Source organism: Vulcaniibacterium tengchongense (assembly GCF_003814555.1).
Taxonomy (GTDB): domain Bacteria; phylum Pseudomonadota; class Gammaproteobacteria; order Xanthomonadales; family Xanthomonadaceae; genus Vulcaniibacterium; species Vulcaniibacterium tengchongense.
Genome location: NZ_RKQN01000004.1, coordinates 1 through 226,741, shown reverse-complemented (window position 1 = coordinate 226,741; position 226,741 = coordinate 1). Strand labels below are relative to the sequence as shown.

General features: G+C 71.8%; 190 protein-coding genes, 1 tRNA gene, 4 pseudogenes and 2 riboswitches (1 of these 197 cut by a window edge). Of the genes and pseudogenes, 95 read left to right on the top strand and 100 right to left on the bottom strand.

What is annotated here, in order from left to right; all coding sequences use genetic code 11:
- Together EDC50_RS14110 and EDC50_RS14105 are read right to left on the bottom strand one after the other, a co-directional pair.
- On the bottom strand, window positions 1-742 hold the beginning of the coding sequence (locus EDC50_RS14110; protein WP_123771116.1) for a TonB-dependent receptor. 2,006 nt of this gene lie to the left of the window's left edge; the window shows 742 of its 2,748 coding nt (coding positions 1-742); it begins with the start codon at window positions 740-742; the stop codon falls past the left edge of the window.
- 304 nt (window positions 743-1,046) lie between these two features.
- The gene (locus EDC50_RS14105; protein ID WP_123771115.1) at window positions 1,047-2,669 is read right to left on the bottom strand and encodes an alpha-glucosidase family protein; all 1,623 of its coding nucleotides are present in this window, start codon (window positions 2,667-2,669) and stop codon (window positions 1,047-1,049) included.
- Between the two features lie 207 nt (window positions 2,670-2,876).
- Here EDC50_RS14105 and EDC50_RS14100 point away from each other — a divergent pair, with 207 nt between their 5' ends.
- The 3 genes from EDC50_RS14100 to EDC50_RS14090 all read left to right on the top strand — a co-directional run bounded on the left by EDC50_RS14100 (window position 2,877) and on the right by EDC50_RS14090 (window position 8,525).
- Window positions 2,877-5,243, top strand: coding sequence for a glucosidase family protein (locus tag EDC50_RS14100; protein WP_244922530.1), 2,367 nt, complete (start codon window positions 2,877-2,879; stop codon window positions 5,241-5,243).
- Between the two features lie 85 nt (window positions 5,244-5,328).
- Window positions 5,329-6,819, top strand: a complete 1,491-nt coding sequence (locus tag EDC50_RS14095) for an MFS transporter (protein ID WP_123771114.1) — start codon at window positions 5,329-5,331, stop codon at window positions 6,817-6,819.
- A gap of 35 nt (window positions 6,820-6,854) precedes the next feature.
- Window positions 6,855-8,525 (top strand): alpha-amylase family glycosyl hydrolase, encoded by a 1,671-nt coding sequence (locus tag EDC50_RS14090; protein WP_123771113.1) that lies wholly within the window; start codon window positions 6,855-6,857, stop codon window positions 8,523-8,525.
- 16 nt (window positions 8,526-8,541) lie between these two features.
- On the opposite strand, the gene EDC50_RS14085 is transcribed toward EDC50_RS14090, so the two are convergent.
- On the bottom strand, window positions 8,542-9,597 hold the full coding sequence (locus EDC50_RS14085) for a LacI family DNA-binding transcriptional regulator (RefSeq protein ID WP_123771112.1): 1,056 nt from the start codon (window positions 9,595-9,597) through the stop codon (window positions 8,542-8,544).
- A 429-nt stretch (window positions 9,598-10,026) separates the two neighbouring features.
- Here EDC50_RS14085 and EDC50_RS14080 point away from each other — a divergent pair, with 429 nt between their 5' ends.
- Window positions 10,027-11,391 carry a glutamate--cysteine ligase gene (locus tag EDC50_RS14080; protein ID WP_123771195.1) on the top strand — a complete coding sequence of 455 codons (1,365 nt, stop codon included), beginning with the start codon at window positions 10,027-10,029 and terminating at the stop codon, window positions 11,389-11,391.
- Between the two features lie 396 nt (window positions 11,392-11,787).
- Here EDC50_RS14080 and EDC50_RS16715 read toward each other — a convergent pair.
- From EDC50_RS16715 to EDC50_RS14065, 3 genes and pseudogenes are all read right to left on the bottom strand, one after another.
- Window positions 11,788-13,692, bottom strand: a pseudogene (locus EDC50_RS16715) (sensor histidine kinase); the annotation flags it as partial.
- Entirely contained in the window at window positions 13,689-14,399 is a 711-nt protein-coding gene (locus EDC50_RS14070; protein WP_123771111.1) for a response regulator, read from the bottom strand. The gene EDC50_RS14070 and the pseudogene EDC50_RS16715, both read right to left, overlap by 4 nt.
- A gap of 299 nt (window positions 14,400-14,698) precedes the next feature.
- Complete coding sequence (locus EDC50_RS14065; protein ID WP_123771110.1) at window positions 14,699-17,278, bottom strand: TonB-dependent receptor plug domain-containing protein; 2,580 nt, start codon at window positions 17,276-17,278, stop codon at window positions 14,699-14,701.
- Between the two features lie 763 nt (window positions 17,279-18,041).
- Between EDC50_RS14065 and EDC50_RS14060 the strand changes: the two genes are divergently transcribed.
- Complete coding sequence (locus EDC50_RS14060; RefSeq protein ID WP_123771109.1) at window positions 18,042-18,347, top strand: hypothetical protein; 306 nt, start codon at window positions 18,042-18,044, stop codon at window positions 18,345-18,347.
- A 90-nt stretch (window positions 18,348-18,437) separates the two neighbouring features.
- Here the strand turns inward: EDC50_RS14060 and EDC50_RS14055 are convergent, their stop codons facing one another.
- Window positions 18,438-19,109, bottom strand: a complete 672-nt coding sequence (locus EDC50_RS14055; RefSeq protein ID WP_123771108.1) for a Dph6-related ATP pyrophosphatase — start codon at window positions 19,107-19,109, stop codon at window positions 18,438-18,440.
- A 181-nt stretch (window positions 19,110-19,290) separates the two neighbouring features.
- On the opposite strand from EDC50_RS14055, the gene ppc reads away from it, so the two are divergent.
- Window positions 19,291-22,029, top strand: coding sequence for a phosphoenolpyruvate carboxylase (ppc, locus tag EDC50_RS14050; RefSeq protein WP_123771107.1), 2,739 nt, complete (start codon window positions 19,291-19,293; stop codon window positions 22,027-22,029).
- Window positions 22,030-22,451: 422 nt separating this feature from the next.
- Here ppc and dmeF read toward each other — a convergent pair whose 3' ends face one another.
- On the bottom strand, window positions 22,452-23,399 hold the full coding sequence (gene dmeF, locus EDC50_RS14045) for a CDF family Co(II)/Ni(II) efflux transporter DmeF (RefSeq protein ID WP_123771106.1): 948 nt from the start codon (window positions 23,397-23,399) through the stop codon (window positions 22,452-22,454).
- 68 nt (window positions 23,400-23,467) lie between these two features.
- Here dmeF and EDC50_RS14040 point away from each other — a divergent pair, with 68 nt between their 5' ends.
- From EDC50_RS14040 to fghA, 3 genes are all read left to right on the top strand, one after another.
- Window positions 23,468-23,743 (top strand): metal/formaldehyde-sensitive transcriptional repressor, encoded by a 276-nt coding sequence (locus EDC50_RS14040; protein ID WP_123771105.1) that lies wholly within the window; start codon window positions 23,468-23,470, stop codon window positions 23,741-23,743.
- Window positions 23,744-23,858: 115 nt separating this feature from the next.
- Entirely contained in the window at window positions 23,859-24,968 is a 1,110-nt protein-coding gene (locus EDC50_RS14035; RefSeq protein ID WP_123771104.1) for an S-(hydroxymethyl)glutathione dehydrogenase/class III alcohol dehydrogenase, read from the top strand.
- A gap of 9 nt (window positions 24,969-24,977) precedes the next feature.
- Window positions 24,978-25,808, top strand: a complete 831-nt coding sequence (fghA, locus tag EDC50_RS14030; RefSeq protein ID WP_123771103.1) for an S-formylglutathione hydrolase — start codon at window positions 24,978-24,980, stop codon at window positions 25,806-25,808.
- 125 nt (window positions 25,809-25,933) lie between these two features.
- Here fghA and EDC50_RS14025 read toward each other — a convergent pair whose 3' ends face one another.
- The 6 genes from EDC50_RS14025 to EDC50_RS14000 form a co-directional block, all read right to left on the bottom strand.
- A complete protein-coding gene (locus EDC50_RS14025) occupies window positions 25,934-26,278 on the bottom strand; it encodes a hypothetical protein (RefSeq protein WP_123771102.1) in 345 nt (114 codons plus the stop codon).
- Window positions 26,279-26,349: 71 nt separating this feature from the next.
- Window positions 26,350-29,781 carry an amidohydrolase family protein gene (locus tag EDC50_RS14020; protein WP_123771101.1) on the bottom strand — a complete coding sequence of 1,144 codons (3,432 nt, stop codon included), beginning with the start codon at window positions 29,779-29,781 and terminating at the stop codon, window positions 26,350-26,352.
- A 106-nt stretch (window positions 29,782-29,887) separates the two neighbouring features.
- The gene (locus EDC50_RS14015; RefSeq protein WP_123771100.1) at window positions 29,888-30,835 is read right to left on the bottom strand and encodes a DegV family protein; all 948 of its coding nucleotides are present in this window, start codon (window positions 30,833-30,835) and stop codon (window positions 29,888-29,890) included.
- 71 nt (window positions 30,836-30,906) lie between these two features.
- On the bottom strand, window positions 30,907-31,545 hold the full coding sequence (locus tag EDC50_RS14010) for a 2-hydroxychromene-2-carboxylate isomerase (protein ID WP_123771099.1): 639 nt from the start codon (window positions 31,543-31,545) through the stop codon (window positions 30,907-30,909).
- A gap of 87 nt (window positions 31,546-31,632) precedes the next feature.
- The gene (locus EDC50_RS14005; RefSeq protein WP_123771098.1) at window positions 31,633-32,940 is read right to left on the bottom strand and encodes an amidohydrolase family protein; all 1,308 of its coding nucleotides are present in this window, start codon (window positions 32,938-32,940) and stop codon (window positions 31,633-31,635) included.
- Window positions 32,941-32,948: 8 nt separating this feature from the next.
- On the bottom strand, window positions 32,949-34,391 hold the full coding sequence (locus EDC50_RS14000) for an amidohydrolase (protein ID WP_123771097.1): 1,443 nt from the start codon (window positions 34,389-34,391) through the stop codon (window positions 32,949-32,951).
- Window positions 34,392-34,590: 199 nt separating this feature from the next.
- Between EDC50_RS14000 and EDC50_RS13995 the strand changes: the two genes are divergently transcribed.
- Window positions 34,591-35,367: an AMP nucleosidase gene (locus EDC50_RS13995; protein ID WP_123771096.1), complete on the top strand. Its 777-nt coding sequence runs from the start codon at window positions 34,591-34,593 to the stop codon at window positions 35,365-35,367.
- A gap of 57 nt (window positions 35,368-35,424) precedes the next feature.
- On the opposite strand, the gene EDC50_RS13990 is transcribed toward EDC50_RS13995, so the two are convergent.
- The gene (locus EDC50_RS13990; protein WP_123771095.1) at window positions 35,425-35,703 is read right to left on the bottom strand and encodes a hypothetical protein; all 279 of its coding nucleotides are present in this window, start codon (window positions 35,701-35,703) and stop codon (window positions 35,425-35,427) included.
- 203 nt (window positions 35,704-35,906) lie between these two features.
- Here EDC50_RS13990 and EDC50_RS13985 point away from each other — a divergent pair, with 203 nt between their 5' ends.
- Together EDC50_RS13985 and EDC50_RS13980 are read left to right on the top strand one after the other, a co-directional pair.
- Entirely contained in the window at window positions 35,907-36,485 is a 579-nt protein-coding gene (locus EDC50_RS13985) for a lysozyme inhibitor LprI family protein (protein ID WP_123771094.1), read from the top strand.
- Between the two features lie 59 nt (window positions 36,486-36,544).
- Window positions 36,545-37,087 (top strand): DUF924 family protein, encoded by a 543-nt coding sequence (locus EDC50_RS13980; protein WP_123771093.1) that lies wholly within the window; start codon window positions 36,545-36,547, stop codon window positions 37,085-37,087.
- On the opposite strand, the gene EDC50_RS16910 is transcribed toward EDC50_RS13980, so the two are convergent.
- From EDC50_RS16910 to EDC50_RS13965, 4 genes and pseudogenes are all read right to left on the bottom strand, one after another.
- Window positions 37,060-37,686: a hypothetical protein gene (locus EDC50_RS16910; protein ID WP_425477937.1), complete on the bottom strand. Its 627-nt coding sequence runs from the start codon at window positions 37,684-37,686 to the stop codon at window positions 37,060-37,062. The two genes, EDC50_RS13980 and EDC50_RS16910, sit on opposite strands and share 28 nt — an antisense overlap.
- Before the next feature lie 113 nt (window positions 37,687-37,799).
- Window positions 37,800-37,877, bottom strand: a pseudogene (locus EDC50_RS16905) (hypothetical protein); the annotation flags it as partial.
- Between the two features lie 3 nt (window positions 37,878-37,880).
- Complete coding sequence (locus EDC50_RS13970) at window positions 37,881-38,453, bottom strand: hypothetical protein (protein ID WP_158635672.1); 573 nt, start codon at window positions 38,451-38,453, stop codon at window positions 37,881-37,883.
- Between the two features lie 886 nt (window positions 38,454-39,339).
- On the bottom strand, window positions 39,340-40,236 hold the full coding sequence (locus EDC50_RS13965; RefSeq protein ID WP_123771090.1) for a WD40 repeat domain-containing protein: 897 nt from the start codon (window positions 40,234-40,236) through the stop codon (window positions 39,340-39,342).
- Between the two features lie 133 nt (window positions 40,237-40,369).
- On the opposite strand from EDC50_RS13965, the pseudogene EDC50_RS13960 reads away from it, so the two are divergent.
- Window positions 40,370-41,176, top strand: a pseudogene (locus EDC50_RS13960) (transposase); the annotation flags it as partial.
- Between the two features lie 10 nt (window positions 41,177-41,186).
- Here the strand turns inward: EDC50_RS13960 and EDC50_RS13955 are convergent.
- The 15 genes and pseudogenes from EDC50_RS13955 to tssJ form a co-directional block, all read right to left on the bottom strand.
- Window positions 41,187-41,984: a hypothetical protein gene (locus EDC50_RS13955; protein ID WP_123771089.1), complete on the bottom strand. Its 798-nt coding sequence runs from the start codon at window positions 41,982-41,984 to the stop codon at window positions 41,187-41,189.
- Complete coding sequence (locus EDC50_RS13950) at window positions 41,981-42,412, bottom strand: hypothetical protein (protein WP_123771088.1); 432 nt, start codon at window positions 42,410-42,412, stop codon at window positions 41,981-41,983. Before EDC50_RS13950 ends, EDC50_RS13955 begins: the two co-directional genes overlap by 4 nt.
- An 8-nt stretch (window positions 42,413-42,420) precedes the next feature.
- A complete protein-coding gene (locus EDC50_RS16705) occupies window positions 42,421-42,651 on the bottom strand; it encodes a hypothetical protein (RefSeq protein ID WP_242002980.1) in 231 nt (76 codons plus the stop codon).
- Complete coding sequence (locus EDC50_RS16700) at window positions 42,627-43,079, bottom strand: hypothetical protein (protein ID WP_242002981.1); 453 nt, start codon at window positions 43,077-43,079, stop codon at window positions 42,627-42,629. Before EDC50_RS16700 ends, EDC50_RS16705 begins: the two co-directional genes overlap by 25 nt.
- Window positions 43,080-43,216: 137 nt before the next feature.
- Window positions 43,217-43,540, bottom strand: a complete 324-nt coding sequence (locus EDC50_RS13940) for a hypothetical protein (protein WP_123771087.1) — start codon at window positions 43,538-43,540, stop codon at window positions 43,217-43,219.
- 51 nt (window positions 43,541-43,591) lie between these two features.
- Complete coding sequence (locus tag EDC50_RS13935) at window positions 43,592-44,443, bottom strand: tetratricopeptide repeat protein (protein ID WP_123771086.1); 852 nt, start codon at window positions 44,441-44,443, stop codon at window positions 43,592-43,594.
- The gene (locus EDC50_RS16450) at window positions 44,443-44,604 is read right to left on the bottom strand and encodes a hypothetical protein (protein WP_158635673.1); all 162 of its coding nucleotides are present in this window, start codon (window positions 44,602-44,604) and stop codon (window positions 44,443-44,445) included. Before EDC50_RS16450 ends, EDC50_RS13935 begins: the two co-directional genes overlap by 1 nt.
- 95 nt (window positions 44,605-44,699) lie before the next feature.
- Window positions 44,700-45,086, bottom strand: a pseudogene (locus EDC50_RS13930) (phage baseplate assembly protein V); the annotation flags it as partial.
- A 174-nt stretch (window positions 45,087-45,260) separates the two neighbouring features.
- Complete coding sequence (locus EDC50_RS13925) at window positions 45,261-45,716, bottom strand: hypothetical protein (protein WP_123771085.1); 456 nt, start codon at window positions 45,714-45,716, stop codon at window positions 45,261-45,263.
- An 83-nt stretch (window positions 45,717-45,799) separates the two neighbouring features.
- Complete coding sequence (locus EDC50_RS13920) at window positions 45,800-47,608, bottom strand: LysM peptidoglycan-binding domain-containing protein (protein ID WP_123771084.1); 1,809 nt, start codon at window positions 47,606-47,608, stop codon at window positions 45,800-45,802.
- The gene (locus EDC50_RS13915) at window positions 47,605-48,231 is read right to left on the bottom strand and encodes a hypothetical protein (RefSeq protein ID WP_123771083.1); all 627 of its coding nucleotides are present in this window, start codon (window positions 48,229-48,231) and stop codon (window positions 47,605-47,607) included. Before EDC50_RS13915 ends, EDC50_RS13920 begins: the two co-directional genes overlap by 4 nt.
- Window positions 48,185-51,724, bottom strand: a complete 3,540-nt coding sequence (locus tag EDC50_RS13910) for a type VI secretion system Vgr family protein (RefSeq protein WP_242002982.1) — start codon at window positions 51,722-51,724, stop codon at window positions 48,185-48,187. Before EDC50_RS13910 ends, EDC50_RS13915 begins: the two co-directional genes overlap by 47 nt.
- Before the next feature lie 143 nt (window positions 51,725-51,867).
- A complete protein-coding gene (gene icmH, locus EDC50_RS13905) occupies window positions 51,868-52,653 on the bottom strand; it encodes a type IVB secretion system protein IcmH/DotU (protein ID WP_123771082.1) in 786 nt (261 codons plus the stop codon).
- A gap of 16 nt (window positions 52,654-52,669) precedes the next feature.
- A complete protein-coding gene (gene tssK / locus EDC50_RS13900) occupies window positions 52,670-54,001 on the bottom strand; it encodes a type VI secretion system baseplate subunit TssK (protein WP_123771081.1) in 1,332 nt (443 codons plus the stop codon).
- Between the two features lie 159 nt (window positions 54,002-54,160).
- Complete coding sequence (gene tssJ, locus EDC50_RS13895) at window positions 54,161-54,802, bottom strand: type VI secretion system lipoprotein TssJ (protein WP_123771080.1); 642 nt, start codon at window positions 54,800-54,802, stop codon at window positions 54,161-54,163.
- A 215-nt stretch (window positions 54,803-55,017) separates the two neighbouring features.
- Here tssJ and EDC50_RS13890 point away from each other — a divergent pair, with 215 nt between their 5' ends.
- The 14 genes from EDC50_RS13890 (at window position 55,018) to EDC50_RS13825 (ending at window position 75,354) form a co-directional block, all read left to right on the top strand.
- Entirely contained in the window at window positions 55,018-55,620 is a 603-nt protein-coding gene (locus EDC50_RS13890) for a tetratricopeptide repeat protein (RefSeq protein ID WP_123771079.1), read from the top strand.
- Between the two features lie 49 nt (window positions 55,621-55,669).
- Window positions 55,670-56,176 carry a type VI secretion system contractile sheath small subunit gene (gene tssB, locus EDC50_RS13885; protein ID WP_123771078.1) on the top strand — a complete coding sequence of 169 codons (507 nt, stop codon included), beginning with the start codon at window positions 55,670-55,672 and terminating at the stop codon, window positions 56,174-56,176.
- Entirely contained in the window at window positions 56,173-57,660 is a 1,488-nt protein-coding gene (gene tssC / locus EDC50_RS13880; RefSeq protein ID WP_123771077.1) for a type VI secretion system contractile sheath large subunit, read from the top strand. Before tssB ends, tssC begins: the two co-directional genes overlap by 4 nt.
- Before the next feature lie 291 nt (window positions 57,661-57,951).
- Window positions 57,952-58,479, top strand: a complete 528-nt coding sequence (locus EDC50_RS13875; protein WP_123771076.1) for an Hcp family type VI secretion system effector — start codon at window positions 57,952-57,954, stop codon at window positions 58,477-58,479.
- Window positions 58,480-58,713: 234 nt separating this feature from the next.
- Window positions 58,714-59,202, top strand: a complete 489-nt coding sequence (tssE, locus tag EDC50_RS13870) for a type VI secretion system baseplate subunit TssE (RefSeq protein ID WP_123771075.1) — start codon at window positions 58,714-58,716, stop codon at window positions 59,200-59,202.
- 11 nt (window positions 59,203-59,213) lie between these two features.
- On the top strand, window positions 59,214-61,046 hold the full coding sequence (gene tssF, locus EDC50_RS13865; protein WP_123771074.1) for a type VI secretion system baseplate subunit TssF: 1,833 nt from the start codon (window positions 59,214-59,216) through the stop codon (window positions 61,044-61,046).
- Window positions 61,010-62,092: a type VI secretion system baseplate subunit TssG gene (gene tssG, locus EDC50_RS13860; protein WP_123771073.1), complete on the top strand. Its 1,083-nt coding sequence runs from the start codon at window positions 61,010-61,012 to the stop codon at window positions 62,090-62,092. The genes tssF and tssG overlap by 37 nt, the downstream gene beginning before the upstream one ends.
- A 34-nt stretch (window positions 62,093-62,126) precedes the next feature.
- Window positions 62,127-64,883: a type VI secretion system ATPase TssH gene (gene tssH, locus EDC50_RS13855; protein ID WP_123771072.1), complete on the top strand. Its 2,757-nt coding sequence runs from the start codon at window positions 62,127-62,129 to the stop codon at window positions 64,881-64,883.
- A 149-nt stretch (window positions 64,884-65,032) separates the two neighbouring features.
- Entirely contained in the window at window positions 65,033-67,789 is a 2,757-nt protein-coding gene (locus EDC50_RS13850; RefSeq protein ID WP_123771071.1) for a type VI secretion system Vgr family protein, read from the top strand.
- Between the two features lies 1 nt (window position 67,790).
- Window positions 67,791-68,738 (top strand): hypothetical protein, encoded by a 948-nt coding sequence (locus EDC50_RS13845; protein ID WP_123771070.1) that lies wholly within the window; start codon window positions 67,791-67,793, stop codon window positions 68,736-68,738.
- 1 nt (window position 68,739) lies between these two features.
- Entirely contained in the window at window positions 68,740-72,069 is a 3,330-nt protein-coding gene (locus EDC50_RS13840; RefSeq protein ID WP_123771069.1) for a T6SS effector BTH_I2691 family protein, read from the top strand.
- 2 nt (window positions 72,070-72,071) lie between these two features.
- Window positions 72,072-73,040 (top strand): DUF6708 domain-containing protein, encoded by a 969-nt coding sequence (locus EDC50_RS13835; protein ID WP_123771068.1) that lies wholly within the window; start codon window positions 72,072-72,074, stop codon window positions 73,038-73,040.
- A gap of 1 nt (window position 73,041) precedes the next feature.
- Complete coding sequence (locus EDC50_RS13830; protein WP_123771067.1) at window positions 73,042-73,305, top strand: PAAR domain-containing protein; 264 nt, start codon at window positions 73,042-73,044, stop codon at window positions 73,303-73,305.
- Window positions 73,306-73,974: 669 nt separating this feature from the next.
- The gene (locus tag EDC50_RS13825; RefSeq protein WP_199742073.1) at window positions 73,975-75,354 is read left to right on the top strand and encodes a S8 family peptidase; all 1,380 of its coding nucleotides are present in this window, start codon (window positions 73,975-73,977) and stop codon (window positions 75,352-75,354) included.
- A 337-nt stretch (window positions 75,355-75,691) separates the two neighbouring features.
- Here the strand turns inward: EDC50_RS13825 and EDC50_RS13820 are convergent, their stop codons facing one another.
- Entirely contained in the window at window positions 75,692-76,384 is a 693-nt protein-coding gene (locus tag EDC50_RS13820) for an arylesterase (RefSeq protein ID WP_338419789.1), read from the bottom strand.
- Between the two features lie 46 nt (window positions 76,385-76,430).
- On the opposite strand from EDC50_RS13820, the gene EDC50_RS13815 reads away from it, so the two are divergent.
- Together EDC50_RS13815 and EDC50_RS13810 are read left to right on the top strand one after the other, a co-directional pair.
- Window positions 76,431-77,135, top strand: coding sequence for an ABC transporter ATP-binding protein (locus EDC50_RS13815; protein WP_123771066.1), 705 nt, complete (start codon window positions 76,431-76,433; stop codon window positions 77,133-77,135).
- Window positions 77,132-79,627: an ABC transporter permease gene (locus EDC50_RS13810; RefSeq protein WP_123771065.1), complete on the top strand. Its 2,496-nt coding sequence runs from the start codon at window positions 77,132-77,134 to the stop codon at window positions 79,625-79,627. The genes EDC50_RS13815 and EDC50_RS13810 overlap by 4 nt, the downstream gene beginning before the upstream one ends.
- Window positions 79,628-80,285: 658 nt before the next feature.
- Here the strand turns inward: EDC50_RS13810 and EDC50_RS13805 are convergent.
- Window positions 80,286-80,552: a hypothetical protein gene (locus tag EDC50_RS13805; RefSeq protein WP_199742074.1), complete on the bottom strand. Its 267-nt coding sequence runs from the start codon at window positions 80,550-80,552 to the stop codon at window positions 80,286-80,288.
- 180 nt (window positions 80,553-80,732) lie between these two features.
- Here EDC50_RS13805 and EDC50_RS13800 point away from each other — a divergent pair, with 180 nt between their 5' ends.
- From EDC50_RS13800 to EDC50_RS13790, 3 genes are read left to right on the top strand one after another with little or no spacing between them, the layout of a single operon-like run.
- Window positions 80,733-81,797 carry a class I SAM-dependent methyltransferase gene (locus EDC50_RS13800; protein WP_123771064.1) on the top strand — a complete coding sequence of 355 codons (1,065 nt, stop codon included), beginning with the start codon at window positions 80,733-80,735 and terminating at the stop codon, window positions 81,795-81,797.
- Window positions 81,794-82,516, top strand: coding sequence for a pseudouridine synthase (locus EDC50_RS13795; protein WP_123771063.1), 723 nt, complete (start codon window positions 81,794-81,796; stop codon window positions 82,514-82,516). Before EDC50_RS13800 ends, EDC50_RS13795 begins: the two co-directional genes overlap by 4 nt.
- Window positions 82,513-83,214, top strand: coding sequence for an HAD family hydrolase (locus EDC50_RS13790; protein ID WP_123771062.1), 702 nt, complete (start codon window positions 82,513-82,515; stop codon window positions 83,212-83,214). The genes EDC50_RS13795 and EDC50_RS13790 overlap by 4 nt, the downstream gene beginning before the upstream one ends.
- A gap of 242 nt (window positions 83,215-83,456) precedes the next feature.
- On the opposite strand, the gene EDC50_RS13785 is transcribed toward EDC50_RS13790, so the two are convergent.
- The gene (locus tag EDC50_RS13785; RefSeq protein ID WP_123771061.1) at window positions 83,457-84,002 is read right to left on the bottom strand and encodes a DUF1415 domain-containing protein; all 546 of its coding nucleotides are present in this window, start codon (window positions 84,000-84,002) and stop codon (window positions 83,457-83,459) included.
- 136 nt (window positions 84,003-84,138) lie between these two features.
- Here EDC50_RS13785 and EDC50_RS13780 point away from each other — a divergent pair, with 136 nt between their 5' ends.
- Window positions 84,139-85,212, top strand: a complete 1,074-nt coding sequence (locus tag EDC50_RS13780) for an NAD(P)-dependent alcohol dehydrogenase (protein ID WP_123771060.1) — start codon at window positions 84,139-84,141, stop codon at window positions 85,210-85,212.
- A 157-nt stretch (window positions 85,213-85,369) separates the two neighbouring features.
- Window positions 85,370-86,197 (top strand): DMT family transporter, encoded by an 828-nt coding sequence (locus tag EDC50_RS13775; RefSeq protein ID WP_123771189.1) that lies wholly within the window; start codon window positions 85,370-85,372, stop codon window positions 86,195-86,197.
- Between the two features lie 51 nt (window positions 86,198-86,248).
- On the opposite strand, the gene EDC50_RS13770 is transcribed toward EDC50_RS13775, so the two are convergent.
- The 3 genes from EDC50_RS13770 to EDC50_RS13760 form a co-directional block, all read right to left on the bottom strand.
- The gene (locus EDC50_RS13770) at window positions 86,249-86,989 is read right to left on the bottom strand and encodes a DNA-formamidopyrimidine glycosylase family protein (RefSeq protein WP_123771059.1); all 741 of its coding nucleotides are present in this window, start codon (window positions 86,987-86,989) and stop codon (window positions 86,249-86,251) included.
- A 4-nt stretch (window positions 86,990-86,993) separates the two neighbouring features.
- A complete protein-coding gene (locus EDC50_RS13765; RefSeq protein ID WP_123771058.1) occupies window positions 86,994-87,188 on the bottom strand; it encodes a hypothetical protein in 195 nt (64 codons plus the stop codon).
- Between the two features lie 196 nt (window positions 87,189-87,384).
- Window positions 87,385-88,041 (bottom strand): OmpW/AlkL family protein, encoded by a 657-nt coding sequence (locus EDC50_RS13760; RefSeq protein WP_123771057.1) that lies wholly within the window; start codon window positions 88,039-88,041, stop codon window positions 87,385-87,387.
- 687 nt (window positions 88,042-88,728) lie between these two features.
- On the opposite strand from EDC50_RS13760, the gene aceF reads away from it, so the two are divergent.
- Genes aceF through lpdA form a run of 3 tightly spaced genes read left to right on the top strand, consistent with a single transcriptional unit; the run spans window position 88,729 to window position 92,670 of the window.
- A complete protein-coding gene (gene aceF / locus EDC50_RS13755) occupies window positions 88,729-90,138 on the top strand; it encodes a dihydrolipoyllysine-residue acetyltransferase (RefSeq protein ID WP_425477936.1) in 1,410 nt (469 codons plus the stop codon).
- A complete protein-coding gene (locus EDC50_RS13750; protein WP_242002983.1) occupies window positions 90,135-90,785 on the top strand; it encodes a hypothetical protein in 651 nt (216 codons plus the stop codon). Before aceF ends, EDC50_RS13750 begins: the two co-directional genes overlap by 4 nt.
- A gap of 19 nt (window positions 90,786-90,804) precedes the next feature.
- Window positions 90,805-92,670 carry a dihydrolipoyl dehydrogenase gene (lpdA, locus tag EDC50_RS13745; RefSeq protein ID WP_123771055.1) on the top strand — a complete coding sequence of 622 codons (1,866 nt, stop codon included), beginning with the start codon at window positions 90,805-90,807 and terminating at the stop codon, window positions 92,668-92,670.
- 249 nt (window positions 92,671-92,919) lie between these two features.
- On the opposite strand, the gene EDC50_RS13740 is transcribed toward lpdA, so the two are convergent.
- The gene (locus EDC50_RS13740) at window positions 92,920-93,753 is read right to left on the bottom strand and encodes a YfaZ family protein (protein ID WP_242003024.1); all 834 of its coding nucleotides are present in this window, start codon (window positions 93,751-93,753) and stop codon (window positions 92,920-92,922) included.
- A gap of 482 nt (window positions 93,754-94,235) precedes the next feature.
- Window positions 94,236-94,436, bottom strand: a complete 201-nt coding sequence (locus EDC50_RS13735; protein ID WP_123771054.1) for a DUF2061 domain-containing protein — start codon at window positions 94,434-94,436, stop codon at window positions 94,236-94,238.
- A 173-nt stretch (window positions 94,437-94,609) separates the two neighbouring features.
- Here EDC50_RS13735 and EDC50_RS13730 point away from each other — a divergent pair, with 173 nt between their 5' ends.
- The 9 genes from EDC50_RS13730 (at window position 94,610) to EDC50_RS13690 (ending at window position 102,046) form a co-directional block, all read left to right on the top strand.
- Window positions 94,610-95,122 carry a hypothetical protein gene (locus EDC50_RS13730; protein ID WP_242003023.1) on the top strand — a complete coding sequence of 171 codons (513 nt, stop codon included), beginning with the start codon at window positions 94,610-94,612 and terminating at the stop codon, window positions 95,120-95,122.
- Window positions 95,123-95,153: 31 nt separating this feature from the next.
- A complete protein-coding gene (gene atpB, locus EDC50_RS13725) occupies window positions 95,154-95,951 on the top strand; it encodes a F0F1 ATP synthase subunit A (protein WP_123771053.1) in 798 nt (265 codons plus the stop codon).
- A gap of 79 nt (window positions 95,952-96,030) precedes the next feature.
- Window positions 96,031-96,327 carry a F0F1 ATP synthase subunit C gene (gene atpE / locus EDC50_RS13720; RefSeq protein WP_123771052.1) on the top strand — a complete coding sequence of 99 codons (297 nt, stop codon included), beginning with the start codon at window positions 96,031-96,033 and terminating at the stop codon, window positions 96,325-96,327.
- Window positions 96,328-96,428: 101 nt separating this feature from the next.
- Window positions 96,429-96,899: a F0F1 ATP synthase subunit B gene (locus tag EDC50_RS13715; RefSeq protein WP_123771051.1), complete on the top strand. Its 471-nt coding sequence runs from the start codon at window positions 96,429-96,431 to the stop codon at window positions 96,897-96,899.
- Window positions 96,900-96,918: 19 nt separating this feature from the next.
- On the top strand, window positions 96,919-97,446 hold the full coding sequence (locus EDC50_RS13710; protein WP_123771050.1) for a F0F1 ATP synthase subunit delta: 528 nt from the start codon (window positions 96,919-96,921) through the stop codon (window positions 97,444-97,446).
- Between the two features lie 49 nt (window positions 97,447-97,495).
- Window positions 97,496-99,046: a F0F1 ATP synthase subunit alpha gene (atpA, locus tag EDC50_RS13705; protein WP_123771049.1), complete on the top strand. Its 1,551-nt coding sequence runs from the start codon at window positions 97,496-97,498 to the stop codon at window positions 99,044-99,046.
- Window positions 99,047-99,151: 105 nt separating this feature from the next.
- On the top strand, window positions 99,152-100,015 hold the full coding sequence (atpG, locus tag EDC50_RS13700; RefSeq protein ID WP_123771048.1) for a F0F1 ATP synthase subunit gamma: 864 nt from the start codon (window positions 99,152-99,154) through the stop codon (window positions 100,013-100,015).
- Window positions 100,016-100,091: 76 nt separating this feature from the next.
- Window positions 100,092-101,495: a F0F1 ATP synthase subunit beta gene (gene atpD, locus EDC50_RS13695; RefSeq protein ID WP_123771047.1), complete on the top strand. Its 1,404-nt coding sequence runs from the start codon at window positions 100,092-100,094 to the stop codon at window positions 101,493-101,495.
- 125 nt (window positions 101,496-101,620) lie between these two features.
- A complete protein-coding gene (locus EDC50_RS13690) occupies window positions 101,621-102,046 on the top strand; it encodes a F0F1 ATP synthase subunit epsilon (RefSeq protein ID WP_123771046.1) in 426 nt (141 codons plus the stop codon).
- A 97-nt stretch (window positions 102,047-102,143) separates the two neighbouring features.
- Here EDC50_RS13690 and EDC50_RS13685 read toward each other — a convergent pair whose 3' ends face one another.
- Window positions 102,144-102,548: a GtrA family protein gene (locus EDC50_RS13685; RefSeq protein ID WP_123771045.1), complete on the bottom strand. Its 405-nt coding sequence runs from the start codon at window positions 102,546-102,548 to the stop codon at window positions 102,144-102,146.
- Between the two features lie 70 nt (window positions 102,549-102,618).
- On the opposite strand from EDC50_RS13685, the gene EDC50_RS13680 reads away from it, so the two are divergent.
- From EDC50_RS13680 to EDC50_RS13670, 3 genes are read left to right on the top strand one after another with little or no spacing between them, the layout of a single operon-like run.
- On the top strand, window positions 102,619-104,877 hold the full coding sequence (locus EDC50_RS13680) for a hypothetical protein (protein ID WP_123771044.1): 2,259 nt from the start codon (window positions 102,619-102,621) through the stop codon (window positions 104,875-104,877).
- Complete coding sequence (gene glmU / locus EDC50_RS13675) at window positions 104,874-106,238, top strand: bifunctional UDP-N-acetylglucosamine diphosphorylase/glucosamine-1-phosphate N-acetyltransferase GlmU (RefSeq protein WP_123771043.1); 1,365 nt, start codon at window positions 104,874-104,876, stop codon at window positions 106,236-106,238. The genes EDC50_RS13680 and glmU overlap by 4 nt, the downstream gene beginning before the upstream one ends.
- The gene (locus EDC50_RS13670; RefSeq protein ID WP_123771042.1) at window positions 106,235-106,774 is read left to right on the top strand and encodes a GNAT family N-acetyltransferase; all 540 of its coding nucleotides are present in this window, start codon (window positions 106,235-106,237) and stop codon (window positions 106,772-106,774) included. Before glmU ends, EDC50_RS13670 begins: the two co-directional genes overlap by 4 nt.
- On the opposite strand, the gene EDC50_RS13665 is transcribed toward EDC50_RS13670, so the two are convergent.
- The 7 genes from EDC50_RS13665 to EDC50_RS13635 form a co-directional block, all read right to left on the bottom strand.
- On the bottom strand, window positions 106,758-108,059 hold the full coding sequence (locus EDC50_RS13665; protein WP_425477940.1) for a sensor histidine kinase: 1,302 nt from the start codon (window positions 108,057-108,059) through the stop codon (window positions 106,758-106,760). The genes EDC50_RS13670 and EDC50_RS13665 overlap by 17 nt on opposite strands.
- A 17-nt stretch (window positions 108,060-108,076) precedes the next feature.
- On the bottom strand, window positions 108,077-109,432 hold the full coding sequence (locus EDC50_RS13660) for a sigma-54-dependent transcriptional regulator (protein ID WP_123771041.1): 1,356 nt from the start codon (window positions 109,430-109,432) through the stop codon (window positions 108,077-108,079).
- Window positions 109,433-109,596: 164 nt separating this feature from the next.
- Window positions 109,597-110,835, bottom strand: coding sequence for an ABC transporter permease (locus EDC50_RS13655; protein ID WP_123771040.1), 1,239 nt, complete (start codon window positions 110,833-110,835; stop codon window positions 109,597-109,599).
- An 8-nt stretch (window positions 110,836-110,843) separates the two neighbouring features.
- Window positions 110,844-112,154, bottom strand: coding sequence for an ABC transporter permease (locus EDC50_RS13650; protein ID WP_123771039.1), 1,311 nt, complete (start codon window positions 112,152-112,154; stop codon window positions 110,844-110,846).
- Window positions 112,155-112,164: 10 nt separating this feature from the next.
- Entirely contained in the window at window positions 112,165-112,893 is a 729-nt protein-coding gene (locus tag EDC50_RS13645; protein WP_123771038.1) for an ABC transporter ATP-binding protein, read from the bottom strand.
- A gap of 160 nt (window positions 112,894-113,053) precedes the next feature.
- On the bottom strand, window positions 113,054-113,272 hold the full coding sequence (locus EDC50_RS13640; protein WP_123771037.1) for a hypothetical protein: 219 nt from the start codon (window positions 113,270-113,272) through the stop codon (window positions 113,054-113,056).
- 2 nt (window positions 113,273-113,274) lie between these two features.
- A complete protein-coding gene (locus EDC50_RS13635; protein WP_123771036.1) occupies window positions 113,275-114,558 on the bottom strand; it encodes an efflux RND transporter periplasmic adaptor subunit in 1,284 nt (427 codons plus the stop codon).
- A 189-nt stretch (window positions 114,559-114,747) separates the two neighbouring features.
- Between EDC50_RS13635 and glmS the strand changes: the two genes are divergently transcribed.
- Entirely contained in the window at window positions 114,748-116,580 is a 1,833-nt protein-coding gene (gene glmS, locus EDC50_RS13630; RefSeq protein ID WP_123771035.1) for a glutamine--fructose-6-phosphate transaminase (isomerizing), read from the top strand.
- 334 nt (window positions 116,581-116,914) lie between these two features.
- Window positions 116,915-117,394: a hypothetical protein gene (locus EDC50_RS13625; protein ID WP_123771034.1), complete on the top strand. Its 480-nt coding sequence runs from the start codon at window positions 116,915-116,917 to the stop codon at window positions 117,392-117,394.
- A 108-nt stretch (window positions 117,395-117,502) separates the two neighbouring features.
- On the opposite strand, the gene btuB is transcribed toward EDC50_RS13625, so the two are convergent.
- The 3 genes from btuB to EDC50_RS13610 all read right to left on the bottom strand — a co-directional run bounded on the left by btuB (window position 117,503) and on the right by EDC50_RS13610 (window position 120,946).
- Window positions 117,503-119,359: a TonB-dependent vitamin B12 receptor gene (gene btuB / locus EDC50_RS13620; protein ID WP_123771033.1), complete on the bottom strand. Its 1,857-nt coding sequence runs from the start codon at window positions 119,357-119,359 to the stop codon at window positions 117,503-117,505.
- Window positions 119,360-119,489: 130 nt separating this feature from the next.
- A riboswitch (cobalamin riboswitch) is annotated at window positions 119,490-119,709 on the bottom strand.
- A 316-nt stretch (window positions 119,710-120,025) separates the two neighbouring features.
- The gene (locus EDC50_RS13615) at window positions 120,026-120,394 is read right to left on the bottom strand and encodes a TfoX/Sxy family protein (protein WP_123771032.1); all 369 of its coding nucleotides are present in this window, start codon (window positions 120,392-120,394) and stop codon (window positions 120,026-120,028) included.
- A gap of 33 nt (window positions 120,395-120,427) precedes the next feature.
- Window positions 120,428-120,946 carry a GAF domain-containing protein gene (locus EDC50_RS13610; protein WP_123771031.1) on the bottom strand — a complete coding sequence of 173 codons (519 nt, stop codon included), beginning with the start codon at window positions 120,944-120,946 and terminating at the stop codon, window positions 120,428-120,430.
- 40 nt (window positions 120,947-120,986) lie between these two features.
- Between EDC50_RS13610 and bioD the strand changes: the two genes are divergently transcribed.
- The 3 genes from bioD to EDC50_RS13595 all read left to right on the top strand — a co-directional run bounded on the left by bioD (window position 120,987) and on the right by EDC50_RS13595 (window position 126,302).
- A complete protein-coding gene (gene bioD, locus EDC50_RS13605) occupies window positions 120,987-121,715 on the top strand; it encodes a dethiobiotin synthase (protein ID WP_123771030.1) in 729 nt (242 codons plus the stop codon).
- Window positions 121,716-121,940: 225 nt separating this feature from the next.
- The gene (locus EDC50_RS13600) at window positions 121,941-123,143 is read left to right on the top strand and encodes an efflux RND transporter periplasmic adaptor subunit (RefSeq protein ID WP_123771029.1); all 1,203 of its coding nucleotides are present in this window, start codon (window positions 121,941-121,943) and stop codon (window positions 123,141-123,143) included.
- 9 nt (window positions 123,144-123,152) lie between these two features.
- Window positions 123,153-126,302 carry an efflux RND transporter permease subunit gene (locus EDC50_RS13595; RefSeq protein WP_123771028.1) on the top strand — a complete coding sequence of 1,050 codons (3,150 nt, stop codon included), beginning with the start codon at window positions 123,153-123,155 and terminating at the stop codon, window positions 126,300-126,302.
- A gap of 523 nt (window positions 126,303-126,825) precedes the next feature.
- Here EDC50_RS13595 and EDC50_RS13590 read toward each other — a convergent pair.
- The 3 genes from EDC50_RS13590 to EDC50_RS13580 all read right to left on the bottom strand — a co-directional run bounded on the left by EDC50_RS13590 (window position 126,826) and on the right by EDC50_RS13580 (window position 128,060).
- Window positions 126,826-127,218, bottom strand: a complete 393-nt coding sequence (locus EDC50_RS13590) for a phasin family protein (RefSeq protein ID WP_123771027.1) — start codon at window positions 127,216-127,218, stop codon at window positions 126,826-126,828.
- A gap of 328 nt (window positions 127,219-127,546) precedes the next feature.
- Window positions 127,547-127,903 (bottom strand): 6-carboxytetrahydropterin synthase QueD, encoded by a 357-nt coding sequence (gene queD / locus EDC50_RS13585; RefSeq protein ID WP_123771026.1) that lies wholly within the window; start codon window positions 127,901-127,903, stop codon window positions 127,547-127,549.
- Window positions 127,904-127,983: 80 nt separating this feature from the next.
- A tRNA-Met gene (locus EDC50_RS13580) sits at window positions 127,984-128,060 on the bottom strand.
- A 119-nt stretch (window positions 128,061-128,179) separates the two neighbouring features.
- Here EDC50_RS13580 and EDC50_RS13575 point away from each other — a divergent pair.
- The 3 genes from EDC50_RS13575 to bfr all read left to right on the top strand — a co-directional run bounded on the left by EDC50_RS13575 (window position 128,180) and on the right by bfr (window position 129,638).
- Window positions 128,180-128,779, top strand: a complete 600-nt coding sequence (locus EDC50_RS13575) for an RNA pyrophosphohydrolase (RefSeq protein WP_123771184.1) — start codon at window positions 128,180-128,182, stop codon at window positions 128,777-128,779.
- A gap of 65 nt (window positions 128,780-128,844) precedes the next feature.
- Complete coding sequence (locus EDC50_RS13570) at window positions 128,845-129,045, top strand: (2Fe-2S)-binding protein (protein WP_170167636.1); 201 nt, start codon at window positions 128,845-128,847, stop codon at window positions 129,043-129,045.
- A gap of 122 nt (window positions 129,046-129,167) precedes the next feature.
- Window positions 129,168-129,638: a bacterioferritin gene (gene bfr, locus EDC50_RS13565; RefSeq protein ID WP_123771024.1), complete on the top strand. Its 471-nt coding sequence runs from the start codon at window positions 129,168-129,170 to the stop codon at window positions 129,636-129,638.
- A 247-nt stretch (window positions 129,639-129,885) separates the two neighbouring features.
- On the opposite strand, the gene EDC50_RS13560 is transcribed toward bfr, so the two are convergent.
- Window positions 129,886-130,467 carry a DUF4126 domain-containing protein gene (locus EDC50_RS13560; protein ID WP_123771023.1) on the bottom strand — a complete coding sequence of 194 codons (582 nt, stop codon included), beginning with the start codon at window positions 130,465-130,467 and terminating at the stop codon, window positions 129,886-129,888.
- Window positions 130,468-130,547: 80 nt separating this feature from the next.
- Here EDC50_RS13560 and EDC50_RS13555 point away from each other — a divergent pair, with 80 nt between their 5' ends.
- The 6 genes from EDC50_RS13555 (at window position 130,548) to ampE (ending at window position 135,445) form a co-directional block, all read left to right on the top strand.
- Complete coding sequence (locus tag EDC50_RS13555) at window positions 130,548-131,279, top strand: DUF6776 family protein (protein ID WP_338419799.1); 732 nt, start codon at window positions 130,548-130,550, stop codon at window positions 131,277-131,279.
- Window positions 131,280-131,322: 43 nt separating this feature from the next.
- Complete coding sequence (locus EDC50_RS13550) at window positions 131,323-131,742, top strand: bactofilin family protein (protein WP_123771022.1); 420 nt, start codon at window positions 131,323-131,325, stop codon at window positions 131,740-131,742.
- A 55-nt stretch (window positions 131,743-131,797) separates the two neighbouring features.
- Window positions 131,798-132,532, top strand: coding sequence for a DUF6776 family protein (locus tag EDC50_RS13545; protein WP_242003022.1), 735 nt, complete (start codon window positions 131,798-131,800; stop codon window positions 132,530-132,532).
- A 224-nt stretch (window positions 132,533-132,756) separates the two neighbouring features.
- Window positions 132,757-133,131, top strand: a complete 375-nt coding sequence (erpA, locus tag EDC50_RS13540) for an iron-sulfur cluster insertion protein ErpA (protein WP_170167635.1) — start codon at window positions 132,757-132,759, stop codon at window positions 133,129-133,131.
- A gap of 382 nt (window positions 133,132-133,513) precedes the next feature.
- Window positions 133,514-134,455: an NAD(+) diphosphatase gene (nudC, locus tag EDC50_RS13535; RefSeq protein ID WP_123771020.1), complete on the top strand. Its 942-nt coding sequence runs from the start codon at window positions 133,514-133,516 to the stop codon at window positions 134,453-134,455.
- 69 nt (window positions 134,456-134,524) lie between these two features.
- Window positions 134,525-135,445: a regulatory signaling modulator protein AmpE gene (ampE, locus tag EDC50_RS13530; protein ID WP_123771181.1), complete on the top strand. Its 921-nt coding sequence runs from the start codon at window positions 134,525-134,527 to the stop codon at window positions 135,443-135,445.
- 52 nt (window positions 135,446-135,497) lie between these two features.
- Here the strand turns inward: ampE and EDC50_RS13525 are convergent, their stop codons facing one another.
- The 5 genes from EDC50_RS13525 to purD all read right to left on the bottom strand — a co-directional run bounded on the left by EDC50_RS13525 (window position 135,498) and on the right by purD (window position 140,684).
- Window positions 135,498-135,899, bottom strand: a complete 402-nt coding sequence (locus EDC50_RS13525; RefSeq protein WP_123771019.1) for a DUF2752 domain-containing protein — start codon at window positions 135,897-135,899, stop codon at window positions 135,498-135,500.
- Window positions 135,896-136,189, bottom strand: coding sequence for a CD225/dispanin family protein (locus EDC50_RS13520; protein WP_425477935.1), 294 nt, complete (start codon window positions 136,187-136,189; stop codon window positions 135,896-135,898). Before EDC50_RS13520 ends, EDC50_RS13525 begins: the two co-directional genes overlap by 4 nt.
- A 203-nt stretch (window positions 136,190-136,392) precedes the next feature.
- Window positions 136,393-138,294: an MFS transporter gene (locus tag EDC50_RS13515; RefSeq protein WP_123771017.1), complete on the bottom strand. Its 1,902-nt coding sequence runs from the start codon at window positions 138,292-138,294 to the stop codon at window positions 136,393-136,395.
- A 400-nt stretch (window positions 138,295-138,694) separates the two neighbouring features.
- A complete protein-coding gene (locus EDC50_RS13510) occupies window positions 138,695-139,255 on the bottom strand; it encodes a flavin reductase family protein (protein WP_123771016.1) in 561 nt (186 codons plus the stop codon).
- A gap of 133 nt (window positions 139,256-139,388) precedes the next feature.
- The gene (gene purD, locus EDC50_RS13505; RefSeq protein ID WP_123771015.1) at window positions 139,389-140,684 is read right to left on the bottom strand and encodes a phosphoribosylamine--glycine ligase; all 1,296 of its coding nucleotides are present in this window, start codon (window positions 140,682-140,684) and stop codon (window positions 139,389-139,391) included.
- A gap of 383 nt (window positions 140,685-141,067) precedes the next feature.
- Here purD and EDC50_RS13500 point away from each other — a divergent pair, with 383 nt between their 5' ends.
- On the top strand, window positions 141,068-142,516 hold the full coding sequence (locus EDC50_RS13500; RefSeq protein ID WP_123771014.1) for an alanine/glycine:cation symporter family protein: 1,449 nt from the start codon (window positions 141,068-141,070) through the stop codon (window positions 142,514-142,516).
- Window positions 142,517-142,589: 73 nt separating this feature from the next.
- Here the strand turns inward: EDC50_RS13500 and EDC50_RS13495 are convergent, their stop codons facing one another.
- From EDC50_RS13495 to prmA, 5 genes are all read right to left on the bottom strand, one after another.
- Complete coding sequence (locus tag EDC50_RS13495; protein WP_123771013.1) at window positions 142,590-143,093, bottom strand: GNAT family N-acetyltransferase; 504 nt, start codon at window positions 143,091-143,093, stop codon at window positions 142,590-142,592.
- A gap of 167 nt (window positions 143,094-143,260) precedes the next feature.
- A complete protein-coding gene (gene purH, locus EDC50_RS13490) occupies window positions 143,261-144,850 on the bottom strand; it encodes a bifunctional phosphoribosylaminoimidazolecarboxamide formyltransferase/IMP cyclohydrolase (protein WP_123771012.1) in 1,590 nt (529 codons plus the stop codon).
- Between the two features lie 67 nt (window positions 144,851-144,917).
- On the bottom strand, window positions 144,918-145,190 hold the full coding sequence (fis, locus tag EDC50_RS13485) for a DNA-binding transcriptional regulator Fis (protein WP_123771011.1): 273 nt from the start codon (window positions 145,188-145,190) through the stop codon (window positions 144,918-144,920).
- Window positions 145,191-145,291: 101 nt separating this feature from the next.
- The gene (locus EDC50_RS16440) at window positions 145,292-145,753 is read right to left on the bottom strand and encodes a DUF3426 domain-containing protein (RefSeq protein WP_158635708.1); all 462 of its coding nucleotides are present in this window, start codon (window positions 145,751-145,753) and stop codon (window positions 145,292-145,294) included.
- A 288-nt stretch (window positions 145,754-146,041) separates the two neighbouring features.
- A complete protein-coding gene (prmA, locus tag EDC50_RS13475; RefSeq protein ID WP_123771009.1) occupies window positions 146,042-146,962 on the bottom strand; it encodes a 50S ribosomal protein L11 methyltransferase in 921 nt (306 codons plus the stop codon).
- 151 nt (window positions 146,963-147,113) lie between these two features.
- Here prmA and EDC50_RS13470 point away from each other — a divergent pair, with 151 nt between their 5' ends.
- Window positions 147,114-148,064: a hypothetical protein gene (locus EDC50_RS13470; protein WP_242003021.1), complete on the top strand. Its 951-nt coding sequence runs from the start codon at window positions 147,114-147,116 to the stop codon at window positions 148,062-148,064.
- Window positions 148,065-148,075: 11 nt separating this feature from the next.
- Entirely contained in the window at window positions 148,076-148,492 is a 417-nt protein-coding gene (locus tag EDC50_RS13465) for a hypothetical protein (protein ID WP_123771008.1), read from the top strand.
- Window positions 148,493-148,649: 157 nt separating this feature from the next.
- Here EDC50_RS13465 and accC read toward each other — a convergent pair whose 3' ends face one another.
- From accC to cutA, 6 genes are all read right to left on the bottom strand, one after another.
- Complete coding sequence (gene accC / locus EDC50_RS13460; protein WP_123771007.1) at window positions 148,650-150,017, bottom strand: acetyl-CoA carboxylase biotin carboxylase subunit; 1,368 nt, start codon at window positions 150,015-150,017, stop codon at window positions 148,650-148,652.
- A gap of 10 nt (window positions 150,018-150,027) precedes the next feature.
- A complete protein-coding gene (gene accB, locus EDC50_RS13455; RefSeq protein WP_123771006.1) occupies window positions 150,028-150,510 on the bottom strand; it encodes an acetyl-CoA carboxylase biotin carboxyl carrier protein in 483 nt (160 codons plus the stop codon).
- 95 nt (window positions 150,511-150,605) lie between these two features.
- Window positions 150,606-151,052 (bottom strand): type II 3-dehydroquinate dehydratase, encoded by a 447-nt coding sequence (aroQ, locus tag EDC50_RS13450; RefSeq protein ID WP_123771005.1) that lies wholly within the window; start codon window positions 151,050-151,052, stop codon window positions 150,606-150,608.
- Between the two features lie 120 nt (window positions 151,053-151,172).
- Window positions 151,173-151,772, bottom strand: a complete 600-nt coding sequence (locus tag EDC50_RS13445) for a TlpA family protein disulfide reductase (RefSeq protein WP_123771004.1) — start codon at window positions 151,770-151,772, stop codon at window positions 151,173-151,175.
- Window positions 151,773-151,805: 33 nt separating this feature from the next.
- A complete protein-coding gene (locus tag EDC50_RS13440; protein ID WP_123771003.1) occupies window positions 151,806-154,160 on the bottom strand; it encodes a protein-disulfide reductase DsbD family protein in 2,355 nt (784 codons plus the stop codon).
- Window positions 154,153-154,494, bottom strand: a complete 342-nt coding sequence (cutA, locus tag EDC50_RS13435; protein WP_123771002.1) for a divalent-cation tolerance protein CutA — start codon at window positions 154,492-154,494, stop codon at window positions 154,153-154,155. Before cutA ends, EDC50_RS13440 begins: the two co-directional genes overlap by 8 nt.
- A 110-nt stretch (window positions 154,495-154,604) precedes the next feature.
- On the opposite strand from cutA, the gene EDC50_RS13430 reads away from it, so the two are divergent.
- A complete protein-coding gene (locus EDC50_RS13430; protein WP_123771001.1) occupies window positions 154,605-155,024 on the top strand; it encodes a hypothetical protein in 420 nt (139 codons plus the stop codon).
- Window positions 155,025-155,105: 81 nt separating this feature from the next.
- Here the strand turns inward: EDC50_RS13430 and EDC50_RS13425 are convergent, their stop codons facing one another.
- A complete protein-coding gene (locus tag EDC50_RS13425; protein WP_123771000.1) occupies window positions 155,106-155,510 on the bottom strand; it encodes a helix-turn-helix transcriptional regulator in 405 nt (134 codons plus the stop codon).
- Window positions 155,511-156,064: 554 nt separating this feature from the next.
- Here EDC50_RS13425 and groES point away from each other — a divergent pair.
- A complete protein-coding gene (groES, locus tag EDC50_RS13420; protein ID WP_123770999.1) occupies window positions 156,065-156,352 on the top strand; it encodes a co-chaperone GroES in 288 nt (95 codons plus the stop codon).
- Between the two features lie 139 nt (window positions 156,353-156,491).
- Entirely contained in the window at window positions 156,492-158,126 is a 1,635-nt protein-coding gene (gene groL, locus EDC50_RS13415; RefSeq protein ID WP_123770998.1) for a chaperonin GroEL, read from the top strand.
- 167 nt (window positions 158,127-158,293) lie between these two features.
- Here groL and EDC50_RS13410 read toward each other — a convergent pair whose 3' ends face one another.
- Complete coding sequence (locus tag EDC50_RS13410; RefSeq protein ID WP_158635745.1) at window positions 158,294-161,209, bottom strand: SEL1-like repeat protein; 2,916 nt, start codon at window positions 161,207-161,209, stop codon at window positions 158,294-158,296.
- A 264-nt stretch (window positions 161,210-161,473) separates the two neighbouring features.
- Here EDC50_RS13410 and EDC50_RS13405 point away from each other — a divergent pair, with 264 nt between their 5' ends.
- A complete protein-coding gene (locus EDC50_RS13405; protein WP_123770996.1) occupies window positions 161,474-162,109 on the top strand; it encodes a DUF6445 family protein in 636 nt (211 codons plus the stop codon).
- A 557-nt stretch (window positions 162,110-162,666) separates the two neighbouring features.
- Window positions 162,667-165,435 (top strand): bifunctional [glutamate--ammonia ligase]-adenylyl-L-tyrosine phosphorylase/[glutamate--ammonia-ligase] adenylyltransferase, encoded by a 2,769-nt coding sequence (gene glnE, locus EDC50_RS13400; RefSeq protein WP_123770995.1) that lies wholly within the window; start codon window positions 162,667-162,669, stop codon window positions 165,433-165,435.
- A gap of 7 nt (window positions 165,436-165,442) precedes the next feature.
- Here the strand turns inward: glnE and EDC50_RS13395 are convergent, their stop codons facing one another.
- Window positions 165,443-166,411, bottom strand: a complete 969-nt coding sequence (locus tag EDC50_RS13395; RefSeq protein ID WP_123771179.1) for a mitochondrial fission ELM1 family protein — start codon at window positions 166,409-166,411, stop codon at window positions 165,443-165,445.
- A 151-nt stretch (window positions 166,412-166,562) separates the two neighbouring features.
- Between EDC50_RS13395 and EDC50_RS13390 the strand changes: the two genes are divergently transcribed.
- The 6 genes from EDC50_RS13390 to EDC50_RS13365 all read left to right on the top strand — a co-directional run bounded on the left by EDC50_RS13390 (window position 166,563) and on the right by EDC50_RS13365 (window position 171,750).
- Window positions 166,563-167,153, top strand: a complete 591-nt coding sequence (locus EDC50_RS13390; RefSeq protein WP_123770994.1) for a malonic semialdehyde reductase — start codon at window positions 166,563-166,565, stop codon at window positions 167,151-167,153.
- 142 nt (window positions 167,154-167,295) lie between these two features.
- Window positions 167,296-167,895, top strand: coding sequence for a YceI family protein (locus EDC50_RS13385; RefSeq protein ID WP_123770993.1), 600 nt, complete (start codon window positions 167,296-167,298; stop codon window positions 167,893-167,895).
- Window positions 167,896-167,902: 7 nt separating this feature from the next.
- On the top strand, window positions 167,903-168,610 hold the full coding sequence (locus EDC50_RS13380; RefSeq protein ID WP_123770992.1) for a pirin family protein: 708 nt from the start codon (window positions 167,903-167,905) through the stop codon (window positions 168,608-168,610).
- Between the two features lie 90 nt (window positions 168,611-168,700).
- Window positions 168,701-168,898, top strand: coding sequence for a zinc-finger domain-containing protein (locus EDC50_RS13375; RefSeq protein ID WP_123770991.1), 198 nt, complete (start codon window positions 168,701-168,703; stop codon window positions 168,896-168,898).
- 385 nt (window positions 168,899-169,283) lie between these two features.
- Complete coding sequence (locus EDC50_RS13370; RefSeq protein WP_123770990.1) at window positions 169,284-170,423, top strand: glycosyltransferase; 1,140 nt, start codon at window positions 169,284-169,286, stop codon at window positions 170,421-170,423.
- Window positions 170,404-171,750, top strand: coding sequence for an O-antigen ligase family protein (locus EDC50_RS13365; RefSeq protein WP_123770989.1), 1,347 nt, complete (start codon window positions 170,404-170,406; stop codon window positions 171,748-171,750). The genes EDC50_RS13370 and EDC50_RS13365 overlap by 20 nt, the downstream gene beginning before the upstream one ends.
- 231 nt (window positions 171,751-171,981) lie before the next feature.
- Here the strand turns inward: EDC50_RS13365 and lpxL are convergent, their stop codons facing one another.
- Window positions 171,982-172,905 carry an LpxL/LpxP family Kdo(2)-lipid IV(A) lauroyl/palmitoleoyl acyltransferase gene (gene lpxL, locus EDC50_RS13360; RefSeq protein WP_123770988.1) on the bottom strand — a complete coding sequence of 308 codons (924 nt, stop codon included), beginning with the start codon at window positions 172,903-172,905 and terminating at the stop codon, window positions 171,982-171,984.
- Window positions 172,906-173,094: 189 nt separating this feature from the next.
- Here lpxL and waaA point away from each other — a divergent pair, with 189 nt between their 5' ends.
- The gene (gene waaA, locus EDC50_RS13350) at window positions 173,095-174,390 is read left to right on the top strand and encodes a lipid IV(A) 3-deoxy-D-manno-octulosonic acid transferase (RefSeq protein WP_123770987.1); all 1,296 of its coding nucleotides are present in this window, start codon (window positions 173,095-173,097) and stop codon (window positions 174,388-174,390) included.
- A 291-nt stretch (window positions 174,391-174,681) separates the two neighbouring features.
- Here waaA and EDC50_RS13345 read toward each other — a convergent pair whose 3' ends face one another.
- The 3 genes from EDC50_RS13345 to EDC50_RS13335 all read right to left on the bottom strand — a co-directional run bounded on the left by EDC50_RS13345 (window position 174,682) and on the right by EDC50_RS13335 (window position 177,618).
- Window positions 174,682-176,097, bottom strand: a complete 1,416-nt coding sequence (locus EDC50_RS13345) for a TolC family outer membrane protein (protein WP_123770986.1) — start codon at window positions 176,095-176,097, stop codon at window positions 174,682-174,684.
- A gap of 17 nt (window positions 176,098-176,114) precedes the next feature.
- Entirely contained in the window at window positions 176,115-176,771 is a 657-nt protein-coding gene (locus tag EDC50_RS13340) for a protein-L-isoaspartate O-methyltransferase family protein (protein ID WP_123770985.1), read from the bottom strand.
- 142 nt (window positions 176,772-176,913) lie between these two features.
- A complete protein-coding gene (locus tag EDC50_RS13335; protein ID WP_123770984.1) occupies window positions 176,914-177,618 on the bottom strand; it encodes a TetR/AcrR family transcriptional regulator in 705 nt (234 codons plus the stop codon).
- A 78-nt stretch (window positions 177,619-177,696) separates the two neighbouring features.
- On the opposite strand from EDC50_RS13335, the gene EDC50_RS13330 reads away from it, so the two are divergent.
- Both EDC50_RS13330 and EDC50_RS13325 read left to right on the top strand, forming a co-directional pair.
- Window positions 177,697-178,812, top strand: coding sequence for an efflux RND transporter periplasmic adaptor subunit (locus EDC50_RS13330; RefSeq protein ID WP_123770983.1), 1,116 nt, complete (start codon window positions 177,697-177,699; stop codon window positions 178,810-178,812).
- A gap of 286 nt (window positions 178,813-179,098) precedes the next feature.
- Entirely contained in the window at window positions 179,099-182,263 is a 3,165-nt protein-coding gene (locus EDC50_RS13325; protein WP_123770982.1) for an efflux RND transporter permease subunit, read from the top strand.
- A gap of 203 nt (window positions 182,264-182,466) precedes the next feature.
- Here the strand turns inward: EDC50_RS13325 and leuB are convergent, their stop codons facing one another.
- The 13 genes from leuB to thrA form a co-directional block, all read right to left on the bottom strand.
- Window positions 182,467-183,585, bottom strand: a complete 1,119-nt coding sequence (leuB, locus tag EDC50_RS13320; protein WP_123770981.1) for a 3-isopropylmalate dehydrogenase — start codon at window positions 183,583-183,585, stop codon at window positions 182,467-182,469.
- The gene (gene leuD / locus EDC50_RS13315; RefSeq protein WP_123770980.1) at window positions 183,575-184,171 is read right to left on the bottom strand and encodes a 3-isopropylmalate dehydratase small subunit; all 597 of its coding nucleotides are present in this window, start codon (window positions 184,169-184,171) and stop codon (window positions 183,575-183,577) included. Before leuD ends, leuB begins: the two co-directional genes overlap by 11 nt.
- A gap of 100 nt (window positions 184,172-184,271) precedes the next feature.
- Complete coding sequence (leuC, locus tag EDC50_RS13310; protein WP_123770979.1) at window positions 184,272-185,705, bottom strand: 3-isopropylmalate dehydratase large subunit; 1,434 nt, start codon at window positions 185,703-185,705, stop codon at window positions 184,272-184,274.
- A gap of 47 nt (window positions 185,706-185,752) precedes the next feature.
- Window positions 185,753-187,312: a 2-isopropylmalate synthase gene (locus EDC50_RS13305; protein ID WP_123770978.1), complete on the bottom strand. Its 1,560-nt coding sequence runs from the start codon at window positions 187,310-187,312 to the stop codon at window positions 185,753-185,755.
- Entirely contained in the window at window positions 187,309-188,427 is a 1,119-nt protein-coding gene (locus tag EDC50_RS13300) for a threonine dehydratase (protein ID WP_123770977.1), read from the bottom strand. Before EDC50_RS13300 ends, EDC50_RS13305 begins: the two co-directional genes overlap by 4 nt.
- Window positions 188,428-188,431: 4 nt before the next feature.
- A complete protein-coding gene (locus EDC50_RS13295) occupies window positions 188,432-189,415 on the bottom strand; it encodes an aminotransferase class IV (RefSeq protein ID WP_123770976.1) in 984 nt (327 codons plus the stop codon).
- Complete coding sequence (locus EDC50_RS13290) at window positions 189,406-189,642, bottom strand: ACT domain-containing protein (RefSeq protein ID WP_123770975.1); 237 nt, start codon at window positions 189,640-189,642, stop codon at window positions 189,406-189,408. Before EDC50_RS13290 ends, EDC50_RS13295 begins: the two co-directional genes overlap by 10 nt.
- On the bottom strand, window positions 189,626-191,368 hold the full coding sequence (gene ilvG, locus EDC50_RS13285; RefSeq protein ID WP_242003027.1) for an acetolactate synthase 2 catalytic subunit: 1,743 nt from the start codon (window positions 191,366-191,368) through the stop codon (window positions 189,626-189,628). The genes EDC50_RS13290 and ilvG overlap by 17 nt, the downstream gene beginning before the upstream one ends.
- Window positions 191,365-192,417, bottom strand: coding sequence for a ketol-acid reductoisomerase (ilvC, locus tag EDC50_RS13280; RefSeq protein ID WP_123770973.1), 1,053 nt, complete (start codon window positions 192,415-192,417; stop codon window positions 191,365-191,367). The genes ilvG and ilvC overlap by 4 nt, the downstream gene beginning before the upstream one ends.
- Entirely contained in the window at window positions 192,414-194,342 is a 1,929-nt protein-coding gene (gene ilvD / locus EDC50_RS13275; protein ID WP_123770972.1) for a dihydroxy-acid dehydratase, read from the bottom strand. The genes ilvC and ilvD overlap by 4 nt, the downstream gene beginning before the upstream one ends.
- Window positions 194,343-194,722: 380 nt before the next feature.
- Window positions 194,723-196,018: a threonine synthase gene (gene thrC / locus EDC50_RS13270; protein ID WP_123770971.1), complete on the bottom strand. Its 1,296-nt coding sequence runs from the start codon at window positions 196,016-196,018 to the stop codon at window positions 194,723-194,725.
- A gap of 60 nt (window positions 196,019-196,078) precedes the next feature.
- Window positions 196,079-197,059 (bottom strand): homoserine kinase, encoded by a 981-nt coding sequence (locus EDC50_RS13265; RefSeq protein WP_123770970.1) that lies wholly within the window; start codon window positions 197,057-197,059, stop codon window positions 196,079-196,081.
- Window positions 197,056-199,587 (bottom strand): bifunctional aspartate kinase/homoserine dehydrogenase I, encoded by a 2,532-nt coding sequence (thrA, locus tag EDC50_RS13260; RefSeq protein ID WP_123770969.1) that lies wholly within the window; start codon window positions 199,585-199,587, stop codon window positions 197,056-197,058. The genes EDC50_RS13265 and thrA overlap by 4 nt, the downstream gene beginning before the upstream one ends.
- A 330-nt stretch (window positions 199,588-199,917) precedes the next feature.
- Window positions 199,918-200,019: riboswitch (TPP riboswitch) on the top strand.
- A 101-nt stretch (window positions 200,020-200,120) separates the two neighbouring features.
- Between thrA and thiC the strand changes: the two genes are divergently transcribed.
- From thiC to EDC50_RS13225, 7 genes are all read left to right on the top strand, one after another.
- Window positions 200,121-201,998 carry a phosphomethylpyrimidine synthase ThiC gene (gene thiC / locus EDC50_RS13255; protein ID WP_123770968.1) on the top strand — a complete coding sequence of 626 codons (1,878 nt, stop codon included), beginning with the start codon at window positions 200,121-200,123 and terminating at the stop codon, window positions 201,996-201,998.
- A 260-nt stretch (window positions 201,999-202,258) separates the two neighbouring features.
- Window positions 202,259-202,945: an ion channel gene (locus EDC50_RS13250; protein WP_123770967.1), complete on the top strand. Its 687-nt coding sequence runs from the start codon at window positions 202,259-202,261 to the stop codon at window positions 202,943-202,945.
- Between the two features lie 249 nt (window positions 202,946-203,194).
- A complete protein-coding gene (locus tag EDC50_RS13245) occupies window positions 203,195-204,193 on the top strand; it encodes a winged helix-turn-helix domain-containing protein (protein WP_170167634.1) in 999 nt (332 codons plus the stop codon).
- Entirely contained in the window at window positions 204,154-205,536 is a 1,383-nt protein-coding gene (locus EDC50_RS13240) for a TolB family protein (RefSeq protein WP_123770965.1), read from the top strand. Before EDC50_RS13245 ends, EDC50_RS13240 begins: the two co-directional genes overlap by 40 nt.
- Window positions 205,537-205,679: 143 nt before the next feature.
- The gene (locus EDC50_RS13235) at window positions 205,680-206,579 is read left to right on the top strand and encodes a helix-turn-helix domain-containing protein (protein ID WP_425477932.1); all 900 of its coding nucleotides are present in this window, start codon (window positions 205,680-205,682) and stop codon (window positions 206,577-206,579) included.
- Between the two features lie 62 nt (window positions 206,580-206,641).
- A complete protein-coding gene (locus tag EDC50_RS13230; protein WP_199742096.1) occupies window positions 206,642-209,545 on the top strand; it encodes a TonB-dependent receptor in 2,904 nt (967 codons plus the stop codon).
- Between the two features lie 174 nt (window positions 209,546-209,719).
- The gene (locus EDC50_RS13225; protein ID WP_123770964.1) at window positions 209,720-210,052 is read left to right on the top strand and encodes a hypothetical protein; all 333 of its coding nucleotides are present in this window, start codon (window positions 209,720-209,722) and stop codon (window positions 210,050-210,052) included.
- 175 nt (window positions 210,053-210,227) lie between these two features.
- On the opposite strand, the gene ppa is transcribed toward EDC50_RS13225, so the two are convergent.
- The gene (gene ppa, locus EDC50_RS13220; protein WP_123770963.1) at window positions 210,228-210,782 is read right to left on the bottom strand and encodes an inorganic diphosphatase; all 555 of its coding nucleotides are present in this window, start codon (window positions 210,780-210,782) and stop codon (window positions 210,228-210,230) included.
- Between the two features lie 235 nt (window positions 210,783-211,017).
- Window positions 211,018-213,072, bottom strand: a complete 2,055-nt coding sequence (locus EDC50_RS13215; protein ID WP_123771176.1) for a sodium-translocating pyrophosphatase — start codon at window positions 213,070-213,072, stop codon at window positions 211,018-211,020.
- Between the two features lie 229 nt (window positions 213,073-213,301).
- Between EDC50_RS13215 and EDC50_RS13210 the strand changes: the two genes are divergently transcribed.
- Complete coding sequence (locus tag EDC50_RS13210) at window positions 213,302-213,820, top strand: hypothetical protein (protein WP_123770962.1); 519 nt, start codon at window positions 213,302-213,304, stop codon at window positions 213,818-213,820.
- Between the two features lie 55 nt (window positions 213,821-213,875).
- Here EDC50_RS13210 and EDC50_RS13205 read toward each other — a convergent pair whose 3' ends face one another.
- Window positions 213,876-215,132 carry a 6-phosphofructokinase gene (locus EDC50_RS13205; RefSeq protein ID WP_123770961.1) on the bottom strand — a complete coding sequence of 419 codons (1,257 nt, stop codon included), beginning with the start codon at window positions 215,130-215,132 and terminating at the stop codon, window positions 213,876-213,878.
- Between the two features lie 174 nt (window positions 215,133-215,306).
- Between EDC50_RS13205 and EDC50_RS13200 the strand changes: the two genes are divergently transcribed.
- The 3 genes from EDC50_RS13200 (at window position 215,307) to EDC50_RS13190 (ending at window position 218,102) form a co-directional block, all read left to right on the top strand.
- Window positions 215,307-215,885 carry an adenylate kinase gene (locus EDC50_RS13200; RefSeq protein ID WP_123770960.1) on the top strand — a complete coding sequence of 193 codons (579 nt, stop codon included), beginning with the start codon at window positions 215,307-215,309 and terminating at the stop codon, window positions 215,883-215,885.
- Between the two features lie 127 nt (window positions 215,886-216,012).
- On the top strand, window positions 216,013-217,446 hold the full coding sequence (locus EDC50_RS13195; RefSeq protein ID WP_277872351.1) for a Mur ligase family protein: 1,434 nt from the start codon (window positions 216,013-216,015) through the stop codon (window positions 217,444-217,446).
- 50 nt (window positions 217,447-217,496) lie between these two features.
- Window positions 217,497-218,102: an LON peptidase substrate-binding domain-containing protein gene (locus EDC50_RS13190; protein WP_123770959.1), complete on the top strand. Its 606-nt coding sequence runs from the start codon at window positions 217,497-217,499 to the stop codon at window positions 218,100-218,102.
- 31 nt (window positions 218,103-218,133) lie between these two features.
- Here EDC50_RS13190 and EDC50_RS13185 read toward each other — a convergent pair whose 3' ends face one another.
- On the bottom strand, window positions 218,134-220,128 hold the full coding sequence (locus tag EDC50_RS13185) for a bifunctional DedA family/phosphatase PAP2 family protein (protein ID WP_123770958.1): 1,995 nt from the start codon (window positions 220,126-220,128) through the stop codon (window positions 218,134-218,136).
- Between the two features lie 249 nt (window positions 220,129-220,377).
- On the opposite strand from EDC50_RS13185, the gene EDC50_RS13180 reads away from it, so the two are divergent.
- The 3 genes from EDC50_RS13180 to EDC50_RS13170 all read left to right on the top strand — a co-directional run bounded on the left by EDC50_RS13180 (window position 220,378) and on the right by EDC50_RS13170 (window position 223,448).
- On the top strand, window positions 220,378-221,043 hold the full coding sequence (locus EDC50_RS13180) for a protein kinase family protein (protein ID WP_123770957.1): 666 nt from the start codon (window positions 220,378-220,380) through the stop codon (window positions 221,041-221,043).
- A gap of 293 nt (window positions 221,044-221,336) precedes the next feature.
- Window positions 221,337-222,155, top strand: a complete 819-nt coding sequence (locus EDC50_RS13175) for an SDR family oxidoreductase (RefSeq protein ID WP_123770956.1) — start codon at window positions 221,337-221,339, stop codon at window positions 222,153-222,155.
- A 69-nt stretch (window positions 222,156-222,224) separates the two neighbouring features.
- Window positions 222,225-223,448 (top strand): acetylornithine/succinyldiaminopimelate transaminase, encoded by a 1,224-nt coding sequence (locus EDC50_RS13170; protein WP_123770955.1) that lies wholly within the window; start codon window positions 222,225-222,227, stop codon window positions 223,446-223,448.
- 143 nt (window positions 223,449-223,591) lie between these two features.
- On the opposite strand, the gene hemL is transcribed toward EDC50_RS13170, so the two are convergent.
- Complete coding sequence (hemL, locus tag EDC50_RS13165; protein ID WP_123770954.1) at window positions 223,592-224,881, bottom strand: glutamate-1-semialdehyde 2,1-aminomutase; 1,290 nt, start codon at window positions 224,879-224,881, stop codon at window positions 223,592-223,594.
- A gap of 161 nt (window positions 224,882-225,042) precedes the next feature.
- Window positions 225,043-225,693, bottom strand: coding sequence for a thiamine phosphate synthase (gene thiE / locus EDC50_RS13160; protein ID WP_123770953.1), 651 nt, complete (start codon window positions 225,691-225,693; stop codon window positions 225,043-225,045).
- A 69-nt stretch (window positions 225,694-225,762) separates the two neighbouring features.
- On the opposite strand from thiE, the gene EDC50_RS13155 reads away from it, so the two are divergent.
- On the top strand, window positions 225,763-225,954 hold the full coding sequence (locus EDC50_RS13155; RefSeq protein ID WP_123770952.1) for a rubredoxin: 192 nt from the start codon (window positions 225,763-225,765) through the stop codon (window positions 225,952-225,954).
- Window positions 225,955-226,032: 78 nt separating this feature from the next.
- Here EDC50_RS13155 and EDC50_RS13150 read toward each other — a convergent pair whose 3' ends face one another.
- Window positions 226,033-226,482 (bottom strand): DUF192 domain-containing protein, encoded by a 450-nt coding sequence (locus EDC50_RS13150; RefSeq protein ID WP_123770951.1) that lies wholly within the window; start codon window positions 226,480-226,482, stop codon window positions 226,033-226,035.
- Window positions 226,483-226,741 lie beyond the last annotated feature (259 nt).

The following is a 226,741-nucleotide window of genomic DNA, read 5'->3' as shown; positions in this document are numbered from 1 at the left end:
TGTCGCCGGAGGCGGTGGTCTCGCGCCACGGCTCGTACAGGCCGACTTGGTTCTCCTGGATCGGCAGCTCGGTATGCGAGTAGCCGATCGACAGGCCGAGGGTGCGGTCGGCGAACTGGCCGATGTAGCTGGCGTTGATCCGGTTGCCGTCGTCGTCGGCGTTGGCCGCGTCGCCGAGCGAATTGCGCTGCAGTCGCCCGCTCACCGCCACCACGGGATCGCTGTAGTCCAGCGGCCGCACGGTGCGCATGTCGATGGTGCCGGACAGGCCCTGGCCGACCAGGCCCGCGTCCGGGGTCTTGTACACGGTCACGCCGCTCATCAGCTCGGCGGGGTACTGGTCGAACTCGACGCTGCGGTTGTCGCCGGTGCTGACCATCTCGCGGCCGTTGAGCAGCGTGGTGGCGAAGTCCGGCGACAGGCCGCGCACGCTGATGACCTGGGCGCGGCCGCCCACGCGCTGCGCGGAGATGCCGGGCAGGCGGGCGATGGATTCGGCGATGCTGATGTCGGGCAGCTTGCCGATGTCCTCGGCCGAGATCGCCTCGACGATCGAGGTGGATTCCTTCTTGGTCGAGATCGCGCCCTCGATGCCGGCGCGGATGCCGGTGACCACCACTGTGTCCAGGTCGGTGGCGTCCTGGTCCGCGGGCGCGGCGTCCTGCGCCTGCGCGCCGGCGGCCATCAGCAGCGTCGCCGACGCCAGCGCGGCGCTCAACAGATTGCGCTTGAGTTGCAACATCACCCCTCCCAATGCTCTCGTGATCGTTATGTCGGCCGCCGTGCGTCGGTGCGCGATCGCCGGGGCCCGGTATGCGCGGCGCGCACGGACGCCGCAACGTAGCGCGATGGTAGTGCCAGCCATCGCGGCACAAGGGCCTTTGCATACGTATTCATGGCGCGGCCGTCGGATTTGCCGCGAAGCACCCCCGGCGGACCCGTACAGGGCGGGTGGCGGTCGGCGGGCGATCGGGGCGGCGCGGGCCCGCGTGTGCGCTTGCCGCCGGCGGACATGCGCGGCGCGCCCGTGGTCGATTCGTCAGCGGTCAGTCCAGGCGCGCGTAGAACACGCCGCGGCCCGGCAGCTGCAGCGCGCCGTCGGCGAGCTCGCCGCCGCGCAGGCCGTGGTCGCGCAGCGGCCGCGCCCCGCGCAGCGGGGCCGGCACGGGCCAGCGCACCGCCTCGGCCGAGAGGTTGAACACCACCAGCAACGCCTCCTCGGCATGGCGGCGGACGAACGCGAGCACCGGCTCGGGCGCGTCGACGAACTCGATCGCGCCGAGCACCAAGGCGGGATGGGCCTTGCGCCAGCGCAGCAGGCGGCGCACGCCGTTGAGCACCGAGTCCGGCAGCGCGTCCTGCGCCGCGACGCTGCGCGCGGCATGCGCATCGGGCACCGGCAGCCAGGCCGCGACCGGGCTGAAGCCGGATTGCGGCCCGCCGTTCCACGGCATCGGCGTGCGGCAGCCATCGCGGCCCTTGAACGTGGGCCAGAAGGCGATGCCGTAGGGGTCCTGCAGCGCCTCGTACGGCACCTCGGCCTCGGGCAGGCCCAGTTCCTCGCCCTGGTACAGGCACACCGAGCCGCGCAGCGAGCACACCAGCGCGACCAGCTGCCTGGCCAGGTCGTCGTGGCCGGGGCCGTCGCCGCCCCAGCGCGAGACCGCGCGGCGCACGTCGTGGTTGGAGATCGCCCAGCACGGCCAGCCCTGGGTCATGGTCGCTTCCAGCCGCTCCACCGTGGCGCGGATGTAGGCCGCGCTGAAGTCGTCGGTCAGCAGCTCGAAGCTGTAGCCCATGTGCAGGCGACGCGGCGTGACGTACTCGGCCATGGTCGCCAGCGAGTCCTCGGAGGAAATCTCGCCGAGCGTGGTCGCGCCCGGATAGCGGTCGAGCAGCGCGCGCAATTCCTCCAGGAAGGCGAGGTTCTCCGGCTGGGTGTTGTTGTACCAGTGGTACTGGAACGCGTACGGGTTGTCCGGGCTGAAGCCGCGGCCGGTGCGCAGCTCCGCCGGCTTGGGCGGGTTGTCGCGCAGCTCGCGGTCGTGGAAGCAGAAGTTGATCGCGTCCAGGCGCAGGCCGTCGACGCCCTTGTCGAGCCAGAACTTCACGTTGTCGAGCGTGGCCGCGCGCACCTGCGGGTTGTGGAAGTTCAGGTCCGGCTGCGACGACAGGAAGTTGTGCAGGTAGTACTGGCCGCGGCGCGGCTCCCATTTCCAGGCCACGCCGCCGAAGAGCGACAGCCAGTTGTTCGGCGGCGTGCCGTCGGCCTTGGCGTCGGCCCAGACGTACCAGTCCGCCTTGGGGTTGTCGCGGCTCTCCCGGCTTTCCTTGAACCAGGCGTGCTCGCTGGAGGTATGGCTGAGCACCTGGTCGATCATCACCCGCAGGCCCAGCGCGTGCGCCTTGTCCAGCAGGCGCTCGAAGTCCGCGAGCGTGCCGAACAGCGGGTCGACGTCGCGGTAGTCGGCGATGTCGTAGCCGAAGTCGGCCATCGGCGACTTGAAGAACGGCGAGATCCAGATCGCGTCGACGCCGAGGCTGGCGACGTAGTCGAGCCCGGCGACGATGCCGGGCAGGTCGCCGACGCCGTCGCCGTTCGTGTCCAGGAAGCTGCGCGGGTAGATCTGGTAGATCACCGCGCCGCGCCACCATTCCGCCATCGTCATCCTTCGGTCCCGGGTGCGTGAGATAGAAAACGGCCGCGCGCGCCGCGGGGCGCGCACGGGGCGCCACTATTCCATGCCGGCTCCCCGCCCGGATCGCCGCGGCCGGCGGCGCGCCGATGAATACGTATGCAGCGGCGGCGCCCGCCGGCGGTCGCGACTACCATGCGGTTCCCGGACCAGCGACTTCCTCGGGAGATGCCACAGGCCATGCGGACGAAGCGGACGGACAGCACGGGCAAGCCCGCCGCGCGCCCGCGGCGATGGGCGGCGCTGCTGCTCGCGGCCGCGGCCGTGGCCGCGCCCGGCGCCGCGTGCGCGCACGGCGCCGCGCCGGCGGATGCGCCGCGCCTGCCCGGCGGCTTCGCCCTCGACGCGCGCGGCGCGGACCTGCTCTGGCAGGGCCGGCGCGCGCGCGCCAGCCGCGAAGGCGACGGCTACCGCCTGCAGGACGCCACCGGCGCCGTGCGCGAACTGCCCCGGCCGCCGATGCGCACGCGCACCGCCAACGCCCTGTTCGACGCGCTGTTCGCCTTGGCCCAGGAGGAACTCGCGCAGGCCCAGGTCGAGTCGATCCGCGACGCCGCGTTCGACCGCGGCCGGCCGATCGCCTGCCCCTGCTTCGAGACCGGCGAGAAGTGGCCCTACGTGTGGACCCGCGACGTGTCCTACGCCGCCGACCTGGCGCTGGCGCGCTTCGCGCCCGAGCGCACCCGCGCCTCGCTGCGCTTCAAGCTGTCTGGCGTGCGCGCGCCCGGCGCGCCGCAGGGCCGGTACGTGGCCCAGGACACCGGCTCCGGCGGCAGCTGGCCGATCAGCACCGACCGCGTGGTCTGGTTCCTCGCCGCGCAGCGCCTGCTCGAGGGCGAGGACGGGGCCGATGACGAGGCGCGCCGCTTCGCCGAGGAGGTCTGGGCCGCGCTGGCCGACACCCTGGCCCAGGACCGGCAATACGCCTTCGACCCGCGGATGGGCCTGTACCGCGGCGAGACCTCGTTCCTGGACTGGCGCGAGCAGTCCTACCCGCGCTGGACCGCGAACGACGTCGGCTTCATCGGCCAGTCGTTCGCGCTGTCGACCAACGTGCTGCACTACCGCGCGCTGCGCCTGGGCGAGCGCCTGGCGCGCGAGCGCGGCGATCCGCGCGCCGAACGCTACGCGGCCCAGGCGGCGGCGCTGGCGCAGGCGATCGAACGCGCGTTCTGGCGCGAGGACCGCGGCCTGTACATGAGCTACGTCGGAACCGCCGCGCATCCGGTGCCGTTCGAGGCCTACGACCTGCTCGGCCTGGCGCTGCTGATCGACAGCGGCCTGGCGCCGCCGCAGCGCGCGCGCCGCGCGCTGTCGCGCTACCCGGCCGGCGAGGCGGGCAGCCCGGTGATCTGGCCGCAGCAGCCGGACGTGGCGATCTACCACAACCGCGCGATCTGGCCGTTCGTGTCCGCCTACGCGCTGCGCGCCGCGCGCCGGCTCGAGCACGCCGAACGCATCGAGCACGAGATCCGCTCGCTGGTCCGCGGCGCGGCGCTGGCCGGTTCGAACATGGAGAACTTCGAGCTCACCACGCAGGACGTGCGCTTCGAGGACGGCGCGCTGAGCGGGCCGGTGGTGAACTCGCGCCGGCAGCTGTGGTCGGTGGCCGGCTATCTGCAGATGGTGGTCGAGGGCGTGTTCGGCGTGGAGGCGGACGGCACGGTCGCGCCGAAGCTGCCGAGCGGCCTGGTGCCGCTGCTGTTCGGCGAGGACGAGACGATCGCCCTGGACCTGCGCGAGCGTGGCGTGGTGCTGCACCGGCCCGAGGCCGGGGGCCGGCTGTACGTGGCCGGCACGACCTGGCGCGACGGCGCCGCGCTGCACGTGCGGCTGGTGCCCGCGCGCGCGACCGGGGCGGCGCCCTTGGCGCGCGACGCGGCGGCGTTCGCGCCGCCGTCGCCGCAGGCGCCGCCGCTGCGCGAGGAGGGCGAGGAATGGCGCATCGCCGTTCCGGCGCGGCACCGGCTCTATCTCGACGGCGCGCTGCACCGCGAGGCCGCGGCGCAGCCGGTCGAGGTCGCGCTGCCCAAGGGCGCCGCGCAACGCTGCCTGAGCCTGACCCGCGTCGGCGGCAACGGGCTGGAGTCGCTGCACGGCCCGACCCGCTGCGTCGGCGAGGACGTCGCGCTCGACGGCGCCTGGCCGCGCCGCTGGCGCGCACCGGCCGCGGGCCGCTACGCGCTGTCGGTCGACTTCGCCAACGCGAACGGGCCGATCAACACCGGCATCACCGCGGCGGTGAAGCGGCTGGTGGTCGAATGCGCCGGCCGCCCGCCGCAGGACGGGCCGCTGGTGATGCCGCACGGCGAGGGCGCGCAGCGCTCCAACGCGGTCGTGGTCGAGCTCGACGCGGGCGCCGAATGCCGCTTCGAGCTGCGCGACGGCTTCAACATGTCGTACCTGCGCCACTTCGCCCGCTACACCGGCGGCCGGGGCGGGGCCGAGGGGCCGCTGAACGAGGCGCGGATCGGCGCATTGCGCATCGTGCCGGTCGCCGCCGCGACCTCCTCCGGCGCCGTCCCCGCGAAGGCGGGAGCGCCGTGACTTCGCGCGAGAAAAGCCGAGGGGTCCCCGCCTCCGCGGGAACGGCCGCGCTCCGATTTCGTTCCGCGACCGGGAGCCCCCGCGCATGACCGCAAAACCGCCGCTGACGTTCTGGCAGATCTGGAACATGTGCTTCGGCTTCCTCGGCATCCAGTTCGGCTTCGCCCTGCAGAACGCGAACGTCAGCCGCATCTTCCAGACCCTGGGCGCGGACATGGACCTGGTGCCGGGGCTGTGGATCGCCGCGCCGCTGACCGGGTTGCTCGTGCAGCCGGTCGTCGGCCACCTGTCCGACCGCACCTGGAACCGCCTCGGCCGGCGCCGGCCGTACTTCCTGGCCGGTGCGCTCCTGGCCTCGCTGGCGCTGCTGGCGATGCCGCACTCGCCGGCGCTGTGGATCGCCGCCGGCACGCTGTGGGTGCTGGACGCCTCGATCAACATCGCGATGGAGCCGTTCCGCGCCTTCGTCGGCGACCAGCTGCCGCCGCCGCAGCGGCCCGCCGGCTACGCGATGCAGAGCTTCTTCATCGGCGTCGGCGCGGTGGTCGCCAGCCTGTTGCCGTGGCTGCTGGCGCGGCTCGGCGTCGCCAACACCGCCGCGCCGGGCGAGGTGCCGGACACGGTGCGCTACGCGTTCTACTCGGGCGCCGCGGTGATGTTCCTGGCGATCGGCTGGACCGTGCTGCGCACGCGCGAGTACCCGCCCGAGGCGCTGCGCGCGTTCGACCACGCGCGGCCGCCGCCGCCGGGCGCGGCGATGCCGGCCGGCGCCGGCGCGGACGGCCGGGGCTGGATCGCCGCCGGGGCGCTCGGCGCCGCCGCGATCGCCGCGTTCGGCTGGGACCGGATGCTGTACGTGCTGGCCGGCATGCTGCTGGCCTACGGGGCGCTGCTGCGGGCGGCACGCTTCCTGCGCCCGCAGCGGATGCTGGCGTCGATCGTGCGCGACCTGCAGGCGATGCCGGCGACGATGCGGCGGCTGGCGGTGGTGCAGTTCTTCTCCTGGTTCGCGCTGTTCGCGATGTGGATCTACACCACCGGCGCGGTCACCGCGACCCACTACGGCAGCCGCGACCCGGGCTCGGCGGCGTACAACGAGGGCGCGAACTGGGTCGGCGTGCTGTTCGCCGCCTACAACGGCTTCGCCGCGCTGGCGGCCCTCGTCATCCCGGCGATGGTGCGCCGCTTGGGCCTGCGCGCCAGCCACCTGGTCAACGTCTGGCTCGGCGGCGCCGGGCTGCTCTCGTTCCTGCTGGTCCGCGACCCGCAGTGGCTGCTGCTGTCGATGCTCGGCGTCGGCTTCGCCTGGGCCTCGATCCTGTCGCTGCCGTACGCGCTGCTGTCCGACAGCGTGCCGGCGGAGAAGATGGGCGTGTACATGGGCATCTTCAATTTCTTCATCGTCATCCCGCAGCTGGTCGCGGCCAGCCTGCTCGGCTTCCTGCTGAAGGCCTTCTTCGGCGGGCAGCCGATCCAGGCGCTGGCGATCGGCGGGGTCAGCCTGCTCGTCGCCGGCCTGTGCGTGCTGCGCGTGCCCGAGCCGCAGGCGCGGCCGGCGCCGGCCGCGGCGGGATGAGCCCACGTCCTTCCCCCGTCCGCGAAAGAGGTTCCATGCGCAAGACCGCCCTGCTGTTCGCGCTGCTGAGCGCCAGCGGCCCCGCCGCCGCGGCCGACGAGTACTACGGCACCCTGGAGCCGTTCGCCTCCGAGGCGGTGTACTTCGTCGTCACCGACCGTTTCGTCAACGGCGACCCGGGCAACGACCAGCGCGAGCAGGGCGGCCCGGACCCGGCCACGCGCACCTTCGACCGGCCCACCCCCGGCTCGGAGGAGGGCGACAACGTCGGCTACCTCGGCGGCGACTTCAAGGGCGTCGTCGAGCACCTCGACTACGTCCGCGACATGGGCTTCACCGCGCTGTGGATCACGCCGATCGTCGACAACCCGGACCAGGCCTTCACCGGCGGCAAGCCGGCGCGCAAGGGCGGGTTTCTGACCGACGGCGGCAAGACCGGCTACCACGGCTACTGGGGCGTGAACTTCTACCGCCTCGACGAACACCTGCCGAGCCCGGGCCTGGACTTCGCCGGCCTCGCCGACGCGGTGCACGGCCGGGGCATGAAGCTGGTGCTGGACATCGTCGCCAACCACGGCTCGCCGGCGTACACGATGCCGGCGCCGCAGCCGCAGTTCGGCCAGGTGTTCGACCGCGACGGGCGGCTCGTCGCCGACCACCAGAACCGGCCGCCCGGCCAGCTCGAGCCCGGGCGCAACCCGCTGCACCGCTTCTACAACACCAGGCCCGGGCTGGCCGAGCTGTCGGACTTCAACGAGAACGAGCCGGCGGTGATGGAGTACCTGGTCGGCGCGTACTCGCAGTGGATCGACCAGGGCGCCGATGCGCTGCGCATCGACACCATCGGCTGGCTGCCGCACCCGTTCTGGCACGAATTCGTCGGCCGCCTGCGCGCGCGCAGGCCGGGCATGTTCATGTTCGGCGAGGCGTTCGACTACGACCCGGGCAAGATCGCCGAGCACACCTGGGCGCGCAACGCGGACGTCAGCGTGCTCGACTTCCCGCTGCGCGAGCGCCTGGAGCAGGCCTTCGGCCGCAAGCGCGCGGGGTTCGAGGTGCTCGAGGCCCGGCTGTACCTGCAGGGCGGGCCGTACGCCAATCCGTACGAGCTGATGACCTTCTACGACAACCACGACATGCCGCGCCTGGACGCCAGCGACGAGGGCTTCATCGACGCGCACAACTGGCTGTTCACCGCGCGCGGCATCCCGGTGGTCTACTACGGCTCGGAAGTCGGCTTCATGCGCGGCGCCGCCGAGCACGCCGGCAACCGCAACTACTTCGGCGCCGGACGCATCGCCGCGGCGGCCGGGCACCCGATCCGCGAGAACCTCAAGCGCATCGCCCGCGTGCGCGCGGCCACGCCGGCGCTGCAGCGCGGGCTGCAGGTCAACCTCGAGCTGAAGGGCGATCGCGCCGCGTTCTACCGCGTGCTGCAGCGCGGCGGCGTCGCCCAGACCGCGCTGGTGCTGCTGAACAAGGGCGATGCGCCGGCGCGGTTCGAAATCGCCAAGATGCTGCAGCCGGGCGTCTGGCGCGCGGCCGTCGGCGGCGGCGCGGTCGCGGTCGACGAGGGCGCGCCGTTGCGCGCCACGGTGCCGGCGCATGGCGTGGAGGTGTACGTGCTCGATGGCGAGGTGCGCCAGCCGCAGCTGCGCCAGGCGCTCGGCGCGGCGATGCGCGCGGCGCGGAGGCGGCCGCGGTAGCGCGCGCGAGTGGGGCTCAGGCCCCGCTGGACCGCCGCACCACCAGCGAGGCCGGCAGGGTGATGCTCTCGGCCGGCTCGCCGCGCACCAGCTTCATCAGCGTCTCCACCAGCAGCTCGCCGGCGCGCTGGGTGTCCTGGAACACCGTGGTCAGCGCCGGCGTGGCGAAGCGCGCCATCGGGATGTCGTCGAAGCCGACCACCGCGACGTCCTCCGGCACGCGCAGGCCGTGCTCGGACAGCGCGCGCATCGCGCCGATCGCGATCAGGTCGCTGGCGGCGAACACCGCGTCGAAGGCGTGGCCGCGCGCGAGCAGTTCGGCCGCGGCGCGGTAGCCGTGCTCCTCCGAGCTCTCCGCATCGACCTGCAGCGCCGGGGCCAGCCCGCCGCCGCCGGCCTCGCGCAGGGCCGCGTCGCAGCCGCGGAAGCGCTCCAGGAACTCCGGGCAGCCGCTGGACGCGCCGCCCAGGAACGCGACCCGGCGCCGCCCGAGCCCGGCCAGGTGCGCCCCGGCCAGGCGCCCGCCGTTGAAGTTGTCGCAGCCGATCGACAGCCCGGGTTGCTCCGGCAGCACCGCGCCCCAGCGCACGAACCGGGTGCCCTGCGCGACCAGTTTCTCCAGCTTGCCCTGGTAGGCCAGGTAGTCGCCGTAGCCGAGCAGGATCAGCCCGTCGGCCTTCATGCTGTCCTCGTAGTCGGCGTGCCAGTCGTCGGACAGCTGCTGGAACGAGACCAGCAGGTCCTGCCCGGCCTTGGCGCAGGCGCGGGTGATCGAGCCGAGCATCGACAGGAAGAACGGATTGATGTGCGACTCGTCCGGGGTCGGGTCCTCGAACAGCAGCAGCGCCAGGGTGCCGGAGCGCTGCGTGCGCAGGCAGGAGGCGTGGCGGTCGACCTTGTAGTTGAGCTCGCGGACCGCGGCCTCCACCCGGCGCCGGGTCTCGGCGTTCACCAGTGGGCTGCCGCGCAACACCCGCGACACCGTGGCCTGGGACACGCCGGCGCGGTGGGCGATGTCGAGCGAAGTGGTCTTGGTCTTCTTGCTGCGGACCTGGAACTGCACGGGCGACATGGCGCGCAGTGTAGAGGCCGCCGGCGCGGCGGGCATGCGGCAGCGCCGCATCGGGCGCCGCGGCGATGGGCGAAGGCCGCCGCGACGGCAGGCCCGGGGCGTTTCGGAATCGGCCGGCACGCGCGAGCCGCGCCGGCGGCGAACGGCGAGCGCATAGGATCCGCCGGCTCCGCGGCGCCACGCCACGCGCCGCCGATGCGCGTCGGCGCCACGCGGGAGCGGGAATTCGCCGCGGCGCCAGCGGCCGCGCCGGGCTACAGCGTTGCAGCGTCGACGTTGCTCGCCGGGCGCGCCCGGCTACACTGCCGGGGCTCGCGGCGCGGCTAGGCGGCGCGGGCGGGCCGCCGGGCGGCGGCCTTCCGCGCAATGGCTCCGCATCGCGCGAGCAAGGCATCGGGCCTTGCAGAGGATTCTTCGTGCGAGGTGCAAGTGTCCGGTCCCAGCCAGGTCCAGGAAGTGACGGTCGAAGGACGAGCCCAGCTCGTCGAGTTCCTCAGCTCGGGCGTGCGCGCGCGCGCGGACTGGAAGATCGGCACCGAGCACGAGAAGTTCGGCTTCCGCACCGACGACCTGCGCCCGCCCCCGTTCGATGGCGAGCGCGGCATCGAGGCCTTGCTTAAGGGCCTGACCCGGTTCGGCTGGACCCCGGCGGTGGAGAACGGGCGGGTGATCGCGCTCAGCCGCGACGGCGCCTCGGTGTCGCTGGAGCCGGCCGGACAGCTGGAACTGTCGGGCGCGCCGCTGGACAACCTGCACCAGACCTGCACCGAAGCCTCGACCCATCTGAACGAGGTGCGCGCGGTGGCCGAGCCGATGGGGCTGGGCTTCCTCGGCGTCGGCTTCCAGCCCAAATGGCGGCGCGAGGACATGCCCTGGATGCCCAAGGGCCGCTACAAGATCATGCGCGAGTACATGCCCAAGGTGGGCTCGCTCGGCCTGGACATGATGACCCGCACCTGCACCGTGCAGGTCAACCTGGACGTCGGCTCCGAGGCCGACATGGTCAAGAAGTTCCGCGTCGCCCTGGCGCTGCAGCCGGTGGCGACCGCGCTGTTCGCCGATTCGCCGTTCGCGGAAGGACGGCCGAACGGCTACCTCAGCTATCGCTCGCACATCTGGACCGATACCGACCCGGGCCGCACCGGCATGCTCGACTTCGTGTTCGAGGACGGCTTCGGCTACGAGCGCTACGTCGACTACCTGCTCGACGTGCCGATGTACTTCGTGTATCGGGACGGCCGCTACATCGACGCCTCGGGGCAGTCGTTCCGCGACTTCCTCGACGGCAGGCTGCCGGCGTACCCGGGCCGGCGGCCGTTGCTGCGCGACTGGGCCGACCACAGCACCACCGCCTTCCCCGAAGTGCGGCTGAAGAAATACCTGGAGATGCGCGGCGCCGACTCCGGGCCGTGGAACCGGATCTGCGCGCTGCCGGCGCTGTGGGTCGGCCTGCTGTACGACGACGCGGCGCTGGACGCGGCCTGGGACCTGGTCAAGGACTTCACCCGCGAGGAGCGCCACGCGCTGCGCGACGGCGTGCCGCGCCACGCGCTGAAGCTGCCGTTCCGCGGCGGCACCGTGCTCGACCTGGCGCGGCGGACGCTGGAGATCGCCGCGCACGGCCTGAAGCGCCGCGCGCGCATCAACCGCAACGGCGCCGACGAGTCGATCTACCTCGAGCCGCTGATGGAATTCGCCGCCCTCGGCACCACCCCGGCCGAACGCAAGCTGGCGCTGTACCACGGCGAGTGGGGCGGCAACATCGACCGGCTGTTCCGCGAGTTCGCGTACTGAGTCCGTCCTGCCGCGGAGCGCGCGGGCGAGGCGCGGACGAGACGATTGCCGCCCGCGCCATGCGATGCCGCGCCTCGCCCCAGGGCGTGGCGAGGGGACCCCTTCCGGCCGGACAACGAAGGGCCCGGCGTTCGCCCTCCACGCGCTCGCCCACGGGCAGCCGGAGGCGCGGGCTTGCGCGACCTTCGGTGGCAGGACGCCGCCGAAGAACCGGCGTGGGCGTACGTGCGGCGTGCCGCGCAAGCCCCTGCCCGCGGCTGCGCGCCGGCAACCCGTGCTCGGAACATGGCCGCCACGCGGCCGGCGCCGCGCTCATCCGCGCGAACCCGTCGCGGGAACGCCTTGGGCCTCGGGCGCGTACGCCGGCGACGGCCGTGGCGAGGGCACGCCGCGCGAGAGCAGCACGGTCGCGCGCAGGCCGCCGCCGGGGCGGTTGTCGAGGCGGATGTCGCCGCCGTGGGCGAGGGCGACGCTGCGCGCCGAGGCCAGGCCCAGGCCGATGCCGCCGGTCTCGCGGTTGCGCGAGGCCTCGCCGCGCACGAACGGCATGAACAGCTGTTCGCGCTGCCCCGGGTCGATGCCCGGCCCGTCGTCGTCGATCCACAGCGCGTAGCCGTCGTCCTCCTCCCGCAGCTGCAGCCGCGCGCGCTGGCCGTACTTGAGCGCGTTGTCGACCAGGTTGCCGACCATCCGCCGCAGCGCCAGCGGGTCGCCGTGCAGCGGCGCCGGCGCGCCGGGCAGCAGGCGCACGTCGTGGCCGAGGTCGGCCAGGTCGTCGACCACGCTCTCGGCCAGCAGGCGCAGGTCCAGGCGCTCGCGCACGCCGCTGCGCTGCTGCTCGCGGATGAACTCCAGCGCGGACTGGATCATCTGCGCCATCTCGGCGATGTCGGCCGCGGCCTTGGCGCGGGCTTCCGCCGGCAACTGGTCGAGCCGGAACGACAGCCGCGCCAGCGGCGTGCGCAGGTCGTGGGCGATCGCGCCGACCATCTGCGTGCGTTCGTGCACCAGGCGGTTGATGCGCGACTGCATCGCATTGAACGAGGCCGCGGCGCGGACGATCTCGGTCGGCCCCTCCAGCGGCAGCGGCGGCGCGGACGCGTCCTGGCCCATATGGTCCGCGGCGCGGGCGAAGCGCAGGATCGGCGCGGCCAACGCGCGCGAGAACCACCACGCCAGCGGCAGCAGCACCAGCGTGCCGACCAGGAACACCAGGCCGAGTTGCGGCATCAGCGCGGGCGCGAACGCCGCGCTCTCGACCACGCGCCAGCGTCCGTCCGGCTGGCGCGCCGCGGCCAGGAACGGCCCGGGCAGCAGCGAGTCGGACTGCATGACCCACACCCGCGGCTCGGCCGAGGCGAGCGGTTCCGGCGTGCCGATGCGGACCGCGGCGGCGGATGCGGCCACGGCGCGCGAGCGGTCGCGCGCAGGGGCCGACGGCTGCGGAGGCGACGGCGCGGACGCGGCGCTGGCCGGCGCGGGCGCCGCATCCGGCGGGGGAATCTGCGCGTACGGCGGAAGGTAGCGGCGCAGGTCGGGACTCAGCGCCGGCAGCGAGGGATCCGCCGGCGCCGGCGCGACCGCGGCCGCGGCGGCGGCGGGGCCCGTGCCGTTCGCGACGGCGCCGGGCCCGGGGTTGGAACGGATCGGGTAGGGCCCGAGCCGCGGCAGCGGTGCCGGGGTCGGCCGCGCCGGCGCGTCGTCGTCCCGGTCCGCGCCGGCGCCGAACAAGCGGATGCGCTGCCAGCGCAGGTCCTGCGGCGCGCGCCGCGCCGGCGCGCCGACCACCGAGCGTTGGACCAAGGGGGGCTGGACCGCGCCCGGCGCGTCGGGGGGCGGCGCCGCCTGGGCCTGCGCCTGCGCCGGCGCGGGCAGCAGCAACGCGGCGGCGAGCTCCGCCAGCGGAGCTCGCTCATCCGCGCCTGGCGGTGGCGGCCCGGTGCGCAGCGTGCGCATCCGCAGCCAGCCGTGCGGCGCGATGTAGAAGCGCACCTGGCTTTCCGGCAGGTCCAGCCAGCGCGCCAGCTGCGCGCGCAGCGGCGGCGGGCTGCGGTAGTCCGCCGCCGGCGGCGCCGGCGGGTCGGGCTGCACGCGCACCCGCAGCATCGGATTGGACGAAGGCATCTGCGTGACCAGCAGCGCCACCACTTCCGAGAGCTGCAGGGCCGGCACCTCGGGCCGGCGCAGCAGCAGCAGGGCCACCGCCACCGCGTACGCCGCGACCAGCGCCGCCAGCAGCAGCAGGAAGGTGCGGGCGAAGATCGGCAAACGCCCGCCGACGCCGGCGGCGCGCGCGCTCACAGCCGCACCACCGTCGGCAGCAGCATGTAGCCTTCGTTGCGCACGGTGCGGATCAGCTCGGTGCGCACGCGCTCGTTGATCTTGCGCCGCAGGCGGCTGATCTGGCTGTCGATGGCGCGGTCGTAGACCTCGCTTTCGCGGCCGCGCGCGTAGTCGAGCAGCTGGTCGCGGCTGAGCACGCGCTGCGGGTGCTCGACGAAGGTGCGCAACAGCGAGAACTCGCCGTCGGAGAGATTGATGAAGGTGCCGGTGGGGTCGCGCAGGTCGCGTCGCACCACGTCCAGCCGCCAGCCGGCGAATTCGTACACGTTGCCGTGGCCGGCGCCGTGCGCTTCGGCGCGGCGCCGGCGCAGCACCGCGCGCACCCGCGCCAGCAGCTCGCGCGGGTTGCACGGCTTGGCCAAGTAGTCGTCGGCGCCGATCTCCAGGCCGATGATGCGGTCGGTGTCCGAGCCCAGCGCGCTGAGCATGATCAGCGCCGGCCCGCCTTCGGCGGCGAGCCGGCGCGCCGCGCTGAGGCCGTCCTCGCCCGGCATCATCACGTCGAGGATCACCAGGTCCGGGCGCAGTTCCTCGATCGCCCGCCGCATCTGGTTCGCGTCCTCCGCCGCCTCCACGCGGTAGCCGTGGCCGCTGAGGAAGCCGGTGATCAGCTTGCGCAGGTCGGGGTCGTCGTCGACTACCAGGATGAGCGATTGCAGGTCCATGCCGACGGGAGGGGAGGCCGTGGAAAGCAGGCGTGCGCGCCAGTGTAGGGAGCGCGCCGGGACGCGATCGCCCGTCGCGCCCGCGGGCTTCAGCCGGGAGTCGGCTACCGCGGGCGCCGGACGGCTCGCGGCGGGCGCCCGCGGGCGGGGTCCCGGGGCGCCGGGGCCGGGTGCGGTCGCCCGTGCCGCTTCCGCGGCGCCGCCGGCTCGCGCTGCGGCCGCGGGAGAAACCGCGGGAAAAGCGGCCACCGGTCGCCGGCGCTCCGGTCGGCGCCGGCGGCGCTCCTCCCCTGAGCGGATCAGAAGTTCTGCGTGTAGCGCAGGTACACCTGGCGGCCGTAGCCGTTGTATAGATAGTCGTAGAAGCCCTCGGTGTACGCCGGGTCGTAGACCGGGTCCTTGTTGGTGACGTTGACCGCGCCGATCGCGACCTGGCCGTTCCACGGCGTCTTGTACGCGAACTGCACGTCGTGGGTGACGTAGGCGCCGCTGCAGCGGTCGGCGTCGCCGGCTTCCACCGCCTCGGCGCAGCTGTCGTAGTACTCGACGTAGTAGGCGGGGTTGTAGGCGGTCAGGTTGATGTTCCAGGCCAGGCTGAAGTCGCCGATGTCCCAGCGGTTGCGCACCACCGCGCGCCACTCCGGGTAGCCGTGGGTGCCGACGTACTCGTCGTCGCCGTCGATATCCTTGATCTTGTAGCTGTGCACCCAACTGCCCTGCAGTTCGCTGGACAGGCGGCCCCACTCGGCCAGGTCGAACCTCGCGCGCACGTTCAGGTCCAGGCCGTCGGTGTTCACCTGGCCCTCGTTGCCGTAGCCGGCGTACACGGCCTGGATCGAGCCGTCCTCGTTGCGCACGACGTAGAGGTGGTCCGGCAGGTACTGGCCCTCGTTGGTGCGGTCGATCACTGTCTGCGAGGAATACCACTTGATCTGGTCGTCGATCCGTGTCTTGTAGTAGTCCAGCGTCAGGTTCAGCCAGTCGGTCGCGTCCCAGGCGACGCCGGCGCTGAACTGCTCGGAGGTCTCCGGCTTCAGGTTCGGGTTGGCGACGTGGTAGGCGTTGATCTGCAACGACGTGCTCGCCGGCAGGCCGTAGGCGAGCGCGGTCGGCGCGTCGGTCACGCTGTCGGCGGAGAAGGCCGGCTGCTGGTTCAGCGCCTGCAGCGTCGGCGCGCGGAAGCCCTCGCCGTAGGAGGCGCGCAGGGTCACCGTGTCGATCGGCTGGTAGCGCAGCGACAGCTTGGGCGAGGTGGCGTCGCCGAAGTCGGAGTAATGGTCGTAGCGCACCGCGAGGTCGGCCTCGAGGTTGCCCAGGAACGGCAGGTTCCATTCGGCGAACACCGACGACACCGTGCGGTCGCCCCAGGCCGAATTGCCCGACGAGCCGCCGACGTTGCCGGCCGCCGACTGCTGGTCGTAGATGTCCTGGTAGTCCTCCTGCCGGTATTCGGCGCCGAGCGCCAGCGCCGATGCGCCGCCGGCCATCCGGAACAGGTCGGCGCTCAGCAGGGCGTTGAACTCCTGCTGCTTGAAGAAGGTGTTGCGCCCGGTGGTGGTGCGGATCGCGTCGAGCACTTCCTGGGCGTTGCAGGAGGGGCAGAACGCGTTGTAGGTGCCGTCGGCGAAGTACTTCTCCGCGACCGGGATGTTGACGTAGTTGTAGCCGGCCTCCATCACCTTGGACTGGGTGTTGCGGACGCCGACCTCGAGCGTGGTGGTGTCGTTGAGCTGGCCGCGCAGGCCGGCGGCGAGGTCGTAGGTGTCCTCGTACTGGTAGGTGATGCGGTTGCCGAGCGCGTCGAAACGGTGCTTGATGTAGGCGTCCTGGCCGGTGGTGTTGTTCGGGCTGCCGGCCGGCACGAAGATGAACTCCGGCACCGGCGCGTACACGCCCATGCTGTCCTTCTTGGTGTAGTAGCTGTCCATGTAGAGCGACCAGTCGTCGCTCAGCTGGTATTCGCCGCGGGCGAAGGCGCCCTTGATGTTGACGCTGGCGGTGTCGGCGCCGTCCGGTACGAAGTCGTAGTAGCACAGCGAGCCGGAGGCGTTGGTGTAGAAGCCGTCCCCCGAGCAGCCGCCCGGCACGACGGCGCTGCCGTTGGTGTAGAGGTAGGCGCCCGGCACCCGTTCGCCGGTTTCCGGGTTGGTCGCCACCCGCACGTAGTTGTTGGAGTAGGTCGACGCGCCCGGCTGGACCCAGGGGTAGTCGCGCCAGTAGGTGATGCCGCGGTTGGAATAGGACACGCCGGCGGTGAGATAGCCGCGGTCGTGGGTCAGGCCGAACGTCGCCGAGCCCGATTCCACGCTGCCGCCGCGTTCGCTCTGGCCGATCTCGGCGCTGACCTGCACGCCCTCGAAGTCCTTGCGGGTGATGATGTTGACCACGCCGCCGATCGCGTCGGCGCCGTAGATGGCCGAGGCGCCGTCGCTGAGGATCTCGATGCGCTCCACCGCCGCCAGCGGCAGCGAGTTGAGGTCCTGGCCCTCGCCGGTCACCGGCGACACCGGCACGCGGCGGCCGTTGATCAGGATCAGCGTGCGGCCCTCGCCCAGCCCGCGCAGGCTCAGCCCGGAGAACGACTGCGCCGAGCTGCCGGAACTGGGCACGAACGAGCCGAACGAGTTGAAGGTGGCGCTCTGCAGCACGTCGGCGACGGTGGAACGGCCGCTGAGCTCGATCTCCTCGCGCGAGATCGTGGTGATCGGCAACGCGCCCTCGATGTCGGCGCGCTTGATGCGCGAGCCGGTCACTTCGATGCGGTCGAGCGTGGTGGCGTCGCCGTCGGTGTCCTGCGCATGCGCGGCGGCGCCGTACAGGCAGAGGCCGAGCGCGAGCGCCAGCGCGGTGCGGGAAGCGGAAATCGGGTGGGAGTTCATGGGCGGATCGGGTTCCTGGCTGCGAAACGGACGGGCCTCCGGCGCGGCCGGAAGCGGTCGCCTTCGCACGGCGTAACGGCGGCGCAACGAAGGCTTAGCGCGACGCTAACGAGCGGCCTTCGCGACGGTTTTTCGCGCGGTGTCGGCGCCGGCACGCGGCGCCACATGGCGGCCAAGCGCCGACAAGAAGCGGCGCCGGCGACCCGCGCCAGGCCCCGGGCGCGGTTCGGCGCGTCCCGCGGCCCGCTTCGAGTCGCCGATTACGGGGATGCGCGCGGTCGCGCTTCGTGCGGCACGCCGAGCGGTGCGCGCAAGCCGATCCGCCCGGCACGCGCGGATGTCGTTCCTCCGGACCCGGGCGAGCCGCGATTGAACGCGGCCTAAACCCGGCCGCGTTTGTGCCGGCGCGGCCATGCGCCGCCAATCGCCTGCAATCCCGCGCCGGCAATCTGGCCCCGTCCCGGGCGAGGACACGGTGCATTCCCCTCCGCACCGGGTCTTTCGGAGCGGCGCCGCGGAGATGGGCCGCGGCGCCGCTCCGGAATCGCCCAGGGGCGGACAGATGGTGGTCTCGTTCGGGGGGCAGGAAGGCGAAGCAGGCAGCCCGAGGTCATCTCTCTCTCTCTCCGCTTCGTACTCCCCTTCGCCTTTCTGCTCCCCGCCTTTTCATCGCCGGCCGTCCGAGGCGCGTGGACGCGGGCCGGGAGGCCGCCATCGCCGGTCGATGCGAGGGACCCGACTCACCGCACGCAAGGAGAATCCGATGTCGCGACCCGCATCGCGCCGCGCCCGAATCGCGGCGCCGCTGACGTTCGCCCTGGCCGGCCTGGCCGGTGCGCAACCGTCCGACGCGCCGCCCGCGCCGAAGGGCCCGGAGTTCCGCGCCGCGCTGGAGGCCTGCTTCGCCGAGCAGGGGCTGCCGCCGCCGGAACCCGGCCAACCGCGCCGGCTCGAAGCGGGCGAGGGCAAGCGCCCCGACCGGCAGAAGCTCGACGCGTGCCTGCGCGGCAAGGGTTTCGCGCCGCCGCCGCGGCGCGGGCCGCCGCAGGAGCATCCGCCGCAGGCGTGACGCCCGGCCCGGATCGCCACGAGCCGCCATGAAGCGCTGCGCGCCGGGCGTGCGCGTACCGCGGATCGGGCCCGTACGGCGCCCGGCGGGTCACACCGGCACGAAGTCGGTGTACAGGAACCGCCCCTCGCGCAGCACCGATGCCCCACGCTCGACCGCCAGCGGCGCGGCGAACATCGGCCCGTCCACGACCAGGGTGTGGAACTCGCCGCGTTCGCCGCAGGGATCGACCGACGGCGGCAGCTCCGCCAGCAGCCGCGCGTCGAACGCCCGCCCGCCGAAGCCGCCGTCGAGCTGTTCGGTGTCGACGCAGGCCAGGAACGCGCGCAGGCCGCCGGCCAGCATCTCGCGCGCCAGCGCCGCGGTGTCCGCGCCGAACAGCGGGTAGTGCGGCCGCCAGCCCAGGCGCGCGCACAGCGCGTCGCGGTAGGCCTTGATGTCCTCGAGGAACAGATCGCCAAAGGCGATGTCGGCCAGGCCGGGCCACCGCCCGCGCGCCTGCGCCAGCGCCGCGGCGAAGGCCGCCTCGTAGGTGGCGTTGTCGCTGCGCTGCGGCAGCCGCGCCTCGATCACCGGCAGGCCGGCGGCGTCGGCCTGGGCGTGCAGCAACTCGCGGCGGATGCCCTGCATCGCCACGCGCTCGTAGCCTTCGGTGACGGTGGTGACCAGGCCGACGACCTCGACGTCGCCGCGCCGGCGCAGCGCGCGCAGGGTCCAGGCGGCGTCCTTGCCGCCGCTCCAGGAAAGCAGGATCGGTGTCATCGCGGGCGACCCTAGCACGATGCGCTTGTCCGCCGAGGCCGCAACGGCGCGCGGCGGCCCCGGCAGCGGACGGTGGCGCCGGCGATCGGCCGCCCGCCCCGGCGGTTCGAGCAAGGAGCCGGGACCGTTGCGCCCGCAACCGTCGCGCCCGCTCATGCTGCAGTGCGGTAGGCTCGGCGCCATGAACCCGCCCGCCGTCGCCGAACCCGCCGAAGAACCCCTGCGCGTGGTCGAATTCGCGCCCACCGACGCCCTGCTGCGCGAGGACGTGAAGATCCTCGGCGCCCTGGTCGGCGAAATCCTCGCCGAACAGCGCGGGCCGGAGTTCCTGGCCGCGGTCGAGCGCCTGCGCCGCGCCGCGATCCGCCGCCGCGAGCGCAACGCGCCGGTGGCCGAGCTGGCCGAGGCGCTGTCCGGCATCGAGCTCGACCGCGCCGGCGACCTGGTGCGCGCGTTCGCCACCTACTTCCAGGCGGTGAACCTGGCCGAACGGGTGCACCGCATCCGCCGCCGCCGCGACTACGAACGCAGCGGGGCCGCGGCCCAGCCCGGCGGCCTGCGCGACGTGATCGGCAAGCTGGCGGCGGAGGGCGTGGGCCGCGACGAGATCGCCGCGCTGCTCGGCCGCCTGCGCATCGAGCCGGTGTTCACCGCGCACCCGACCGAGGCGGTGCGCCGCGCGTTGCTGGAGAAGGAGCGGCAGATCGTCGCCTGCCTGATCGACGACATCGACCGCGGCCGCACCCCGTACGAGCGCCGCGCCGATCGCGAGCGCATCCGCGTCGCCCTCACCGCGAGCTGGCAGACCGCCGAAAGCCCGCCGGTCAAGCCCAGCGTCGCCGACGAGTTCGAGCACGTCGGCTTCTACCTGTCGGAAGTGCTGTACCGGGTGCTGCCGGTGTTCTACGAGCTGTTCGAGGACGCGCTGCGCGAGCACTACCCGGAGGCGCCGGGGGTGGCGGGCGTGCTCGGCTTCGGCACCTGGGTCGGCGGCGACATGGACGGCAATCCGAACGTCGGCGCCGACACCGTCGCGGCGACGCTGGCCGGGCAGCGCGCGCTGGTGCTGGGCAAGTACCGCGCCGAGGTGGCGGCGCTCGGCGAGCTGCTGAGCCAGTCGCAAGCGCGGGTGGGGGTGGACGAGGCGGTGCTGGCGCGGATCGAGGACTACCGCTACCTGCTGCCGAACGCGGCCGCGGCGCTGCGGCCGCGCCATGCCGACATGCCGTACCGCAACCTGCTCAGCTTGGTCGGCGCGCGCCTGCAGGCCACCGCCGAGGACCATGTCGCCGGCTACCCGGACGCGGCCGCGTTCCTCGCCGACGTGAGGCTGATCGAGGACAGCCTGGCGCGGCACCAGGGCGCGCACGCCGGCGGCTTCGCCGTGCGCCGCCTGCGCCGGCGCGTGGAATGCTTCGGCTTCCACCTCGCCAGCCTCGACCTGCGCCAGGATTCGGCCACGCACGACGCGGCGCTGGCCGAGCTGCTCGGCGATCCGGAATGGGACTCGCGCACGCCCGAGGCGCGCGCGTCGCGCCTGCACGCGCTGCTCGACGGCAGCGCGCCGGCGCCGGGCCCCGGCAACGGCCGCGCGCGGCCGACGCTGGAGGTGTTCCGCGCCGTCGCCCGGCTGCGCCCGCGCTACGGTCCGCGCGCGTTCGGCCCGTACATCGTCAGCATGAGCCGCAGCGCCGCCGACGCGCTGGCGGTGCTGGCGCTGGCGCGCATCGCCGGCTGCGCCGACGGCGACGGCCGCGTGCCGCTGGACGTGGCGCCGCTGTTCGAGACGGTGGACGACCTCGACGCCGCGCCGGACACGCTGCGCGCGCTGTTCGCCGACCCGGTCTACCGCCGCCACCTGGCCGCGCGCGGCGAGCGCCAGGTGGTGATGCTCGGCTATTCCGACAGCGCCAAGGACGGCGGCATGCTGGCCTCGCGCTGGGCGCTGCAGCGCACCCAGATCGCGCTGACCAAGCTCGCCGCCGAGAGCGGCGTGCGCATCGCCTTCTTCCACGGCCGCGGCGGCTCGATCAGCCGCGGCGGCGGCAAGACCGAGCGCGCGGTGATCGCGGCGCCGCGCGGTTCGGTCGACGGCTACCTGCGCCTGACCGAACAGGGCGAGGTGATCCATCGCAAGTACGGCATCCGCGCGATCGCGTTGCGCAACCTCGAGCAGGCCACCGGCGCGGTGCTGCGCGCGACCCTGCGCCCGCGCCCGCCGGAGCCGCGCGAGGCCGGCTGGCGCGCGATCGCCGGCGAGCTGGCCCGCGACTCGCGCGCGCGCTACCGCGCGCTGGTGCACGAGGACCGCGACTTTCCCGCGTATTTCCGCGCGGCCACGCCGATCGACGTGATCGAGCGGCTGCGCATCGGCTCGCGCCCGAGCAAGCGCGCCGGCGACGGCGACGTGTCCTCGCTGCGCGCGATCCCCTGGGTGTTCGCCTGGTCGCAGAACCGCTCCGGCCTGACCGGCTGGTACGGCGTCGGCACCGCGCTGGAGCGCGCGCTGCAGCGCCACGGCCGCGACGCCCTCGCCGAGATGGCGCGCGACTGGCCTTTCTTCGGCACCCTGGTGGACGACCTGGAAATGCTGCTGGCCAAGTCGGAGCCCGGCATCTTCGAGCGCTACTCGCTGCTCGCCGGCGAGCTGCACGAGCGCTTCCATCCCGGCATCGCGGCCGAGTTCGAGCGCACCCGCGCCGCGGTGCTGGCGATCAAGGGCAACGACGAGCTGCTCGCCGGCGACTACCGGCTGCGCCAATCGATCCGCCTGCGCAATCCCTACGTCGACCCGATCAGCCTGCTCCAGGTCGACCTGCTGCGCCGCTGGCGCGAAGCCGGCCGCCCGGACGACGCGCTGCTGCAGGCGCTGGTGGCGACGGTGAACGGCATCTCGGCGGGCATCCAGAACACCGGCTGAGGCGGCCGGTCCCGCCGCCGGGCGTCGCGCCGGCGGCGAACCGGCCCGCCGGTCCGGCGCCCGCTCCTGCCGCATCGTCGCCAAGCGCACGAACGCCTCGTGCTGGTAGCGGCCGCGTGCCCGGGCCGGCCGCCAGCATCGCGCCGCCGACCCTCGCGCACCGCGACGGACGTCGCCAGCGCAGAGGGCGGCCGGCAGGCGCAGCGCGTGCCCGGCAGATGGATCGAGCCGGCATCGGACCGGCCATCGGACCGTGCGGGGTGCGCAGCACTTCGGCAGGCCGTGCGCGGCCGGCACGATGCCGAACGCGCAGCGCGGCATGGGCGAGCGGCGCCGCGCGGTCGCGGGAAGTCCGGCGCGCCGGGCTGACCCGCCTGCCCGAGGCGCGCGTGCCGCGGCGCCTGCCGCCGCGCGTGCCGGCGTTACGTCCCCGGACGATTGACCTCGACCGTCACGTGCACCAGCTCCTCGTGCACGCGCAATTGCTCGCGCAAGCGCTGCGGCGTGGCCGCGGGGTCGGCGGAGACCAGGCCGAGGATGCAGGCGTACTTGCCCTTGCCGACGCGCCAGACGTGCAGATCGGCGATCTCGGCGCGCACCGGGCCGGAGCGCACGGCTTCGCGGACCTCCTCGACCACGGGCGCGTCCATTTCCGCGTCGAGCAGCACGCGCGCGCTCTGCCGCAGCAGGCCGACCGCCCAGGCCGACACCAGCGCCGCGCCGACGATGCCCATGACCGGGTCCAGCCAGGCGGCGCCGTAGAGCTTGCCGCCGAGCAGGGCGAGGATCGCCAGCAGCGAGGTCGCCGCGTCGGCCAGCACGTGCAGGTAGGCCGAGCGCAGGTTAAGGTCGTGGTGGCCGTGGCCGGCATGCGCGTGGCCGTCGCGGTGATCGCGGCGGTGCGCGTGGGGGTGATGCGGGTGGTGGTCGTCCCTCAGCCACCAGGCGCACAGCAGGTTCACGCCCAGGCCGAGCGCCGCCAGCGCGATCGCCTGGTCGTAGCGGATCGGCGCCGGCGCGAACAGGCGCTCGACCGACTGGAACAGCATCAGCGCCGCCACGCCCAGCAGCAGGATCGCGCTGGTGTAGCCGCCCAGCACCTCCAGCTTCCAGGTGCCGAAGGCGAAGCGCGGGTCGTGCGCGTAGCGGCGCGCCGCGGCGTAGGCCAGCACCGACAGGCCCAGCGCCAGCGCGTGCGAGCTCATGTGCCAGCCGTCGGCGAGCAGCGCCATCGAGTTGAACAGCCAGCCGCCGGCGATCTCCGCGGTCATCATCGCCAGGGTCAGGTACAGCGCGCGGCGGGTGTTGCGCTCGGCCAGCGGATTGCCGTCGTCGAACACATGGCTGTGGCGGAAGGCGTCGACGGACATGTTCGGCATGGTGCGGAGGCGTCGCCGCGGATACTATACCCCAGTACCCCATGCAGTCGAGGCGCCGGATGCCGCACACCGTTCGCGACCGCAAGCGCATCCTGGCGCGGGTGCGCCGGATCCGCGGCCAGGCCGAGGCGCTGGAACGCGCGCTGGAGCAGCAGGCCGAGTGCTCGGCGGTGCTGCAGCAGATCGCCGCGATCCGCGGCGCGGTGAACGGCCTGATGACCGAGGTGCTCGAGGGCCACATCCGCGACCACCTCGGGCCGGAGGCCGTCTCGGCCAAGCAGCGCGAGGCCGACCTGGCGCAGGTGCTGGGGTTGATCCGTTCCTACCTGAAGTGACGTCCGCGACGTCGCCTCGACCCGTGCGGCCGCATGCTCGCGGCCGCGTTCCCGTCGCCGGCCCGCGTACGCGCGGCCGTTCACTCCCGTTCCGCGGGACCTGCAGGAGATCACCATGAAAAGCCGCGCCGCCGTCGCCTTCGCCCCGGGCAAGCCGCTCGAGATCGTCGAGATCGACGTCGCCCCGCCCCGGGCCGGCGAGGTGCTGGTGAGAATCAGCCACACCGGGGTCTGCCACACCGACGCCTTCACCCTGTCCGGCGACGACCCGGAAGGGCTGTTCCCCTGCGTGCTCGGGCACGAGGGCGCGGGCGTGGTCGTCGAGGTCGGCGAAGGCGTGACCAGCGTGGCGCCGGGCGACCACGTGATCCCGCTGTACACCGCCGAATGCGGGCAGTGCCTGTTCTGCACGTCCGGCAAGACCAACCTGTGCGTGGCGGTGCGCGCCACCCAGGGCAAGGGCGTGATGCCGGACGGCACCTCCCGCTTCTCCTACCAGGGTCGGCCGGTGCACCACTACATGGGCTGCTCGACCTTCAGCGAGTACACCGTGGTCGCCGAGGTCTCGCTGGCGAGGATCGACCCGCAGGCCAACCACGAGCAGGTCTGCCTGCTCGGCTGCGGCGTCACCACCGGCCTGGGCGCGGTGCACAACACGGCCAAGGTGCAGCCGGGCGATTCGGTGGCGGTGTTCGGCCTCGGCGGCATCGGCCTGGCGGTGATCCAGGGCGCGCGCCAGGCCAAGGCGGGCCGGATCATCGCCATCGACACCAACCCGGCCAAGTTCGAGCTGGCGCGCCACTTCGGCGCCACCGACTGCGTCAACCCGAAGGACCACGACAAGCCGATCCAGCAGGTGATCGTCGAGATGACCGGCTGGGGCGTGGACCACAGCTTCGAGTGCATCGGCAACGTCGACGTGATGCGCGCGGCGCTGGAGTGCGCGCATCGCGGCTGGGGCCAGTCGGTGATCATCGGCGTGGCCGGCGCCGGCCAGGAGATCTCCACGCGCCCGTTCCAGCTGGTCACCGGCCGCAAGTGGATGGGCACCGCGTTCGGCGGGGTGAAGGGCCGCAGCCAGCTGCCGGGCATGGTCGAGCAGGCGATGCGCGGCGAGATCGAGCTGGCGCCGTTCGTCACCCATACGCTGCCGCTGGAGCGGATCAACGAGGCCTTCGAGCTGATGCACGCGGGCAAGTCGATCCGCACGGTGATCCACTACTGAGGCCGCGCCATGCAACGACTCGAACACCGCGCCTGCTTCGGCGGCTGGCAGGACGTGTACCGCTTCGAATCGGCCGCGCTGCGCGGCGCGACGAACGTCGCCGTCTACCTGCCGCCGCAGGCGGCCTCGCGCAAGCTGCCGGTGTTGTATTGGCTCAGCGGCCTGACCTGCAGCGAGCAGAACTTCATCACCAAGGCCGGCGCGCAGCGCTACGCCGCCGAACATGGCCTGATCCTGGTCGCGCCGGACACCAGCCCGCGCGGCGAGGGCGTGGCCGACGCGGACGGCTACGACCTGGGCGTCGGCGCCGGCTTCTACGTCGACGCCACCCAGGCCCCGTGGGCCGCGCACTACCGCATGTACGAGTACGTGACCCGGGAGCTGCCGGCGCTGATCGAGGCCGAGTTCCCGGCCAGCGGCGCCCGCGCGGTCAGCGGCCATTCGATGGGCGGCCACGGCGCGCTGGTCGCCGCGCTGAAGAATCCCGGGCGCTACCGCAGCGTGTCGGCGTTCGCGCCCGTCGTCGCGCCCACCCGCGTGCCCTGGGGCGAGAAGGCGTTCTCGGCATACCTCGGCGACGACCGCGAGGCATGGAAGGCCTGGGACGCCTGCGAACTGGTGAAGACCGCGCGCGAGCGCCTGCCGCTGCTGGTCGACCAGGGCGAGGCCGACGAATTCCTGGACACGCAATTGCGCCCGGAGCTGCTGCGCGAGGCCTGCGCCGAAGCGGAGCATCCGCTGCGCCTGCGGCTGCGGCCCGGCTACGACCACAGCTACTACTTCATCGCCAGCTTCATCGGCGAGCACATCGCGCACCACGCCGCGGCGCTGCGCGATTGAGCGCGGGCGCGGCCGGATCGCGCGGCGCCGCCCCGCGCCCGAGGAGAGGCTCTTCGCTGGCGGGCTGCCGCGCGGGATGCGAAGGCGGGAGCCGCGTCCGTGCTCGCCGGGCGTGCGGGTGCCGCTCAGGCCGCGGTCACGTCGCGCAGCTCCCAGCCGCCGCCGGCGAGCAGGCGCAGGCGCTGCCGCAGCACGTCGCCGGGGAGGCTGGAGACGACTTCGAGGTCGACGTGCAGGTCCTTCTGCCGGCCGGTCACCACCGCGTTCGGATCCACCGCGCCGAGCGCCGGGTCGACCTCGTCCGGGTCGTCCTGCAGCGCGCGCCAGCGTTCGAACAGGGCCGGTTCGCGCAGCGCCGCCTGCAGCTGCTCGGCGAAGGCTTCGGCGCCGGCCGCGGTGAACGACAGGCTCGGCTCGGTGCCGCGGGCGCGGCGGGCGTCGGGCAGGCGGATGTAGTAGCGGGTCGGCATGGGCGCTCCGTTCTCTGTCACCTCGCCGCCAGCTTAGGCGGGCCGGATCGGCCCGCCGTGAAAGCGCCGGCTCAGTCCTCGTGGGCGTGCGCGCCGTGGCCCTTGGGGCAATGGCAGACCGCGGTCGGGCCGAACTCGACGCCGAAGGTCTGGCCGTCGCGGTGGCGCTGCCAATAGAACACCGGCGGCTTCTCGCCCCGGTTGCCGACCTCGGCCATGTCCGCGTCGACGTCGAACAGGCGGCCGTCGACCATCACGTAGCGGGTGTCGATGGTCGCGCGGATGTTCTCCAGCGGATTGGAGTTGAGCACCACCAGGTCGGCCTGCTTGCCCGGTTCGAGCGAGCCGATCTGCGACGCCAGGCCGAGGTAGTCGGCGCCGTCGACGGTCGCCGCGCGCAGCGCCTCGAAGTTGCTGAAGCCGCCCTGGGTCAGCATCCAGATCTCCCAGTTCGGGCTCAGGCCCTGCAGCTGGCCGTGGCCGCCGACCTGGATCTTCACGCCCGCGTCGCGCAGCTTCTTCGCCGACTTGGCCACCTCGACGTGCCAGTAGTCCCAGTCCGGCGCGGTCTCGCGGCGGATGCTGCGGGCGTCGAGCGTCTCGCGCGGGAAGAAGCGGTTGAGCTTGCTGTCCTCCCACACGTTGTCGCGCGCGTACCACCAGTACTCGCCCGACAGCCCGCCGTAGCTGACCACCAGGGTCGGCGTGTTGCGCACGTCGGTCCGGCGCCACAGCTCCACCACGTCCTTGTACAGCGGCGCGACCGGGATGTTGTGCTCGATGCCGGTGACGCCGTCGAGGATCATGGTCATGTTGTGGTGGAAGGTGCTGCCGCCTTCCTCCACCACCAGCATGCCGAGCTCGCGCGCGGCGGTGTTGATCTGCTGGCGCTGCTCGCGCCGCGGCTGGTTGTAGCTCTTCACGCTGAAGGCGCCGTTGGCCTTCATCCGGCGCAGGTGGCTGCGCGCGTCGTCGAGCGAGTTCACCACCGCCTTGAAGTCGCCGTCGGCGCCGTACAGGATGGTGCCGGTGGAGAACACGCGCGGGCCGACCATCCTGCCGGCCTTGACCAGTTCGGCCTCGGAGAACACGAACTCGGTGCTGGCCGAGGGGTCGTGCATCGTGGTGATGCCGAAGGCGAGGTTGGTGTAGTAGGCCCAGTTCTGCTGCGGCACCACGCCCTGGCCGAAGTGCGCGGCGTGCGCGTGCACGTCGACGTAGCCGGGGACGATGGTCTTGCCGCTGGCATCGATCACGCGCGCGCCGGCCGGCACCGGCACGTCCTTGCCGACCGCGACGATGGTGTCGCCGCGCACGACCAGGGTGCCGTCCTCGATCACCTCCTGCGTGCGCTCGGCGTCGCGCATGGTGACGATGCGGGCGTGGGTGAAGGCGACGGTGTCGCGCGCGGTCGCCACCGGCACCGTCAGGCCGACCGGGATGCCGCCGTCGCGGGTCGGCTCCGGCAGCTCGGCCGGCGCGCCGGGGAGGAAGGCGAAGCTCTGGCTCAGGTCGCGCGAGAAGTAGCGGTCGCCGACCATCCAGTGCAGCGACCTGGAGTCCGCGCTCCAGTGGAGGTAGCTGCCGACGTCGGCGCTGACCCGGGTGACCGGCAGCGCCTTGCTGTCCTTGGACAGTTCCACCGCCTTGCCGGTGGCCGCCAGCGGCGCGACGTAGGCGTTGAACAGCTCGGTGAACGCCACCCACTTGCCGTCCGGGGAGACGCTGACCGTGTCGACGTACTTGAGGTCGAACACCTCGCGCGGCTCCTCGCCGTTGAGGCCGACCGACATCAGCTTCTTCTTCAGCCCGCTGCCGGCGAGGTAGTAGACGCGCCGGCCGTCGGCGCTGAACTGCGGCGCCTCGCCTTCCAGCGCCACCCGCACCGGGGTGCCGCCGTCGGCGTCCATCACGTACACGCCCTTGTCGCCCGCCCACAGCGAGCCGGTCAGGCCGCTGCCGCCGGACTTGCTGTAGACGATGCGGCGGCCGTCGGGCGAGAAGCGCGGGCCGTAGTAGAAGCCCTTCTCCTGGGTCAGCCGCTTGCCGGCGCCGCCGCCGTGGGCGTCGCGCACGTAGATCGCGCCCATGCCGGCGTCGGACCAGGTGGTGTACAGCAGCTTGCGGCCGTCGGCGCTGAAGCTGGGCTGGTATTCGTACACGCCGTCGTTCGAGGTCAGCCGCTCGGGCTTGCCGTCGGGCAGGCGCTTGCGCCACAGCTGGCCGACGGCGTGGAAGATGAGCGTCTTGCCGTCGGCGCTGGTGGCCACGTCGCGGATCATCTTCGGCGCGAACGTGCCCTCGTCGATCTTCTGCGCGAGGCGCAGCGGCTCGGTCACGGTCTGCTCGACCTCGGCGACGAACGGGATCTCGCCGGCGCGGCCGCTCGCGACGTCGACCCGCCACAGCTTGCCCTGCGCCCAGACCACCACCGCCTTGGAATCCGGCGTCCAGTCGAAGTTGCTGTACGGGCCGAAGATCGCCCACGCCTCCTGCTGGTCGTGCGACAGGCCGTCCCACACCGGGCGCACCTCGCCGCTGGCCAGATCGAGCACGTGCAGCACCGACTTGTCGCGCACGCGCTTGACGAAGGCCAGCGACTTGCCGTCGGGCGAGGGCTGCGGACGCACCGCGCCGCCGGGCGTGGCGACCAGCGTGTCGATGCGGCCGGTCTGGCGATCCAGGCGCTTGATCGCGTAGATCACGTCGTGCGGGTTCTTGTTGTACTGGAAGGTCGGGCCGGGGGTGACGTCCTCGGAGAAGTACACGTAGCGGCCGTCGGGCGACACCGCCGGCTCGCCCAGGTCCTGCTGGTCGTTCTTCTGCTTGGTCAGCTGCAGGCCGCCGCCGGCCGCGGCGCCGCTGGCGTGGTACAGCCACAGCTCGCCGGCGCCGAGCGAGCGCTCGCCGGTGAAATGCTTGCGGCCGATCAGGTACTGCCCGTCCGGCGTCCACGCCGGGTTGTTGAGCAGGCGGAAGTCCTCCTTCGTCACCTGCACGGCGCGGCTGCCGTCGGTGCGGATGCGCCAGAGGTTGTTGCCGCCGCCGCGGTCGGAGGTGAAGGCCAGCTCCCGGCCGTCGGGCGAGAAGCGCGGCTGCACGTCCCAGGCCGGGCCGGAGGTGATGCGCCGCGCCCGGCCGCCGCCGATCGGCAGCGTGTACAGGTCGCCCAGCAGCGAGAACGCCAGGGTGCGCCCGTCCGGCGACACGTCCACGTCCATCCAGGTGCCTTCGTCGGTGGTGAAGCGCACGGTCTTGGTCGGCGCGTGCGGCGCGCTCACGTCCCACGGCGTCCCGCCCTCGTCCTCCGCCCGCGGCTTGCCGCGGCCCTTGGCGGCCTGCGCCGACGCCTTGGCCGGGTCGGTGCCGGCGGGGTCGAGCGCGTCCTGCTCGAGTTGCGCCTGGTCCTGCTTTTCCTGCGGCGGCGGCGGATTCTGGGCGAGGGCGGGGAGGGCGAGGGCGCCGGCCAGGGCGACGGCGAGCAGACGGCGGGTCGGTTGCATGCGGACTCGGACGGGAGCGGACAAAGCCCGCAGCCTAACCCGGGCGCGCGGCCGCGGCCCCATGCGGAAAGTCCTGCCGCGGCATTCTCGCCGCAAGCGGCGCGGCTCAGCCCTCGAACTTCTGCCCCTCGGCGGCGAAGCCGACCACCACCGCGCCCTTGCCGACGTTGACCATGCCGGTCAGGCTCATCACGCTCTCGAACCATTCCACCCCGCGCGCGGCGCAGGCCTCGCGCAGGGCCTCGTAGCCGGGCAGCAGGCGCAGCGCGGAGAGTTCGCCGCCGTAGCTCACGCACAGGGTCGGGGTCAGCAGGTCGCCGGCCTCGACCCGGGCGGCGACGTGCTCGAACAGCCTGCGCACGGCCGGCTCGTAGCCCTTGATCTTGGCCACCGGCCCGGTCTCGCCGCGGTTGCAGTGCAGCACCGGCTTGATGTCGAGCGCGCTGCCGAGCGCCGCGCTGAGCAGGCTGACGCTGCGGTCGCCCTTGGCGCGGGCGCGGTTGCGCAGGTAGTACAGGTCCGGCGGGACCATGTAGCCGTGGGTGTGCAGCGCCAGGTGCTCCAGGCGCGCGCGGATCTTCGGCGGGCCTTCGCCGGCGGCGCGCAGGCGCACCGCCTCGACCGCGGCCACGCCCTGCGCCGCGAACAGGTTCTGGGTGTCGATCACGCGCAGCGCGAACGGCGTGTCGTACCCGGCGGCGGCGCGCACCGGCCGGTAGTCGTTGAGGATGGCGTAGCTGGCCTGGGTGGCGTTGTCGTAGATGCCGCTGCGGCTGCGGGCGATCGTCATGCAGAAGACGTGGTCGTAGTCGATCACCAGCCGCTGCAGGAACAGGTCGTGGATCTCCTGCACCGGGAACGGCGTGGTCTGCGCCTCGTGGCCGCGCTCGGCCACGTGCGCGTGCAGGAATTCCAGCGTGGCCGCTTCGTCGCGGCGGTCGACCAGCGTGGTGTCGCCGATGCGCACCGCGATCGGCAGCAGGCTGATCGCGTGCTCTTGCAGGTAGTGCGAAGGCAGATCGCAAGCCGAATCGACGACCAGGCCGATGCGCATAGTCCCCTCCCGGATGAGCGCTGGCGGAGCGAAGTGTGACCGCCAGCATACATTTCCGGGCGGTTACGCGCTCAGTGCCGGCGCTCCTGGCCGACCGGCAGCCGCGCCAGGCGCGCCATCTCCGGATCGGCGAGCAGGGCCGGGTCGTCGGCCGCGGCGAGGGCGAAGTCGTGGGCGTCGTTGCCCCAGAACAGTTCCTCGCCGAGCGCGAGCGTGGGCACGCCGAACACGCCGGCGGCGATCGCCGCGTCGGTGTTGGCGCGCAAGGCGGCCTTGGTCCCGGGCGCGCCGAGCGCGTCGGCGTCCACGCCCAGCTGCGCCAGCACCGGCGCCAGGGCCTCGGCGCTGTCGCCGGCGCGGCCCTCGGCCCAGATCCAGCCGAACAGCGCATCGACCGCGTCCGCGCTCGTCCCGGCGGCGACGCAGGCGCGCAGCGCCGCCAGCGGGTTGAACGGATGCGCCGGCGGGAACCGCAGCGGCACGCCGGCGCGCCGCGCCTGCCACAGCGCGTGGCGGTAGGTGAATTCGCGCTTGCGCGGGATCTCCGCGGGCCCCTTCTGCCCGCGCGCGTCGAGCACCGCGGCGAACAGGATCGGCACCAGTCGCACGGGGCGCGCGTCCAGCAGCGGCGCGAGCCGGCGCCACTGCAGGTAGGCGAACGGCGAGACGAAGTCGAAGTACCAGGTCAGCGGCGTGGCGGGCGCGTCCATGCCCGCGATTGTCGCGCCCGCACGCGCCGAAAGCGACCCGTGCCGCGGGCGGCCGGCCGGGCGTCCGCCGCGGCCGGCCTGCGGCGCTCAGCGCGCCGCGTCGGCGGCCGGGTAGGCGCGCGGCCAGCCGTTGTCGGCGCGCAGGTAGCGGTCGCGCAGCTCGGTCTGGCGGCTGCGCATCGGGATCGCGCGGCCGTCCAGCCACACCTGCAGCGCGACCTCGGCGACGTCGAGCGGATCGCCGCTCCACAGCACCAGGTCGGCGCGCTTGCCGGGCGCGATCGTGCCCAGCCGGTCGGCGACGCCGAAGGTCTCGGCCGGCACCCGGGTCAGCCCGGCCAGCCCGTCCTCCCACGGCAGGCCCGCGGCGACCGCGTTGCCGGCCAGCTGCCGCACCTTGCGTGCGTTGTGCGAGGCGTCGCCGTTCTGGCTGAAACCGACCTGCACGCCGGCCGCGCGCAGCCGCGCCGCGTTCTCCATCGTCGCGCCGATCTGGTCGAAGTCGGACGGCAGGTTGGCGAGCGGATCGACGAACACCGGCACCTTCGCCGCGGCCAGCTGCGGCGCCACCCGCCAGGCCTCGGCGCCGCCGGCGACGGCCACGCGCACGTTGTGCCTGGCCGACCAGCGCAGCAGCTGGCGGATGTCGGCGGCGCGGTTCACGCCGACCACGACCCGGCCGCCGCCGTCGAGGTACTTGGCCAGGGTCGCGCGCCCGGCCGGCGTCAGCAGCGCCGCGTGCGAGCCGGGCGGGATGCGCCCGCGCACCTCGTCGATCAGCTGGTCGAGGATCATCCATTGCGCCGCGCGCGAATGCCCGCTCAGGCCGAGCGCGTCGCCGCCGAGCTCGACGAACAGCACCCGCGGGCCGACCGGCTCGGCGCTGCCGTCCAGCCGCACCGCGCCGCCCTGGCCGGCGACGATCGAGCCGCCGCTCGCCGCGCCGGCGCCGAGCACGGTCCAGCCGAAGCCTTCGATCCGCGTCACCGGCACCAGCACCGATTCCGGGTTGTAGGCCAGGGTGACGTCGAACTCCGGCCGCACCGTCATCTGCTTGGCCTCGGCGCCGAGCGCCTGCGCCTTGTCCACGGTCGAACGCTCGCCGGAGACCTCCTCCAGGCCGATTTCGGTGATGCCGCCGAACAGCGCCGGCGTCAGCGGCCGGCCCTGCGCGTCGATCACCTGCGCGCCGGCGGGCGCGGCCAGGCCGCTGCCGACCGCGCGGATGGTGCCGCCGGCGACCAGCACGTCGGCGTTGCGCAGCGTGCCCTGCGCGGTGGCCGTATGCACGGTGGCGTTGCGGATCAACAGGTCCTGCGCGTTCGCGGCGGACGCAGCGAGCAGGAGCGCCGATGCCCCGGCGAAGGCGAGGCGGGAACGGCGGAAACGTCGCATCAGCGCCTTCACAGCACACCTCCCTGCGCCGCCGCGCCCTGGCCGAGCATGAAATCCGAAACCGGCTGGCGCGAGCGGTCGTTGCGGTCGTACACGCGCGCGCCGTCGATGTAGACCTGTTCGGCCTTGGCGTAGACGCTGAACGGGTTTCCGCTCCAGAGCACCACGTCGGCCATCTTGCCCGGCTCCAGGGTGCCGGTCTCCTCGAGGATGCCCAGCGCCTTGGCCGCGTTCTGGGTGAGCCAGCGGATCGCCCGCTCCGGCGGGATGTCGAGGCCGGCGAGGCGCGCGTGCGCCATCACCTTCGCCGCTTCCTGGTTGAGGCGCTGGATGCCCTCCTCGGAGTCGGAGTGCACGATCGCGCAGCCGTTCCGCGGCCGGTCGACCAGGGCGATGTTCTCCTGGATGCCGTCGAAGGCCTCCATCTTGAAGCCCCACCAGTCGGCCCACAGCGCGCCGCACACGCCTTCCTGGGCGAGGCGGTCGGCGATCTTGTAGGCCTCCACGCCGTGGTGGAAGGCGGCGATCTTGAAGCCGAACTCCTTGGCCAGGTCGAGCATCGTGGTCATCTCGTCGGCGCGGTAGCAGTGGATGTGCACCAGGATGTCGCCGTTGATCGCGCCGGCCAGGGTGTCGAGCTTGAGGTCGCGCTTGCCGCCGGTGTCCTTCTCGCTGTCGGCGCCGTTGCGGTCGTCGGACTGCCACCAGCGGCGCTTCTTCGGCGCCTCCTCCTGCTTGCCGCCGTTCTTGCGCAGGTACTCGGCGGCGTCGATGAACGCGGCGCGGTAGCCGGCGACGTTGCCCATGCGCGTGGCCGGGCCGCTCTTGCCGCCGTAGACGCGCTTGGGGTTCTCGCCGCAGGCCATCTTCAGGCCCCACGGCGCGCCGGGGAACTTCATCGCCTGGTAGCTGGTGGCCGGCACGTTCTTCAGGGTGACGCCGCGGCCGCCGATCAGGTTGGCGCTGCCCGGCAGCACCTGCAGCGAGGTGATGCCGCCGGCCAGCGCGGTGGCGAAGCCGGGATCCTGCGGCCACACCGAATGCTCGGCCCAGACGTTCGGCGTGGTCGGCGCGGTCATCTCGTTGCCGTCGCTGTGGGCGCTCACGCCCGGGCTCGGGTACACGCCCAGGTGCGAATGCACGTCGATCAGGCCGGGCGTGACCCACTTGCCGGTGGCGTCGACCACGGTGGCGTCGGCCGGGGCGCCCAGCCCGGCGCCGACCGCGGCGACCTTGCCGTCCTGCAGCAGCACGTCGGCGCGGTCCAGGCGCTGGCCGGTGCCGGTCAGCACGGTGGCGTTGCGCAGCAGTACCGGGCCGGCGGCGACCGGCCGGTAGGTGCTCGGATACGGATCCTGGACGAAGCGCGAAGGCGCCTTGGCGGCGTCCGCCGCATGCGCGGCGCCGACGCACAGCGCCGCGGCGAGCGCGGCGGCGAGAGCTCGAAGCATGGTGTTTTCCCCGGATGGTGCGGCCACAACCCCCGCACCGTAACCCGCGCGTTTCCGCCGTGCCAAGCCTGACGATGGTCATGCATCGGATCCGCGACGCGGTTCGCGTCCGGCGGGGCCGGCGCCGCGGCCACCGGAGGCGGGCGGCCGGGGCGCTATGCTTCCAGGCGTCCCGTTCCCCGTTTCCCGATTCCACGACATGAAAGACAAGGAGCAGATCGTCGCCAACTGGCTGCCGCGCTACACCGGCGTGCCGCTGGACGGTTTCGGCGAGCACATCCTGCTGACCAACTTCAGCGGCTACCTGGCCACCTTCGCCCGGCTCACCGGCGCGCAGCCGGTCGGGCTCGACCGGCCGATGCCCAGCGCCACCGCCGACGGCATCACCATGATCAACTTCGGCATGGGCAGCCCGAACGCGGCCACGGTGATGGACCTGCTGGGCGCGATCGCGCCCAAGGCGGTGCTGTTCCTGGGCAAGTGCGGCGGGTTGAAGAAGAAGAACCAGCTCGGCGACCTGATCCTGCCGATCGCGGCGATCCGCGGCGAGGGCACCAGCGACGACTACCTGCCGCCGCAGGTGCCGGCGCTGCCGGCGTTCGCGCTGCAGCGCGCGGTCTCGACCATGATCCGCGATCTCGGCCACGACTACTGGACCGGCACGGTCTACAGCACCAACCGCCGGGTGTGGGAGCACGACGACGCGTTCAAGGAACGCCTGCGGGCGATGCGCTGCATGGCCATCGACATGGAGACGGCGACGATCTTCGCCGCCGGCTTCGCCAACCGCATCCCCAGCGGCGCGCTGCTGCTGGTCTCGGACCAGCCGATGATCCCCGACGGGGTGAAGACCGAGGCCTCGGACGCGCGGGTCAGCGCCGAGTTCGTCGACGGCCACATCAATGTCGGCATCGAGGCGCTGCGGCTGATCCGCCGCCACGGCAAGTCGGTGCGGCACCTGCGCTTCGACGATTGAGCGCAGGCGCCGCCGCGCTGCGAGGGAGGCGCGCCGAACCGGCGCCCGCGGGGACCGCTAGCGCGCGCCGTCGCGGGGCTGCGCCTCGCTCGCCTGCGTCCGCCGCGCTTCGTTCGCGGTGGATTCCTCGTGTCCGCCGGATTGCTGCCCGGGCGAGGATCCCGGCTTGGGGATCGGGCAGACGATCGGCTCTTCCGGCGGCGTTTCGTTCGGGTCGGTGCAGTACCAGTAGCCCGCGCCGGAAGGCGGGCAGATCTTGTAGCAGGCGGCCTGGCCGGCGCCGGCGGCGCCCAGACCGATCAGCAGCGAAGCAAGCACGAGCGATGCATGTCTCATTTTGGCTCCCCGAAAGCGGCCGAGGCCGGGTCGACCTGCGATAGGCCGCACATCGCAGGCGTGATGCAGGTTAGCCGAGGTCCGGTGAAGAAATTCGTGAGGCGCCGCACCCGTCGGCGCGCATTCAGCTGGCCGCCCCGGCCGCAGATCGCAGGCGGTGCGATGCCCCGGGCGCACACTGCCGGCGTGCGGAGGGAGCGGCCATGGAGAAAGTCCTTTATCTGATCATCGGTGCGGCGCTGAGCTGGGCGTTCTACTTCGTCCAGCGCGCGGTCGAGCGCCGCCGCTCGGTCGAGACGATCGAGCGCAGCCGCAAGCTGCTCGAGCTCAAGCAGAGCCTGGACAGCGCCAACACCAACCTGGACGACCTGCGCCGCTTCGAGCAGCGGCTGATCGGCCGCGCCGAGGCCGCGGTGCGGATCGCCGACCGCTACGTGGCCCAGGCCGAGCAGGTGGCGCGGCAGAGCGACGAGACCGCGCAGCAGGAGATGAACCGGCAGGCCTTCGACGCCTTCCAGCGCAGCCAGGCGCGCCTGCAGCAGGTGCTCGACCACCTGCGCCGCCAGCTCGACGGCGAGGACCTGGCGCTGTTCGACGAGGCGCACCGCAGCTGGCTGGAATTCCGCGAGCGCTACGCGCGCTTCGTCTCGCAGTCCTATTCCGGCGGTTCGATCCGCCCGTTGATCCGGGCGGTGACGCTGCAGAGCGCGACCGAGCTGTGGATCGGCGAGCTGCAGACGCAGCTGGGCGCGGAGGTCGGCGACAAGGCCGAGGCGGAGTGATCGCGTCCGGCCGGCATCGTTTACCCTTCCGGCCGGAGCGGATCGACACGGGAGGCGCGATGGGCCCGCACGACGTGGTGGACTTCTGGCGCGAAGCCGGCTACGCGCGCTGGTTCGAGCGCGACGACGCCTTCGATCGCCGCTGCCGCGAGGACTTCCTCGAAGCGCACCTGCGCGCCGCCCGGCGCGAGCTGGAGTCCTGGATGGACGACGCCGAGGGCGCGCTCGCGCTGGCGATCCTGCTCGACCAGATCCCGCGCAACGTGTTCCGCGGCAGCGCCCACGCCTTCGCCACGGACCCGCTCGCGCGCCACTACGCCGCGCGGGCGCTCGAACTCGGCCACGACCGCGCGGTCGAGCCGATGCTGCGGATCTTCTTCTACATGCCGTTCGAGCACTCCGAAGCCCCGGCCGACCAGGACCGCGCAGTGGCGCTGTTCGCCGCGTTCGAGGGCGAGAACGCGGCGACGTACCGCGACTATGCCGAGCGCCATCGCGAGGTGATCCGCCGCTTCGGCCGCTTCCCGCACCGCAACCACGCCCTCGGCCGCGCGACCACGCCCGAGGAGCAGGCCTATCTCGACGCCGGCGGCGGGTTCTGAGCGCGCGGGCGCGCCTGCCCCGGTCCGGCAGCGGGCGCTGCGGCGCGCAGCCGGCCGGCGCCGGGGCGAACCGGAACCCGTGCCGGCCACCGCGGTCGGAGCGAGTCCGCCGCGGCGGAGCGGAGCGGCGAGCGCCGGGGAGGCGGCCGCGCCGGGCTTGGTGGCGCAGGCGCGCTGGAATTCGATACGCAGGACGGTCCGAGCGAGCGAGGCGCGTACATCCGCGCACGAAAGGGCGCGCAAGAACCAAGGCCATGAGCATCAGGACGGCTGCAATGACCCACGCTCAGTCGGCGCTTTACAGCATCATTCGGATGCCACCACGCTGTCGATGCGCGGCAGGGGCGTGGCTGCCCAATTGGGGCCGTTTTAGTGAGCGCCAACGCACTGAGCGGGCCGGCGGGCGCGGCTTCGGCGACGGCGGCGAGCGCCTCGACCCGCTCGGCCTGCCAGCTGGCCACCGCGACCGCGTCGGGCACGGCCTGGCGTTGCTCGGTGAAGTGGGTGATCGCGTCTTCGCGCTCGCTCGCGTCGACCCGGTGGAAGCGCAGCGTGGCCGGTTCGGCGTCCGGCAGTGCGGCCTGCCGGTCGAAGACCACCAGGGCGTGCGCCGGTGCCTCGCCCTCGGCGGCCGCCTGGGCGTGCTCGACGCCATGGCCAAGCCGGCCTCGGCGAGCAGCCGGGTGACGAACTCCCAATCGGTCTCGCGGTACTGGGTGGTGATCGGCCGTCGCGGCAGCGGCTGGGTGACGTCGAAGCGCCAGCTCGCCTGCGGGTAGTTGGCGAACACCCCTCAGCGAGAGGCTGTCACGCATTCAATCTTACTTAGTTCTTCGGCTTTTTCTTTGGCTATTTTTTTAGCGCTTCCCAAATCGATGGCTCGATCATCGCTTGGCAGGAACATTGTCGAAGCTTGCGGCGAGTGGCATATCTCTAAATTTGAATTCACGAGATAGACGTCCGTTAAATAATACCGCCGCCTCTCGGCGTTGACGTAGGATACTGGAAAAATCAAGTCGTCTACCCTGTCTTGGTTAATGTCGACCAGTATGGGGGGTGATATTGAGGTGCATGGATCGTACTCATCGGAGAATCCAGATGGTTGCCTCTCTAAAAGCCTTGCTTCGATCTTGTTGCCAGGGGAAATTTTCAGAATCAAGCATTTCTGCATGAAATCATGCGCGCCAATCGTTTGAGAGATGACAACGGGGATTGCGATGGCTTCCTTGGAGCCATTTTTCAAATGTGTGGCTGCCGAATCCATGATCTGAGGCGGATCATATTCTGGCCTTTGGAGATCACGTAACGCCAGCTCTGCTGCCTGGTGCAATTCATCTGGGATGGTTTTGAGTGGCGCGACATGCATGCCCGATCCTCTGGCTACGCAACTAGTGCTGCCAGCAATTAAGAGAATCGCAAGGCCCGGGAGAATCGTTTCAGAAGAGCTGCGCATTGATGTGTGTTTCTCGGGGGGCGCTGAGGCCGGCAAGAAAGAAGTGAATGGTCGACCGTGGGGGCGGAAAGTTTATGAGCCGGACTCTGTAGCGAATTGCATGGTGTTACCTTTGTATGTGGCGCGAAAACTGGTCCCCGCGCACAGGTTGCCGGATGCTATCGATTCTCCTTGAGCCTACTGCAAGTGGTTGTAGGTCCGATTTTTTGTGCCGCTGGCGCCAAATGAGGGCATGTGACAAGCCGGATAGATGCAAAAACTCCGGCGGGTGCCAAATTCATTTTTTCCTTGTTCTCTTGAGAAGCATCTGCCGCTCCGAGAGTCCTCGGTCACCGCCATCTACAATCTTTTGGTTACGCGATGGACCACCTCGTCATTGGGGGGCATCTTCATCCATGGATCCGGTTGGCTGATGTAGTAACGGTCAATTTTGGAGTTCTTTAAATTCAGTCCAGAACCAAAAGGCGCCGTCTGGGCGCAGGAGGGCGTTCATACGGGTTGACTAGCCGACTTGCGGCAGCAGAGGCCTGTGCCGTAGCGCCATTATCAGCTGCCCTATGGATGTTTGTCTTTGCGCAATAGAATCCTGCAGTGTCTGGCGTTGCAGGGAATATCGACTGCTGTCTGCGGGTTGTCGATTACCAGGCTGGCCGGACGCGTTGCGGAACCAGGCCGAAATCGAATGAGTCGCGGTTGAGCCATCCACGAATGCCCGATACCCAGAGTGGCTGTGCCGGCTTGGCAGTGCGCCAGCGTCGCGTCACTGGCCCGCAGGCATTGGCAGAAAATCGGCGCTGGCTCAATCGGCCTTATATGCCGTAGTCGAACTGCTTAGTCCAAATACTGGCTTTTCGAAAGTGATTGCCACGAAGCCCGGGGCTATCTTGCCATTCTCCTGTGGAAGTAGTCCTTTAATTGCTAGTCGGCGTCCGTCCCTGGAGTATGAGACATAACGCCCCGTCTCTTTGGTCGTGTCCATAGGGAGTTTAAATAGTTCTAGTCCAGTCCTGTCTCGTAACGACACAGCCTTTCCGTCAGAATTAACGACATATTGGCTGTTGGGGCTAATGAAAGGGGAAGGGAGGGCATCATCTTGGCAAGGGCCAAGACGATGTGAGGCTACAGTGCAAAAAGTAGCGGTGCCATCTTCGCGGATGATGCTTAAGCCGCTGCCGTCATCTGAAAATAGTAGATTAATGACCGCGCCAGTATCTACAGGCGACGAAAGCGCGTTCCCTTCCAGATCAGTCAGCACCACTTGACCAGAATCTGGAACATCGGGATCTTTTCCCTTCATCATTGCGAGCATTTTTTCATTCGGGTGGACGGCAATCGGTGCTGCAAAGATGGCCTTGTGCAAGCGGAAAACAATTCCTCGGGAGGCGGTGTCGTAGATGTAGGACTCGAACGTTTCGGAGGCAGGTCCAATGGATGTCACAAAAATCTTTTTCCCGCTAGGACTCGGTGTTGCCCAGCGAGGGTCTGTCGGTAAGTCGCAATCCTTCGAGAATTTTTTCTTCTGGAGGTTATAAAGCCTGCATCCGCCATCGAAAATGTAGTTGTCATCGTCAATAAAGAATATGGAATCCTCGTTATCGCCATGGCTGATCGATTTGTCGACCCGGTAGGCTGGTTCGGCCCTGCAAGCGCAAATAATTAGAAGCGCAAAAGCGGTTGCTAGAGCAGCTCTATTCATCGCCGAGGATCCTGCATGCCGATTGGGTGTTGGTGAATCGCAGGCCGAAAGATTGCTGGTCCCATCGTAAGCCCGCGCCTCCCATAGAGATTGAAATTAGAGCTTTCTGGCATCTTTCAGCCAGGAGGTTCCAATGAAGACTTCGAAGTTCACCGAGCCGCAAATCGTCTCGATCCTCAAGCAGGCCGATGCCGGGGTGCCGGTCAAGGACACTTGCCGTCAGGCCGGCATCAGTGTGGCCACGTACTACAAATGATAGAGCCAACACGGCGGGCTGGAGGCATCCGAGCTGCGGCGGGTGAAGGAGTTCGAGGCGGAGAACGCGCGGCTCAAGCGGACGTACGCCGAGTTGGCGCTGGACAACGCGGCGATGAAGGATCTGATCGAAAAAAAATTGTAGGGCCGGTGCGCAAGCGTGGGGCGGTACGGTGCCTCGTGGAGGTGCATGCGCGGCCAGTGCGCCGGTCCTGTGCCTGCGCGGGCCTGTCGGAGGCGGCGTGGTACCGGCCACCGCTGGATTGGACCGTGCGCGACGCCGAGTTGATCGTAGCGTTGGCCCGACTGATCGAAGAACGGCCCAGCCGCGGCTTCTGGAAGTCTCGGGCGTTTCTTCGGCGCAGTCACCCGCAGTGGAACCACAAGCGAATCTACCGTGTGTACCGGGCTATGCGACTGAACCTGCGGCGTGCTGCCCGCAAACGTCTGCCCAGCGCGAACGGGCCGCACTGTACGCCCCCAAGCTGCCGGATACCGTCTGGCCGATGGATTTCATGAGCGATGCGCTGGCCTGCGGCCGGCGCTTCCGGACCTTCAACGTGGTCGACGACTTTAACCGCGAGGCGCTGCACATCGAGGTCGACACGTCGATCAACTCCAGCCGCCTGTTGCGGGTGCTCGAGCAGCTCAAGCGCGACCACGGCCTGCCGCAGGTGCTGCGCTCGCTATCCTACTTAATCTTGCGAATCGGCGGTTGATTTCAAAGAGCATTGGCTATGCTGGAGCAGCTTCCGGATTCTTCCAGCATTCGTGTACGGGTAATTCTCTTTCTCGCCCTCCACAGTTCCAACAATCCCGCTTCCTATAATCTCCTCTGCGCATTCGATTCGGTAGAGGCCGCCCCTTATATCGTCATAGCCATACACGAAGGTCCGAAAATAATTTCCCGTAGTTTTGAGCCCAGGATGATTGATATTCCAGCTAGCCAGAATGAGAAGGTCGTTCTTTCCGTCCTTGTTGGCATCTGCGAGGAACGTGGACTCAATCTTCGGAATTTCACCTCCCTCCGCGCCTATCGAGTCCAGTAGAAGTTTTTTGCCTCCAGGGGTTTTGATCAGAACCGATGTTTCCGCAGGCCCTGCCTGGTCAGCAAGAAAGAAGTGAATGGTCGACCGAGGGAATGGGAAATTTATCGTAAGGCTCGGACTGAATTCACATTTGGGCTCGATGCTGGCTGCTTCGCAATCTTTTGCGTGCGTGTTCCCTGCAAATATGGCAAGTGATAAAAATATGCCGACGCAGCTATTCGATTTCGTGGAAAATCTTCTCATTCCGATTCTCGTAAAATGATCTCTTCGCGCGGCGTAGCCGTTGGTGCGCAGGTTAATTACTTCCGTGATTTTATCTACGCTCTCGCTCGAGGGTCTGGAATCTGCAATGCTATAAAGGTCGTGATGTGGCCGGAAAAATACGGATGATCGTGCAGGATATTTTGTTGTTGATAGTAGGGCTGACGAAGTCTGGCTGTTCATCTGGATTTAGCGTATTCATCTTGAAAAGATTGATAGTTCTTTTCCAATGTCAGTATTTTGAGGCCGCGCCCACGACACCGCCATCCCTCTCCTGGTTCGGGAGCTCCATGCCCCTCTCTATTGGAATAAGCCCTGTTTGCGATAGCTTCTTGGTCGGCAGGATGCTCTGAAGTCCTACCGTAGAGCTCAGCTTCGGCTGGATGGTTCCGGAAATATTCGAAAGTAGCTTTAAGTCCTTCGGGAGAGTAGTCGAGGTTTTCAATTGTCCTCGCATTCGCGCCAGCCTCTTCGCGCGTTTGAGCAAAGAAGTGCGATAGCCTTAAAGGAACGTCAAGTTTATATTCTTCCATGTTGTTGTTTATCCCTTTCGCAACGGACTGCAATTTATTTACGTCAACATTGCGCGCATTGAATATCGCACGCAGCATTTCTTCTGTTATCTTGCCTTTATCTCTGTGGCTGAAATTGGATGAAAATGATGGATCTTGGGCTCGCCCAGCGCTGGCACCTTGTTCCGCCACTGCAGCGATTGAATGCGCTGCTTCTCCTGTTGCCAGTCGCCTTTGCGGTTGGGCGGAATATGCGCATCGATGGCATCCCATTGCGCCTGGGGCGTTCCCCATTCGCTGACGTGATGCACGATCAGCCGCGAAAGCGCTTCAGCCACCATGGTTTTTTGAGCGCTTTGCGCAGTTCCTCCGGCGTTAGCGCGCGGTCGTCGTCCAGATCGATGGCATCGCAGAGCCGCGAGAACAGAGGGCCACCGCTGGCTTCCGCGGCACGCGCCTCGAGCGCAGCCTTCTCGTCTGGCCGCGCTTGCTTGGTGGCGACGATGTGGCGCGCATAAAGCGCTTCCGGAGTCGTCGCATCGGCTTCCACGTGTTCGAAACCCGGCCAATCCCATGGCGAGCAGAGCGTCACCTTGGGGTGATCCTTCTCGCGGACCCAACCGGTGCGCGTGTTGCCGTCGATCATACCCACGTCCACTTCCCACCAGCGGGTGCCGTCGGGTTCCGCGGCGCTCTTGGCTAAGTGCTTGATTGCGACCACACGGACAAAGCCATTCGTGGGGCCATCGCCCTGCCCCACTTTCAAGGGGAATTGACTCCATGCATTGAGGGATCGTCCCGTGGTGATCGCCTCATTGCCTAGTTGAGCGCGCTCTACCCAGATAGGCTGACCTGAAGGCACCAGCACTTGTCGGCGGGAGTAGCGATCCTTGTCCTCCTTGCTCAGATTCTTATAGGCGGCGTAAGGAATGCTGTCGCTGCCGTCGGCGCTGCAATGGCCATCAAGTCGCCAGCGATCAATTCGGGAACGCCATCTTCCAGTTGGTTCTGGATTCTCAACGAGCCGGACTTTGTAGCATATTCCATGGCATCATCCTTATAGGCAGCGCGAAAACTGGTCCTCGCGCACAGGCTGCCGGATGCTATCGATTCTCCTTGAGTCAGATGTAAGTGGTTGTAGGTCTGATCTTCTTGTGCTGCTGGCGCCAAATGAAGCCATGCAACAAGGAGGATAGATGCAAAAACCCCGGCAAAGCGAGTGCTCATTCCTATATTACTGCCGATGCACAGAGCGTGGCTGCCTCAGTTCGAATCGGTTTAGTGGCTGCTGCTCTCGCATTGTGCGCGCTCAATCGCATGGGGCGAAGGCGGGGTTTTGCTCTTCCTCGCGGCGGATAGATATTCGCCATAAAGGGCGCAGGCACGCATTTTATTTCCTAGCTTCCAATAAGTGTCGGCAAGATTGAGTCGCGCAACAACCCGCTTAGGAAAGCGGTTATGGACGGCATTCAGAATAATCAGCGCTGACTCCAGAAATCCAGCCTGTTCTTGATAGTATCCGGCGTCATTTATTATGGCGACGTTGCTTGCGTCTACAATGGAAGCTAATTGGATCGCTAAATATTCAGGTATTTTTTCATTCTTGCCGAGGGTTGCAAGCTCAATCAATGCTGCTCGACGGGCATTTTCTGGCGCGAGGGGTTGTGGAGGTGTTTTTCCGCCAAAGGCAGCGCAAGGCGCGTAAAAAGTGACTTCCGCTTCTTTTGGGATTCTTTCTCCTTGCAACTGGTTTGCAGGTGTTCCGCTCACCTCGGCGTGCAGGCAAAGTGTATTTTTGTCTCTGCTCCATCTAAAAACGGAATAATTAAACTCAGCGGCATCGCGACTAGATCGCTCAGAGTGGTCGACAATCAGCAGGCTGCCGTGGTCTGGATAGACTTCTAAACTTGTGGTATCGGAGTGAAGGTGGGCCCGCAACGGTAGACGTAGGCTGGAAAGTTTTAGGACTATCTCACGGTGCGAGCTGGCTTGATCTTCAGCGATTTGCAGAGGGAGTTGAATAATTTCATCAGGCTTGTTGTCCCCATCAAGATCGATTGGGCGAGTGGATGCACCATTGGTGACGGCCTGCAACAGAACAAACAATGCTGTGCTGGTAAAGAAGTTCATTATTGCTGACCTCGCAGTGCTGTCAAACGCGATTTTGCATAATCCGGCACCAGGTTTCTTTTGCCGATTCCATGCCAGCTCTTGTCAGAGGGTTTGCCGGCTGCCGAATGCAGATCGATATACCTTTGATAGCCAGCAATGGCCTCATCTTTGCTTTTCATGAGCCCATGCTTAGAAGATGCTCCATCGTTCCATAATCCCCAAGCAAAAGAGAACTTCCTGTTGTTGTAGACTTTGCTTTCCATGAAAGGATACCGGCGTCCATGCCGGCGGCGAACGGCGGGGCGGCCTCGCCGTTGTACAGCTGCCCGGCGATCACCGGCTGGTCGATGTCGGCGTGCAGGAACTCGACCAGGACCTCGCTGCCGATGCGCGGCAGGGCGTGGCTGCCCCAGTTCGGGCCGGCCAGCCATTCGGCCACGCGCACCCAGGTGCCGGCGGTGTGGTCGCCCGGCGCGTGGCCTTCGGGATGCGCGCGCGAACCGGTGTCGCTCAGCCCGCCCGCCTGCGGCGCGACGCCGCGCTGCCACGGGAACTGGATCCGCACCTGGTGGTCGCGGCTGGCGGTGTTGGCCGCGTCGGGCAGGCCGACCACGCGCGCGGTCTGCGCCCGGGGCGAGCGGCTTGGGGGCGGCAGCGGCACCAGCGCCGTGCCTTCGGGCACGGCGAGGAAGCGGTTGCGGTAGCTGTCGCGCTCCAGTTCGGGGCTGTCGAGCAGGGCGACGATGCCCGTGCCGAGATTGTTGGCGGCGACGTGCTCGATCGCGATCGGCGCGAAGCGTTGCCCGTCCAGGCCCGGGTGAGCCTGCAGCTGGAGCTATCTGGGATTAAACTCCAAGCCGCATCGATACTTCTTCCCGTCCACGGTCATGGTGAAGAACGGTTTGCGATCGAACGCCGCTTCGCTTGCGTCTGGATCGGGCAACGGGCCGAAGCGATGAAACTCCACCCTCTTGCCGTTGGCCAGCTTCACCGAAGCAAGCCGGCCTTCCTCGTCTGAATCGAAAGCCGCTTCACCCCAGGAGTGAAACCATCTTTGGCTTTGTCCCCCGGCGGCACGGAAAACATCCACATCAAGCGAGCGATGCTGTTGTTCCGCAGTCAATCCCAATCGCCGGGCATCGCTTCCAGAAATCCCGCCCACCCCAATGTTCAACAATTCGTCTTCCGCAGAACAAGAGAAGACCTCGTTCCAGGTGAACCGGTCCTCGAATTTCTGTCCCGCGGTCCTCGCCATGGTTCCCGCCTGAGCACTGCTGGTCGGGTGCGTCATGGCACGGCTCGAGCCCTTGCCGACAGGTTCGATCTGTGCACATGCGGTCAATGGAAAAAGCAGGAGTAGCGCAAGACAAGCCTTCATTCTTTCACCCAGATGCCAGACACTCTTCGGCCGCGTCCCATGAGCGTTGGCGGTTCGCCCACCCGCATCACACGGCTGTTGGGACTCTTGTAGTCGCTGGCGAATTCGCCATCACTCATCCGCACCTCGATGTGGCCCCAAGGTGATCCGTCCGTCACATCGTAGACAATGACGCTGCCTACGGGCGCGTCGTACGGACTCTTGATCCCGTGGTTTGATTCCTCGAGGATGTTGCGGAAACCCTCCTTCTTCAGCTCCGGGCCCGCGGACTTGGCCGCCTGGCCAGCGAGGTACCTGCTCGCCATGCCCGATGCCTGCAAGGCAACCTTCACATACAGGTAGCAGCGCCCCAAAGATCTGCGCGCTCTCTTGGGTGTCGTTGAAATCGGTTGGTTCCTGATCGCTCTTGCCGCCGCCGCCGGCCCGTTGGGCTTTACTTTGGGGTCGCCGTACAAGACGTTCATGTCGAGAATCTCGATCATCCGCTTGACCCGGTCCGTCACGGCAGGTGGTGGAGGGTTTTCCGTTGCCACCGTAATGGGATGTCCGCGCCGGGTGCGATCGTTCTTGGTCGTGATGACGCTCGGCGCCTCCGAGGGCTGGGATGGCGCGCTTGCTGAAGCAGGAGACGACACCTTCGCGCCATCAGTCGCGGCCGAGGCATCCGGAATCCGAATAGGCTGTCCGGCTTGTATCCTGTCCGGGTCAGTGATGCTTGGATTAGCACGCTGCAGATCGGCAACCGTCGTGTTGTTGCGCTGTGCGATTCTCGACAACGTTTCCCCGGGTTTCACAACCACGCTGCTGCCGCCGGAGCGAACTGCGATCGATTGGCCCGGGTGAATCAGATCAGAGTTGCCCAACTCCGGGTTGATTTTCCGGAGTTCCTCCACCGTTGTCCCGTGCCGTTTCGCTATCGCCCAAAGCGAATCGCCACGCTTTACGACATGGATGCCCGATTGGCGAGCCTGCTGCGTGCGATTGCCATGGGTGCCTTCCGCGCCGGTATGCGCTTTGGTGCGGCCGGTGACCTTGACCTTGGGGCTTCTCAGTACAACCTTGTGTTCGGAGCTGCCCATGACGCCAGCCCATATCTTCTTGAATCCACCTTGGATGCGCTCGATCCAAAACTCCACGCTGTCGGAGAAGTCGAGTTCCAGTGGCTTCTGGATCTCCCCTTGCCGATTGGTTGTGCCCTTCTGCAGTATCGTCCCGCGGCCGCGCACTTCATAGCCGACATTAGGAATTGGTTCGCGTTTGCGGTCCTGAATGGCGATGCTCAGCGTTCCCGCGTGGCATCCGAGGTTGTAGCCGCCAAACTTGCTGATGTACTCGGATGCGCGGGTACCGAAGCCGTCTACCGGGTCGTCCTGGCCATTGGACAGGAGGAATTGGCCGACGCCTGCAGGCTTCTTCTTCGTGCCCATCCCAACCAGATGAGCGCCCGCGAGAATGCCGGATTCGGTGATTTGGATGCCTTTGATGGTCTTGCCGATGTATTGGTCCAGGCCCATTAACCGGGCGCGTTTGCACAAGATTTTGAACCACTCCGCTCCGGCCAGATCCTGCACGTCGGGGGAATTGCGGAAGTCCTGCAGGCTGTTGATGCCGTTCTTGCCTGTCCAAACGCCTTTCCAATTGTTGACATAATTGGATCCGTCGGACTTGTAATAGCCCAGGTCAATCAATGCGGCTTCGCCGAACTGGTACTTCCCGACAAATCCCGCCCTGTTGATGATGGTGTGGTCGTTGCCACTCTCTCGCTGCGCCACCGCGGCGAGAAACTCGCGCATGCCGCCGCTCACGGCGCATCTCCTTGCTCTGCGCAATCGAATTCCCGATTCGGGTCCGCCAGATCGATGGGCTTCGTGTCTTCGATCAGTCTTTTGATGTCATCGCTGATCTCGCCTACCCAGCGAACTTGGCATCTTTCCTGCAGGCGTCCGCCCATCGAGGCTGTTTCAGGCTGGAAGAACAATACGAGGTTCGTCGTCGAGCAGGCATGGATTTGGCACATCATGTAAAGGAAGCCGTGCCTGTCGTTCGACTCCCAGTACGCGCCTTCTGTCGCCGGACCGCTGAGCAGCCGCTTTTCCAGGGTTTGCGGTGTCGTGGTGGACTCCCTCAGCAACTGCTCCCACGCTTTCTGGAAGACTGCGTCATGGTGCACCTTGCCGGTGACCAGGGAAGGTTCACGCGAAAGCAGATTGAAGGGCTCGGCGACATAGCGGTTGAGCGATGCCGGTGCCTCGGCCTTGCGCCATGTCGCGTGCGTTGCTGCTGCTTGTTCCAGCGCGTCGACGCGTTGCGTGCCTTGCTGTGCCTTGCTGCATCCAGGATTCACCACGAGGAAGACGGCAAGAGCAAGCCAAGTCCGTGCATTACGCATTGTCATCGCCATCGCTTCCCGCCAGAACGTCGTCTTCATTGACATCCTCGACAACTTCCCAATCTCCGTCGCCGATCAACAGTTCGATGTCCTCTTCCTGCGCGCTGAAGACCCGCGGAGTGAGTCCATCCTGGTCGAGTACCCCCGAATAGCGGTCTCCACTCGCCAAGCGAACGATGAACGGAGCTCCAGCGAGAGCTTCGTCGACCAGCAGTAGCTCATCGACATCGAAGCGTTCGCTGTATTGCTTGATCTGGCTGGGTACAGGCAGCAGCGGCAGCGACGCCGCATCACTCGCCCCGCCCAGGAACGGATGCTGGCTGGCCTTGACCGTGAAGTTGCCCGGGCAGGCGAAGGTGATGTCGCCGCCTTCGAGGGTGATGCGGGTCTGGCCGGCCTGCAGCACGATCTTCTTGTTCGCCAGCACCTCCACGCGCGCGTCGGTGGCGGTGACGGTGACGCTCTGGTCGGCGAGCAGCTCCAGCGGCCCCGCATGCGCCTGCAGGCTGAGCGGGCCGTTCGCGGCGATCGCGCGGATCGGCCCTTGCTGGGCGAAGAGCGCCGTGTGCCGGCCGCTGACCGCGGCGAAGGTCTGGCCGGCGACGAGGTGGGCGTCGTCCTGCACGGTCAGGTGCAGGTGCTGGCCGGCGAAGGCCAGGGCGCTGGCCGGGGTGGTGGCCAGCACGTGCTCGGGGCCTTCGACGAACAGCAGCGGCCGGGCGAAGCGTTCGACCGGATCGCCGCCGTCGCGGCGGCCGCCGGTGGGCTTGGTCGCGCTCTGGCCGCCGGCGGTGCCGGTGTACCGCGCCTCCTGCCCGGGGTCGACCGCGGCCACGAAGGCGCGCTGCGCCTCGTTCGCGGCGAGCGGCGCGGCCTGGTGCTGGCGGGCGGCGTCGCTCAGGGCCTGCGCCGTGTCCTGCGCGCCTTGGAGCTGGGCCACGGCTTCGGCGACGTCGAACTGGGTCGAGGCGGCGCCGGGGCGGGCCGTGGCCGACAGCAGCACGCCGGTGCCGGCGCGCAGGTTGGCCCAGCCGAGTGTGGCCAGGTCGAAGCCCTGGCCGCGCAGCGCGCCGCGGCGGCCGTCGTGATGGTCGATCAGGTAGCCGAGCTCGAGCCGGCTGTCGCCGAGGCTGGTGTGCAGGCGCTGGCGCAACTGGCCGGGGGCGTCGTCGACCAGCCACTGCTGGGTGCCGGCGCCGTCCAGGGACCGCGTGTGCAGGCCCGAGAGGGTGCCGACGTGGTTGGCGCCGGCGTCCACGCCGGCGGCGAACGGCGGGGCGGCCTCGCCGTTGTACAGCTGCCCGGCGATCACCGGCTGGTCGATGTCGGCGTGCAGGAACTCGACCAGGACCTCGCTGCCGATGCGCGGCAGGGCGTGGCTGCCCCAGTTCGGGCCGGCCAGCCATTCGGCCACGCGCACCCAGGTGCCGGCGGTGTGGTCGCCCGGCGCGTGGCCTTCGGGATGCGCGCGCGAACCGGTGTCGCTCAGCCCGCCGGCCTGCGGCGCGACGCCGCGCTGCCACGGGAACTGGATCCGCACCTGGTGGTCGCGGCTGGCGGTGTTGGCCGCGTCGGGCAGGCCGACCACGCGCGCGGTCTGCGCGCCCGGGGCGAGCGGCTTGGGGCGCGGCAGCGGCACCAGCGCCGTGCTTTCGGGCACGGCGAGGAAGCGGTTGCGGTAGCTGCCGCGCTCCAGTTCGGGGCTGTCGAGCAGGGCGACGATGCCGGTGCCGAGATTGTTGGCGGCGACGTGCTCGATCGCGACCGGCACGAAGCGTTGCCCGTCCAGGTCCGGGTGCCCTTGCAGCGCGAACGCCGCGCCGGCCTGCAGGCCGCGGGCGCTGCCGGCGCCGGCGTGCAGGCGCTGCGGCACGCGCAGCGCGTCCAGGCGCAGCTCCGCGGCGAGTTGCGCCTGCTCGGGCTGCGGGTAGCGGCCGGCGGACGGCGCGGTGTAGACCTCGCGCGCGGGCAGGTGCGGGCCGGCGGGCGCGGCTTCGGCGACGGCGGCGAGCGCCTCGACCCGCTCGGCTTGCCAGCTGGCCACCGCGACCGCGTCGGGCACGGCCTGGCGCTGCTCGGTGAAGTGGGTGATCGCGTCCTCGCGTTCGCTCGCGTCGACCCGGTGGAAGCGCAAGGCGGCCGGCGCCGCGTCCGGCAGTGCGGCCTGCCGGTCGAAGACCACCAGGGCGTGCGCCGGTGCCTCGCCCTCGGCGGCGGCCTGGACGTGCTCGAAACGCCAGGCCAGGCCGGCCTCGGCGAGCAGCCGGGTGACGAACTCCCAATCGGTCTCGCGGTACTGGGTGGTGATCGGCCGTCGCGGCAGCGGCTGGGTGACGTCGAAGCGCCAGCTCGCCTGCGGGTAGTCGGCGAACACGCGTTCCAGGATGCCGCGCAGGTCCAGGTCCTGGAAGATCAGTGCATTGCGGCGCAGGGCCAGCAAGGCGGTCCACGGCTCCATCGTCAGCCGGTAGCGCGCATAGCCGCCGTCGCCGCCCAGCGGCGCGACCCGGGTGCACAGCCCATGCCAATGGCGCCAGCGTTGGTCGGCCAGGCGCTGCCGCAGCGCGACCGGCCGGCCGAGCAGGACGCGGGTGTCGAGGAAGGCGGACAGCGCCAGGCAGTCGATCTCGAACTTGAAGGGGGCGCATACCGCTTCCTGGCCGATGTAGCGTTCGACCAGGAACGCGTCGGCGAGGGCGGTGTCGATCTCCAGCAGGCGCTGCTGGCCGGCGAAGGCGCCGAGCAACCGCTGCGCCAGCGAAGAGGCAGGCGCCTCCGCCGCCCGGCCGGTCGCGGCGCGGGGCGAGGTCGTGGGCGCATGGGGGCCGCGGCCGTGCGGCCCGACCGGCGGATCGGCCGGCGCGGCGCGTCCGTGCCCGCCCGGATCGAGCGAGGCGCGCGCGGAGGGCGGCACCGCCGGCGACGTGGGCAACGCATCGCCGGCAGCGGACCGCGCCAGGGGCATGGTGTCCTGGCCTGCGTCCGCGAACCGCGGCACGGGGCCCGGGTTCGCCGCTCCGCCGGGCGCCGCCTCGACCCCTTGGACGAGGCCGTCGCCTCGGAGGGAAGCCGCCCCGGCGTCCAAGCCTTCCGGCAACGGCGGGTCGGCAAGGCTGCCGGCGTCGAATCGCTCGATCGCCGCGCCGGCGGGCGAGGTCGGCTCTCGCATCGCCGCGAACGTTCCCGCGGCCAGTTCGCCCGCCACCGCCTTCTCGTCCGCACCGCGATGCAGCGCCTGCAGCACGCCCGCAGCGACCGGCGCATAGCGCGCGAGCTTGCCGAGCAGGCCCTCGAACTGCAGCACCGAACCCAGCGCCTCCTCGGCCGGGGTGCTGCGGTCCACCTGGGGCAGGGCGCCGCGGGCCAGGTCCAGCAGTTCCTCGGCGAGCGCGGTGCGGTCGCCGTCGGACCGGGCCAGGCGCATCAGTTCTTCGGCCAGCGCCGTGGTCCGGCCGAACTGCGCCAGGCTCGGGTCGGCGGTGACCGCCCCGGCGGCGTCGCCAAGGGTGAACGGACTGTAGGGGTCAGCCATGACGATCGGCTCCTGGAAACGTGCCGCCGCGATGGACGCGAGGCCGCGCGGACGGCGGCGCGGCCGCATCGTGGCGGCCTATCCGGATCGCAGAGGCGGAGGGCGGTGGGATATCCATATCCGGCGCATGTACGGCGAAAGGATCAGGGCAGGGTGATGGTCAGGTGCGCGGTTCGCGCCGGCATCTGCACCACGTCCTGGTAATGGGCGAGCTGCCGGTCGGTCTGGCGGCCCAGCAGCGCGTGCAAGCCGAGGAAGGCGAGCGCGCCGACCGCAGCCATCGCCACCGCCGGCGCCCACACCGGCACGATCCGGCGCAGCGTGTGCGCGACCTTGTCCGGCGGCGCCCAGTGCGGCGCGAACGGCGCGCGCTTGCCCTTGAGATAGGCGATCTCGTCGCCCAGGCGCGCGGTCAGATAGCCCAGCTTCTCCGGCCCTTCCAGCCGGTACTTGCCTTCGAAGCCGAGCAGCAGGCAGTAGTGGTAGACCTCCAGCGACGGCAGCCTGGCCGCGCCCTGCCCGCGCAACTGCTCGAGGCGGTCGAAGAAGTGCTCGCCGGCCAGGTGCTCGCCGAACAGGCGCAACTGCAGCGGATTGCGTTCCCAGTCCTCGCGCATCGGCGAGGGCTGCGACAGGATCGCCTCGTCCACCGCCGCGCAGAACGCGTACTTGGCGGCGTAGATGTCTTCGGCGGCGATGCCGAGCTTGACCGCGCCGCGCTCCACGCCTTCCAGGAAGCGCTGGATCGCCTCGACGAACGAGGACTCGCTCGCCGGCAGCTGGCCGCGCTTGAGCAGCATCAGCAGGTAGAACCCGTCCGACATCAGGTCGAGCAGGCTGCGCGGCGCGGCGGCGGCCGGCGCGGGCTGCGCCAGCGCCGGCGACAGCGTGGGCATGGCTTGCGGAACCGGCGGCTGCGGGTAGTTCATGGCGTCCGTGCTTCCGTCAGGGGGTCAGGGCGATGAGTTCGAGTTTCAGGTCGCGCACGCCGGCGGGCACGTAGATCATCACCGACTGCGCCTTGAGCATGCGCTCGTACAGCGGCCCGCGCGGCTCGAGCGCGAAATAGTAGCTGCCGGGCCGCACCGGAATCGCGGCCGGGACCTGCGCGGCGTGGGTGAGCTTGACCCCGGGCAGGGCCGAGAGCACGCATTTCTCGACGTCGTCCGGCGCGCCGATCTTGAAGCGCACCGGCACCGATTGCACCAGCTCGGGGCCGGGGATGTCCGCGGCCACGCCGATGTAGAACGCGGACTTCTCGTCGATGCGCTGCGAATCGAGGCGGCCGAGATGGAACGACGGCTTCACTTCCGTCAGCGCGATCTGGAAGTAGCGCGCCGAGATCACCGTGTCGAGCAGGTCGCGCACCATCGCGAACATGCGCTCGAACGCGGCCTCCGGCTGCGCATGCGAATAGGCCGGCAGGTCGCCGAGGCCGTAGCTCTTGGAGAACGTCAGCAGCGAACCGGCCAGCCGCGCCAGTTCCTGGTGCAGCCGTTCCGGATGCAGCCCGGGATGGCGGAACAGATGCGCCAGCGCGGCGAACGCCGAATTGACCGTGTGCAGCAGCCAGAACGAGGCGATGTCGCCGGAACGGAATTCGATGACATGCTGCGACGGCTCGCGGTGCAGGCCGTAGAGCGCATCGGCCTTGGCCTGCAGCGCGTCGAGCAGGCGGCGCAGCTGCAGGTGCAGGGCCGGCGACGCGCCGAGGTTCACGCAGGGCGGCACGAAGTCCTCGTCGAACTCGAAACCGCCCGTGGCCGTGCGCCGAACCCGCGTCACCGGCAGGGTGACGTAGGCGTCGCGCGGCTCGTCGTCGGTCAGCAGGCGCACGGACTTGTGCAGGTAGGCCAGCTCGGCCTCGCCGGCGTCGGTGTACAGGTCCGGCGTCGGCCGGTTCGCCTGGACGAAGCGCGCCCCCGCGCTGTTGCCGTCGCCGCAGTTGCCGCCGTGGTCCTTCAGCAGCGGCAGCGCCAGGTGGATCGTGGTCGACTGCGTGCCCGGCGGCAGGTCGGCGAGCGAAAGCGCCTCGGGCAGCTGGTCCTCGCCCGGGGCGGCATAGGGCTCGCCGTCGGGGAAGATCACCGACAGTTCCTGCGCGCGCAGGGTGCCGTTGGCCAGGCTGGCCGCGTCGAAGCGCACCTTGCGCACGCCCCAGGCGTAGGGGTGCACCGCGGCGACGTGATCCTGCAGGCGAGCCTCGTGATACGCGTCCTGGCGCTGGAAATGTTGCGGGCGCAGGAACAGGCCTTCGCCCCAGAAGACTTTCGACATCCGACTCACGACTGCCTCGCTGCAATCCTTTGGCCCGCGTCCCGGGCGGACGGCCCGCGGCGCTCGCGGCTGGGCGCGCGCGCCGGTCCGGCGGTTCCGGGCGAGCCTACTACATCCGGCGCGTCGTTCGCCCGCGCGAAACGCATCCGCATCGGCGCCTCAGCGCTTGCCCGCGCAATTGACCGAAGACAGCGCATGCGGCTCGCTCGCCAGCTGCGTCTCGAGCGCGGCGCTGGTGGTGGTCATGGCGCAGGCGTGCAGCCCGATGGTGATCCCGTCCTTGGCCGCCTTGCGGCTGTCGAAGGCGAATCGCCAGCGGCTGGCCGCCGGGGAGCGGAACAGGGCGACCACGCCGAGATGGCTGCCGTCGGCGGCCACCTTCTCCTGGACCTCGTGGCGCTGGCCCGGGGTGAGCAGGATCTCGCTGGCGGAGACCAGGTCGCTGCCCAACGCGGCGCGCTCGGCGTTCTCGTCCAGGAAGGCGTCGAAGGGGGCCTGCTCGAAGCGTTGCAGGTTGCGCAGCTGATAGACCCGCACCACCAGCGCCAGCGGCCGCCGCTCGTTGCCCGCATTGAGGTTCTCGGCGGCATACAGGCGCAGCGGCACCGTGTGTTCCTGCGGCTGTTCCGGCGCGGGGGCCTTGAGGCCCACGGTCTCCAGCGCCTTGCCCATCGCCTTGCCGAGCCCCCCGGAGCTGGCGCAGCCGGTCGCGGCCAAGGCCAGGCCGGTCACGAGGGCCCAGGCGAGCCCCGACGGGCGGTACGGCGCCCATCGGGCGCGGCGGGCGGGCTGGCGGTCCATGTACGTCACTCCCTGAAAACGGCGGTCAGACCCGCCCCGTCATCGGCCTGTCACCCGGATGACGTCCGGGAAGGCCAGGATGGGGCCGTGGGGTTGCCTTGACGGTGGCGCTTAAGGCTACTATACCGGCCATAGGTGCCCGCAAGCGTCACCAAGTGACGATCGTCGCTAGCCGACGGAGGCATCGTTCGTCCCCACAAGGAGAGTGCAGTTCAATGAAGTCCCCCCTCCTGGTTTCCTTCCGTGCCCTCATGGCGGCCGTGCTGGCGCTCGGCCTGGCGGCGTGCGCGTCCGGCGGCGCCAAGAAGGCGCAAGCCGGCGGCTATGACCGGTTGATGAGCGCCGCCGAGGCGGAAGTGTCCGCCGGCCGGATCGAGAGCGCCCTCGCCAGCTTCAACGAGGCGGCCAAGGTCGATCCCACCCGCAAGGAGCCTTGGGTGCGCAGCGCGCAGCTGCAGTTCGATGCCGGCAACTACGGCCGCGCCATCGTCGCCGCGGAAGAGGTGCTCAAGCGCGATCCGACCGACATGGTCGCCGACAGCGTCCTGACGGTGAGCGGCCTGCGCGTGGCCGCGCAATCGCTCAAGCGCCTGCAGGGCAGCGGCGCGCTGGCGTCGGAGACCGCCCGCCGCGAGGCCGAGCAGCTGCGCGCGACCATGATCGCGACGATGGGCAACGACTTCGTCGTCGGCGACCTGGTGCCCAAGCCCAAGCCCAAGCCGCGCAGCACCCGCGGCACGCGCCGCGCGGCGCCGGCGGCGGCCACCGCCACGTCGGGGTCCGCTTCCGATACCGCCGAACGCAATCCGTTCGATTGAAGCCTTTCGCGGCGCCGGCCGGCGCCGCGTCGTCCGGGAGACGATTGAGATGTCGAAGAAGGAAAGCATCCAGAAGCGCCTGCAGAAGGTCCGTCCGCCGCGGGTGCAGTTGACGTACGACGTCGAGAAAGGCGATGCGATCGAGCAGAAGGAGATTCCCTTCGTGGTCGGCGTGCTCGGCGATTTCAGCGGCCAGCCCGAGGAGCCGCTGCCGAAGCTGAAGGACCGCAAGTTCGTGAACGTCGACCTCGACAATTTCGACGAGGTCATGGAAGGCATGGCCCCGCGCGCGGTCTACCGCGTGCCGAACAAGCTCAGCGACGAGGGCGGGGAGTTCGCCGTGGAGCTCAAGTTCAAGTCCATCGACGACTTCCGCCCCGAAGCGGTGGCGCAGCAGGTCGAACCGCTGCGCAAGCTGCTGGAGGCGCGCTCGAAGCTCGCCGACCTGCGCAACAAGCTCGCCGGGAACGAGAAGCTCGAGGACCTGCTCAACGAAGTGCTGAGCAATACCGAACAGCTGAAGAAACTGGGCCAGGGCGGCCAGGAGTCGGCATGAACGCAACGCAGGCGGAGGCCGCCACCGCGGCCGCGGGCACGGCCGAGGCCGGCCTGCTCGACCAGATCATCGCGCAAAGCAAGGTCGCCAAGTCGGAGGCCGAGCACCAGCGCGCGAAGGACATCATCTCCGAGCTGGTGCGGGAGGTGATGGAAGGCACCGTGGTGGTGTCGGACAACCTCAACCTGACGCTGGACGCGCGCGTCGCCGAGCTGGACCGGCTCATTTCCGAGCAGCTCAGCGCGATCATGCACGCGCCCGAGTTCCAGAAGCTCGAGAGCACCTGGCGCGGCCTGCATTACCTGTGCCAGCAGACCTCGACCGGGGCGATGCTGAAGATCAAGGTCTTCAACGCGCCGAAGAAGGACCTCGTGCGCGACTTCAAGTCTGCGATCGACTTCGACCAGAGCGCGCTGTTCAAGAAGGTCTATGAGGAAGAGTTCGGCACGTTCGGCGGCTCGCCCTTCGGCGCCATGATCGGCGACTACTACATCGGCCGCCAGCCGGAGGACATGTATTTCGTCGAGCAGATGTCGCACGTCGCGGCGGCCGCGCATGCGCCGTTCATCACCGCGGCCTCGGAAGACATGTTCGGCCTGGAGAGCTTCACCGACCTGGGCAAGCCGCGGGATCTGTCCAAGATCTTCGACACCATCGAATACGCCAAGTGGAAGTCCTTCCGCGAGAGCGAGGACAGCCGCTACGTCGGCCTGACCCTGCCGCGCTTCCTCGGGCGCCTGCCGTACAACCCGAAGGACGGCACCACCGTCGAGGGCTTCAACTTCGTCGAGGACGTCGACGGCGCCGACCACGGCAAGTACCTGTGGTGCAACACCGCCTACGCGTTCGGCGCGCGCCTGACCCGCGCGTTCGAGGACTACGGCTGGTGCGCCGCGATCCGCGGCGTCGAGGGCGGCGGCCTGGTCGAGGACCTGCCGACCCACACCTTCCGCACCGACGACGGCGAGATCGCGCTCAAGTGCCCCACCGAGATCGCGATCACCGACCGCCGCGAGAAGGAACTCTCCGACCTCGGCTTCATCCCGCTGGTGCACTGCAAGAACACCGACTACGCGGCGTTCTTCGGCGCGCAGTCGGCGCAGAAGGCGAAGAAGTACAACACCGACGCCGCCAACGCGAACGCGATCCTGTCGTCGCAGCTGCAGTACATCTTCGCCGTCTCGCGCATCGCCCACTACCTGAAGGCGATGATGCGGGAGAAGATCGGCAGCTTCGCTTCGGCGGGCAACGTGGAGGACTTCCTCAACCGTTGGATCGCCCAGTACGTGCTGCTCGACGACAACGCGACCCAGGAAGCCAAGGCCCAGCACCCGCTGCGCGAGGCCTCGATCCAGGTGTCCGAGGTGGCGGGCCGCCCGGGCGTCTATCGCGCCGTGGCGTTCCTGCGCCCGCATTTCCAGCTCGACGAGCTGTCGGTGTCGCTGCGCCTGGTGGCGGAGCTGCCGGCAGGGGCGAAGAAGTAAAGGGGATCTCCCATTCCGCAAGTAGGCCGCCGTCGGAGTCGAACGGCGGCTTCGCGAGCCAGGGAGGGTTCGTACACGGCCGCGCGAGCGCGCGGCCCGAGGGCCGGGCCGGTGGCATCACCGGCCGGGGACGCCGGGAAAGAGCCCGGGACGGGCTTCCCCGCGCGGCACCTCCATTGGGCGCACGCCCCTGATGTTTTGGCTGCACTTGAACGACTTGGCGGTACTTGAACGCAACATCCACACACTCGACCGTTCAACTCATGTCACAAGGACGATAAGGAACTACTCATGGCAACTCAAAACGAAACCAAGCGTCAGAAGCCCAGCGCATTCCTCGCCCTGGATACCATCAAGGGCGAGTCGCGCATCGAGCGCCACAAGGACAAGATCGAGATCCGCGATTACGAGCTGAGCCTGACGCAGCCGCGTTCGGCCACGGCGTCGACCACCGGCGGCCACACCGCCGCGCGGGCGGAGTTCTCGACCATCAAGTTCGTCAAGTCGGTGGACATCGCCAGCGGCCCGCTGTTCCAGACCGCGTTCAACGGCGCGACCCTGCCCAAGGGCGAGCTCGTGTTCACCCGTGCCGACGGCGACAACAAGGAAGTCGACTACTGGGTCGTCAACCTGCTGAACGTGGTGGTCAGCAAGATCACGACCCGCGTCAGCGACGAGGGCATGCTCGAGGAGGAAGTCGAGCTCTCGTTCGGCGCGATCAAGCAGACTTACACCGCCCAGAACCCGGGCGGCGGTGCCGGCGGCAAGGTGGTCATGCAGGCCAGTCCCACCCTGGGCAAGCCGACTTTCGCTGTCTAAGTGCGGTTCGTGCGGTGGCGGTTCCGGCCGCCACCGCACATCGAAGCTCCGGGCAAAGGCCTTGGGCGAAATGGAAGACGAGAACAACGTTTGCTGTCCCGCTTTGCGGATCCTTCATCGGCAAGTGCGATCAGCAGGGGAATGCAGAGCGCCGGCTCCGGTCGCTCGGGCAGCGCCGCCACCCGCAGCCCGCGACGAAACGGCCGAGCGCGCCTACGCCGCCGTGGTGGACGCATGAAGGGATTCGAACCCAACTTGCTGGAAAAGCTCTTCGACGACGAGCCCAGGGCCGCGGCCCCGAGCGCCGTTTTCAAATCCGTGTCCCTGGAGCAGTACAAGGAATCGGTGGCGCGCGACCTCGAAGGGCTCCTGAACAGCCGCGCCGCGTTCTCCGAAGAAGCGCTCAAGCAGTACCCCAACTGCCAGAAGTCGCTGATGACCTACGGGTTGCGCGACTTCTCGACGATGAGCCTGGCCAACGCCTACGACCGCGCCGCGATCTGCCGCTCGCTGGAGCAGGCGATCGCCCGCCACGAGCCGCGGCTGCACAACGTCCGCGTCGCCCTGGAGTCCGGCGCGCGCGGCAGCGTCGGCGGCTTGCACTTCGCCATCCATGCGCTGCTCGACGTGCAGCCGGCGCGCGAGCCGATCAGCTTCGACGCGCTGCTGCAGCCGAGCACGCTGCAGTACTCGGTGAGCCGCCTGCGCCGCGTTGCGGCGTAAGCGAGGCCGCGATGGAAGACCTGCTGCCCTACTACGAACGCGAGCTGGGTTTCCTCCGGCGCTACGGCCGCGAGTTCGCCGAGCGCTACCCGAAGATCGCCGGGCGCCTGCTGTTGTCGGCGGACGGCAGCCAGGACCCGCACGTCGAACGGCTGATCGAATCGTTCGCGCTGCTGTCCGCGCGGGTGAACAAGAAGATCGAGGACGACTACCCGGAGTTCACCGAGACGCTGCTGGAAGTGCTGTACCCGCACTACCTGCGCAGCTTCCCCGCGTGCTCGATCGCCCGTTTCGACGCGGGGCCGGCGCTGGCCAAGCTCAGCGCGCCGGTCACCATTCCGCGCGGGACGCTGCTGCATACCCGGCCGGTGCGCGGCGTCGCGTGCAAGCTGCGCACCAGCTACGACGTGACGCTGGCGCCGATCCGGGTTGCCGGCGCCGCCTTCAAGCCGGTCGCCGAGGCGCCGATGGCCGTGGCGCTGCCGCCCGGAAGCGGCGGCGAGATCGCGCTGACGTTCGAACTGCTCGGCGACCAGCCGTCGTTGCCGAAGCTGGGCATCGACCGCCTGCGCCTGTTCACCGAGGGCGAGCCCTCGTTCTGCGCGACCCTGCGCGACGTGCTCGCGCTGAACGTGTGCGCCGCCTATGTCGAGCCGGCCGGCAGCGGGCGCTGGCATGCGTTGCCCAAGCCGCTGCTGCAGCAGTGCGGCTTCGCCGCCGACGAGGCCTTGATCGATTTCCCGGCGCGCTCGCATCCGGCGTACCGGCTGCTGACGGAGCTGTTCGCGTTCCCCGAGAAGTTCGGCTTCTTCGATCTGGACCTGCGTCCGTTGCAGGCGCAGGCCGGCAAGCGCTTCACCCTGCACCTGGTGCTGGACATGCCGTCCGACTCGGCGGCCGCGCGGATCCTCGAGCCGATGGGCGTCGATAACGTCCTGCTGGGCTGCACGCCGGTGGTCAACCTGTTTCCGCAGCACGGCGAGCCGATCCGCGTCACCCACCGCACCGCGACGTACCCGGTGGTCGCCGACGCGCGCCGGGCGTTCGCGTACGAAGTCCACTCGATCGATTCGGTCAAGCGCGTCCGCCAGACCCCGCAAGGCGAGAAGGTCACCGAGTTCCGGCCGTTCTATTCGCTGCACCACGGCGAGAGTCCCGACGACACCGGCCACTACTGGATCGCCCACCGCGACGAGAACGTCGCCCGGCACAGCCCGGGCTTCGAGACGGAGCTGTCCTTCGTCGACCTCGACTTCGACCCGGTGCAGCCGCAGACCGACGTGATCAGCCTGGAGCTGACCTGCAGCAACCGGGACCTGCCCACCCACCTCGCCTACGGCGTGCAGGGCGGCGACCTGACCATGGAAGGCGGCAGCCCGGCGCGGACGATCGCGCTGCTGCGCAAGCCCAGCCGGCCCTTGCGCTTCGAGCGCGGCCGCGGCGCGCACTGGCGCCTGATCTCGCACCTCTCGCTGAACCACCTCTCGCTCACCCAGAGCGGCCTGCCCGCGCTGAAGGAGATGCTGCGCCTGTACGACCTGGCGCGCAGCGCCGTATCCGGACGGCAGATCGACGCCATCGTCGGCCTGGAACACCGCCCGACCACCGCGTGGCTGCCGGGCAAGCATTTCGCCAGCGTGGTCCGGGGCATCGAGATCCGCCTGACGGTCGACGAACAAGGCTTCGTCGGCACCGGGCTGGCCGCGTTCGCGCGGGTGCTCGACCACTTCTTCGGCCTGTACGTGCACGCCAACAGCTTCACCCAGCTCACGCTGCTGTCCAGCGACGGCGGCGAGGTCCTGATCCAATGTCCACCACGCAGCGGCGAGTCGATCCTGGTGTAGCCCGGCAGTTGCTCGCGGAACCGTATCGCTTCCAGTTCTTCCAGGCGCTGCGGATCCTCGAGAAGCTGTTCGTGCGGCGCGGCGTGCGCAGCGCGGACGCGGTGCCGTTGCGCCTGCGCTTCCGCAACAGCTTGTCGCTGGGCTTCCCGGCCAGCGAGATCGAAAGCCTGCAGGCCTACGGCGGCGACGGCGAGCCGCTGGACGCCGCCGCGCCGCAGGCGGGCGAGCTCGAGGCGCTGGGCGAGGTGCACATCACGCCGGCGTTCACCGGCCTGCTCGGCAACGCCGGCGCGTTGCCGCGGCACTACACCGAGCAGATCGCCCATCGCGAGATCTACCAGCGCGACCGCGCGGCGCGCGCGTTCTTCGACGTGTTCACGACCCGTGCGGTGGCGTTGCACTACGCGGCCTGGAAGAAGTACCGGCTGCCGCTGCAGTACGAGCTGGACCGCCGCGAGCGCTTCCTGCCGCTGGTGCTCGCCCTCGCCGGGGTGGGCCTGCCGGCGCTGCGCGACCGCCTGGCCGACGGTGAAGGCGATGTCTTCGACCAGGCGATCGCCCACTACGCCGGCGGCATCCGCCAGCACCCGGTCTCCGCCGCGTTCCTGCAACAGCTGCTTTCGGACTATTTCCAGGTGCCGGTGCGGGTGGAGCAGTTCGTCGGCGCGTGGTACCCGGTGCCGGAGCGGCAGCGCACGCGCCTGGGCATGGACAACGCCTGCCTGGGGTCGACCGCGCTGGCCGGCGAGCGCGTGTGGCAACGCGACTTGCGCATGCGCCTGTGGTTCGGCCCGCTGGACCGCGAGCACTTCGACAGCCTGCTGCCCGGCCGCAGCGCTTCCGTCGCCCTGGCCAAATGGCTGACCCTGCTGACCGGCTCGGCCCTGGAGTACGAGGTGCGGTTGATCCTGAAAGCCGAACACGTGCGCGGCGTCGCCATGGACGGCGAGAACAGCGCGCGGCTGGGCTGGGACGGCTACCTGTGCTCGCGGCCGTCGGCCGAACCGCGATCGGATACCCGCTACGGCATCCACACCCTGCAATGACCTCTTTCGCCAACGTGCGCACGGACCGCTTCGCATGAGCATCAATCTCAAGACCCTCATCGGAAAGCTCGACGACACCTGCCGGCGGGCCGCCGAGCGCGCCGCCAACCTGTGCATGCAGCGGGGGCACTACGAGGTCGACCTGGAGCATCTGTTCCTGGCCCTGGTCGAGCAGCCGCGCAGCGACTTCGCGCTGATCGCCCAGCGCAGCGGCATCCCGCTGGAGGCGCTCCGGCGCGACCTGGAGACGGAGATCGGCCGGTTCCGCAATGGGAATACGCGCACTCCCGTGTTCTCGCCGCATCTGCCGACGTTATTCGAGCACGCCTGGCTGATCGCCTCCCTGGACTCGCAGACCACGCGCATCCGCAGCGGGCACCTGCTGCTGGCGCTGCTGATCGAGCCTTCGCTGTCGCAACTCGCCTACCGGGGGTCGGCCAAGTTCGCGCAGATCAAGAAGGAGGAGCTCAAGCACGAGTTCGCCAAGCTCACCGCCGGTTCCGAGGAGGAGCCGCAGGCGGTGCGCTTCGCCGATGCCGGCGGCGCGCCCCAGGACGGCGAAGCCGCGGCCGCGGAGGTCGCCGACGCGGCGGCGCGCGGCGGCTTGTCCAAGACGCCCGCCCTGGATCAGTACACCACCAACCTGACCCGGCGCGCCCGCGACGGCAAGCTCGACCCGGTGGTGGGGCGCGAGGCCGAGATCCGGCAGGTGATCGACATCCTGATGCGCCGGCGCCAGAACAACCCGATCCTCACCGGCGAGGCGGGCGTGGGCAAGACCGCGGTCGTCGAGGGCCTGGCGCTGCGGATCGCCGCGAAGGACGTGCCCGACGTCCTTCAGGGGGTGGAGCTGCACGTGCTCGACATGGGCCTGCTGCAGGCCGGCGCCAGCGTCAAGGGCGAGTTTGAGAATCGCCTGAAGAACGTCATCGACGAGGTCAAGAAGAGCCCGCATCCGATCGTGCTGTTCATCGACGAGGCGCACACGATGATCGGCGCCGGCGGACAGGCCGGGCAGAACGACGCCGCCAACCTGCTGAAGCCGGCGCTCGCGCGCGGCGAGCTGCGCACCATCGCCGCGACCACCTGGGGCGAGTACAAGAAGTACTTCGAGAAGGACGCCGCCCTGGCGCGGCGCTTCCAGGTGGTCAAGGTCGAGGAGCCGAGCGAGGAGATCGCCGCGGCCATGCTGCGCGGCCTGGTGCCGCTGATGGAGAAGCACTTTGGCATCCGCGTGCTCGACGAGGCGATCACCGAGGCGGTGCGGCTCTCGCATCGCTACATCAGCGGCCGCCAGCTGCCCGACAAGGCGGTGAGCGTGCTCGACACGGCCTGCGCCCGGGTGGCGCTCGGCCAGAGCGCGACCCCGGCGATCATCGAGGACACCCGCAAGTTCCTCGAGCGGCTCGAGGCCGAGCTCGACGCGTTGCAGCGCGAGCGCGCCGGCGGCGCCGCCCACGACGCCCGCCTGGCCGAGCTGCGCGAACAGCAGGCGCAGGCGCGGAAGGTGCTGGCCGAGAACGAGGCCCGCCTCAAGCAGGAAGCCGAACTGGCGCAGCGCATCCAGAGCCTGCGCGCCGAACTGGAGTCGGCGCCCGCATCCGCGTCCGAGGCCGCGACCGAGCCCGCCGACGGCGAGGCGGATGTGGCGGTCGCGACCCGCGCCAAGAAGAGCGGCAAGGCGAAGGCCGGGGTCGACCCGCGCCAGGTCGAGCTGCAGACCCTGATCGCCGAGCTGCGCGCGCTCCAGGGCGAAACGCCGATGGTGCCGCTGCAGGTGGACGGCACGGTGGTGGCCGAGATCGTCAGCGCCTGGACCGGCGTGCCGCTGGGGCGCATGGTCAAGGACGAGATCCGGGTGGTGCGCAATCTCGCCACGATGCTGGGCGAGCGGGTGATCGGCCAGGACCACGCGATCGAGGCGATCGCGCAGCGCGTGCGCACCGCGGCGGCGAAGCTGGAGGACCCGAACAAGCCGCGCGGCGTGTTCCTGTTCGTCGGCCCCTCCGGCGTCGGCAAGACCGAGACCGCGCTCGCGCTCGCGGACATCCTCTACGGCGGCGAGCGCAAGCTGATCACCATCAACATGAGCGAGTACCAGGAGGCGCACAGCGTCTCCGGGCTCAAGGGCTCGCCGCCGGGCTACGTGGGCTACGGCGAAGGCGGCGTGCTGACCGAGGCGGTGCGGCGCAACCCGTACAGCGTGGTGCTGCTGGACGAGGTCGAGAAAGCCCATCCCGACGTGCTCGAGATGTTCTTCCAGGTGTTCGACAAGGGCACGATGGACGACGCCGAAGGGCGCGAGATCGATTTCCGCAACACCCTGATCATCCTCACCAGCAACGTCGGCTCGGCGCAGATCATGCAGGCCTGCCTGAACAAGCCGGCGGCGGAGCGGCCCAAGGCCGACGAACTGGCGGAGGCGCTGCGGCCGGCGCTGATGAAGCATTTCAAGCCCGCGTTCCTCGGCCGGCTGAAGGTCGTGCCCTATTACCCGATCCCGGACGACGTGCTGGCGCAGATCATCGCGCTCAAGCTGCGCCGCATCCGCGACCGCATCCAGGCCAACCACCGGGCCGCCTTCGACTGGGACGATAGCCTGGTCGAGGCGGTATTGCAGCGCTGCACCGAGGTCGACTCGGGCGCGCGCAACGTCGACCACATCCTCAACGGCACCCTGCTGCCCGAGATCGCGGAGAACGTCCTGGCGCGCATGGCCGAGGGCGGCGCGATCGAGAGGATCAAGGTGTCGGCGGACAAGAAGGGCGCGTTCAAGTACAAGATCCAGTGAGGCGAAGATGCGTGCCGACAAGCCCGTCATAGGCCGCGCCGCGGCCATCGGCAGCGATGCCGCCGGGACGGCCTTCGTCCCCGCGGCGCGGGGCGGGAAGCTCGCGCATTCGCCGGCATGCCCGCCGCAGGCAAAGGAGGTGTAACGCCATGGATGTCCTCGCAACACTGCTCGGTCCGGCGACCGGGAGCCCGCAGCAGCACAACCGCCTGCTGCGGTTGCATACGCCGCTCGGCCCCGAGGTCCTCGTGGCCGAAACCCTGGACGGCACCGAGTCGCTCGACGGCGGCGGCTTCCGCCTGGAGCTGACCGCGCTGTCCGCCGATGCGCACCTAGACCTGGCCGAGCTGTTGGGCCAGCCGGTGTTGCTGGAGCTGCTGACCGCCGAATCGGCGCACGAACTGCGGCCGTTCCACGGCCACGTGACCGCATTCGAGCGGCTGGGCAGCAACGGCGGCCTGGCGCGCTACCGGCTGGTGGTCGAGCCGTGGCTGTGTTTCCTGCGCCAGCGGCTGGACAGCTTCGCGTTCCAGGACATGACGGTGGTGGAGATCGTCGAATCGGTGTTCGCCGATTACGCCGGCCAGGGCAAGCTGGCGCCGGCCTGGCGCTGGGACCTGAAGGACCGCGCGGTCTACCGCAAGCGCAGCCTGACCACGCAGTACGAGGAGACCGACTTGGCCTTCCTCGAACGGCTGTTGGCGGAAGAAGGCATCCACTACCACTTCGAGCACCAGGGCGACGCCGGCAGCGAGAGTTTCGGCGCGCACACCCTGGTGCTGGCCGACCACAACGACGCGTTCGCCGAGCTCGGGCCGATCCGCTACCACCGCGCGGACGCGACCGAGCGCGAGGACGGCATCCAGCGCTGGAGCGCCACGCGGCGCTGGCAGACCGGGCGGCTGAGCCGCGCCAGCTGGGACTACCGCACGCTCGACCTGCGCCCGGCGCAGGCGGAAGGCGGCCAGCGGGGCGCGGTGGTGCCGGAGGACATCGACGTCGCCGGGCCGTACGCCTATCCGGACCGTGCCACCGGCGAGCGTTACGCGCGCCAGCACCTGGAAGCGCTGCAGGTGGACAGCGCCGTGATCGACGGCGAAGGCCGCTGGCGCCGGCTGCGCCCCGGCGCGCGCTTCGCGCTGACGCAGCACGACCACTACCCCGACCCGGCCCAGGCGCAGTTCCACTGCATGCGCGTGCAGCACCGCGCCCGCAACAACCTGGGCGCGCGGATCCAGGCCGAAGTCGAGCAGGCGCTGGGCCGCGTGGACCTTGCCGCCCCGGCGTTGCCCGCGGCGCTGGCCGGGCTGGCGCCCGCGACGACCGCCGCCGGCGGCGCGGTGGCTGCGGAACTGGCCGACGGCGACGCCGAGGCCGGCTTCTACCGCAACCGCTTCGTGGCCCTGCCGGCGGCGCTGCCGTACCGCCCGCGCAGCCGCGACGGCGACGGCCTGCGCCTGCATCCCCGGCCGCGGGTGCACGGCACGCAGACGGCGATCGTGGTCAGCGACGGCGCGCCGGTGCAGACCGACCGCGACCACCGCATCAAGGTGCAGTTCCCGTGGCAGCGCGGCGGCGACGCCAGCAGCCGGCTGGCGCATCCGTCCGGGGACGACAACGCCCCGGGCACCGCGGGCGCCTGGACCTGGGTGCGGGTGGCCGCGCCGTGGGCGGGCGACAACTGGGGCGGCGTGCTGGTGCCGCGCAAGGGCCAGGAGGTGCTGGTCGCGTTCCTGGAAGGCGACATCGACCGGCCGGTGGTGATCGGCGCGGTGTACAACGGCCAGGGCCAGGCGGATGCCCCGCACAACCAGGTCGCCGGCGGCGGCGCCAGCGCGACCGGCAACGCCGCCGCCTGGTTCGAAGGCAACGGCCACCCGGCGGTGTTCACCGGCTTCAAGACCCAGCAACTGGCCGACAGCCAGCACGGTGCCGGCGGCTACACGCAACTGCGCCTGGACGACACCCCGGGCCAGGGCCGGGTGCAGGCGGCCACGACCCAGCACGACAGCGCGTTGAGCCTGGGCCACCACAAGGGCGGGCAGGACAACGTGCGCAGCAGCGAGCGCGGGTTCGGCGCCGAATTGAGCACGCAGGCCGGCGGCGCCGTCCGCGCCGGCGCGGGCCTGCTGCTGAGCACCGAGCCGGGGCGGCAGCAGCTGAGCGCGGCCGGCGCGCAGGCGCAACTGGGCCAGGGCGAACAGCGGCTGCAGGGCCTGCAGCAGGCGGCGCGGCAGCAACAGGCGTCCCTGCCGGACGAGCCGCCGGAGCTGCCCGCGCACGGCGCGTTGAAGCGCGTGCAGGAGGCGCTGGCGGCGACCCAGCGCGGCAGCGCGCCGGGCGAGGGCATCGGCGGCGGCGAAGGCGAAGCGCCGGGCTGGTCGGCGCCGCTGGTGGTCGCCAGCGGCGCGGCGGGCGTGGTCGGGGTGACGCCGGCGGACCAGGTCTGGGTCTCGGGCACGCAGACGGTACTGAGCGCCGACTTCGACGTGAACTGGGCCAGCCAGGGCGAGGCGGTGCTGGCCGTAGCCGGCGGCGTGGTGTTGTACACGCAGGGCGGCGAGGCGCCGGCGGGCCGGCCGAACCAGGAGCGCGGCATCGCGCTGCACGCCGCGCAGGGCAAGGTGAGCGCGCGCGCGCACGCCCACCAGGCGCGGGTCGCCGCGCAGAAGACCGTGACGCTCGCGAGCGTGCAGGCGGAGGTGGACATCGCCGCCGGCACGCACGTGCTGGCGACCGCCGCGGGCGCCTACCTGAGGCTGCAGGGCGGCGACATCGAACTGGGCGCGCCGGGGAGGGTCGAGTTCAAGGCGGCGAGGAAGGAGTGGACGGGGCCGCAAGGCACCAAGGGCGAGCAGATCGTACTGGCCCAAGGGCAGCTCGAGTCATGCGAGTGGAAGACCTGACATGCTCGACGAACTGCGCGAACGACTGATCGAATGCATCGAGGCGCGCCCCGGCAGCAGGGTGTTGGCGCTTCTCGACCCGAATCATCCGGTGGCTTCGTATCACGAGTTGCACATTGAGCGGATCGCGAAGCGACCGTCGCGCCCGGTACTGACGGCGGTCGCGCGTGACGACCTCCTGTCGGAACCGAGCCTCCACCCCCGATTGCTGACGCTGCGGACGCCCCGGGATCGAGGGTATCCGGACGAGGCCCTGCTTGAATCGACGCTCGAATGCGCCAGGCAGCGGAGCGTCAGCATCAATGGCGCCTACGTCTGCGGGTGGCTGGTCGCCGATGCCCCCGAAACCGAGGTGGCCGCGCAGTTGAAACGCGGCATGGTGATGAGCGACCCGTCGTCGCGCAAAAGGAAAGTACTTGCGCTCTTCGAGCCGCATCGCTTGATGCTGGCGCGGCATCTGGCGCCTGCGTCCTGGTTGAGCCGTTGGCTCGGCGTGGTCCATTCTTGGTTTCTCGTCGATGGACGCGGGCAACTTCAGGAACTCAAGCCGGCGCTCCATGATGCGTCGCACACGTCCGATCTTCCCGGCGCCGATTTCTGGCTGGCCCAGGCCAGGGTGCGGCGCGCCAGGGAAGTGCTGTTGACCCTGGCAAAGGCAGGGCAGGCGATTCCCTCGGATTGCGAGATCAAGGCCGATGACGCGCTCCGCGCCGCTTACGGGCAAGGCTTGAGCGAAATCGAGGACGTAATCTTCTTCGCGGCCAACCAAATGCTGCTGCGGCCCGGATGGCATGCCCATCCTGCCGTGGCGGCGTGCATCGATGCCGCCCGGAAAGGCGACGCCGCGCTTACGGACGGCCTGACGGCTTTGCCGGATCACGTGCTCGACCAATTGGCGGCGGTCTCCGCGTCCACGGCGCCCGCGGATAATCATCGAAGGAGCAAATGACATGGCGGTCTCCCATCCTGTCGCCCGCCAAGGCGGCGCGGCTTCCAGGGCCATACGCGCCAATGCGAACGCGGCCCGGAACGTGGCGGCGGGCAGCGTCGAAGGCTGCCCATTCTGCGGGCGCCAAGGCGTTCCCATCTTGCCGTTGCGCTATGCGGCCATTCCCAACTACCTCGAATCCCGGCGCGGCCAAGTTTCGCCGCAAGCCCTGTTCGGCGGACGCGAGAGCGCGTTGGGCGAAGTGCCGAGGATGCAGAGGCACTTCTATACCGTTCGTACACTGAGGCAGGGATACCTGTACGTCTATCTGAACCGGCCGGGACAATGGCAGGTCTACGCGGTGACGCCGGAAGGCAACTTGCGGCTCCTGGCCGATCCGGACGACATCGACGAAAAGGCCGGCCGTGAGATGTCGGCGCAATGCAAGCGCTCGGGAGACAACATCCCCGCGAGCTTCATCCACATCCGCGACCCCAAGCGGACGCCGGTGGTCTGGCTTGCGTTCAGCACCGCGCGCTGGAGCTCCGCGGTCCGCGCCCAACGCGAGAAGGCGCCAGCCGCGCGCATGCAGCGTTTCGACGTCGCCAAGCTCGACAGCAACCCCGATGGGGAGAAGGATGCGTTCGCCCTGGACGAGGGCGCCGCCCGCCGCTTGAGCGGATGGGTGGAAGAGTTCATAGGAGAAGGCGAGACGCCCACGGCCCGGCAAGCCTACGTCAGCACCGCAGTGGGCGACGTGCCGAGCAATCGGTTCGTATGGGAAAGCGTACACGGGTTTGGGGCACGCGCGGGGCAGGCGCAGGCCCTGCAGGAGTACGCTCGTTGCTATCAGCAATCGCGCGGCCAAGCGCACAAAGTGGCGGCCGTCGTCCTGCACGATGCGATGGGAATCGTGCAGGAACTCGATGCCAGCCGGGCGCACAGCGTCGAAACCGCCCAGAACTACGTCGCTCGCGTCGCCCGGCCCCTGACGGTCTCGCAGTCGATCCTGGGCCTGAAGAAGGTCATCGAGCAAAGCACACTGGCCGCCAGGACCCAGGATGAGCAGAAGCGGGGCATTCCCGACCGGGTGACCGAGTCGATTCCGGTGCTCGGGCCGGTGCCGATGTATCACCCGAACAACACCTACACCACCACGCGCGCGGAGCGCGCCGCGGCGGACAGCCGCCGGATCTGGGAAGACCTGGCCCAACATTACGACGAAGCCGCACGAGCGGCGTTCCAATCGAACTACGACAAGGTGATGAAAGCCTTCGCCGACCAGACCGCGATGTGCGACGCGGACTGGGCGGCCTGGGCCGAACACCCGTCCTGGCAGGCTTGGCTCGACGATTACGACCGGCAGGCGCCAGCCGAGTGCGCCCGTTTCACTCAGGACTACGCGGCCTGCCTGGCAGGCGGCGTAGCCGGCGACAAGAGCCTCGCCGTCTGGAAGAAGTGGCTGGAAGGACGCCCGGACGATCCGGCCAATCCGGTCTACCGCGCGCTGTTCTTCAACCATCAGGGCATCGTCGAACACCTGATGCCGCAGGGCGGCAACCTCAACAAGGGCGACAAGCTCTACGACACCCTCCGCGGCATTGCGGGCTCGGACGAAGTCCAGCCGCACCTGTCTTCGGCCGTGAAGGCCGCCGTGGCCAGCCTGCAGACGGCGTTGACGGGGGCCTTGGCGCGGGTGGAGGTCTCGCTGGAAAAGGCGGGCGGGCAATTGGCGGAAAGCGCGCGCGACGTGGCGCTGCGGGCACAGCAGGGCGCGGTATTGCTCTACGAGAACGTCGAGACGACGCTGCTGCGCGTGCATATGACGGTCGGCGAGTACCAGAGCCTGCTGTCCGAACTCGCGTTCCGCAAGGCGGACCAGATCGGGCAAGTCGCGCAGGAGTTCGTCGACCAGGCCGGGCGCAAGGTGCGCTCGCTGTTGAAAGCCGGACTGCTCAGGATCGACGATCCGAAAGTCCGGGACACCGTCGTCGAAGTGCTGGTCTGGTCGTTCGAGCAGGCGGAGGACTTGCAGCGGCAGATCGCCGGCGGGCTGCAGGACGTGAGCCATGCCGCAAGCGGCCTGGCTGGACAGGCCGCGGCGGCGGCCGACGATGTCGCGCGCGCGGGTAGCGCGTTTGCGGCCACGGTGTCGACCGAATGGCGCACGATACGTCTGGGCGCCGTCCTGCTCAGCGAGCAGGCGGCGGCCCGCCTGGCCGGCCTGCGGACCGGCATGCGCCTTTCGGCCCGGCAACTGGCGCAGCTGGGCCGCAACGTGGCGACCAGGAGCCTGCGGGTGGCCGGCAGCGGCAACCTGATCCTGGCGGCCGGCTCGCTGTTCTTCCAGGGCTGGTCGCTGCGCGACTCGATCAAGAGCATGGACCGCACGCTCGGCAGCAGCGGCATCGAATCGCAGTTGGCGGTGTTGTCGCCGGCGGTGGGCGTCGTGGGCGCCTCGCTCGAGACGCTGGGGTTCGCAATGGATGCGGCGGGCAAGAATATCGGCAAGCACCTAATCAAGGTGGGCGGTGTGCTTGCTGCAGGCGCCTCGGCAGTCGATGCGGTGCAGTCGGGGTTTGCGGCGACACGTACCCGGAAGAGCGGGGATAGAGATGCATCAGTCTGGTACTCGCTGGCCACTGCCGCATTTTTCTTTGGCGCTGCATTCGGTGTAGGGGCCGTTCTCGCAGGCTCATCGGTTTTGCTAGGCCCCTTCGGCATCGCTCTTGCTTTGATTGCTCTTGGTGTTATCTCCACTTGGATGGCGCTTAATGCCGAAGACACGCAAGCCGAAATCTGGCTGGACCGCTGCTACTTCGGCAAAGGCGCGCGAAGCGAAGGAAAGTGGACCGACGCGCAGGTATCCGACGAGTTGGCCGCGTTGAATGCGATCCTCGTCGGGCTTTCCGCGAAGATCAGCTTCAGCGACGCTTGGCTGGGCATCGCCGAGCGGATCAGCGGCTACGAACGGATCGACGTGGAGATCCGCATCTTCGGGTTTGAGCAAGAGCGGGGCGCATACGAGTGGCGGCTGTATGCGCAGCACGAGGAGACGCGACGCGAATACGTGACGTTGGGGGGGCGTCACCGCGTGCCTCCGCCTACGTTGTACGTGCAGGCGGCGCCCAACCGAGGTATTTTCGGTGGGCTCACGCGGGACGAATCGGAAGACTGGTTTCGCGGCTTCGATAAGGGTACCGAGACCTACGAGGACGGTGCGTGGGTGATCCGGGATTCGGTGGAAGTACAGCGGAGCAGGTTCCAGCGTGCGCGGCTGCGGCTGGACTACTGGCCGGACTATGCCGACCGCAGCGCGCGCGCGAGCGTGGAACTGAGAGACGAAGACTGACCATGGCGAAAGGCGAGTCGAAGCGGGTGCCCGAGCATCCGCACTGGTACGAGGACCTTCCGGAGCGGGATGCGCCGCTGGATCGCGCGCCGAAGATGGTGCACGGCGATGTCAATGCGATGGATGCGATTTGCCTCGAAATTTCCCGGGCATCGACGCTGATGCGGGGATTGGGCATAGCGTTCGGACTGGTGAGCGTTGCCGGGCTGATTTTCTTTGTCGTAATGATATGTCTGGTTCTATTTCCTTTGGAGCCAGATCTGATAGTTCCGTTGGCGATTTCGCCATTGTTGGCGGCGATGGGTGTATGGATAGCTTTTCTTCTTTTAAAAACAGATCTGTCCATTCCTCGGGATCGTCCTGTCCGTCTCAACCGCACTCAACGCAAGGTCTACGTCTACGAGCATGCCTACGGCATGAACCCGTTCAAGAAGTGGCCGACCACCGTCAAGGTGTTCGACTGGGACACCCTGCAGGCCGAATTGCATCGGCAGGCGGGCTTCAACGGCAAGGCGTACATCCAACGCTTCTCGCTGTGGCTGGTGAGCTGCAAGCCGGGCACGAACGAGGTGGTGGACCGGTTCGAGCTGAAAGGCAACCATCCGACCAGAGCAGAGCTATACGATGCCTGGGCCTACTGCCGGACGTACATGGAACACGGTCCGGAGGGATTGCCGGTGTACCCGCCCCGGCGGCAGGAGGTCACCTTCCGGCGCAGTTTCTTCGAGTACCTGCGCTTCCTGGACCCAACGGAGGAAGGACGGGAAGAACGCGCGCAGATGACGGCGTCGGAATGGATTCTGAACTCGATAGTCGCGTTGCTGGCCTTCTGGCTGCTGTTTCCCATGGGCATCGGCCACTACATCGCGATGCGCTTCGCACCGGAAGTGAAATGGCCGCCGGAGATCGACGCCGAATCGCGCCGCGGTCCCTCGCACCGGGCGGAGGCTGCATCCGCCATAGGAGGTTGAGATGTCGAAGCCTTTCATCGTCGTCGGCGACAAGACCGACCATGGCGGCACGGTGCTGACCGGTTCGCCGGAAACCGACCTCTACAGCAAGCCGGTCGCGCGGGTGGGCGACCCGGTGCAGTGCCCGAAGTGCCAGGGCACCTTCCCGATCGCCAGCGGCGACGCGAGCCTGATCATCGACGGCCGGCCGGTGGCGCGGCACGGCGACAAGACCGCCTGCGGCGCCACCCTGATCGCCGGGCAGTCGCAGGCGTTCGTGGGCTGAGCCGCGCCCGTTTGCCTCTCGGCGAAGATCGGCTTCAGTGGGCGGATCATCGTGCGGGTGCGGCCGATGAACTGGCGGTTGGGTCGCTGGCGACGGAACTGCGGCTGGAAGAACTGGTGCAGCAGGCCGCTGCGGTGAGCTTCGACCGTGTGCGCGGGCAGATCAGCAGCCGCATGCGCGCACCGGCACGGGCGGACTGAAGGCCGACAAATCCGCGAACTTTCATTCGCTGCGAATCGGCGGCGTGCTGGCGGTCTTCGAGGCAATGAACCTGTGGTCCAAGGGCCAGGAGTTCGCGGAGGCGCCCGGGAGCGCGCGGAGTCCGCGGCGGCGGCGTTGGCCCGCTGGTGGGGCCTGTGGGCACTTCGGCCGCTTCGTGAATGCGCGTTGCTCGCCGCGCTCGCGCCGGGGCATCGGGACTCGATCCAGCCCCGGCCCTGCGGGCGCCGGCGCGACCGGCGGAACCGCAGTCAGCTAGGTGAGTGCGGTTCGGGCGCTTGGCATCACGCGGCGCGCACGACGCCGCGCGCATGTTCCGCGTCCGGAGCACGCGTCGAACCGGGGAAATCCGCGCAGGGAAGGCTCGGCCGCCTGGCGGCCGCGACCGCGTCCGCTCCGGCGCCCAACCTGTATCGCCCGTCCTGCCGGGCCCATCCGAGGAGGTCCCCCGTGATCAAGAGTGCTCTGAGCGTCCTCGCCCTGGCATGCGCGCTGCCCGCCGTCGCGCACGCCGCGTCCGGTTCGCGCCAGATCGGCGTGAACGTGCTGCTCGACACCGAGCCGACGCCCGCGATCCTGGCCGAGCTGGCATCCCACGGCACCGTGCGCAAGGTGCTGCCGGAGATCGACGCGGTCACCCTGCGCACCACCGTGGACCGGCTGGCCGCGCTGCGCGCGCTGCCGTTCGTGGTCGCCGCCAACCCGGACGCCGAGCGCAAGGCCGCGCCGGTCGACACCGTCGACGCCACCAGCTTCGTGAACGGGCTCAACACCTGGGACCAGGACGCGGTCGACGTCACCAACCCGGGCCAGGGCCGCACCATCGCCTACGACGGCAACGGCGTGTACGTGGCCGTGCTCGACACCGGCCTGCTCGACTCCTGGCGCCGCTACTTCCCGCAGGAACGCATCGCCACCCGGTTCGCCAAGGCCTTCAACGGCGGCGGCGGCGAGAACGGCAACGTCTCCGAGCCGCCGAACAAGTGGGAGCACGACCAGAACTCGCACGGCACCCACGTGACCAGCTCGATCCTCGGCTACAGCCTCGACGGCGTCCCGATCAACGGCACCGCGCCGCTGGCGACGGTGATCCCGGTGAAGGTGCTGAACCAGAACGGTTCCGGCTGGTCGTCGGTGATCGCCGCCGGCATCGTCTACGTGGCCGACCTCAAGGCCAGAGGCGCGCTCGGCGACGCGCCGGTGGTGATCAACATGAGCCTGGGCGGCTCGCAGCTCGATGCGGTGGAGAAGGCGGCGATCGACTACGCGATCGGGCAAGGCGTGGTGATCGTCGCCTCGGCCGGCAACGAGGGCGAGGCGGGCATGGGCTACCCGGGGGCGTACGCCCCGGTGATCTCGGTGGCGGCGACCGGCTGGAACGGGCAGTGGCGGCCGGGCGCCGACGGCAACCCGAACAACTGGTGGAACGCCGACGACGTGGCCGACCCGACCTCGACCGCGGACTTCCACATCGCCGACTTCTCCAGCCGCGAGCGGCCGGGGCAGGACCTCGACGTGGCTGCGCCCGGCGAGTGGGTGGTGGGACCGTACCAGCTCAACAGCGGCGGGCGGACCTCCTACTACTATCTCAGCGGCACCTCGATGGCCGCGCCGCACGTGGCCGGCATCGCCGCGCTGATGCTGCAGAAGAACCCGAACCTGCGGCAGGCCGACGTCGAGGACATCCTCGAGACCGCCGCGCTGCCGTGGGGCGCCGGCTGCGCGACGCTGGCGCTGCCGGGCGGCGCGACCGAGGAGACCTGCTGGGGCGCCGACGCCACCGGCGAAGGCCTGATCACCGCGGCCAACGCGTTGTCGTTCACGCCGTAAGGCGGCCGCGTTCCGCGTCGCTCGTGCAGGGGCGACGGGTCGCCGCACTCGCGCCCGGCGTCCCGCGCCCCAAGCCCTCGTCCGCGCGGGCGAGGGCTGGCGCGCAGGTCCCGCCGCGCGCGGCCCCTGGAGGCGAAGCGCGCGTCGGCGGCGCTGGAGAATGTGGCCCGCCTGCGCGACCCATCCCAACCGCTGCAGCGGGGCAACGTCGGCGTAGGCGAGGTGTGCGACCAGGCCGACCCTCGCCGCCCCGCTCGCGGTGCGGCACGTGGCCCGCAGCCCACGGGCGCGTCCGCGCCCGCCGGTCTGCCAGGCGATGCGCGGCGCGCGGCGAGGCTCAGCGCAGCAGCGGCTCCAGCGCCTTCCACACGTGGTCGCGGATCTTCGGCTGGGCGCTGGCCACGGGGTGCAGGTTGTCGTCCTGGAAGGCGCTGCGGTCGAGCGCGATCGGTTCGAGCAGGAACGGCAGCAACGCCACGCCGTGCTGCCTGGCGAGGGCGCGGTAGTTCTCGGCGAAGGTCTCGGTGTACTCGCGGCCGAGGTTCGGCGGCATGCGCATGCCGACCAGCAGCACCTTGGCGCCGGCGGCCTTCGACGCGCGGATCATGCGGTCGAGGTTGGCGCGCGACTGCGCCAGCGGCAGGCCGCGCAGGCCGTCGTTGGCGCCCAGCTCGATCACCACCACCGCGGGCTTGTTGCGCTTGAGCTCGCCGTCGATGCGCGCGGCGCCGCCGGCGGTGGTCTCGCCGCTGATGCTGGCGTTGACCACGCGCCAGCCGGGCCGGGTCCTGGCGATGCGCTCGGCGGTGAGCGCGACCCAACCCTGCGAAGCGCTCAGGCCGTAGGCGGCCGAGAGCGAATCGCCCATCACCAGCACGGTACGCTGCGGCGCCGGCACGGCCCGGGCCGCGGGCGCGGCGGCCCAGGCCGGCCCCAGCGTGAACAACAGCGCGAACGCCGCCGACATCCAGCCGATGGCGCCTTGCCTGCGGCCGCGCGCGGCCGCATAACCCCGGGACTTAAAGAACATTTAATCCATCCTCCGCAAGATCGGTGGCACCAGCATAGGGACGATCATGGCCGATTCCATCGCACCGCACGCTACGACGACCGACGCGCTTCAGGTTTCCGGATTGGGCAAGCGGGTGACGCTGCCCGGCGGCGAGCTGGTGATCCTCGACGGCGTGGAGTTCCGCATCCGCGCCGGCGACAGCGTCGCCATCGTCGGCGCGTCGGGCTCGGGCAAGAGCACGCTGCTGTCGCTGCTCGCCGGCCTCGACGTGCCCAGCAGCGGCAGCGTGCGCCTGTTCGGCGCGCCGCTGTCGAAGCTGGACGAGGACGGCCGCGCCCGCGCGCGCGGCGAGAAGGTCGGCTTCGTGTTCCAGAACTTCCAGCTGCTGCCCTCGCTCACCGCGCTGGAGAACGTGATGCTGCCGCTGGAGTTGCGCGGCGATCGCGAGGTCGAGGCGCCGGCGAAGGCGATCCTGGAACGCGTCGGCCTCGGCCAGCGCCTGGGCCACTACCCGCGCCAGCTGTCCGGCGGCGAGCAGCAGCGGGTGGCGCTGGCGCGCGCGTTCGTGACCCGGCCGTCGCTGCTGTTCGCGGACGAGCCGACCGGCAATCTCGACACGCGCACCGGGCAGGCGATCATCGAACTGCTGTTCGAGCTCAACGCCCAGGCCGGCACCACCCTGGTGCTGGTCACCCACGACGAACACCTGGCCGCGCGCTGCCACCGCGTGCTGCGGCTCGACGCCGGCCGCCTGGTGGCCGCGGCATGAGGACGTTGATCCTCGCCTGGCGCCAGTTGCGGCGCGATCTCGCCGCCGGCGACGTCCGCATCCTGATCGCGGCGCTGGTGCTGGCGGTGCTGGCGGTGACCGCGGTCGGCTTCGTCACCGACCGCGCCGAACGCGCGCTGGCGCTCGAGGCCAATCGGCTGCTCGGCGGCGACGCGGTGGTGCGCGCCGACGAACCGATCGCGGGCCGCGTGCGCGCGGCGGCGCAGGCGCCCGGCTTGCGCCGCGCCGAGACCCTGGAGTTGAACACCATGATCCGCGCCGGCGAGCGCCTGCAGCTGGGCGAGCTGCGCGCGCTCGGCGACGGCTTCCCGCTGCGCGGCGCGTTCCGGATCGTCGGCGCCGACGGCCGCGAGCGCGCGGCCGGCGCGGTGCCGGCGCGCGGCACGATCTGGCTCGGCCGCGCCGGCGCCGATGCGCTCGGCGCGCGGCTCGGCGACGAGGTGGCGATCGGCGAATCGCGCTTCCGCCTCGCCGCGCTGGTGACGCAGGAACCGGACGCGGCGATGGACTACTTCAACGTCGCGCCGAAGGTGTTCCTCAATCTCGCCGACTTGCCCGGAACCGGGCTGGTGCAGGAGGGCAGCCGCATCCGCTACCGCCTGATCGTCGCCGGCGAGGCCGCCGCGGTGGAGCGCTTCATCGCCGCCGCGCGCCCGGCGCTCGGCCGCGGCCAGCGGCTGGAGACGGTGGCCGACGCGCGCCCGGAGATCCGCTCCGCGCTCGATCGCGCCGGCCGCTTCCTCGGCCTGGCGGCGCTGGTGTCGGTGGTGCTGGCGGCGGTGGCGGTGGCGATGGCGGCGCGCCGGCACAGCGCGCGGCATCTGCCGGGCGCCGCGGTGATGCGCTGCCTCGGCGCGCAGCAGCGCACGCTGGTCGGCATCCACGTCGGCGAACTGCTGCTGCTGGGCCTGGCGGCCAGCACGGTCGGCGTCGCGCTCGCGTTCGCGCTGCAGTGGGCGGTGGGCGCCTGGCTGGCGCAGGCGCTGCAGCTTTCGATTCCCCCGGCGGGCGGGTTGCCGGCGCTGCAGGGCTACGGCGTCGGCCTGCTGGTGCTGATGGCGTTCGGCGCGCCGCCGGTGCTGGCGCTGCGCCGGGTGCCGGCGTTGCGCGTGCTGCGCCGCGACCTCGATCCGGCCGAGCCGAGCGCCTGGCTGGTGGCGCTCGCCGGTCTCGGCGGCCTGGCCGCGCTGCTGTGGTGGAAGGCCGGTTCGGCGGCGCTGGGTCTGGCGATGCTGCTCGGCATCCTGGCCACGCTGGCGGTCCTTGCCGGGCTCGCCTGGGGCCTGATCGTGGTGCTGCGCCGCCTGCGCGGGCGCCTGCGCGGCAGCCTGCGCTACGGCCTGGCCAACGTCGGCCGCCGCGCCGGCGCCAGCATCGCCCAGGTGTCGGCGCTCGGCCTCGGCCTGATGGCGCTGCTGCTGCTGACCTTCGTGCGCACCGACCTGCTCGACCGCTGGCAGCTGGCGTTGGCCGAGGAAGCGCCGAACCGCTTCGTCATCAACGTGCAGGACGACCAGGTCGCCGACGTGCGCGCGTTCATCGCCGGGCAGGGCATCGCCGCGCCGACCCTGTACCCGATGATCCGCGCGCGGCTGGTCGCGCACAACGGCCGGCCGGTCACCGGCGCCGACTACGCCGCCCGCGGCGATCGCGCCCGGCGCCTGGCCGAGCGCGAGTTCAACCTGTCGGTGGCGGACGCGCTGCGCGCGGACAACGAGGTGGTCGCCGGGCGCTTCTGGCACGGCCGCCCGGCCCGGCCCGAAGTGTCGGTGGAGGAGGACTTCGCCGAAACCCTCGGCTGGAAGCTCGGCGACCGGGTCGGGTTCGACATCGCCGGCCAGCGCTTCGAGGCGACGATCACCAGCCTGCGCAGCGTCGATTGGGAGAGCTTCCGGCCGAACTTCTTCGTGATCGCCTCGCCCGGGTCGCTCGACGGCTTCCCCGCCAGCCACATCACCGCGGTCAGCGTGCCGCCCGACAAGCCGCGCTTCACCGCCGACCTGGTCGGGCGTTTCCCGAACCTGTCGGTGATCGACATCGACGCGGTGCTGCAGCAGGTGCGCGGCACCGCCGACCAGGTCTCGACCGTGGTCGAGGTGGTGTTCTACTTCTCGCTGGTCGCCGGCCTGCTGGTGCTGATGGCGGCGGTGAGCGCGAGCCAGGACGAGCGCCTGCTCGAAGGCGGGGTGATGCGCGCGATCGGCGGCAGCCGGCGCCAGCTGCGCCTGGCGCAGGCGTCGGAGTTCGCGGCGATCGGCCTGCTGTCGGGGCTGACCGCGGCGATCGCCGCCTCGGTGCTGGCCGGCGTCGTGGCGGTGCAGGTGTTCGACCTGCCGTGGCGGCCGGACTGGCGCCTGGCCGCGAGCGGCGCCGGCCTCGGCGTGCTGGCGGCGCTGCTGGCGGGGCTGTACGCCACCCGCCGCGTGCTCGACGCGCCGCCATCGGCGACCCTGCGCGAGTTGCAGGGCTGAGGCGGGCCCGGCCGCCGGCGGGAGCCTCGCGTTCGGGCGCGCACTCCGCGATGCGCCCGGCGGCCCTGCCGCCGGCTGGGACGCGCGCTGCAGGTTCGCGCCGAGGGTCCGCGCGGGCCGCCGTCGGGCGGCCGATCAGGTGTTGCCATTTGCCGGCCAAGGCGGCGGGCGGGGAGAGGAACGCCGACACTTCGCGGCGCGGTTCGAAGCCGCGGTTGCTCGCCTGGCGATAGTCGTGGACCAGGCCGAGCCGGCCGGTACCCGCCGTCCAGCCCGGGCCGAGGTTGCCGCCGGCGACCGCCTCGACGTCGATGTGGCGCGAATCGCCGAGCACGGTGCAGCCGGCGCCGCCGAACAGCGATGCCGGGCCGAGCTCGCGGTACAGATCGACGGCGACGCCGTAGTCGCCGGCGCCGGTGCCGAGGCCCTGGTCCGCGTCGGCGGCCGCGAGCCTGGCGTTGCGCCCAGGCCGAGGCCGCCGCGGGCCGGCACGGCATACGTCGCGGCGAAGCCAGGTCGCCGATGCCCGAGGCGGTGCCCCGTTCCCGCGCGCCGGGAACACCACGACCCGCGGGCATTTCGATCGCCCGGCGGGCGCGCCGACATCGCCGCCGCGGCGGGAGCGCGCCGTCGCCGCGCGCGATCCGATCCGCGGACGCTAGCTCGCGGCCAGTTCCGGGGTCGCCTCGAAGCGACGCGCGTAGTCGCGCTCCTCGGCGATGCGCTCGACCTCCTCGTCGGCCAAGTCCGGCGCGCCGTAGACCGCGTAGACGATGCGGCCGTCGCCGCGGCGCCCGATGTGGTGCAGGCGATAGCGCGACCGGCCGCCGCCGGTGTTCTCCGGGTAATGCAGCGGCGGCTCGCCGTCGTCGAGATCGAGTTCGCTGTTGTCGACCAGGCCGCCGACGAAGAGTGCTCGCACCATGATGCTCCTCCTGCGCACGTACCGGGTCATGCTCGCGCGCGTTCCGTTGCCTGGGCATGAAGCCGATGTTGCCGGCGCGCAAAAGGTCTCCGCGCCGGGCGAGAACTGCGATGCGCGTCCAAGCGAGGCCGCCGCGCGCGCCGCGCGTACAATCCGCGTTTCCCGCCGTCGCCTGCGCGCATGTCCGCCCGTTCCGATCCCGCCCTCGAAGTCCTGCTGCTGCCGTTCGTGCAGGGCGCGCTGGCGTGGCCGCAACGCGGCGGCGCGCTGTTCCTGCGCGCGCGCGAGGGCTGGCCGCTGCATCAGCGTGCGTGGCCGGGGCTGGTCGCCGAGCAGAGCTACAAGCCCGAGGCCGATGCGCTGCAGCGCTCGGGCATCGAGGTGAACGCAAGCCACGACGGAGGCGCGCGCCATGCGCTGGTGCTGGCGCTGCCGCCGCGCCAGCGCGAGGAGGCGCGCGCGCTGCTGGCGCATGCGCTGGCGCGCTGCGCGCCGGGCGGGCGGGTGGTGGCCTGCGCCGCCAACGACGAGGGCGCCAAGTCGGCGCAAGCGGATCTCGCCCGCATCGCCGGTCCGGTCGCGAGCCTGTCCAAGCACCATTGCCGCGTGTTCTGGACCGCGCCGCTCGATGCGCCCGCCGACCCCGACCTGGCGCGGCAATGGCGCGAAGCCGACGCGCCGCGCCCGGTCGTCGCCGGGCCCGGCGGCCTGCGCTTCCTCAGCCGCCCGGGCGTGTTCGCCTGGGACCGCATCGACGCCGCCTCGGCGCTGCTGGCCGAGCGCCTGCCGCAGGACCTCGCCGGGCGCGCCGCCGATCTCGGCGCCGGCTGGGGCTACCTCGGCCATGCGCTGCTGACGCGCTGCCCGGGGATCGTCGCGCTCGACCTGTACGAGGCCGAGCGGCGCGCGCTGGAACTGGCCGAGCGCAACCTGGCCGGGTTCGCCGCGCGCGTCGAGCTCGGCTTCCGCTGGCACGACGTCGCCGCCGGCCTGCCGGAGCGCTACGACGTGGTGGTCAGCAATCCGCCGTTCCACGCCCAAGGGCGCGCGGCGCGGCCCGAGCTCGGACGCCGCTTCATCGCTGTCGCCGCGCAGGCGTTGCGCCCGGGCGGGCGGCTGTGGCTCGTCGCCAACCGGCACCTGCCGTACGAGGCCGAACTCGCCGCCGGCTTCGCCTCGGTGCGCGCGGTCGCCGAGCGCGACGGCTTCAAGGTGATCGAGGCGGTGAAGGAGGGCGGGCGATGAAACTGCTCAGGCTGCTGGCCAATCTCGGCTACGGCAGCCGCAAGGACGTGGCCGCGATGTTCCGCGAAGGCCGCATCACCGATGCCGAAGGCGAGGTGCTCTACGCCGACGACCGCATCGAGCACGCGCGGGTGCGGGTCGACGGCGAGCCGCTCGATCCGGCGCCGGGCATGGTGCTGATGCTGCACAAGCCGGTCGGCTACACCTGCTCGACGCGCGATCCGGGCCGCGTGGTCTACGACCTGCTGCCGCCGCGTTTCCGCCTGCGCAACCCGGTGCTGTCCACCGTCGGCCGGCTCGACCGCGACACCAGCGGCCTGCTGCTGATGACCGACGACGGCCAGCTGCTGCACCGGATCGTCTCGCCGAAGGCGCACCTGCCGAAGGTGTACGAGGCCACGCTGGCGCGCGACCTGCGCGGCGACGAGGCCGCGCTGTTCGCCAGCGGCACGCTGCTGCTGGAGTCGGAGACCGCGCCTCTGCGGCCGGCGGCGCTGCACGTGCTCGGCCCGCGCCGCGCGCGGCTGGTCCTCACCGAAGGCCGCTACCACCAGGTGCGGCGCATGTTCGCGGCGGTCGGCAACCACGTCGAGGCGCTGCACCGCAGCCGGGTCGGCGGCCTCGGTTTGGGCGGGCTCGCGCCGGGGCATTGGCGCCTGCTCGCCGCCGCCGACCTCGCCCGCCTGTTCGATTCCCCACCCGACGCCGAGACCGCATGAGCACGCCGACCCTTTCCCCCGCGCCGCACCCGCCGCTCGCATTCGCCCCGCAGGCGGTGCTGTTCGACATGGACGGGCTGATGATCGAGAGCGAGCGCGCGCTGCTGGGCTGCTGGCGCCAGGCCGCGCAGGAGCTGGAGCTGGCGCTGGACGACGCGCTGTGGCTGTCGATGGTCGGCCTGTCGGACCGGATCTGCCACGAGCTGCTGCGCGAGCGCCTGGTCGAGGACCGCGTGCAGGCGCTGCTGCAGCGTTGCCAGCAGCTGTACGACGCGCAGGTCGAGGCCGGCCTGCCGCTGAAGCCCGGGGTGCTGGAGTTGCTGGCGTTGCTGCGCGAGCGCGGCGTGCCGCGCGCGGTGGTGACCTCGACCCGGCGCCCGCGCGCGCTGCAGAAGCTGGGGTTGTGCGGGCTGCTGCCGCATTTCGACGCGGTGGTCGCCGGCGGCGACGTCGAGCGGCCGAAGCCGGCGCCGGACGGCTACCTGCTCGCCGCGCACACCCTCGGCGCCGCGCCCGCGCGCTGCGTGGTGCTGGAGGACTCGGCGCCCGGCGTGCGCGCGGCGTTGGCCGCGGGCATGACCCCGATCCAGGTGCCGGACCTGGTGCCGCCGGATGCGACGGTGCGCGCGCTGGGCCACCGCATCGTCGATTCGCTGCTGGCCGCGCGCCGGCTGATCGAGCCGGCGCTGGCGGGATAGGGCCGCGGTCGCCCTCGCCCCTTCCCTCCCCGCAAGCGGGAGAGGGGTAAAACCGCGGTGCTCGAAGAAAGGTGCGCCCTGGAGCCCTTCTCCTGCTTGCGGCGAACAAAGGATGCAGAAGCGCGTGTACGCAACGGCTGGCCGCTGACCCTGCCGCGCTACTTCGTGGTCGGCCACCTGTACTTCGCCCCGTTCTGAAGCCCCTCTCCCGCTTGCAGGAGAGGGGGGCGAGGGTCCGTCTCTCAGTCCTCGAGCAGCCTCTCCCAACCTTCGCGCCCCAATGCCTCCAGCGTCGCGAGGTTGCGCGCCACGATCGCCTCCGGATCCGGGAACGCCGCGACCGCCCGCGCCACGCTGTCCTCGCGCAGCAGGTGCAGCATCGGGTACGGCGAGCGGTTGGTGCAGTTGCCGATGTCGTCCGGGCCGGTGCCGGCGAAGCGGTACTGGGGGTGGAAGCTGGCGACCTGGATCGTCCCTTCCAGCCCCAGCGCCGCCACCGCGGCGTCGGCCCGGTCGAGGAAGTCGTTGTAGTCGAGGAAGTCGGCGAGCACGCGCGGATGGATCAGCAGGGTGGTGTCGATCCGTCGCGGATCGGTGCGCGCCAGCAGCTGCAGCTCCGCGGCGAGGTCCTCCAGCAGCGCCGCCGGCGTCTCCGCCGCGCTCAGCGCGAAGCGCACCTGGCGCTTCGCGTACACCGCCTTGGCGAACGGGCACAGGTTGAGCCCGATCACCGCGCGCTCGAGCCAGCGGCGGGTCGCGGCGACGGGGTCGTCGGGGAGGTCTCGCATCCGCGCATTGTCGAGCGTGCGCGCCGGCGGCGCCAGCGCGGCCGGCCGCCGCGGCGCAGTATCGCCCGCCGTGTCGGCGCGATCGTGCGCGCCGCACTAGACTGTGCGCCCCACGTTCCGCAGCCGGATCGCACGCATGCTGAAGACCCCCGCCTACGCCGCCCCGTCCGCCGCCGCGCCGCTGGTGCCGTACACGATCGAGCGCCGCGAGCCCGGCCCGCGCGAGGTGCTGATCGACATCCTCTACTGCGGCGTGTGCCATTCCGACGTGCACCAGGCGCGCGGCGACTGGGGCCGGATGCTGTTCCCGATGGTGCCGGGCCACGAGATCGTCGGCCGCGTCGCCCAGGTCGGCGCCGAGGTGACCCGCTGGAAGGTCGGCGACGCGGTAGGCGTCGGCTGCTTCGTCGATTCCTGCCGCCGCTGCGCGCCCTGCCGCGCCGGCGAGGAGCAGTACTGCGACCACGGCATGAGCGGCACCTACAACAGCTACGAGCGCGACGCCGACGGGCGCTTCGACAAGGCCCGGCCGACCTACGGCGGCTATTCGACCCGCATCACCGTCGATCAGGACTACGTCCTGCGCGTGCCCGAGTCGTTGCCGCTGGACCGCGCCGCCCCGCTGCTGTGCGCCGGCATCACCACCTATTCGCCGCTCAAGCGTTTCGGCGTGAAGCCGGGCGACGAGGTCGCGGTGGTCGGGCTCGGCGGGCTCGGCCACATGGCGGTGAAGATCGCCGCGGCGATGGGCGCGCGCGTGACCGTGCTCAGCACCTCCGAGGCCAAGCGCGCCGACGCGCTGGCGCTGGGCGCGGCCGACTTCGCCTCGACCCGCGACGGCAGCGTGTTCGAACGCCTGGCGCTGCGCTTCGACTGTATCCTCGACACGGTGTCGGCGCCGCACGACTACAACGCCTACCTCGGCCTGCTCAAGCTCGACGGCAGCCTGGTCCTGCTCGGCCTGCCGGACGAGCCGGCGCCGGTCGCGGCCGGGGCGCTGATCTCCAAGCGCCGGCGCCTGGCCGGCTCGATGATCGGCGGCATCCGCCAGACCCAGGAGATGCTCGACTTCTGCGCCGCGCACGGGATCGCCGCCGACATCGAGCTGATCGGCATCGAGCGCATCAACGAGGCCTACGAGCGCATGCTGCGCGCGGACGTGCGCTACCGCTTCGTGATCGACCTCGCCAGCCTGCGCGCCGCGGCCTAGCTCCGCCCCGGAGGGCCCGCACTTGCCGGGCGCGCGCGAACGCGGCAGCGTGTCGCTTCCCCGAAACGGAAGCGGACCGATGACCTGGCACACCCGCCCCCCCCGGCGAGGCGGCACGATGAACCCGGCCGCGCGCCAGCGCCGCGCGATGCTGGTGATGCTCGTCGCGGTGGCGATGTTCTCGCTGATGGACGCCGGGCTGAAGCAGCTGTCGGCGCACTACCCGCCGTTCCAGGTGTCGGCGCTGCGCGGCGCGGCCTCGCTGCCGTTCGTGCTGGCCTGGGCGCTGGCCACGGTCGGCGCGCGCCCGCTGCTGCGGATCCGCTGGCCGCTGCACCTGCTGCGCGGCGTGCTCGGCGTGGCGATGATGGCCGCCTTCGTCTACGCGGTGGCGCGGCTGCCGCTGTCGACCGCGTACTCGATCTTCTTCGTCGCCCCGCTGTTGATCACCGCGCTGTCGGTGCCGCTGCTGGGCGAGAAGGTCGGCCCGCGGCGCTGGATCGCGATCGCGATCGGCCTGGCCGGGGTGCTGGTGCTGCTGCGCCCCAGCGGCGAGGGCCTGATCAGCCTGGCGGCGTTGGCGGTGCTGCTGGCCGCGGCGATGTACGCGGTCAGCGCGATCACCGTGCGCGTGCTGGGGCGCACCGACAGCGTGCAGGCGATGACGGTGTGGCTGCTGGCGATGATCGCGGTCGGCGCCGGCGCCATCGCCTGGCCGCAGTGGGTGCCGCTGCGCGGGGAACACGCCTGGCTGATCCTCGGCGTCGGCGTGGCCGGCGCGCTCGGCCAGTATGCCTTCACCGAGGCCTTCCGCCTCGGCGAAGCCTCGGCGATCGCGCCGCTGGAGTACACCGCGTTGCTGTGGGGCGTGATCCTCGATGCCACCCTGTGGGGCGTGCTGCCGGACGCGATCACCTGGCTCGGCGCGGCGATCATCGTCGCCAGCGGCCTGTACCTGCTGCGGCGCGAGCGGCTCCGGGGCTAAGCAAACGGAGGAAGAGGACGAGGCGGCGCCCAGCGCCGCGCGTTGCCTCGCTCAGCCGTAGAGCACCTGGCAGCGCTCGCAGTAGAACGCCCGCCGGCGGCTGCGGCCGAGCTGGGCGCGGAAGGTCAGCGGCGCGCCGTCGCGCGGGCAGTGGCTGCGGGTATGCACCTGGAAGTGGCTGCGCAGTTCGTTCGCCTTCTTCCAGCGGTAGAAGTCGAAGCTGTAGTCGCGCGCCTGCCGCACCAGCTCCGCCAGCTTGCGCGCGGGCAGCGCGCCGACGCGGCTCTCCGGATGCACCCGGATCCGGTGCAGCACTTCGTTCTTGATGATGTTGCCGGAGCCGGCGAACACGTCCTGGTCGAGCAGGGCGTCGGCGGCCAGCCGGTCCGGCTCGGCGCGGAGCTTGCGCCGCGCCCGCGCGGGGTCCCAGGCGTCCGCCATCAGGTCCGCGCTCCAGTCGTAGTGCGCGTCGAGCCCGCCTTCCAGGTACCTCAGCGAGCAGGCGTAGAAGTTCAGCTCGTCGCCGCCGGCGAAGCCCAGGCTCAGCCGCGGGGTGCCCGGCCCGCGGTGATTGATGCGGTAGCTGCCGAACAGCAGGAAGTGCACGCGCAGCGCGAAGCCGGGGAATGCGACCAGATAGTGCTTGCCCCAGCTGCGGATGTCGGCGATCGCGCGCCCGCGCATGCGCTGCGGGTCGATCCCGCCGCCGTCGCCGCCGACGCGGCGCACCCGGCGCCCGACGAACGCCGCCGTCTCCTCGCGCAGGATGACGATCGACGGCCCTTCCGGCATGCGCTCAACGCTTGCCGCCGGCCTGCAGCGCCGCGGCCAGCGCGGCGTCGCCGCCGACGATGTCGCGCCAGCGCAGTTCGTGGCCGTTGCGATGGCCCTTGGGCACGAGCTTGAGCCCTTCCGGATCGATGGTGAGCGTGTACGCCTGCTCCTCGATCTGGATCTCGCGGCGCAACGGTTTGTCGAGCTTGGTGGTCATCGGTCGCTCCGGTGGGTTTTCCGCGGGGGACCGTACCGGCTGCGGCGGAAGCGCCAGGTGAACGCCGCGTCGCCGTCGCGTCCACGCCGGCGGCCCGGTCCAGTGGCGCGCCACGTCGGGAAACGCCGCGGTGTCGCCCAAAAGAAGACGGGCCCTCGCGGGCCCGTCGATTGGCGGTGCATGCGTCGTGAAGCGCTCAGAAGCGCGCGCCCACGCCCACGCCCAGCACCACCGGGTTCAGCTCGGCCTTGCCGGCCTTGGCGCCGTCGATCAGCACGTCGGGCTGGCCGGTGGTGTCCTGCAAGTAGCGCACGTCGGCGCGCGCGAACCAGGTCGGGCTGATGTTGAGGTCGACGCCGGCGGTGGCCATCGCGCCCTTGGCGGTGTCCACGCCGATGCGCTGGCCGGCCAGGGCGCCGCTCGGTTCGGCGCGCTCGCCGTCGGTGTTGGCCTCGAAGTAGCCCAGGCCCACGAACGGACGCACGATGCTGTCGGCGTTGCGGAAATGGTACTGCGCGCTCAGCGCGTACGGCTGGGTGTCGACGCTGGCGACCTTGCCGGCGCCGGTGTTGACGCGCTGGCCGAACTTGTCCGCCGCGCCCCACGCCTCGACCGCGATGTTGTCGGTGACGTACCAGCTCGCGCTCAGCGTGGCGGCGCCGTCGCCGTCCACCTGGGTGCGGGTGCCGGCGATCAGCGGATTGCGGGTCGGCTCCGACAGCGCATAGCCGCCGACCACGGCGAAGCGCTTGCCGGCGGCATGGCCGGCGTCGGTGGCGTCCTGCGCGAAAGCGGCGGGGGCAATGGCAAGCGCGGCCGCAGCGGCCAAGATCGAATGACGAAAACGCATCATGGAGATGTCTCCTTGTTATTGACGTGTGCCTTGGGGAAGGCGCGCCCAACCTAGCCGCGGCTGGATGAACCGAACTTGCCTCGCGCACCCGGAACCGCGGAACTTTCGCGTCGCAACGCGCATCGCCCGGCGCATGCGCCGAGCACATCGGCCATGAATCGCGTTTGACTCGCGCGCGCACGCGTGCCGGTCCAACGCATCGCCAAGGTGGGGCCGCCGGTCGCGGCGGGCAGGCTGCGGGTGCGGACGCCGGTCGCGGCGCGTTGCCCGCAGGCGGACGCCGCCCATGGGGGCCCGTCGCCGAGGCGCGCGAGGCCGATGAACGCATGCTGATCCGGCGATCCGGGCGCAGGTCGCGCGCGGCGCGAACCGACGGCCGGCTCGCGGCGATCGGCCGATGCGCCCGCTCAACCGCGGCTGAACCCGGCGGCGGAAGTGCCGTCGCGCCGTTCGCACGGCGAACGCGACGGCCGCGGCGCCGCGCGCCTGGCGAGGGCGCGGCTGCGACCGTCCGCCGATGGGCGGGAAACGGCAAGGCCGCTGCGGGCGGCAGCGCCGCGATCGCCGGCGCGTCGCTATCGCCCGGGCGCGGCGCTGGTATACCGTGACGTATGTTGCCCGCGGTTGGCGCGGTCGCCGGCAACCGGCCACAATAGCCTTTTCGCGCATCTGCGGAGCCCCCCACACATGGCTGAGCTGAAAGAAGCACGCGTTCCCGACATCGGGAGCTACGAAGGCGTGCCGGTGATCGAAGTGCTGGTCGCGGTCGGCGACACGGTGAGGCAGGACCAGGGCCTGGTCACGCTGGAATCGGACAAGGCGACGATGGAGGTGCCGGCGCCGTTCGCCGGCGTGGTGCGCGAGATCAAGGTCAAGGTCGGCGACGAACTGTCCGAGGGCAGCGTGGTCGCGCTGATCGAACCGAGCGGGGCCGAAACGGCCGCGCCGGCGCCGGCGGAGCCCGCCGCCGCGGCCGAGCCGCCGCGCGCGCAGCCGGAGAAGCCGTCGCAGCGCGTGGCCGCGGCGGAGACCGCGACCCGGGTCGAGCCGACCATCGTGCCGCAGCAGCCCGACCGCATCGCCCAGGCCTCGATCGACTCGCGCCCGGGCACCGATCCGGAAGCGATGCCGCCGCGCACGCCGCCGGTGCAGTTCGACGCCGACGAGCTGATGCCGGACAAGGTGCCCTACGCCAGCCCTGCGGTGCGCCTGTTCGCGCGCGAGCTCGGCGTCGACCTGGGCCAGGTGGCCGGCACCGAGCGCGGCGGTCGGATCAGCAAGGAGGACGTGCAGAAGTACGTCAAGGGCGTGCTGCAGGGCGGCGCGGGCGCGCCGGTCGCGGCGGCGGCCGGCGGCGGGCTCAACCTGCTGCCGTGGCCGAAGGTCGACTTCGCCAAGTTCGGCGAGATCGAGACCAAGCCGTTGTCGCGGATCCAGAAGATCTCCGGCGCCAACCTCGCCCGCAACTGGGCGATGATCCCGCACGTCACCCAGCACGACGACGCCGACATCACCGAGCTGGAGGCGCTGCGGGTCGCGCTCAACAAGGAGAACGAGAAGAGCGGCATCAAGCTGACCATGCTCGCCTTCCTGATGAAGGCCTCGGTCGCGGCGCTGAAGAAGTACCCCACGTTCAACGCCTCGCTCGACGCCTCCGGCGAGAACCTGGTGCTGAAGAAGTACTTCCACATCGGCTTCGCCGCCGACACGCCCAACGGCCTGGTCGTGCCGGTGATCCGCGACGTCGACAGGAAGGGCGTGCTGGAGATCGCGCAGGAGACCGCGGAGCTGGCCAAGAAGGCGCGCGACGGTAAGCTCGGCCCGGCCGACATGCAGGGCGGCTGCTTCTCGATCAGCTCGCTCGGCGGCATCGGCGGCACCAAGTTCACGCCGATCGTCAACGCGCCGGAGGTGGCGATCCTCGGCGTGTCCAAGTCGGCGATGCGGCCGGTGTGGGACGGCGGGCAGTTCGTGCCGCGGCTGATCCTGCCGCTGTCGCTGAGCTACGACCACCGCGTGATCGACGGCGCCGCCGCGGCGCGCTTCACCGCCTATCTCGCCCAGCTGCTGGGCGACATGAGGCGCGTGCTGCTGTGAGCCCGCGCGCGCTGCTGCCGGCCGCCGCGCTGGCCGGCCTGCTGCTGATCGCGCCGGCGCGGGCGCAGGACGAGGCCTGCGCGCGCGGGCTCGGCCGCGGCTGGCCGCCGGCCACCGAGAACTACGGCACCGCGGCCGAGCGGCTGTTCGCCGCCGGCGCGGCGCCGGCGCTCAGCCTGACCCGGCTGCCGCCGCGCGGCACGGAAAGCGCGCTGCTGCTGATCCCGGGCGAAGGCGCGGGCGACTGGACCGTGCGCCGCAGCGAGGCCGACGAGCGCATCGACGCGTGGAACGGCGGCCGCCGCGAACTGCGCGTGGGCCAGCAGCCGGACGTCGCGCAAGCGCCGATCCCGGCGGCGCTGGCGCAGCGCGTGGTCGCGCAGTGGCGCCGCGCGTTGGCCGGGCTGGTGCCGCAGGACCGCGCCGCGCAGTACCACGACGGCGAGACGCTGCTGTTCGTGGTCGGAGGCGAGCGCGTCGCCGGACCGGCGCCGCGCTGCGGCGCCGGCGCGCTGCTGCTGCGGCAGGCCGAACTGATGAACGAAGCCGCCGACGAGGAGGACGAGGACGACCGCGCCGAACTGTGGCGCGACCTCGCCGAATCGCTGGACGAACTGGAACGTACGCTCGCCGGCGCCGCCGGCTGAAGCGCAGGAGACCTCTTGCATGGCCACCCTCGAAGTCAAAGTGCCGGACATCGGCGATTACGAAGGCGTACCGGTGATCGAACTGCTGGTCGCACCCGGCGATACGGTGAAGAAGGACCAGGGCCTGGTCACGCTGGAATCGGACAAGGCGACGATGGAGGTGCCGTCGTCGGCCGACGGCGTGGTCAAGGAAATCAAGGTCAAGGTCGGCGACAAGGTGTCCGAGGGCGCGGTGATCGCCATCCTCGAGGCGGAAGGCGCCGCTTCCGCGCCGCCGCCCGCAGCGCCCGCGGGCGAGGCCGGCGCGCGCGCCGCGCCGGGCCAGGGCGCGGTCGCGCGCGAAGCCGCGCCGCCGCCCGCGCCTTCGTCCCAGGCTTCTGCGGCGAGCGGAGGAGGCACTGCCGCTCCGGCGGGCGCACCGGCGCCGAAGGCGGCCGCGGCCAGCGGCCGCCCGGCCGACATCGAATGCCGCATGGTGGTGATCGGCGCCGGGCCCGGCGGCTACACCGCCGCGTTCCGCGCCGCCGACCTCGGCCTGGACACGGTCCTGGTCGAGCGCTATCCGAGCCTCGGCGGCGTCTGCCTCAACGTCGGCTGCATCCCGTCGAAGGCGCTGCTGCACGCGGCCGACGTCATCGAGCAGGCCGCGCACGCGGCCGCCTACGGCCTCGACTTCGGCAAGCCCAGGATCGCGCTCGACAGGCTGCGCGCCTACAAGGAGAAGGTGGTCGGCCAGCTCACCAAGGGCCTGGCGGGCATGTCCAAGCAGCGCAAGGTGCGGGTGGTGCAGGGCACGGCGAAGTTCGTATCGCCCCACGAGCTCGAGATCGCCGGCGGCGACGGCAAGCCCCGGCTGCTGCGCTTCGAGCAGTGCATCATCGCCGCCGGTTCGCAGGCGGTGAAGCTGCCGAACTTCCCGTGGGACGATCCGCGCGTGATGGATTCCACCGATGCGCTGGAACTGCAGGAGATCCCGAAGAAGCTGCTCGTCGTCGGCGGCGGCATCATCGGCCTGGAGATGGCGACGGTGTACCGCGCCCTGGGCAGCGAGGTCACCGTGGTCGAGTTCATGGACCAGCTGATGCCGGGCGCCGACAAGGACCTGGTCAAGCCGTTGGCGGACCGCCTGAAGAAGCAGGGCGTGGCGGTGCATCTGAAGACCAAGGCGGCCACGGTCAAGGCGGAGAAGAAGGGCATCACCGTCGGCTTCGAGAGCGCCGTGGAGGGGCAGAAGCCGGAACTGGAATCGGGCACCTGGGACCGCGTGCTGGTCGCGGTCGGGCGCGCGCCCAACGGCGGCAAGCTCGACGCGGACCGGGCCGGGGTGCGGGTCACCGAGCGCGGCTTCATCCCCGTCGACCGGCAGATGCGCACCAACGTGCCGCACATCTTCGCGATCGGCGACCTGGTCGGCCAGCCGATGCTGGCGCACAAGGCCACGCACGAGGGCAAGCTGGCCGCCGAAGTCGCCGCAGGCGGGAAGAAGGAGTGGGTCGCGCGGGTGATCCCGTCGGTGGCCTACACCGATCCGGAGATCGCCTGGGTCGGCGTCACCGAAACCGAGGCCAAGGCCAAGGGCCTGAAGGTCGGCGTGGCCAGGTTCCCGTGGGCGGCCAGCGGCCGCGCGATCGGCCTCGACCGTACCGAGGGCTTCACCAAGCTGATCTTCGACGAGGCCACGCACCGCGTGGTCGGCGGCGGCATCGTCGGCGTGCACGCCGGGGACCTGATCGCCGAGGTCGCGCTGGCGATCGAGATGGGCGCGGAGGCGGCCGACATCGGTCACACCATCCACCCGCATCCGACCCTGAGCGAGTCGGTGGCGATGGCCGCCGAGGTCTACGAAGGCACCATCACCGACCTGTACATCCCGAAGAAGAAGTGACCGCCGCCGCGGGTTCGCAGCGGCGCCAGCGAAGGCCCCGGCGACAGGCCGGGGCTTCTTTCGCCCCGACCCGCGCGCATCGCCGGATGCAGCCGGGAGGCGCGGCCCGGCCACGCGGACGATGGAGGCGTGGCCGAGGCGTGTCCGCCTCGCCCTTCATCCTGGCCGCGGCCGCCCGCGTGAGCCGCGGTCGACGCCAAGGAACCCTGGCCCCGATCCCCCGGGGCGAAGGTGGCGAGCGGCGGCGGGTCAGAACGACAGCGACACGCCCGCGACCGGCCCCTTGAAGCGCTGGTCCAGGCCGAGCGCGCCGTCGCGGCCGCTGCGGTCGGCGTCGAGCTTGAACCAGTCGTAGCCGACGAACACGCCGAACAGCGGCGTGAAGCGGTACTCGGCCAGCGCGTTGGCGCGGGTGATGCTGCCCTCGTAGTTACCGAAGTCGCCCCAGTCCGCGTCCAGGTACTGCCCCTGCAGGTTGAACAGCCAGCGCTCGGACGGAGTGAAGGTCAGGCGCGCGCCGACCACCGGCGCGTAGCCGTCTTCGCTCTCGCTCTCGTCGAACACGTCGGCGCCGGCCTCGGCATGCAGCGTGCCCTCGAGCTTGGCCCATTCGGCGCCGACCTGCAGGCCGAGCTCGAACGTGCCGGTGTCGACCACGGCGTAGTCGTACATCAGGCTGGCGAGCTGGAACTCGATCTCGCCGCGGGCGAAGCTGCCGGCGGGCAGGGTCACCTCGTCGTACGACAGGTCGCGGTCCAAGGTCGCGGTGCGGTCCTTGTCGTAGCGGAAGTAGTCGAAGATCAGCCTCTGCCGCTCGCTCAGGCGCAGCACGCCGTCGAACCGCGGCACGGTCTCGTCGCTGCCGAAGTCGAAGTCCTGCGAGTAGTTGAAGTCTTCGCCCATGTAGCGCGTGCGGGCGCTGAGCTCGCTTTGCGCGTCGGCGCGCATCGCACCGATGCGCAGGGTGAAGCGCGGGTCGTCCTGGGCGGGTGCGGTGGCGGAAGCGAGGGCGAGCACGCCGCCGGCGACGAGCGCGAACGGCAGCGGGCGACGCCCGGTCCGGGTCCTGGTGTTGTCGGTCATGGCCTTGGCTTTGGGGAGTGGAGCGGAAGGCGCATCGGCGATGTGGACCGGCCGCTGCGCGCATGCAGCTTGCGTGGCGCACGGTCGAGGCGCGGTCAATTCATCCGGCTTCCACCCCGGGTTGGCGAAAGCGGACGCGGGTTTCACGCCGGGCGCGCGGCGGAGCGCCGCGCCGCCGGCGCCCATGCGCGCTCGCTCGTCCCGCCCACCGGCGCCATGCCTGCCGCAGCGGAGCCGTTGCGTCGCGCCGCGGGCTCCCCCACGGTGCGCTCGCCCGGCAGTGCGGCCGCCACCGCCATCCGCGTCAGCGGGTGCGGCCGCGGCCGTCCGGGTGCCGACGCAGCGCCGGCACGCCGCCGGCAAAAACGAAGCCCCGGATGCCCCGGGGCTTCGGAGTCCGCCGTCGCTGGCCTTGACGAGGAGAGTGGAAAACGGCGGCGCTCGTTGGGTCTGACCGGCGCGGCCGGCGATGGTTCCGCCGGCTACAGCACCAGCGCCGCTGCCGCGGCGCGGCGGCGCTCGATCCGCTTCCACACCTTTTCGTGCAGGTGGAACGCGACCGTGTTGCAGGCCGGCTCGACCAGCGCCAACGCGCCGCCGACCCAGACGCTGCCGGTCATCACGTAACCGACCAGGAAAGCGACGCTGAAGTGCACGGCGGCGAAGCTCAGGGTCTTGGTCATGGCGCACCTCGCAAAATGAGACTGGTTCTCATTATGGGGCGGGTCGGCGCCGGGTCAAATCGAAAGAAATGCCGGTTTCGATAGGCATCTTCGATTGATTTTGGCCGCAGGGTCGACGGCGGCTTACCTCGCAGGTCATCGCCCCGCGCCGCCCGGAGCGCCAGACTGCGCCCATGGCACGCCGCCGCCCGCGTTTCGCCCAACGTCGCCCCGGCTTTCGGCGCGCCCAGCTTTTCGCGGTTGCCGGAAAAAACGCAGCGTTCTATACTTTTCCGGCTTTACCGGGCGCCTTTGCGCCTCCCCAGACCGACGAGACCTGCGTGCACGATCCCCTGTCCGCAGGCCGCCGGCTGGCGTCGCGCGCGACTGCCTGGCAGGCCGGCGCGACGGCGCTGGCTGCGCTGGCCTTCCTCCCCCTCGGGGCGCCGTCGGCGCTGGCGGCGGCGGTAGGCGGCGGCGCCCTCGTTCTGGGCAGCGCGGTGGCGGGGCTGATCGCCTTCGCCGGTGGCGTTGCGCCGGCCGGGTGGGCGGTCGGGCGGCTGGTGGCGGGGACGGTATCGAAGTGGGTGGTGGTGCTCGCGGCGCTCGCGCTCGGCCTGGCCGTGCTGAAGTTGCCGCCGCTGCCGCTGCTGACCGGGGTTCTGGCCGCACTGGTTGCGCTGGCCCTGGCGGCGACGCGCCGTTGACGACGAATTCAATCTCCAAGGTTCAGGACACATGGCGGGCGAGCAAGCACTGACTCCGACCAGCTACATCCAGCACCACCTGCACAACCTCACCACGCAGGTCGGCGAGGGCGGCTTCTGGACCCTGCACGTCGACACCCTGGCGACCTCGGTGCTGATGGGGCTGCTGATCGTGTTCGCGTTCTGGCTGGCCACGCGCAAGGCCACCTCCGGCGTGCCCGGCAAGTGGCAGGCGTTCGTCGAGATCTGCCTGGAGTTCGTCGACAAGCAGGCGCGCGACACCTACCACGGCCCGAGCAAGCTGGTCACGCCGATCGCGATCACGCTGTTCTTCTGGATCCTGATGATGAACCTGCTGAAGATGATCCCGGCAGACTTCATCGCCAAGCCGCTGGAACTGCTCGGCGTGCACTACTGGAAGCCGGTGCCGACCGCCGACGTCAACGCCACGCTGGGCATGTCGATCAGCGTGTTCTTCCTGATGCTGTTCTTCGCGATCCGCGCCAAGGGCTTCGGCGGCTTCGCCCACGAGTTCCTGACCGCGCCGTTCGGCAAGTGGATGATGCCGTTCAACCTGATCCTCAACGTCGTCGAATGGCTGAGCAAGCCGATCTCGCTGGCGATGCGACTGTTCGGCAACATGTTCGGCGGCGAGATCGTGTTCCTGCTGATCTGGGTGCTGGGCGGCGCCGGCCTGCTCGGCGCGCTCGCCGGCGGCGCGTTCGGCCTGGGCTGGATGCTGTTCCACCTGCTGGTGATCCCGCTGCAGGCCTTCATCTTCATGATGCTGTCGATCGTGTACCTCAGCCTGGCCGAAGACGCGCACTGATCGACGCGCCGCGGCCCGCACCGCACCACCGATTCCCCCTCCACCGTTTTTCAACCCTTAGCACCGTTCGGAGAACACCATGGAAATCCTTGCCCACCTCGCTTCGGTTCAGGCCTCGACCGTTCTGGCCGTCGGCATCATGATCGGCCTCGCCGCGCTCGGCGCCGGTATCGGCCTGGCCCTCATGGCCGGCAAGTTCCTGGAGTCGGCGGCGCGCCAGCCGGAGCTGATCCCGGTCCTGCAGGTCCGCATGTTCATCACCGCCGGCCTGATCGACGCCGCATTCATCATCACCGTCGCCGTCGCCCTGCTGCTGGCGTTCGCCAACCCGCTGGCTTCGGCGCTGCTGGCCGAGGCCGGCCGCCTGGCCGGCTGAGCCGGCACGGCGCACGACGCGGGCCGCGTCCCGGCCCGCGTCGCGGTTGAAGGATCGGGGGCGCCGCGCCCCCTCCCGTCACCTCTGGCAGAGCCTCACGCATGAGCATCAACCTCACCCTATTCGCCCAGGCGCTGGCGTTCGCCGGTCTGATCTGGATCATCGCGACCAAGATCTGGCCGCCGATGATGAACGCCATCGAAGAGCGCCAGAAGAAGATCGCCGAAGGCCTGGCCGCGGCGGACTACAGCCAGAAGGCGCTGGCGCAGGCGCGCGAGGCGGCCGACGCCGAGCTGCGCGCGGCGCGCGCCAAGGCCAACGAGATCATCGAGCAGGCGCACCAGCGCGCCAACCAGATCGTCGACCAGGCCAAGCAGGAAGCGCTGGTCGAGGCCGCGCGGCAGAAGGCGCTGGCCGAGGCCGAGATCGCCGCGGCCGCGAACCGCGCCCGCGAGGACCTGCGCCGCCAGGTCTCCGTGCTGGCGGTGAGCGGCGCCGAGAAGCTGCTCAAGCGCGAAATCGACGCCAACGCCCACAAGGCGCTGCTCGACGAGCTGGCGGCGGAAATCTGAAGCGGAACGAGTTGAGCCAATGACCCAGGCCCTGACCCTCGCCCGTCCTTACGCCCGAGCCGCTTTCGCGCTGGCGCGCGAGAGCGGCCGCGCGCAAGCGTGGTCGCAGGCGCTCGCGTTCGCCGCGCGCGTCGCCGCCGAACCGCAGGTGCGCAGCCTGCTCGGCAACCCGCAGCTCGCCGCCGCCGACGCGGTCGGCCTGCTGGTGATCGACGGCGCCGACGAAGCCTTCGTGCGCTTCCTCGGCCTGCTCGCGGACAACCGCCGCCTGGCCCTGCTGCCGGAGATCGCCGACCTGTTCGAGGAGCAGCGGCTCGAATCCGAGCGCGTGGTCAAGGCCAAGGTCACCGCCGCCGCCGAGCTGCCCGGCGCCGAGCTCGACGCGATCAAGGCCGCGCTGCGCAAGCGCTTCGGCCGCGAGGTCGAACTCGAGACCGCGGTCGACCCCTCGCTGATCGGCGGCGCCGTGATCGACGCCGGCGACGTGGTCATCGACGGCTCGCTGAAGGGCAAGCTCGAACGCCTGCAGACCGCGCTGGCCCAATAACGAATTCATTTGCACATTCCGGCTCCGGCCGGATCAAGGGACCAAACCCATGGCAACCACCCAGCTCAACCCGTCCGAAATCAGCGAACTGATCAAGACCCGCATCGAGAAGGTCAAGCTGACCGCGGAGGCGCGCAACGAGGGCACCGTGACCGCAGTGTCCGACGGCATCGTGCGCATCTACGGCCTGGCCGACGCGATGCAGGGCGAAATGATCGAGCTGCCCGGCAACACCTACGCGCTGGCGCTGAACCTGGAGCGCGACTCGGTGGGCGCCGTGGTCTTGGGCGACTATGAGCACCTGCGCGAGGGCGACGTGGCCAAGACCACCGGCCGCATCCTCGAGGTGCCGGTCGGCCGCGAGCTGCTCGGCCGCGTGGTCAACGCGCTGGGCGAGCCGATCGACGGCAAGGGTCCGATCGACGCCAAGCTGAGCGCGCCGGTCGAGCGCGTCGCCCCGGGCGTGATCTGGCGCAAGTCGGTCGACCAGCCGGTGCAGACCGGCTACAAGTCGGTCGACGCGATGATCCCGATCGGCCGCGGCCAGCGCGAGCTGATCATCGGCGACCGCCAGACCGGCAAGACCGCGCTGGCGATCGACGCGGTGATCAACCAGAAGGGCACCGGCGTCAAGTGCATCTACGTGGCGATCGGCCAGAAGGCCTCGACCGTCGCCAACATCGTGCGCCGCCTGGAAGAGAACGGCGCGCTCGACCACACCATCGTGGTGGCGGCGACCGCGTCGGAATCGGCCGCGATGCAGTACATCGCCGCCTACGCCGGCTGCACCATGGGCGAGTACTTCATGGACCGCGGCGAGGACGCGCTGATCGTCTACGACGACCTGTCCAAGCACGCCGTGGCCTACCGCCAGATCTCGCTGCTGCTGCGCCGTCCGCCGGGCCGCGAGGCCTACCCGGGCGACGTGTTCTACCTGCACAGCCGCCTGCTCGAGCGCGCCGCGCGCGTCTCGGCCGAGTACGTCGAGAAGTTCACCGGCGGCGAGATCAAGGGCCAGACCGGCTCGCTGACCGCGCTGCCGATCATCGAGACCCAGGCCGGCGACGTGTCCGCGTTCGTGCCGACCAACGTGATCTCGATCACCGACGGCCAGATCTTCCTCGAGACCGACCTGTTCAACGCCGGCATCCGCCCGGCCGTGAACGCCGGCATCTCGGTGTCGCGCGTGGGCGGCGCCGCGCAGACCAAGATCATCAAGAAGCTGTCGGGCGGCATCCGCATCGCCCTGGCCCAGTACCGCGAGCTGGCCGCGTTCGCCCAGTTCGCCTCGGACCTGGACGAAGCCACCCGCAAGCAGCTCGAGCGCGGCCAGCGCGTCACCGAGCTGATGAAGCAGAAGCAGTACGCGCCGATGCCGATCTCGCTGCAGGCGCTGTCGATCTACGCGGTGAACGAGGGCTACCTCGACGACGTGCCGGTGAACAAGATCGGCGCCTTCGAGAGCGGCCTGCACGCCCACTTCGTCAACACCCAGTCCGCGCTGCTGGAGCAGATCAACGCCACCGGCGGTTGGGACGAGAAGATCGAGGCCGCGTTCAAGCAGGGCATCGAAGAGTTCAAGCGCACCGGTACCTGGTAATGCCGTGATCCGGGGTCGGCGGTTGGCGGGCGCGAGCGCGCGGCCGCCGGTCCCACGGATCACGAACGACCCACCCCGAATCCCCGCGAGCGAAGCGAGCACGAGATGGCAGGCGGACGCGAAATCAAAACCAAGATCAAGAGCGTGCAGAACACCCGCAAGGTGACCCGCGCGCTGGAGATGGTCTCGGCCTCGAAGATCCGCAAGGCGCAGGACCGGATGAAGACGTCGCGCCCGTACTCGCGGGTGATCCGGCAGGTGATCGGCCACCTGGCCCAGGCCAACACCGACTACCCGCATCCGTTCCTGGTCGAGCGCGCGCAGGTCAAGCGGGTCGGCTACCTGATCGTCTCCTCCGACCGCGGCCTCGCCGGCGGCCTCAACAACAACCTGTTCCGCAAGCTGCTCGGCGAGTTCCGCAAGTGGCAGGAGCAGGGCGTCGAGATCGACGTGGTCACGATCGGCCAGAAGGCCTCGGTGTTCTTCCGCCGGCTCAGGGTCAACATGGTCGGCTCGGTCACCCACCTCGGCGACCTGCCGCGCCTGGAGCAGCTGGTCGGCGTGATCAAGGTGATGCTCGACGGCTACAGCGAAGGCCGCCTGGACCGGGTGTTCGTCTGCTACAACCACTTCGTCAACACGATGACCCAGCGGGCGTCGTTCGACCAGCTGCTGCCGCTGCCGCCGTCGGATACGCCGGTCGCCAAGCACGACTGGGACTACATCTACGAGCCCGATCCGTCCAGCGTCCTGGACCACGTGCTGACCCGCTACGTCGAGTCGCTGGTGTACCAGGCGGTGCTGGAGAACGTCGCCTCCGAACACGCCGCGCGCATGGTCGCGATGAAGGCGGCCTCGGACAACGCGACCAAGCTGATCGGCACCCTGAGCCTGGCCTACAACAAGGCGCGCCAGGCGGCGATCACCCAGGAGATCTCGGAGATCGTCGGCGGCGCCGCGGCGGTCTAGCGGCATCGGCAAAGAATCCCGCGGGCGCGAACGCCGCGACCGCACAGCAGCTTAAAAGTTACGAGGAAACCACACCATGACTCAGGGCAAGATCGTTCAGATCATCGGCGCCGTCGTCGACGTCGAGTTCCCGCGCGCCGAAGTGCCGAAGGTGTACGACGCGCTGAAGGTCGACGGCACCGACATCACCCTGGAAGTGCAGCAGCAGCTGGGCGACGGCGTGGTCCGCGCCATCGCGCTGGGCTCCACCGACGGCCTGAAGCGCAACCTGGTCGCGACCAACACCGGCCGCGCGATCTCGGTGCCGGTCGGTGGTGGCACCCTGGGCCGCATCATGGACGTGCTTGGCAACGCGATCGACGAGGCCGGCCCGATCCAGGCCACCGACCACTGGGAGATCCATCGCGCCGCGCCGAGCTACGAGGACCAGTCCTCGGCCACCGACCTGCTCGAGACCGGCATCAAGGTGATCGACCTGATGTGCCCGTTCGCGAAGGGCGGCAAGGTCGGCCTGTTCGGCGGCGCCGGCGTCGGCAAGACCGTCAACATGATGGAGCTCATCAACAACATCGCCAAGGCGCACTCGGGCCTGTCCGTGTTCGCCGGCGTGGGCGAGCGCACCCGCGAGGGCAACGACTTCTACCACGAGATGAAGGACTCCAACGTCCTCGACAAGGTGGCGATGGTGTACGGCCAGATGAACGAGCCGCCGGGCAACCGCCTGCGCGTCGCCCTGACCGGCCTGACCATGGCCGAGTACTTCCGCGACGAGAAGGACGAGCACGGCAAGGGCCGCGACGTGCTGTTGTTCATCGACAACATCTACCGCTACACCCTGGCGGGTACCGAGGTGTCGGCGTTGCTGGGCCGCATGCCGTCGGCGGTGGGTTACCAGCCGACGCTGGCCGAGGAGATGGGCGTGCTGCAGGAGCGCATCACCTCGACCAAGACCGGCTCGATCACCTCGATCCAGGCCGTGTACGTGCCCGCGGACGACCTGACCGACCCGTCGCCGGCCACCACCTTCGCCCACCTCGACGCGACCGTGGTGCTGTCGCGCCAGATCGCCGCGCTCGGCATCTACCCGGCGGTGGACCCGCTGGACTCGACCTCGCGCCAGCTCGACCCGAACGTGATCGGCAACGAGCACTACGAGGTCGCGCGCAAGGTCCAGGCCACGCTGCAGAAGTACAAGGAACTGAAGGACATCATCGCGATCCTCGGCATGGACGAGCTGAGCGAGGAGGACAAGCTGGCGGTGGCCCGCGCGCGCAAGATCGAGCGCTTCTTCAGCCAGCCGTTCCACGTCGCCGAGGTGTTCACCGGCTCGCCGGGCAAGTACGTGCCGCTGAAGGAGACCATCCGCGGCTTCAAGGGCATCGTCGAGGGCGAGTACGACCACCTGCCGGAGCAGGCGTTCTACATGGTCGGCAGCATCGACGAGGCGGTCGAGAAGGCCAAGAAGCTCGGCGTCGGCTGAGCCATGTTCCCTCTCCCGCTTGCGGGAGAGGGTCAGGGTGAGGGCGCCCAAAGGCCTGCCCGCATCCTCACCTCCGCCCCCTTCCGCAAGCGGGAGAGGGAGTCAAGGCAGAAGAGCGTTTTCCTATGGCATCCACGATTCGTTGCGACATCGTCAGCGCCGAGCAGGAGATCTTCCACGGCGAGGCCGAGCTGGTGGTGGCCACCGGCGAGATGGGCGAGCTCGGCATCGCGCCCAAGCACGCGCCGCTGATCACCCGTCTCAAGCCGGGCAAGGTCGTGGTGACGCTGCCGGGCGGCGAGCGGCTCGATTTCGCCATCTCCGGCGGCATCCTCGAGGTCCAGCCGACCGTGGTGACGGTGCTCGCCGACACCGCGATCCGCGCCCAGGACATCGACGAGGCGGCGGTGCGCGCGGCGAAGGAGGAGGCCGAGCGCATCCTCGCCAAGAAGGACCCGAAGATGAGCACGGAAGAGGCGCAGGCGCAGCTGGCGATGAGCCTGGCGCAGCTGCAGGCGCTGGAGCGCCTGCGCCGCGACATGAAGCACTGAGGCCGGCAACCGGCATCGGCCGCGGGAAGGTCCGCGGCGGCGAAAGGCGACGGCGACCCCGTCGCCTTTTTCGTCGCCGCGCCCCGGAGGCGCCGTCCTAGCGCCGGTAGACCCAGTGCCGCGACAGCAGGAAGCCGGCCGCGCTGAGCCCCAGGTCCACCGCGGGTTTCGCGAACCAGGCCCATTTCAGCCCGACCGCGCGTTCCACACCGGTGAGCGCCCAGGTACTGACCGCGGTCGTGGCCAGCCACAGCAGCACGAACCGCGCGAGCTGGCGCCGGCCCACGGCGGTGCCTTCGCCGGCGAACGTGAAGCGGCCGTTGAGCCAGAAGCCGAGCAGCGCGCCGCCGATCCGGCCTGCGACATTGGCCGGCTCCACCGCCAGCCCGAGCCCGCTCAGGGCGACGAACGTCGCCCAGTCCACCAACAGTTGCAGCAGGCCGATCGCGAAATAGCTGCCGCCCTGGCGCAGCAGCGGGATCTGGATCAGACGCTTGATCATCCGTGCATTCTAGTGCGTCGGCATCCGCACGGGCCGCTAGAATCCGCGGACCACAACGGCGAGAGGGCGGATGGGCAATACACGGCAGTTCCTCGCACGGGCCGCGGACGCGGCCTTGTCCCGGCCGCGGCGGTTGCTGGTCGGGTTGTGGCTGCTGCTGTGCGGCCCCTGGCTGCTGGGTGCGCGCGTGCTGCCCTACGACGCCGCGCAGGAGTTCTATCCGGCGGTGGCCTATACCGTGCAGCAACTGCAGCGGTTGCAGGGGCCATGGTGGAACCCGCTGCTGTTCGGTGGCTATCCGCATTTCGCCGATCCGCAGGGCATGACCTTCCAGCCGACGGTCATCCTGCCGATGCTGCTTTCGCCGTTGCCTTCGATGACGTGGTTCAGCGCGGTGGTGGTGCTCCACGTGCTGGTCGCTGGGCTCGGGGCGACGGCCCTGGCGCGCGATTATCGGTTGGCGGCCGCGCCGCAACTGGTGTTCGCCCTGACGCTGATGTTCGGCGCGGTGGCGGCGTCGCGGGTCCAGCATGTACCGATGATCGTCAGCTATGCGTTCCTGCCGTGGTTGTGGTGGGCGCTGCGGCGACTGTCACAGCGCCCCGGCGTGTGGACGGCATGCGGGGTCGGCGTGTTCGGCGGGCTGTGCGCGTTGCAGATGACGCAAGTGACGTACCTGATCGGCCTGTTCGCGGTCGTCTACGGGGTCGGGCTCATCGCCGGGTCGCCGCAACGTGGCCGCTATCTTGCCTTCGCCGCGTCCGCCGCCGCGTTGGCGCTGTTGATCTGCCTGCCGCAGTGGCTGTCGACCTTCGCCTACTTGCCGTTCACCAATCGCGCACAGCTGCCGCTGGAGGCCGCCACCTCCGGCAGCCTGTCGCACGCCGCGCTCGGTACGTTGCTGGGCGCGGATTTCCTGTGGAACAACGGCGAATATCTCGGCCCGGGCGATCTGTCGCAGGACTACCTCTATCTGGGGGCCGTGCCACTGGCGGCTTGGACACTGTGGGGGCGCTCGCTGCCGGCAGCGCACCGGCGTCTCGCGCGAGGTTTGACGGCTGTGGCGGCGTTGACGCTGGTGTATGCGCTCGGCACGCATGCTCCGATCTACGGCCTCTTGTATCGCGTGCTCCCCGGCCTAGACCTGTTCCGCCGGCCGGCCGATGCGTTGTTCCTGTTCGTTCCGGCCGCGGCCTTGCTCGCGGCACTGTCGCTGGACGCGCGCCTGAAGGGGGCGCCCCTGCGCCCGAACTGGCCTGCCTGGATCGTGCTTGCCCTGCTGGTGGCCTACAGCTTGTGGCACGCGTTTGCCGTGATGAGGCATCCGGCTGCGACTGCGGCCCTGTGGATCAGCGCGATCATCGCCGCCGCCACCGTATGGCTGCTGCGGCGGGGCGCGAATACCGCCCCGGTCGCGCTGCTGGCCGTAATCGCGCTGGTGAGCGTGGACCTGTCGGCGCACAACGTACGCGCTCGCTACTACGGTGGACGCGGCGAGATGCGAAAGCTCTACCGTGGCGCATCGTGGCCCGACGATCCGGCATCGGCGGCCGCGCCCGCGCTCACGCGGCTTCGCGACATCCTGGGAGGCGAAGTGGCGCCGCTTCGGGCCGAAGTGTATGGGCTCGATCCACTGATCAACGGCGCTACAGTGCGGGGCATGGCCTTATCCAACGGCTACAACCCGTTGCTGTACGCCCCGTACGCGCAGATCTACGGGGTGGGGACGCATCCGATGCAGCGGATGGACGAGCGCCGTTTCACGCCGTGGGCGCCGGACTATGCCGCAGCGGCCTTCGACTTGCTCGGCTTGCGCGCGATCGCCTCGCGCGAACCGGCCGAAGGTACCGTGGCTGCCGCAGGCGCGCATTGGAGGCTGCGCGATACGGTGTTGCCGCGTGTCCTCAACCCGACGAGGGTAGCCCTGCACGCGCAGCCTATGCCGCCTCCGGGAGAGTATGGTCGTACCGATTTCCGGCAGCAGCTTTGGTTGCCAGCGCCGTTCCCTGCGGTCGACTGCGCCGCCGAGGCAGCCGGGATCGCGAGCATCGAACGGGTGACGTACAGTGCGAACCTCGTGGAAATCGACTATCGCGCCGACCGTCCGGCATGGATCGTATTCAACGAGATCGTCGCGCCCGGCTGGATGGCCCAGGTCGACGGGCGTGAAGTGCCGCTGCTGCGAGCCAATGCCCTGTTCCGTGGTGCCTGTGTTCCCGGCGGGTCGCACCGGCTGGCGTTCCGCTTCAGTCCCATGCGCATGATCCGGTCGCGTTGGACGCGCGACGCCGCCCATTCCATGTTTTCTTCTTCCGGAAGCCCGCCATGACCGCGCCACTCCACGTCATCATCCTCGCCGCCGGCGAAGGCAAGCGGATGAAGTCCGCGATCCCCAAGGTCCTGCAGAAGGTGGCCGGGCGGCCGATGCTGGCGCACGTGATCGACACCGCGCGCGCGTTGCGGCCGCAGGGCATCCACGTGGTCCACGGCCACGGCGGCGAGCAGGTGCGCGAGGCGTTCGCGGACCAGCCCGACTTGGCCTGGGTCGAGCAGGCGCAGCGCCTGGGCACCGGCCACGCGGTGCAGCAGGCGATGCCGCAGGTGCCGCAGGACGCGCGCGTGCTGATCCTGTACGGCGACGTGCCGCTGACCGAGGCCGAGACGCTGCAGCGCCTGCTCGCCGCGCCCGGCCGGATCGCGGTGCTGGTGGCCGACCTCGAGGATCCCACCGGCTACGGGCGCATCGTCCGCGACGCGGAAGGGCGGGTCGCGCGCGTGGTCGAGCACAAGGACGCGGACGACGAGCAGCGGGCGATCCGCACCGTCAACACCGGCATCCTGGTCGCCGACGGCGAGCCGCTGCGGCGCTGGCTGCAGCACTTGGGCAACGACAACGCCCAGGGCGAGTACTACCTGACCGACGTGTTCGCCGCGGCCGCGGCCGAGTACGCCGCGGCCGAGCTGGTGCACGTCGGCGACCCGCTCGAGGTCGAGGGCGCGAACGATCCCTGGCAGCTGGCGCAGCTGGAGCGCGCCTACCAGCGCCGCGCCGCGCGCGCGCTGTGCCTGCGGGGCGCGCGCCTGGCGGACCCGGCGCGCTACGACCAGCGCGGCACGGTGGAGGTGGGGCGCGACGTCGAGATCGACGCCGACGTGATCCTGGAAGGCCGGGTGGAGCTCGGCGACGGAGTGCGCATCGGCCCGTTCTGCCGGCTCAAGGACGTGCGCCTGGGCGCCGGCACCGAGGTGCGCGCGCATTGCGACCTCGAGGGCGTGGTGGTCGAGGGCGCCGCTCAGATCGGCCCGTACGCGCGCCTGCGCCCGGGCACCGTGCTCGCCGACGGCGTGCACGTCGGCAACTTCGTCGAGACCAAGAACGCGCGCCTGGGCCGCGGCAGCAAGGCCAACCACCTGACCTATCTGGGCGACGCGCTGATCGGCGGCGGCGTCAACGTCGGCGCGGGCACCATCACCTGCAACTACGACGGCGTGAACAAGTCCACCACCACGATCGGCGACGGCGCCTTCATCGGTTCCAACTCGTCGCTGGTGGCGCCGGTGACGATCGGCGCGAACGCCACCGTCGGCGCCGGCTCGGTGGTCACCAAGGATGCGCCGGCCGACAAGCTGACCGTCGCCCGCGGCCGCCAGGTCACGGTCGAGGGTTGGCAACGCCCGAAGAAGAAGTGAGCCGGGCGTACGCGCTCCGTCCGGGCCGGGCGGACGAGGCGGCGGCGCTGATCGGCATCGAGCGGCGCGCCTGCGAGCTGCTGCGCGGCCACGAAGCCCATGCCGCGTTTTCCCGGCACACGCTGGCGCCGGAGGACCACGCCGAGGCCGCCGCGCACGGCCGCCTGTGGGTGGCCGATTGCGCCGGGCGCGCGCTGGGCTACGCGTTGTACGCGCCGCTCGACGGCGCCGCCCACCTGGCGCAGATGGACGTGGACCCCGGGTACGGCCGCCGCGGCATCGGCCGCGCGCTGCTGGAGCAGGTCTGCGTCCGCGCCGCCGAGGAAGGCTTCGATCGCATCACCCTGATCACCCTGCGCGACGTGCCGTGGAACGCGCCCTTCTACGCGCGCGCCGGCTTCGCGCCGCTGGCGCCGGGCGAATGCACGCCGGGACTGCGCGCGGCGTTCGAGCAGGAGCGGCGCCTGGGATTCCCGATGCACCTGCGCGTGGCGATGCAGCGCCCGCTGGGACGGCCGGTCAGGCCGGCAGGTTGAGGCTGACGCACAGCCCGCCCTGGTCGCGGTTGGCCAGGGCGATGCGGCCGCCGTGCGCCTCGGCGATCTCGCGCGCGAGCGCCAGGCCCAGGCCGGTGCCGCTGCGCTTGGTCGAATAGAACGGCACCAGCGCGTTCTGCAGCACCGCCTCGCTCATGCCGCTGCCGCGGTCGAGCACGTCGATCCGCCACCATTCCCCCGCGCGGCGCACGCGCAGCTTGACTTCCGTCTCCGGCGAGCCGGATTCGTGCGCGTTCTTGAGCAGGTTCAGCAGCGCCTGCTCGAACTGCGCCGGATCCACGCGCAGCGGCGCGTCCGGAAGCGGGCCGTCGACGGCGAACGGGATCTGGCTGCGCAGACGCGCGGCGAACGACGCCCACTGGATCGGCTCGGCGCGCGGCGTCGGCAGCTTGGCGAAGCGCGCGTAGCCGCGGATGAAGCCTTCCAGGTGGCGGGCGCGTTCTTCGATCGTGGCGAAAATGGTGTCGAGCCGGTCGTGTTGGCCGCGCCGCAGCAGCTTGGCGCCGGAATGCGCCAGCGAGGCGATCGGCGCCAGCGAGTTGTTGAGCTCGTGGCTGATCACCCGGATCACCTTCTTCCAGGTCTGCACCTCCTGGCGGCGCAGCTCGGTGGTCAGCTCGCGCAGCAGGGCCAGCTCGTGGCGCCGGCCGTTGAGGCGGAAGCTGCGCCGGGCGAGGTGGTAGATCGCCTCGTGGTCCTCGCTCTCGACGCTGAACATGCCGTCGCCGCCTCGGGCGAACGCCTCTTGCACCTGCGCCGGCGCCTGCGCGAGGAGGTCGTCGAGGCGACGGCCCTCGAGCCGGCGGCCGTCGCCGAGCATCTTGCGCGCGGCGAGGTTGGCCAGCACCACGTGCCCGCTGGCGTCGGTGAGCAGCATCGCCACCGGCGTGTTCTGCACCAGCGTGTCGAGCAGCAGCTCGCGCTGGACCAGCGCCTGGCGCTGCTCGCGCAGGGCCTCGCCGAGCCGGTTGTGGCTGGCCACCAGTTCGGCCAGTTCGTCCGAGCCGCGCCAGGACAGGCCGAAGCTGAAGTCGCCGTCGCGGTAGCTCGCCACGGTGCCGGCGAGGGCGCGGAACAGCGAGCGCATCGGCGCGAACAGGCGCCGCACGTGGTAGACCAGCAGCGGCGCGAGCAGCGCGAGCGCCGCGGCGAACGCGCCCGCCGGCGCCAGCCAGCGCGACAGCCACAGCGCCAGCGCCGCGGCCGCCGCCAGGTAGGCGAGCGCGACCGCGCTGAAGGTGAAGCTCATCGGCAGCCGCCGCAGCCAGCGCATGGTCGGCCTCAGTCGCGGCGGATGCCGAGCCGTTCCAGGCGCCGGTACAGCGCCTGGCGCGACAGGCCCAGCTCGCTCGCGGCCTGCGCCAGGACGCCGCCGCTGCGTTCCAGCGCGGCCTCGATCGCGGCGCGGTCCGGCTCGTCGCGGCCGGCGCCGTCGAGCGCATCCGGCGCGGCGGCCGTGCGCGCATCCGGCAGCCCGAGGTCGGCGGCGCCGAGCGTGTCGCTGGCGGCGAGCAGCGCCGCGCGCTGCAGCGTGTTGCGCAGTTCGCGCACGTTGCCCGGCCAGGCGTGCGCGAGCAGGGCGCGCTCGGCGTCCTCGCCCAGGCGCTTGCCGGCGGCGAGGAAGTGCCGCGCCAGCGGCAGCACGTCGTCGCGGCGTTGCGCCAGCGGCGGCACGTCGATCTGGATCGTGTTGAGGCGGTAGTACAGGTCCTCGCGGAAGCGGCCGTCGCGGATCATCGCCGGCAGGTCGGCGTTGGTCGCGCTGATCACCCGCACCTTGACCTGGCGCTCGCGGTTGGAGCCCAGCCGTTGGAAGCGGCCGGTCTCGAGCACGCGCAGCAGCTTCATCTGCCCGTTGGGCGGCAGGTTGCCGATCTCGTCGAGGAACAGGGTGCCGCCGTCGGCGGCCTCGAACTTGCCCTCGCGCGCGCGGTTGGCGCCGGTGTAGGCGCCGGCCTCGGCGCCGAACAGTTCGGCCTCGATCAGTTCGCTGGGCAGCGCGCCGCAGTTGAGGGTGACGAAGGGGCCGTCCTTGACCGCCGAGTTGGCCTGCACGATCTCGGCGATCTTCTCCTTGCCGGCGCCGTTGGGCCCGCAGACCAGCACCGGCACGTCGGCGCGCGCGACCCGGCCGGCGAGCTCGACCACCCGCGCCATCGCCTCCGAGGCGAACACCAGCCCGCGCAGGTCGTAGCGCGCGGCCAGCTCGCGCTGCACGCGCCGGCGCTGCCCGTGCAGGCGCGAGAGCTCGCGCGCGCTTTCGGACAGCTCCAGCAGGTTCTCGACCGCCGCCAGCAGCTTCTGGTCGTCCCAGGGCTTGGCCAGGTAGTCGGCGGCGCCGGCCTTGGCCAGTTCCACGGCCATGTCGAGGTGGGTCCAGGCGGTGAGCAGGATGACCGGCAGGTCGGGATGGCGCTGGCGGATCGCGCGGAACAGCTGCACGCCTTCTTCGCCGGACGTCGTGTCGGCGCTGAAGTTCATGTCCTGCACCACCAGGCCGATGTCCTCGCGCTGGAGCAGGCGCAGGCCCTCGTCGGGCGTATGGGCGACCAGGGTGCGGATCTCGCGCAGGCCGAACAGCACGTCCAGCGCGGTTCCCACGGCGGGGTTGTCGTCGATCACCAGAACGGTGCGCATGCGGGCGATGAGGGTTGGGGCGCCGGGGCGCGAAGGGCGAGTATAGGGGCGTGCCGCGGTGCGCCGGTGCGATCCGGCGTTCGGCGTGGATGCGGCGGATCGGCGGGGACGATGCCCGCTCGATCCGGCCCGGCGGCCGGCCGCCGGGCGCTGGTTGGACGGCGCTACACCGAGCGCGTCGCCACCGCCGGCGGCACCGCGGCGGCGCGGCGCGCGGGCCCGTAGACCGCGAACTGGCCGAGCAGCCACAGCGCCACCGCGCCGATCGGCAAGTACAGCGCCGGCAGGCGCGGCAGCTCGTAGCGGCCCATCAGCATCTGGTTGATGCCGTAGGCGAGCAGCATGCCCAGCACGATGCCGAGCGTGGCGAGCAGGAAGTTCTCCATCTGGAAATAGCGCAGGATCTGCCCCCGCGTCGCGCCCAGCGCGCGGCGGATGCCGATCTGCTTGGTGCGCTGCTGCACCCAGAAGCTGGCCAGGCCGACGATGCCAAGCGCGGTGACCACCAGCAGGGCCACGCACACCGCGCTGAGCAGCCACACCATCGACTCGTCCTGGCGGAAATATTCCCCGCGCACTTCCGTGAACGGCTTGGAGTCCTCCAGGGCGACGATCCGGGTGGGCCTGGCGTGCTCGAAGTAGGCCAGCGCGGCCTTGAGGACCTCGTCGCGGCGCGCCGGGTCGGTGCGCAGGAGGTAGTTGCCGCCCTCCTGGTAGGAGGGGCGCACGGGCAGGATCATCGAGTAGCCGGCCTGGGCCGGCCCGCCCCACTTGCTCGGACGCGCCAGCCGCTCGACGATGCCGACGATGCGGACCGGTTGCTCCTCGCCCCAGGCATAGACCTGCTTGCCGACGGCGTTTTCGCCCGGGAACAGGCGTTCGGCCGCCTCGCGCGTGACCAGCATGGCGGGGACGCGCGGCGGCGTCGGCCCGGGATTGTCGAACTCGGCGTAATCGACATACTCGTCGGAGTTGAACCACCGCCCGGCCACCAGGCGCAGGCCGAACGTGCGCAGCATCTGCTCCTCGGCCATGTACACCGCTGCGCTCAGCGTCGGGCGCGCCTGCTCGCGTTCGAGCGTGATCGACGAATTCCAGCCGCTGTTGCCGAACGGGATCTGGTTGGCCAGGGTCGCGGCCTTGACGCCCGGGATGGCGCGCAGCGCGGCGAGGTCCTCGCGGGTCACGACATGGGCGTTGTCGCTGGCGGCCATGCCGGACACCTGCACGCGCACCAGCTCGTCCTCGGCGATGCCGCTTGGGGTGCGCATGTTGTCGATGCGCCCCGAGATCAGGAACACCGCATTGCAGATGATCGCGCAGCTCAGCGCGATCTCGAGCACGATCAGCGCCGCCGCGGTCTTGTGCCGGCGCAGGGTGGACAGAATCGGACGGATATCCATGGTGGGCCTCACTGGCTCTTGAGCTGGATGGCGGGCGCGATCTGGCAGGCGCGCCACGCCGGCAGCAGGCCGGCGAGCAGGCTGGCGCCGATCGCGACGACGAAGGTGGTGAGCAGCATGCTGGCATCGAGCCGCGCCAGTTCGGCGTAGCTGACCGGTTGCTGGCGCACCGCCCACAGGCCCAGCAACGCCAGGAGCAGGCCGAACACGCCGCCGACCAGGCCCACGGTCCCGGCCTCGACCAGGCACTGGGCGAAGATCGCGCCGCGCGAGGCCCCGAGCGCGCGGCGCACGCCGATCTCGCCCGCCCGACGCAGGAACTTGGCCAGCAGCAGCCCCACGGTGTTGAGCAGGCAGACGGCCAGGAAGCCCAGCGCCAGCCACAGCTGCAGGCGCACGTCGCTGGGCAGCACGTTGCGGTCGTCGAGCCAGCCCACCACGTCGTCGAGCCGGACGTTGGCCGGGCGCTGGAAGCGGCCGGCCGCGCGCTGCTGGTTGGAGTAGTTGACCAGGTAGCGCCGGTACTCTTCCGCCTGGGCCGGCGACTCCAGTTCGACCCAGTACTGGATCCACGCGCACGGCGCGTTCAAGCCGGTGGAACCCTCCTCGTCCTGGCGCGAGTCCCCCCAGCAGGTCATGTCGCCGCTGGTGGGGAACTTCGCGTCGCGCGAGGTCGAGAACGGCACGAACACTTGCTCGCTTTCGCCGTAGTGGGACAGGGTGACGTCGTAGAAGCGCGGCACCGGCCGCCACGGGGCGAGCACGCCGACGATGCGGAACTCGGTCTGGTGGATGCGCAGGGTCTTGCCGACGCTGTCCGCTCCGCCGAACAGCCGGTCGTTGAGCGACTTGCCGATCACCACCACGCGCGAGCGCGCTTTGTCGTCGGCCTCGTTCCAGGGGCCGCCGTAGGCGAACGGCACGTCGAACATCGGGAAGAAATCGGCGCTGGTGTAGCGCGCCTGCACCGAGAACGGCGTCAGGTCCGGTCGCGCCGGCTCGATCGCGACGTCGCCGCCGGTCATCATCGCCTGCCGCTTGCCGCGCTTGTCGCGCAGCAGGGCCTCGGCGTCGTAACGGGTCATCTGCTGCGAGGGCTTGTCGCCCGGGGTGTAGTCCTCCGCGCCGCGGGGGTCGATGCGCGGGTAGAACAGGCGGTCGCTCTTGCCCGGGATGGGGTCGCCGGAGAGCACATGGAACACGGTCAGCGTGGTCATGCAGGCGCCGATGCCGAGCGCGATCGCGAGCACCATCAGCGCGGTGAGCACGCGATTGCGGCGGAAGCTGCGCAGCGCCAGGTCGAAGTAGTAGGCGAACATGGCGGCGGCCTCAGGCGATCGGATCGGGCGCGGCCTCGGCGAGGGCGCGGGCGCGGATCAGGCTCGGTTCGACCGACAGGTCGGTGGCCATGCCGTCGACGATGTGCACGTTGCGTTGCGCGCGCGCGGCCAGCTCCGGGTCGTGGGTGACCATCACGATGGTGGTGCCCGCAGCGTTGATCTCCTCCAGCAATTCCATCACGCCGCGCGCCATCTGCGAGTCGAGGTTGCCGGTGGGCTCGTCGGCGAGCAGCAGGCGCGGGCTGCCGGCCAGCGCGCGCGCGATCGCCGCGCGCTGCTGCTGGCCGCCGGACAGCTCGGTCGGGTAGTGCTTCATGCGCGACCCCAGGCCCACCCGGGTCAGCGCTTCCTCGATCCGCTGCCGGCGCTCCGACGCGGGCATGCCGCGGTAGCGCAGCGGCACGTCGACGTTGTCGAACAGGTTGAGGTCGGGGATCAGGTTGAAGCCCTGGAAGATGAAGCCGATCTTGCGGTTGCGCAGGCGCGAGCGGGCGTCGTCGGGCAGGTGCCGCACGTCCTCGCCGTCGAGCTTGTAGACCCCGCTGGTGAAGGTCTCCAGCAGGCCGGCGATGTTGAGGAAGGTGGTCTTGCCGGAGCCGGACGGGCCGGTGACGGCGACGAACTCGCCTTCGCGGACGTGCAGGTCGAGCGAGCGCAGGGCATGGGTCTCGACCAGCTCGGTGCGGTAGACCTTGGAGACGGCTTGCATGAGCAGCATGGCGGGCCTTTTCGAGGTTGTCGGTTGTCGGTTGCGATTGGCCGGTAAGCGGCCGCGTCCCCGCGAAGGCGGGCGTCCGGGGCCTGTTCGCTTTCCGGAGAGAGAGTGGGAAGCCGGCCCGTGGACGCCCGCTTTCGCGGGAACGACGGATGCGGCGCGGTCAGCGGATGCGGACGAAGTCCGGCAGCTCGCCGCGGCGCAGGTAACCCTGGCGCAGGCCGCGCCGCGGCGCCGGCGCGGCGGCATTGGCCGCGTCCGGCAGCGCCGCGTCGAACCGGACTATCTCGTGCAGCCGCAGCGGCACGGCGTCGGCCAGGTCCTGCGCGCTCCAGTGCAGGTCGAACGGGAAGGCGTGGGCGTGATTGACGGAAACGTTCATGATCATTCTCCCGAGATGCGGACGCGTTCGGCGTCGTTGAATTGGTCGCTGCCGGAGACCACGATGCGGTCGCCGGGGGAAACGCCGTCGAGGATCTCGACCGCGTCGAGGCTGGCGGCGCCGGCGCGGATCGGCCTCTTGACCGCGCTGGAGCCGTCCACCACGTAGGCGTAGCGCCCGCCGCCCTGTTCGAGGAAGGGGCCGCGCTCCACCATCAGCACGTCGCGGCGCGTGTCGAGCACGATGCGCGCGGACAGGCGCTGGTTCTGGCGCAGGCCGGGCGGCTGCGGGCCGACGAAGCGCAGGCGGCTGGTCACCTCGCCGTTCACCACCTCCGGCGACACCGCCGACACCTGCGCCGGGTAGGGCGTGCCCGCGCCGCTGGTGATCTGCGCCGGCATGCCGATGCCGAGGTCGCGGGCGAAGCTCTCCGGCACCTTGATCTCGACCTCGAACTCGGTGAGGTCGACCACGCTCAGCACCGGCGCGTTGGCGGCGACGTTGGCGCGCTGCGCCACCAGCACCTGGCCCACCTGGCCGTCGAACGGCGCGCGCAGGTTCAGCGCGTCGACCTGGCGGCGCAATTCGGCGACGACCGCGCGCTGGCGATCGGCGAGCAGGCGCTTGTTGCGCGTGTCCAGGCCGGCGCCCCGGGTCTGCAGGCCGGCGTCCTTGCGCGCGTGCGCCAAGCCGATCTCGGCCTTCTTCAGCTCGTCCTGGGCCTTGGCGACGTCGACCGAGGCGACCGCACCGCCGTCGAACCCGCGCTGGTAGCGCTCCAGGTCGCGCTGCGCGGCCATGCGCTCGATCTCGGCTTGGTCCAGGGCCTTGCGCGCGTTGGCGCGGGCGAGTTGCGCGTCGAGCTCGGCGCGGCTGGCCTCGGCTTCCAGGCTGGCCAGGGTGGCCTCCTCCTGCGCCAGCTTGCTGCGCAGCTCCGGGCTGTCGAGCTCGGCCAGCACCTGGCCGCGCTTCACCGCGTCGCCGGCGACCACCTTCAGGGTGACCGTGCCGGCGGAGATCGCGTACAGGGTCGGGCTGTTGGCGGCGATCACCTTGCCGTCGGCGACGATGTCGCGGGTCAGGTCGCCGCGCTTGACCTCGGCGATGCGCAGGCGCGCGGCGTCGTAGGAGCGCCCGCCTGCGGCCCAGCCGGAGACCAGCCAAGCGCCGCCGGCGAGCAGCACGGCCGCGGCCGCGGCGGCCGGCAGCCAGCGCAGGCGGCGCCGCAGCGGCGCGGCGGGGGCGGCGACCGGGCGGTCCTGGGCGGAGGTGTCGCGAATGCTCATGCGGATCGAAGGAAAGAAGGGCGGACGCCCTCTTCCTTGCACGAGCCGTGCCAACCGTAACTCATTGAAACAGAAGAAAAGTTCGTCCGGGTGTACGGCGTCCGCCGGACGCGCGGCCGTCCGCGCGGACGCGCCGCACACGCGCGCCGACTACACTGTGCGGCCTGCCCCGAAGGAGTGCTGCGAGCAATGTGCGGAATCGTTGGCGCGATCGCCGATCGCGATGTGGTGCCGGTCCTGATCGAGGGACTCAAGCGTCTGGAATACCGCGGCTACGATTCGGCCGGCATCGCCGTGCTGGACGGCGACGACGTGCGCCGGGTGCGCCGCACCGGGCGCGTGGCCGAGATGGAGGCCGCGGCGCAGGCGCAGGGCTTCCAGGCCCGCATCGGCATCGGCCACACCCGCTGGGCCACCCACGGCGGCGTCACCGAGGCCAACGCCCACCCGCACATCAGCTACGGCGAGCTGGCGCTGGTCCACAACGGCATCATCGAGAACCACGACGAGCAGCGCGCGCGCCTGCAGCAGCTCGGCTACGCGTTCGAGTCGCAGACCGACACCGAGGTCATCGCCCACCTGATCCACCACTACCAGGCGCAGGGCATGGACCTGCTCGTCGCGGTGCAGACCGCGGTGCGCGAGCTGACCGGCGCCTACGCCATCGCCGTGGTCAGCAAGCGCGAGCCCGGCCGGGTGATCGCCGCGCGCATGGGCTGCCCGCTGCTGGTCGGCCTGGGCGAGGGCGAGAACTTCGTCGCCAGCGACGTGTCGGCGATCGTCCAGGCCACGCGCCGGGTGATCTTCCTCGAGGAAGGCGACACCGCCGAGGTCGGCCGCGACGGCGTGCGCGTGTTCGACGCGCTGGGCGCGCAGGTCGAGCGCGAGGTGCACCTGTCGGACGTGTCGCTGTCCTCGCTCGAGCTCGGTCCCTACCGGCACTTCATGCAGAAGGAGATCCACGAGCAGCCGCGCGCGATCGCCGACACCATCGAGGCGGTGATGGACAACAGCGCCTTCGCGCCGGCGCTGTTCGGCGCCGCAGCCGAGGCGCTGCTGCGCGACATCGAGGGCGTGCAGATCCTCGCCTGCGGCACCAGCTACTACGCCGGCCTGACCGCGCGCTACTGGATCGAGGCGATCGCCGGCCTGCCGTGCACGGTCGAGATCGCCAGCGAGTACCGCTACCGCAAGGCGGTGGCGAACCCGAGGCACCTGGTGGTGACGATCTCGCAGTCGGGCGAAACGCTCGACACGATGGAAGCGCTGAAGTACGCCAAGTCCCTCGGCCACGAGCGCACGCTGTCGATCTGCAACGTGCCCGAAAGCGCGATCCCGCGCGCCAGCCGCCTGGTCTACTACACCCGCGCCGGCGCCGAGATCGGCGTGGCCTCGACCAAGGCCTTCACCACCCAGCTGGTCGCGCTGTTCACCCTGGCCGCCACCGTCGCCAAGCTGCAGGGCCGGCTGACGCCGGGGCAGGAGAGCGAGTACCTGGACGCGCTGCGCCATCTGCCCGGCAGCGTGCAGCACGCGCTGAACCTGGAGCCGCAGATCGTCGCCTGGGCCGAGCGCTTCGCGCCGAAGCAGCACGCGCTGTTCCTCGGCCGCGGCGTGCACTACCCGATCGCGCTGGAAGGCGCGCTCAAGCTCAAGGAAATCTCCTACATCCACGCCGAGGCCTACCCGGCCGGCGAGCTCAAGCACGGGCCGCTGGCGCTGGTCGACGCGGCGATGCCGGTGGTGGTGATCGCGCCGAACGACAGCCTGCTGGAGAAGGTGAAGTCGAACATGCAGGAGGTGCGCGCGCGCGGCGGCGAGCTGTTCGTGTTCACCGACGAGGACAGCCAGTTCGGCCCGTCCGAGGGCGTGCACGTGATCCGCGCGCCGCGCCATGTCGGCGTGCTCTCGCCGGTGGTGCACGCGATCCCGGTGCAGTTGCTGGCCTACCACGCCGCGCTCGCCCGCGGCACCGACGTCGACAAGCCGCGCAACCTGGCCAAGTCGGTCACGGTGGAGTAAGGCCGGCCACGGCCACCCCGGCGCCGGCATCGCACTTTCGCCGCCGCGCGGCGCCGCGAAGGCCACCGAGGCCCCGCAACGTTCCGCAGGCGCGCCCATCGCCCCGCGCGCGCCCGCGGGCTGCGCCGCCCGCGGAGCGCGGCCGCCGTCAGGCCGCGCGCAACGGCGCCTGGTGCGCGCGTAAGCGCATGCGGTTCGTTCAGGCCCGGGCGGGCTTGCCTGCGCGCGCCGACCACGTTCGTGAATGCTTGGCACTCGCGCATCGCGCCTGCCAACCCGATGCCCCGGTTCTGCTCTAGGCTGCGGCCAGGCATGACGTCGACAGGAGGCATGCATGGAGTGGTCCGTCAGGCAGGGGGCGCCCGCCGAACTGTGGCAGGCGCTGGTGCGGGAAGCCGCCGCGCGCGTGGGCGAACCGTTGGACGAGCCGCGCGAGAGCTACCTGGTGTTCGTGCTGCTGCGCCACCAGCGCGACGAGCAGCTGCTGGCGCGGACGCAGGCGCTGGAATGGCTGCACGCGCAGGCGCTGCCGGGCAGCGAGCGCAGCGACGCGCTGCGCGACGTCGGCGACCGCTGCCTGCTGATCGCCGGACTCTACCCGGGCCTGGCCGAGCGGCGGCGGGTCAGCGTGGACTACTTCATCGAACTCGGCCGCGGCGCCTACCTCGGCGTGGCCGAGGCCGGCCGCTCCGGCTACGCGACGCTGTTCGAGCGGCTGGCCGGCAGCTATCGCGAGCTGGTGCGCACGCTGCGCGCGGTACGCCGCGAGGCCGCCTTCGACCTGCTCGAACCGGCGTCGGCCGCACGGCACTGAGCCGCGCGCGCCGGCCGCCCGGTGGCCGCGCGGTCCGGGGCGAGACGCGCGCCGGGCATCGATGCCCGGGCGCGGCCTTCCCTTGGCGCCAGGCGCCGCCGCGGCGGTTCACTGCCCCGGCGCGTAGCGCAGGGTCAGGTACCACTCGCGTCCGGGCTGGTTGTAGAACCAGGCGGTCTCGTAGTCGCGGTCGAACACGTTCGCCACCCGCGCCTGCACGGTCAGCGCCGGGGTGAGCGCGTACTCGGCGCGCAGGTCCACGGTGCCGTAGCCGCCGAGGCGGTGCAGGTTGGCGACGTCGTCGTAGCGCGAGCCTTCGCCGGCCGCGGTCACGCCGAGGCGGAAGCGGCCGAAGGCGCGGTCCAGGTCGAATCGCGCGCCGTGCCGGGCGCGACGGGCGAGGTCGTTGCCGCGGTAGGGCCCGGAGCGGTTCTCCGTGTCCAGCCAGCTCAGCGCGCCGGCCAGGGTCCAGCCGCCCCAGCGTGCGTCCACGCCGAGCTCGGCGCCGCGCATCCGCGCGCGGTCGACGTTGTTGGGCATGCCCAGGGCCGCGTCGTAGGCGATCAGGTCCTCGACCTCGGTCTCGAACGCATCCAGGTTCACGGCGAGCGCTTCGCCCTGCCAAGCCAGGCCGAGCTCCCACGTATCCGATTCCTCCGGGCGCAGGTTCGGGTTGCTGAAGAACGGGTAGTACAGCTCGTTGAACGTCGGCGCCTTGAACGCGCTGCCGTAGCCGGCGCGCAGGCGCCAGCCTCCGCCGAAGCTCAGGCCCCAGGCGGCGCTGCCGGTGGTGTGGCCGCCGAACTGCTCGTTGTCGTCGCGGCGGACGCTGGCCTCCAGCGCGTGCGCGCCGAACCGGCCCTGGTACTGCACGAACGCGGCCTGGTTGTCGCGCTCGGTCTCGTCGTAGGCGGTGGTCGCGTCGACGCGGTCGCGCAGCCAGTCCAGGCCCACGCTCAGCAGCTGGTTCGCGGCCAGGCCGAAGTCGCCCTGCAGCGTGGCGCTGTCGCGGTCGGTGCTGAAGTAGTCGATGAAGTCGCGATCGCGGAAGTTGTCGGAAGCGTCGACGTTGCGGCCGGCGGTCAGGTGCAGGTCGACGCGCGAGGACGGGCGCCAGCGCAGCTTGCCGCCGATCACCTGCTGCACGGTCTCGGCGCGGTCGTAGAAATCGCCGTCGAACCCGTTGTCGCCCTCGTTGCGCAAGGCGTGGCCTTCCAGGCTCCAGTGCTCGTCGAAGTCGATGCCGCCGCGCAGCGACAGCGCGTCCTTTTCGTAGCCGTCGCGGTCCGGCTGCGAGCCGGGCGCGATGAAGCAGCCGGCGCCCTCGAACGTGGCCGGATCGTAGAACCCGTCGCAGGCGTTGATGCCGTCGGTGCGGGCGTGCTGGAAATCGGCGCCGAACCAGCCGCGGCCGTTGCCGCCGCCGAAGCCGACGCCGTAGCCGAGCGTGCCGTGGCTGCCGCCGTCCAGGCGCACGCGCGGGGCGAAGCCGCCGCGGTCGCGGCGGGTGAACACCTGGATCACGCCGCCGATCGCCTCGCTGCCGTACAGGCTGGCGCGCGGGCCGCGCACGATCTCGAGGCGGTCGATCGCCTCGATCGGCAGGTCCTGCAGCGCCGCCAGCCCGGAGGTCGGCGAGCCGATGCGGATGCCGTCGACCAGCACCAGCACGTGGTCCGATTCGGCGCCGCGCAGGAACAGCGTGGTCAGCTTGCCCTGGCCGCCCTGGTTCGACAGCGAGATGCCGGCGCGGCCGCGCAGCAGGTCGGGCAGCGACCGCGCCTGGCTGCGTTCGATCTGCGCGCGGTCGATCACCTCCACCGGCGTCAGCGCGTCGTCGGCGCTGATCGCGGTGCGGGTGGCGGTGACCACGACCTGGTCGAGGTCGGTGGCGTCCCGGGCGTAGACGAGCGCGGGCAGGGCGAGCGCGCAGGCGGCGGCCAGGGTCTGGATTCGCAAGGACATTCGAGTTCTCTCCCATCGCACGGTCGCGCCGTGCCGGACCAACAGGAAGTCGCGGGGAGAACGAAGAGGCCGCGCAGCCGCGGGCGCGCACGCGCCGGGGACGTCGCCGCCGCGACGCCCTCCGCATCGCAACCGATCGCGCGTCGAGGCCGGTCTCCGGACTCGCGAGGCGGAACCCGGAGGTTCCGGCGGCGACGCCTTCCCATGCCTGCGGCACAGTGGCGGAGGTCGCGCGCCCGGCTCGCTTACCGTTGCGGGGGCAGTGCCGGACTGGCCCGGAGGCGTCACCGGCTTCCCGTTTCAACCCGCCGGCGCAGGCCGGCCGGGTCACCTCGAAGCGTGCGCAGTCTACGCGATCGCGGCCGGGCGCGCCTCACCCGCGATCCGCCAGGGTGAGCCGAAGTCGCGGCGGCGCACCGCCGGGCGGAAACCCGAGCGACGTCGCGCGCGATACGGGGATGCGGATGCAACCCGGCACGTCGGCCGGGCCGCGGCCCGCGCCGGCGAACCGCCGCGGGGGCCGCTTCCCGCGGCGAGCGCGGCGCTGCGCGTGCGGCCGATCGGACGACCTTTCGCGCGGCAACGGATTCCGGACACGCGCCACGCCGGCGCGAAGCGGGGACGCCGCGAACCGGCCGGCCCGCGGCCGCCGGGGCGTGGCCGCCGCTAGTCCTCGCCGTGCGCTTCGTCGAACAGCGCCGGCATCGCCATCGGTTCGTCCGCGGCGTGGGTGGTGGTGCGCACCGGCGCGGCGGCGGGGCGGTTGCGCGGCGGCGGCAGCTGCGCGGTCGCCGCGTCGGCGGCCAGGATCAGCTCGCTGCGGCGCTCGTCCGGGATGTCCTGCCAGTGGCAATCGAGCAGCGCGCCCTCGATCGCGTACAGCAGGTTCAAGGTCGGCTTAAAGCCGGCGCGCCTGACGCGCATGAACGCTTCCACCGTGCCGACCGCGGCCAGGTCCTCGCGCGTGCGCAGCCCGACCTGGCGCAGCCAGGCGGCGGACTTGGGGCCGATGTTGCGCAGCTTTTCGGTGCTCATGGCGTCCTCCTGAGCCGAGCCCGGCGGCCGGCCCTAGCGCGCCGCGTCCGCCGTCGCGGCGGGCACGGCCAGGGATTCGACGAAGGCCTGCGCGATCGCCTCGAGCCCGCGCTGGTCGTCTTCGTCGAAGCGGTCGAAAGCGGGACTGTCGAGGTCGAACACGCCGAGCAGGGTGCCGTCCGCGGCGACCAGCGGCACCACCAGCTCGGAGTTCGACGCGGAGTCGCAGGCGATGTGGCCGGGGAAGGCGTGCACGTCGGCCACGCGCTGCGTGCGCCGGGTCGAGGCGGCGGCGCCGCACACGCCCTTGTCGAGCGGGATGCGCACGCACGCGGGCAGGCCCTGGAACGGACCGACCACCAGCTCGCGGCCGTCGTAAAAATAGAACCCGGCCCAGTTCAGCCCGGGCAGGGCGTGGTAGACCAGCGCGGCCAGGTTGGCGGCGTTGGCGACGCGGTCGCGCTCGCCGTGCAGCAGCGCGCGCGCCTGCGCGAGCAGTTGCGCGTACTGCTCGGGCTTGCTGCCGGTCAGGGGGGCGGCGGAGAAGCTCATCGCGGCAGTGTAGCGCGGCCGCGGCTGCTACGATGAATCCATGGAGCCCACAGCGCGTCCTGCCGGCGTCTACGTCACCGGCACCGACACCGGCATCGGCAAGACCGTCGCGTCGACGGCGCTGCTGCACGCGCTGCGCGCGCGCGGCCTGCGCGCGGCCGGGATGAAGCCGGTGGCGAGCGGCTGCGAGCGCGTGGATGGCGCCTGGCGCAACGAGGACGCGTTGGCGCTGCAGGCGGCCAGCGATCCGCGGCCGGCCTACGCGGACGCCAATCCGTTCGCGTTGCCGGACGCGACCGCGCCGGAGATCGCCGCGCGCCGCGCCGGCGTCGCCGTCGACCTGGCCCCGATCGCCGCCGCGTACGGACGGATCGCCGCGCAGGCCGACGTCGTGGTGGTCGAGGGCGTCGGCGGCTGGGCCGCGCCGCTGAGCGCGCGCCTGGACCAGATCGACGTGGTGCGCCTGCTCGGCCTGCCGGTGCTGCTGGTGGTCGGCAACCGCCTGGGCTGCATCAACCATGCGCGGCTGAGCGCGGCGGCGGTCGCCGCCGCCGGCGCGCGCCTGCTCGGCTGGATCGGCAACGACGTCGATCCGCAGTTGCGCGAACGCGACGAATATTTCGCCCTGCTCGGGCCGCGCCTGCCGGCGCCGTGCCTCGGGCGCCTGCCATACCGCGCCGCGCCGGATCCGCGTGCGGACGCTGCGGCGCTGGACCTGGCGCCGCTGCTCGAAGGCCTGCGTCAACCGCGCGCCGCGGGGCAGCGTTAAGCTCGGCCCGTCCGCCTGCGGGCGTCGCTGGCGGCAAGCCGTCCCCACCGCGCCGGGTGCGCCGCTCGTCCGCGCACCGCCGCCGGCGTGACTTCTGGGGGGTTGGCCCGGGCTCCGCCAATTGCCATACTGTCGGGTACAAGAATTAAACGATCCTCCCGTCTCCTTTCTTCGCGTTCGAACCGCACGGGCCGGATGGCCCGTCACGACTTCATCGGAGTTCCCATGCTCGTGAATCCGCGCTCGCTGGCATTGACCGCCGCGTTGGCTCTTGGACTGGCCGCCTGCGGCGGCGACGAACAGGCGCAGGGGGCTCCGCCGCCGCCGGAAGTCGGCGTGGTCAAGGTGCAGCCGCAGACCGTGCCGTTGCAGAAGGACCTGGTCGGCCGCCTGGCGCCGTTCCGCAGCGCCGACGTGCGCGCGCGCGTGCCGGGCGTGCTGCAGCGCCGCGTCTACGAGGAGGGCAGCGACGTCAAGGCCGGGCAGGTGCTGTTCCTGATCGATCCGGCGCCGCTGCAGGCCGAGGTCGGCCAGGCCCAGGCCGCGCTGGCCTCGGCCCGCGCCGACTACGCCAACGCCAAGGCCAACGCCGACCGCGCCCGCCGCCTGGCGCCGACCAACTTCATCTCCCGCTCCGACCTCGACAACGCGCTGGCCGCCGAACGCAGCGCCGCGGCCGCGGTCGAGCAGGCCGAGGCGGCGCTGGCCAACGCGCGTATCAACCTCGGCTACGCCACCGTGCGTTCGCCGATCGACGGGCGCGCCGGCAAGCAGCAGGTCACCGAAGGCGCGCTGGTCGGGCAAGGCACGGCGACGCTGCTGACCACGGTCGACCAGATCGATCCGCTGTACGTGAACTTCTCGCTCAGCGTCACCGAACTGGAGCAGATCCGCCGCGCCCAGGCCGGCAGCGGCAGCGAGGGCGAGGTGCGGGTGGTCCTGCCGGACGGCACCGCGTACGCGCGCACCGGCACGCTGGACTTCTCCGGCGACGTGGTCGACCCGACCACCGGCGCGATCGCGCTGCGCGCGCGCCTGCCCAACCCAGACAAGCGGCTGTTGCCGGGCACCTACGTGACGCTGAAGGCGGTGCTCGGCGAGCAGGCCAACGCGTTCCTGGTGCCGCAGGCGGCGCTGCTGCGCGACGCCCAGGGCGCCTACGTGCTGGTGGTCGGCGCGGACGGCAAGGTCGCGCGCAAGAACGTGACCGCCGACCGCCTGCAGGGCGCCGATTGGGTCGTCACCGCCGGGCTTGCCGCGGGCGACCAGGTGATCGTGTCCGGCATCCAGCGCGCGCAGCCCGGCCAGCCGGCCAAGCCGACGCCGTGGCAGCCGCAGGCGCAGCCCGGCGCGCCGGCCCAGGGCGGCAAGCCCGCCGGCCAAGTTCCGCAGCAGCCGGCGCAGCAGGACGCGGCCAAGAAGGACTGATCCCCCACCATGTCCAGATTCTTCATCAACCACCCGGTCTTCGCCTGGGTCGTCGCGATCCTGATTTCGTTGTGCGGCGTCCTGGCCATCTTCAACCTCGGCGTGGAGTCCTACCCGAGCATCGCGCCGCCGCAGGTGACGGTGTCGGCGCAGTATCCCGGCGCCAGCGCGGAGACGGCGGAGAGCGCGGTCACCCAGGTGATCGAGCAGCAGCTGACCGGCATCGACAACCTGGTCTACTTCAGCTCCTCGTCGAGCTCCAGCGGCGGCAGCAACATCACCCTGACCTTCGAGCCGGGCACCGATCCCGACATCGCCCAGGTGCAGGTGCAGAACAAGGTCGCGCTGGCGACGCCGCGCCTGCCCAGCGAGGTCACCCAGCAGGGCGTGGTGGTGGCCAAGGCCAACGCCGGCTTCCTGATGGTGGTGGCGCTGCGCTCGGAGGACGGCTCGCTCGACCGTCATGCGCTCAGCGACATCATCGGCTCGCGCGTGCTCGACCAGATCGCGCGCGTGCCGGGCGTGGGCAGCACCCAGCAGTTCGGCGGCGAGTACGCCATGAACATCTGGCTGAACCCGGACAAGCTGCGCGGCTACGGGCTGTCGGCGACCGAGGTGCTGACCGCGGTGCGCGGCCAGAACGTGCAGTTCGCCGCCGGCAAGATCGGCGGCGACCCGGCGCCGGATGCCCAGGGCTTCACCGCCACCGTGTCCGCCGAGGGCCGCTTCAGCACGCCCGAGCAGTTCGGCGAGATCATCCTGCGCACCGACGCCAACGGCAGCACCGTGCGCCTGCGCGACGTCGCCCGCATCACCCTGGGCGCGAGCAGCTGGGGCTTCGACAGCCGCTGGAGCGGCAAGCCGGCGGCCGGCTTCGCCGTGCAGCTCGCCCCCGGCGCCAACGCGCTCGGCGTGGCCGAGGCGGTCCGCAACCGCATGGACGAGCTGCAGGCCACGTTCCCGCAAGGCGTGACCTGGTTCGCGCCGTACGACACCTCGACCTTCGTCCGCATCTCCATCGAGGAAGTGGTGAAGACGCTGTTCGAGGCGATCGTGCTCGTGTTCCTGGTGATGCTGATCTTCCTGCAGAACTTCCGGGCCACGCTGATCCCGACGCTGGTGATCCCGATCGCCCTGCTCGGCACCTTCCTCGGCCTGTACCTGCTGGGCTTCAGCATCAACCAGCTGACGCTGTTCGGCATGGTGCTGGCGATCGGCATCGTGGTGGACGACGCGATCGTGGTGATCGAGAACGTCGAACGCATCATGACCGAGGAGGGCCTGTCGCCGAAGGAGGCCACCCGCAAGTCGATGGACCAGATCAGCGGCGCCGTGGTGGCCATCACCGTGGTGCTGGCGGCGGTGTTCGTGCCGTCGGCGTTCCAGGGCGGCTCCGCCGGCGAGATCTACAAGCAGTTCGCCGTCACCATCGCGATGGCGATGGGCTTCTCGGCGTTCCTGGCGCTGGGCTTCACCCCGGCGCTGTGCGCGACCCTGCTCAAGCCCACGGCGCACCACCATCGCAACAACATCGTCTTCCGCACCTTCAACCGGGTCTACGACCGGGTCAGCGGCACCTACGTCGGCCACATCGGCCACGCGATCCGGCATGCGCCGCGCTGGATGACGGTGTTCGCGCTGCTCGCGGTGCTGTGCGGGTTCCTGTTCACGCGCATGCCCGGCAGCTTCCTGCCGGAGGAAGACCAGGGCTACGCGATCGCGCTGGTGCAGCTGCCGCCGGGCGCGACCCTGGCCCGCACCAACCGCGTGCTCGACCAGGTGCGCGAGGCGCTGGAGAAGCAGGAAGGCTACGAGGGCATGTTCCAGGTGGCCGGCTTCAGCTTCGTCGGCCAGGGCGAGAACGCCGGCATCGCGTTCATCCGACTCAAGCCCTGGGACGAGCGCGACGTCACCGCGAGCGAGTTCATCCAGCAGGCCAACATGGCGCTGTTCGGCATCCGCGACGCGCAGGTGTTCGTGATCAACCTGCCGACGGTGAGCGGCCTGGGCCAGTTCGGCGGCTTCGACATGTACCTGCAGGACCGCACCGGCCAGGGCCGCGAGGCGCTGACCCAGGCGCGCAACATCCTGCTCGGCAAGGCCAACCAGAACCCGGCGCTGACCGCGGTGCGCCCGAACGCGCTGGAAGAGGCGCCGCAGCTCAAGCTCGAGGTCGACCGCGTGCAGGCGCAGGCGATGGGGCTTTCGGTCGGCGACATCTACAACTCGATCCAGCTGATGCTGGCGCCGGTGTACGTCAACGACTACGTCGCGGGCGGCCGCGTGAAGCGCGTGACCATGCAGGCCGACGCGCCGTACCGCACCGGGCCGGAGGCGCTGTCGCGCTTCTACACGCCCAGCCCGCTGGCCGGCGCCGACGGCGACGCCGACCCGACCACCGGCTCGATGATCCCGCTGTCGAACGTGGTCAGGAGCAGCTGGGTCACCGCCTCGCCGGCGCTGACCCGCTACAACGGCTACGCCGCGATCGAGATCGTCGGCTCGCAGGCGCCGGGGCACAGCTCGGGCGAGGCGATGAACGCGATGCAGGAGATCGTCGAGCGCGACTTGCCGCCGGGCTTCGGCTACGACTGGACCGGCCAGTCCTACCAGGAAATTCTGTCCGGCAACCAGGCGCCGATGCTGATGGCGCTGTCGATCCTGGTGGTGTTCCTGTGCCTGGCCGCGTTGTACGAGAGCTGGTCGGTGCCGGTGGCGGTGCTGCTGGTGGTGCCGCTGGGCGTGCTCGGCGCGGTGCTGTTCTCGCTGCTGCGCGGGCTGCCGAACGACATCTACTTCAAGATCGGCCTGATCACGGTGATCGGCCTGGCGGCGAAGAACGCGATCCTGATCGTCGAGTTCGCGATCGAGGCGCGCCAGCACGGCAAGACCCTGCGCGACGCGACGATCGAGGCGGCCAAGCTGCGCTTCCGCCCGATCCTGATGACCTCGTTCGCGTTCATCATGGGCGTGATCCCGCTGGCGATCTCCACCGGCGCCGGCGCCAATGCCCGCCACGCGATCGGCACCGGCGTGATCGGCGGCATGGTCTTCGCCACCTTCCTCGGCCTGCTGCTGATCCCGGTGTTCTACGTCTCGGTGCGGCGCCTGCTCGGCGACAAGCTGGACGAGCCGCCCAAGCCGCAGCCGGCGGACTGACGCCTCCGTCGCATCGACGCCCACCGCACCGGTGGGCGTCTTTTTTTCGGCCGGCGCATGCGCGCACGCGGCCGACCCGCGGTGGCGCGGTGCGGTCCTTGCGCGTGCGCCGCGGCCACGCCGGGGCACGGCATCGCCTGGGATCGCGCGCGGCCGGCGCGCCGCCACTGTGCCGGCCCGTTGCGTCGGGCCCGCCCGCCCCGGATCGGGGGCATCGCGGCGGCCGTGGGAGCCTTCGGCGCAACGCGCCGCCCGGCGCGTCGGGCGGCCTGGCCGTCCGGCGGCGGCCGTCCGCGCCGGCGGCAGCGAAGATGGCCGAAAGCGCGTCGGCGGGCGGCGGATTGCGGATGCGTGCGTCCCCGGACCTCCGCAAACGGTGCCGCGGCGCGTGCGGCGCTTCGCCGGCGGCCGCCGGACGCGATCGACCGCCGCCCCGGCCGGGTTGCCAAGGCGCATGCATAAAAAAACCCGGCAGCGAACTGCCGGGTTCCAACCGTCCGGGAGGGATGGACGGGAGAGCGGGTTACCTGGCGGCGTTGGCCGCCTTGCCGGCGGCCTTGGCGGCCTGGCCGTTCTTGGCGAAGGACTCGAACTGGGCCTTGGCCAGTTCGGCGATCGCTTCCTGGGTCTTGAGGCTGCGGCCGAGCACTTCCTGGCCGGTGGTCACGGCGCGCTCGATGTTCTCGCGCGCGACCTGCACGCTCTTCGGCCACAGGGTCTTGAAGCTGTCCAGGTCGCGGGCCTCCGCGGCTTCGCCGAGGAAAGCGAAGGTGGCGTTGACGCGCTCCTCGATCGCCGACAGCTGCAGGCCGAACACGGCCTCCGCGTTGTCGAGGGCGAGGCGGTTCACCTGCGCGGCCGTGTCCGCGAACTGGCGCGTGGCGGCGGCGAACTGTTCGTTGAACGGCGAGTACATGGCGGAACTCCTGGCGGTCCCAAGGGGATTGTGCGATGCAGCATAACGCGGCTTTTGTTGCAGCGCAACATGAGCCGGGCGCGTGCCGACGAACGGTATTGCCGGACGGGCGGGGGCGCTTACCGGTCGGCAGGCGCCGCGCAGCGGCCCAGGCGCGCGCGGGCGCTGCCACCGCCAGGCGGCGCTGTGGCTTGGGCGAGGGAGGATCGCACCGTCGATCGACGCGAGGCAGCCGCGGGGTCATGCGACACGCACGGCAAGCGCGCAGGCGGGTAGGGAGCAGGCGAAGGCGAGGCGCCCCGGAATGCGCCGCGGCGGCCGTGCGGGCTCAATCGCCGCGGTAGCGGCACCCCGAGGTGCAGGTCTCGTGCACCACCACCTCGGCCAGCAGCGGCAGGCTCGGCTTGAGGCGCTGCCAGATCCACTGCGCGAGGCGTTCGCTGGTCGGGTTCTCCAGCCCTTCGATCTCGTTGAGGTAATGGTGGTCCAGGCGCTCGTACAGCGGCTGGAACGCGGCCTTCAGATCGGCGAAGTCCATCACCCAGCCCAGCCGGGGGTCGAGCTCGCCTTCCACGTGCAGCTCGATCCGGAAGCTGTGGCCGTGCAGGCGCGCGCACTTGTGCCCTTCCGGCACGTTCGGCAGGCGGTGCGCGGCCTCGATGGTGAATGCCTTGAAGATCTTCATGGCGGCGGGTGGGGGGCGTGCGGAGCGGCGGCGGATGCCGCAAACGCGAAACCCCGCCGGCGGCGGGGCTTTCGACGCGATGGTGGCTATGGGTGGACTCGAACCACCGACCCCAGCATTATGAGTGCTGTGCTCTAACCGGCTGAGCTACATAGCCATGCGGTGAACCGCGAATTATTCATGCCGGCGGCGGGCGCGTCAATCCGCCCGGCCCCGGGTTGTCCTGCCGCGGGGGCCGTGGCAGAGTCGGGCACAGTGCAATTCGGAGTCCGCATCGTGATCGATCCGGACGGTTACAGGCCCAACGTCGGCATCGTGCTGATGCACCCGGACGGGCGCGTGTTCTGGGCGCGGCGGGTGCACCGCGACGGCTGGCAGTTCCCGCAGGGCGGGATGAACAGCGACGAAACGCCGCTCGAGGCGATGTACCGCGAGTTGCGCGAGGAAGTCGGCCTGCTGCCCGAGCACGTGGAGGTGCTCGGCGCCACCCCGGGCTGGCTGCGCTACCGCCTGCCGCGCCGCTCGATCCGCCGCGACGACCGCCTGGTGTGCATCGGCCAGAAGCAGGTCTGGTTCCTGCTGCGCCTGACCGGGCAGGAGTCCGACCTGCGCCTGGACCTGACCGACAAGCCCGAGTTCGACCATTGGCGTTGGGTCGACTTCTGGTACCCGGTCGAGCACGTGGTCATGTTCAAGCGCGACGTCTACGACCGCGCGCTGCGCTACCTTGCCCCGCTGGCACGGCGCATCGCCGGGGCGCAGGCGGTGCCGCCGCCGGGACCGCGGCTGGCGTACGAGCCGCCGCGCGGCCGCCGGCGCCCCCGGGCGCGCGGCAACGGCCGGCCGATCCAGGGCGGCGAAACCGCGACGGATTGACAATCATTCTCATCCGTGGCGGAATGGGTCCGCAGCCGCCCCGGCTGCCGTCCCGAACCGCCGCCGTGTACGTCTGCATCTGCAACGGAGTCACCGACCACGACATCCGCCAGGCCGCCGAGGCCGGCTGCGGCAGCGTGGCCGAGCTGACCATGCGCACCGGCGCCGGCGCCAACTGCGGCAGCTGCCTGGACATGGCCGCGGCGCTGCTGGCGCAGGCGCGCGAAGCGCGCGAACTGCCGTTCCCGGTCCTGCAGGCCGCCTGAGCCGCGCCCGCCCGCGGCGCCGCGGAAACTGATTCTCGGCCGCGGCTGCACTCGATTCGCGTTCCGTCATGCGCCGCCGCGACTCGCTAGAGTGGCGGCCAGACGCATCACGGAGCACGGCCATGAAAGGCGATCCCAAGGTCATCGAATACCTCAACAAGGCGCTCTACAACGAGCTGACCGCGATCAACCAGTACTTCCTGCACGCCAAGATGCTGAAGAACTGGGGCCTGAAGGAACTGGCCGAGCACGAGTACCACGAGTCGATCGACGAGATGAAGCACGCCGACAAGCTGTCGGAGCGCATCCTGTTCCTCGACGGCCTGCCGAACTTCCAGGCGCTGGGCAAGCTGCGCATCGGCGAGAACCCGCGCGAGCTGCTCGCCTGCGACCTGGCGCTGGAGCTGGAGGCGGTGCCGTTGCTGCGCGAGGCGATCAAGTACTGCGAGACCGTCGGCGACTACGTCAGCCGCAAGCTGTTCGCCGACATCCTCGACTCCGAGGAGGAGCACATCGACTGGATCGAGACCCAGCTGTCGCTGATCGACCGCCTGGGCGAGCAGAACTACCTGCTGGCCAAGATCGAGGACTGAGCGACGCATCCGGGGACGAGCGCCGCCGGTTCGGCGGCGTCGCTGTTCGCGCGTGGCGAATGCGGCGCCTGGCTCTCCTGCGGCCAGGCGCGAGCGGTGCATGCCGTTGGCCGGAACCCGGTGCCGCCTTGCGCCTGTCGAGCGTCGATGCGGCGTCGCGGCTGACGGCGCGCGGCTGTGCGCAGCCATCGCCGTGGTCGACAGCCGCCGCGTTCGGGCCGTGCGAGGCCGCCGGCCCCGGCGCCGCTCAACCGGGCTCGGCCTTGGGCGCGCGGCGGAACAGGGCGCGCCACAGCCACCACAGTAGCAGCGCGACGACGAGGGTGACCGCCAGCACGATGCCCAGCGCGATCCACGGATGCGCGAACACCAGCGCCAGTCCGCCGACCGTGGCCAGGTCCTCGCCGACCGACGCGGTCCAGTTGCTGACCGGCTCGGGCGAGACGTTGAGCAACGCGCGCGAGCCGCTCTTGAGCGCGTGGCTGGCCAGCGCCACGCCCGCGCCCGCGGCGAGCGCGCCGGCGCCGAGCTCGCCGTCCGGCGACAGCGTGGCGGCGGCGAGGAACGCGCCCGCCGGCACCCGCAGCAGGGTCTGCAGCAGGTCCCAGGCCGAGTCCACGCCGGGGATCTTGTCGGCGAAGAATTCCACCAGCGCCAGCGCGCCGGACACGCCCAGCACCCACGGCGATTGCGTGGCCTGCAGCGCCTGCGGCAGGTCGACCCAGCCGAGCATGCCGGCCAGGCCCACGCCGAACACGGTCAGGTAGACGCGGATGCCCGCCAGCCAGGCGAGAACTACGCCAATTGCGAACAGATGCGCATCGGTCATGGCCGCTCCCGGCTAGACTGTCGGCCGAGTATAGGGGCTCGGGGACTGGGGACCGGCGCCGTTCGCCGGGCATTCGCCGTATGAACAAGCCGCCACGCAAGGCGCCGCCGCCGCGTTTCCGGATCGTCCAGGAACGGCCGGACCGGCGCCCGCTGATCGCGACCGCGCTCGCCCTGGCCTGGCTCGCCTCGCTGGCGGCGGCCTGGGTCGCGGCCGAGTACCGCGCCGCGCCGCGGCTGGGGGCGGTCAGCGCCGAGCTGGAGCGCACGCGCGGCGACCTGCGCCACTGGCGCGGCCAGGCCGAGCGCCTGCGCCAGCGTGAGGCGACGCTGGCGCGCTCGGACCAGATCAGCCGCGCGGCCAACCGCGAGATCCAGAGCACCCTGGCGGCGCGCGAGCAGGAGATCGCCGACCTGCGCGCGAACCTCGCCTTCTACGAGCGCCTGGTCGGCGCGACCGAGCAGCCGAAGGGGCTGAATGTGCACTCGGCGCAGTTCGCGGCCGAGGCCGGCGGCACCTGGCGCTACCAGATCGTGCTGACCCAGAGCCTCAACCGCGGCGGCGTCAGCCGCGGCCAGCTGCGCTTCGCGATCGAAGGCGTGCGCGACGGCAAGCTGGCGACGGTCGAATGGGACGAGCTGCACCAGCGCAGCGGCGTCCCGCCGCAGGCGTATTCGTTCCGCTACTTCCAGCAGCTCGACGGCAGCGTGATGCTGCCGCCGGGCTTCACGCCGCAGCGGGTGCGGGTCTCGCTGCAGGGCGAAGGCGTCGCCCTCGAGCAGACCCTGGACTGGAACCGCGCCGCCACCTGATTCCTTTCCGGCGCCGCCGGACTCCACCAGCAGGAAATACACGATGTTCAAGAACAAACCGGCCCTGCCCGAAGGCCAGGTCGACACCCTGATCGGGCCGCAGGTGACGATCCGCGGCGACCTGCAGTTCAGTGGCGGGCTGTACATCGAAGGCCGGATCGTCGGCAAGGTGGTCGCCGAGGACGGCCAGCGCGCCACCCTCACGCTGGCCGAGAACGGCAGCATCGAAGGCGAGGTGCGCGCCCCGGTGGTGGTGATCAACGGCCGCCTCGACGGCGACGTGTACGCCGCCGAGCGGGTGGAGTTGGCCGCCAAGGCGCGGGTCCAGGGCAACGTGCACTACAAAGTGGTCGAGATGCTGGCCGGCGCGGTGCTGACCGGCCGCCTGATCCACGCCGAGGCCGCCGGTGCCGAAGCGCGCGCGCCTGAAGGCTGGATGGACGCCGATCCCGCCCTGGGCTGACCGTCACAGTTCGGCGTTGTAGGCTGGTCGCCCCTTCCCAGGCCCCGCGACCGGCATGACCAGCGACGCCCCCGACCCGTCCGGATCCGCGCGCGTGCGGCGCGCGTGGCGGCTGGCCGCCGGCGTGCTCGTGCTGGCGCTGGGCTTCGGCGCCTGGGGGGCGTGGCGGGCGCTGGCGCCCGCCCCGGGCGACGTGCGCGACCGGCTGGAGCAGAGCGAGCGCCTGGCGCGCCGCCAGCAGGCGCAGATCGAACAGTTGCGCCAGCAGGTCGCGACCCTGGGCCGCTCCGACCAGATCAGCCGCGAGGCCAACCGCGACCTGCAGAGCAGCCTGGCCGAGCGCGAGGAGGAGATCGCCGCGCTGCGCGCCGACGTCGCGTTCTACGAGCGCCTGGTCGGCAGCACCGCGCAGCGCCGCGGCCTCAACGTGCATGCGCTGAAGATGCAGCCGCAGAACGAGACCGCCTGGCACTTCGCCGCCACGCTGACCCAGAACCTCAACCGCGGCGCGGTCAGCGTCGGCCAGCTGACCCTGCAGATCGAGGGCACCCGCGGCGGCCGCCTGCGGACGCTGTCCTGGAGCGACCTGCGCCAGCAGGCGAACGCGCCGGGCGTGCCGTACTCGTTCAAGTACTTCCAGCAGGTCGAAGGCGACGTCTACCTGCCCGCGGGCTTCGTGCCGGCGCGGGTCACCGCGCGGCTGGTGCCGCGCCGCGGCGCCGCGGTCGAGCAGTCGTTCACCTGGGCCGAGGCCACCCGCGACGTCGCGCCCGCCACCGCGGCGCGATGAGCGCCCGCCGCGCTCGCGGGCGAAGCGCCGGCAAGCAACGGCGCGTGAGCTCGCTGCCGTGCCCGCGAACGCCTGCGAGGGCCCGGCCTGGCGCCTCGTCCGGCCGCAATGGCGGCGGCGCGGTGCCGGTGCCGGGGCGCAGTGGATGCTGAACGGCCACCGCCGGAACGCACCGCCTCGCACCCGCGCTTGAATGCGCCCGCTGCGCTCCCCATCCTGTGTCCATGGACACGACCCTCGCCACCGCGACGCCCGATTACCAGTCGCTCGACCGCCCGCTGCAGTTCACCGTCGCCGCCGCACGCAAGGTGCGCGAGTTGATCGAGGAGGAGGGCAACCCGGCGCTCAAGCTGCGCGTGTACATCCAAGGCGGCGGCTGCTCCGGCTTCCAGTACGGCTTCGAGTTCGACGAGCAGCAGGCCGGGGACGACCTGGCGGTGGAGACCGAGGGCGTGACCCTGCTGGTCGACCCGCTCAGCCTGCAGTACCTGATCGGCGCCGAGGTCGACTACGCCGAGAGCCTGCACGGCGCCCAGTTCGTGATCCGCAACCCCAACGCCAAGACCACTTGCGGCTGCGGCTCCTCGTTCGCGGTCTGACCGTCCGCGCCCCCGGCGCCTGTCCTTGACGTGGGCCGAGCGCAGCGCCTCCGGCGCGACGCGGCGGAATCCCGTGCACGACGCGCGAGGGCCGATGCGGATGCCGGCGCCCGGGCCATGTTCGCGCGAGGGCCGCGCCGGCGCGACATCGCGGCCGATCCGAAGCGGGCAAGTCCGGGCGGACAGCCTGCGTCTGCGCTGCACCCGCCGCTGCGGCGGGGCTCGGCGCCGCGCCGCGACCGGCCGGATGCGTCGACACATCGGCTCCAGTCGCCCGATCGGGCGATGCCGATCGCCGGCCCCGATGCGGGCGCGCCCGCCGCGGCGCTTCCGGAGCGGCCCGCCGAGCGCCGACAATGGGCGCCCTGCGCAGGAGTTGCCGATGACCGATCCCGCCCCGTTCGCCTTCGTCGAAGCCGGCGCCGACGCGGCCTGCCGCGCCGCGCTGGACCGCGCCGACCGCCTGCGCGACGACGCGGCCGCGCTCGCCGCGCTGTGGCCGCAGGCGCGGGTGATCCTGCTCGACGAGCAGGGCCATGCGCTGGCCGACGCGGACGGGCGCCTGTGCGCACCGCGCGGCGCGCAGGTCAGCGAAGGCCCGGGCGGCGCCGGCGCGGGCGTGTTCCTCGGTCTCGACGCGGACGGCGGCGCCTGGTTCGCGCTCGACGCCGCGCTGGCCGCGTTCCGCGCCCCGCGCACGCTCGACCTGCGCAGCGCCGCCGCGCTGTGGCCCGCGTTCGACGCCAGCGTGTTCGCGCAGGCGCGGGCGATGCAGCACTGGCGCCGGCGCCATCGCCATTGCGGCGTGTGCGGCGGCGAAGTGGCGTTCGCGCGCGGCGGCTGGCTCGGCCGCTGCGCGCGCTGCGAGGCCGAGCACTACCCGCGCACCGACCCCGCGGTGATCGTCGCGGTCAGCGACGGCGAGCGCCTGCTGCTCGGGCGCCAGCGCAGCTGGCCGCCGCGGCGCTGGTCGGTGCTCGCCGGTTTCGTCGAGCCCGGCGAAACCCTGGAGCAGACCGTCGCCCGCGAGGTGCTGGAGGAAACCGGCGTGCGCGTGCGCCGCTGCCGCTATCTCGCCTCGCAGCCGTGGCCGTTCCCGGGCTCGCTGATGCTCGGCTTCGTCGCCGCGGCCGAACCCGACGCCGCGCGCGCCGGCGACGAGCTCGAGGAGGCGCGCTGGTTCACCCGCGAGGACGTGCTCGCCGCCAGCGCGCGCGGCGAGTGGGGCGGCGCGGACGACGACGGCGAAGGCCCGGTGCTGTCGCCGGGCATCTCGATCTCGCGCTGGCTGATCGGGCGCTGGCTGGCCGGCGAGCGCGCGTAGCGGCGGCGCCGGCACGGCTGGGTAGAATCGCGCTGGTCCGCGCGAAGCCGGAGAGAGCGCCGCATGTCCCTGACCACCACCCTGATCGCCGTCGTCGTCGCGCTGGTGTTGGGCCACCTGGCGCCGTCGCTGGGCGCGGCGGTGCGCCACTACGGCTGGTACCGCGACTGGCTGCGCTGGCTGGACGCGCGCTTCCCGGGCGATGGCGCCTGGCGCGGCCGCTGGGGCATCGCCCTGGCGCTGTCGCCGCCGCTGCTCGCGGTGGGGCTGTTCCAGCTGGCGCTGCGCGAACCGCTGCTCGGCCTGGCCGGCCTCGCCTTCGGCATCGCTGCGCTGTTCTACGTCTGGGGCCCGGGCGACCTGGATGTGGACGTCGACGCGATCGCCGCGGCCGGAGACGGCGACGGCGCCCGCCGCGAGGCGGCGCAGCGGCTGTGGCCGGAGGGCGAGGCCCCCGTGCCGGTCGACGGCGGCGCGCTGGTCGGCGCGGTGTTCGAGAACGCGCTGCGGCGCTGGTTCGGCCCGCTGTTATGGTTCCTGCTGCTGGGCCCGTTCGGCGCGCTGCTGTACCGCTTCGCGCAACTGTCGGCGCAGGGCCCGTACGCGCGCGAGCTGCCGGCGGAGAACCGCGCCGGCGCGGAGAGGCTGCTCGCGCTGCTCGACTGGCCGGTGGCGCAGCTGATGACGCTGTCGCTGGCGCTGGTCGGCAACTTCGACATCGTGCTCGGCGCCTGGCGCGAGGCCGGCGGCGCCGCGCTGCAGCTGCAGCACCGGTTCCTGCACGCCGCCGCGCGCGCCAGCGTGAAGTGCGAACTGGCCGACGAGGCCGCCGACTACTTCGACGAGACCGGCATCGAGGGCGCGCCGCCGCTGCCGCCGGCGAACGGCGAGCTGCCGGAACTGCGCGACGCGATGAGCCTGATCTGGCGCAGCCTGCTGGTGTGGCTGGCGGCGCTGGCGCTGTTCGTGATCGCCGGCTGGGCCGGCTGATCCCGCGTCGTCGCCGCGCGCACGAATCGCGCGCCGGTTCCGCCCGCCGGCGTCATCCCGGCGCCAGCCACCCGAACCCCGGCAGGTTGCGCAGCACTCCGAACGCGAGCAGGGCCGCGATCCAGGCCCGCCCGTCGTAGGCCGCGCGCCACGGCAGCCGCTTGCCGAGCAGCCACGCCGCCGCCATCGCCGCCAGCAGCGGCAGCGCGACCGGCACCAGCGGGTTCATCGCCCACGTCGCCGCCACGTCGCCGTGCGCCAGCGCGTGCAGCGCGCGGGTCAGCCCGCAGCCCGGGCAATACAGGCCGGTGAGGTGGCGGAACAGGCACGGCGGGAACGGGCTGCCCGCGGCGGTGGGATCGAACCGCTGCAGCAGCCACGCGCCCGCGGCGAGCACCGGCAGCGCCGCCGCGAGCGCCGCGCCGCGGCGGCCCACGGGCGCCGGCGCGCTCATGGCCCGGTCCGCATCTGCTGCATCATCAGCCGGTACTGTTCCAGCCCGCCCGTGCTGATGAAGTACACCGACCACAACAAGCCGACGACGCACAGCGCCGTGGTGATCCAGCACCACAGCTTGGCGGTGCGCGCGGCGCGCTCGGCGCCGGCATAGTCGCCCTGCGACAGCTTGCCGTTGACCTGGCTCGCGAACACGATCGCGACGATGCCCGGGATGGTGCCGACGATGCAGCACACGAACAGCGAGGCGACGGTGACCAGGACCGCCCAGACCAGATGGTTGGGCACGGGCGACCGCGGAGGCGGCGGAGGGGGTACGTTCATGGCGGGACTCACCGGCGGCGAGAGGGAACAGCGCCTGTCGCCAGCGATGCGTCCGGCGTCCGTCCGCCGCATCGTGACCGCGCCGGCGCACATCAATACACCTTCGGCTTTCGCCGCCAGGTGAAGGCGAGAAGGCAGACGCGGGCGCGTGGGATCGAACGGAAAATTTACGCCGCGTCGCCGCGCAACTCGCGCACCTTCGTTTCCAGCGACGATGCGTCCGCGGCGCTGCCGTCCACCGGCGCCGCGGCGATCACTTCCACGTGCGCGCGGAACCGCCGCGGCACCCGCATCCGCCGCAGCCGTCCGTCGCGCCGGCTCCACATGCTCGCCCACATGTTGCGCAGCGCCATCGGCACCACCGGCACCGGCCGGCCGTTCTCCGCGGCGCGGCGCAGGATGCGCTCCACTCCGGACTTGAACGGCGCGATCTCCCCGTCCTTGGTCAGCGCCCCTTCCGGGAAGATGCCGACCAGCTGCCCGTCCGCGAGCGCCGCGTCGATCTCGTCGAACGCGCGCTGCATCAGCGCCGCGTCCTCCTTCGCCCCGGCGATCGGGATCGCCTTGGCGGTGCGGAAGATCCAGCGCATCACCGGGATGTTGAAGATCTTGTAGTACATGACGAAGCGCACCGGACGCGGGATGCTGGCGGAGAGGACCAGCGCGTCCATGTAGCTGACGTGGTTGCACACGACCAGCGCGGCGCCCTCGTCCGGCACGTGGCGCTCCACGCCCCGCACCCGCAGCCGGTAGAGCGAGCGCACCAGCACCCAGCTGAGGAAGCGCATCAGGAACTCGGGCACGATCGTGAAGATCCACACCGCCACCAGCGCGTTGGCCACGGCCAGCGCCAGGAACAGCTGCGGAATCGTCCAGCCCAGGTAACGCTGCACCGCGATGCCCAGCCCCGCGGCCAGGACGATGAAGAGCGCGTTCTGGATGTTCATGCCGGCGATCACGCGCGACAGTTCGCCCTTGGGCGTGCGGCTCTGGATCAGCGCGAACAGCGGCACGACGAAGAAGCCGGCGAACAGGCCGATGCCGGTCAGGTCCACGACGATGCGCCACGCGCCCGGCTGGGCGAGGAAACCGGCCACGTCCAGGCCGCGGGCGGCGGCGGCCTCGGGACGGGCGAAGTACAGGTCGAGCAGGAACGCGGTCATGCCGAACGCGCCCAGCGGCACCAGGCCGATCTCCACCGTGCGCGCCGACAGCTTCTCGCACAGCAGCGAGCCCACGCCCACGCCCACCGAGAACAACGCCAGCGCGAACACGTACAGCGTCGGGTGGCCGCCCAGGTAGGCCTCCGCGTACACCGGCAGGTTGCCGGTCAGCACCGTGCCGACGAACCAGAACCACGACACGCCCAGCACGCCGTTGCGCACCGCCAGCTGCCTGCGCGTGAGCCGCCACACCGCCAGCGATTCCGGCAGCGGATTCCAGCGGATGCGCAGGTCCGGCGCGCCCGCGGCCACCGGCGGGATCGCCCGGCTGGTCAGGTTGCCGGCCACCGCCAGCGCGATCACCGCCGCGCCGGCCACCCACGGCCCCTGCGCGCCGGCCAGGGCGAAGATCAGCCCGCCGAAGATCATGCCGACCAGGATCGCGATCGACGTGCCCATCTCGACCAGGCCGTTGCCGCCGGTCAGCTCCTCGGGCCGGAGCACCGAGGGCAGGATCGAATACTTCACCGGCCCGAACAGCGTGGACTGCACGCCGGTCAGGAACAGCGCCGCCAGCAGCATCGCCATGCTCTGGGCGAGGAAGCCCGCGGCGGCGACCGTCATGATCGCGATCTCCATCGCGGTGGTGATGCGGATCAGCCGCGACTTCTCCAGCTTCTCCGCGATCTGGCCCGCCGTGGCCGAGAACAGGAAGTAGGGCAGGATGAAGACCGCCGGCGCCAGCTGCGTGTACAGCGCCTTGTCCGCCGCGTCGATCGCCATGTACCCCAGCAGCCCGACGATGGCCTGCCGGAACACGTTGTCGTTGAACGCCCCCAGCAGCTGGACGACGAAATAGGGCAGGAAGCGGCGCTGCTTCAGCAGCTGGAATTGGTTGTGGGCCATGCGTGGCGCGGAGGTCCTGTTCGGTGGCGCGAGACTAGCAGAGGCGCGATGGAGGGGCCGGGCCGGGGCCGCACCGCTCGGGCGGCGGCGCCAGCGTGCCGGGGCGCAAGGTCACCGCGCTGGGATGACGCGCAACCGGCGGATCGCCAGGGGCATGGCCTGGAGCCCGAGCCGCGGCGATACCGCCTTCGCCGTGTCGATGTTCGACCCTTCATGCGCCGGATCGTGCCGGTGGCGAGTGGCGAGTGGCGAGTGGGCGCAGCGAGCAGCAGGCCGGGTCGGCGAAGCGCTATCCGGGATGGTGCGCCCTCCCGCGGGGCCTCGGGCCGGCGCCGCGATGTCGGCCGGGCCGGATCGGCCGGGCTTCGCCGCGTGCGCGCCGGATCGCGCGCCGCGACGCCTAGAGGTTCTGCTGCAGAAACCAGCGTTTTCGGCTGATGTGCGGCCCGGCCACCATGAACTCGCCGTCGCCCCGGTAGTGCAGGGTCCTCGGCCGCTTCGGCGTCGGGGCGACGTGGGCCTTGACCACTTCCCAGACGAACAAGCCCAGGCGCTCCACCAGGCTGTCGTCGGCCAGCTTGCATTCGAAGCTGGCCACGCATTCGTCGATCAGCGGTGCGCCGACGTGGGTGGCTTTGCGCGGCGTCAGGCCGAAGCGCTCGAACTTGTCCACGCCGTCGGCGGCGCTGGTGTTGCCGATGCCCACCACGGTGTCCACCATGTCCGCCGTCGGCAGGTTGATCACGCACTCGCGGCTGTTGCGGATCAGGCAGTGGCTGCGATTGCCGCTCCAGATGTAGCAGGCGAGCCGGGCGGGGACGAAGTCGAGCATCATGTGCCACCCCATGACCATGATGTTGCGCTCGTTCTCCCAGGACGAGGTCACCAGCACGACCGGGCCGGGTTCGAGATAGCGGCGGATGCCGTCGAGCGGGAAGTCGGACTTGCGGTGCTTCTTCATGGCGTGTCTCCGGCGGTGCGATCGACGGCGGCCAGGGGCCAGGATCGGCGTGTCGCGGATGGGCGCGGAAGAGGCGGGCACGAGCAGGCCTGGCGTGGTGCGCTGTGCCCCCGTCGCGGCGGCCGGACCGCGATCACGCGGGTCGGGTCTTCTCCCGCTCCACCGCCCGCCAGCCGATGTCGTGGCGGTGGAACTCGCCGTGCCAGGAGATGCCGGCGACGGCCTGGTAGGCGCGGCGCTGGGCGTCGGCGACGGTGTCGCCGAGGGCGCACACGCACAGCACGCGGCCGCCGGCGGTGACCACGTGGCCGCCTTCGAGCTTGGTGCCGGCGTGGAAGACCTTCACGCCGTCCGGCTCGGGCACGTCCCAGCTGCCGATCACGTCGCCCTGGCGCGGCGTGCCGGGGTAGCCTTCGGCGGCCATCACCACGCCCAGCGACGGGCGCGGGTCCCACTGCGCCTGCGCCTCGTGCAGGCGGCCGTCGATCGCGGCTTCGACCAGGTCGACCAGATCGGACTGCAGGCGCAGCATCACCGGTTGCGTCTCCGGGTCGCCGAAGCGCACGTTGAACTCGATCACCTTCGGCGCGCCGGTCCTGTCGATCATCAGCCCGGCGTAGAGGAAACCGGTGAACGGCAGCCCGTCCTGCGCCATGCCGCGCACCGTGGGCTCGACCACCTCGCGCATGATCCGCGCGTGCACTTCGGGCGTGACCACCGGCGCGGGCGAATACGCGCCCATGCCGCCGGTGTTGGGGCCGGTGTCGCCGTCGCCGACGCGCTTGTGGTCCTGGCTGGTGGCCATCGGCAGCGCGGTCCTGCCGTCGACCATCGAGATGAAGCTGGCCTCCTCGCCTTCGAGGAATTCCTCGATCACCACGCGCGCGCCGGCGGCGCCGAAGGCGTACTCGGACAGCATGTCGGTGATCGCGGCCTCGGCCTCGGCCAGGCTCATGGCGACGATCACGCCCTTGCCCGCGGCCAGGCCGTCGGCCTTGATCACGATGGGCGCGCCTTTGGCCTGCACGTACTCGAGCGCGGCCTCGGCTTCGGTGAACACCGCGTAGTGCGCGGTGGGGATGCCGTGGCGGGCGAGGAAGTCCTTGGCGAAGGCCTTGCTGCCTTCCAGCTGCGCGGCGCCGGAAGTGGGGCCGAAGATGCGCAGGCCGTGGGCGCGGAAACGGTCGACCACGCCGGCGACCAGCGGCCCTTCCGGGCCGACCACGGTCAGCGCCACGCCTTCGCGGTCGGCGAGGTCGATCAGGCCCTCGATGTCGCCGGCCGCGACCGGCACGTTGCGGCACTTGGGCTCGGTGGCGGTGCCGGCGTTGCCGGGCGCGACCAGCACTTCCCCGACCCTGGGCGACTGCGCCAGCTTCCAGGCCAGGGCGTGCTCGCGGCCGCCGGAACCGATGACGAGGACCTTCATGCCTGCTCCTGCCTGACGACGTGGGAGCGGGGATTTTACGGGAGGGCGGGAAAGCTGGCGTGCCGGGGCGCGGACCGTCCGCTCGCGCGCGCCCGGCGCGGCGTCATGGGCCGGGGCGCCGCCCCACCATGGCCCGCGAAGGCGCGAATCCGGCGGCTTTCGCTTTCGTCGGCGGGGATGGCACGGGCGCGGCGAGGCAAAGGCTGGATTCCCGCGTTCGCGGCAATGGCGGTGGCGCGCACGGGAACGACGGCGAAGCGCGGAACGCCGGTGTGGCGCGCGCGGTGCCGTCGCCGCGTGCGCCGGGGCGGTCGCGAGCGGCAGGCGGAAGTCCGCGGCGCGGCTGCTACCATCGCCCGCTCCGCCAAGAGCAACGCACGTCGATGGAAGTCCTGCTGCAGTGGATCGAAGCCCTGGTCGCGCCGGTGATCGGCCTGATCAACCGCGCGCTGTGGGACTACGTGCTGGTGTACGGCCTGCTCGCGGTGGGGCTGTACTTCACCGTGCGCCTGCGCTTCCTGCAGCTGCGCCGCTTCCCGCACATGCTGCACGTGGTCGGCCGCGGCACCGGCGGCGACAGCGCCGGCATCTCGCCGTTCCAGGCGCTGTGCACCTCGCTGGCCTCGCGCGTGGGCACCGGCAACCTCGCCGGCGTGGCGATCGCGCTGAGCGTGGGCGGGCCGGGCGCGCTGTTCTGGATGTGGTGCACGGCGGTGCTCGGCATGGCCACCGCGTACGCGGAGAGCGCGCTGGCGCAGCTGTACAAGGTGCGCGACGACCGCGGCCAGTACCGCGGCGGGCCGTCGTACTACATGAGCCGCGGGCTGAAGCGGCCGTGGATGGGCGCCGCCTTCGCCTGGTGCCTGCTGCTCACCTACGGCTTGGTGTTCAGCAGCGTGCACGCGAACGCGATGGCGCAGTCGCTACGCGGCGCGTTCGGCTTCAGCCAGGCGCAGATCGCGGCCGGCCTGGTGCTGCTGACCGCGGCGATCATCTTCGGCGGCCTGCGCGCGGTGGCGCGTTTCGCCGAATGGGTGGTGCCGTTCATGTCGCTGGGTTACCTCGGCCTGGCCGCGTGGGTGGTGCTGACGCACCTGCCGGAGGTGCCCGAGGTGCTGGCGCTGGTGCTGCGCGGCGCGTTCGGCCTGGATGCGGCGGCGGGCGGGCTGCTCGGCGCGCTCGCGGTGGCGATGCTGCAGGGCGTGAAGCGCGGGCTGTATTCGAACGAGGCCGGCATGGGCAGCGCGCCGAACGTGGCCGCGGCGGCGACGCCGGTGCCGCACCATCCCTCGAGCCAGGGCCTGGTGCAGTCGTTGGGCGTGTTCATCGACACGCTGCTGATCTGCAGCGCCACCGGCTTCGTGATCCTGCTGTCCGGCGCGCTCGGCCAGGGCGGCGACGGCGTGCAGATCACCCAGAACGCGATGGCGGCGTTCTTCGGCGGCGCCGGCACCTACTTCGTCGCGATCGCGCTGTTCTTCTTCGCCTTCACCACCATCATCGGCAACTACTCCTACGCCGAGAGCAACCTGCTGTACCTGGGCGGCGGCGCGAAGTCGCTGCTGCTGCTGCGCGTGGCCGCGCTGGCGGTGATCGTCTGGGGCGTGTACTCGAAGGTGCAGCTGGTGTGGGACGCGGCCGACGCGGCGATGGCGCTGATGGCCTCGATCAACCTGGTCGCGCTGGTGATGCTGTCGGGCGTGGTGGTGAAGCTGACCCGCGACTACGACCGCCAGCTCGACCAGGGCAAGGCGCCGGCCTTCCACATCGCGGACTACCCGGAACTGGGCGAGGGCGTGGACCGGGAGATCTGGCGCGAGCCAAGCCGCTAGTCGCGCGTTGAGCGCGTTGGCGGCGCTGCCGCGCCGCGGTTGCGGGCGCGGCGGTGTCCCCGCGAAGCAGGGTTCAGCCCGCCGCCGCGAACGCCGCGTGGTAGCGCGCCTCGCCCTGCGGCAGCATCGCGTGCTCGTCCAGCGGCAGGGCCATGAAGTACTCGCTCGGCACGCCCGGGTAGCGCAGGCCCGGGCGCACGGCGAAGCCGAAGCGGCCGTAGTAGCCGGGATCGCCGAGCACCACGCAGCCGGCCGCGCGCAGCCGCTCCAGTTCGACCAGGCCGGCGCGCACCAGCGCGCCGCCGACGCCGTGGCCCTGGTCCGCCGGCGCCACCGCCAGCGGGCCGAGGCCGTACCAGCCGGCGGCGTCGCCGATCGCGACCGGCGAGAACGCCACGTGGCCGGCGACGCGCCCGTCGATGTCCGCCACCAGCGACAGCGTCAGCGCGCCCGCCGCGCGCAGCGCACGGACGATGCGGCGCTCCACCTCGCCGTGGCCGGGCGCGCCGGCGAACGCGGCGGCGAGGACCGCGTCGATCGCGGCATGGTCGGCTTCGGTTTCGGTGCGGATCCACATCGTCGACTCCTTGCGCTCTTCCTCGTGCCGGCAGTCTGCGCCGGCGGCGGTCGTGGCGCGGTCAGTGGGTAGCCCGCCGGCGCCATGCGCCCGGCCCGCGTTCCTGCGGACGCGCAGCGACGACGAGGGTGTCGCGATCCCGCAGGATCGGCGCTGCGCGCCGCCGGTCAATGGCGGAAGTGGCGCACGCCGGTGAACACCATCGCGATGCCGTGCTCGTCCGCGGCGGCGATCACCTCGGCGTCGCGCATCGAGCCGCCGGGCTGGATCACCGCCTTGATGCCGGCCTGCGCGGCGGCGTCGATGCCGTCGCGGAACGGGAAGAAGGCATCGCTCGCCATCACCGAGCCGGGCACCGCGAGACCCGCTTCCTCGGCCTTCAGCGCGGCGATCTTCGCCGACACCACGCGGCTCATCTGCCCGGCGCCGACGCCGATGGTGCGCCCGTCCCTGGCGTAGACGATGGCGTTGGACTTGACGAACTTGGCCACGCGCCAGGCGAACAGCAGGTCGTCGAGCTGGGCGTCGGTGGGGGCGAGCCTGGTCACCACCTTCAGCTCGTCGCGCGTGACCACGCGGTCGTCGGCGGTCTGCATCAGCAGGCCGGAGCCGACGCGCTTGGTGTCGATGAAGCCTTTCGACGGCGGCGCCAGCGGAATGCGCAGCACGCGCACGTTGGCCTTCTTGCGGGCGGCTTCGAGCGCGCCCTCGTCGTAGTCCGGCGCGATCAGCACCTCGACGAACTGGCGCTCGAGGATGGCCTTGGCGGTGGCGGCGTCGAGCCGGGTGTTGAAGGCGATGATGCCGCCGAAGGCCGAGGTCGGGTCGGTGGCGTAGGCCAGTTCGTACGCATCGCCGCAGGCGGCGCCGATGGCGACGCCGCAGGGATTGGCGTGCTTGACGATCACGCAGGCCGGCCGGTCGAACTGGCGCACGCATTCCCAGGCCGCGTCGCTGTCGGCGATGTTGTTGTAGCTCAGCTCCTTGCCCTGCAGCTGCGCGAACGTGGCCAGCGAGCCGGGCGCGGGATGCAGGTCGCGGTAGAACGCGGCCTGCTGGTGCGGGTTCTCGCCGTAGCGCAGGTCCATGACCTTGACGAAGCTGCCGTTGGCCTGCGCGGAGAACGGCGCGCGCGTGCCGTCGTCCTGCAGCGACGACAGGTAGTTGCTGATGCTGGCGTCGTACTGGGCGACGCGGTTGAACGCCGCCACCGACAGGGCGAAGCGCGTCTTCGCGGAGAGCGCGCCGCCGTTCGCCCGCAATTCCTCGACGAGGCCGGCGTACTGCGCCGGATCGGTGGCCACCGCGACGCGGGCGAAGTTCTTGGCCGCGCTGCGCAGCATCGCCGGGCCGCCGATGTCGATGTTCTCGACGATGTCCTCCAGCGTGCTGTCCGGGTCCGCCGAGACCTGCTCGAACGGATACAGGTTCAGCACCAGCAGGTCGATCGGCGCGATGCCGTGCTGCGCCATCACCGCGTCGTCGACGCCGGCGCGGCCGAGCAGCCCGCCGTGCACGAGCGGATGCAGGGTCTTGACCCGGCCGTCCATCATCTCGGGAAAGCCGGTGAGTTCGCTCACGTCCTTCACCGCCAGGCCGGCGTCGCGCAGCGCCTTGGCGGTGCCGCCGGTGGAGACCAGCTCGACGCCGTGCGCAGCCAGCGCGCGCGCCAGTTCGACCAGGCCGGTCTTGTCGGAAACGGAGAGCAGGGCGCGGCGGATCGGCACCGGGGCGCCGGAGAACGGATTGGACGGCATGCGCGGAGAGGGCGGGCGGGAGAGGCGCGGATTATAGCCGCCGGGCTGCGCGGGCCGGGCCGCACGTTCAGCCCAGGCCGTACTCGCGCAGTTTCTTGCGCAGCGTCGCGCGGTGGATGCCGAGCATCGCCGCGGCGCGGCTCTGGTTGCCGTCGCAGTGCTGCAGCACTTCGACGAAGAGCGGGATTTCCAGCTCGCGCAGCGCGACCTCGTAGAGGTTTTCGGCGTCGCAGCCGTTGAGGTCGCCGAGGTAGCGCCGGATCGAGGCCGCGACGTGTTCGCGCAGCGGGACGCGAGGCGCGGCACGAGGATCGTTGCGGTCGGAGGCGGCGGCGTTCAAGTCGGTTCCCGGGCGAGTGCGCCGTCGGCGGCGACGGCGGGCCGACGGGAGGGCGAGTCTAGCGCGCGTCCGTCGCGGAGGACAACGCGATGGCGCACCGTTCAGCGGAAGTCGAAGGTGAACGCGACGATCCGCGGCGCAGGCTCGGCGACGTCGAACGCGACCGCCGCGCTCTGCCCCGGCGCGAGCAGGTCGCCCGGGCGATGGCCGCGGCGGTACTCGTGCGGGGCGAACGCGCGCATGCCGACCAGGCGGCCGTCGACGTCGGACAGGCTCAGCACCAGCGTCGGCCAGGGCTGCGGCCAGCGCGCGTCGTTGCGGAAGCTGGCGCGCACGGCGAGCGCGCCGGGGCGGTCGGCGCGCGGCTGCACGCTGCGCTCGAGCATCGCGAACGCATCGGGTTCCCGCCACGGCGGCAGGCTGCAGCGCAGCAGCGTGCACAGCGCGCCCAGCGCCGGCCGCCAGCGCGCGTCGGCGGCGAGCTCGTGGCGTTGCGCGAGCAGCGCCTGCAGCACCAGCGCGACGAGCAGCAGCGCGACCGCCAGATGCCAGCGCCACGACATGCGTGCGTTCGCGGCGGTCGCTGCGGGAATGCGCACGAAGCTCGGCGTCGGGCGCGGCGCGGGACGATTCGGCCGCGGGACGGAGGGCGCGAGCGCGGCGGGCGGACCGGCGCCGTCGCGCGCGGCCGTGGGTGCCGCCGTCTCCGTCGCCGCCGACATCGCCGGCGCGCCGCAGCGCGGGCAATCCGCGCCGGCCGCATCGTGCGCGGGGTCGGAGGCGGGCGCGTGGCCGCAGTGCGGGCAGGTGGCGGACATGGGCTTATTCAAGCATGCCGGCCGCGCCCCGGTTCAGCGCCGGCGCACGCCGGTGACGAGCATCCAGTCCTCATGGCGCTCGCTGCGCAGTTCGTCGAACGCGGCGGCGTAGCGTCCGATCACTTCGTCCTCCTGGCCGGCGAGGATGCCCGACATCGCCAGCCGCCCGCCCGGCGCGACCCGTGCGCCCAGCACGTCGGCGAGCTGCACCAGCGCCGAGGCGAGGATGTTGGCGACCACCACCGGATAGGTCGCCGCCGGTTCGTCCTGCGGCAGGTAGGCGTCGAGCCGTTCGCCCAGGCCGTTGCGCCCGGCGTTGTCGCGGGTGGCGAGCAGCGCCTGCGGATCGTTGTCGACGCCGACCGCATGCGCGGCGCCGAGCTTGAGCGCGGCCAGCGCGAGGATGCCCGAGCCGCAGCCGAAGTCGAGCACGCGCGCGCCCTGCAGCGTGCCTTCGCCGGCGAGCCGGTCCAGCCACTGCAGGCACAGCGCGGTGGTCGGATGGGTGCCGGAGCCGAATGCGAGGCCGGGGTCGAGCCGCACCACCGCCGCGTCGGCCGCTTCGGCCTCCGCAGGCAGGTCGCGGTTCCACGGCACGATCCAGGTGCGCGCGCCGAAGCGCAGCGGTTCGTACTGGTCCATCCAGGCGCGTTCCCAGTCCTGGTCGGCGACCTCGCGGAACTCGGCCTGCGACCAGTCCAGGCCCGCATCGGCCGCGCCGAGCGCGTGCAGCAGCAGCGTGGGCGGGGTCCCGGCGGGGAACAACGCGGTCAGGCGCAGCTCGCGCCACAGCGGGGTCTCGCCGACCCCGGGCTCGAAGATCGCCTGCTCGTCGGGCGCGTCGGCATGGGCGTCGGCCAGGGTCACGGCGAGCGCGCCGACGTCCTCCAGCGCGCGCTCGTAACGCGGCTGCTGGGCTTCGCTGCAGGGCAGGGTGAGTTCGAGAAAGGGCATCGGCGGGGTGGACGGCGGGGAGCGCGTAGGGTGACCGGGCGGCGGCGCCGGGTAAAGCCGGCCGCGGCACCCGGGCGGCGCTTGCATTAGCATAGGCCGCTCGGCGCCCGGCGCCGGTCCTTCCTCCGCAGCGGCGGCCTCGTCATCCCACATGCGCGCGCGTATCTCCGGCAAACCGCTTCTCGCCGTCGCCGCCGTGGCGGGGCTGGCCCTGCTGGCGGCGCCGTGGGCGACGCAGCGGATGCGCGAGTTGCCGGTCGTGTTCGCCGCGGAAGCGCCGGCGGACAGCGCGGACGCGCCGGCCAGCGGCGCCATCGCTCCGACCCCGTCCGCCGCCGCGGCGGCACGCACGCCGGCGGCGCCCTCCACGGCGCCGCGCGCGCAGTCCGACCTGCGCCGCGAGTTCGAGGACACGCCGGACCTGTACGCCTACGCGCAGCGCCTGCAGCCGGCCGCGCGCAACGGCGACCCGGAAGCGCTGTGGCTGATCAGCCGGGTGTACGACTACTGCTCGCCGTACGCGCTGGCGCCGACCGCCTACGCCCGCGACACCCGCCTGATCGGCGAGATGAAGCTGCGCGGCTCGGAATCGATGGTCGCCGCCCGGGACAGGGTGAGCCGCCGCTGTGCGCGTTTCCTCCCCGAGGACGACCTGTCGCCGCAGGCGATCTGGGTGGTGCGGGAGAAGGCGGCCGAAGCGGGCAGCCTGGCCGCGGAGGCGGCGCTGCTGGCGGCGGACCGGCCGTTGGCGCAGGGGCCGGAGTACCGCGCGGACCTGGTGGATCGGGTCCGGCGCTCGCAGGACGCGGAGGCGTACGCGGCGCTGTCGCCGGCGATGGGGGTCGCCGCCGCGGGCGAGCCGATGCTGGCCGACAAGGTCGCCGGCACCCAGTTCGCCGAGCTCGCCTGGCAGCTGGCGGCGTGCAGGCTGGGGCTGGACTGCGGGCCGGACGGCGCGCTGATGACCAACTACTGCGCCAACGGCGGGATCTGCTCGCAGGACCCGCAACAGGATTTCCCGAGCTTCGTCTACGACGCTGCGATTCCGCGACAGGGGGCGGAAGTGGTCAACGAGATGGTCGACTCGCTGGTGAGCGAGTAGAAGGTGCCGACATGAAAGAATCGCGCTTCTTGCACAAGGTCAAGTTCTACTTCTGGGCGCTGCTGTTCGCCTGCTACTCGGTCGCCGCGGCCGGGGTGATGATCGACGTGCTGGAGAACGGCGATTACGCGCATCTGTCGCAGGTGGCGGTGACCACGGTCGAGTCCTCGCCCGAGGTGCGCATGAGCAGCGCGGCGCAGATCGCCGCGGTGTTCCGCGCGCAGAGCGGCGCGCCGTTCTCGACCCTGCCGCCGGGCAGCACGTTCAAGGTGGTGTGGCCGGACGGCTCCAGCGAATACGTCACCGTGGTCAACCCGGCCGCGAGCGACGGCGTCGAGCCGATCCCCGGCAGCCAGCGCACCGCCGAGCAGAACCGCGCCGAGGCGGCGGCGAAGGCGGCCGAAGCGGCCCTCTCGGCGCAGCGCTGAACCCGCCGCGCGAGGCGGGAAAGGAACGGACGCATGCCGCGGCGGCGCCTCGGGCCGCCGCGGAGGCGGGCGATACGGCGGCCCCGGCCGTTCCACGAAAAACGGCCCGGGTTCGGCGAACCCGGGCCGTCGCGTTCCCAGGCCAGGCGCGTACCGATCAGACGATCGACAGCGCCTTTTCCTTCTGTTCCTTCAGCCGCTTCTCGAGGTAGTGGATGTTCATCCCGCCCTGCTGGAAGCCGGCGTCGGACATGATCCGCTGCTGCAGCGGGATGTTGGTCTTGATCCCGTCGACGACCATCTCCGACAAGGCCACGCGCATCCGCGCGACCGCGATCTCGCGGGTGGGGCCGTGCACGATCAGCTTGCCGATCATCGAGTCGTAGTTCGGCGGCACGCGGTAGCCCTCGTAGATGTGGCTGTCGACGCGCACGCCCGGGCCGCCCGGCGCGTGGAAGTGCTGGATCAGGCCGGGACAGGGCATGAACGTGTCCGGGTCCTCGGCGTTGATGCGGCACTCGATCGCGTGGCCGTTGAGGACGACGTCCTCCTGGCGGAGGCGCAGCTTCTCGCCGGCGGCGATGCGCAGCTGCTCGGTGACCAGGTCGATGCCGGTGATCATCTCGGTCACCGGGTGCTCGACCTGGATGCGGGTGTTCATCTCGATGAAGTAGAAGCGGCCGTTCTCGTACAGGAACTCGAACGTGCCGGCGCCGCGGTAGCCGATGCGGATGCAGGCCTCGACGCAGACGCGGCCGATCTCCGCGCGCTGCTCCGGGGTGAGGCCCGGGGCGGGCGCTTCCTCGACCACCTTCTGGTGGCGGCGCTGCATCGAGCAATCGCGCTCGCCCAGGTGGATGGCGTTGCCCTGGCCGTCGGCCAGCACCTGGATCTCGACGTGGCGCGGGTTCTCGAGGAACTTCTCCATGTACACCATGTCGTTGCCGAACGCGGCCTTGGCCTCGGACCGGGTGGTCTGGATCGCGGCGTTGAGGTGGGCCTCGGTGTGGACCACGCGCATGCCGCGGCCGCCGCCGCCGCCGGCGGCCTTGATGATCACCGGGTAGCCGATCTCGCGCGCCAGCTTGATGTTGGTCGCCGCGTCCTCGCCGAGCGGGCCGCCGCTGCCGGGCACGCAGGGCACGCCCGCGGCCTTCATCGCCCGGATCGCCTCGACCTTGTCGCCCATCAGGCGGATCGTGTCCGGCCGCGGGCCGATGAAGACGAAGCCGGACTGCTCCACGCGCTCGGCGAAGTCGGCGTTCTCGGACAGGAAGCCGTAGCCGGGATGGATGGCCTGCGCGTCGGTGACTTCCGCCGCGGCGATGATCGAGGCCATGTTGAGGTAGCTCTCGCTCGACGGCGCCGGGCCGATGCAGACCGACTCGTCGGCCATGGCGACGTGCTTGAGGTTGCGGTCGACGGTGGAGTGCACCGCGACCGTGCGGATGCCGAGGGCGTGGCACGCGCGCAGGATGCGCAGCGCGATTTCGCCCCGGTTGGCGATTACGACCTTGTCCAGCATGCGCGGCGCCTCAGCCGATCACGAACAGCGGCTGGTCGAATTCGACCGGCTGGCCGTTTTCCACCAGCACCTTGAGCACGGTGCCGGAGACGTCGGCCTCGATCGGGTTGAACATCTTCATCGCCTCGATGATGCCCAGCGTGTCGCCGGCCTTCACCGCCTGGCCGGCGGCGACGTACGGCGGCTTGTCCGGCGCCGGGCTGGCGTAGAAGGTGCCGACCATCGGCGCGCGGACGATGTGGCCCTCGGGCAGCCCGGCCTCGGCGGCGGGCTTGGCCGGGCCGCCCGTCGCGGCCTCGGTCGGGCCCTGCATCGGCATCGGCGCGGCCGCGGCGGGCGCCGCGGCGACGGGCGCGGCCGGCGCGCCGGCCACCACCACGCCGCGCGGCGTGCGGGCCAGGCGGACCGACTCCTCGCCCTCCTTGATCTCGATTTCGGCGAGATTGGATTCCTCGAGCAGGTCGATCAGTTTCTTGATTTTGCGCAGGTCCATGAGCGGGCCTCTTGCGGATGAAGGGAAAAAGCGGCCGTCGGCGCGGCGCCCGCGGCCGGCCCAGGCCGGCGCAGCGGATCCGCCGCGGCGGCGGATCAGGAAGGGGGCGCCAGGCGCCGCAGCGCGGCGTCGAGGGCGTAGCGGTAGCTGTCGGCACCGAAGCCGCAGACCACCCCGGTCGCCAGGTCGCTGAAGTAGCTGGTGTGGCGGAAGGGCTCGCGGCGGTGCGGGTTGGACAGGTGCACCTCGATGAACGGGATCGCCACCGCGGCGAGTGCGTCGCGGATCGCCACGCTGGTGTGGGTGAACGCGGCCGGGTTGATCAGGATGAAGCCGGTGCCGTCCCCGCGCGCGGCCTGGATGCGCTCGACCAGCACGTGCTCGGCGTTGCTCTGCAGGCTGGCGTAGGCGTGGCCGGCGGCCTCGGTGCGGGCGCGCAGGTCGGCGTCGATCTCGGCCAGGGTGGTGCGGCCGTAGACCTCCGGCTCGCGGGTGCCGAGCAGATTGAGGTTGGGGCCATGCAGGGCCAGCAGCTGCGCCATACGCTCGCGCGGGACGGATTCGAAGGCCGGCAGTGTGCGCGATGGCCGGGCGGCTGTCCAGAAGTTCGCCGCCATATCGCCGAAATTGGCGCGTTTTAATCAGGCGTTTGAGTGTCCGCTCTAATCTTCGCGGACCCAGGCCTCGATCTCGCCGTGGCGGAACGGGCCGATCCGGCGCTTTTGCAGGCGACCGTCCGCGGACACCAGCACCGTGTAGGGCAGCACGCCGCCGCGGTTGCCCAGGCGCACGCTGCTGTCGCGCGGGCCGGCGGCGTCGAGCAGGACCGGGTAGCGCACCGGCACGCGCGCGAGGAAGGCCCGCACCGCGTCCGCGTCGTCCAGGGCGATGCCGACCACTTGCGTGCCGTTGGCGCCCTGCGCGGCGGCGTAGCGGTCCAGTTCCGGCATCTCTTCGACGCAGGGCGCGCACCAGCTGGCCCAGAAGTTGATCAGCAGCGGCCGGCCGGCGTAGTCGCCCGGAATCGTGGCGCCGCCGCCGTCGAGCGCGGACAGGCGCAGGGCCGGCAGCGGTTCGCCGGGACGGGCGATCGGCAGGTCCGCCGGCGCCGGCGGCGCCTGCGCCTCCAGTGCGCGTTGCAGCGCCTGCTGGCCGGGCTCGCTGCGCCACAGCCCGCCGCCGTCGAACCACAGCCCGGCGGCGACGCCGAGCACCGCGGCGGCCAGCGCCGCGAGCACGATCCGGCCGGGGCCGGGCGTCATCGCGCCATCCTCATCGCGCGCCTCCCGGCACCGTCATTGCGCCGCTTCCGCCAACGCCTGGCGCGCGGTGTCCAGGGTCAGCACCAGCGGCAGCACCCGGCCTTCGCCGCCACCGCGCGGGAACACCACGTACAGCGGCACGCCGACCGCCTTGTAGCGCTGCAGGAACGCGGTCAGGGTCGGGTCGACGTCGGTCCAGTCGCCGACCATGTACACCGCATTCGCCGCCTCCAGCGCTTCGCGGAAGCCGTCGCGGGCGAACACCGCCTTTTCGTTGGCTTTGCAGGTCACGCACCAGTCGGCGGTGACGTTGACGAACACCACGCGGCCGGCGGCGCGCAGGTCGGCCAGGCGCTGCTCGGAGTACGGCACCACCGGCAGCGCCTGCGCCGCCTCGGCCAGCGCCGGTGCCGCGCCGCGCGGCAGGCGCTGGATCGCCTGCAGCGGCCAGAGCAGGCCGAGCAAGGCCAGCGCCGCGGCCGCGCCGGCCCAGCGCCGGCCGCCGCGGAAGCGGGCCCAGGCCCATGCGGCGAACGCCAGCAGCACCGCCGCGAGCAGCCACAGGCCGATCGCGTCGGCGCCGCGCTGCCGCGCCAGCACCCAGGCCAGCCAGGCCGCGGTGAGGTAGAGCGGGAACGCGAGCAGCTGCTTGAGCGTCTCCATCCACGCCCCGGGCCGGGGCAGCCGGTGCGCCAGCGCCGGGACGAAGCCGATCAGCAGGAACGGCAGCGCCAGTCCCAGGCCGAGCGCCAGGAACACCGCCAGCGCGGTCGGCGCCGGCGCGGCGAACGCCCAGGCCAGCGCCGCGCCCATGAACGGCGCGGTACAGGGCGTGGCCACCACCACCGCCAGCACCCCGGTGAAGAAATCGCCGGCCGGCCCGGCGCGGGTGGCCAGGCCATGGCCGATGCCGGTCCAGCGGCCGCCGACGTGCCACAGCCCCGACAGGCTCAGGCCCAGGCCGAACATCACCAGCGCCAGCACCGCCACCACCAGCGGCTGCTGCAGCTGGAAGCCCCAGCCCAGCGCCAGCCCGGCCTGGCGCAGCGCCAGCGCGGTCGCCCCCAGCGCGGCGAAGCTCAGCAGCACGCCCGCGGTGTACCAGAGCGCCTGCCGCCGCGCGCGCGCCGGGTCCTGGCCGTTGCCGGCCAGCGACAGCGCCTTCAGCGACAGCACCGGCAGCACGCAGGGCATCAGGTTGAGGATCAGGCCGCCGAGCAGCGCCAGCAGCAGGGCGGAGGGCAGGCCCAAGGCCGCGCCGCGCGCAGCGGGGGGCGTCTCGGCGCGGGCGGCCGCGGCGGGCGCACTCGCCGCGGAGTCGCGGTCCGCCGAGGCGGGCGGCACGGCCTCGATGCCACCGGCTGCGGCGGGGGACGCCGCGCCCGCGTCCGGCGAGGGGCCGGGGGGAGGGGCCGCATCGGCAGCACGGCCGGGGCCGGCGGCCGCCGCGGCCGGGGCCACGGTGCCTGCGGGCACCTCGACCGCCACCGTCCGCGTCATCGGCGGGTAGCACACGCCGTCGGTCTGGCAGCCCTGGAAGGTCGCGCGCAGCTGCAGCGTCGCGGCGTCGGCGCGGCTGCGCCGCAGCGGCACCGGCACCTCGACCTCGTCGAAGTACACCACCACGTCGCCGAAATGCTCGTCGCGGTACGCGCGGCCCGGCGGCCATTGCGGCGCGCCCGGCGCGATCCCGGCCGCGCCGTCCAGGCGCAGCGAGGTGCGGTCGCGGTACAGGTAGTAGCCGCGCGCCGGGGTGAAGCGCAGCAGCAGGGTGTCGCCGTCGCGGGCGATGGCCTCGAAGCCGAACGCCTGCTCCGGTGGCAACGGCAAGGCCTCCGCGCCGCCGCCGGCGCCGAGCAGCCCGCCGCCAAGGCCTGCACCGCGGCCCGCACCGAACGGCACCGGCGCCGCGGCGGCCGCGGCCTGCGGCAGGCTCACCGCGACGGTGCGGGTCTGCGGCGGATAGCAGACGCCGGCGTCGGCGCAACCCTGGTACCGGATCTTGAGCGTGGTGCGGGCGGCGCGCGCCTGGCCGGGCAGCACCGCGACCAGCTCGCCGCGGTAGGTCTCCACGTCGCCGAAGAACTCGTCGCGGTAGGCCTTGCCGGCCGGCAGCTGCAGCGGTTGCGCGTCGAAGCCGGCGTCGGCCTGCACCGCGGTGCGGTGGCGGTACAGGTAGTAGCCGTCGGCGATCTGCCAGCGGATCTCGACCCGGTCCGGCGCGGTCGCCTCGGCGCTGAGGGCGAAGACCTGGTCCACCGGCGGCAGTTCGTCGGGGTCGAGCGCGGGCGCGGGCCCGGCGGCCAGCCCCGCCAGGGCGGCGGCGAGCAGGGCGAACAGGCGCCGCGCCGTCGCGGCGCGGGGGCAGGCGGGATTCGGCTCAGTCATCGGTCCGGGTCTGTGCGGCCACCCACTGCAGGTAGGCGGCCAGGCCGCCGGCGGCTTCGACCGCGATCGCTTCGGGCAGTTCGTAGGGATGCAGCTCGCGCAGGCGCGCGACCAGCGCGTCCTCGCGTTCGGCGGTGGTCTTGATCAGCAGCAGGACCTCGTCGGCGCGTTCCACCGCGCCTTGCCAGCGGTAGGTGGAGCGCAGCCCCGGCAGCACGCTGACGCAGGCGGCCAGGCGCTCCTCGACCAGGGCGCCCGCCAGCGCGTCGGCGCTGGCCGGGTCCGGGCAGGTGCTGAGCAGCAGCCGTACGGGTGGGGCGGGGGAGTCCGGCATAAGGGCCGGCAGTGTACCCGCCCGCCCCGGGCGCGGCGACCGCGACCGCCGCCGACCGATCGCGTAGTCTGGCGCCCACCGGGGCGCGCCGCCCCGCACCAGGAGACCCGATGCGGTGCCGAGTTCTATCTGTTGGTCTGCTGTTGCCGGCCTGGCTTGCCGCCGCGCCGGCGCTGGCCGGCGTGGAGGTGCGGGCCTGCCGGCAGGATGACGGCGCGGCCCGGAAGATCGTCGGCGAGCTCAGCTGCGGCAGCGCGGTGGACTGCCCGATCGGCCCGGACGGACTGAGCCTGCGCGCGGCCGACGGCGCCGGCGAGTGGCCGGTGAGCGATCCGGTGTTCGTCGACGAGACCGGCCGGCCGCTCGACGAGCCGCCGATGCGCGGGACCATCCGCGCGCTGTGGCGCGCGAGCCTGCCCGCGGCGGACGCGCCGGACCGGCTGCAGCTGTACTTCGAGGGCCGTCCGGTGGGCGCGCCGTTCGTTCCGGGCGAGGACTGCTCGGCGCTGCCGCGTCCGCGCGGCGGCTGAGCGCGGACGGCGATCCCGGAACGCAAGCGGACGCAGGCGCGGCGCGCGGCGGGAGTCGCGCCCTCCGCCACGATGGCGCGCTCAGCGCGCGGCCGGCGGCTTGCCGCGCGGCCGGCCGGTGCGCAACTCGGCCAATTGCTCGACCACCTCGACGATCGGCGCCTTGGCCCGCGCCGGCGCCTCGCGGAACGCCGCCAGCAGGCGCCGCTCGAGCGGGTCCTCGACCAGCAGCGCGTCGGCGGCGGCGACCGAGTCCAGCTCGGTGTCGGGCGACAGGGTCATGCGACCGCGGCCGGTGGCCAGCCATTCGAACTGCACGCCGGTGGCCAGGGCGATCCCGCGCAGGTGCGCCACGCTCGGAAACTTGCCGCGCTGGGATTCCCAATGGCCCACCGCGCTGCGCTGCACGCCCACGGCGGCGCCGAGCGCGGCCTGCGACAGGCCGGCATGGCGGCGGGCAAGGCGGATGCGTTCCTGTGGGGTCATGGCGGCTCCTGCGGGCAGGCTACCGGAAGTCTACAGGTGAACGATATACGCAGGAACTGGTGTCCTGCCGGTAGCGCGCCGGCGGCCTTCATTCGAGGCCGGGCAACGAGTTGCGGAAATGACCGGGGGCCTGGGATACCGCGGGTCGCGTAGGCCGCCCCGCCCGGCCGCTGGCGGGTTGCCGGGCCGCGCGACAACATCCCCCATCGCCGGCAGGGACGTATTGGGCTGCGACAGGGGCGTCGGTTCGGGGACAGGCGCAAGGCAGCGCACGCGAGGATCGCCAACTCCGCACCAAAAGAGCGCGTTCCACGGGACGCGCTCTTTCTTTGTCCGGTCCGTTCGCGCGGCCTCCTGCTGGCCGAACGCGCCCCGCCGCGCCGCCGGCCATCGCGCGCCTCCGCCCACCCCTTGAAAGCGCATCGCGGCGCCCCATGTCTGCGCCATCCCGGCATGCCGGGTGTTTTTGCGCCACGGCGTTGGCACTCGCCTGGCGCGATTGCTAAAATTCCTCAGTTTTTCCAACCAGTTCAACCACTTGCGAGGTTGTTGTCATGAATATCAAGCCGCTCTACGACCGCGTGGTCATCAAGCGCATGGAAGAAGAGAAGGTGTCCGCCGGCGGCATCGTGATCCCCGACACGGCCGCCGAGAAGCCGATCAAGGGCGAGGTCGTCGCGGTCGGCGAAGGCAAGGTGCTCGACAACGGCAGCATCCGCGCGCCCAAGGTCAAGTCCGGCGACAAGGTGCTGTTCGGCAAGTACAGCGGAACCGAGGTCAAGCTCGACGGCACCGAATACCTGGTGGTGAAGGAAGACGACATCTTCGCGGTCCTCGGCTGATCGCGGACCGGGATCCGGGTGGGCCGGTCGGGATCCGCGGAGGCGCGCCGCGCCGACGATCCCCGCATCCCCCGAGTCCCGTCGTTCTCCGAGCCTTCACGAATCACGAATCCAAACCACGAATCCTGGAGTTAGATCCATGGCTGCCAAAGAAATCCGCTTCGGTGAAGACGCGCGCGTCAAGATGGTGCGCGGCGTCAACATCCTCGCCAACGCCGTCAAGGCGACCCTCGGCCCGAAGGGCCGCAACGTCGTGCTCGAGAAGAGCTTCGGCGCCCCGACCATCACCAAGGACGGCGTGTCCGTCGCCAAGGAGATCGAACTGTCCGACAAGTTCGAGAACATGGGCGCGCAGATGGTGAAGGAGGTCGCCTCGAAGACCTCGGACAACGCCGGCGACGGCACCACCACCGCGACCGTGCTGGCCCAGGCGCTGATCCGCGAGGGCATGAAGGCGGTCGCCGCCGGCATGAACCCGATGGACCTCAAGCGCGGCATCGACAAGGCGGTCACCGCCGCCGTCGAGGAGCTGAAGAAGATCAGCAAGCCGTCGTCGACCTCGAAGGAGATCGCCCAGGTCGGCGCGATCTCGGCCAACTCCGACGCCAACATCGGCGAACTGATCGCCAAGGCGATGGACAAGGTCGGCAAGGAAGGCGTGATCACCGTCGAGGACGGTTCGGGCCTGGAGAACGAGCTCGACGTCGTCGAGGGCATGCAGTTCGACCGCGGCTACCTGTCGCCGTACTTCATCAACAACCAGCAGTCGATGTCGGCCGAGCTCGAGGATCCGTTCATCCTCCTGCACGACAAGAAGATCTCCAACGTCCGCGACCTGCTGCCGATCCTCGAGGGCGTGGCCAAGGCCGGCAAGCCGCTGCTGATCGTCGCCGAGGAAGTCGAGGGCGAGGCGCTGGCGACCCTGGTGGTCAACACGATCCGCGGCATCGTCAAGGTGTGCGCGGTGAAGGCCCCGGGCTTCGGCGACCGCCGCAAGGCGATGCTGGAGGACATGGCGATCCTGACCGGCGGCACCGTGATCTCCGAGGAAGTCGGCCTGCAGCTGGAGAAGGCCACGATCAAGGATCTGGGCCGCGCCAAGAAGGTCGTGGTCTCGAAGGAGAACACCACCATCATCGACGGCGCCGGCGAGGCGTCGGCGATCGAGGGCCGCATCAAGCAGATCAAGGCGCAGATCGAGGAGACCACCTCGGACTACGACCGCGAGAAGCTGCAGGAGCGCGTGGCCAAGCTGGCCGGCGGCGTGGCGGTGATCAAGGTCGGCGCCGCGACCGAAGTCGAGATGAAGGAGAAGAAGGCCCGCGTCGAGGACGCGCTGCACGCCACCCGCGCCGCGGTCGAGGAAGGCATCGTCCCGGGCGGCGGCGTCGCGCTGATCCGCGCCAAGGCCGCGATCGAGGGCCTGAAGGGCGCCAACGAGGACCAGAACCACGGCATCCTGATCGCCCTGCGCGCGATGGAAGCGCCGCTGCGCGAGATCGTCAGCAACGCCGGCGAGGAGCCGTCGGTGATCGTCAACAAGGTCAAGGAAGGCAAGGGCAACTTCGGCTACAACGCCGCGACCGGCGAATTCGGCGACATGGTCGAGATGGGCATCCTGGACCCGACCAAGGTCACCCGCACCGCGCTGCAGAACGCGGCGTCGATCGCCGGCCTGATGATCACCACCGAGGCGATGGTCGCCGAGCTGCCGAAGAAGGAAGAGCCGGCCGCCGGCGCCGGCATGGGCGGCATGGGCGGCATGGACTTCTGATCCGGCCCCGCGCCCGACGCTGTACCGGAAGGCCCGCTTCGGCGGGCCTTCTCTTTTCCGGCGCCCGCGCCCGCCGCGGCACCGGCGAAGACGCGCGCCGCCGGGCGCCCGCCCGTCGAGCGGAGCCGCAAACCGGGGGCGTGCCGCCCGCCCGTTCCCGGGCGGACCTACCCGCCCGCGCCGGAGCGCCGGCGCCAGCGCGCCGCCGCGGCCGGATCGTGGCGGCCGCCGTCGGGGTCCTCGTACAAGGCGATCAGGCGGGCGATGCCGTCCTCGTCGCCCTGCTCGGCCAGGCGCAGGAAGCAACGTTCGGCCTCGGCGATATCGCGTGCGCCGTCGACGCGCTGCAGGCAGGCCTCGCCCAGCAGCAGGCGGGCATGGCCTCGCCACTCGTAGTCCTCGTCCCCGGCCAGCGGGCGCAACCAGGCCTTGGCTTCCCCCAGCAGGCGTTTGCGCGCCGCGGCATCGGCGCGCGCGGCCAGCGCGATCGCCACCCTGGCGCCGCGGTGCGCACCGCTCGGCACGCCGCCACGCGCGGCGAGGCGGTAGTGATGCAGCGCCTGCTCGAGGTCGACGGCGACGCCGCGGCCTTCTTCGTAGGCGTAGGCGACGCGCCAGTGCGCGTCCGGGTGGTTCATCACCGCGGCGCGGCGGAACAGCTCCAGCGCGCGGCCGAGGTCGACCGCGCCGCCGACGCCCTCGTCGTAGAGGTCGCCGAGTTCGACATGCGCCTGGCGGTGGTTGCGGTCGCGGTGGGCGAGCAGGTGCTCCAGCCAGGCGCGGGCGGCGGCCGGCTCGGCGCGCCCGCCTTCGCCGTCGCGCAGCATCCGCGCCAGGCGGAGCATCGCCTCGGGCACGCCGTCGGCGGCGACCTCGCGCGGCATCCAGTCCCGCGCCGGCCGCAGCAGGCGGCGCAGCAGGCCGCGCCCGGACTCGCGCGGCGGCGAGGCCAGGCCCGCGGCCAGGCCCATCCAGTAGCGCGCGGGCTCCGGTTCGCCACCGTCGGCGAAGTGCTCGGCCAGGCGCAGGGCGGCCTCGCGGTCGCCCCGCTCGTGGAAACGCTGCTCCCACCACTCGGGCTCGCTCATCGCCTGGCCGTCGCGCCACAAGCGCCAGCGGCCCCCGTAGGGGTCGCGGGCGTCGAGGTGCCCGCCGCGGCTCCAGGCTTCGCCGAGCAGGGCGGCGAGATCCTCCGGCGTCTCGGTGTCGGCCAGGTCGTCGATCGAAAGCCGCACGAAGTCGAGCGGATGCAGTTCGCTGCCGTCCTCGCGCAGCACGCCGATGCGCAGGGCGCCTTCGCGGTCGTCGCCGTAGCCGTCGATGCAGCGGCCGGCGATGTAGGCGACGGCGGCCGCGCCGCCGGCGTCGCGGTAGGCGAAGGCCTGCAGCAGGTCGTATTCGCAGGGCAGGGCCTCGGCCCGCCGGCGCAGATCCCAGGCGCCGTAGCGGGGCGGCTCGCCGCGCCGGCGGCGGGCCAGCAGGAGCAGGTGCGCGCCGGCGTCGGCATCGCCGCACCGCGCGGCGGCGAACGGCGCGATGCCGGCGTACTCGAACGGCACCACGACGCGCCCGTCCACGTCGACCACGCCGAGGGCGCGATCGCGCGCCAGCAGCAGCGGCGGCGCGGCGGCGGCGTCGGCCAGCGGTTCCAGCGTCCTGTAGCGCGGGGCGATCCGCTCGCGGCCGTCGCCGTCGAGCAGCCCCCAGCGGCCGTCGCGGCGGACGAGGACGCCGTGCCCGTCGAGCGGCTGCAGGCGTTCCCACGCCGGCGCGATCCAGACGCGGCCGTCGGCGCGCAGCCAGCCGCGCCGGCCGTCCAGTTCGATCTCGAACACCTCGCGCTCCTCGTCCCAGCCGAGCGCGTCGTACCGCGGCGGCAGCACCTCGCGGCCGTCGCGATCGACCAGGCCGACGCGGCCGCCGGCGGCCACCGGCGCCAGGCCGGACGGGGCGAACGCATCGATCCGTTCGTAGCGCGGCGCGAGCACCCACCGGCCCCACGGATCGAGCAGGCCCCAGCGTCCGCCGGCGCACGCGGGCAGGCGCTCGTGCTGCGCCGGCAACAGCGCATCCAGCGGGGGCTCGGTGGCGCCGGGCGCGATCCGCCAGGCGCCGTCGGCCTGCAGCAGGCCGATGCCGTCCGGATGCGCGGCGACGGCGAGCGGCGCGCCGCCGGCGTCGACGAAGTCGTCGATCCACTCGAATTCCGGCGCGCGTACCAGCGAAGGCCCGTTCGCCGCCGCCACCCGCATCAGGCCGACGCGGCCGCCGCGCTGCACCCGCAACAGGCCGGGCGCGTCGCCCGCCGGTTCGATGCCGTCCCACTCCGCGGCCGCCACGACGACCGGCTCGTCGCTGCCGGCGGCCCACCGGCGCAGGCCGCACCGGCCGCGCTCGCGGAAGACCTCCAGGCCATGCTCCAGTTCGAGGCGCTCGTCCGCGTGCGGATCGAACGCTTCGAACGCGACCTCGCGCGGCTCGTCCGCGTCGAAGTACGGATGATCCAGGCCGCCCAGGCCGAAGGTCCACGCCCAGGCCGACCAGTCGCCGAAGCCGCGGTTGCCGTCGGCGTGCAGCTCCAGGGCGGCATCGAAGCCGTCGGCGTCGCCGTGGCGCATGGCGTCCTGCAGGCGCTGCCACAGCGCATCGCAATCGGCGCGGCAACGCTCGACGAAGGCTCGCGGTTCCGGGTCGAGCCAGGCCAGCTCGTCCAGGTCGGCCGAGAAATGCAGCGCCGCCGCGTCGTCGCCGTCGGCGACGGCCGCGCACTCCTGCCGCAGGTAGGCCTCCAGCGCGCGCAGCTGCCCTGGCAGCGCCGGGTTGAGCGGCAGGCGCGGATGGCGTTCGACGAAGTCGCGGATCGCCGCGATCCTGTCCTTCGCGGGCGCGGCCGGCGCGACCAGGTTGGCGGTGCCGGCATCGCCGAACACGCGCTGGTGCGCGATCGGCGTGCCGGCTGCGCCGCCGGCGAGCAGCACCCGCCACAGCGTGGGCAGCACGTTGTTGGCCTCGGCGAAACTGCGGCCGCGGCCGTTCTCCGCCTCCTCGGCGGTGCACAGGTAGAGGTACGCGCGATTGCCCATCGCCGTCGTCCGTGGCAAAGCGGCGAAGGCTACCAGAGCCGCGCCCGAAATCGCGCGGCGCGATGCCGGAACGAGGCCGGGGCGGGCGGGCGAGCCCCGGGCGCCCGGTCGCGCCGCTACGACGAAGCGCCTTCGCGCCGGCCGCCCGCGCATCGCCCGACGCGGGTTCTTGCGCCTGGCCCAGGCCGGCGTGCGCGGGCCGCGTCCAACGTGCCCAGCCGCTCCGCGCTTGTGGGCGCCGTGCGCGGAGGCTAGCCTCCGGCCATGCCTACTTCGCTGATCGTCGTCGACGATTTCCTCAGCCCGCGGGACGCGCACGGCCTGCGCGAGGCCGGGTTGCGGCTCACCTACCCGGAGCAGCAAGGCGCGTTCCCCGGGCGCAATTCGCTGGAGCGGCTGGAGATCGACGGCCTGACCGACGCGGTGTCCGACCTGGTGCGCGAGCCGCTGGCGCCGGTGTCGCCGCTGCAGTCGCACGCGAAGTTCCGGCTGACGCTGGCGGCGGACACGGGCCGCGCGAAGGTGCACATCGACCACGCCTACTGGTCGGGCATCCTGTACCTGAGCCGCCCCGAGGACTGCCGCGGCGGCACCGAGTTCTTCCGCCATCGGCCGACCGGCACCGACCGCGCGCCGTTCGACGATGCCGAACTGGCGGCGATGGGATTCGCCTCGCACCAGCAGATGCACCGCGAGATCATCGAGCGGGACGGCACCGACGACGCCAAGTGGGAACTGACCATGCAGGTGCCGATGCGCTTCAACCGCCTGGTCCTGCTGCGGCCGTGGCTGTGGCACACCGCCGGCCCGGCCTTCGGCGACCGCCCGGAGAACGGGCGGCTGGTCTATCTGATGTTCTTCGACGTGCGCAAACCCGGCGCAGCCGCAGCCGCGCGGTGAACGGCGGGCATTTTCCTGTACCCGCGGGTATCGTTTTGCACTGCAGCGTGCAATCCCTCTAACGGTTCCTTCACGATGCGCACGCATCCCGACGTGGGGGAGGGAGCAGGCCCGCAACCGGTTCGACCGGGGCGGGCTTTTTATTTGCGCCTGCGACGACGCGCCGCAACGCGGTGCGAAGGACGCCCGGCCGGGCGGCGCGGCGGTTCGGACGTACCGGCGCCTGCGGCGCGTGCGCCGAGGGCGTGATCGCGCGCGGCGGCCGGCGCCGGCACGGCTCGATCGCGATCGTCTTCGGCGCGCCGGCACGGGCGCGCCTTCGGCCGCGATGCGACGGCACGGCATGGCTCGTCGCGCGGGCCGCGGGCGCGCGTGCCGGTTGCAACGTCGGCGCGGATCGTCGATCGCGTGTGCCGCGCCCGTCCTGCCGCGGTCCGGCTCGCCGGATCGGCTGGAGGTTTCGCGCGGGCGCGTTCGCGGCCCGTTCGGGCGTGGCGCAGTGCCGCGTCCCACGGCCGCGTCGCAGCGGCCTGCGCGGCGCATGCGATCATGCGGACATGATCCACCCCGACCGTTTCGCCGCATTGCGCGCGCGTGCGCTGGCGCGGCTGCCGGGCGACGACGCGGCGCTGCGCGACAAGCTCGCCCGCGTCGCCGTCGCCAGCGACTTCGCGATCGACACCCTGGCGCGGCAGCCCGGGCTGCTGGCGCGCCTGCATGCGGACGACGGCGCCGAAGCGCTGCCGCCGCCGCATCTCGCGCCGGAGCGGCGCGCGGAGTGGCCGATGCTGCTGCGGCGCCATCGCGCCGCGGAATCGACCCGGCTGGTCTGGCGCGACGTGCTCGGCCTCGACGCGGTCGAGGCGACGCTGGCCGGCAGCACGCGCCTGGCCGAGCGATGCCTGCGCCTGGCGCTGGATGCGCTGGAAGCGGAGTTCGCGCAGCGCCACGGCCGCGTGCGCGACCGCGACGGCCGCCCGCAGCGATTGGTGGTGTTCGGCCTCGGCAAGCTCGGCGGCGGCGAGCTCAACTTCAGTTCCGACGTCGACCTGGTCTACGCCTACGAGCACGACGGCGAGTCCGACGGCGCGCGCGCGCTCGGCGCGGAGGCCTACTTCGCCCGCCTCGGCCAGCAGCTCGCCGGCCTTCTGGGCGAGGTCACCGGCGACGGCTTCTGCCACCGCGTCGACCTGCGCCTGCGCCCGTACGGCAATGCCGGCCGGGTGGCGTGGTCGTTCGCGGCGATGGAGCAGTACTTCCAGCACGAGGGCCGCGACTGGGAGCGCTACGCCTGGCAGAAGGCGCGGCCGGTGGCCGGCGACGCCGCCGCGGGCGAGCGGTTCCTGGCGACGCTGCGGCCCTTCGTGTACCGGCGCTATCTCGACTTCGGCGCGCTCGAAGGCTTGCGCACGATGAAGGCGGCGATCGCCGCCGAGGTCGCGCGCCAGGACCTGGCCGACGACATCAAGCGCGGGCCGGGCGGGATCCGCGAGATCGAATTCCTGGCGCAGGCGCTGCAGCTGATCTACGGCGGCCGCGCGCCCGCGTTGCGCGAGCGCTCGCTGCTGCCGGCGCTGCGCGCGTTGCGCGAGGCGCGCCACGTCGAGCCGGCCGCGGCCGACGCGCTGGCGCAGGCGTACCGCTTCCTGCGCCGGCTGGAGAACCGGCTGCAGATGCTGCGCGACGCGCAGACCCACGCCTTGCCCGCCGGCGAGGAGGAGCGCGAGCGGATCGCCGCCGGCCTCGGCTACGAAGACTGGAACGCGCTGCGCGCCGAACTCGACGCGCATCGCGCGCGGGTGAGCGCCGAATTCGACGCATTGCTGGCGCCGCGCCGGCGCCGCGCCGCGCCCGACGCGCTGGCCGGCTATTGGCGCGCGCTGCCGGACGGCGGCGACCGGCAGGCGCTCGGCGAGGCCGGCTTCGCCGACGCCGACGCGGCCGACGCGGCGCTGCGCGACTTCGCCCGCAGCCCCGGCGTGCGCGCGCTGTCCGATCGCGCCCGCGCGCGCCTGGACCGGGTGCTGCCGGCGCTGCTGCAGGCGGTCGCGGCCTCGAGCGAACCGATGCTGGCGCTGCGCCGGTTGCTGGCCTTGTTGCACAACATCCTGCGCCGCAGCGCCTACCTGGCGCTGCTCGACGAGCAGCCGGCGGCGCTGGCGCGGCTGGTCGACGCGGTCGCGCGCAGCGCGTTGCTGGCCGAACGCCTGGCCGCGTATCCGTTGCTGCTCGACGAACTGCTCGACGCGCGCGTGGCCGGGCCGCTGCCGGGGCGCGATGCGCTGCTGCAGGCCTGCGCCGAGGTCCCGGGCGACGAGGACGCCGAGGCGCTGCTGCAGGCCTTGAACGAAGTGCGCCAGGCGTTGAGCTTCCGCATCGCCCTGGCGCTGCGCGACGGCCGCCAGGACGCGGCCGCGGGCGCGCGCCAGTTGGCCTGGCTCGCCGACGGCGTGGTCCGGCGCGTGCTGCGCCTGGCCGAGCACGAGCTCGCCGCCGCGCACGGCCGGGTCGCGGGCGCGCGCTTCGCCGTGCTCGGCTACGGCAGCCTCGGCGGCGAGGAGCTGGGGTTCGGTTCCGATCTCGACCTGGTGTTCCTGTACGACGCCGCGGCCGGCGCGCATTCCGACGGCGCGCGCCCGCTCGAGGCCGGGCGCTGGTTCGCGCGCCTGGCGCAGAAGATCGTCGCCCTGCTCGGCGCCGTCACCGGCGCCGGCCGCCTGTACGACGTCGACGTGCGCCTGCGCCCGGACGGCGCCAAGGGCCTGCTGGTGTCGAGCCTGGCCAGTTTCCGCGAGTACCAGCGCGAGCGCGCCTGGACCTGGGAGCACCAGGCCCTGGTGCGCGCGCGCGGCGTCGCCGGCGAGGCCTCGCTGCTGGCGGACTTCGAGCGCGTGCGCGCGGACACGCTCGGGCGCGAGCGCGACCCGGCGCGCTTGCGCGAGGACGTGTCGGCGATGCGCCGGCGCATGCGCGCCGAACTCGACCGCAGCGACCCGGCGCTGTTCGACCTGAAGCAGGGCGAGGGCGGGCTGGTCGATCTGGAGTTCCTGTTGCAGCACGCGGTGCTGGCGCGCGCGCACGCGCGGCCGGCGCTGCTGGCGCCGCGCGCGACGCCGGCGCTGATCGACGCCGCGCGCGAGGCGGGCGCGCTGGAGGCGGACGCCGCCGCGGCGCTGGCGCAGGCGCACGCGGCGCTGCTGGCGCGCGGGCTGGACTGCACGCTCGACCGTCGCCCGCGGCGGGTGCCGCGCGACGCGGCGGTGGAGCAGGCACGCGAGTGCATCCGCGCGGCGGCGCGGGCGCAGGGGCTGGACTTCGGCGAGTAGCCGCGCGCTACAGGCCCAGGCGCGCGGCGACTTCGCCGGCGACGCGCGCGGTCTCGCGCAGCGGCACCACCGGCCAGGCGGCGAGCGCGGGGCCGAACGGGCGTACGCGGTCGCGCCCGAGCAGGCTGTCGAGGAAGCGCCGCGGCCGCCCTTCGACGCGGTCGTGGCCGGCGACGAACACCGGCACCGCGGTGGCCGCGGCTTCCGACAGCATGTTCACCGAATCGGCGCTGACCACGATGCGGTCGGCCCAGGCCAGCAGGCCGGGGTAGGGATTGTCCGCGTCGGCGCCGCCGGTCCACAGCGCGCCCGGCAGCCCGCCCAGGTGCGCGCGCAGGCTCTGCCGCGCCGGCAGCGGCGTGCGCCGCGAGGCGGTGGCGAGCACGCTGCCGCCCTCCTCGCGCAGCTGCCGCGCCAGCCCCCGCAGCAGCGCGTCGTACCAGTCCGGGTCGAAGCGCGCGTGCGCGCTGGCGCCGCCGAGCAGCAACGCGGTGCGCGGCCGCGGCAGCGCGGCGAACGCGGCGAAACGGTGCCGCGCCGCGTCGAGCCAGGCCTCGTCGACGGAGTGCAGGCTGCCGAGCACGGCGATCACGTTGCGGCCCTGCAGGCCGTCGTGCTCCGGCGCGATCACCAGGTCCCAGTGGCGCGGGTCCAGGCGCGGGTCGAGGATCTGCACCGCGCGCGCGCCGCGCCGGCGCAGCAGGCGGGTGGCCAGCGCGGCCTGGCGGCCGCAGCCGATCGCGACCAGCCCCTCCGGCGGCCCGGCCAGGGCGCGGGCGAAGCCGGCGCCGAACGCGGCCGCCGCGCCCGGGCCGCGGCGCGGCGCCCACCAGCGCCAGGGCGCGCGCGGCTGCAGGGTCCAGCGGCGCTGCTCGCCGCCCAATGCGGCGGCCAGCGCCTCGGCCTGGCGGCGGTTGCCGGCATGGCCGTCGGTCAGGGTCCAGCACACCGGGCCGGCGCGACCGGAATCCGGCATCGTGATCGCCTGCGGAACGGTCGCATCCAAGGCATCGCTTTGTTGCACGTTCGTATCGATCCGTTCCGGGCGCATCGGCTGTCCGCCATGGGCCAGACTCTACACTTGCCCGCCAACGCCGCGCCGTGCGCGGCATCCACGGAGCCCCCGCATGACCCCAGCCCTGACCGACGCCGCCCTCGACCAGCTGTTCCGTACCGCCCGCACCCACAACGAGCTCGGCGGCGAGGTCAGCGACGAGACCCTGCGGCGGCTGTACGAACTGGCCAAGTGGGGGCCGACCAGCGCCAACATGTCGCCGCTGCGGCTGGTGTTCGTGAAGTCCCAGGAGGCCAAGGCCAGGCTCGCCCCGGCGCTGAGCGAAGGCAACCGCGCCAAGACCATGGCCGCGCCGGTCACCGCCATCGTTGCCCACGACCTGGCCTTCTACGAGAAGCTGCCGTACCTGTTCCCGCACACCGACGCCAAGAGCTGGTTCGACGGCCTGCCCGAGGCCGAGCTGGAGACGATCGCGCTGCGCAACGGCAGCCTGCAGGGCGCCTACGTGATCCTCGCCGCGCGCGCGCTGGGCCTGGATTGCGGCCCGATGTCCGGCTTCGACAACGCCCGGGTCGACGCCGCGTTCTTCGCCGGCACCAGGATCCGCTCCAATTTCCTGATCAACCTCGGCCACGGCGATCCGGCCAAGCTGTTCCCGCGTTCGCCGCGACTGTCCTTCGACGAGGCGGCGCGGATCCTGTAGTCCCGCCAGGCCCTCCGCCGCTTGCGGGCGGAGGCCGGGAGGCGTACCAAGGGGCGGCGCACGCGCTCGCCCGCGCCGGTTTCGCCGCCGGAACCTTCCCCGCGGGGAAGGCGTTGGATCCCTTCATTCCAGGAGAACCGCCATGCTCAAGCGTCTCGCTCTCGCCGCCGCCCTGGCCGCCGTCGCCGGCTTCGCCGCCGCCGCGCCGACCACCTACAAGATCGACCCGAACCACACCGACGTGATCGCCAGCTGGAGCCACTTCGGGTTCTCGCACCCGGTGGCGCACTTCGGCCAGGTCGACGGCAGCATCACCTACGATCCGGCCGACGTCGCCGCGTCGAAGGTCGAGGTCACCATTCCGCTGGCCGGCCTCAACTCGCACGTGCCGGACTTCGACGAGCACCTGCGCAGCGCCGACTTCTTCGACGCCGCCAACCACCCGGCCATCACCTTCAAGAGCACCAAGGTCGAGGCCGCCGGCGAAGGCAAGCTGCGCGTGCACGGCAACCTGACCGTGCGCGGCGTGACCAAGCCGGTGGTGCTGGACACCACGATCAACAAGGTCGGCGAGCAGCCGATGGCCAAGCGCCCGGCGGCCGGCTTCGACGCCACCACCACGCTCAAGCGCAGCGACTTCGGCCTCGGCAAGTACGCGCCCAACGTCAGCGACGAAGTCAGCATCCGCATCACCACCGAGGCCATCGTGCCCAAGGGCGACGCGGCCGCACCGGGCAAGTGAGCAGGCCATGATCGTCGCCCGTCCCGCCGCCGAACGCGGCCAGGCCAGGACCGGCTGGCTCGACAGCCGCCACACCTTTTCCTTCGGCCACTACTACGACCCGGCGTGGATGGGCTTCGGTCCGCTGCGGGTGATCAACGAGGACCGGGTCGCCCCCGGCGGCGGCTTCGCGCCGCACCGCCACGCCAACATGGAGATCCTCAGCTACGTGCTGGCGGGCGGCCTGGCGCACCGCGACAGCACCGGCGGAGGCGGCACGATCCGCCCGGGCGAACTGCAATGGATGAGCGCCGGCCACGGCGTCGAGCACAGCGAATACAACGCCTCCGACGCCGAGCCGGTGCACTTCCTGCAGATCTGGATCCAGCCGTCGCGGCTGAACCACGAACCCGCCTACGCCCAGCGCCAGGCGGTGCCGGAGGACGCGCGCGGCTGGACCCTGCTGGCCTCGCCCGACGGCCGCGACGGCAGCCTGGCGATCCGCCAGGACGCCCGCGTGCTCGACCTGCGCCTGGACCGCGGCGAGCGCGCCGAGTACGCGCTCGATCCGGCGCGGCTGTACTGGCTGCACGTGGCGCGCGGCACGGTCGATGCCGGCGGGCGCACGCTGCAGGCCGGCGACGCGCTCGGCTTCGGCGACGAGGGCGGCCCGCTGCGGCTGCGCGGCCTTGGCGACGGCCGCGCCGACGTGCTGCTGTTCGATCTGCCGCCGTAGGCGCCTCGTCGCGCGTCGGCGTCCCGTGGCCGGGGCGTGGCGGCGAGCGGCTACAATGGGCGCCCCGCGCTTCGCCCCACACGTATCGCCATGAACGCCAACGCCCCTTCGACCCAGGCCAATGCCCAGCAGCGCTACGTCGTGCACCGCAGCGATCTGCCGCTGAGCTGCCCGCTGCCGTCGATGGCGCTGTGGAACTCGCATCCGCGCGTGTACCTGCCGATCGAGGCCGAGGGCGGCCGCTCGAAGTGCCCGTACTGCGGCGCGGAATTCGTGCTCGAGGACTGACCCTGCGGCCGCGCCGCATCGCCGTGCGCGCTTCGACGCCGCAGACACGCGTGCCTGCCATTCCCGCCTTCTCGCCTGCCGTCGTCCCGGGCGCCGCGCGGGATCTGCTTTTCGTTCTTTCCAGTGCCCCGCCCGCTGTCGCGCGCGGCCGGGGTATGCCGATGCGCGACCTTCGGCGGCGGGGATGCCGCCGAAGAGCCTACCGGGACGTATTCATGGCGTGTCGCGCGTCGGCATGCGCCGGCTGCGCTCCTGCGGCGCTTACAGCGGCGGTCTGCATCGGAACGCAGGTCCTGCGTTGCGCTCGGCGCGACAAGGGCGCGCGGCGCGGCAGCGGGCTTCCGCACGATGCGTCCGGGGGCGGCCGTCGACCGCGGAGCCGCCGATGCGCCGGCTGACCGTCGTGCAACTGCTGCCGGCGCTGCATTCCGGCGGGGTCGAACGCTCCACGCTGGAGATCGCCGCGGCGCTGGTCGCGGCCGGCCACCGCGCGCTGGTGGTCTCCGCCGGCGGCCGCCTGGTGCCGCCGCTGCGCGCGCTCGGGGCCGAGCACGTCGAACTCGACATCGGCCGCAAGTCGCCGCTGACCGTGCGCCACGTGTACGCGCTGCGCCGGCTGTTCGCGCGCGAGCGCGCCGACCTGGTGCACGCGCGCTCGCGCCTGCCGGCCTGGCTGGCGGTGCTGGCGCTGCGCAGCCTGCCCGCGGCGGCGCGCCCGCGCCTGGTCACCACCGTGCACGGGTTGAACTCGCCCTCGCGCTACAGCCGGGTCATGACCCGCGGCGAGCGGGTGATCTGCGTGTCGGAGACGGTGCGCGACTACGTGCTGCGGCTGTATCCGGACACCGAGCCGGCGCGGCTGCGGGTGATCCCGCGCGGCGTCGACCCGGCGGCGTTCCCGCGCGCGCCGCGGCCCGACCCGCGCGCGCGCGCCTGGGCCGCGGCGCGGCATCCGGTGCTCGGCGGCGGCGGCCCGCTGCTGCTGCTGCCCGGCCGCGGCACCCGCCTGAAGGGGCATGCCGACGCGCTGGCCCTGCTGGCGCGCCTGCGCGCGCACGGCATCGACGCGCGCCTCTGGCTGGCCGGCGCGCGCGAGCCGCACCGCGCCGCCTACGTCGCCGAGCTGGAAGGCGAGGCGGCGAGGCTCGGCGTCGCCGAGGCGATCGCGTTGACCGAACCGACCGACGCGATCGCCCGCGCCTATGCCGCGGCCGACCTGGTGCTGCAGCTGTCGCGCAAGCCCGAAGCGTTCGGCCGCACCGCGCTGGAGGCGCTGGCGGTGGGGCGGCCGGTGCTCGGCTGGCATCACGGCGGCGTCGGCGAGCTGCTCGCACAATGGCAGCCCGAAGGCGCGGTCGCGCCGTTCGATGCCGACGCGCTGGAGCGCGCCGCGCGCGCGCTGCTTGCGCATCCGCCGGCGCCAGCGGATACGATGCGGCTTTTCGCGCAGCTGTCGCTGCGCGCGATGCAGGAGGCCACGCTTGCCGTCTACGCCGAGCTCGCCGATGCCGCACCCCGGCGCTGACCCCGCGCCGCCGGCGCCGCGCCCGCGCGGCTGGCGCTGGGCGCCGGCCTGGATCCTCGCGTTCGTCGCCCTGTGGCCGGCGCCGGGCTACGCGGAGGGAGTGCTGGCGCTGGGCGCGCTGCTGACCCTGGTCGGCCTGTTGGCGTCGCGCTTCCGCGGCGGCGCGCAGCTGCTGAGCAACCCGGCCTGGGCGTTGACCACGGTGCTGTTCTTCGCCTACTGGTTGCCCGAGGCGGTGTCGGCGCTGGACGCGCTCGATTCGGCGCGCGCGCTGCGCGAGGCCGCGGTGGATCTGCGTTACCTGCCGTTCCTGTGGCTGGCCGCGGCGGCGGTGGCGAGCGCGCGCGGCCGCCGCGTCACCTTCGCCGGCCTGGCCGCGATCTTCGCCCTGTGGACCGCCGACGCGCTGGTGCAGGCCGCGACCGGCACCAGCCCGCTGTTCGCGGCGATCGACGCCGCCAAGGTCGCGCTCACCGGCCACGGCATGTGCACGCCGGAGCAGGTCGCCGCGGCGGACCGGCTCAGCGGCGTGCTCGGCCCGTGCAATCTGAAGCTCGGCCCGGTGCTGGCGAGCATGTCGCCGTTCGTGCTGTTCGTCGGCGGCCGCCGCTACGGCCTGCTCGGCTGGCTGCTGTGCGCGGCGGCGGTGGGCGTGGTGATCCTGCTCGCCGGCTCGCGCGCCTCCTGGCTCGGCTACGCGCTGGCGCTGCTGCTGTCGGGTTGGCGGCTGCTGGGCTGGAAGAAGCTGCTGGCGGTGTTCGTGTTCGGCGCGATCGCCGCCGCCGCGCTCGGCCTGGGCGTGCCGCAGGTGCGCGAGCGCCTGGTGCGCACCGCGCCGGCGCTGTCGGCGGACATCGCCGGCCTGGACAGCGCGCTGTCCGGGCGGGCGCGGATCTGGCGCGCGGCCGGCTGCATGATCGCCGAGCATCCGTTCAACGGCGTCGGCGCGCGCGGCTTCCGCGAGGCCTTCCCGGCCTGCGACCCGGCGCCGGGCGAAATCGCCGCCTGGGGCGGCGGGCCGGCCCTGCACGCGCACCAGCTGGTGCTCGAGGTGCTCGCCGAGACCGGCGCGTTCGGCCTGCTGATGTGGTTCGCCGGCGCGGCGCTGGCCTGGCGCGCGTGGCGCTTCGCCAACCCCGAGGCGCGCGAGCGCGCGCGCCCGGCGATGTGGGCGCTGGTGGTCACCGTGTTCCCGCTCAACACCCATCTGGCGTTCTACTCGACGTTCTGGGGCAGCCTGACCCTGCTGCTGGCGGCGCTGTACGCAGGCAGCCTGCTGGGGCGGCAGGAAAGCCCGGGCGCGCCGCAGGGCGGGCAGGGCGCGTAGCGCGGCTGGACGGCCGCGCCGGGTCCCGGCGGCGCCGCGCCGTCGGGCGGCCGCACGCGGGGCGGGCATGTGGCTAGGGCGTTCCCGCGGCCGTGCCCGCCGACGTCGCCTTCCAGCGGTGCGCGGGCGACGGAGCGGTGCGCGGCAGCGGGCGCGTTGGGGTCGGGCGTGGCGTCGCTGCGACGCCGAGCGGCGGCCGGCCCGGCGGCGTCGCGGTCGAAGAAGTCCGGCTCAGCGCTTGTACGGCGCGGCCATGCCGGGCGGCCGGCGCTTGAAGCGGCGGTGGATCCACAGGTACTGGCTCGGCGCCTCGCGCACCATCGCCTCGATCGCGGCGTTCACCCGCGCGCTGTCCGCGGCCGCGTCGGCGGAGGGGAAGTCCGGCAGCGGCTCGCCCAGCCGCAGCACGTAGTCGCCGCCTTCGCGGCGGTGGAAGAACGGCACCACCGCGCAGCCCGACAGGCGCGCGAACTGGTGGGTCGCGGTGATCGTCGCCGCCGGCACGCCGAAGAATGGCGCGAACACCGTGTCCTTGCCGCGCATGTCCTGGTCCGGCGCGTACCACAGCAGGCCGCCCTGCTTGAGGTGGCGGATCGCCGCGCGCACCTCGTCGTTGGCGAACATCGCCGCGGCGTAGCGCAGCCGCCCGCGCTTGACCGCCCATTCCATCACCGGGTTGCGGTGGCGGCGGTACATGCCGGCCAGCGGCAGGCGGTCGCACATCAGGCGGCCGCAGATCTCCAGGGTCATGAAGTGGCCCGACACCAGCAGCACGCCGCGGCCCTGGGCGCGGATCGCCTCGATCCGCTCCACGCCTTCGATGCGCGCGGTGCGCCGCATCGGCGTCGCCGACCCCCACCAGGCGCGGGCGAATTCGAACAGGCCGATGCCGAGGTCGCGGAAGGTCTCGCGCAGCAGCCGCGCGCGCTCGGCCTCGCCCATCTCCGGGAAGCACAGGGCGAGGTTGATCTCGGCGGCGCGGCGGCGATCGCGCACCAGCCGCAGCGCGGCCGCGCCGATGACGCGGCCGAGCAGACGCTGCAGCGGCCACGGTAGCCGCGCGCCCGCCACCATGCCCGCCAGCGCCAGCCACATCGGCCAATGGCGCAAAGCGAGCGGAGGCGGCAGAAGCGGGGAAGCGGGCGGCGCGGACATGCGCGGATTCTAGGCGGCATGCGCGCGCATCCCAAACCGGGGCCGTGGCCGGCGTACGCGCGCGTGCGCGACGCGGCGCAGGATGGCACCGCGGCGTCGGTGGCGCGCGCCCTTCGGCGCCGCGCCGGAACGCGCGCTGGCGCGGCGGTCCCGGTCTACAGCGCGCGCCGCCGCGGGTATCCTTGCGCGATGCCGACGGACCCCATCGAGCGCCTGTTGCGCGGCCTGTATTCGGTCGCCCTGTATCTGCTCGCGCCGATCACCGTCTATCACCTGATCTGGCGCGGCTTCCGCCAGCCGGCCTACTTCCAGCGCTGGTCCGAGCGCTACGCGGTGTACGGCGACCTCCCGCCCGGGCCGGTGCTGTGGCTGCACGCGGTATCGGTCGGCGAGGTCAACGCCGCGGTGCCGCTGGTCAATGCGCTGCGCCGCGAGCGCCCGGACCTGCGCCTGCTGGTGACCACGATCACCCCGACCGGGTCCGAGCGCGTGCAGGCGCTATGGCGCGACGCGGTCGAGCACGTCTACCTGCCCTACGACCTGCCCGGCGCGGTCGGCCGCTTCCTCGACCACTTCCGCCCGCACGCGGCGCTGATCATGGAAACCGAGCTGTGGCCGAACCTGCTGTTCGGCTGCCGCGACCGCGGCATCCCGGCGCTGATCCTCAACGCGCGGCTGTCGGCGCGCTCGCTGCACGGCTACCGCGTGCTCGCGCCGTTGGTCGCGCGCGCGTTGCGCACGGTGCGCACGGTGGCGGCGCAGTCGCAGGCCGACGCGGCGCGCTTCCTGCGCCTGGGCGCGCGCGAGGAGCAGGTGGCCGAGGTCGGCAACCTCAAGTTCGACGTCGCCGTGCCGGCCGACCTGGCGGAGTTCGCCGCGCACTGCCGCGGGCAGGCCGGGCCGCGGCCGGCGTGGATCGCCGCGAGCACGCACGAGGACGAGGAGGCGGCGATGGTCGCGATCCATCGCCGCCTGCGCGCGCGCTACCCGGACCTGCTGCTGCTGTGGGCGCCGCGCCATCCCGAGCGCTTCCGCGTCGTCGCCGAGACCGCGCGCGCGGCCGGCTGGCGGGTGTCGACGCGCGCTCGCGCGCGCTGGCCGCAACCGGACGACGCGGTGTTCGTGATCGACACGCTCGGCGAGCTCACCCACTTCTACGCCTGCGCCGACGTCGCCTTCGTCGGCGGCAGCCTGCAGCCGGTCGGCGGGCACAACCTGCTCGAGCCGGCCGCGGCCGGTACCGCGGTGGTGACCGGGCCGCACCTGCACAATTTCGCCGAGATCGCGCAGCGCCTGGACGACGCCGGCGCGCTGCGCATCGGCGCGGACGCCGATGCGGTGCGCGAGGCGTTGCAGGCGCTGCTGGACGACGCCGCCGCGCGCGCGCGCATGGTCGAGGCCGGCCGCGCCCTGGTGGAGACCGGCCGCGGCGCGCTGGCGCGCACCCTGGCGCTGCTGCGGCCGCTGTTGCCGGTGGCGCGATAGCGCGGAGGGTCTCGCCGCGGATTCGCGCGGAGCGGCGCGGAGAGGTCGGGGGCGTCCGCGGCCCGGCGCGCGCCCCGGGGAAACGCCGTGGCGAACCGGCGCGGCATTCCGCCGCGAAACGCGGAGCGCGCGGAGCCACGGCGCCCACGCGATCCGCCTTGGCCGTGCGCCCCTTGGACCGCCGCTCCGGTTCTGCTCGATCCGCATCGATCCGCGCGCATCCGCGGCCCCGGCACAAAAGAAAACCGCCGGTCGCCCGGCGGTTTTCGGTCTCGCGCGAGCGCGCGCGGCTCAGCCCGGCACGTCCCCCGCCGGCATCTGCGCCTCGACGTCGGCGGTGAGCAGGCGGTTGATGTCCTGCACGTCGGCGACGTCGAGCGTGCCGGCCGCCTGCTCGAGTTCGAGGCGGGTCTGCAGGTGGTTGTAGCGGGCGCGGGCGTACTCGACCTGGGCGTCGAACAGGTTGCGCTGGTTCTGCAGCACGTCGAGCACGGTGCGGGTGCCGACTTCCAGGCCGACCTGCGACGCGTCGTACGCGGCCTGCGCCGAGACCAGCGCGAGGCGGCGCGCCTCGACCTCGCTGATGCTCGCCACCAGGCTCTGGTAGGCATTGCGGGTGTTGCGCACCAGCGCGCGGCGCTGCTGCTCCAATTGGTCGTTGGTCTGGTCGCGGCGCGCCAAGGCCTGGCGCACGCCGGACTGGACCGCGCCGCCGGAGAAGATCGGCACCGACAGGGTGATGCCGACCGCGGGGCCGTAGGTGTGGCTGTCGGGAATGTCGAACGTGCTGCCCATGAAGCTGCGGTCGCCCCAGCGGTCGCTGTCGCCGTAGCTGCCGCTCAGGTACAGGGTCGGCCAGTGGCCGGCGCGGGCGGTCTCGACGTCGGCCTCGGCCGAACGCAGCTGCAGTTCCGCCGCGCGCAGCGCCGGGTTGTTCTCCAGCGCCAGCTGCACCCAGGCCTCGGCGTCGCGCGCCTCGGGGATCGAGGGCTGGAAGTCCTTGGGCAGGCCCTTGACGTTGCGGACCGGCTTGCCGGTGATCTCGGCCAGCGCTTGGTAGGCGTCCTCGACCGCGTTGCGGGCGAGGATGGTGTTGGCGCGGGCGCTGTCGTACTGGGCGCGCGCCTCGTGCACGTCGGTGATCGGCGCCAGGCCGACCTCCAGGCGCTTGGAGGCGTAGTCGAACTGCTTCTGCAGCGCGGTCTCCGCCGCCTCGGCCGCGGCCAGCGACTCCAGCGCGATCAGCACGTTGAAGTACGCCGCCGAGGTGCGGGTGATCAGGTCGTCGCTGGCCGATTCCAGCTGGAAGTCGCTGGCTTCGCTCAGCGCGCGCTGGCTCTTGAGGCGGGTGAAGTTGCTGCGGTCGTAGATCATCTGCCGCAGCTCGACCCCGGTCTGGCGCGTGGTGGTCTCGGAGGTGACGATGCCGTCGATGGTGGTGCCGTCCTCGAACTCGGTCAGGCCGTCGTTGGTGGAGCGGGTGCGGTTGAGCGAGGCGGTGCCGTTGATCTGCGGCAGCATCGCCGCGCGCGCCTGCACCGCGCCCTCGCGGGTGGCGCGGCGGCTGGCTTCGGAGGCGGAGAGCTGCGGGTCGCTTTCGCGCGCCAGCTCGTAGGTCTGCAGCAGATCCTCGGCGGCGGCGGTGGCCGGAAGCAGGGCGGCGCTGAGGACGGAAGCGAGTGCGAGGGCGAGCGGGCGGCGGATCATGCGATGTCCTTGAGGTCTCAGAACTCGAAAGTCGGCACCGGCGCGGCGCCGACCAGGTAGGGGAGGTCGGTTTCGAACAACGATTCGATGCGCGTGCCGTTGACGTCGTTGCGCACCAGCACCGCTTCCATCGCCGGCGAGCGGCCGTGGACCACGAACATCCGCCCGCCGGGCTGCAGCCAGTCGAGGAAGCGCTGCGGGATGGTGTCGACGGCGCCGCCCACGAGGATCGCGCCGAAGCGGCGGGTCGGGGTCCAGGCGAAGGCGTCGCCGACCACCACCTGGGCGTTGCCGATGCCCTGCGCGGCCAGCGCCGCGCGCGCGCGCTCGGCCAGGTCGGCGTGCAGTTCCAGGCTCACCACCTCGCGGGCGAGGCGGCCGAGGCAGGCGGTGAGGAAGCCGCTGCCGGTGCCGATCTCGAGCACGTCGTCGGTCGGGTCCACGGCCAGCGCCTGCAGGGCGCGGCCTTCGACCACGGGCTTCATCGTCTGCTCGCCGTGGCCCAGCGGCAGGGCCAGGTCGGCGTAGGCCAGGGCGCGGTGCGGCTCGGGCACGAAGGCCTCGCGCGGCAGCGTCGCCAGGGTGTCGAGCACGCGCGGGTCGAGCACGTCCCAGGGACGTACCTGCTGTTCGACCATCAGTTCGCGGGCCTTGGCGTAATCCATGGTGTTCATCGGGGGAGACGTGATGCGCTGAGGACCGCGAATTGTACCGGTAATGCGTGGCCGGCCCGCGGCGCGCCCGGCGCACAGGATCGCCGGCGGGGACGGCCGGCCTGAGTGCCAGAAGTAACCGCGACCTGCGTCACCGCCGCGCTCACCGCCCGGCCCCGCGCTTCTTCGCCGCCGGCGCGGTGCCGTAGGCGCGCAGGAACAGGTCGACCGACGCGGCCAGATGCGCCTCGACCTCCTCCGGCGACGGCGCCGGGCCGCCGAACACCAGGCGCGCGTGCGGCTCGCCCTTGACCAGGGCGAAGAACTGCCCGGCCGCGCGCGGCACGTCCGGGATGTCGAGCTCGCCGGCGGCGATGCGCCGCGCCAGCAGCGCGGCGAAGTCGCCCTGCACCCGCACCGGCCCGGCTTCCCAGAACAGCTTGGGCAGCGCGGTCGCGGCGACCTGGGGCGTGCACAGCATGCGGTGGCCGGCGACGGCTTCCGGATCGGTGACCATCGCGTAGAACGCGCGGGCGATGTCCAGCAGCCGTTCGCGCAGCGGGACCTCCGGCGCGGGCTCGAACAGCGACGGCGGCAGCGAGGTCTCGCAGTGCGATTCCACCGCGGCGGCGAACAGCGTCTCCTTGTCGCCGAAATGGCTGTACACGGTGAGCTTGGACACCCCGGCCTCGGCCGCGATCTGGTCCATGCTCGAGCCCTCGTAGCCGTGCAGGGTGAACATCCGCTTGGCCGCCTCGAGGATCGCCGCGCGCTTGCCCATGTCCTTGGGCCGGCCCGGCCCGCTCGGCCGGGCGTCGGGGAGGGCGGCCTTGGCTTTGGCCGGGGCGGGGTGGCGCGAAGCGGTCATGCGGTAAATACTAGACTAACGGGTTTGTTATTTATACAGTACTGGCAAGTACATTAATTCAGCCGCGAGGTTCCCGCAATGCGCAGCCGTCCTCCCGTCCCCGTCCGCCGCGCCGCCTGGGCCTGGCCGCTGCTGCTCGCCCTCGCCCTCGCCGGCTGCGGCGGCGCGCCGGCGCCGCAGGAGTCGCCGCGGCCGGTGCTGGCGGTGCACCCGGTCGCGTCCGGGCACGCCGCCACGGCCTTCGCCGGCGAAGTGCGCGCGCGCCACGAAAGCCCGCTGGCGTTCCGCGTCGGCGGCAAGCTGGTCGAGCGCCGGGCCGAGGTCGGCGACCACGTCCGCGCCGGGCAGGTGCTGGCGGTGCTGGACCCGGGCGACCTGCAGGCGCAGGTGCGCGCGGCGCAGGCGCAACTGGCCGCGGCCGAGGCCGAGTACGAGCGCGCCCGCGCCGAGCAGGCGCGCTACGCGCGGCTTGCCGCCTCGCAGCTGGTCAGCCGTTCCGCGCTGGACGCGCAGGTCACCGCGGCCAAGGCGGCGCAGGGCCAGGTCGACGCGGCCCGCGCCAACCTGGTGGTCGCGCGCAACCAGGCCGCGTACGCCGAGCTGCGCGCGCCGCGCGCTGGCGTGATCGCCTCGCGCGGCGGCGAGATCGGCCAGGTGGTCGCGGCCGGGCAGACGGTGTTCACCCTGGCCGCGGACGGCGTGCGCGAGGTCGCCTTCGCGCTGCCGGAAGGCCTGGTCGCGGGGGTGAAGCCGGGCCGGCCGGTGCAGGTCGAGCTGTGGTCGCAGCCGCAGCGGCGCTGGGACGGGCGCATCCGCGAGATCGCCCCGGCCGCGGACCCGGCGTCGCGCACCTACGCCGCGCGCGTGACCGTGGACGCGCCCGGCGACGCCCTGGAACTGGGCCAGAGCGCGCGCGTGTACCTGCGCAGCGACGGCCACGGCAGCCTCAGCGTGCCGCTGGCGGCGGTGCAGCGCGGCCCGGGCGGGGCGCCGGCGGTGTACGTGATCGACCCGAAGACCTCGAGCCTGCGCCTGCAGCCGGTGCGGCTCGGCCCCTACGGCGAGGACCGCGTGCCGGTGAAGAGCGGCCTGTCGGCGGACGACTGGATCGTCGCCGCCGGCGGGCACCTGCTGCGGCCGGGGCAGAAGGTCGCCCCGGTCGACCGCGAGAACCGGCCCCTGCAAACCCGCTGAGCCGAGGCGGCTTCCCCGAATGGTCCGGTTCGCTCATCCGAGGCGCTTCCCGCCGCGCGCCCGCGCCCCTCGCCCGCTCGCGGACGAAGCGCCTGGGCGGAGCGAGCGCTCCGTGCCCTCGCCCCAACCCTCTCCCGCAAGCGCGAGCGGGAGGATGCGAGCGCTTCGCTGCCTCGCGGGGAAACGGGGCATCCGCCGGCGCGCGGCGCCGCGGATGCGTTCGTCTTCTTTCGCTTCCACCCCTTTCTCTCCGGCTCGCGGAGAGGCGGCCCAACCGAGCTGACCCATGCGCTTCAACCTTTCCGAATGGGCGCTGCGCCATCGCAGCCTGATCGTCTACGCGATGCTGGTGATGGCGATCGCCGGCGCCCTGTCGTACATGCGCCTCGGGCGCAGCGAGGACCCGCCCTTCACCTTCAAGGTGATGGTGATCCGCACCCTCTGGCCCGGCGCGACCGCCGAGGAAGTCTCGCGCCAGGTGACCGAGCGGATCGAGAAGAAGCTGATGGAGACCGGCCAGTACGAGTTCATCCGCTCGTACTCGCGCGCCGGCGAGTCGCAGGTGATGTTCGTGGCCAAGGATTCGCTGCGCTCCAAGGACATCGACCCGCTGTGGTACCAGGTGCGCAAGAAGGTCGGCGACATCCGCGCGACCCTGCCCGGCGACGTGGTCGGGCCGTTCTTCAACGACGAATTCGGCGACACCTTCGGCAACATCTACGCGCTGACCGGCCAAGGCTTCGACTACGCCGTGCTCAAGGACTACGCCGAGCGCGTGCAGCTGGCGCTGCAGGAATTGCCGGACGTGGGCAAGATCGAGCTGTTCGGCGTGCAGGACGAGAAGATCTGGATCGAGCTGTCCAACGTCAAGCTGGCCACGCTCGGCGTGCCGGCGGCGGCGGTGCAGCAGGCGCTGGACGAGCAGAACGCGATGGCGCCGGCCGGCTTCTTCGAGACCGGCAGCACCCGGGTGGCGCTGCGGGTCGGCGGCAAGTTCCGCTCGGTCGAGGAGATCCGCGAGTTCCCGATCCGGGTCGGCGACCGCACCTTCCGCCTCGGCGACGTCGCCGACGTGCGGCGCGGTTTCGCCGACCCGCCGCAGCCGCGGATGCGCTTCATGGGCGAGGACGCGATCGGCATCGGCGTGGCGATGCGCCAGGGCGGCGACATCCTCAAGCTCGGCAAGACCCTGGAATCCGAGTTCGCGCGCCTGCAGGAGACGCTGCCGGCCGGGATGCGCCTGCGCAAGGTGTCGGACCAGCCGGCGGCGGTGCAGGCCTCGGTCGGCGACTTCGTGCGCGTGCTCGCCGAGGCGGTGGCGATCGTGCTGCTGGTGAGCTTCTTCTCGCTCGGCCTGCGCACCGGCCTGGTGGTGGCGCTGTCGATCCCGCTGGTGCTGGCGATGACCTTCGCGGTGATGGACTTCTTCGGCGTCGGCCTGCACAAGATCTCGCTGGGCGCGCTGGTGCTGGCGTTGGGCCTGCTGGTCGACGACGCGATCATCGCGGTGGAGATGATGGCGATCAAGATGGAGCAGGGCTTCAGCCGGCTCAAGGCCGCGGCGTTCGCGTGGGAGAGCACCGCCTTCCCGATGCTCACCGGCACCCTGATCACCGCGGCCGGCTTCCTGCCGATCGCCACCGCCAAGTCGTCCACCGGCGAGTACACCCGCTCGCTGTTCGAGGTGGTGACCATCGCGCTGCTGGTGTCGTGGATCGCGGCGGTGGCGTTCATTCCCTACCTCGGCGACAAGCTGCTGCCGGACTACGGCCACGCCGCCAAGCCGCCGCGGCCCGGCTCGCTGCCGGCGCGCTGGCGCGGGTTCCGCGAGCGCCTGGCGCGGCGCTTCCCGCGCCTGCGCGGCGTCGTCGCGCCGAGGCCGCCGATCGACGGCCATGCGCACGACCCGTACGCGACGCCGTTCTACCGCCGCTTCCGCGGCTGGGTCGAGTTCTGCGTGCGCCGGCGCTGGCTGGTGATCGGCGTCACTGCGGCGGCGTTCGTCGCCTCGGTGTTCCTGTTCCGCTTCGTGCCGCAGCAGTTCTTCCCGGATTCGACCCGGCCGGAGCTGATGGTGGACATGGAGCTGGCCGAGGGCAGCTCGCTGCGCGCCACCACGGAGCAGGCGTACCGGCTGGAGAGGATCCTGGCGCAGCGCAAGGACCTGGCCAACTTCGTCGCCTACGTCGGCACCGGCTCGCCGCGCTACTACCTGCCGCTGGACCAGCAGCTGCCGGCGGCGAACTTCGCCCAGTTCGTGCTGGCGCCCAGGGACCTGGAGGCGCGCGAGGCGATCCGCAGCTGGCTGCTGGAGGACGTGTTCCCGCGCTTCCCCGAACTGCAGATGCGCGTGACCCGGCTGGAGAACGGGCCGCCGGTCGGCTATCCGGTGCAGTTCCGGGTCTCCGGCGAGCACATCGACCAGGTCCGCGCGATCGCCTACCAGGTGCAGGCGAAGATGCGCGAGAACCCGCACGTGGCCAACGTGAACCTGGACTGGGACGAGCCGAACAAGGTGGTGCGGCTGCAGCTCGACCAGGAGCGGGCGCGGGCGTTGGGCGTGAGCTCGGCGCGGCTGTCGCAGTTCCTCACCGGCTCGCTGTCCGGCGCGCACGTGAGCGTGTACCGCGAGGGCAACGAGCTGATCGAGATGCTGCTGCGCGGCCCGGCCGAGGACCGCCTGCGCGTGGACATGCTCGGCAGCCTGATGGTGCCGACCGAGAGCGGCGCCAGCGTGCCGCTGAGCCAGGTCGCCACGCTCGAGTACGGCTTCGAGGAGGGCATCATCTGGCACCGCGACCGCCGCCCGACCATGACCGTGCGCGCCGACATCTACGACGGCACCCAGCCGGCGACCGTGACCGCGCAGATCTCGCCGACGCTGGACGCGCTGCGGGCGAAGCTGCCGTACGGCTACTCGATCCAGATCGGCGGCAGCGTCGAGGATTCCGGGCGCGGCCAGCGCTCGGTCAACGCCGGCATGCCGCTGTTCGTGTTCGTGGTGTTCACCCTGCTGATGCTGCAGTTGCGCAGCTTCTCGCGCAGCATCATGGTGATGCTGACCGCGCCGCTGGGGCTGATCGGCGTGACCCTGTTCCTGCTGGTGTTCCGGGTGCCGTTCGGGTTCGTGGCGATGCTCGGCACGATCGCGCTGGCGGGCATGATCATGCGCAACTCGGTGATCCTGGTCGACCAGATCGAACACGACATCCGCGAAGGCGCGACGCCGTGGCAGGCGATCGTCGAGGCCACCGTGCGCCGCTTCCGCCCGATCGTGCTGACCGCGGCGGCGGCGATCCTGGCGATGATCCCGCTGTCGCGCAGCGCGTTCTTCGGGCCGATGGCGGTGGCGATCATGGGCGGGCTGACCGTGGCGACGTTCCTGACCCTGCTGTTCCTGCCGGCGCTGTACGCGGCGTGGTTCAAGGTGAAGCCGCCGCAGGGGGCATGAGGCGCTCAGCCCGCGCGGTGCCGCGGAACGGGGGCACCGGCGGTGCCTCGCCTGCCCCTGCCGCGTGGCGCCGCTTCCCCGCGCGGGCGGGAAAACAAAAACCCCTCCCCGAAACCGGGGAGGGGGCGGGGGTGCGGGCCGAGCGGCCCGAGGCTGGAGAGAGAGCGCGCGCGTTGCGCGCGGACCGCTTGTGTTGACCGGGGTCAGTCGCGCAGCACCACCGGCTGGCATTCCAGTTGCAGCTGCTCCAGCACCGCGGCGGTGGCGGCGCGGGTCGACACGCCGCGGCCGGCCGGGGCCAGGTCGGCGGTGAACACGCCGGCCTCGAGCGCGCCGTCCACCGCCTTCTCGACGCAGCGCGCCTCGTCCTCCAGGCCCAGCGAATGCCGCAGCAGCAGCGCGGCGCTGAGGATGGTGGCGTAGGGATTGGCGACGCCGCGGCCGGCGATGTCCGGCGCGGAGCCGTGGATCGGCTCGTACAGGCCGATCTGCCGGCCCGGCGCGGCCGCGCCGTCGGCGCCGGCCTCGCCGAGCGAGGCCGAGGGCAGCAGGCCCAGCGAGCCGGCCAGCATCGAGGCCTCGTCGGTGAGGATGTCGCCGAACATGTTCTCGGTGACGATCACGTCGTACTCGCGCGGCTTGGCCAGCAGGTGCATCGCCATCGAGTCGACCAGCTGGTGCTCCAGCCGCACGTCGGGGAATTCCTCGGCGGCGACGCGGGTCGCGACCTCGCGCCACAGCCGCGAGGTCTCCAGCACGTTGGCCTTGTCGACCGAGGTGACCTTGCCGCGGCGGCCGCGCGCCAGCGTGCAGGCATGGCGGATCGTGCGCTCGATCTCGGCCACGCTGTACTCGCACACGTCGCTGGCGCGGTCGGCGCCGCGCTGCTTCTGGCCGAAGTAGATGCCGCCGGTCAGCTCGCGCACCACGATCAGGTCGACGCCGCTGAGCAGGTGCGGCTTGATCGGCGAGGCGCCGAGCGCCGCGGGGTGCGGCTTCACCGGGCGCAGGTTGGCGTACAGGCCGAGCGCCTTGCGGATCGCCAGCAGGCCCTGCTCCGGGCGCACCGGCGCCTTGGGGTCCGACCACTTCGGCCCGCCGACCGCGCCGAGCAGCACCGCGTCGGCGCGCCGCGCCGCCTCCAGCGTCGCGGCCGGCAGCGCCTCGCCGGTGGCGTCGATCGCGGCGCCGCCGATCCGGTGCTCGGCGAAGCGGAACTGGTGGCCGTAGCGCAGGCCCACGGCCTGCAGCACTTCGACCGCGGCGGCGGTGACTTCCGGACCGATGCCGTCGCCGGGCAGGACGACGATGTCAGCGCGCATGATGCAGGCTCCTCTCGTGCATGGCTTCGTAGCGTTGGATGGCGGGCGCCTGCTTCAGCAGGTAGCCGAGCTGGTCGACGCCTTCGAGCAGGCAGGTCCGGGCGAAGGCATCGAGCGGGAACTCGGCGGTGCCGCCGCCGGGCAGGCGCACGCTGCGGGCGGCGACATCGATGTGCAGCTCGACGCCGGGATGCTCGAGCAGCGCGTCGACCACGCTTTCCTCGAGGACGATCGGCAGCAGGCCGTTCTTCAGCGCGTTGCTGCGGAAGATGTCGGCGATCTCGGCGCTGATCACCGCGCGCAGGCCGAGGTCGGTGAGCGCCCACGGCGCGTGCTCGCGCGAGGAGCCGCAGCCGAAGTTGCGCCCGGCGACCAGGATGCGCGCGCCCGCGTTCTCCGCGCGGTTGAACGGGAACTCCGGGTTCGGCGAGCCGTCGGCGAGATAGCGCCAGTCGTGGAAGGCGTGCTTGCCCAGGCCCTTGCGCTCGGTGGTGGTGAGGAAGCGCGCCGGGATGATCTGGTCGGTGTCGATGTTGCGCTCGCGCAGCACCACGGTGCGCGAGGTCAGTTCGGTGAAGGGGCGCATCAGGGGAACTCCGGAATGTCGTGTCCGGCCCGCGCGCGCGGGCGGGGATGGCGGGCCAGGGCGCGATTCGCCGGCCGGGTCGTCGTGGCCGTCCGCGGCATCAGGCGACCTCCAGCGATACCGACGGCCGCTCCGCGGCCAGGTACGGCCGCGGGTCGACGATCTCGCCGGCCACCGCGCAGGCCGCCGCGGTCAGCGGCGAGGCCAGCACGGTGCGCGCGCCCTTGCCCTGGCGGCCCTCGAAGTTGCGGTTGCTGGTGGAGACCGCGAGCTGGCCGGGGCCTACCAGGTCGCCGTTCATCGCGATGCACATCGAGCAGCCCGGTTCGCGCCATTCCGCGCCGGCGGCGCGCACGATCGCGTCGATGCCCTCGGCTTCCGCTTCGCGCTTCACCCGCTCCGAGCCCGGCACCACCAGCATGCGCACGCGCGGGTGCACGCGCCGGCCGCGCAGCACCGCCGCGGCCTGGCGCAGGTCCGACAGACGCGAGTTGGTGCAGCTGCCGACGAAGACCACGTCGACCGGCCGCCCGGCCAGGGCCGCGCCGGGTTCCCAGCCCATGTACTCGCGCGCCTTGGCCTCGTCGCTGCCGGCCGCGGCCGGCACCCGCGCGGACACCGCCGCGACCTGGCCCGGGTGCGTGCCCCAGGTGACGGTCGGCAGGATGTCGCCGGCGTCGATGTGCACCTCGCGGTCGAAGCGCGCGCCCTCGTCGCTGCGCAGCCGCCGCCAGCGCTCGACCGCGGCGTCGAACGCCGCGCCCTGCGGCGCGCAGGGCCGGCCGCGCAGGTAATCGAACGTGGCGTCGTCCGGCGCCACCAGGCCGGCGCGGGCGCCGGCCTCGATCGACATGTTGCACACCGTCATCCGCTCCTCCATCGACAGCGCGCGGATGGCCGAGCCGCGGTACTCGATGACGTGGCCGGTGCCGCCGCCGACGCCGATCACGCCGATCACGTGCAGGATCAGGTCCTTCGCCGTCACCCCCGGGCGCAGCTCGCCTTCGACGTTGATCGCCAGCGTCTTGGGCTTGCGCTGCAGCAGGCACTGGGTGGCCAGCACGTGGCCGACCTCGCTGGTGCCGATGCCGAACGCCAGCGCGCCGAACGCGCCGTGGGTGGCGGTGTGGCTGTCGCCGCAGACGATGGTCATGCCGGGCTGGGTCAGGCCCAGCTCCGGGCCCATCACGTGGACGATGCCGCGGTGCGGGCTGTCGTAGTCGAACAGCTCGACGCCGTGGCGGGCGCAGTTCTGGCGCAGCCTGTCGACTTGCGCGCGCGCCTCGGCGCTCGCATAGGGCCGTTTGCCGTCGGCGCCGGGGGGCAGGGTCGGGGTGGAGTGGTCGAGCGTGGCCTTGGTGCGGTCGGGGCGGCGCACCGGCAGGCCGCGCGCGTCGAGCTCGGCGAAGGCCTGCGGCGAGGTCACCTCGTGGATCAGGTGCAGGTCGATGTACAGCACCGCGGGCGCGGCGTCGCTCTCGGGCGCGACGACGTGGGCGTCCCACAGTTTGTCGAACAGGGTCTTGGGCGTCATGGGCGGGCGTTCTCTCGGTTCTCGTTGCTCGTCTTCCGTTCCCGTCGTCAGGCGCGCAGCGCCTCGCGCCGCGGCGGCGCCTGGCGCAGGCGCAGCACGCGGTTGGCGACGTCCAGCCAGGCCAGCGCGCTGGCCTCGAGGATGTCGGTGCTGGTGCCGGAGCCGGTCAGCTCGGCGCCGTCGACGCGCGCGATCACCTGCGCCTGGCCCTGGGCGTCGTCGCCGGTGGTCACGCTGGACACCTGGTAGCTGTCGATCTCCAGCCCCAGCCCGGTGGCGCGCGCCAGCGCGGCGAACAGCGCGTGCACCGGGCCGTCGCCGACCGCGGCCTCGCTGACCGTGGCGCCCTCCGGCTCGACCAGCTTGACGCTGGCGGTGGGCAGGCTGTCCTCGGCGGCGCCGGTGCTGACGTGCAGCCGCGCCAGCCGCCAGCCGCGCGTGGCGCGCGCGTCGCTGCCCAGCACCAGCGCTTCCAGGTCGGCGTCGAACACCTCGCGCTTCTTCTCCGCCAGCGCCTTGAAGCCGGCGAACACCGCGTTGAGCTGCGCCTCGTCGAGGTTGAAGCCCAGCGCCTGCAGGCGGTCGTTGAGCGCGGCGCGGCCGCTGTGCCGGCCCATCACCATCTGCGACTGCGCCCAGCCGACGTCCTCCGGGCGCATGATCTCGTAGGTGCCGCGGTGCTTGAGCATGCCGTGCTGGTGGATGCCGGACTCGTGCGCGAACGCGTTCTGCCCGACCACCGCCTTGTTGCGCTGCACCGCCATGCCGGTGATGCGCGAGAGCAGGCGCGAGGTCGGCACCAGCCGCCGGGCGTCGATGCGGGTGTGCGCGCGGTAGTACTCGCCGCGCACGCGCAGCGCCATCACCAGTTCCTCCAGCGCGCAGTTGCCGGCGCGCTCGCCGATGCCGTTGATCGTGCACTCGACCTGGCGCGCGCCGCCCTCGATCGCCGCCAACGAATTGGCCACCGCCAGGCCCAGGTCGTTGTGGCAGTGCGCGCTGAACACCGCCCGCTCGGCGTCGCGGACGTTGGCGCGCAGGTACTCGAACAGCGCGCGGATCTCGCTGGGCGTGGTGTAGCCGACGGTGTCGGGGATGTTCAGGGTGCGCGCGCCGGCGGCGACCGCGGCGCTGCAGACCTCGGCCAGGTACTCCGGCTCGGTGCGCAGCGCGTCCTCGGCGGAGAACTCGACGTCGTCGACGTACCGGCGCGCCAGTTCCACCGCGGCCACCGCGCGCTCCAGCACCTGGGCCCGGTCCAGGCCCAGCTTGTGCTCGCGGTGCAGCGGGCTGGTCGAGATGAACACGTGGATGCGCGGGTGAGCGGCGCCTTCCAGCGCCCGCGCGCAGGCGTCGATGTCGCCGGGGTGGCAGCGCGCCAGGGTGGCGACGGCGGCGCCGCGGACCTCGCGCGCGATCGCCCGCACCGCCTCCATGTCCGCGGCCGAACTGGCCGGGAAGCCGGCCTCGATGTAGTCCACCCCGAGTTCGGCCAGCGCATGGGCGAAGCGCAGCTTCTGCGGCGCGGTCATGCTGCAGCCGGGCGACTGTTCGCCGTCGCGCAGGCTGGTGTCGAAGATGCGTACTCGGGCTGCTGGGTCGCTCATGCGTAAATCTCCTCGTCGTGCGCGCGCGCGGGGGCAACGGCGCGCGGCGGTGGTGCGGAAAAGGAAGCGGAACTCTGGGCGGCGGGAATCAAGGTGGCGATGGCCGGCTCCGCGACGGCCTGCGCCGGCAGTTCGCGCTGGCGCCGGCGCGGCCGGCGCGGCGCGCGCGGGCGCACGTCGGACAGCAGCTGGGCGAGCACGCCGGCGTCGAGGTTGCCGCCGGAGACCACCGCGCACTTGCGCCGGCCGGCGACGCGGCGCCCGGCGGCCAGCGCCAGCGCGCCGGCGCCCTCGGCGATCACGTGCTCCTCCAGCGCCAGCCGCACCAGCGTCTCGCGCAGCTCGGCCTCGCGCACCACGACGATGTCGTCGAGCAGGTCGGCGAGCATGCGCCGAGTCAGCCGGCCGGGATCCTTCACCCGCACGCCGTCGGCCAAGGTCGCCCGCGGCTCGCGCAGGCCGGCCTCGCCGTTCAGCGCGCGGCGCATCGCATCGACGCCCTCGACCTGCGCGCCGATCACCTTCACCCCCTGCGCCTTCAGCGCCAGCGCGACGCCGGCGGCGAGCCCGCCGCCGCCGATCGGCACCAGCACCACGTCCGGCATCAGCGCCGCCAGCTCCAGCCCGACCGTGCCCTGGCCGGCGATCACGTCCGGGTCGTCGAAGGCCGACAGCAGGCGGTAGCCGTTCTGCGCCGCCAGTTCGGCGGCGAAGGCCTTGGCTTCGTCGTAGCTGTCGCCGTGCAGGCGCACCGTGGCGCCCCAGTGGGCGACGCCGGCGATCTTGGTCTGCGGCGCGCCGCGCGGCATCACCGTGATCGCGTTGACACCGAGGCGGTAGGCGGCCCAGGCCAGGCCCTGCGCATGGTTGCCGGCCGAGGCGGCGATCACCGGGCGGTGGTCGCCGCGTTCGCGCGCGGCCAGCAGCGCGTTGAGCGCGCCGCGCACCTTGTACGAACCGGTGCGCTGCAGGTTCTCCAGCTTCAGCCAGCAGCCGAAGCGCTCGGCATGGTGCAGCGGCGTCGGCGGCAGGTAGCGGCGCAGGCGCGCTTGCGCCGCCAGCACGTCGGCGGCGGAGACGCGTACTTCGCCTACGTCGGGGGAATCGCCGTCCATCGCCTCAGACCGCCGTCAGCCAGTGCGCGTGGGCCGGCTCCTCGCCGCGCACGACGCGCGCGTACAGCGCCTGCAGCTCGCGCGTGACCGGGTTGTCGCCGAATTCGCGCCGGTCCAGCGCGCTGACCGGCGCCACCTCGGCGGCGGTGCCGCAGACGAACACCTCGTCGGCGTCGAGCAGCTCGTGGTGGGTGACCGGGCGCGACTCGGCACCGCTGAGCGCGATCACCGTGTCGCGGGTGATGCCGGGCAGTGCGTCCGGGTGCTCGATCGCGGTGACCCGGCCGCCTTTGACCATGAACACGTTGGCGCCGGTGCACTCGACCACGTAGCCCTCGCCGTCCACGAACAGCGCCTCGTCGAAGCCGCGCAGGCGCGAGTCGCGCTTGGCCAGGATCGAGTTGACGTAGGCGCCGCACAGCTTCAGCGGCGGCAGCGACGAGGCCGGGTTGCGCCGCCACGGCGACACCGTCAGTCGCGCGCGCTTGCCGTTGAGGTGTACCACCGTCGGCAGGGTCAGCACCATCAGGTGCCGGCGCAGGCCCGGCACGTCCAGGCCGACGGTGATGCCGTCGAGGCCGGTGCCCAGCCAGGCCAGCGGGCGGATGTAGGCGTCGCGGTGGCCGTTCGCGCGCAGCGTTTGCAGGGTCGCGTCGAAGGCCTGCGCCAGGTCGAACTCGATGCCCAGCAGCTCGGCGCCCCGGCGCATCCGCTCCAAATGTTCGGGCAGGCGGAACACCGCCGCGCCATCGCGCGTGGCGTAGCTGCGGATGCCCTCGAACACGCCGGTGCCGTAGTGCAGCGCGTGGCTGGTGAGCGGCGCCTGCGGCGCGTCGGCGGGAACCAGCGCGCCGTCGAACCACAGCATCAGCGGCTTCGGCTGCGCGACCGCCGCCGCGGAGGCGACCGAGAAGTCGCCGGCCTCGGGGTCGGTTCCGCCCGTTCGCCGGCCTTCGGCGGCGGCGTACGCCTTGTCGTTCATCGACATGGCGACACCTCCACCGCGAGGCAGTCGTAGAGCTTGGCGAGCTGGCTGCGCAGGTTCTCGTCGGCGCGGTCGCCTTCGACGGTCAGGCGCAGGTGCCAGCGGTCGCCGTCGGGCTGGGCCTCGCCGTCGACCGCGAGCGGGCGGAAGCCGCGGCGCTCGGCCGCGCCCAGTACCCGCACCAGCGCGCCTTCGGCTCGTCGCAGGGTCAGATCAAGCTGGTATCGCATGGCGGGAGTCCTCGGAGGGGGAGGCGGCGCGCGCGTCGGCCGCGGCGTCGAGCGCCGGGTCGAGCATCTGCGCGTTGTTGTGGTTCGGCGGCACCAGCGGCCAGACGTTGGCGGCCTGGTCGATCGCCACGTGCAGCAGCGCCGGCCCGTCGGCGGCCAGCAGCGCGGCCAGCGCGTCCTCGACCTCGTCGGCGCGCTCGACCTGCAGGGCCTGGATGCCGAACGCGCGGGCGATCGCGCCGAAGTCGGGGTTGTCGGACAGGTCGATCTCGGAATAGCGCTTGTCGAAGAACAGCTCCTGCCACTGCCGGACCATACCCAGCGCCTGGTTGTCCAGCAGCACGATCTTCACCGGCAGGCGGTAGCGGCGCAGCGTCGCCAGCTCCTGCACGTTCATCAGGAACGAGCCGTCGCCGCTGACGCAGACCACCTGCGCGGCCGGGTCCTGCAGCTGCGCGCCGATCGCCGCCGGCAGGCCGAAGCCCATCGCGCCGAGCGCGCCGCTGGTCAGGTGCCTGCGCGGGTCGGCCAACTGCCAGTGCTGGGCGACCCACATCTGGTGCTGGCCGACGTCGCAGGAGACCACCGCGTCCGGCGCCAGCTCCGACAGCCGCTTCAGCAGCGCCGGCGCGTACACCGTCGCGCCCGGCGCGTCGTAGCGCGCGGCGTGCTCGCGCGCGCGCTGCTGGCAGGCCGCGCGCCAGCCGCGGCGGGCGGCGCCGTGGCGGCCGTGCAGGTGCGCCGCGCAGGGCAGGGTCAGCGCGGTCAGGCTGTGGCGGATGTCGCCGCGCACGCCGACGTCGGCATGGCGCAGCTTGGAGATCTCCGCCGCGTCCAGGTCCATGTGCACGACGCGCGCGTGCGGCGCGAACTCGGCCAGCTTGCCGGTGGCGCGGTCGTCGAAGCGGGCGCCGACCACGATCAGCAGGTCGGCCTCCTGCACCGCCAGGTTGGCCGCGCGGCTGCCGTGCATGCCGAGCATGCCCAGGTTCAGCGGATGCTGCGCCGGCAGCGCGCCGAGGCCGCGCAGGGTCAGCACGGTCGGGATCTGGGTGGCATCGACGAAGGTGCGGAACGCCGGCACCGCCTCGCCCAGGGCGATGCCGCCGCCGCCGTAGACCACCGGCTTGTGCGCCTGCGCGATCAGCGCCAGCGCCGCATGCAGCGAGGCATCGGACGGCCGCGGCGGCGCCTCCACCGGCAGCGGCGCGTGCGCGGGCAGGTGCGCGGCGTCGGCGACCTGCACGTCCTTGGGCAGGTCGATCAGCACCGGGCCGGGCCGGCCGGAGCGGGCGATGCGGAACGCCTCGGCGACCATCCGCGGCAGGTCCTCGACCCGGCGGGCGAGGAAGCTGTGCTTGACGATCGGCATGGTCATGCCGAACACGTCCAGCTCCTGGAACGCGTCGGTCCCCATCAGCGTGGTCGGCACCTGGCCGGTGATGACCACCATCGGCACCGAGTCCAGCATCGCGTCGGCGATGCCGGTGACCAGGTTGGAAGCGCCCGGGCCGGAGGTGGCCACGCATACGCCGACGCGCCCGCTGGCCCGCGCGTAGCCGTTGGCGGCGAACGCCGCCCCCTGCTCGTGACGGACCAGCACGTGCTTCAGCGGCGAGGCGTGCAGGGCGTCGTAGAAGGGCATGATCGCGCCGCCCGGGTAGCCGAACAGCGTGTCCACGCCTTCGGCGATCAGGGCCTGCGCCAGCCAGCGGGCGGCATTCACGCTTGCGCTTCCTGCGCGAAATCCCGCACGTCCATGTGCGGACCCTTCGCTCCGAAAGCAGGCTCGATGCTCTTTTCCGGCTTCGGTGGGGCGCTGGACAGCCATTTCATGTTCGCGCGCAGCTTCTTGCCGACCGCCTCGATCGGATGCTCGAGGTCGGCCTGCTTCATCGCCTTGTAGTGGGCGTTGCCGGCGGCGTACTCGGCGATCCACTGGCGGGCGAAGGTGCCGTCCTGGATCTCGCTCAGGATCTTCTTCATCTGCGCGCGGGCGCCGTCGTCGACCACGTACGGGCCGCGGGTCAGCGCGCCGTACTGCGCGGTCTCGCTGATGAACTCGTGCATGCGGGTGATGCCGCCCTCGTAGAACAGGTCGACGATCAGCTTCAGTTCGTGCAGGCACTCGTAGTAGGCGATCTCCGGCTGGTAGCCGGCCTCGACCAGGGTTTCCCAGCCGGCCTGCACCAGCTTGGCGGCGCCGCCGCACAGCACCGCCTGCTCGCCGAACAGGTCGGTCTCGGTCTCTTCCTTGAAGGTGGTCTTGATCGCGTTCTGGCGCGCGCCGCCGATGCCGGCGCAGTAGCCGAGGGCGAGCTGCTCGGCCTGGCCGCTGCGGTCCTGGTGCACCGCGTACACCGCCGGCACGCCGCGGCCGATCTCGTACTCGCGCCGCACCAGCGCGCCCGGGCCCTTCGGCGCGACCAGCACCACGTCGAGGTCCTCGCGCGGCACGATCTGGCCGTAATGGACGTTGAAGCCGTGCGCGAACAGCAGGCAGGCGCCCCGGGCGATGTTCGGCTCGATGACCTCGCCGTACAGCTGCGGCTGCACCATGTCCGGCGTCAGCACGGCGACCAGTTCGGCGCCCTTGACCGCCTCGGCCGGCGACTTGACCACGAAGCCGTCGGCGCGGGCCTTGAGTTCGGTCGGGCCGCCGGGGCGCAGGCCGATGGTGACGTCGAAGCCGGAGTCGCGCAGGTTGAGCGCGTGCGCGCGGCCCTGGCTGCCGTAGCCGACGATGGCGATCTTGGGTGTGTGCTGAGCGGTCATGGCGTTTCCTGGAGGGCGATGTGGATGGGGCGGGAACCTGGTTCTCCCTCTCCCGCTTGCGGGAAAGGGTGGGGGTGAGGGGCGGAGGCGCGGGAAGGCGTCGCGCCGGAGGCCTCCACCCCATCGCTCCCCCGCAGGCGCGCGAGGGGAAGGTCGTGGCCGATGGGAGCCGCTTCGCTCGGCGTCGCGCTTGCGGGGTGGAACGAGGGTTCCTGGAAGTTCGGATCGATCGGGCCCGGCGCGGTCACCGCACCGCGCGCGGCCGAGCCGACCAGACGCGCGTACTTGGCCAGCACGCCGGTGGTCACGCGCGGCGCGATCCGCACCGGTTCGCGCGCGGCCAGGTCGACGCCGACCGCGTCGATGCGCCGCGCGCGCACGTCGATGCGCACGCGGTCGCCGTCGCGCAGGCGCGCGATCGGCCCGCCGCGCGCCGCTTCCGGCGCGATGTGGCCGACCATGAAGCCGTGGGTGGCGCCGCTGAAGCGGCCGTCGGTGATCAGGGCGACGTCGTTGCCCAGGCCCTGGCCGACCAGCGCCGCGGTCACCGCCAGCATCTCGCGCATGCCGGGGCCGCCGGCCGGGCCTTCGAAGCGGATCACCACCACGTCGCCGGCGCGGATCCGCCGCGCCTGCACCGCGGCGAACGCGGCCTCCTCGGAGTCGAACACCCGCGCCGTGCCCTCGAAGCGCTCGCGGCCGTGGCCGGCCAGCTTGACGATGCAGCCCTCCGGGGCGAGGTCGCCGTACAGGATCGAGTAGCCGCCGCGCGGCTTGATCGGGTCCGACACCGGGCGCACCACGTCCCGCGCCGCGTTCGAGTCCCCGCCCGCGGCTGCGGCTTTCGCGAGGGATTCGCACGCGGCGTCCAGCTCGGCGAAAAAGCAGCGGCCGGTGACCGTGGGAATGTCCTCGATCAGACCGGCCGCCCGCAGTTCGCGCGCCACCAGGGCGGTGCCGCCCTGTTCGTACATCTCCGCGGCGGTGTAGCGGCCGCCGGGCTTCAGGTCGGCGATCACCGGCGTGCTCGCGGCGGCCTCGAACTCCTCCAGGTCGAACGGCACGCCGGCCTCGTGCGCGATCGCCAGCAGGTGCAGCGCCGCGTTGGTCGAGCCGGCGGTGGCCGAGACCGCGCGCGCCGCGTTGCGCAGCGCGGCGGGGGAGAGCAGGGCGCGCGGCCTCGGCCCGCCTTCGCGCAACAGCCGCATCGCCAGCGCCCCGCAGCGGCGCGCCGCCGCCGGCTTGTCGGCGTGCACCGCCGGGATGTCGTTGAGCTGCAGCGGCGACAGGCCGAGGAAGGTCAGCACCATCGCCATGGTGTTGGCGGTGAACTGGCCGCCGCAGGCGCCGGCGCCGGGGCAGGCGTGCGACTCGATGCGGTGCAGCTCGGCGTCGTCGATCCGGCCGGCCGAATGCGCGCCCACCGCCTCGAACACGTCCTGCACGGTCAGCGGCTTGTCGGTGCCGTCCTGGCGGCAATGCCCGGGCAGGATGGTGCCGCCGTAGAGGATCACGGTCGGGATGTCGAGCCGCGCCGCCGCCATCGCCGCCGCCGGGATGGTCTTGTCGCAGCCGACCAGCAGCACCATCGCGTCGAGGCAGTGGCCGCTGACCGCCAGCTCGATCGAGTCGGCGATGGTCTCGCGCGAAGCCAGCGAGGCGCGCATGCCGTCGGTGCCCATCGCGATGCCATCGGTGACCGCGACGGTGTTGAACTCGATCGGCGTGCCGCCGTGCTCGCGCACGCCTTCGCGCACGTGCTGCGCCAGCTCGCGCAGGGTGAGGTTGCACGGCGACACGTCCGTCCAGGTGTGCACCACCGCGACCAGCGGCCGGTCGATCGCCGCGTCGTCGAGCCCGGCGGCGCGCAGCATCGCGCGGGCGGGAGCGCGGGCGGGGCCTTGCTTGATGGCGTTGCTTCTCACGGTGCGTCGGTCCTCGATGCGGTTTTTCGGGGCCGGAAAACGCAAGACCCCGCGCCTGGTCGGAGCGCGGGGTCTTGGATTCTTCGACCTGGATTCGCTTTTCTACTTACGCAAACCCGTACTCCGCGCTGGCAAGCCCGGTAATAAGTACGAGACCAAGAATGAGCGCGGCCGCGAGCGGCACGGGCTTCCCGGGGGCGGTCGGGGAGGCAGCGCGCGGCGCCGCGGCGCGGCCCTGCGGCCGGCTTAGGGCGTGATGCGGATGGTTGCTGCGCTGCGTCATGTGGGCGAGATAAGCACGCCTCTTCGCGGCGTGTCAACAGTTTCTCGTGCAACTCGCGCAGTTTCTTCTGCAACGATGTCGAGGCGTGACGCGATGCTCATTCATGGGGCCGCGCCAGGCGCTCGCGCAGCGCGGCGTAGTCGGCCGGCAGCGGTTCCGCGCGGGCCGGCCGGGCCAGGCTGGCGGCCAGCGCCGGCGGCGGTTCGATCGTGCGGCCGGCCAACGGTTCGACGATGCCCTCGAACTTGGCCGGATGCGCGGTCGCCACCACCGCCCACGGCCGCGTGTCGCCCTGGGCGCGCAGGCGCTCGAGCACGCGCACGCCGGTGGCGGTGTGCGGGCAGGGCACGATGCTGTGGCGCGCGGGCGCCTCGCGGATGGTTTCGGCGATGGTCGCGTCGTCGATCGCGAACGCGCGCATCGAGGCGCGCAGGTGCGCATCGTCGCGGTGCCAATGGCGCAGGCGCTCGAAGTTGCTCGGCGCGCCCACGTCCATCGCGTTGGCGAGCGTGGCCACGGTCGGCCGCGGCAGGTAGTCCTCGCCGGCGAAGTAGCGCGGCAGCACGTCGTTGGCGTTGCTGGCCAGCACGATCTCGCCGACCGGCAGGCCCATGCGCCGGGCGAGGAAGGCGGCGCAGGCGTTGCCGAGGTTGCCGGTGGGCACGACGAAGTTCAGCGCCTGCCCGTGGGCGGCGTGGAAGCGCAGCGCGGCATGCGCGTAGTAGGCGGCCTGCGGCAGCAGCCGGCCGAGGCTGATGCTGTTGGCCGAGCCCAGCGGCACCCGCGCGCGCAGCGCGGCGTCGGCCAGCGCCTGCTTGGCCAGCCGCTGGCAGTCGTCGAACGTGCCCTGCACCCGGAACGCGCGCACGTTGTCGCCCCAGCAGCCCAGCCCGTGCGCCTGGCGCGGCGACACGCGGCCGTCCGGATAGAGGACGACCACCTCGAAGCCGGGGCGGCGGTGGAACGCGGCGGCGACCGCGGCGCCGGTGTCGCCGGAGGTGGCGACCACGATCGTCGTCGGCGCCGCGTCCGCCGGGCGCAGCCGCGCCAGCGATTCGGCGAGGAAGCGCGCGGCGTAGTCCTTGAACGCTGCGGTCGGGCCGTGGAACAGCTCGAGCAGGTAGTCGCCGTCGCCGGCCAGCGGCCGCAGCGGCGCGTCGAACGCATAGGCCTGGGCGCAGATCGCCGCCAGCGCGTCGCGCAGCGAGGAGCCGGCGAAGTAGGGCGCTAGCACCGCCTCGGCGGTGTCGGCGAGGGTATCGCCGGCGGCGGTCGCGGCGAGGCGCGGGATCGACTCGGGCACGTACAGGCCGCCGTCGGGCGCGAGGCCGGCGACCAGGGCCTGGTCGATCGACGCGGGCGGGGTCTGGCCGCGGGTGCTGACGAAGTCCATGGTTCGGGATCCTCGATTTCGGTGGCGGGGCGGGAGGGACGGCCGGCAATGCCGGAGCGCTTAGCGCGCCGCGGCCTGCGTTCCGGGAGCCCGCGCTTCCATCACCTCCGCGCGCGGCCCGGCCACCGGCGTGACGTAGGCGCGCGAGCCGTAGCCGGCGGCGGCGAACGCGGCCTGCATCGCCGGTGCGGCCGCTTCGGCGTCGGCGCGCGAGGCGAACCAGGCGAAGGTGCTGGGGCCGGCGCCGGAGATGCTGGCGCCGAGCGCGCCGCGTTCCAGCGCCGCGCGCTTGGCGTCGGCGAAGCCGGGGATCAGCGGCGCGCGGCGCGGCTCGACCAGCAGGTCGACCAGGCCCTCGCAGATCAGCGCGGCGTCGCCGCGCTGCAGCCCGGTCAGGAACAGCGCCAGGTGCGCGCTCTGCGCGACCACCAGCGGCAGCGGATACGGCTCGGCCAGCACCGCGCGCGCGCGCCGCGTCTCCAGCACCTGGTCCGGATGCACCACCGCCGCGTGCAGCCAGTCCGGCGCCGGCAGCGCGATCATCCGCGTCGCCGTCGCCATCACCACGCCGCCGAGCAGCATCGGCGCGACGTTGTCGCCGTGGCGGCTGCCGCTGGCCACCGCCTCGCCGTCGAGCGCGCATTCGTACAGCGCCTCGCGCGGCAGCGGCCGGTCGAGCAGCGCGTTGGCGGCGACCAGCGCGGCCACGCACGAGGCGGCGGAACCGCCCAGGCCGGAGCCGAGCGGGATGCCCTTCTCCAGCTCCAGTTCGAAGCCGTGCTCCAGACCCAGCCGCGCGCGCAGCGCGATCAGCGCCTGGCCGGCGGTGTTGCGCTCGGCCTGCAGTGGCAGCGAATCGGCGCCGGCCACCGGGCCGCCGATGGCGGCGATGCGCACCGTCGGCTCGGCGATGCGCCGCACGGTGGCGACGTCGCGCGGCCCGGCGACGGTGTGGCCGAGCAGGTCGAAGCCGACCCCGATGTTGCCGACGCTGGCCGGCGCGAACGCGCGCGCCTGTCGCGCCGCGATGCCGTCGCTCATGCGCGCGCCTCCGGGGGCGCCGGCGGCGGCAGGCAGGGCGCGGCCAGCGACTGCGCGATCGCCAGCACGTCGCCGAACACGCCGGCCGCGGTCACTTCGGGTCCGGCGCCCGGGCCCTGCACCACCAGCGGATTGTCGGCGTAGCGGCGGGTGCGGAACTGCACCAGGTTGTCGGTGAGCCGGGTGTGGCAGCAGGCGTGCTCGGCCGGCAGCGCGACCACGCCGACGCGGGCGCCGTCGGCGTCGAGCCGGGCCAGGTGGCGCAGGCGCAGCCCTTCGGCCGCCGCCGCCCGGTAGCGCGCCTGCATCGGCGCATCCAGTTCCTCCAGCCGCGCCAGGAATTCCTCGCGACTGACCGCGCGCAACGGCGCGGGCACCAGGTTCTCCACGTCCACGTCCTCCAGCGACAGCGCGCGTCCGGCCTCGCGCGCCAGGATCACCAGCTTGCGCGCGACGTCGAGGCCGGACAGGTCGTCGCGCGGGTCGGGTTCGGTGTAGCCCAGCGCCATCGCCTCGCGCACCAGCCGCGAGAACGGCGCCGTGCCGTCGTACCGGTTGAACAGCCACGCCAGTGTGCCCGAGAGCAGGCCGTCGATGCCGATCAGCTCGTCGCCGGTGTCGAGCAGGTTGCGCAGGGTCAGCATCACCGGCAGCCCGGCGCCGACCGTGGCCTCGTAGCGGAAGCGGCCGCCGCCGGCGCGGCTGGCCTGCTGGATCGCGGCGTACAGCGCCCAGTCGCCGCTGCCGGCGTGCTTGTTCGGCGTGACCACGTGGATGCCTTGCGCCAGCCAGCGCGGGTAGTGCGCGGCGACCCCGGCGCTGGCGCTGCAGTCGACGATCAGCGCGTGCGGCAGGTGTTCGCCGCGCACGTGCGCGGCGAAGCGACCGAGGTCGACCGGCTGCGCCGCGGCCCCGTCCAGGCGCGCGACCGCATCGCCCGGTTCGACCCCGCGCTCGTCGAGGAACATCGCCCGGCTGTTGGCCAGCGCGCGCAGGCGCAGGTCCAGGCCGGAGCGCTCGCGCAGGGTCGGCAGCGCCGCCGACAGTTGCGCGAGCAGGGCGCGGCCGACCTGGCCGGGGCCGATCACGCCCACCGACAGCGTCTGCGGCGACAGCCAGAACGCCGCGTGCGCGGCGCGCAGGGCGCGGGTCGCATCGCCTTCGGCGACCGCGACCGAGATGTTGCGTTCGCCGGCGCCCTGGGCGATCGCACGCACGTTGACGCGCGCCTGCGCCAGTCCGCCGAGCAGGCGCGCGGCCACGCCGGGCGTGCCGACCATGCCGTCGCCGACCGCGGCCAGCACGGCGATGCCCGGCGTCAGGCTCACGCCCTGGGCTTGGCCGTCGGCGATCGCCTCGGCGAACGCGGCCTCGGCGGCGTCGCGCGCGCGCGCCGCGTGCCCGGCGCGCACCACGCAGCAGATCGAATGCTCGGAGGAGCCCTGCGAGATCATCGTCACCGACACCCCGGCGCCGCGCAGCGCGCCGAACAGGCGCTCGGCCGCGCCGGGCACGCCGACCAGGCCGTTGCCGACCAGTTCGACGATGGCGAGGTCGCGCACCAGGCTCAGGCCCTTCACCGGCGCGCCCGGTTCGCGCTGGCGCGCATGCGCTCGCGGCGCCGGGCCGACGCGCGTGCCCGGCTGCTGCGGGCGGCGGGTGTTGCGGATCCACAGCGGGATGCCGCGCTCCTGCACCGGCGCCAGCGTCTGCGGATGCAGCACCTTGGCACCGAAGTAGGCCAGCTCGCAGGCCTCCGCGTACGACAGCGCCGGCAGGCAGACCGCGTCGGGCACCAGCCGCGGGTCGGCCGACAGCACGCCGTCGACATCGGTCCAGATGGTCAGCGCCTCGGCCTCGAACAGGCGGGCGAAGATCGCCGCCGAGTAGTCGCTGCCGTTGCGGCCGAGGGTAACGGCGCGGCCGCGCGCGTCGCGCGCGACGAAGCCGGTGACGACGGCGTCGCCGGAGCCGTGGCGCGCGCGCCACGCCGCCAGGCGGGCGCGGCTGGCGTCCCAATCCACCGCCATGCCCATCTCGCCCGGATGCACCACCAGCACTTCGCGCGCATCCAGGCGCCGCCAGCCTGCGGCCTCGCCGCCGAGCGCGGACTGCATCAGCCGCGAGGACCAGACCTCGCCGAGCCCGGGCAGGCCGGCGGCGGCGTCCGGGTCGGCATCGCGGAGCGTCCCGAGCGATGCCTGCAGTTCGGCGAATTCCTCCTCCAGGGCCGCCGCCAGCCAGTGGCGGCCATCGCCGTCCAGGGCCTGCGCGGCGTCCAGGTGGCGCCGCCGCAGCGCTTCCCAGCCCGGCCTCCAGTCCTGGCCCGCGCGCGCGGCGGCGATCAGCGCGATCAGCGCGTCGGTGACGCCCTGCATCGCCGAGACCACGGCGATGCGGGGGCCCGCGTCGGCCGCCACCAGCGCGGCGGCGGCGCGGTACAGGGCGGCATCGGCGAGGCTGCTGCCGCCGAACTTGTGCACCCGGCAGGCGGCGAGGGAAGGCGGCGAGGCATCGGCGGACGGCATGGCGGGCTCCTTGTGGGGCAGGGGCCCCGCGCCGCGGTCCGGATGCGCGCTCCGCACCCGGACCGGGTGCGGAGGCGTGGTGTTCGAATCAGCTGGACACGCCCGTCCGCACCCCGGGTGGAGTGGTGCCGGTACCGGTGGTAATCGCAACCGCGGCCGCGGCGACGGCGCCCGCGTCCCGGCCCTGCGGCGGGAGCGTCGAAGCCGGCGGCGGCATGTTGCGATGCGTCATGAGCGCCGAGCAGAGCACGCGGTTTCGCGGGCTGTCAACAGTTGCTTGCGAAACCTGCGGGCGCGGCTGGCCGCGCGCGCCCGGGCATGGTGAAATGCGCGGCGAAGCGGGGGTACCGGTCGCCTCGGGCGCCGGTTGAGACAGACCCTTCGAACCTGATGCGGTTGAGACCGCCGTAGGGAAGCTTCGCCGCACCGCCGCTGGCCGCGGTGCGCGCGCCGCCGCTTTGATGCGGATCCCCTCCGCGAAACCCCGCACCTGCTTGTGCGGATTCTCCACGAAAAGCAGCGGAACCGATGCCATGAACGCAGTCCCCTCCGAACTGATCCGCCAGGCCGAGCAGTTGTCGGCCGAGGTCACGCGCCCGATTCCCGGCTCGCGCAAGATCCACGTGCAGGGGTCGCGCCCGGACCTGCGCGTGCCGATGCGCGAGATCGCGCTGGCCAGGACGCCGACCATGTTCGGCGGCGAGGACAACGCGCCGCTGGCGGTGTACGACACCTCCGGGCCGTACACCGATCCCGCGGCGACGATCGACCTGGCGCGCGGCCTGCCGCCGCTGCGCGCGCCCTGGATCGCCGAGCGCGGCGACAGCGAAGTCCTGCCCGGCCTGAGCTCGGAGTTCGGCCGCAGGCGCGAGGCCGACCCGAAGCTCGACGCGGTGCGCTTCCGCCATCGCCCGCCGCCGCGCCGCGCGCGCGCCGGCGCCAACCTCACCCAGATGCACTACGCGCGCCGCGGGATCGTCACTCCCGAAATGGAGTTCGTCGCGATCCGCGAGAACCAGCGCCTGGAGGCGATCCGCGAGGCGCATCTGCTGCGCCAGCACCCGGGCGAGAGCTTCGGCGCGAACCTGCCCGCGCGCATCACCCCCGAGTTCGTGCGCGACGAGGTCGCCCGTGGCCGCGCCATCATCCCCTGCAACGTCAACCACCCGGAAAGCGAGCCGATGATCATCGGCCGCAACTTCCTGACCAAGGTCAACGCCAACATCGGCAATTCGGCGGTGTCCTCCGGCATCGCCGAGGAGGTGGAGAAGCTGGTCTGGGCGATCCGCTGGGGCGCGGACACGGTGATGGACCTGTCCACCGGCAAGCACATCCACGAGACCCGCGAGTGGATCATCCGCAACTCGCCGGTGCCGATCGGCACGGTGCCGATCTACCAGGCGCTGGAAAAGGTCGATGGCCGCGCCGAGGAACTGACCTGGGAGATCTTCCGCGACACCCTGATCGAACAGGCCGAGCAGGGCGTGGACTACTTCACCATCCACGCCGGCGTGCTGCTGCGCTACGTGCCGCTGACCGCCGGACGCGTCACCGGCATCGTCAGCCGCGGCGGCTCGATCATGGCCAAATGGTGCCTGGCGCACCACAAGGAGAATTTCCTCTACACCCACTTCGAGGACATCTGCGAGATCATGAAGGCCTACGACGTGGCCTTCTCGCTCGGCGACGGCCTGCGCCCGGGCTCGATCGCCGACGCCAACGACGCCGCCCAGTTCGGCGAGCTGGAGACGCTGGGCGAGCTGACCAAGATCGCCTGGAAGCACGACGTCCAGACCATGATCGAAGGCCCCGGCCACGTGCCGATGCAGCTGATCAAGGAAAACATGGACAAGCAGCTGCGCGAGTGCGGCGAGGCGCCGTTCTACACGCTCGGGCCGCTGACCACCGACATCGCCCCGGGCTACGACCACATCACCAGCGCGATCGGCGCGGCGATGATCGGCTGGTACGGCACCGCGATGCTGTGCTACGTCACCCCGAAGGAGCACCTGGGCCTGCCGAACAAGCACGACGTGCGCGAGGGCCTGATGGCGTACAAGATCGCCGCCCACGCCGCCGACCTGGCCAAGGGCCACCCGGGCGCGCAGGCGCGCGACAACGCGATGAGCAAGGCGCGCTTCGAGTTCCGCTGGGAGGACCAGTTCCATCTCGGCCTCGACCCCGAGCGCGCCCGCGAGTACCACGACGAGACGCTGCCGAAGCAGGCGCACAAGGTCGCCCACTTCTGCTCGATGTGCGGCCCGCACTTCTGCTCGATGAAGATCACCCAGGACGTGCGCGACTACGCCAAGGAGCACGGCCTGGACGAACGCGCCGCGTTGGCCGAGGGCATGGCCGAGAAGTCGGCGCAGTTCCGCGCCTTGGGCGCCGAGGTGTACCGCAAGGCCTGAGCGCCGCCGCGCCGCGGCGGCCGGCTTGCGCCGGTTGCCGCGCGCGGGCAAGCTCCCGCGCTACGGGTACGGAGGCGGGACGATGGGCGAGGGTGGCAGGCAGGCGCAGGCCGGCGGACCCGCCCCGCGCCGGCGATCGCGGATCCTGGCGCGCGGACAAGCCGCTGCTGGGCCGTCGTGCAGGCCGGCCGCCGTCGGCGCACGTCGTCCGTTCCGCTTTGCACCGCTTCTGACCGCCGCGTAGACCGATAGGGGCTCCGATGTCCTTGAACCGCTTCGCCTCGCTGCGCTGGCAGGCGATCGCGCGCCGGCATCCGTCGGCGTTCCTGCTCGCGGTGCAGTTGCTCAGCCTGGTGCTGTATCCGCTGTTCGACCAGGTCGGCGGCGGGCGGGTGGTGTTCGGCGCGTTCGGCGTGCTGGCGCTGGCGCTGGCGGTGTGGGTCGTCAATCGCAGCCCGGCGAGCACTTGGATCGCCTGGTCGCTCGCGGTGCCCGCGTTCGTGCTGTCGCTGCTGGCGGTGCTGGTGCGCAGCGAGGCGCTGCTGGTCGCGTCCTCGGCGCTGGAGGCCCTGCTGTACTTCTACGCCGCCGGCAGCCTGATCGCGTACATGATGAGCGACCACCAAGTCACCGCCGACGAGCTCTACGCCGCCGGCGCCACCTTCACCCTGTTGGCCTGGGGCTTCGCCTACGCGTTCTTCGTCTGCCAGGCTTGGTACCCGGGCAGCTTCGCCGGCGCGGTCGAGCCGGCGCGGCCGCGCGTGTGGCTCGAGCTGCTGTTCCTGAGCTTCACCAACCTGTCCGCCGTCGGCCTGGGCGACGTGGTGCCGCTGGGCGCCGCCGCGCGGGTGCTGGTGATGCTGGAGCAGTTCGCCGGGGTGGGCTACGTGGCGGTGGTGGTGTCGCGCCTGATCGGCCTGACCATCGTCCGCGCGCAGGAGCGCTGAGGCCGCGTGGCGGGCAAAAAAAACGCGCCGGAGCGCGAAGAGGGAACAGATCGTTCTATTAGGACATCGGCGAGAGAGGTGCCTGGAGCCACCCCGGATCGTTGGGGTTAGCCGGCCGACGTTAGAATGTCCGACCTTCCAGCGCTTACCCGATCGGGTCCGGCGTTTTTGCCGGATCGGTCGATTCGTCCCTGGCACGGCGTTCGGCACATGACGTCGTTCAGGTTGGCGCCCGAGCATCGCGGATTCATGCCCAGACCCTCCGAGCCACCCGCCGCACTTCCGTTGCCCTCCGAGCGGCTGCGCGTGGGCGACTGCCTGGTGGACATCCCGCTGCGCGAGGTGCACGCGCCGGGCCGGCGCCGGCCGCTGCGGATCACGCCCAAGTCGATGGCGGTGCTGCTGGTGCTGGTGGAGCAGTCCGGGCGCGTGGTCGGACGGGATGCGCTGATGGCCGAAGTGTGGCCCGACACGCTGCCGACCAACGATGTGGTCACGCAGGCCATCGCGCAGCTGCGCAAGGCCTTCGACGACGAGCGCGCCAACCCCCATTACATCGAGACCATCGCCAAGAACGGCTACCGCTTGCTGGCCCCCGTGGAATGGCTGCAGGCGGCGCCGGGCGACGCCGGCGTCGGCGACGCGCGCTGGGCCGATCCGTCGCGCTCCACCGGGCAATATCCGGCGCTGCCGGGCGCCGACCCGAGCGAGCCGCTGACGCCGCTGCCTCCGCCGCCCCCGGCCAGCGCCCGCGGCGGCTGGCGCTCGATCGCCGGGGCGGTCGGCGCGGTGCTGGCGCTGGTGATGCTGCTGGTCGGCTGGGCCTGGCTGCGCGCCGAGCGCGACGCCCGCGCCAATCCCGCGCCCAACCCGCTCGCCCCGCGCAGCGAGCGGCCGTATCGGTTGATCACCTCGATGCTCGGCCCGGAGACCTCGCCGACGTTGTCGCCGGACGCGGCGCTGATCGCTTACGTGGCGGTCCCCGAGGGCCAGCGCGGCCAGGCGATCCTGATCCAGACCACCGAGCAGACCCAGCCGCGTCAGCTGACCCGTCCGCCGGAGGGCAGCGACGACATCGCCCCGGCCTGGTCGCCGGATGGGCGCTGGATCGCGTACGCGCGCGTCACCCCGGGACGAGCTGCGCGATCCGGGTGGTCGCGCCGAACGCGCGCGGCGATCGCGAGGTCGGCGCCTGCGACCACCGCAGCATGCCGAGCTTCGATTGGACGCCGGACGGCAGCGGCCTGATCTTCGGCAGCACGGCCACCGAGCGCGGCGCCGTCGGCCTTCGCGTGCTCGATCTGGGCAGCGGCGCCTGGCGCGAGATCCGCTACGCGCGCCAGGCGCTCGACATCGACGCCGCGCCGCGCTATTCCCCGGACGGGCGCTGGATCGTGTTCGTGCGCAATGCGCCGCTCGGCGATTTCTGGCGCATCCCCGCCCAGGGCGGCACGCCGGAACGGCTGAGCCGGCTGCATGCCGACATCCGCGGCTGGGATTGGCTGCCCGAGGGCAGCGCGCTGCTGTTCGGGGCGATGGTGGACGGGGAGTCGCGGATGTTCCGCCTCGACCTGCACGACGGCAGCGCCCGTGCGCTGGACATCGCCGACGGCCAATCGCCGGCGGTCGCGCGGGCGCGGCGGGCGATGGCGTTCGTCCAACGCCGTCCGTACTTCAGCCTGTTCCGGGTCGCGCTGAACGACGCCGCCGAAGAGGCCGCGGGGAGCGGACGGGTGCACGTGCTCGAGCCGCTGTTTCCGTCGTCGAGCCGCGAAGTGCTGCCGACGCCGGCGCCGGACGGCCGCCAGTTCGTGTTCGTGTCCGACCGTTCCGGCAGCAACGGCCTGTGGTGGGCGGACCTGACCCAGCCCGATTCGTTGCGCATGATCGCCGGGGTGCGCCCGGTGACCCGGTTCGCGCCGGCCTGGTCGGACGATTCCCGGCGCTTGCTGGTGGTCGGCAGCGACGAGGCCGGCCATGCGGTACTGCAGGAGGTCACCCCGGCCAGCGGCCGTGCCGTCGCCCTGCCGCTGCCGCTGGCCGAGCCGCTGCAGGCCGCCTACCTGCCCGGCGCGGAGCGGCTGCTGGTGCTGGCCGGCGGCCCGGACGGCCGCCTGCGCCTGCATCTGCTCGACCGCTCGCGCCAGCCGTGGCGGGTGTTGGCAGCGATCGACGACGTCTCCCGCTTCCAGGTCGACGCCGCGCGCGGCCGGGTGCTGTTCTCGCGCCAGGCCCAGAGCGGGCTGTGGCAGGCGGACCTCGAGCTGAGCCCGCTCAGCCGGCATCGCCTGAACGCCGAGGCGCCGGAGCTCGAGCGCAACCGGATGTGGGCGGTGGCGCCCGACGGCGGAGTGCTCTACCTGGACCAGCGCCAGGGCTGTGCCGCCTTGCTGCGGCGAGCCGAGCCGTCGGGCGGGCAGGCCCCCGCCCGTTGCCTCGACCAGACCCGGCGTTCGGCCCTGAACGGTTTCGGCCTGAGCCCGCGCGGCGACGCCCTGTTCCTCGCCCTGGTCGAGTGGGACGGCGCCGACATCGGCTTCATGGAGCTTTCGGAAGAGCCGGCGGGCGGCGTCGGCGGCTGGGGCAAGTAGCTGAACGCAAAAGAAAAAGTTCTTTCGTAAGTCTTTCGTGTTCAGTTTCGTGACGAATTCGGCAAAGTCTCCGGCTTTTTTCCTGACGGCGTAACCGATGTCGGGCACATCCATTGGCCAGTCTCAGCACATGAGGTGGACCAGTGGAGCAAGTGCAATGGGCGGACCGGGGCCAGCTGGCGCAGCTCGAGTTGCCGGAGGGCGCGGTCCAAGGGGTTTGCATGGGGGTCTCGCGGCTGGGCAGCGCCCAGCTGAACAGCGGGTTCTCGATCTGGGTGCAGCTGCGCGGCAGCAGCTGGGTGGAGGCGAAGGAGGGCAAGTTCCGGCTGCGGCGCGGCGACTGGATTGCCTTCGAGAAGGACTCCAAGCCCACCGTGCAGAGCGATCGCTACGGGCTGTGCCTGGGCCTGGCGCTCAGCGCCGACGCCCTGCGGGAAATGACCCGCTACGCGGACCGGGGGCTCTACGCCGGGCGCGGCCGGATGTCGGCCCATGACGCCCGTATCGCCCTGCGCCTGTGGCGCGAGGCCGCGGCGCGGGTCGGCGATGCGGGCGGTGAGGCCGCCGCGCTGCGCCCGATCCTGCTGCATCTGGTGGCGATGCAGCGCGACATCGCCGCGCGGATCCCGCGTTGCCCCGGGCGCTCGCGCAGCCGCAAGCGCCAGGTGTTCGGTCGCCTGCAGCGCGCCCGCCTGTACCTGGAAGGCAACTGCGACCGGGTGGTGCGGATCAGCGAACTGGCCGAACTGACCAGCTTCTCCAGCTGGTACTTCTCCAAGACCTTCCACAGCCTGTACGAGGAGAGCCCGCAGGCGGCTTCCGCGCGGATGCGCCTGGAGCGCGCCGCCGAGCTGCTGCGCACCACCTCGATGATGATCGGGGAGATCGCCGCGGCCAGCGGGTTCGACAACTGCTGCAGCTTCGCCCGCGCCTTCCGCGCCCGCTACGGCGTGTCCGCCACGCGCTACCGCGCCGCGGCCGCCCAGGCCTCCCGGACAGGATCGGCAAAGTCTCCCGCGGCCAGCCGCAAAGCGACGGCGTGAAGGCGGACGTAACTTGAGTGGGCGTTTTAACACGCCCATAACAGTTATCTGGAGAGAGATAAATGAACCATCGCAATCTGCGCACCGCGCTGCGCGTCGGCATGCTGCCGGCGGGCATCGCGATCGCATTGGCGCCGGCGTTCGCCAGCGCTCAGGAGGGTGGGGAGCGGGACGCCACTACTCTTGACCGCATCGAGGTCACGGGTTCGCGCATTCGTCAGGCCAGCATCGAGACCGCTAACCCGGTCATCATGATGACGCGCGAGCAGATCCAGAAGCAGGGCTTCACCAGCGTCGGCGACATCCTGCAGAACATCACCACCACCGGCTCGCCGGCTATCAGCCGCGCCAACGCGCTGTCCTCCGGTGAAGAGGTCGGCGGTCAGTACGTCGACCTGCGCAACCTGGGTCCGCAGCGTACGCTGGTCCTGCTCGACGGCAAGCGTCTGGGCATCAGCTCGAACGGTTACTCCGACCTCGCTTCGATTCCGACCGCGGCGGTCGAGCGTATCGAGGTGCTCACCGACGGCGCCTCGGCGATCTACGGTTCCGACGCGATCGCCGGCGTGATCAACATCATCACCCGCAAGAACTTCGACGGCCTCGAGGCCAGCGGTTACGTTGGCCAGTACAGCGAAGGCGACGGCGAGGTGCAGACCTACAACTTCTTGCTGGGCAGCACCGGCGAGCGCAGCTCGATCACGCTGGGTGCCGAGTACACCAAGGAAGAGCCGGTCTATGCTCGCAACCGTGAGTTCTCTAGGTATTCGGGTGGCCCATGGCACCCCCTGCCCACGGAAGAGGAAGGCCCGAACGGTTGGAGTGGCAATACCGATAAGGGCAGAATCATTACCTCGACGGGCCAGTGGGTGCTCAACCCGGGTGCGGATCCCAGCAACCCGGCCAACTATCACCCGTATGGCGAAGGCGAGAACTTTGATCTCGTCAATCCGAATGAGCAGATGTTCCTGCGTACCGGTATCGAACGCCGTTCGGTGTTCGCCTCCGGTAGCTTCGACTTCACCGACAACCTGCGCCTGAGCGCCGACGCGCTGTACACTCATCGCGAGACGCTGCAGCAGATTGCCGGCTATCCCTTCGGCTCCACCAGCAGCAACGATGGAGTTCGGAACATTTGGTCGGCTGACAATGTGTATAACCCATTCGGCGAGGATGCGCAGTTCATCCGCCGCACCTCCGAAGTGCCGCGTCAGACCAACAACGAGCTGACTACTTACCGCTTCAGCGCGGGCCTGGAAGGCGCGTTCGATATCGGCGACAAGCCGTGGGTTTGGGACGCCGGCTACGTCTACAACCAGAACAAGGGTGTACAGACCGGGACCGGTAACCTGTTCATCCCGAATGCGCGGAACGCGCTGGGGCCGAGCTTCATCGACGCCGATGGTGTGGCCCGCTGCGGTGCCCCGGGCGCGGTCATCGACGGCTGCGTGCCTTGGAACCCGGCTCTGCCCTATGGCCAGGTCGGCCCGGGCGGTTTGACCGGCAATCAGGCGCTGCAGGATTACCTGTTCCTGCCGACGCATGACACGTCCGAGACAACCACCCACATCTACAGCCTCAACCTGAGCGGCACGCTGGCGACGCTGCCGGCTGGCGACTTGAACATGGCGGTCGGCTACGAGCACCGCAAGGAAGACGCGCGCTTCGAGCCCGATGCGCTCAAGCAGTCGGGTCTTAGCACCGACCTCGCGGGCGGCGTGACGGCGGGTGGTTATTCGCTCGACGAGTTCTATGTCGAGTTCAACGTTCCCATTCTCGCCGACGTGGCGTTCGCCAAGGAGCTGTCGATCGACGTGGCGGGCCGCTACTCGGACTACGACACCTTCGGTGATACCACCAACGGAAAGTTCGGCCTGAAGTGGCGTCCGATTGAAGACCTGCTGGTCCGCGGTACCTATGCAACAGGCTTCCGCGCTCCGACTCTGGGCGACCTGTACGGCGGTAGCTCGCAGACCTTCGCGTTCTACACCGATCCGTGCGACACCAGCTTCGGCGCCGCTGCCGGCAACCCCGAAGTCGCTGCGCGCTGCCAAGCGGCCGGTGTCCCGGCGGACTTCCGCCAGATCGCCTCGGGCGGCACTGTGGCCGCCGGTCCGAACCAACAAGCCGACTGGCCGTTCCTGGTCACCTCGAACCCGAACCTGAAGCCGGAAACCTCAAAGTCGACCACCTTCGGCTTCGTGTACAGCCCGAGCTTCGTGGAAGGTCTAGACGTCAGCCTCGATTGGTGGAAGATCAAGATCGAAGACGTGATCGCCGCTGAGACGATGACCGCGATCCTCAATCGCTGCTACGTGCTTGGGATCGCGTCCTCGTGCTCTGGCTTCACGCGCGACCTCGTCGGCAACATCGGTACTGCTCCGGGCGAAATCTACGACGCGACCGTGACCCTGGTGAACGGCGGCTATCAGGAAACCGCAGGTTACGACTTCAACGTCCGTTATCGCCTGCCTGAGACCTCGATCGGCACCTTCACCATCGATTGGAAGACCTCGTACGTCGATTACTGGGAGTACAAGCGCGACAACGAAGCGGTTACTCCGGTCGAGCAGAAGAACGGTTGGAGCGTCGACGGTAGCGCCTTCTTCCGCACGCGTTCGAACCTGAGCGTGGATTGGGGTTATGAGGACTTCGGCGCCACTTGGAGCGTCCGTTACTACTCCGGCCTGAAGGAAGCGTGCGCGTACGAGAACGAGTGCAGCGATCCCGATTTCTCGTCCCCGTACACACTGCAGCAGCCGACCAACGAGACGGGTGCCAACACGTTCCACGACGTGCAGTTCCGCTACAACACGCCGTGGAATGCGACCGTCGCGGTCGGCGCCAACAACGTGTTCGACCATCAGGGTACCTATCTGTACACCAGCCCGAACTCCGACTTCGGCATGTACGGTGGTTTCGACATCGGCCGCTTCTACTACCTGCGTTACCAGCAGCGCTTCTGATAGGTTGCACTGCTCCATGCGACACGACTACGGCCCCGCAAGGGGCCGTAGTTTTTTCACGGGATGACCGTTGGTCCTCAAGCCAAATCCGGCAAAGGGGGCCTGCCCATGGAGAGGAGACGGGTAGGTTAGCGTTTAGGAGCGGCGATCCGCCGCATACCTAAGGACAGGTCCATGAACAAATTGGCGTTCGCGATATTGGCTACGGCCATGGCCGGAGCGGCAGCGCTTGCCCCGGCGCGCGCGCAATCCATCGCGCTGGATTGCTCGGGCAGCAACCTGTGCGTCGCCGACGTATCCGGGATCACCTACGACACGTTGTCGTGGTCGTTCGATAAACGGAGCACCGACGCGTTGTTCCCGCGCAACTGCACCAATCGCTTGACGTGCAGCTTCTATTGCCCGAGGCGCGCCGGCCTGATCACGGCCACGGTGTACGCGTCCCTAAACCAGCAAGTCGTGGCGTCCGCCACGTCGCAGGCGCTGTGTACTGCGGAACCGCTCTGATCCTGGCTGTTCGGGTTTGCGTCGAGGCGATGGCTCCCGAGTGGAGCCATCGCTGCTGTGTGCTCGCGAAGCGGCGAGATTCGGGACCCGGGTACTGGCCTTTCGGCGACATTCCGGCGCCATAAAAGAAGGCCGCCTAACGGTGGCCTTTGCGGACTCGGGATGATGCGTGCGGTCAGAACTTCGGCTTGTCCGCCTCGGCCGTGGCCTCGTGGCGGGCGATCGCGTCCTTGAGGATGGCCTTGGCCTCGGCGGCGCCGCCCCAGCCTTCGATCTTGACCCACTTGCCCTTCTCCAGGTCCTTGTAGTGCTCGAAGAAGTGGCCGATGCGCTCGAGCCAGTGCTTGGAGACCTGCCCGATGTCCTCGATATGCGCGTAGCCGCCGAAGATCTTCGGCGTCGGCACCGCGACCAGCTTCTCGTCGCTGCCGGCCTCGTCGCTCATCTTCAGCACGCCCACCGGCTTGCAGCGGATCACCGAACCGGGCACCAGCGGCAGCGGCAGGATCACCAGCACGTCGGCCGGGTCGCCGTCGCCGCACAGGGTGCGCGGAACGTAGCCGTAATTGCAGGGATAGCGCATCGGCGTGGACAGGATGCGGTCGACGAAGATCGCGCCCGAGGCCTTGTCGACCTCGTACTTGACCGGCTCGGCATCCTTGGGGATTTCGATGATGACGTTGATCTCATCCGGCGGGTTCTTGCCGGTGGTGACGAGGTCCAGGCCCATGCGTGCTCCAGCTTGTGTAGGGCCCCGCCCCGTGCGGGCAGGGCGGGGGAAGGGCGGCCATTTTACGTGGCCGGCTGTTGCGGCGCAGCAGCGGACGCCTCGGGCGCGAAAAAGGCGGCCCCGAGGGCCGCCCCGGTGTGTTGCCGCTCCGTCACTCGCCCCTTCCGCAGGCGGGAGGGGCGAGTGGGCGCCCGCGGGGGCCGCGCGCTCGGATCGCGGGTGCCGGCGCGCTGCGCTAGAGCAGCGGCACCAGCAGCAGGGCGACGATATTGATGATCTTGATCAGCGGGTTGATCGCCGGCCCCGCGGTGTCCTTGTAGGGATCGCCCACGGTGTCGCCGGTGACCGCGGCCTTGTGCGCATCCGAGCCCTTGCCGCCGAAGTTGCCGTCCTCGATGTACTTCTTGGCGTTGTCCCAGGCGCCGCCGCCGGTGGTCATCGAGATCGCGACGAACAGGCCGGTGACGATGGTGCCGATCAGCAACCCGCCCAGCGCCTTCGGCCCGAGCAGCAGGCCGACCACGATCGGCACCGCCACCGGCAGCAGCGACGGCAGGATCATCTCCTTGATCGCCGCCTTGGTCAGCATGTCGACCGCCTTGTCGTACTCGGGCCGGGCGCGGCCCTCCATCAGCCCGGCGATCTGGCGGAACTGGCGGCGCACCTCCTCGACCACCGCGCCGGCGGCGCGGCCCACCGCTTCCATCGCCATCGCGCCGAACAGGTACGGGATCAGGCCGCCGATCAGCAGGCCGATGATGACCTCGTGGTCGGACAGGTCGAAGCGCAGCGCCTCCGCCACGCCGCCGGTGGCCGCGGCCTTGGCCAGGGCCACGGACTCGAGGTTGTGCGTGTAGTCCGCGAACAGCACCAGCGAGGCCAACGCCGCCGAGCCGATCGCGTAGCCCTTGGTCACCGCCTTGGTGGTGTTGCCGACCGCATCGAGCGGGTCGGTGACGGCGCGTACCTCCGGCGGCAGTTCCGCCATCTCGGCGATGCCGCCGGCGTTGTCGGTGATCGGGCCGTAGGCGTCGAGCGCGACGATCATCCCCGCCATCGACAGCATCGCGGTGGCGGCGACGGCGATGCCGTACAGCCCGCCCAGCGCGTACGCCGCCCAGATCGCCAGGCACACCGCGATCACCGGCAGCGCGGTCGACTTCATCGACACGCCCAGGCCCGCGATAATGTTGGTGCCGTGGCCGGTGGTGGAGGCGGCGGCGATGTGCCGCACCGGCTTGAACTGGGTGCCGGTGTAGTACTCGGTGATCCAGACGATCGCGCCGGTCAGGGCCAGGCCGATCAGGGCACACCCGTACAGGCTGATCGCGCCGTAGGCGCTGTCGCGCATCAGCGCGAGCGTGATGGGATAGAACGCGATCGCCGCCAGCACCGCCGATACGATGACGCCTCGGTACAGCGCGCCCATGATCGAGCCGCCCTCCTTCACGCGGACGAAGAACGCGCCGACGATCGAGGCGATGATCGAGGCGCCGCCGAGCACCAGCGGATACAGCGCGGCGTTGGCGCCGGCCTGCTGCGCCATCAGCCCGCCCAGCAGCATGGTCGCGATCACCGTGACCGCGTAGGTCTCGAACAGGTCGGCGGCCATGCCGGCGCAGTCGCCGACGTTGTCGCCGACGTTGTCGGCGATCACCGCGGGGTTGCGCGGATCGTCCTCGGGGATGCCGGCTTCGACCTTGCCGACTAGGTCGGCGCCGACGTCCGCGCCCTTGGTGAAGATGCCGCCGCCGAGGCGGGCGAAGATCGAGATCAGCGAGGAGCCGAACGCGAGGCCGACCAGCGCGTGCAGGGCGGCTTCGCCGCTGTGGCCGGTCGCCTGCAACGCCCACCAGTAACCGGCCACGCCGAGCAGGCCGAGGCCGACGACCAGCATGCCGGTGATCGCGCCGCCGCGGAACGCCACGTCCATCGCCGGGCGCATGCCGTGGCGCGCGGCCTCGGCGGTGCGCACGTTGGCGCGCACCGACACGTTCATGCCGATGTAGCCGGCCGCGCCGGACAGCACCGCGCCGATCAGGAAGCCGATCGCGGTGGCCCAGCCGAGCGAGAAGCCGATCGCGAGGAACAGCGCCACGCCGGCGACCGCGATCGTCGTGTACTGGCGGTTGAGGTAGGCGCGCGCGCCTTCCTGGATCGCGCCGGCGATCTGCTGCATGCGTTCGTTGCCGGCGGGTTGGGCGCCGATCCAGCGCGCCGAGATGATCCCGTAGAGGATCGCGATGACGGCGCAGGCCAGCGCCAAGGTCAGACCGTACTGCTCCAGCATGAACCCCTCCCCATGAGAAGTGGACATCGGGACAACGGATAGAACCTTTCGAGTTGTGAGCCGCATGCGACGGCGGCTGCGGCGAATATGGCACAGCCCGCGAGCCGGGCGGAACCGGCGCCGCGAGGGCGTGCGCGAGCGCACGCGGATTGTTGCAGCGCATCGTGAAAGCGGGGTTCAGGCGCGCCGTGCCAGGCTGCGCGGCGATCCACGACGCGAGGCCCGTGCCATGGCGATTTCCCGAGCGACCGGCTGGTCGTGCGTGCTGGCGTCGCTGGCCGCGTTCTCCGCGGCGGCGGCCGAACCCAGGCCCGAGATCGCGCGCGGGCCGGCCCAGCCGCAGCCGGTCGGCGCGGTGCACACCGTGCGCCAGATTCCCGAAGCCTGCGCGCGCCTGCAGGGCATGTTCACCGGACAGGCCGCTGCGCCGTACCGCTTCGAGGCGGTGCGCATCGATCCGGCCTGCCGGCCGCGCGCGCGCTTCGTCGACGCCGCGCAGGCGCAGCCCAGCGCGGCCCGCGGCTGGGTCCTCAACGATCTGATCCGCGTGCCGAACGCGGCGTGCCCCTCGCAGCAGGCGGTGGTGCGGGTGTGGCGCAAGCCCGGCGCCGCCGCGCCCACGCGCGACGGCCAGGGGCAGACCCGGCTGTACCTGGAGCAACAGCGCCAGGCGGCCGCGGCCGGGCAACTGGCTTCGCTGCCGCAGTTCGCGGCGCAGCTGCAGCTGGAAGGCGAGGGCTGCCCGTAGCGCGCTTCGCCGGGCGCGCCCGGGCGCCTGGCGCGCACTCATGCGCGCGCCGTGCTCAGCCAGCCCACTCCGGCAGCTTGCGCGGCAGCGGCGCCTGGTCGGCGCGCGCGTAGCGCGGCAGGCCGTCGCGCCCGTACAACGGCGGCGCCTCGCCGCGGATCAGCGGCTGCAGGTAGCGGCGCGCGGCGTCGGTGATGCCGTAGCCGTCCTCGCGGATGAACTCGGCCGGCATCGTCTTCTCGTGGTTGGCGATCGCCTGCAGCGGCGCCGGCTCGACCTTCCAGCGATACGGCGAGTCCGAGGTGCGCACGATCACCGGCATCACCGCGTTCATGCCCTTCAGCGCGTACTCGACCGCCTTGCGCCCCACCGCTTGCGCCTGCTCCAGGTCCGTGCGCGAGGCCAGGTGCCGGGCGGAACGTTGCAGGTAGTCGGGCAGGGTCCAATGCACCTTGTAGCCGAGCGCGTCCTTGACCCGCCCGGCCAGGTGCGAGGCGACGCCGCCGAGCTGGGTGTGCCCGAACGCGTCCTGGCCGCCGCCGGCGTCGGCGACGAAGCGGCCGTCCGGGGTGCGGATGCCTTCGCTGGCGACGACCACGCAGTAGCCGACGCGTTCCACCACGGCCTTCACCCGGGCGAAGAAGTCGGCCTCGTCGAACGGCCGCTCCGGGAACAGGATCAGGTGCGGGGCCTCGTCCGGGCCGTTGCCGGCGAGCCCGGCGGCGGCGGCGAGCCAGCCGGCATGGCGGCCCATCGCCTCGTACACGAACACCTTGGTCGAGGTCTCGGCCATCGCCGCCACGTCCAGCGCCGCCTCGCGCACGGAGACCGCGGTGTACTTCGCGGCCGAGCCGAATCCGGGGCAGCAGTCGGTCACCGCTAGGTCGTTGTCGACCGTCTTCGGCACGCCGACGCAGGTCAGCGGATAGCCGAACTCGGCGGCCAGCTGCGAGACCTTCAACGCCGTGTCGGCCGAGTCGTTGCCGCCGTTGTAGAGGAACCAGCGCACGTCGTGGGCGCGCAGGACCTCGAGCAGGCGTTCGTACCTGGCCCGGTCCTGCTCCAGCGACTTCAGCTTGACCCGGCACGAGCCGAACGCGCCGCCGGGCGTCTGGCCGAGCGCGCGCACGGTCGAGGCCGGCAGCGCGGCGGTGTCGATCAGCTCCTCGCGCAGCGCGCCGAGGATGCCGTTGCGCGCCGCCAGCACCGGCACCTTGCGGGCGCGGGCGGCCTGGATCACCGCGGCGGCGGTGGCGTTGATGACGGCGGTGACGCCGCCGGACTGGGCGTAGAGCAGGGTTCCGGTGGGCATGGCGGCTCCTGGCTGCCGGCGCGCGGGCCGGGATGCGGTAAGCTGACCGAAAGATTTGTCCCGGTGGACAAGGCGGCAGTGTAGCGCCGCTTCCCGCGCGGGATCGTCATCCCGAGCGCGGCCGCACGCGCGGTGTGTTCGGGATGGCGATTCCCCCTTCCAGGAGTGATGTTGATGCGATTGGTATTGCTCGGTGCGCCCGGTTCCGGCAAGGGCACGCAGGCGGCGCGGCTGAAGGAGCACCTGCAGGTGCCGCACATCTCCACCGGCGACCTGCTGCGCGCCGAAGTCGCCGCCGGCACCAGGCTGGGCCTGGAGGCGAAGGAGATCATGGCCGCGGGCAATCTGGTCAGCGACGAGATCCTGCTCGGCATGCTCGAGGACCGCTTCTCGCGCCCCGACACCCGCCAGGGCTTCATCCTCGACGGCTACCCGCGCAACCTGGCGCAGGCCGACGCGCTGGACAAGCTGCTCGCGCGCATCGGCCAGCCGATGGACTATGCGGTGCAGCTGGAGGTGCCGATCGAGCTGCTGGTCGAGCGCATCGCCGGCCGCGCCAAGGCCGAAGGGCGCGCCGACGACACGCCCGAATCGGTGCGCACCCGCCTGCAGGTCTACGACACCCAGACCGCGCCGGTGATCGGGTTCTACCGCCAGCACGGCCAGCTCACCGTGGTCGACGGCGTCGGCACGATGGACGAGGTGTTCGCCCGCATCCTCGCGGCGATCTCGCCGGTCAAGGAAGTGGGGTGAGCCGCCGGGGCCGGCGCCGCGGGGCGGAGCGTGTCCGCGGGCTCCCGCGCGCGGGAGAGGGCGGGGGCGAGGGCCGCGCGGGGGCCGCTTCGGCAGCGGCCGCCGCGATCGCGCAGAGGATCGTTGCTTGAAGATTCATATCTTGGGGATCGCCGGAACCTTCATGGGCGGCGTCGCCGCGCTCGCGCGCGAGCTCGGGCACGAGGTCGAGGGCAGCGACCAGGCCGTGTATCCGCCGATGTCGACCCAGCTGGAGCGGCTCGGCATCGCCCTGCGCCAGGGCTACCGGCCGGAGCACATCGGCGCCGGCGTCGACGAGGTGGTGATCGGCAACGCGCTCTCGCGCGGCAATGCGGCGGTGGAGCGGGTGCTGGACGACGGCCGCCGCTACACCTCCGGCGCGCAGTGGCTGAGCGAGCACGTGCTGCCCGGACGCGAAGTGCTGGCCGTGGCCGGCACCCACGGCAAGACCACCACCACCACGATCCTGACCTGGCTGCTGCAGGCGGCCGGGCGCGAGCCGGGCTTCCTGATCGGCGGCGTGGCCGAGGACTTCGGCGTGTCCGCGCGCGTGGGCGGCGGGCGCGAGTTCGTGGTCGAGGCCGACGAATACGACACCGCGTTCTTCGACAAGCGCAGCAAGTTCGTGCACTACCGGCCGGCGGTGGCGATCCTCAACAATCTCGAGTACGACCACGCCGACATCTTCCCGGACGTGGCCGCGATCCAGCGCCAGTTCCACCACCTGGTGCGCACCGTGCCGCGGCGCGGCCGGCTGATCGTCAACGGCGAGGACGCGCGCCTGGCCGAGGTGCTGGCGATGGGGTGCTGGACGCCGGTGGACACCTTCGGCCTCGACCCCAGCCTGGCGCAGCCGCGAGGCGCGCATGGCGACCGCGCCGACGAGCGCGCCGCCGCGCGCACGGCGTTCGACTGGACCGCGCGCCTGCTCGCCGAGGACGGCAGCGCCTTCGTCGTGATCCACGCGGGCGCCGAGGTCGGCGAAGTGCACTGGCCGCTGCTTGGCCGCCATAACGTGATGAACGCGCTGGCCGCGCTCGCGGCGGCGCACGCGGTCGGTGCCGACGTCGCCGCGCTGCTGCCGGCGCTGGCGCGTTTCCGCAGCGTCAAGCGCCGGCTGGAGGTGATCGGCGAGCACGGCGGCGTGGTCGTGTACGACGACTTCGCCCACCACCCCACCGCGATCGCGACCACCCTGGCGGGCCTGCGCGCGAAGGTCGGCGACGCCCGCATCGTGGTGGCGATGGAGCCGCGCAGCAATTCGATGCGCCTGGGCGCGCACGCCGAGGCGCTGGCGCCGTCGCTGGCGCTGGCCGACGCGGTGGTGTTCCTGCACCGGCCGGAGCTGGCCTGGGACGCCGGCAAGGTGGTCGCCGCGCTGCGCGGCGAAGGCGTGGCGGTGGCGGATGCCGACGCGCTGATCGCGGCGTTGCGCGCCCGGGTGCGCGCCGGCGACCACGTGGTGTTCATGTCCAACGGCGGCTTCGACGGCGCGCCGCGGCGCTTCCTGGCCGCGCTGCGCGGGGCCGGCGCGGCGTAACGGCGCGCTCCGCGATTCCGCGCTCACATCGCCCGGCCTACACTGCGCCGATGCCGGCCGGTTCCGTTCCGCACGAGTCGCCCCAGCACGAAAGCCTGGGCCTGTTCCCCTTGCACGCGGTGCTGCTGCCCGGCGCCGCGCTGGGCCTGCGCGTGTTCGAGCCGCGCTACCTGGACCTGGTGCGCGAATGCAGCCGGCAGGGGCGCGGCTTCGGCGTGTGCCTGATCCTCGAGGGCGAGGAGGCCGGCGCGCCGGCCTGCGCCGCCGCGTACGGCACCGAGGCGCGGATCGAGGACTTCGGCCGCGGCGAGGACGGCCCGCTGACCCTGCAGGTGCGCGGCGCGCGGCGTTTCCGCACCGAGCGGGTGCGGGTGCGCGACAACGGCCTGCAGATGGCCGAGATCCACTGGTGTGCGCCGGACCCGAGCGAGCCGTTGCGCCCCGAGCACGGGCTGCTCGCGACCCTGCTGCAGCAGATCATCGAGTACACCGGCAGCGAGCACGCGCAGGCGCCGCACGCGCTGTTCGACGACGCCGCCTGGGTCGGCTGGCGCCTGGCCGAACTGCTGCCGCTGGAACCGGCCCAGCGCCAGGAACTGCTGCAATTGGACGACCCGCACCAGCGCCTGGACCGCTTGCTGGCGCTGCTGCCTTGATGCGGGTTTTGCCGCGTGGGCGCGGCGAAAGTCACTCGGCCGCGTCGATGCGCACGCGCAGCACCGGCGCGGTGCCGCCGGGCGGCGTCGCTTCGCGCAGGGCGAAATCGGCGAGGTCGGCGCGCAACCGCGCGCGCGCGCGGCCGCCGTCGTCGGCGAGCGGCAGCCATAGCGCCGCGGCGTCCAGCGGCTTGGCCAGGCGCAGGGTCTGGGTGGTGCCGATCCACAGCGGCGTGCCGTCGTCGAGCAGCGCCGGCGCCGGCCACAGCCGCAGCGCGTAGCGCGTGCCATCGGGCAGGTCGCGCACCAGCAACAGCGCCTCGGCATGGGCGTCGAGCGTGGCCGGCAGCACCGGCTGCTGCGACGGCGGCACGTCGTCGTCGAGCAGGCCGAGCGTGGCCAGCCAGTCCGCCTGCGGCTGCACGCGCCAGCCGCGCGCCTCCAGCCGGGCACGCAGCGGGCCGAGCGGGCCGGCCACCTGCACGTCCAGGGCCCAGCGCCGGCGCAGGTCGCGCTCGTTGCGCTGTGCCGGCAGCAGCGCCCAGTCGCGCTGCCACCAGGCGTCGTGGCCGAGCACTTGGGTCGGCGCGGCCGGCGCGAACTTGTCCAGCAGCCTGTCGGCCGCGCGCGGCGCGTGCCACAGCGCGGCCACGGCGAAGCTCAGGTAGAACAGGATCGCGATCGGCCGCATCCAGAACGAGCGCGCCACGTGCCGGCGGTAGGCGATGCCGAGCGCGAGCAGCCAGAGGATGCCGAACAGGGTGCCGCCGACCAGGTCGCTGGGCCAGTGCGCGCCCAGGTACAGCCGGGCGAAGCCGACCACCGTGGTGACCACGCCGGCGAGCAGGTACGGCCACACCCGCCGGCGCCCGGGCAGCTCGCGCGCGATCAGCACCGCGAAGAAGCCGAGCACGATGGTGCACATGGTCACCGCGACCGACGGGAAGCCGAAGCCGGCCGGCGCGGTCGGCGGCCGCGGCATGTCGATCGCCGCCTCCAGCAGCGCGGTGAACACCAGGCCGAACACGATCGCGCCGAGCCAGTGCGCCGCCGCCATCCAGCGCCGGCGCCACAACAGGTACAGCAGCGCCACGCCGGCGGCGGGGCCCAGCACCTCGGCGTCGCCGAGGCACGCCAGCGCCGCCATCAGCCGGTCGGCGAGCGGGTTGCGCAGGCTCCACATCAGCTCGTGGAGGCTGCGGTCCAGCGCCAGCGGCCCGCCGCTGGCGAGCAGGCTGGCCAGCAGGGTGAACCAGGCCCAGCTGATCGCCAGCAGGCACACCGCCAGCATCACCAGCGAGGGCGATTCCGGCCGGTTCGGATCGATCAGCGCCGCGGCGTAGCGGCCCAGGCGCGGGTGCTCGCGGGTCCAGCGCAGCGCACGCGCGAGCAGGTGGTCCGCGTGCGCGGCGAACCAGCGCCAGGTGTAGAGCACGCCGGCCCAGGCCAGGGCCACCGCCGCCACCAGCGCGCCGAGCACCAGCGCCAGGCGGTCGGCGACCGCCGCGACCGCCTCATAGGACGCGCCCAGCACCCAGCCCGGCGCCAGGAACAGCGCGGCCCAGGCGACGCACGCGACCAGGCTCGGCGCGGCATAGCGGCGCAGCGGCATGTGCAGCATGCCGGCGATCGCCGGCACGAACGGGCGCACCGCGCCGACGAAGCGGGCGATGAAGATGCTCTTGCTGCCGTGGCGGCGGAACAGCGCCTCGCCGCGGTCCAGCCATTGCGGATAGCGCGAGAACGGCCAGCGGCTGCGCAGTTGCGGGCCCCAGCGGTAGCCGATCCAGTAACTGAGCGCGTCGCCGCAGAACGCGCCCAGGGTCGCGCACAGCAGCGCGTAGGGACCGCTGATGTGGCCGAGCCCGACCAGCGCGCCCACCGCGAACAGCAGCGGCAATGCCGGCACCGCGATGCCGAGGATCACCAGCGCATCGCAGAACGCGATCAGGAAGATGGCGGCGCCGGCGGCGATGGGGTGGGCGGCGATCCATGCGGTCGCACTTTCGATCCAGGCCGGTTGCATCGGGCGATTATAGGCGCCCCGACCGAAACCGAGGCTTGCGCGTCCAAGGCGCGAGGCCGCCACGGCGCTCGCGCCGGCCGCTGCGGGCGGAAGACGCGCCGCGCGCGACGCCGTTGCCGCAAACCGGGTCGACCGGACGCATGCGCCATCGCCCGAACGCCGCCCCGCTGCGGCGCGGCGGCTCCGGGCAAGCGCGAGCCCCCGTCCCTTCCCGCCGCCGCGCCCGAACCGATTCTTTACACTCGCGCGATGACGCACCACGACGCCATCGAGATCCAGGCGCTGAAGGCCGACAGCTTCGGCCGCATCGCGCTGATGCGCGACGGCCGCGGCCGCCTGTTCGTGCGCCGCGATCTCGGCTTCGTGCCGTGGTGGCTGCGCTTGCCGGCCTGGTGGCTGGCGCGGCGCGAGGCGCGCGCGCTGCGCCGGGTCGCGGGCATGGCGGCGACGCCGCAACTGCTGGCCTGGGACGGGCGCCGGCTCGACCGCAGCTATCTCGACGGCATGGCGATGTACCAGCGCCCGCCGCGCGGCGACGTGGCCTATTTCCGCCAGGCGCGCCGCCTGTTGATCCAGTTGCACCGGCGCGGCCTCGCCCACAACGACCTGGCCAAGGAAGCGAACTGGCTGGTGCTGGCCGACGGCCGTCCGGCGATCGTCGATTTCCAGCTCGCCGCCTGCGCCGACCCGCGCGCGCGCTGGATGCGCCTGCTCGCACGCGAGGACCTGCGCCATCTGCTCAAGCACAAGCGCACCTACTGCCCGCATGCCCTGACCCCGGTCGAGCGCCGCCTGCTGGCGCGCCGTTCCTGGCTGCGCGAGGCCTGGTTCGTCACCGGCAAGCCGGTGTACCGCTTCGTCACCCGGCGCCTGCTGCGCTGGGAGGACAACGAAGGCCGGGGACCGAAGCCTTAGCCCGGGATCGGGGAGCGGAGCCCGGCGCGATCGCAACGCATCCGCCGTCGTCCGAGGTGGCGGGGACTCGCTTCTCGCCTGCGCTTCCCTCCGCCGTCGCGTCGCGCAGGCGGCCGGCGCGTGTTCCGGCGCGAGTGACGGCGGCATGGGTGCGCCGAAGAGCCCAGGGACGTCTTTGCCGCGCGCCGCTCCGCGCGGTCCGCTGCGCCCTGCCGCTTGCGGCAAGCCGGGCCTTCGCCGCGCGCGGAGCGGCAGGCGTTACGCTGTTGCCGAACCTGGAGTCCCGAACCCCCATGTCCAGCCTGTCCGGCAAGACCCTGTTCGTCACCGGCGCCTCGCGCGGCATCGGCCGCGCCATCGCCCTGCGCGCGGCGCGCGACGGCGCCAACGTCGCCATCGCCGCCAAGTCGGCGGTGCCCAACCCCAAGCTGCCCGGCACCATCCACAGCGTCGCCGCCGAGGTCGAGGCGGCCGGCGGCCGCGCCCTGGCGCTGAAGTGCGACATCCGCGAGGAGGAGCAGGTGCGCGCCGCGGTCGCGGCGACGGTCGACGCCTTCGGCGGCCTCGACATCCTGGTCAACAACGCCAGCGCGATCTGGCTGCGCGGCGCGCTGGACACGCCGATGAAGCGCTTCGACCTGATGCAGCAGGTCAACGCGCGCGGCGCGTTCCTGTGCGCGCAGGCCTGCCTGCCGCATCTGCTGGAGGCGCCGAATCCGCACATCCTGACCCTGGCGCCGCCGCCGAGCCTGGATCCGAAGTGGTGGGCGCCGCACACCGGCTACACCCTGGCCAAGATGGGCATGAGCTTGGTCACGCTCGGCCTGGCCGCCGAGTTCGGCCCGCAGGGCGTGGCGATCAACGCACTGTGGCCGCGCACCATCGTCGCCACCTATGCGTTGAACATGATCCCCGGCGTGGACCTGGCCCGCTGCCGCCGGCCGGAGATCGTCGCCGATGCCGCGCATGCGGTGCTGACCCGGCCTGCGCAAGGCTTCCACGGCCGCTTCCTGATCGACGAGGAGGTGCTGGCCGAGGCGGGCGTGGGCGACTTCGCCGCGTACGCGGTCGACCCCGCGCAGCCGCCGCTGCCGGACCTGTTCCTCGACTGAGCGCTCCCGGGCGGCGCAGCGCCGGCGCGATGCGCGACAATGGCGCGTTCGAGTCTCCCGCCTGCCGCCATGACCGCCTCCACCGACGAACTGTTCTCGCTGTCCGAACGCTACTACCTGCCGGTGTACCGGCCGCGCCGGATCGTGCTCGAGCGCGGCCAGGGCGCACGGGTGTGGGACCGCGACGGCCGCGAGTACGTCGATTTCGGCGCCGGCATCGCCGTCAACGCGCTCGGCCACGCGCACCCGGCGCTGGTCGCCGCGCTGACCGAGCAGGCCGGCAAGCTCTGGCATACCAGCAACGTGTTCGTCAGCGAGCCGCCGCTGCGCCTGGCCGAGGAACTGGTGGGCGCGTCCGGCTTCGCCCGGCGGGTGTTCTTCTGCAACTCCGGCGCCGAGGCCAACGAGGCGGCGATCAAGCTCGCGCGCAAGTGGGCGGCGGCGCAGGGCCGCCCGCCCGGGCGCCGCGCCATCCTCACTTTCCGCGGCAGCTTCCACGGCCGTACCCTGGCCGCGGTGGCCGCGACCGCGCAGCCGAAGTACCACGAGGGCTTCGAGCCGCTGCCGCCGGGCTTCCGCTACGTCGACTTCAACGACCTGGCCGCCGCCGAACAGGCGATGGCCGAGGGTGACGTCTGCGCGGTGCTGGTCGAGCCGGTGCAGGGCGAGGGCGGCGTCACGCCGGCGACGGAGGCGTTCCTGCACGGCCTGCGCGCGCTGTGCGACCGCCACGGCGCGCTGCTGGTGCTCGACGAGATCCAGTGCGGCATGGGCCGCACCGGCGAGCTGTTCGCCTGCCATGCCTACGGGGTGGCGCCCGATGTGGTGACCTTGGCCAAGGCGCTCGGCAGCGGCTTCCCGATCGGCGCGATGCTGGTCGGCGGGCAGGCCGCGGAAGTCATGCAGTTCGGCGCGCACGGCACCACCTTCGGCGGGAACCCGCTGGCCGCGGCGGTCGCGCGCGCGGCGCTGCGCGAGCTGTCCGCGCCGGCGTTGCGGGCCAACGTCGGCCGCCAGGCGCAGGCGCTGCGCGACGGCCTGGCGGCGATCGACGCCGAGCTCGGCCTGTTCGCCGAGATCCGCGGCCGCGGCCTGATGCTCGGCGCGCAGCTGCGGCCGGAGTACGCCGGCCAGGCCGGCGCGATCCTCGACCGCTGCATCGAGCACGGCCTGCTGCTGCTGCAGGCGGGCCCGGACGTGCTGCGCTTCGTGCCCGCGCTGAACATCGCCGACGCGGACGTGGCCGAAGGCCTGGCGCGACTGCGCGCGGCTCTGGCCGCGTTCAAGGGCTGAGAGCGCGCGGCAGGTGGCGCGGTCGTAATGGTGCGCGCCTGCGCGGCGCTTCGCCGCACAGCCACGGACCGCCCCTGCGCGCGGAAGTGGTTCGCAGCCGCCCGTCGGCGGGGTGCGGCAGGGCCGGCGCTTGGCGCCGCCGCTCAGGCGCGGACCGCGGCGAATGCCTCCCGCGCCGCTGCCAGGGTCGCGGCGATCTCCGCCTCGCCGTGCGCGCTGGACACGAACCCCGCCTCGAACGCCGATGGCGCCAGGTACACGCCGCGTTCGAGCATCGCGTGGAAGAAGCGGTTGAAGCGCGCGGCGTCCGAGGCCTTGGCGTCCTCGAACGTCTCCACCGGCGCTTCGCGGAAATACAGCCCGAACATCCCCGGCGCGCGCGTGGTGGTGAACGCGATGCCGGCCTCGCGCGCGGCCGCTTCCAGGCCGTCGCACAGCGCATGCGTGCGGCGCTCCAGGTCGGCGTGGAAGCCCGGCGCCTGGATCAGCTCCAGGGTCGCCAGGCCGGCGGCCATCGCCACCGGGTTGCCGCTGAGCGTGCCGGCCTGGTAGATCGGCCCGCTCGGGGCCACCTGCGCCATCAGGTCGCGGCGGCCGCCGTAGGCGCCGACCGGCATGCCGCCGCCGATGATCTTGCCGAACGTCGACAGGTCCGGCGTCACCCCGTACAACTGCTGCGCGCCGCCGGGGGCGACGCGGAAGCCGGTCATCACCTCGTCGAAGATCAGCAGCGCGCGGTGCTGGGTGCACAGCTCGCGCAGATGCTGCAGATAGCCCGCGCGCGGCAGGATGCAGTTGGCGTTGCCGACGATCGGCTCGACGATCACGCCGGCGATCTCGCCGCCGACCTCGTCGAACAGCCGGGTCGCCGCGTCGAAATCGTTGTACGGCAGGGTCAGGGTCAGGTCGGCCAGGGCCGACGGCACGCCCGGCGAATTCGGCAGGCCCAGCGTCATCACCCCGCTGCCGGCCTTGACCAGGAAGCTGTCGCCGTGGCCGTGGTAGCAGCCCTCGAACTTGACGATGCGGCTGCGGCCGGTGGCGCCGCGCGCGACGCGGATCGCCGACAGCGTCGCCTCGGTGCCGGAATTGACCATCCGCACCATCTCGCAGCTGGGCACCAGACGGGTGATGGTCTCGGCCATCGTCACCTCGAGCGCGTTCGGCACGCCGAAGCTGAGGCCGTCGTGCATCGTCTTCTCGACCGCGGCCAGCACCTGCGGATGCGCGTGGCCGGCGATCATCGGCCCCCAAGAGCCGACATAGTCGACGTAGCGGTTGCCGTCGACGTCGTACAGGTACGCGCCTTGCGCACGCGCGGCGAAGAACGGTTCGCCGCCGACCGACTTGAACGCGCGCACCGGCGAGTTGACGCCGCCGGGAATGAGCGCCTGAGCGCGGGCGAACAGGGCGTGCGAGTGCGAATGGTCCATGGGGGTTCTCTCGAAGGTCGGCGTGGGAAGTGGACGAGGGGCGTGCGGCGGGCGGCAGGGCCTTGGCCGCCGCGCGCCGGTCGCCGCGGCGAAGCAGGTGTCCACGGCGGGCGCGGCACGATAGGCGTCGCACATTATCCCTCTGCGCTCGAGCGGCAGGGCTAGGCCGCGGGCGAGGCCCCGTCGTCCGCAAAGCACGCGCGATACGCCCGCGCCGCCGCCGCCGGGTCGCGCGCGTCGAACACGCCGCCGATCGCCGCGATCAAGTCGGCGCCGGCCGCGACCAAGGGCCGCGCGTTGTCCGGCGTGATGCCGCCGATCGCCACCCGCGGCACGCCCAGCGCGGCCGCTTCCGCCAGCAGCCGGGTGGTCGCGCGGCGGGTCTGCTGCGGCTTCGTCGACGACGGGAAGAACGCGCCGAAGGCGACGTAGTCCGCGCCGGCGGCCACCGCCGCTTCGGCCAGGTCGAGGCGGTCGTAGCAGGACGCGCCGAGCAGCGCCTGCGGGCCGAGCGCCCGGCGCGCCGCGGCGAGTTCGCCGTCGTCCTCGCCCAGGTGCGCGCCGTCGGCGCCGACCTGCGCGGCGAGATGCCAGTCGTCGTTGACGATCAGCGGCACGCGGTGGCGCGCGCACAGCGGCCGCAGCGCTTGCGCCTGCGCTCGGCGCAAGATCGCGTCCGCGCGCTTGTTGCGGTACTGCAGCCAGGCCGCGCCTGCGGCCAATACCGGCTCCACGCGCGCCAGCAGGCGCGCGGTGTCGGGCTCGTCGGGGGTGATGGCGTAGAGGCCGCGGCGCGGCCAGCGCGGATTCATGTCGAAGCTTCCGTGGGCGCGGCCGCAGTGGGACAATGGAAGGCCGCGATTCCGAAGCATTATCCGCTCATGTCCGAAGCCGCCGCGACCACCGCCTACCGCACCTGGATGTGCGTCGTCTGCGGCTTCATCTACGACGAAGCCAAGGGCCTGCCCGAAGAGGGCATCGCGCCGGGTACCCGCTGGGAGGACGTGCCGGACACCTGGACCTGCCCGGACTGCGGCGTCACCAAAGACGACTTCGAGATGGTGCCGGTCTGACCGCTCCTGCGGGAGAGCGGCGATCCGCGCGTCTTTCGGCTCCGGTTTGGGTGTTGGGCTGCGGCGCGGCCTGGCGCTTCACTTCGGCGCTATGCCCGGCCCGAACACCAGCTCCGCCCCGTCCTGCAGGCCGAGCCTGGCGGCCTGGCCTGCGTTCAGCTCCAGCACGTAGCGCGCCGGCGCGCCGCTCGGATAGGGCGGGCAGCGATCGCCGAGCGAACACGGCGGCACGTCGCGCTGCTGCGACACCAGCCGGCGCGCGTCGTCGAAGTACAGGATGTCGAGCGGGATCTTGGTGTTCTTCATCCAGTACGCCTGCGGCTCCTCGCGTTCGTGGATGAACAGCATGCCGCGGTCGGCCGCGAGCTCCTCGCGGAACATCAGCCCGCGCGCGCGTTCCTGGTCGTCGTCCGCGACCTCCACTTGGTAGCGCTGCCCGGCCAACTCGACCCATGCGTCGCTGCCCGAAGCGCAGCCGGAGAGCGCCAAACCGGCGCAGGCGGTCAGCAGGCGGAAAAGGGGGTTCATGGACGTCCTCGCGGTGGCGTGCAGCGCCGAAACATCGGCCAGCCTGCCGGTCACGTCAAGCGTGCCGGCTACCCGCTCCACGCCTTGCCGGAGCGTTCGCCGCGCGGCCGCGACATGCGGCGGAGTGCGCGGCAGCGCGCGCCCTCGAATCTCGACGTTCCCGACGCGCCGCCATCGCAGTCCCCTCTTCCCAAAGGGTTTGTGCATGTGCACAATGCGCGCCCCGCTGGCTGCGGTGGAGCGGTTTGGCGGGGCGTGT

Bases quoted from the DNA above. Each gene is read 5' to 3' on its own strand.
- EDC50_RS14105 (WP_123771115.1), bottom strand. From the start codon at position 2,669: ATGACGATGGCGGAATGGTGGCGCGGCGCGGTGATCTACCAGATCTAC.
- EDC50_RS14100 (WP_244922530.1), top strand. From the start codon at position 2,877: ATGCGGACGAAGCGGACGGACAGCACGGGCAAGCCCGCCGCGCGCCCG.
- EDC50_RS14095 (WP_123771114.1), top strand. From the start codon at position 5,329: ATGACCGCAAAACCGCCGCTGACGTTCTGGCAGATCTGGAACATGTGC.
- EDC50_RS14090 (WP_123771113.1), top strand. From the start codon at position 6,855: ATGCGCAAGACCGCCCTGCTGTTCGCGCTGCTGAGCGCCAGCGGCCCC.
- EDC50_RS14085 (WP_123771112.1), bottom strand. From the start codon at position 9,597: ATGTCGCCCGTGCAGTTCCAGGTCCGCAGCAAGAAGACCAAGACCACT.
- EDC50_RS14070 (WP_123771111.1), bottom strand. From the start codon at position 14,399: ATGGACCTGCAATCGCTCATCCTGGTAGTCGACGACGACCCCGACCTG.
- EDC50_RS14065 (WP_123771110.1), bottom strand. From the start codon at position 17,278: ATGAACTCCCACCCGATTTCCGCTTCCCGCACCGCGCTGGCGCTCGCG.
- EDC50_RS14060 (WP_123771109.1), top strand. From the start codon at position 18,042: ATGTCGCGACCCGCATCGCGCCGCGCCCGAATCGCGGCGCCGCTGACG.
- EDC50_RS14055 (WP_123771108.1), bottom strand. From the start codon at position 19,109: ATGACACCGATCCTGCTTTCCTGGAGCGGCGGCAAGGACGCCGCCTGG.
- ppc (WP_123771107.1), top strand. From the start codon at position 19,291: ATGAACCCGCCCGCCGTCGCCGAACCCGCCGAAGAACCCCTGCGCGTG.
- dmeF (WP_123771106.1), bottom strand. From the start codon at position 23,399: ATGTCCGTCGACGCCTTCCGCCACAGCCATGTGTTCGACGACGGCAAT.
- EDC50_RS14040 (WP_123771105.1), top strand. From the start codon at position 23,468: ATGCCGCACACCGTTCGCGACCGCAAGCGCATCCTGGCGCGGGTGCGC.
- EDC50_RS14035 (WP_123771104.1), top strand. From the start codon at position 23,859: ATGAAAAGCCGCGCCGCCGTCGCCTTCGCCCCGGGCAAGCCGCTCGAG.
- fghA (WP_123771103.1), top strand. From the start codon at position 24,978: ATGCAACGACTCGAACACCGCGCCTGCTTCGGCGGCTGGCAGGACGTG.
- EDC50_RS14025 (WP_123771102.1), bottom strand. From the start codon at position 26,278: ATGCCGACCCGCTACTACATCCGCCTGCCCGACGCCCGCCGCGCCCGC.
- EDC50_RS14020 (WP_123771101.1), bottom strand. From the start codon at position 29,781: ATGCAACCGACCCGCCGTCTGCTCGCCGTCGCCCTGGCCGGCGCCCTC.
- EDC50_RS14015 (WP_123771100.1), bottom strand. From the start codon at position 30,835: ATGCGCATCGGCCTGGTCGTCGATTCGGCTTGCGATCTGCCTTCGCAC.
- EDC50_RS14010 (WP_123771099.1), bottom strand. From the start codon at position 31,545: ATGGACGCGCCCGCCACGCCGCTGACCTGGTACTTCGACTTCGTCTCG.
- EDC50_RS14005 (WP_123771098.1), bottom strand. From the start codon at position 32,940: ATGCGACGTTTCCGCCGTTCCCGCCTCGCCTTCGCCGGGGCATCGGCG.
- EDC50_RS14000 (WP_123771097.1), bottom strand. From the start codon at position 34,391: ATGCTTCGAGCTCTCGCCGCCGCGCTCGCCGCGGCGCTGTGCGTCGGC.
- EDC50_RS13995 (WP_123771096.1), top strand. From the start codon at position 34,591: ATGAAAGACAAGGAGCAGATCGTCGCCAACTGGCTGCCGCGCTACACC.
- EDC50_RS13990 (WP_123771095.1), bottom strand. From the start codon at position 35,703: ATGAGACATGCATCGCTCGTGCTTGCTTCGCTGCTGATCGGTCTGGGC.
- EDC50_RS13985 (WP_123771094.1), top strand. From the start codon at position 35,907: ATGGAGAAAGTCCTTTATCTGATCATCGGTGCGGCGCTGAGCTGGGCG.
- EDC50_RS13980 (WP_123771093.1), top strand. From the start codon at position 36,545: ATGGGCCCGCACGACGTGGTGGACTTCTGGCGCGAAGCCGGCTACGCG.
- EDC50_RS13970 (WP_158635672.1), bottom strand. From the start codon at position 38,453: ATGCATGTCGCGCCACTCAAAACCATCCCAGATGAATTGCACCAGGCA.
- EDC50_RS13965 (WP_123771090.1), bottom strand. From the start codon at position 40,236: ATGAATAGAGCTGCTCTAGCAACCGCTTTTGCGCTTCTAATTATTTGC.
- EDC50_RS13955 (WP_123771089.1), bottom strand. From the start codon at position 41,984: ATGAACAGCCAGACTTCGTCAGCCCTACTATCAACAACAAAATATCCT.
- EDC50_RS13950 (WP_123771088.1), bottom strand. From the start codon at position 42,412: ATGCTGCGTGCGATATTCAATGCGCGCAATGTTGACGTAAATAAATTG.
- EDC50_RS13940 (WP_123771087.1), bottom strand. From the start codon at position 43,540: ATGAGCACTCGCTTTGCCGGGGTTTTTGCATCTATCCTCCTTGTTGCA.
- EDC50_RS13935 (WP_123771086.1), bottom strand. From the start codon at position 44,443: ATGAACTTCTTTACCAGCACAGCATTGTTTGTTCTGTTGCAGGCCGTC.
- EDC50_RS16450 (WP_158635673.1), bottom strand. From the start codon at position 44,604: ATGAAAAGCAAAGATGAGGCCATTGCTGGCTATCAAAGGTATATCGAT.
- EDC50_RS13925 (WP_123771085.1), bottom strand. From the start codon at position 45,716: ATGACGCACCCGACCAGCAGTGCTCAGGCGGGAACCATGGCGAGGACC.
- EDC50_RS13915 (WP_123771083.1), bottom strand. From the start codon at position 48,231: ATGAAGACGACGTTCTGGCGGGAAGCGATGGCGATGACAATGCGTAAT.
- EDC50_RS13910 (WP_242002982.1), bottom strand. From the start codon at position 51,724: ATGGCTGACCCCTACAGTCCGTTCACCCTTGGCGACGCCGCCGGGGCG.
- icmH (WP_123771082.1), bottom strand. From the start codon at position 52,653: ATGAACTACCCGCAGCCGCCGGTTCCGCAAGCCATGCCCACGCTGTCG.
- tssK (WP_123771081.1), bottom strand. From the start codon at position 54,001: ATGTCGAAAGTCTTCTGGGGCGAAGGCCTGTTCCTGCGCCCGCAACAT.
- tssJ (WP_123771080.1), bottom strand. From the start codon at position 54,802: ATGGACCGCCAGCCCGCCCGCCGCGCCCGATGGGCGCCGTACCGCCCG.
- EDC50_RS13890 (WP_123771079.1), top strand. From the start codon at position 55,018: ATGAAGTCCCCCCTCCTGGTTTCCTTCCGTGCCCTCATGGCGGCCGTG.
- tssB (WP_123771078.1), top strand. From the start codon at position 55,670: ATGTCGAAGAAGGAAAGCATCCAGAAGCGCCTGCAGAAGGTCCGTCCG.
- tssC (WP_123771077.1), top strand. From the start codon at position 56,173: ATGAACGCAACGCAGGCGGAGGCCGCCACCGCGGCCGCGGGCACGGCC.
- EDC50_RS13875 (WP_123771076.1), top strand. From the start codon at position 57,952: ATGGCAACTCAAAACGAAACCAAGCGTCAGAAGCCCAGCGCATTCCTC.
- tssE (WP_123771075.1), top strand. From the start codon at position 58,714: ATGAAGGGATTCGAACCCAACTTGCTGGAAAAGCTCTTCGACGACGAG.
- tssF (WP_123771074.1), top strand. From the start codon at position 59,214: ATGGAAGACCTGCTGCCCTACTACGAACGCGAGCTGGGTTTCCTCCGG.
- tssG (WP_123771073.1), top strand. From the start codon at position 61,010: ATGTCCACCACGCAGCGGCGAGTCGATCCTGGTGTAGCCCGGCAGTTG.
- tssH (WP_123771072.1), top strand. From the start codon at position 62,127: ATGAGCATCAATCTCAAGACCCTCATCGGAAAGCTCGACGACACCTGC.
- EDC50_RS13850 (WP_123771071.1), top strand. From the start codon at position 65,033: ATGGATGTCCTCGCAACACTGCTCGGTCCGGCGACCGGGAGCCCGCAG.
- EDC50_RS13845 (WP_123771070.1), top strand. From the start codon at position 67,791: ATGCTCGACGAACTGCGCGAACGACTGATCGAATGCATCGAGGCGCGC.
- EDC50_RS13840 (WP_123771069.1), top strand. From the start codon at position 68,740: ATGGCGGTCTCCCATCCTGTCGCCCGCCAAGGCGGCGCGGCTTCCAGG.
- EDC50_RS13835 (WP_123771068.1), top strand. From the start codon at position 72,072: ATGGCGAAAGGCGAGTCGAAGCGGGTGCCCGAGCATCCGCACTGGTAC.
- EDC50_RS13830 (WP_123771067.1), top strand. From the start codon at position 73,042: ATGTCGAAGCCTTTCATCGTCGTCGGCGACAAGACCGACCATGGCGGC.
- EDC50_RS13820 (WP_338419789.1), bottom strand. From the start codon at position 76,384: ATGTTCTTTAAGTCCCGGGGTTATGCGGCCGCGCGCGGCCGCAGGCAA.
- EDC50_RS13815 (WP_123771066.1), top strand. From the start codon at position 76,431: ATGGCCGATTCCATCGCACCGCACGCTACGACGACCGACGCGCTTCAG.
- EDC50_RS13810 (WP_123771065.1), top strand. From the start codon at position 77,132: ATGAGGACGTTGATCCTCGCCTGGCGCCAGTTGCGGCGCGATCTCGCC.
- EDC50_RS13805 (WP_199742074.1), bottom strand. From the start codon at position 80,552: ATGGTGCGAGCACTCTTCGTCGGCGGCCTGGTCGACAACAGCGAACTC.
- EDC50_RS13800 (WP_123771064.1), top strand. From the start codon at position 80,733: ATGTCCGCCCGTTCCGATCCCGCCCTCGAAGTCCTGCTGCTGCCGTTC.
- EDC50_RS13795 (WP_123771063.1), top strand. From the start codon at position 81,794: ATGAAACTGCTCAGGCTGCTGGCCAATCTCGGCTACGGCAGCCGCAAG.
- EDC50_RS13790 (WP_123771062.1), top strand. From the start codon at position 82,513: ATGAGCACGCCGACCCTTTCCCCCGCGCCGCACCCGCCGCTCGCATTC.
- EDC50_RS13785 (WP_123771061.1), bottom strand. From the start codon at position 84,002: ATGCGAGACCTCCCCGACGACCCCGTCGCCGCGACCCGCCGCTGGCTC.
- EDC50_RS13780 (WP_123771060.1), top strand. From the start codon at position 84,139: ATGCTGAAGACCCCCGCCTACGCCGCCCCGTCCGCCGCCGCGCCGCTG.
- EDC50_RS13775 (WP_123771189.1), top strand. From the start codon at position 85,370: ATGCTCGTCGCGGTGGCGATGTTCTCGCTGATGGACGCCGGGCTGAAG.
- EDC50_RS13770 (WP_123771059.1), bottom strand. From the start codon at position 86,989: ATGCCGGAAGGGCCGTCGATCGTCATCCTGCGCGAGGAGACGGCGGCG.
- EDC50_RS13765 (WP_123771058.1), bottom strand. From the start codon at position 87,188: ATGACCACCAAGCTCGACAAACCGTTGCGCCGCGAGATCCAGATCGAG.
- EDC50_RS13760 (WP_123771057.1), bottom strand. From the start codon at position 88,041: ATGATGCGTTTTCGTCATTCGATCTTGGCCGCTGCGGCCGCGCTTGCC.
- aceF (WP_425477936.1), top strand. From the start codon at position 88,729: ATGGCTGAGCTGAAAGAAGCACGCGTTCCCGACATCGGGAGCTACGAA.
- lpdA (WP_123771055.1), top strand. From the start codon at position 90,805: ATGGCCACCCTCGAAGTCAAAGTGCCGGACATCGGCGATTACGAAGGC.
- EDC50_RS13740 (WP_242003024.1), bottom strand. From the start codon at position 93,753: ATGACCGACAACACCAGGACCCGGACCGGGCGTCGCCCGCTGCCGTTC.
- EDC50_RS13735 (WP_123771054.1), bottom strand. From the start codon at position 94,436: ATGACCAAGACCCTGAGCTTCGCCGCCGTGCACTTCAGCGTCGCTTTC.
- EDC50_RS13730 (WP_242003023.1), top strand. From the start codon at position 94,610: ATGGCACGCCGCCGCCCGCGTTTCGCCCAACGTCGCCCCGGCTTTCGG.
- atpB (WP_123771053.1), top strand. From the start codon at position 95,154: ATGGCGGGCGAGCAAGCACTGACTCCGACCAGCTACATCCAGCACCAC.
- atpE (WP_123771052.1), top strand. From the start codon at position 96,031: ATGGAAATCCTTGCCCACCTCGCTTCGGTTCAGGCCTCGACCGTTCTG.
- EDC50_RS13715 (WP_123771051.1), top strand. From the start codon at position 96,429: ATGAGCATCAACCTCACCCTATTCGCCCAGGCGCTGGCGTTCGCCGGT.
- EDC50_RS13710 (WP_123771050.1), top strand. From the start codon at position 96,919: ATGACCCAGGCCCTGACCCTCGCCCGTCCTTACGCCCGAGCCGCTTTC.
- atpA (WP_123771049.1), top strand. From the start codon at position 97,496: ATGGCAACCACCCAGCTCAACCCGTCCGAAATCAGCGAACTGATCAAG.
- atpG (WP_123771048.1), top strand. From the start codon at position 99,152: ATGGCAGGCGGACGCGAAATCAAAACCAAGATCAAGAGCGTGCAGAAC.
- atpD (WP_123771047.1), top strand. From the start codon at position 100,092: ATGACTCAGGGCAAGATCGTTCAGATCATCGGCGCCGTCGTCGACGTC.
- EDC50_RS13690 (WP_123771046.1), top strand. From the start codon at position 101,621: ATGGCATCCACGATTCGTTGCGACATCGTCAGCGCCGAGCAGGAGATC.
- EDC50_RS13685 (WP_123771045.1), bottom strand. From the start codon at position 102,548: ATGATCAAGCGTCTGATCCAGATCCCGCTGCTGCGCCAGGGCGGCAGC.
- EDC50_RS13680 (WP_123771044.1), top strand. From the start codon at position 102,619: ATGGGCAATACACGGCAGTTCCTCGCACGGGCCGCGGACGCGGCCTTG.
- glmU (WP_123771043.1), top strand. From the start codon at position 104,874: ATGACCGCGCCACTCCACGTCATCATCCTCGCCGCCGGCGAAGGCAAG.
- EDC50_RS13660 (WP_123771041.1), bottom strand. From the start codon at position 109,432: ATGCGCACCGTTCTGGTGATCGACGACAACCCCGCCGTGGGAACCGCG.
- EDC50_RS13655 (WP_123771040.1), bottom strand. From the start codon at position 110,835: ATGGATATCCGTCCGATTCTGTCCACCCTGCGCCGGCACAAGACCGCG.
- EDC50_RS13650 (WP_123771039.1), bottom strand. From the start codon at position 112,154: ATGTTCGCCTACTACTTCGACCTGGCGCTGCGCAGCTTCCGCCGCAAT.
- EDC50_RS13645 (WP_123771038.1), bottom strand. From the start codon at position 112,893: ATGCTGCTCATGCAAGCCGTCTCCAAGGTCTACCGCACCGAGCTGGTC.
- EDC50_RS13640 (WP_123771037.1), bottom strand. From the start codon at position 113,272: ATGAACGTTTCCGTCAATCACGCCCACGCCTTCCCGTTCGACCTGCAC.
- EDC50_RS13635 (WP_123771036.1), bottom strand. From the start codon at position 114,558: ATGAGCATTCGCGACACCTCCGCCCAGGACCGCCCGGTCGCCGCCCCC.
- glmS (WP_123771035.1), top strand. From the start codon at position 114,748: ATGTGCGGAATCGTTGGCGCGATCGCCGATCGCGATGTGGTGCCGGTC.
- EDC50_RS13625 (WP_123771034.1), top strand. From the start codon at position 116,915: ATGGAGTGGTCCGTCAGGCAGGGGGCGCCCGCCGAACTGTGGCAGGCG.
- btuB (WP_123771033.1), bottom strand. From the start codon at position 119,359: ATGTCCTTGCGAATCCAGACCCTGGCCGCCGCCTGCGCGCTCGCCCTG.
- EDC50_RS13615 (WP_123771032.1), bottom strand. From the start codon at position 120,394: ATGAGCACCGAAAAGCTGCGCAACATCGGCCCCAAGTCCGCCGCCTGG.
- EDC50_RS13610 (WP_123771031.1), bottom strand. From the start codon at position 120,946: ATGAGCTTCTCCGCCGCCCCCCTGACCGGCAGCAAGCCCGAGCAGTAC.
- bioD (WP_123771030.1), top strand. From the start codon at position 120,987: ATGGAGCCCACAGCGCGTCCTGCCGGCGTCTACGTCACCGGCACCGAC.
- EDC50_RS13600 (WP_123771029.1), top strand. From the start codon at position 121,941: ATGCTCGTGAATCCGCGCTCGCTGGCATTGACCGCCGCGTTGGCTCTT.
- EDC50_RS13595 (WP_123771028.1), top strand. From the start codon at position 123,153: ATGTCCAGATTCTTCATCAACCACCCGGTCTTCGCCTGGGTCGTCGCG.
- EDC50_RS13590 (WP_123771027.1), bottom strand. From the start codon at position 127,218: ATGTACTCGCCGTTCAACGAACAGTTCGCCGCCGCCACGCGCCAGTTC.
- queD (WP_123771026.1), bottom strand. From the start codon at position 127,903: ATGAAGATCTTCAAGGCATTCACCATCGAGGCCGCGCACCGCCTGCCG.
- bfr (WP_123771024.1), top strand. From the start codon at position 129,168: ATGAAAGGCGATCCCAAGGTCATCGAATACCTCAACAAGGCGCTCTAC.
- EDC50_RS13560 (WP_123771023.1), bottom strand. From the start codon at position 130,467: ATGACCGATGCGCATCTGTTCGCAATTGGCGTAGTTCTCGCCTGGCTG.
- EDC50_RS13555 (WP_338419799.1), top strand. From the start codon at position 130,548: ATGAACAAGCCGCCACGCAAGGCGCCGCCGCCGCGTTTCCGGATCGTC.
- EDC50_RS13550 (WP_123771022.1), top strand. From the start codon at position 131,323: ATGTTCAAGAACAAACCGGCCCTGCCCGAAGGCCAGGTCGACACCCTG.
- EDC50_RS13545 (WP_242003022.1), top strand. From the start codon at position 131,798: ATGACCAGCGACGCCCCCGACCCGTCCGGATCCGCGCGCGTGCGGCGC.
- erpA (WP_170167635.1), top strand. From the start codon at position 132,757: ATGGACACGACCCTCGCCACCGCGACGCCCGATTACCAGTCGCTCGAC.
- nudC (WP_123771020.1), top strand. From the start codon at position 133,514: ATGACCGATCCCGCCCCGTTCGCCTTCGTCGAAGCCGGCGCCGACGCG.
- EDC50_RS13525 (WP_123771019.1), bottom strand. From the start codon at position 135,899: ATGAGCGCGCCGGCGCCCGTGGGCCGCCGCGGCGCGGCGCTCGCGGCG.
- EDC50_RS13515 (WP_123771017.1), bottom strand. From the start codon at position 138,294: ATGGCCCACAACCAATTCCAGCTGCTGAAGCAGCGCCGCTTCCTGCCC.
- EDC50_RS13510 (WP_123771016.1), bottom strand. From the start codon at position 139,255: ATGAAGAAGCACCGCAAGTCCGACTTCCCGCTCGACGGCATCCGCCGC.
- purD (WP_123771015.1), bottom strand. From the start codon at position 140,684: ATGAAGGTCCTCGTCATCGGTTCCGGCGGCCGCGAGCACGCCCTGGCC.
- EDC50_RS13500 (WP_123771014.1), top strand. From the start codon at position 141,068: ATGGAAGTCCTGCTGCAGTGGATCGAAGCCCTGGTCGCGCCGGTGATC.
- EDC50_RS13495 (WP_123771013.1), bottom strand. From the start codon at position 143,093: ATGTGGATCCGCACCGAAACCGAAGCCGACCATGCCGCGATCGACGCG.
- purH (WP_123771012.1), bottom strand. From the start codon at position 144,850: ATGCCGTCCAATCCGTTCTCCGGCGCCCCGGTGCCGATCCGCCGCGCC.
- EDC50_RS16440 (WP_158635708.1), bottom strand. From the start codon at position 145,753: ATGTCGTGGCGCTGGCATCTGGCGGTCGCGCTGCTGCTCGTCGCGCTG.
- prmA (WP_123771009.1), bottom strand. From the start codon at position 146,962: ATGCCCTTTCTCGAACTCACCCTGCCCTGCAGCGAAGCCCAGCAGCCG.
- EDC50_RS13470 (WP_242003021.1), top strand. From the start codon at position 147,114: ATGCGCGCGCGTATCTCCGGCAAACCGCTTCTCGCCGTCGCCGCCGTG.
- EDC50_RS13465 (WP_123771008.1), top strand. From the start codon at position 148,076: ATGAAAGAATCGCGCTTCTTGCACAAGGTCAAGTTCTACTTCTGGGCG.
- accC (WP_123771007.1), bottom strand. From the start codon at position 150,017: ATGCTGGACAAGGTCGTAATCGCCAACCGGGGCGAAATCGCGCTGCGC.
- accB (WP_123771006.1), bottom strand. From the start codon at position 150,510: ATGGACCTGCGCAAAATCAAGAAACTGATCGACCTGCTCGAGGAATCC.
- aroQ (WP_123771005.1), bottom strand. From the start codon at position 151,052: ATGGCGCAGCTGCTGGCCCTGCATGGCCCCAACCTCAATCTGCTCGGC.
- EDC50_RS13445 (WP_123771004.1), bottom strand. From the start codon at position 151,772: ATGACGCCCGGCCCCGGCCGGATCGTGCTCGCGGCGCTGGCCGCCGCG.
- EDC50_RS13440 (WP_123771003.1), bottom strand. From the start codon at position 154,160: ATGACTGAGCCGAATCCCGCCTGCCCCCGCGCCGCGACGGCGCGGCGC.
- cutA (WP_123771002.1), bottom strand. From the start codon at position 154,494: ATGCCGGACTCCCCCGCCCCACCCGTACGGCTGCTGCTCAGCACCTGC.
- EDC50_RS13430 (WP_123771001.1), top strand. From the start codon at position 154,605: ATGCGGTGCCGAGTTCTATCTGTTGGTCTGCTGTTGCCGGCCTGGCTT.
- EDC50_RS13425 (WP_123771000.1), bottom strand. From the start codon at position 155,510: ATGACCCCACAGGAACGCATCCGCCTTGCCCGCCGCCATGCCGGCCTG.
- groES (WP_123770999.1), top strand. From the start codon at position 156,065: ATGAATATCAAGCCGCTCTACGACCGCGTGGTCATCAAGCGCATGGAA.
- groL (WP_123770998.1), top strand. From the start codon at position 156,492: ATGGCTGCCAAAGAAATCCGCTTCGGTGAAGACGCGCGCGTCAAGATG.
- EDC50_RS13410 (WP_158635745.1), bottom strand. From the start codon at position 161,209: ATGGGCAATCGCGCGTACCTCTACCTGTGCACCGCCGAGGAGGCGGAG.
- EDC50_RS13405 (WP_123770996.1), top strand. From the start codon at position 161,474: ATGCCTACTTCGCTGATCGTCGTCGACGATTTCCTCAGCCCGCGGGAC.
- glnE (WP_123770995.1), top strand. From the start codon at position 162,667: ATGATCCACCCCGACCGTTTCGCCGCATTGCGCGCGCGTGCGCTGGCG.
- EDC50_RS13395 (WP_123771179.1), bottom strand. From the start codon at position 166,411: ATGCCGGATTCCGGTCGCGCCGGCCCGGTGTGCTGGACCCTGACCGAC.
- EDC50_RS13390 (WP_123770994.1), top strand. From the start codon at position 166,563: ATGACCCCAGCCCTGACCGACGCCGCCCTCGACCAGCTGTTCCGTACC.
- EDC50_RS13385 (WP_123770993.1), top strand. From the start codon at position 167,296: ATGCTCAAGCGTCTCGCTCTCGCCGCCGCCCTGGCCGCCGTCGCCGGC.
- EDC50_RS13380 (WP_123770992.1), top strand. From the start codon at position 167,903: ATGATCGTCGCCCGTCCCGCCGCCGAACGCGGCCAGGCCAGGACCGGC.
- EDC50_RS13375 (WP_123770991.1), top strand. From the start codon at position 168,701: ATGAACGCCAACGCCCCTTCGACCCAGGCCAATGCCCAGCAGCGCTAC.
- EDC50_RS13370 (WP_123770990.1), top strand. From the start codon at position 169,284: ATGCGCCGGCTGACCGTCGTGCAACTGCTGCCGGCGCTGCATTCCGGC.
- EDC50_RS13365 (WP_123770989.1), top strand. From the start codon at position 170,404: ATGCCGCACCCCGGCGCTGACCCCGCGCCGCCGGCGCCGCGCCCGCGC.
- lpxL (WP_123770988.1), bottom strand. From the start codon at position 172,905: ATGTCCGCGCCGCCCGCTTCCCCGCTTCTGCCGCCTCCGCTCGCTTTG.
- waaA (WP_123770987.1), top strand. From the start codon at position 173,095: ATGCCGACGGACCCCATCGAGCGCCTGTTGCGCGGCCTGTATTCGGTC.
- EDC50_RS13345 (WP_123770986.1), bottom strand. From the start codon at position 176,097: ATGATCCGCCGCCCGCTCGCCCTCGCACTCGCTTCCGTCCTCAGCGCC.
- EDC50_RS13340 (WP_123770985.1), bottom strand. From the start codon at position 176,771: ATGAACACCATGGATTACGCCAAGGCCCGCGAACTGATGGTCGAACAG.
- EDC50_RS13335 (WP_123770984.1), bottom strand. From the start codon at position 177,618: ATGACCGCTTCGCGCCACCCCGCCCCGGCCAAAGCCAAGGCCGCCCTC.
- EDC50_RS13330 (WP_123770983.1), top strand. From the start codon at position 177,697: ATGCGCAGCCGTCCTCCCGTCCCCGTCCGCCGCGCCGCCTGGGCCTGG.
- EDC50_RS13325 (WP_123770982.1), top strand. From the start codon at position 179,099: ATGCGCTTCAACCTTTCCGAATGGGCGCTGCGCCATCGCAGCCTGATC.
- leuB (WP_123770981.1), bottom strand. From the start codon at position 183,585: ATGCGCGCTGACATCGTCGTCCTGCCCGGCGACGGCATCGGTCCGGAA.
- leuD (WP_123770980.1), bottom strand. From the start codon at position 184,171: ATGCGCCCCTTCACCGAACTGACCTCGCGCACCGTGGTGCTGCGCGAG.
- leuC (WP_123770979.1), bottom strand. From the start codon at position 185,705: ATGACGCCCAAGACCCTGTTCGACAAACTGTGGGACGCCCACGTCGTC.
- EDC50_RS13305 (WP_123770978.1), bottom strand. From the start codon at position 187,312: ATGAGCGACCCAGCAGCCCGAGTACGCATCTTCGACACCAGCCTGCGC.
- EDC50_RS13300 (WP_123770977.1), bottom strand. From the start codon at position 188,427: ATGGACGGCGATTCCCCCGACGTAGGCGAAGTACGCGTCTCCGCCGCC.
- EDC50_RS13295 (WP_123770976.1), bottom strand. From the start codon at position 189,415: ATGTCGATGAACGACAAGGCGTACGCCGCCGCCGAAGGCCGGCGAACG.
- EDC50_RS13290 (WP_123770975.1), bottom strand. From the start codon at position 189,642: ATGCGATACCAGCTTGATCTGACCCTGCGACGAGCCGAAGGCGCGCTG.
- ilvC (WP_123770973.1), bottom strand. From the start codon at position 192,417: ATGACCGCTCAGCACACACCCAAGATCGCCATCGTCGGCTACGGCAGC.
- thrC (WP_123770971.1), bottom strand. From the start codon at position 196,018: ATGGACTTCGTCAGCACCCGCGGCCAGACCCCGCCCGCGTCGATCGAC.
- EDC50_RS13265 (WP_123770970.1), bottom strand. From the start codon at position 197,059: ATGAGCGACGGCATCGCGGCGCGACAGGCGCGCGCGTTCGCGCCGGCC.
- thrA (WP_123770969.1), bottom strand. From the start codon at position 199,587: ATGCCGTCCGCCGATGCCTCGCCGCCTTCCCTCGCCGCCTGCCGGGTG.
- thiC (WP_123770968.1), top strand. From the start codon at position 200,121: ATGAACGCAGTCCCCTCCGAACTGATCCGCCAGGCCGAGCAGTTGTCG.
- EDC50_RS13250 (WP_123770967.1), top strand. From the start codon at position 202,259: ATGTCCTTGAACCGCTTCGCCTCGCTGCGCTGGCAGGCGATCGCGCGC.
- EDC50_RS13245 (WP_170167634.1), top strand. From the start codon at position 203,195: ATGCCCAGACCCTCCGAGCCACCCGCCGCACTTCCGTTGCCCTCCGAG.
- EDC50_RS13240 (WP_123770965.1), top strand. From the start codon at position 204,154: ATGCCGAGCTTCGATTGGACGCCGGACGGCAGCGGCCTGATCTTCGGC.
- EDC50_RS13230 (WP_199742096.1), top strand. From the start codon at position 206,642: ATGAACCATCGCAATCTGCGCACCGCGCTGCGCGTCGGCATGCTGCCG.
- EDC50_RS13225 (WP_123770964.1), top strand. From the start codon at position 209,720: ATGAACAAATTGGCGTTCGCGATATTGGCTACGGCCATGGCCGGAGCG.
- ppa (WP_123770963.1), bottom strand. From the start codon at position 210,782: ATGGGCCTGGACCTCGTCACCACCGGCAAGAACCCGCCGGATGAGATC.
- EDC50_RS13215 (WP_123771176.1), bottom strand. From the start codon at position 213,072: ATGCTGGAGCAGTACGGTCTGACCTTGGCGCTGGCCTGCGCCGTCATC.
- EDC50_RS13210 (WP_123770962.1), top strand. From the start codon at position 213,302: ATGGCGATTTCCCGAGCGACCGGCTGGTCGTGCGTGCTGGCGTCGCTG.
- EDC50_RS13205 (WP_123770961.1), bottom strand. From the start codon at position 215,132: ATGCCCACCGGAACCCTGCTCTACGCCCAGTCCGGCGGCGTCACCGCC.
- EDC50_RS13200 (WP_123770960.1), top strand. From the start codon at position 215,307: ATGCGATTGGTATTGCTCGGTGCGCCCGGTTCCGGCAAGGGCACGCAG.
- EDC50_RS13190 (WP_123770959.1), top strand. From the start codon at position 217,497: ATGCCGGCCGGTTCCGTTCCGCACGAGTCGCCCCAGCACGAAAGCCTG.
- EDC50_RS13185 (WP_123770958.1), bottom strand. From the start codon at position 220,128: ATGCAACCGGCCTGGATCGAAAGTGCGACCGCATGGATCGCCGCCCAC.
- EDC50_RS13180 (WP_123770957.1), top strand. From the start codon at position 220,378: ATGACGCACCACGACGCCATCGAGATCCAGGCGCTGAAGGCCGACAGC.
- EDC50_RS13175 (WP_123770956.1), top strand. From the start codon at position 221,337: ATGTCCAGCCTGTCCGGCAAGACCCTGTTCGTCACCGGCGCCTCGCGC.
- EDC50_RS13170 (WP_123770955.1), top strand. From the start codon at position 222,225: ATGACCGCCTCCACCGACGAACTGTTCTCGCTGTCCGAACGCTACTAC.
- hemL (WP_123770954.1), bottom strand. From the start codon at position 224,881: ATGGACCATTCGCACTCGCACGCCCTGTTCGCCCGCGCTCAGGCGCTC.
- thiE (WP_123770953.1), bottom strand. From the start codon at position 225,693: ATGAATCCGCGCTGGCCGCGCCGCGGCCTCTACGCCATCACCCCCGAC.
- EDC50_RS13155 (WP_123770952.1), top strand. From the start codon at position 225,763: ATGTCCGAAGCCGCCGCGACCACCGCCTACCGCACCTGGATGTGCGTC.
- EDC50_RS13150 (WP_123770951.1), bottom strand. From the start codon at position 226,482: ATGAACCCCCTTTTCCGCCTGCTGACCGCCTGCGCCGGTTTGGCGCTC.